Source organism: Variovorax sp. WS11, assembly GCF_010499245.1.
Taxonomy (GTDB): domain Bacteria; phylum Pseudomonadota; class Gammaproteobacteria; order Burkholderiales; family Burkholderiaceae_C; genus Variovorax.
In genome coordinates this window covers 286,893-508,871 of record NZ_JAAGOW010000005.1, presented here as the reverse complement: position 1 = coordinate 508,871, position 221,979 = coordinate 286,893, and the positions used below count along the sequence as shown (strand labels likewise).

The window sequence follows — 221,979 nt, the reverse complement described above, 5'->3', positions numbered from 1 at the left end:
GGCAGGGGAAGCAAGGGCGCTGTGGTCGATCAGGCGCGACCAGTAGCGATCGGGCCGGACGACCATCGCGACGGCATCGTGGTCGGCCAGCGTCTTCTCCAGCGCGCAGCTGCGATCGCGCACGGCCACGATCGCGGCGTCGATCGGCGTGGGCAGGAAGTCTTCGTCGGAACGCAGCAGCGCGACGATCCGGCCTGGCGCTCCGTTCGGCAGAAGCGAGGCCGCCCGTTCGCGGAACGCGGGCGTGTCCCAGCCGAGCACGGCAAAGCCTTCGCCGAGCACGCTGTCCAGGCGCACGACTTCTCCCGTTGGCAGCTCGACGTCCGGCTGCGGGAGCAGTTCGGAGTGGGGATGCGAGGCCGTCGGATGGAACGCGCCCTGCTGCAGCTGCGGCTTGGGCTTGAAGCGCAGTTGAAGGATGTAGTCACGGCAGGCCGGCACCAGGCAGGCCAGGCGAAGCGCGGATTGCGCAAGCCAGGCGCCCAGGAGGGTCTTGGGCTGCATGAACGCGCCGATGCGTAGCGCCATGCGAATCAGGGCGGCGGCATGGGGGCGGCGCTCGGGCTCGTACGTGTCGAGAAGCCCCGCCGGCACCCCCCAGCCGACGACGGCCGCGAGCTTCCACGCGAGATTCGTGGCGTCTCGAATGCCGCTGTTGAGTCCCTGGCCGGCGAACGGCGGCGTCAGGTGTGCCGCGTCTCCTGCCAGCAGCACGCGCCCGTCCTTCCACCGCGTCGCCACGCGCGCATGGAATCCATAAATCGCCTTGCGCACCAGGGGCAGCTCCGCGTCCTGCGCCACCCGCTCGCGGATCCATTGGCGGAAGGTCTGCTCGTTCAGGACGTCTTCGTCGCGGTCCCCCGCCCGAAGCATGAACTCGTAGCGCAGGCTTCCTTGCGGGCCTGGAAGCCGAATGGCCGGCCGGCGCGGGTCGCAGTACGTGCGCGTGTGGCGCAGGGCCAGCGTGCGTTCTGCAAGGTCGACGATGAGCCAGCGCTCGGGGTAGGTGTCGCCGTCCAGCGCGATCTTCGACAGCTCGCGCACCTTGCTGCGTCCGCCGTCGCAGGCGGCCACCCAACTCGCAGCCACCACGCTGCGGCCACCCGCTTGCGCCAGTTCGCAACGCACTTCGTGGGCATCCTGTTCCAGGGAGACGAGCTCGTGGCCGAAGCGCACCTCGACGTTCGGGAACCGAGCCAGTCCCTCGAACAGTGTCTTCACCAGCAGGGGCTGGCGAAATGCGTTGCGCTTGGGGTATCCGTACTCCTGGCGCGTCGGCTGGATGGACGCGAGCGGCTTGCCCTGCCAGTCGAAGTACTGCACGCCGTAGCCCAGCACGACATCCCGCACCACGGCATCGATGAGGCCCGCGCTTTGCATGGTGCGGAGGCTTTCGTCGTCCAGGGTCACGGCGCGTGGCTCGCCCTCGAGCCGGCGGATTTTCTCGACCACCAGCGTCTTGACGCCGTACTGGCCCAGAAGGTTGGCCAAGGTGAGGCCGACCGGCCCCGCGCCGACCACGATCACGTCGAATGAGTTGGCATCGGTCATGCGTGTCTCCGCTTCCTTCATGTTTGACTCGTGTGTCCGGGGGCTTCGAGGCGGCCTTCGATTCGCAAGCCTGCGCGAACCAGTTGATCGCCGATCCTTGCCCTGGCGGCCTCCGGCGTCGCCTTCGAATAGATCGCGCTCAAGCTCCCCAGCAGATGCTTGCCGTGATGAAGGGCGACCGCCCAGCCCATGGCCTCCGGGTCGACTTCGCCCGCCGTTGCATAGACCGGCCGGGCCCGGATCTCGGCGAGGTAGTCGACAAGCGCGCCCCGGGCCGCAGGCACGCCCGCCTTCCGGAGCCCACTCGCATCGCGCTGCGCGATCGCAGCGATCTCGGCGGGGGCCATGTGGGCGAAGATCACCTTCGAAGTCGCACCGCGATAGAGGGGCATCGCGCGGCCCCGCTCGTAGCTCACGGTGGTGGGGCCGTAGCGGCCGCGCATCTCGCTCACGCAGACCACCTTGTTGCCGTGCAGGCGGCTGAGAATGATCGTGGCGCCGCTGCGTTCGCAGAGCGTTCGCATCACCTCCGACGCCGCGGCGATCAAGGGGTCGTTGATCCGGATCTCTCGATCCAGCTCGACGATCGTCGGGCCCAGCACGTAGTGGCCGGCCGATGCGCGCTCGATGAACCCGGCCTCTGCCAGTTCGGAGACATAGCGGTAGGCGGTTGCGGGCGATACGCCGAACAGCGATGCGATGTCGGTGGCCCGAAGTTGCTTGCGGCTGCCGCCGAAAAGGCGGAGAACCTGCAAGACCTTGCTGGTCTTGGGCATGGCGATGGCCTCAGCTGCGCATGATGGCCACGCCCCACTGGTTCAAGGTCTGTGGTCGATGCGGCCACACACCCGCCGGGCGGCCGGGCTGGCAGACTTCCAGCTCCGCCGAGATCTCGCCCATGTTGCCCTCGGGGTCCCGGACCATCAGGAAGGTGTCGTTGCCCGGCCCGTGGCGGCCGATGCCCCACGCGAGATTGGTGCCGGTGCGGGCCATGTGATCGGCCCAGTCGCGCAGTTGCTGCCAGTCCGGCGCCTCGCACGAGAAATGATCGAAGCGCGCCTCGGGCGCACGAAAGACCGCCAGCGAGTGGTGCTCCGAGTCGGTCCTCATGAAGGCGGCGGTGAGGTCGCCTGCAGCGTCGAACACGCTGTCGGAAAGCACGAAGCCCAGGCCGTTCACGAAGAACTCGACCAGCTTCGCCGGCGTCGGCGAACGCAATGCGAAATGCTGAAGGCGTGCGCGCAAGGGTCCCTGGGCCGGCGGCACCGTTCGATCCACCTCGGGCGCCAGAAACGTGATCCACCGGCCGTCCGGATCCGCAACGGTGTAGCAATCGGCCTCGAGCTCGGAAAGCTGGATCTCTCGCGTTGAAAGAAGACTTCGATGTGCGTCGAAATCGCTGCGTGACTGAAACCGGAACACGGCCCGCCGCAACTGGCCTGCCCGCCCCGCGAAGACCTTCAAATGGCGGCCATCGGCACTGCAAGCGATCGACTCGCCCGTCTGCTCGCAATGCAGGCGAAAGGTCCTGCCGTAAAAGTCCGCCATCGCGGCCGGGTCGCTCGAGTACAGCTCCAGCGTGGCGAGCGAAGCACCGATTTCCATCTTGTCTCTCCTGATCTTTCGATGGCTGAATCATCGATCGCTGCTTCTCGAAGCGCAAACGCGATTCTCAGGTTCTGAGAACTCGAGCATCAAATGGCAGGGGCAAGGGCGGCGTTCTCGAAGGCGGCCCGCCGTCTGGATCAGGGTTCGCGCGGCTTGCTGGAGGCCTGCCGCGGAACCTACCCGCGTTCCGGGTGCCAGGCCGCAGTGGATTGGATCGATGTGTCGCCCCCGATGCTTCCCAGGAAAGCAATCCAGGCGACGGCCAGGTCGCCGTTCGCAACGGCAAGCCGCTGCAGCGCCAGCATCAGGCCCTGGAAGTCCTCCATGAGTTGGACCTCCGACAGCTGGCCGCGGTCGTGACGCGCCTTCGATAGCTCGAAGCCGTCTTTTGCATCGAGCATGCGCCGATAGGCGGCCTGCGTGGCGTCGCTCTGCGACTGAAGACTGAGCAGCGCCCCGGAGACCTCCTTGCGAGCCTGCTCCACGACGAGCGGATAGAGCGGGTAGCCCGCCGAACTGTCTTCAGCCTGAGCCGGCTCCCCTGCGTCCGACTGGCCGGTCGTGGCGATGACGCCATCCAGTGCCGACGCCGCGTCGATGCCATACAGCGAGGCCGCAAGGTCCACGTCGTCCCGGTTGGCGAGCAAGGCCATGGGTAGCTCGCTCGGAACAGGCAAGGCGAAGCGGGGCAGCGCCTTGCCCTGCAGCGTGTCGGCGACGAGGGCCCTTAACGCTACCTCCGACAGCCGGCACTGTGCGGCCAGCCATGCGATGTGGCTCTCGCGCTGCGCCTGGATCTTGCGGATCGCGTCGTCGGCGTTGGCGTGCCGTTGCGCAAGCTGCTTCTGGAAGTCGTCGTGCAGCGGCTTGCTCTGCTGCATCAACTGCGACTGCCGCGCGACGGCAGAGCGCGCGTTCTCGATGTACCTCAGGCTGAGCGTCTCGACGTTGAGCGCGATGTACGTGAGCGCGACCGCGATTTCCGCGCGCGTCGCCGACAAGGGCCTCGGGGGCGCTGCCGAATGCGTTGGGGCGGTCGCCGCTGCGATCAGGCTGTCCAGGGTCGGATCCCCGAAGCCTGACCACCAGGCCTGGAGGGGCGGGGCCGTCGCGTGGCGAGCGGGCACCACCGCTTCGAAGCTCGATGCAGAAGGGACCATGGCGAGGCTCCCGCCCGTACAGGCCAACGCCAGTGCCAGCGCAGCGCAGATCGTCGCAGCAGTTGTTCGGGGGCCAGGCATTTCGAATCTCCACCAGTCGGTCCTTGGCCTGCGCGCAGCGATGCGAACGCGCGAGGCATGGCGGAATCATGGGCGGCGAATGTGGAGGAATCGGAGAAACCTCGGTGCGCTGTGGTGCCGGCACTGCGTGTCGGTTGGGCACATCACAACTTCGAAATTTCTCCGCAGTTGGAACAGAAAGTAACGACTTCGAGAAGAACTGGCTGTCCACAACCGCTGCAAAGGCGAGCTTCAAGTGAATCAACATTCATCGCCCATTGCGCGATTCCTACGCACCGCATCTCTGCTGCTCGCGATGATCGGCGCTGCGTCCGCTGCGGCGCAGACGCAGAACACGATCGAATCGATCACCAGCTCGATGCAGTCGGGCGCCGAGGTCGTGCGAGTCGATTTCGCGCAGCCGCTCGCCGCGGTGCCGAATGGCTTCGTCATCCAATCGCCGGCGCGCATTGCGCTCGACTTCCCGGGTGTCGCGAGCGCCGTCACGCGTTCGGCCATCGACGTCCACCAGGGCAATCTGCGATCGATCAATGCGGTACAGGCCGGCGAGCGCACGCGCCTGGTGCTCAACCTCAAGCAGGCAACTGCGTACCAGACGGAAATCCAGGGCAAGTCGCTCCTGGTGTCGCTGGCGCCGGTGGCCGGGGCGGCGCCGGTGGCGTCCAATGCGTCGGTCTTTGCGGAGAACCGCGGCCGCGACACCCTACCGCTGCGCGACGTCGATTTCCGCTTGGGCTCGGACAACACCGGCCGTGTGGTGGTCGACCTGGCCAACAACCAGGTGGGCGTCGACATCCGTCAGCAAGGCCGCAACCTGGTGGTGGAATTCACCAAGTCGACCTTGCCCGAAGGCCTGCGCCGCCGCCTCGACGTCTCGGACTTCGGCACCCCCGTGCAGACCGTGACGACCCAGCAGGCCGGCGACCGCGTGCGCATGACCATCGAGCCCAAGGGCGACTGGGAGCACAGCGCCTACCAGAGCGAGAACCAGTTCGCGGTCGAGGTGCGCCAGCGCAAGGTCGACCCGACCAAGCTGACCCAGGGCGTGGGCTACACCGGCGAGAAGCTGTCGCTGAACTTCCAGAACATCGAGATCCGCTCCCTGCTGCAAGTGATCGCCGATTTCACCAACTTCAACATCGTGACCTCGGACTCCGTCAACGGCACGCTCACCCTTCGCCTGAAGGACGTGCCCTGGGACCAGGCCCTGGACATCATCCTGGAGGCGAAGAACCTCGGCATGCGCAAGAACGGCAGCGTGCTGCGCATTGCCCCGGAGGACGAGCTCAACGCCAAGGAGAAGCTCAAGTTCGAGGCCCAGGCGGCGATCCAGAACCTGGAGCCGATGCGCACCCAATCCTTCCAGCTGAACTACACCAAGGCGGTCACGATCGCGCAGGGCCTCACGGGCACGGGCTCCTCTGCCGGTGGTAGTTCGGGCTCGGCCACCCGCATCCTCAGTGCGCGTGGCAGCGTGATCGCCGAAGCACGCACCAACCAGCTCTTCGTGTCGGACATCCCTTCGCGCCTGGCGCAGGTCGCAGAGCTGATCCAGAAGCTGGATGTACCGGTGCGCCAGGTGCTGATCGAGGCCCGCATCGTCGAGGCCACGGACAACTTCGCCAAGTCGCTGGGCGTCAAGCTCGGCGGCTCGTACAAGGGCCGCCGCAGTTCGGTCGGCACCCAGCCCACGGTCAGCAGCGACGGCACCACCACCTTCTCGGACAGCTCCACCAGCAATTTCGTCAACCTGCCGGCCAGCAGCTCGAGCGGGACCTCGGTGGGAAGCTTCGCCGTTTCGCTCTACAACTCCAGCTTCTCCAAGCTGCTGAACCTCGAGGTCTCCGCGCTGGAGGAAGACGGCAAGGGCAAGGTCGTGGCGAGCCCGCGCGTCGTCACCGCGGACCAGACCAAGGCCCTGATCGAGCAGGGCACCGAGCTACCCTACCAGGTGGCCACTTCCAGCGGCGCCACCTCCGTGGCCTTCAGGAAGGCGAACCTCAAGCTCGAGGTCACGCCGCAGATCACGCCCGAGGGCAACATCATCCTGACGCTGGATGTGAACAAGGATTCCGTCGGGCAGTCGACGACGGCCGGCTACGCGATCAACACCAAGCACGTGCAGACCGAAGTGCTGGTCGACAACGGGGGCACGGTGGTGATCGGCGGGATCTTCGAGCTGACGGAGAGCAACGACGAATCGCGCGTGCCGGTGCTGGGTGAAATGCCCTATGTGGGGGCGCTATTCCGCTCGCGCACGCGAGAGCTGAAGAAGACCGAGCTGCTGATCTTCATCACGCCGAAGATGATTGCGGATCGCAATGCGGCCAGGTAGGTATGCAATCGGGAAGCGACGGGTAGGCGGGTTGGGGCTCGAGGATCACGGGCCTACAAAATGCCCGCTTCCGCGTACGGCTGCTGCTTCTCGATGCGTTCGTAGCCCAGCCGCGTGAGGTCGATGGTCTCGAACCGGCCCTTCAGGATGAGCTCGGCCATGCCCCGGCCTGCCGCGGGCGCGTGCATCATCCCGTGTCCGGAGAACCCTGCGACGGTGTAGAGGTTGGGCAGCTTGCGCCAGGCGCCGATCACCGGGTTGCCATCCAATTCGTTCTGCTCGTAGAGGCCTGACCAGGTCCGGTGGCACTTCGCCGCTTCGAACGCCGGAAAGCGATGCGCGACAGCGGGCCATACGACGCGCTCGAAATAGTCATGATCCACGTCGAAGTTGAAGGCGCGCGGTTCGTGGCTGTCGACGAGTCCACCCGAAAATCCTTTGCCCTCGGAGCGAAAAGCCAGCCGCGCCGTGTCCTTGACGTAGGGCAGGAACTCGACGGGCGAGCCCGCGCTGAAGTAATGTTCGAAGCGTCGCAGCGGTGTGATCGGCAGCGTCATGCCGAACTGTTCGGCCAGTGCGCCCGACCACGCGCCCGTCGCGTTCACGAACGAGTTGGCGAAGACGCGATCGCCGTTGCCGAGTCCTAGTGACTTCACCTTGACGGCATCGACCTCGGCTTGCACGACGCGCTCCTGGATGTAGACCGCGCCGAGTTCGACAGCCTTGCGCCGGAAGCCCCACAGCAGCCCGTTGGGGTCGCACCAACCGTCGTGGGGCGTGTGCGCACCGGCGCCGAGATCTTCGACGTTCATCGAGGGAAACCTCGACTTCAGGCCCGCGGCATCCAGCAGGTTCACGACGCAGCCATGCGCCTGCTGGATCTTCACGTTGCGCTCCAGCCCCTTCACCTGATCCGGCGGGACGATGAAGAGGTAGCCGCCCTCGACCCAGTCGACCGGCGCAGGCCGGCCCTTGCTCGCCATGGTGTCCTCGAAACCCTTGATGAAGTCGATGCTGTACTTCGACATCTCGATGTTCTCGGGGCAGGTGAACTGGACCCGGCATCCGCCCGACGCTCGTAGGGCCGACGCGAACTCGTACGTGGGATCCGGCTCGATCACGCAGACCGACAGGCCGGGCGATGCGTTGAGCAGGTAATAGGCGACGCTCGATCCGATGATGCCTCCGCCGATGACGGCAACGTCGAACGTGGGTGCGCTTGATGAGTCCATGGGGTCTGGGGTTTGGCACTGAACTTGGCTTGACAGTGTATCCGAGATTGGATCCAATGCAATACTCATATCAAGTACTGAGGATCACCAATGCGTTTTCTTGCACTCTGTTGCCTGGCCATGGCGGCCGGCGCCTCACCCGCTCAGCCGGTCGACACGCTCGAGAAGATCAAGTCCGAAGGGGCCATCACGATCGGCCACCGCGATTCGTCGATCCCCTTCTCCTATGTCCTCGGAACCGGTGGAGAGCCGGTGGGATTCGCGATCGACATCTGCAAGGAGGTCGTCGGTGCCATCAAGTCGAAGCTGGGCGTTGCAAACCTCGCCATCAAGTACCAGACCGTGACTTCCCAGAACAGGGTGCCCCTGGTGCAGAACGGCACCGTGGATCTGGAATGCGGCTCGACCACCAATTCCATGGCGCGCCAGCAGCTGGTGGCGTTCGGTCCGAACTACATCGTGGTCGGCGTGAGTGCCGCCGTGAAGAAAAGCTCCGGCATCAACAGCTTCGCCGAGCTGGCGGGCAAGACGATCGTGACGACCACCGGCACCACATCGATCCCGCTGCTGCGCGCCTACAAGAAGACCGACAACATCCAGGTCAGCGAGATCTATGGAAAGGATCATTCGGATTCATTCCTCCTGCTCGTGTCGGACCGCGCCAGCGCTTTCGTGATGGACGACGTGCTGCTGGCCGGCCAGATCGCCGCCTCGCAGGCGCCCGGCGACTACAAGATCCTGCCTGAGGCGCTTCGCCAGGAGCCCTACGGCGTCATGTTCCGCAAGGACGATCCGAAGATGAAGGCGCTCGTCGACGCCACGGTCACCGGGCTGATGAAGAGCGGCAGGATCGATGCGATGTATGCGAAGTGGTTTACGTCGCCGATTCCACCCCGCAACGTGAACCTGCAGTTCCCGATGTCCGAGGCGACGAAGGCGCTCTACAGGAATCCCACGGACAAGGGCGTTTGATTCGCGCCCTTGCGCGTGCGCCCGGGCGGGCGCTTTTCAGGAAGAGCCCGCCATTCTCAGAAGCTCCTGGTAGCGCTCCTGCGCGAGCTGGATGCCGTCCCGCCTCGATACTTCGCGCTGCTCATAGCGCCGTTGGCCGGGCAAGCGCGCCGTGCCTGCTTGCGTCAGCACGGACAGGAGTTCGTCGATCCGCTCGCCGAAGTGCGATGCGCCCATTCGCACGGGGTCGAGGGCGATCACCAACTGGCCTGCGTTGGAGGTCTGCGCGCCGGGAAAGGACCCGGACTCGTCTTCGTAGCCGAACCGGCCGCCGGTCAGCCCGGCGGCCAGGATCTCCACGAGAAGCGCGATCAGCAGGCCCTTGTGGGATGCGAAGGGAAGGAGCGCACCGTCGTCCAGAACGGCCGCCGGATCATCGGTGGCGTTTCCTTCTCGATCCACGCCGGCGTTCGGGGGCAGGCGGGCCCCCGTCTTCGCGGCGATGATCACGTCGCCATGCGCCATCACGCTGGAGGCCTGATCCCAAACCAGAGGCGGCAAATTCGTTCTAGGTGCGGCGAAGGCCATGGGATTGGTGCCGAGCACCTTTCGCCGCGCGCCGGGCGCGACCATCCGGCTGCGGCTGTTGACGAAGCACATCGCGACCAGCCCGCTTTCCGCGAACGGCTCCACGTCCGGCCAGAGGCATCCGAAGTGATGGGAGTTGGAGATGACGAGGCTGGCGACGCCTTGGCTGCGGGCCTTCGAGATGAGCATGGAACGCGCTGCATGCAGCGCGCCCTGTGCAAAGCCGTTGGCCGCATCGGCATGAACGACGGAAGGGGCCTGATCGCGGACCGTGACGATCGCCTGGCCGTCGACCCAGCCGCTGGCGATCGAACCCAGGTAGCCCTCCAGCCGAATAAGGCCGTGGCTGTGCGCGCCGTCGCGCTCCGCGGCGGCAACGGTCAGCGCGACCGCCTGCGCGGTGGATGCGATCACGCCCGCGTGCTGCAGGACCTTCGAGACGAGCTCGACGAGAGCGGCCTCGGAAACCTGGACATTCATGCCGTGCTGCCTCAGTCCGCCTTGATGCCGGCCTTCTGGACCAGCGCGCCGAAGCGCTTGCTGTCGCCTTGGAGCAGCTTGGCCATGGCCTGCGGGGTGGACTGGGTGGGAATGGCGCCCGCCTTCTCGAGCTTGGCCCGCGTCTCCGGGTCGGCCAGCGCCTTGTTGGTGGCATCGTTCAAGGTCGAGACGACCGATGCCGGCAATCTGGCCGGACCGAACAGGCCGGTCCACGACGAGATCTCGAGCTGCGGATATCCCAGTTCCCCGACGGTCGGCACATCGGGCATGGCGGGCAGGCGTTTCGCGGAGGTGACGGCCAGCGCGTTGACCTTCCGGCTCGCCACGAAGGCCGTGGAATTGGGCACCTGGTCGAACATCAGGTCCACCTGGCCGGACATGACGTCCACGAGCGCCGGGCCATTGCCCCGATAAGGAACGTGGACCATCTTGATGCCGGTGGCTTGAGCGACCATCTCCGCCACGACGTGGGTCGACGATCCGGCGCCAGCCGAGGCGTAGGTCAGCTTCCCGGGATTGGCCTTGGCCTCGCTGACCATCTGCTTGAAGCTCGTGAGCTTCGACATCGGGCCTGCCACGACGACATGGTTGGTGTCGAAGACCTGGGCGATCGGCGCGAAATCCCGTTCGGGCGCGTAGCTCATGTCCTTGTAGAGGTAGGGATTGATCGCGAGATTCGCCATGGCTCCGAAGAGCAAGGTGTAGCCATCGGCCGGCGCCTTCGCCACGAAGTCGCCGCCGATGTTCCCGCTGGCCCCGACCTTGTTCTCGACGATGACCGGCGAGCCCAGCACGCGCGACAGGGACTCGGCGAATATCCGGGCGGCGACGTCGGTGCCGCCTCCTGCCGCATAGGCGACCACGAGCTTGATCGGCTTCGAGGGGTAGGGGTCCTGCGCGCCGGCGTGCATGGGGAGCGTGCCGCCCGCCATGCCCAGGCCGATCGAAACGGCGATTCGCTTCAGCGCGCGGCGCCGGGTTCGGGCTTGCGATTGATGTGCCACGGGATTCCTAGCTGTGTGTGATGAACAAGACGACCGTGCGTCGGCCATCGGCCTTGAATACATGGTCCCGGAAGGTATCCAAAACTGGATCCAATAATAGACGCGGTTCGACCCTCTTGTCCAGGCCTGCCTGATTCAGTCGTCCTGAAGCGCGCTCTGCGTGTGCTCGATGTGCTTCTCGAGCAGCTCGATCGCCAAGGGCACGTCACGCGCCACGCAAGCCTTGAGGATTTCGCGGTGCTCGGACTGGGGGGACTTGCGCCCGGCCTTGTACGACTGCTGGGCGCGCAGGTGAATGCCGATTCCGCGCACGATCTCCTCGATCATCTTCAGCAGCCTGGGCCGGCCGCATGGCCTGTACAGGCACAGATGAAACTCCAGATTGAGTTCGGTCCATTCGAGCGGCGAGTCGCTCGCGTCGTACCTGGCCATGATCTCGCGCGCCGCCTTGTGGTCCGATGCCTTCATCAGCGGGATGGCAAGTTTCAGGGCACGCGTTTCCAGGCCAATTCGGATGTCCAGGGTCTCGAGCAGTTCGGGGATGGACTGGCTCGCGACGATGGAGCCTTGGTGGGGGGTGTGCTGGACAAGGCCCTCGGCCTGGAGCCGCTTCAATGCCTCGCGCACAGGGATGCGGCTGACGCCGAAGCGTTTGGCCAGCGCCTCCTGTCGGAGCTGGACCCCGATGCCCAACGAGCCCGTCAGAATCATGTCGCGCAGCGCGGTCGTGACTGAATCTGCGGACAAAACAAGTTCGCCATTCGTCGAATCGGCAGCCATCCAGAACCTCGCGCGCAGCTTCAAAGACCGCTATCTTACTTTCGAATCCAAGATCGGATCCGATCGAACCGATGGCCTCGCCGTTCACGAGTCGCGTCCGGCGCTGACGGGCGCATGTCGTGCCATCAGCTCAGCGACCCACTCGATGAACACCCGCAGCTTGGTGCTGACATGCCGGTTCGGCGGAAACGCCACGTACAGCGGCATCGGATCGAGGCGCCAGCCCTCGAACAGGGGCACCAGCTCGCCGCGCGCCAGATGCGGCTTGGCCATGTAGTGCGGCAGCCAGAGGATTCCCAGGCCGGCCAGGCCGGCCGCGAGGTAGGCATTGCCGTCGTCGACCGCGAACGCGTAGCGGCCTTGCCCTTCGATGCGCTCGCCGTCGCGTTGCATGACGTACGGAAAGATCTTGCCGGTGCTCGACCCCAGGAAGCCCACGATGCGGTGATGCGTGTCTTCCAGCTCCCATGGGTGCGAGGGGGTGCCGGCGTGCTCCAGGTAGCCCGGCGCCGCGTAAACCCCGAGCTGCAGGTCGCCAACGCGGCGTGCCATCAGCGACGGGTCGGTGAGCTCGCCGCCGCGCACGACGCAGTCCACGTTCTCGCCGATCAGGTCCACCATGCGATCGCTCACGCCCATGTGGAGCTGGATGTCGGGGTAGTGCGCGTGGAATGCCGGCAATGCCGGCACCAGGATCATGCGAGCCAGCGGGCTGGGCACATCCACCCGCAGCCGGCCCCTGGGCGACGCCGAGGCGCTCGAGAGGCTGGTCTCGGCATCGTCCATGTCGGCCAGCAGGCGCACCACGCGCTCGTAGTAGGCCGCGCCATCGGCGGTGACGTTGACCTTGCGCGTGGTCCGGTTGAGCAGCTTGACGCGCAGCCGCGCTTCCAGCTGCTGCACCAGTTGCGTCACGCTGGTCTTGCTCATGTGAAGCGTCTCCGCCGCCTTGGTGAAGCTGCGTGCTTCCACCACGCGAGCGAATGCCTGCATCGCATCGAAACGGTCCATCTCGGCTCCAGAGGTCTCGAGGATTGTTTGGGTTTTGCAAATTGTGATTGTTGGCCTTGCTCGTTGATCCCGGATGCAAGCCTTCCTAAAGTCCCTTCATCGTCAACACCGGGTCGATTCGACCCCTACAGAAATAAGGAAACCCAACCCATGACCAAGCGTGACGTCGTTTTTCCTGCCGGCCGCCAGGCGCTCTACGAGAAGAATCGCTATTCGCCGGCGATCCGGTCCAACGGCTTCCTGTTCGTTTCGGGGCAGGTCGGCAGCCGCCCGGACGGCTCTCCCGAGCCCGAACTGGAGGCGCAGGTCCGGCTCGCATTCGACAATCTCAACGCGATCCTGGCGGCTGCGGGCTGCACGTTCGACGATGTGGTCGACGTGACCGTCTTTATCGTCGATCCCGAATCGACCTTCGAAACGATCTGGAAGGTGGTGCCGGAGTATTGGGGCGACGCGCCGCACCCGACGCTGACGGGCATCGGCGTGACTTGGCTCTATGGCTTCCAGTTCGAGATCAAGGTGATTGCGAAGCTTCCAGAGACCAGCGATGCCTGATGTGGCCTTGCCGACAGCTTCGTATGACCTGCGTCAAAGTTTGGCGAGCGGCACGTGGATGTCCGCGAGCCGCTCCGGGTCGACGCTGGTGCGGCGCTCGATGAGGCGCCGGGCGAAGCGCAGGTCCTTGGCGGAATTGGGCCCCAGTGCCGCCACGACCTTGTCCTCGTCGAGGAAGAAGACGACGAAGCTGTGGGTGTCCGGGTCACCCCGCACGACGACCCGATGCGAAGGCGCGGGCATGCCGAAGATCTGCAGGTTGATGTCGTACTGGTCCGACCAGAACCAGGGCAGCGGCTGGTGGTTCACCTCGATGCCGAGCGCGGCGCGCGCAGCGGCGATTCCCTGCTCCTGGGCGTTCTGCCAGGACTCCAGCCGCATCCGCCGCCCCGCCCACTCGCAATGCCAGGCCGCGACGTCGCCGGCGGCCAGGATGTCGGCATCGGACGAGCGGCACTGCGCATCGACCATCACGCCGCCCTCGCACGCCAGCCCGGCTTCGCGCGCGAGCTCGTCGTTGGCCACCAGGCCGATGCCGACGAGCACCGCATCGCAGGCGATTTCGCGTCCGTCGCCGAGCGTGGCGCACATGCCTCCGGGCGTGCGTGCGAACTGCTGGACGCCCGTGCCGAGCACGACCTCGACGCCGTGCGAGCGATGCAGCCGCAGCAGGTAGTCGGAGATCAGCGGCGGAACGGTGCGCTCACACAGCCGGGGCAGGGCCTCGACCACGGTCACCTGCATGCCCTTCTTGCGCGCGGTCGCGGCCACTTCGAGCCCGATCCAGCCGCCGCCCACGATCAGCAAGTGCTTGCCGGCCGACAGGGCCGCGCCCAGCGCCGCCGCATCCTCGATGCTGCGCAGGATGTGGACGCACTGCAGGTCCGCGCCCGGAACATCCAGCCGGCGCGCCCGGCCGCCGTTGCACAGGATCAGCTTGTCGTAGGAGACGGGCTCGCCCTGCGTCAGGTGGAGTAGCCTGGCCGGCCTGTCGATGCGGGTCGCAGTGACCTTCGGCCGCCAGTCGATGTCGAGCAGGTCGAAGGCCTCCGGCTTCACCAGGCTGGTGGTGTCCGCATGCGCGTCGCCCGCAAGCACTGCCTTGGACAGAGGCGGCCGCTCGTAGGGGCGATGCGGCTCGTCGCCAATCAGCACGATCTTGCCCTTGAATCCTTCGCTGCGCAGTGTCTGTGCGGCCCAGCCGCCGGCCTGGCCGGCGCCCACGATGACGATGGTTTCGGTGTTCATTTGGCAGGTACCGCGTCAGGGATCATCGCGTTGACATCCTCGTGGTGCGCGGATGCCGAGCGACGGTGGTTGATGAGCAGGGTCGCCACCGCCGCAATCAGGGCCGGGACGGCGATCGCGATGAAGTTCTGCTGCAGAGGAAGCGCCATGCCCACGAGCGTACCGATCACGATCGGCGCGGCCAGCGCGCCGATGCGACCGACCCCCAGCGCCCAGCCGATGCCCGTGCTGCGCACCGCCATCGGGTAGAACTGACCCACGTAGGCCAGGTTCACGATCTGCGTGCCGATGGTCGTGGCGCCGGCGAGCCCGACCATCAGGAACAAGACCGGCGTGGGCAGCGGCTGGCCCAGCAGCGTGATGGAGATCGCGGCCAGCACATACATCCCGATCAGCACATGCTTGATGGGAAAGCGGTCCGACAGCCATCCACCGCCGATCGCGCCGATCATCGCGCCGAAGTTCAGCACCAGCACGAAGGTCAAGGCCGACCCCAGGCTGAAGCCCGCGCTCGCCATCAGCTTGGTGAGCCACGAACTGAGCGCATACACCATGAAGAGGCACATCAGGAACGAGAGCCAGAACATGAAAGTGCTGAAGCCGCGGCCTTCATGGAAGAGGTGCCGGATCGGCGCGCTGTCCGCCCTGTCTTCCTGGGGCAGGGCGAATCGGTCGCTCGCTTCGGGCTTGTAGCCAGGCTCCAGGCGCGACGCGATATCCCGCAGCTCTTCGAAGCGCTTCTTCCGGATGAGGAAGGGCATGGATTCGGGAAAGGAGCGGAAGATGAAGGGGATGAGGAGGACCGGCAGGCCGGCCACGAGGAAGACGGACGACCAGCCGAAGCGCTCGATCATCCCCTTGCCCACCAGCGCCGCCAGCATGCCGCCGACGGAGTAGCCGCTGAACATCAGCGTGACCATCATGCTGCGGATCTTCAGTGGCGAGTACTCGGTCATCTGGGCCACGACGTTGGGCATCACGCCGCCGATGCCGATGCCCGCGATGAAGCGGAAGATGCTGAACACCACCGGATCGTTGGTCATGCCCGCGGCAGCCGTGAAGACGCTGAACAGCGCGACACAGATGACGACGGCCCAGCGCCTTCCGATCCTGTCGGCAATCGTCCCGAGGATGATGTTGCCGAACATCATGCCGAAGAGCGCCGAGCTCACCATCAGGCCCGCGTTCGCCGGGGCGACGTTCATGCTCTGCATGATGGCAGGCAGGGCGATGCCGACGACGGCGAGGTCGTAGCCGTCGAAGATGATGATGAGGGCGCTCCAGAACAGCACCAGGCCGTGGAAGCGGTTGAAGCGCGCCTTGTCGGCAAGCGCGTGCACGTCTATCTGGCGCATCGAGTCTCCTGAATGTCTGGTCGTGGATGGAGCCGTCTTGCGCGGCCTGGGCATGCGGCAGCCACACCGCGGCGCATTCCGCGGAGCGTTGCCAAGGGAAAGCGGGTTCAGTCCAGCGCGAGGAACACGCGGCCGGCTTCGATCCTGACCGGATAGGACTTGATCGCTTCGGTCACCGGCGCGCAGCTCGGCTGCCCAGTGCGCACGTCGAACTTGCCCTGGTGCAAGGGACACTCGATCTCGTGCCCTTCCAGGAAGCCCTCGCACAGGCGCGCATGCCCGTGCGTGCAGATGTTGTCGGTCGCGAAGATCTGGCCGTCGACGCTGTACAGCGCCACGTCATGGCCGTCCACGAGGATGCCGATCACGTCGTCCGCCGGAACATCGTCGACCGGCGCGGCATCGGTCCATTGCAAATCACTCATGGCGGGCCTCAGATCGGATAGATGACGGAGTTGGGGATCATCTCGCTGTCGTAGATGACCAGGCGAGAGGCGAACCTCAGGCCCTCTTCGGTACGCACGACGACATCGATGTACCGCCCGACGTTGAAGACCGAGGACAGCTCGGAGAGCTTGGTGCGAAACACCGCGTAGTTGGCCTCGCATTCGTAGCGGCCAGCTTCGGCCTTGCGGACCACCGGCGCGCCGGTGACGTTGCGCTGGTAGTACGGGTCATGGAACAGCGTCTCGCGGATGCCGTACACCCGGTCCTTCAGCATGCCCTTGCTCTCGAAGGACAGCGTGGCCAGCGGAAAGCCCCGATCGAAGTTCTCGCGCGGCTGCAGCCGGTACGTGCAATCGTCGGTGAAGAATTCCGGCCAGAGCTCCCACTGGCCGGAGCTCACGGCGCTGGCGTAGTTGGCGTAGAGCTGGTTCAGCTCGAAGTAGTCCTGGAAGTTCATCTCTCAAGCCTCCATGACCTTGCGCCAGTACTCGTACATGCCGCGGATGAGCGTTTCGGTGACCATGTGGTCGGTGTCGCCGACCTCGCGCCCACCCAGCTCGGCCAGCGTGCGATGGAAAGGCTTCTGCTCGAAGCCCTTCTGCGACAGCTCGATCACCTCGCCGTCGTCCGCCGACACGAAGCCCGCGGGTCCGAAGAGGTTGGCCTGGCGCAGGCGCCGCTGCGTCATGGCCTCGTCGTCGTCCTCGAAGCCGAAGTGCGTCCAGACGAAGTCGAAGTTCCCGGGGCCGCTCGGCTGGATGTGCCGGGTCGAGACACTGTTGACCTGCTGCTGGAAGATCACGCTCGGGAACAGCGTCATCATCACTGCGGTGGGGCCGCCCCACCAGGGCTCGGGCACGATGTCCAGGAAGCGGTCGTCGTTGAGCTGCATGCTCTCCTTGAAGCTCGAGACCTGCGTGACCTGGTCGGCCTTGCCGCTCGTGCCGCGGGTCGAGATCATGGCGGCGTGCCGGTGGTGCCGGTCCATCTTCAGCTCCGACTTGTTGTCCGCGCGCCAAAGTCCGAAGGTCACGAACCAGGTGTGCAGCAGGCCCGGGTGGTAGGGGTCCTTGATGTTCTCCTGCATCAGCTTCCAGTTGCCCGGGATGCGCTGGCGGTTGTAGCCCAGGATCTTCAGCTTGCGGCCGTTGAACAGGCGATCGAAGTAGCCGAGGATCGCCGGGCCCATGAAGTCCTCGAGCGATTCGACCTCCGGATCGAAGGACGCAAAGACCACGCCGCCGCGCGTTGCGACCTTCAGCTTGTTGAGGCCGTGATCGGCCGTCTTGAAGTCGGCCGGCATCCCGCCGTTGACCTTGCCGTCCTGCTTGACGCCGCGGCGGAAGGGCACCCCCTGCAGATCGCCCTTGAGGGTGTAGTTCCACTGGTGGTACGGGCAGGTGAAGCCGCCGTCCTTGCGATTGCCATGTCGCTCGCGGCAGAACTGCATGCCGCGATGGGCGCAGACGTTCTCGACCACGTTGATGCTGCCGTCGGCATCGCGCACCATGATGACGGAGCGCTCGCCGATCACCGTGCGCTTGAAGTCACCGGCGTTCGGGATCTCGGCCTCCAGGCCGACGTAGCACCAGTGGCCGCGGTAGAAGAGGCGCTCGAGTTCCTGGCGATGCTGATCGGCCTGCGTGTAGGCCATGAACGGTATGCGGCTGGTGCCCTGGCTTTCCCAATGGATCTGCTTGGGAAAGACGGCCGTTGCGTCATCCATGTCTTGTCTCCTGTGTGTGCTGTCGCACGTCGTGGGGTCATCGAATCATCGCGATTCCCCTGTCATCGATCAATAGAATGTGGGCAATAGTGCAGATTGATTTCGCGAATGTGGGGGCGGGCATGGAGCTCAAGGACATCGACCTCAACCTGCTGGTTGTCTTCAACCAGCTGCTCATCGACCGCCGGGTCTCGAAGGTGGCCGAGAGCCTCGGGCTGTCGCAGCCCGGGGTCAGCAATGCGCTGGCGCGTTTGCGCAAGCTCACGGACGACCCCTTGTTCCTGCGAACGCCCAAGGGCATGGAGCCGACGCCGTTCGCCGAGCAGCTGGCCGAACCGACCGCGCGCGCCTTGCAGGTCATCCATGCCGCGATCAATCAGCAGGCGTCCTTCGACCCGGCGACCTCGACACGTGCCTTCACCGTCGGCATGACGGACATCGGGGAGATCTACTTCCTGCCCAAGCTCATGAAGGAGCTGGCGCGCATTGCGCCCCGTGTTTCGCTCAGCACGGTTCGCAATGCGGCGGTCAATCTTCGCGACGAGATGGAAGCGGGCCATGTGAGCCTGGCCATCGGCCTGCTGCCGCAGCTGAAGGTCGGCTACTTCGAGCGCCGGCTCTTCAAGCAGCACTACGTCTGCATGTTCCGGCGTGGCCATGCGCTCGACAAGCGGGAAATATCGCTGCGCGAATTCTCTGCAGCCGAGCATGTCATCGTGGTCTCGGAGGGCACCGGGCACGGAAGGGCGGACGAGCTTCTACGGCGCAGGAGCATTGCCCGCAAGATCGTCCTGACCGTGCCGCACTACGTCGCGGTGGGGCATATCCTGCATGACTCCGACCTAGTGGCCACCGTTCCGGAGCGGCTCGCCCAGGCCTTGGCGGAGCCCTTCGGGTTGTCCTATGTCCGCCACCCGGCCAAGCTGCCCGAGATCGCGATCAACCTGTTCTGGCATGGCCGCTACAACAAGGATCCTGCGAACGCATGGCTGCGCTCGCTGATCATCCGGCTTCACGGGGAAGGCGAGCCTGGTTGAGCGTTCGCGGCCCAACCAGGCATTTCTCGTTCAGGAGCCGATGACCTGGGGGTCTCCGTTCGCACCCAGGTGCTGGCGCACCTGCTGCGCCAGCGAGCCGAAGATCGTTCCGGCCAGGCCGGGCTCGTCGCGGCCGAAGACGATGCGGTTGCAACCGTAGTCGCGAGCGGCCGCAGCAATCGTCTCGGCAGTGCGTCCCACCAGCACGGTGGTGCTGTAGGGCACGCCGGCCAGGTCGAGCAGCTTCTGCGCGTACTGCAGATCCTCGGCGCCTGCATCCAGCTGCAGGTCGAGCAGCTCGCGCGGGTCGAAGAGCATCGCGACATGACCCGAGACCTTGGGCTGCACCCGCAGCAGGCGAATGCTCACCTGCTCGCTTCGGCGCATGCGCAGCACTTGTTCGATGGCCGAGCGCGTGCGAGCGGGCTGATCCGGGTCGATGGGAACCAGGATTCGCGTCATGCGGGCACCCTCAGACGGCGGGTTGCTTCTTCGTCGCTGCCTGCAGTTGTTCGCGGCGCTGTGCGCTGCGGCTACCCAGCCACTTGCCGATCGCCACCACGAACATGGCACCGAGCGCAGGGACCGCCGTGTGCAGCGTGTGGCGCTCGGCGGCCCAGCCGGCGATGGCCGGATCCGTGATCGCCATCTCGCCGGCCACCCAGCCGAGCAGGGCGGCACCGAGCACGATGATGACCGGGAATCGATCCATCAGTTTCAGGATCAGGGTGCTGCCGAAGATGATCAGGGGAATGCTGATCACCAGACCGAAGACGAGCAGCGGAACATTGCCCTTCGCTGCAGCAGCGACGCCGACGACGTTGTCCAGGCTCATGACCAGGTCGGCCAGCACGATGGTCTTGATGGCGGCCGCCAGACCGGCGTGGCCTTCCACGCCTTCCTCGTCGTCCTCGCCCTGGAGCAGGCCCACGCCGATCCAGAGCAGCAGCGCTGCGCCCACCAGCTTGAGGTACGGCAGGGTCAGCAGATAGACGGCGAAGAAGGTGAGGATCACGCGCAGCACGATGGCGCCGACGCTACCGAAGATGATCGCCTTCTTCTGCTGGGCGGGCGGCAGCGAGCGCGAGGCCATCGCGATCACGACGGCGTTGTCGCCGCTCAGGACGATGTTGATCAGGATGATCTGCGACAGGGCGATCCAGAATTCGGGACTCGACAAAAACGACACGGTGTCTCCTTGGTTGGGGTTCGAAACCACTTCGGTTTCGCCACCCGCGAGCGTAGAGACCTGTCCTGTCACCTTTCTGCCGGCCGGCTGACAGCCGGATGTCCGCAAGCTGTCAGCAAGCTGACAGAGCGCGCCTGCGCCGATCAGGCTGCGCGCAAGGGGAAGAAGACGCTGAAGGTGTTGCCCACGCCGTCGGCGTCTTCCTCCAGCGTGATGCGCGCGCCGTGCAGCGTGGCGATCTCGCTGACGATGGCGAGCCCGAGGCCGCTGCCATCCTCCTGCGTCCCGAGCAGGCGGTGAAAGCGCTCGAAGATGCGGGCGCGCTCCTCCACCGGGATCCGGGTGCCGTCGTCGCTGATGGCCAGGCGGCACTGGTCGCTTCCGATCTGGCCGGCCTGCACAGTCACCCGGCCGCCCGGCTGGCTGTAGCGGATCGCGTTGTCGATGAGGTTGTTGACCAGCTCGCGCAGGCGGTCCCGGTCGGCGTCGATCATCAGCGGATGATCGGCACCTTCGAAGCCCAGGTCGATGTTGCGCTTGATCGCCTGCGGCGCCCACTCCATGCTCACTTCCAGGGCGTGGGCATTCAGGTCCAGCGGCTGCAACTGCATGGAGTCGAGCGCGCCGGGCTCGTTGCGGGCCAGCGAAAGCAGCTGGCGCACCAGCCTCGACAGCCGGTCGGCGCTGAGGTAGAGCTGCGCGAGCGAATGGCGCACCCGCTGCGGATCGCTCTCCCGCAGCGCCAGCTCGATCTGGGCCTTCAGCCCGCTGACCGGCGTCTTCAGCTGGTGCGCGGCATCGGCCACGAAGCGGTTCTGGAAATCGAAGGTTCGCCCCAGGCGTGCCATCAGCTCGTTGACCTCGTCCACCAGCGGCCGCACCTCGCCCGGAACGTCGTGGGTGTCGATCGGGCTCAGGTCCAGGTGCGAGCGGTCCGACACGGCGCGCCGCAGGCGCTGCAGCGGCGCGAGCCCGCGCGAAACGCCGAACCAGACCACGGCCGTCGCCATGACGATCAGGAGCAGCTGCGGCAGCACCACGTTGGCCACCATCTCCCAGGCCAGGCGCTCCCGCTTGTTGAGCGTCTCGGCCACCTGCACCAGGACCAGCGGCGGCCCGGCGTCCGGGCCGATGGGCATCGAGGCCACCATCATCCGCACCGCCTCGCCGCGCACCGTGTCGCCGTAGAAGTCCGGCTTGGCGGGCTTGCCCGTGCGCGGCGCAGGCAGCTGCGGATCGCCGCCCAGATCGGCGCCATCGTCGCCGAGAACGCGGTAGAAGAGCTGGTCTTCCTGATCCACGACCAGGATGTTGGCCGCGGCCTCCGAGAGTTCGAGCCGGGGCCGCGTTCCGTCGAGCTTCACATGCAGCGCGATCTCGCGTCCGATCTCGTGCAGCGCGCGGTCGTAGGCGAGGTTGGAGAAGCGCCACGAGCTCCAGTAGGCGGCGGCGGTATCGAGCACCAGCAGCACGGCCAGCGGCCCGAGCAGCCACGCCAGCAGCTTGCGCTGCAGCCGCGGCTCAGACCTCCGCATCGCTGCTGTCGATCAGGTAGCCCATGCCGCGCACGGTGCGGATCTCGCAGCCGAGCGGCTCCAGCTTCTTGCGCAGCCTGTAGACATTGACTTCGATCGCGTTGTCGCCGACCTCGTCGCCCCAGCCATAGAGGTGATTGACCATCTGCTCCTTGCTCACGACACGCCCCGCGCGCATCAGCAGCAGTTCGAGCAGCGCGAGCTCGCGCGGCGACAGTTCCAGCGGCCGCTTGTCGTGGAACACGCGGCGGCCCACGGTGTCGAAGCGCAGCCGGCCATGCTCGAGGTGGGGCGTGGACTGGGTACTGCGGCGCAGCAGCGCCCGCACGCGTGCCTCGAGCTCCGGCAGGTCGAAGGGCTTGGCGAGGTAGTCGTCGGCGCCCAGGTCGAGCCCGCGGACGCGGTCTGCGAGGGTGTCGAAGGCGGTGAGCATCAGCACGGGCATGGTGGACTTGCGCGCCCGCAGGCGCTTCAGCACATCCAGTCCGCTCAGCCCCGGCAAGCCGATGTCCAGGATGGCGAGGTCATAGCTGCCGGCGGCAAGGGCGTGGTCGGCCTCCTCGCCGGTGGAGACGACGTCGACGGCATGGGCGGACTGCACCAGCGCCCGCGACAGCGCGTCGGCCAGCACCCGGTCATCCTCGACGAGCAATATCCGCATTGAATTCCTGACTGCGTGTCTCCTTGCCGATGCTAACTCCAAGTCTCCGGCGCCATCGGGCTGTCAAATCACCCGGTCGCGCCGGAGCTTGTCCAGTTCATCGGCGGGAAGGCCCAGTGCGCCGTAGATCTCCGCGTTGTGTTCGCCCGCGGCTGGCCCGGTGCGCGGCGCAGCGGGTTTGAAGCCCGAGAAGCGCGGCACGATCATGGGCGCCGGCAGCGAACCCAGGTCCGGATCGGGCAGGCGGATGATGGCTTCGCGGGCAATGAAATGGGGGTCGGCGATCACGTCATCGACCGCATAGACCTTGCTGTAGGGCACGCCCCCGCGGGTCAGGGCCTCGGACAGTTCGGCCAGCGTCCGGGACGCGCACCACGCGGCGACGATCGAATCGATCTCGTCGATGTTTCGAACCCGGTCCGGCGTGGTGGCGAAGCGCGGATCGTCTGCGAGCGCGGGCTGGCCCATGGCCTGGCAGATGCGCTTGAAGATGGGCTCGGAGGAGCCCACCAGCGTCACCCATTGATCGTCCGCGGTGCGGTACATGTTGGAGGGCGCGGTGTAGGTGGCCCGGCTGCCGGAACGGCTGCGCGCCTGCCCCAGCAACTCGTGCTCGACCGGCAGCGCCTCCAGCAAGCGGAACATCGCCTCGGTCGCCGCGAGGTCGATCTCGCGGCCCGGCGCCTCAGGGTGGCGATGGCGTTCCGCGATCGCGGTGGCGATCGAGAAAGCGCCGAACAAGCCCGCGATCACGTCCCCGAGCGGGTAGTTCATGTGCTGCGGACTGCGGCCGCTTTCGCCGGTCAGGTGGGCGAAGCCGCTCATCGCCTCGAAGATGCGGGCGAAGCCCGGGCGTTGCGCATAAGGTCCGGTCTGGCCGAAGCCGGTGACGCGCAGGATGATCAGCTTCGGGTTGACCGACCACAGCGTCGCCGCATCCAGCCCCCACTTGTCGAGCGTGCCGGTGCGGAAGTTCTCGACCAGCACGTCGAAGGACTCGATCAGCCGGAGGAACAGCGCGCGGCCTTCCGGCTTGCGCACGTCGAGCGACACGCCCTTCTTGCCGCGGTTCGAGACTTTCCAGAACAGCGCGTGCTCCGGCGTGGTCGGCGACAGGGAGCGCAGGGGGTCGTTGCCCTCCGGCAGCTCCAGCTTGACGACCTCGGCCCCCAGGTCGGCGCACAGGGAGGCCGAGAAGGGCGCCGCGATCACGGTGGCCATGTCCAGGATGCGGATGCCGGCCAGCGGCCCCTGGGCGGCAGGCGGCGGCGTTTGCGCGATGGCGGTGGGGTGTTCGACGGATTGCATGGTTCGAAGTCTCGTTGCAGCGGTCCATTTGCCGCAACTCGTGTTTCGATATCCTGAACGCCAGAACGATCGTGGCTACCGCAGGCCCAGCGCGAACTCGACGCTGTGCGCCAGCGTGACGAGCCGCGGCCCGATCTCCCGGCGCATCTGCGCAAAGCCGCCGCGCTTGGACGCCACCGCGCAGTTCAGCACGAACTGCGTGCCATCCACCCACCCCTGCAGCGGCACGGCAAAGCCATGGCGGTTGGGCTGCCAGTCGGCCCGTGCGCTGCAGAAGCCGTCGCTGGCCAGTTCCTCGCGGGCCAGGGTCACTGCCTCGGCGTAGCGCTCGAACTCGGCCGGCGCGGCGACCCGTATCTGGTTCAGCAGCGAACGGCGGTCTTCGGCCGTGGCGCGGGCCAGCCAGGCGCGGCCCATGGCCGTGGCCAGCATCGGGATCGGCGCGCCGATGTCGGGCGTCACCACGAAATCCTCGCTGTCCCGCGCGGTCTCGACGTAGACCATGTGGATGCGGTGCCGCAGGCCCAGCGAGACGGCGCCCTCGATCTCGCGCGCCAGGGTTTCCATCATCGGCCGCGCAATCGGTCGGATGCGCATGCTGGCCAGCAGGGGGTGGCTCAGGCCCAGCACCGCGGCACCGAGCCGGTATCGGGCCGTGGCAGTGTCCCGCCGCAGGTAGCCCAGCAGCGTCAGCGTGTGCGTCAGGCGGGCCACGGTGGGCCTGGAGAGGCCCGTGCGTTCCGCAAAGTCCTTGTTGGCCAGGCTCGGCTCGCCGGCGTGAAAGCACAGCAGCAGGTCGATGCCGCTGGCGAGCGTGGTGGCGAACTGCCGGTCCTTGTCGTCGGTCTCGTTCACAGGTCGGCCTCCACGCTGCGCGCCAGCTCGACCAGGCGGGGCCCGATGCGCTGCTCGAGCTGACGTGGTGCGAGCCGCGCGGTGAGCACGCCGCAGTTGAGAACCAGCGTCTCGCCATCCTGGGGGATCAGGATCGGCACGGCGACCGCCTGCACGTCGCTGCGCCACGCGCCGCGGGAGATGCAGAAGCCCTTTCGCTTCAGATCGGCCTGCGCCTGGATCAGGTCGGCGCCGTACGACTGCACCTGGCCGGGTTCCGACGCCTCGATCTGCGCCAGGACTTCTTCGCGCAGTCCCTGCGGCGCCTGCGCGAGCCAGCTGCGGCCCATCGCCGTGGGCAGCATCGGGATGGCCGCCCCGATATCGGGCCGCCATGCGCTGAGGTCGTGCCCGCGGCTGGTCTCGACGTAGACCATGCGCGTGCGGTCCCGCATGCCCAGCGACACCGAGCCGCCCACTTCGTCGGCCAGCTGCTTCATGCGCGAGCGCGCGACTTGCCGGATGCGCAGGCTGGCCATCAGCGGATAGCCGATCGTGAGCGCCGTGGAGCCCAGGCGATAGCGCCGCAGGTGCGCATCGAAGACCACGAGGCCGCGCGCGGCCAGGGTGTAGGTCAGCCTCGAGATGGTCGCCTTCGACAGGCCCGTGCGCTCCGCGAGCTCCTTGTTGCCGAGTGCGGGTTCGCCGACGGTGAAGCAGTGCAGGACCTGCAGGCCGTGCTGCAGCGTGGTCGCGAAGTCGGGGTCGGGGTGGCGGGCGGTGGGCATGTCAGGGCCTTGGTTGCGCCTTGGATGCTACGTCCCGCGACGCATGCCGGCGTTCAAGATAGAGAAACATGGTTTTCCATATGTCATGCCCATCGGTAGTCTTCAGGGCTTGCAGCGCCCACCGATTCCACACGAAATTTCCTGGAGACCCCCATGCGCAAGATGTTCCTGATGGCCGCCGCCAGCCTGCTGGCGTTGGCTTCCGCCGTGCACGCCGAGCCGGGCTATCCGGCCAAGCCGATTCGACTCATCGTGCCCTTTGCGCCCGGTGGCTCCACCGACGTGCTCGCCCGGCTGCTCGCCGAGGCCTTGCGTCCCGAGCTGGGGCAGCCGGTCATCGTCGAGAACAAGGCCGGGGCCGGCGGCAACATCGGCGGTGACTTCGTCGCCAAGGCGCCGCCCGACGGCTACACGCTGCTGATCGCCGCCGCGGGCCCGACCGTCATCAACCCGAGCCTCTACGCCAGGATGCCCTACGACCCGGCCAAGGACCTGCGGCCGGTGACTCTGCTGATCCAGGAACCGAACCTGATGGCGATCAACCCGAAGATCCCGGCGAAGACGGTGCCCGAGTTCATCGCCTACGCCAAGTCCAGGCCGACCGAGGTCAGCTTCGGCTCGCCGGGCAACGGCAGCCCGGCGCACCTGGCGGGCGAATGGTTCAATCAGCTCACCGGCACCACGATGGTCCACGTTCCGTACAAGGGCACGGGCCCGGCGCTGAACGACCTGCTCGCCGGACAGATCGCGATGATGATCGACAACATGCCGGCCCTCTGGCCCCATGTGCAGTCGGGCAAGCTCAGGGCGCTGGCCGTTTCCACCGACAAGCGGGCCACGGCTGCACCCGACGTCCCGACCGTTGTGGAGTCCGGCGTCAAGGGCTTCGCCTTCGGCGCATGGAAGGGCCTGATGGTGCCCGCCGCCACGCCGCCGGACATCGTCGAGCGCCTGCACGCCGCCGCGACGAAGGTCTTGGCCAAGCCGGACTTCCGCAAGCGCCTGATCGACCTGGGCGCCGAGCCGGTCGGCAACACGCCGGCGCAGTTCGCCGCGGTGATCAAGACCGAGACGGCCTCTTGGGCGGCGCTGGTCAAATCCACCGGCACGAAGCTGGACTGATCGAGGAGCGAGACATGCAGCGTGATCCCCAAGCCTTCGAGCAATTCCTGAGCAGCCTTCGCCGCTACGTGCGCGAGCGGCTGGTCCCGAACGAGGCGCGCGTGGCCGAGGCCGACGAGGTGCCCGCCGACCTCGTGGCCGACATGGCAGCACAAGGCCTGTTCGGCTGGTCGATCCCCGAAGCCTATGGCGGCGCGGGCATGACGACCGAAGAGCTGGTGCTGGCCGCGCTGGAGCTGTCGCAGTGTTCGGTGGCGTTCCGGGCCCGAGTCGGCACCAACACCGGCATCGGTTCCGAGGCCCTGGTGGCCGATGGCACCGAGGCGCAGAAAAGGCGCTACCTCCCCCGGCTCGCCAGCGGCGAGCTCACCGGTGCCTTCGCCCTGACGGAGCCGGAAGCCGGTTCGGATGCCGTCTCGCTGCGCAGCTCGGCACAGCGCGAAGGCGAGCACTACGTGCTGAACGGCACCAAGTGCTTCATCACCAACGCGCCGATCGCAGGCCTGTTCACGGTGATGGCACGCACCGACCCTGCAGACCTGTCGGCGCGCGGCGTCACGGCCTTCCTGGTCGAGCGCGGCATGCCGGGGCTCAGCACCGGCCCGGCCTACAAGAAGATGGGCCAGGCCGGCTCGCCGGTGTCCGAGGTGCACATGGACAACTGCATCGTGCCGGCGGAGAACGTCATCGGCGGCCGCGAGGGCCAGGGCTTCAAGACCGCGATGAAGGTGCTCAACAAGCAGCGCATCCACCTGGCCGCCCTGTGCATCGGGCCGGCGATCCGCATGCTGGAAGACGCGGTGACCTTCGTGGCCACGCGCAAGCAGTTCGGCCAGGCGCTCGCCAGCTTCCAGCTGGTCCAGGCCCTGATCGCCGACAGCCAGACCGAGATCCATGCCGCCCGGGCGCTGGTGCTGGACACCGCGCGCAAGCGCGACGAGGGGATCGACGTGACGATGGAGGCGTCGATCTGCAAGTACTTCGCCTCCGAGATGTGCGGCCGCGTGGCCGACCGCTGCGTGCAGATGCTGGGCGGCTACGGCTACATCGCGGATCACGGCATGGAGCGCTTCTACCGCGACGTGCGGCTGTTCCGGCTCTACGAAGGCACGAGCCAGATCCACCAGCTCAACATCGCCAAACGTACTCTGGCGCAAGCCGGGTACGGCGGCTGAGGCGCCGGCATGTTCGGCTACAGCGATCGGCTTCCCGTCCTGCGCGAGGCGGTGCAGCGCTTCGTCGATGAGGAGGCCATCCCGCGCGAGAGCCCGGCGCTCGCGCACGACCTGAACGCCCTCGAAGAGACGACCCATCTGTTGCGCGCCAAGGCCAGGGAGGCGGGCATCTACGGGCCGCAGCTCCCGGCGGCCTGGGGCGGCCTGGGCTTGTCCTGGCGCGACCGCTCGGTGATCCTCGAAGAGGCGGGCCGCAGCTTTCTCGCGCCGCTGGCGATGAACTGCGCGCCGCCGGACCAGCCGAACATGATCAACTTGCTGACCGACGGCTCGCCGGCGCAGCAACAGCGCTACCTCGCGCCGCTGGCACGCGGCGAGACGAGGTCCTGCTTCGCGATGACCGAACCCGAGCCGGGCGCGGGTTCCGACCCATCGATGCTGCAGACCGTGGCCGAGCGCCGCCCCAGCGGATGGTCGATCTCCGGGCGCAAGTGGTTCATCAGCGGCGCGGTCGGCGCCTCGTTCGCGCTGGTGCTGGCCAGGACGGGCGAGGGCGCGACGATCTTCATCGTCGATGCCGACAACCCCGGCTACCGCGTGGTGCGCAACATCGCCAGCATCGACGGTTTCCAGATCGGCGGCCACGGCGAGATCGAGCTCCAGGACTGCTTCGTCGGCGACGACGCGGTGCTGGGCGAGGTGGGCCGGGGCTTCGCCTACGCGCAGATCCGGCTCGAACCGGCACGCCTGTCGCACTGCATGCGATTCATCGGGCGCGCCTCGCGTGCGATGTCGCTGGCGCAGGACTACGCGAAGCGCAGAAGCTCCTTCGGGCAGCCCCTGGCGCAGCTGCAGCAGGTGCAGGCAATGGTGGCGGATTCGCACATCGACCTGCATGCCGCACGCCTGATGACCTGGCACGCCGCCGCGAAGCTCGACGCCAACGAAAGCATCAAGCACGAATCGGCCATGGTGAAGGTGTTCGTGTCGGAAGCGGTGGGACGGGTGGCGGATCGCGCCGCGCAGATCATGGGGGCGCTCGGCATGTCCGAAGACGCGCCGGTCTCGATGATCCTGCGCGAGATGCGCCCCTTCCGCATCTACGACGGCGCCTCGGAGCTGCACCGTTCCACGCTGGCGCGCCGCGTCTTCAAGGAGTCGCGAGCCCCTTGATGCGCGCCGCGGGTGGCAATGTTCAATAAGCGGAGGCGCCGGCGGCGCTCATCGCGCTCTCGGTGCCGAGGCCGAATTCGCTGGCCAGGCGGCGCGCGGCCTGCGCGAGCAGGGTGACGTCGATGCCGACTGCCACGAAGGTGGCGCCGAGCTCGAGGTACCTGCGTGCCAGCGCGAGCTCCGCCGTCAGCGTGCCGGCAGCCTTGCCGCTCGCAACGATGGTCCGGATCGCGCGGTCGATGGCGGCCTGCACCTCCGGATGCCCCGGCGCGCCGCGGTGGCCCATCGACGCCGCCAGGTCGGCCGGGCCGATGAACACGCCGTGCACCCCGTCCACCGCGCAGATCTCTTCGAGGTTGTCGAGAGCGGTGGCGGTCTCGGCCTGCACCAGCAGGCAGACCTCGTCGTTGGCCGCGCCCAGGTAGTCGCGCCGCGCGCCCCAGCGCGAGGCCCGTGCCACGGCAGCGCCGACGCCGCGCACGCCCTCCGGCGGATAGCGCGTGGCCGCGACCAGCGCGCGCGCCTGCGCGGCGGTGTCGACCATGGGCACCAGCAGGTTCTGGGCGCCGATGTCGAGCAGCTGCTTGATCAGCGCGGTGTCGCCGCTCACGGCACGCACGACCGGCTGGCCGGGATAGGCCGCGACCGCCTGCAGCTGCGCCAGGGTGCTGCGCACGTCGTTGGGGGCGTGCTCGCCGTCGATCAGCAGCCACTGGAAGCCGGCGGTCGCGCAGACCTCCGCGCTGTAGGGCTGCGCCATCGACAGCCACAGGCCGACCTGCGGCTGCTTGTTGAGCAGTGCGTGCTTGAATGAATTGTTCATGACCGTCATCTCCATCAATCCAGCCCGCCCTGGCACACGTACTTGGTGTGCAGGTAGTCGTCCAGGCCGTGGACCGACCCCTCGCGGCCATAGCCCGACTCCTTCACGCCGCCGAAGGGCGCCGCCTCGGCCGCCAGCGCGCCTTCGTTGATGCCGACGATGCCCGTCTCCAGCGCCTCGGCCACGCGCCAGATGCGGCGCACGTCCTGCGAGTAGAAGTAGGCGGCCAGTCCGAAGGGCGTGTCGTTGGCCTGCGCGATCACCTCCGCCTCGGTGTCGAAGCGCGTGATCGGTGCCACGGGGCCGAAGGTTTCCTCGCAGGCGCAGGCCATCGTGGCGTCGGCGTCGATGAGCACCGTCGGCGCGTAGTAGTGGGGGCCCAGCGCCGCCAGGCGCTCGCCGCCGGTGAGCACGCGCGCGCCGCGCGCCACCGCGTCGCGGACGTGGCGCTCGATCTTCTCGACCGCGCGCGCATTGATCATCGGCCCGATCTGCGAGGCCGGATCGGTCGCGGGCCCGACCTTGAGCGCGGCGACGCGCGCGACCAGCTTGTCGGCGAAGGCGTCATGCACGCTGCCGTGCACGAACACGCGGTTGGGGCACACGCAGGTCTGCCCGCCGTTGCGGAACTTGGCGGCCATCAGCCCTTCGACCGCGGCATCGAGATCGGCATCCTCGAACACGATGAAGGGGGCATTGCCGCCCAGCTCCAGCGACAGCTTCTTGAGCGTGTCGGCCGAACGGCGCGCGAGGTGCTTGCCCACAGGCGTCGAGCCGGTGAAGGTGATCTTGCGCACGCGCGGATCGTCCAGCCAGACGTCGACCACCTCGGGCGTGCGTTCGCGCGAGGCGGTGACGATGTTGAGCACACCCGGCGGCACGCCCGCCTCTTCGGCCAGCGCCACCAGCGCCAGCGAGGTCAGCGGCGTGTCCTCGGCCGGCTTGCACACCACGGTGCAGCCCGCGGCCAGTGCGGGGGCGATCTTGCGCGCGATCATCGCGGCCGGAAAGTTCCACGGCGTGATCGCGGCGACCACGCCGACCGGCTCCCGGAGCGCAAACATGCGGCGCCCCGGCAGCGGCGCGGGAATGAGCTCGCCGTTGGCGCGTGTCGCCTCCTCGGCGAACCACTCGATGTAGCTGGCGGCGTAGGCGATCTCGCCCTTGCCTTCGGCCAGCGGCTTGCCCTGCTCGCGCGAGACCAGCTTGCCCAGGTCGTCCTGGTTCGCCATCACGAGGTCGTTCCAGCGCTTGATGATCTGTGCGCGCTGCTTGGCCGGCAGCTTGCGCCAGCCCGCGAACGCGGCGTGCGCGGCATCGACGGCGCTGCGCGCCTCGTCGGCGCCGCTGTCCGGCACCTGGGCGATGCGTGCGCCGGTGGCGGGGTCCGTCACGTCGAGCGTGCGGCCGGTGGCGGCACGCCACTCGCCGGCAATGAAGTTGGCGCTGCGCAGCAGGCCGGGTCGGGAAAGCGTCAGGGGCATGGGGTGCGGGATTCGGTGGTTCGGGTCACGAAGAAGGCTCAGCTCACGATGCCCATGTGCCAGGGCACGAACTCGTGATCGCCCAGGCCCAGCAGCTCGCTCTTGGTCGCCTCGCCCGAAGCGGCGCGCAGGATGTGCTGGAAGATGCGCTCGCCCATCTGCTGCACGTCGAGTTCGCCGTCGAGGATGAGGCCGCAGTTGATGTCCATGTCGTCTTCGAGGCGGGTGAACATGGCCGTGTTGCTCGCCAGCTTGAGGGTTGGCGAGGGCTTGGAGCCGAACATCGAGCCGCGGCCGGTGGTGAAGCAGATCAGGTTCGCGCCGCTGGCGATCTGCCCGGTCGAGGCCACCGGGTCGTAGCCGGGCGAATCCATGAACACGAAGCCGGCCTTGTCGATCGGCTCGGCGTATTCGTACACGGCCTGCAGCGGCGTGGTGCCGCCCTTCATCGCGGACCCGAGCGACTTCTCGAAGATGTTGGCCAGGCCGCCGGCCTGATTGCCCGGTCCCACGACGCCATTGAACTGACCGTTGTGGCCGCGTGTGTACGCTTCCCACCAGGCGAGGCGGTCGAGCAGTTTCTGGCCCACCGCCGGGCTGACGGCGCGGCGCGTCAGCATGAACTCCACGCCATGGATCTCCGGGGTCTCCGAGAGGATGGCGGTGCCGCCGTGGCGCACCAGGATGTCCATCGCCGCGCCCAGCGCCGGGTTGGCGGTGATGCCGGAGAAGCCGTCCGAACCCCCGCATTCCAGACCGATCTTCAGGTGCGCGGCGCTGACGGGCTCGCGCTTGACGTCGTTCGCGGTCGGCAGCATGGACTCGATGGCCGCGATGCCTGCGGCGATGGTGGCGCGGGTGCCGCCCGTGTCCTGCATGACGAAGGTCCGCACGTGCGGGCCGGGCTCCAGTCCCTGCGACGAAACCAGATCGGCCACCTGGTTGCGTTCGCAGCCGAGGCCCACGATCAGGACGCCGGCCAGGTTCGGATGGCGGGCATAGCCGGCGATCGTCCGGCGCAGCACGTCGAAGTGCTCGCTCGGAGAGGACATGCCGCAGCCGCTGGTCTGCGCGAAGGCCACCACCCCATCGACATTCGGGTATGGCGCCAGACGCTCGGGCGTGAAGTGCGCCGCGATCTGCTTGATGACGGTGGCCGAGCAGTTCACCGACGAGATCAGCCCGATGAAGTTGCGCGTGGCCACGCTGCCGTCGGGCCGCACGATGCCCATGAAGGTGGCGCGCTCGGCCTCGGGGACGTAGTCGACGGGGCGCACGTCCTCGCAGAAGCCCGGGTCGCGGTCGAAGTCGACCAGCTCGAGGTTGTGCGTGTGCACGTGCTCGCCGGGCTCGATGTCGCGCATGGCCGCGCCGATGACGGTGTCGTACTTCTTGACCTTGTCGCCGGCGGCAATGCGGCGTGCCGCGATCTTGTGGCCGGCGGGCACCTGCGCACGCATGCGCAGGCCGAGCTCCGGCACGGCCTGGCCCAGCGCGATGGGCGCGCGGGCGATCAGCACGTTGTCGTTCTCGTGCAGCCGGATCAGCGGCGAAGGGGTGGTGTCGGCAGTGGTGGCAACAGCGGTCATGCGGATCTCCTGGCGGCGTCGCTTCAGTTCTTGCTCATCAGCTCCTTCAGCTTGAGCCTCTCGATGAGCACCTTTTCCTTGGCCACACTGGCGCTGACGTACTTCTCGTAGTCCGGCGCGTCGAGGTACATCAGCGGTGCGTCGATCCTGGCGCAGGCCGCAGCGAACTCCGGGCTTGCGGCGGCGGCCTTGAAGGCCGCGCGCAGCCGGGCGGCGATGTCCGCGGGCAGGCCCTTCGGCGCGCCGATGCCGTTGGGGGCATCCACCACGACGTTGTAGCCGGCCTCCTTCAACGTGGGCGCGTCGTTGAACTCCGCCGTGCGCTGCTCGCCCCAGGTGGCCAGGAGGCGCAGCTTGCCCGACTTGACGTGCGGCGCCCACGAGCTGGAGTCGGCCAGTACGTCGACGTGGCCACCCATCAGCGCCTGCAGCGCCTCGGAGCCGCCCTTGAAGGGGATCGCGTTGAACTTCACGCCGGCGGCGATGGCGAACTCCTCCATGCCGACATGCGTCGCGCCGCCCAGGCCCGCGGTGCCGTAGGTGATCTTGTCGGGGTTGGCCTTGGCATCGGCCACCAGGTCCTTCAGCGTCTTCCAGGGCGCTTCGGCGCGCACGGCGATGCCGAAGGTCTGGCCCGAGACGCGTGCGATGTAGCTGAGGTCCTTGAGCGGATCGACCTGCACCATGCCGAGCTGCGAGAAGCGCGTCACCGAGATCGGGATCTGGCCGATGGTGTAGCCGTCGGGCTTGGCGCTCGCCAGTGCCTTCAAGCCAATCATCCCGGAGGCGCCGGCCTTGTTGTCCACCACGACCGATTGGCCGAGCTCCCTGCCTGCCGCGGTGCACAGCGCGCGCATGGTGACGTCCGCGGTGCCGCCGGCGGGCCAGGGGCAGATGAAGGTGATGGGGCGCTCGGGGTAGCCGGCCGCGGCAGCGCGCGTGGCGGCAAGCGGAAGCAGGGCAGCACCGAGGCTGCCCAGCACGAACTGGCGGCGATTGGATCGCATCGTCTTGTCTCCTGAATGCATCGTGGGAAGCCCCGATTGTTCAAGGTGTCATCATTACAATCCAATGAAGTTATCGACTCTCTTCTTTCTCTTTAGGTTATGAAGAATGCCTGACATCGATCGTGTGCTTCGCTCCAACCTGAAGCTGCGGCACCTGCAGCTGCTGGTGGCGCTCGACGAGTTTCGCCATCTTGGCCGCGCCGCCGAATTCCTGTCGGTGACTCAGCCGGCCGTATCGAAGATGCTGGCCGAGATCGAGCGCATGTTCGACCTCGAGCTGTTCCTGCGCTCGACACGCGGAACGGAGCCGACCGCCTACGGCTCGGCCGTGGTGCGCTTCGCGCGCTCGGTGCTGGCCGACTACGGCCGCACGCGCGACGAGATCGCGGCCGTGGCGAGCGGCGCCGCGGGCCGCACCAGCGTCGGCGCCATGGTGGTCGCCACGCCGTCCCTGCTGATGCGTGCCGTCGCGCTTCTGAAGGAGCGCTCGACGCAGACCACCGTGATGATCGAGGAGGGCGATCTGACCCGGCTGCTGCCGCGCTTGCGCGTCGGCGAACTGGACCTCTTCGTCGGCCGGCTCGAGCCGGGCTATGCGGCGCCGGACCTGAAGACCGAGCCCTTGTATGCCGAGCCCATGTGCGTCGTGGTCCGGCCCGACCACGAACTGGCGTCCGCCGCCAAGCCGGGCTGGAGCCAGCTCGTCCAGCTGCCGTGGGTGGTGCCTCCGCCCTGGGCGTCGTCGCGCATGAAGCTGGAGCAGATGTTCTACAAGCATCGGCTGGTCCCGCCTGCGGACATCGTCGAAACCGCTTCCTTCCTGGTGACGCTCAGCTGCATTCGCGAGCGATCCGCCGTCGGCTTTCTGGCGCTCGGCGTGGCGCGGCATTTCGAAGGCGAGGGCCTGGTCAAGGCGCTCGGACTGGCGGTTCCGATCGAGCTGCCGCCGGTCGGCATGATGACGATGCAGGGGCGCGACCCGACGCCGGCGACGGGGCAACTGATGCAATGCCTGCGGACCGCGGCCGCCGAGCTGATGCCGGCTGGACCTGCCAGGCGTATTAAGAGGTGAACAGCATGTCAAAGCTTCGACTCAGGATCTCGATGTCGCTGGACGGGTTCGTCGCCGGTCCGAGCCAAAGCCTGCAGGAGCCACTCGGCATCGGCGGCGAGCGATTGCACGAGTGGGTATTCCCGCTGGAGGCTTGGCGGCGTCCGCATGGCATGGAAGGCGGCGTGGTGAACGAGAGCACGCCGGTGATGGAGGAAGAACTTGCCAACATTGGCGCAACCATCATGGGCCGCAACATGTTCGGCGGCGGTCCGGGCCCGTGGGACAAGACGGATGCCTGGAACGGCTGGTGGGGTCGCAATCCGCCGTTTCATCACCCGGTGTTCGTGCTGACGCATCACGCGCGCGACCCGTTGATCCTGGAGGGTGGCACGAGCTTTACGTTCGTGACCGACGGCATTGAGAGTGCGCTGGATCAGGCTCGGCGTGCGGCGGGCGGGAAGGACGTAGCGCTGTCGGGCGGCGCGCGCGCTGCGCAGCAATACTTGAAGGCCGGCCTGGTCGATGAAATGCAGCTTCATCTGGTCCCGACCTTACTCGGCAGTGGCGAGCGCCTGTTCGACGACGACCAAGCCCTGCACGACCTCGCCATGGTGAAAACAGTCGCGGCGCCGAACGTGATTCACCTGAAATTCGTGAGAAAGTAAAAGCGTCCCGCTTCGATTCAAGCCTTGCCTCGGTAGATGACATTGAACCGCTCGCACGCGACAGGCATGGTCAGACTGGGTTCTCGACCCATGCGCGCGCACTCGCGGCCAAAGTAGGCCCAGTGCACGCGGCGCCAGTACTCCAACGACGCATCGCCTTCACCTTCGATGGCTGCGAATTCGGCGGTGACTTGGTCGAATGGCAACACCTCGACCTGCAGAGTTTCGATGACACAGGCAGGCCTTCCGTCCCAGTAGGTGACGACGCTGAGGGCACCGGGCTTGGGTGGTGAACCACCCGCGTTCTCGAATGACCAGACCAGACCGGCAGTGGCCCGCTTGACGCCGGCAAGCACAAGGTCGGCAAGTTCGTTGGCGGTGGCCTCGTTGTCATCGAAGTGGAATGCCTCGAAGAACCGGTCGGAGCCATCCTCTCCAAGCTCGGCGCAGAAAGCGTCCCAGAACATCGCGATGCTTGAAGGAATGCTCATGCTCGTCTTGGCAGCTATGGCGGTTGATTGGAAGGTCTGTGCCGATGTCGCGACCGGCGCGGCGAGGTGAAGCTCAAGGGGCGGCCGCGCAACCTTCGGGCTTGAACACCCGTGTGGTCGAAGCCGGGTATTTCTCGAGCTTGGCAGCCGACCGCCGTGGGCGCGGGAGCAACTCGCCGCCGCAGTTCGGGCAGATTCCGGCCAAGCGCTGGGCGGCGCAGTCACTGCAGAACGTGCACTCGAAGGAGCAAATCCGTGCGGCAGTCGAATCTGGCGGCAAGTCTCGGTCACAACACTCGCATCCGGGACGCATCTGGAGCATGGCGAAGGCCTCTGGTAGTCTGGTCAAGGAAGCTTAAGCGAAGCGCACCGGACAAGGAACCTCCCCTCTCATCTTTCCAAGGAGTTCATTGTGAAACTCTCCATGCGCCGCTGGCGGCTGCTTCTGTTTCTGCTGTCATTCGGCCTGCTCCTGCCGCTGAGGGCGCAGACTGCGGCTCAGGTGGTGGACATCCCGACTCGGCCCGGCGTGACGCAGCGCTTCATCTACCTCGCTCCCGACAAGCCGCGCGCCGCAGCCATTCTTCTGGCAGGCGGCCATGGTGGCCTGCAGCTATTTGCCAACGGCAGCGCCAAGTGGGGCGACGGCAATTTCCTTGTGCGCACGCGCGACCTGTTCGCCCAGCAGGGTCTCGCCGTGGCGGTGGTCGATGCGCCTTCGGACCGGCAGTCGGCGCCGTTTCTCAATGGCTTTCGGCAGTCGCCCGAGCACGTGGCCGATCTCAAGGCGGTGATCGCATGGTTGCGCGACAAGACCGGGGTGCCGGTGTGGCTGGTGGGCACGAGCCGCGGCACGCAGTCGGCCGCCTGGACCGCCACGCAATTGCCGCGTGTCGATGGAGGGCCGGACGGCTTGGTGCTGACCTCCGCCATCCTGAGCGACCCGCGCGGCCGCGCAGTACCGGCCATGCCGTTGGAGCGTGTGGCTGTGCCGGTGCTGGTGGTGCACCACCAGCAGGACGGTTGCAAGCTGTGCGACTTCAGCGAGGCGCCGGGCCTGATGGAGAAGTTCACGGCCGCGCCGCGCAAGGAACTCATCGCAGTCAGCGGGGGCATCAGCAGGGGCGACGCCTGCGAGGCCTGGTCCTACCACGGCTACAACGGCCTGGAGACCGAGGTGGTGGGCCGTATTGCGGCCTGGATCACCGCGCATTGAGGCTTCGCAGACACCGGGTCTGCGAACGACCGGTTGAATCCACACCCGCAGCCGTCAGTCTTCTTTTCGGTCGCGCGGAGAAGAGGCGATGGGCTCGAAGCCAAACCTGAGCGCCACGGCACGGCAATAGCACTGAGCGATCATGCCCAATTCTGCCTTCGCGTTGGACGTCCTGGGTTGTGGGCCCGGATTCCTAACCTTCGACCGGCGGCATCCCCTCGAAGCCCGGTAGCCTCCGAAGCAGCGCCGTCATCGACTTCGCAGCAAGCGCCGGGACATCGGCGATGTCCACCCACCTGAACTGGTCCACTTCAGGAGTCATCACGCCTGACGCGTGGTGAGGGAAGAAGCTCGTGCATTTGCATGCCGCGATATCGCAGTCGCGCGTGTGCAGGGCGACACGGAACAGGTGCAGTTCCTTTCGGGGGAGATAGGCCATGCGCCCAAGCTCCTCCATCGAATCCGCAGTCAGTTCGATGCCCGTCTCTTCCCGGACTTCGCGGATGGCCGCCTCGCGCGCGGACTCGCCTTCTTCCGCGCCACCCTTCGGGATGTCCCAGTGCTTCTGCCCGGTGGCGTGCGCCAGCAGGAGCTGGCCTTGCTCGTTGAGGATGAGCACCCCATAGGAAGTGGCTTTCATGGCCTGCGGATTGTCGTCGGAAGAGGTACGGTTCGCGAAGACGATGGCCGCCTCATCAGGGCTCGAAGAACGGCACCGGCACCATCAGCTTCGTCTCCTGCGACACCAGATAGGCGGCCTGCGCGCTCTTCTCTAGATAGCTCGCCCACGCGGGATCGCGCTGCATCGCCGCGCGCCTGCCGGCGCGGTCCGCCGCATCGGCGAAGACCCAGATGTGCGTGTAGCTGTTGACGTTGCCGGTCTCGGTCTGCAGATAGGCCAGAGGCTCTCCGAGGTGGCGGCGCTGGATGTCGAAGCCGTGCTCGGCATAGAGCGCGAGATGGCGTTTCAGCGTGCCGGGCCGGCAGGTGTAGGTGCGTACGTCGTAGAGCATGTGAGTTCGGTTTCCTCGGGATTCAACAAAGGGATCTGCAGCCTCAGTCCGCGGTCGCGCCGGAGCGCTCGACCAGCGCGCCCCAGCGCTTCACTTCCTGCGCGACGAAGGGCTGGAAGGCGTCGTGCCGGTCGCCGATGGGGTCGGCGCCGAGTTCCTTGAGGCGTGCCTGCACGCCCGGGTCGGCCACCGCCTGCGCGATCGATGCGGACAGCCTGGCCACCACCGGCGCCGGGGTGCCGGCCGGTGCGAAGAGGCCGAACCACGAGCGCGCTTCCATCTGCGGATAGCCGGCTTCGGCGAAGGTCGGCACCTCGGACAGGTTGGCGCGGCGGTCCTTGCCGGTCACCGCCAGCGGGCGCAGCTTGCCGGCCTGCACTTGCGTCAGCACCTCGGGCAGGTTGGCGAACATCGCTTGCACCTGGCCGCCGATCAGGTCGGTCTGCGCCAGCGCGCCGCCCTTGTAGGGCACGTGCAGCATGCGGGTGCCGAGCAGGGTGTTGAACTGCTCGCCCGCCAGGTGCGCCGCGGTGCCGGTACCGCCGGAGGCGAAGTTGATCCTGTCGCCCTGCGCCTTCGCGAAGGCCGCAAACTCGGCCGCGCTGCGCGCCGGCACGCCGGGGTTGACCACCAGCACCAGCGGCACCGAGGCCAGGTTCGACAGCGCGGCGAGGTCCTTCGTCAGGCTGTAGTCGAGCTTGCGGTAGAGCGTCGCGTTGATCGCGTGGCTCGAGGTCGCCATCAGGATCGTGTAGCCGTCGGGCGCGGCGCGGGCCACGGCCACGGCGCCGATGTTGCCGTTGGCGCCGGCTTTGTTGTCGACCACCACGGGCTGGCCGAGCTGGTCCGAGAGCTTCTGCCCCACCACGCGCGCGATCACGTCGGTCGCGCCGCCGGCGGCGAAAGGCACCACGATGCGGATCGGGCGGGTGGGGAACTCGGCGGGGCTCTGCGCGTGGGCCTGCATGAGCACGCAGGCACCCAGTGCCGCCAGGGCCGAAGCCCGCAGCAGTTTGTTCATGTGTGTCTCCTTGTCGTTGAAAGAATGAATGCGGGTCAGGCGGCTGCGCGCAAGGCGCTCTCGCGCAGCTCGCTCAGCGTGGCGCGCGGCGTCAGGATCTCGGGCTCGATCGCCAGCTCGATGAGCGCGCCGCCCGCGGCGAGGGCGCGCTGCAGCGCCGGCGCGAAGTCCTCGCTGCGCTCGACCCGCTCGGCGTGCAGGCCGAAGGATTCCGCATAGACCACGAAGTCCGGATTGCAGAGCTCGGTGCCGATGGGCCGGCCCGGGTAGTTCACTTCCTGGTGCATGCGGATCGTTCCGTACATGCCGTTGTTGAAAACGATGAAGACGATCGAGAGTGCGTGGCGCTTCACGGTCGCGAGCTCCTGCGACGTCATCAGGAAGCAGCCGTCGCCGGCCAGGCAGACCACCTGGCGCGACGGATGCTGCAGCTTGGCCGCGATGGCCGCAGGCACGCCGTAGCCCATCGCGCCGCTGGTGGGCGCGAGCTGGGTGTGCGGGCGCGAGAAGGGGTAGTAGCGGTGCGCCCAGGCGCTGTAGTTCCCGGCGCCGTTGGTGAGGATCGCTTCGGGCTCGAGCGTGTCGCGCAGCGTCTGGATGACCCGCGCCGGGTCGAGCTTGGCCTCGCGCGTCGAGGGTGCGACATAACGCTCGTAGTGGCCGCGCAGCCGGTCGAGCCATGCACGCCAGGGTGCGCGCTCGATCGGAGGCATCGCGCCCGCGGCCTGCGCGAAGGGGTCGGGGCTGCTCAGGATCTTGAGTGCCGGCTGGTACACGCGCCCCAGTTCCTCGGCGCAGGGCAGCACGTGCACCAGTCGCTGGCGCGGCACGGGAACATCGAGCAGCGTGTAGCCGCTGGTGACGATCTCGCCCAATCGGGTGCCGGCGGCGATCAGCAGGTCGGCCTCGCGCACCGCCTTGGCCAGCTCGGGATTGACGCCGATGCCGATCTCGCCGACGTACTGCGGATGGCTGTTGTCGAAGAGATCCTGCCGTCGAAAGGCGCAGGCCACGGGCAGGCCGTTCTGCACGGCAAAGCGCTCGATCGCCTCGCGGCCCGGAGCACCCCAGCCGGGACCGCCGAGCAGCAGCAGCGGCCGTTGCGCCGCGGCAAGGAGCTCGCGCAGGCGCAGCATCGCGTCGGGCGCGGGATGCGCCTGCGGCACGTCCACGCGCGGTGCCGCGACCGGAAAGGCGGAGTCGGTCAGCATGTCCTCGGGCAGCGCCAGCACGACGGGGCCGGGGCGCCCCGACATTGCCACCGAGTAGGCGCGCGCCATGAACTCGGGCACACGCGCGACGTCGTCGATCTGCGCCACCCATTTCGCGAAGGGGCCGAACATGCGACGGTAGTCGACCTCCTGGAAGGCCTCGCGCTCGATCATGTCGCGCCCCACCTGGCCGATCAGCAGGATCATCGGCGTCGAGTCCTGGAAGGCGGTGTGCACGCCGATGCTCGCATTGGTGGCACCCGGCCCGCGCGTGACCATGCAGACGCCGGGCCGGCCGGTGAGCTTGCCGTGGGCCTCGGCCATGAAAGCGGCGGCGCCTTCGTGGCGGCAGGCCACCACGCGCACGGCGTCCTGCTGCGCATGAAGCGCGTTCAGCACGTCGAGGTAGCTCTCGCCCGGCACGCAGAACACGGTGTCGGTGCCTTGCGCGAACAGCGCGTCGACGATCAACTGGCCGCCGGTGCGGCGTTGGAGGGAATCGTTCATCGCCAGCCATCGGACCGCCATCGCGGCCGCGGAGTTGAGGAGGGATGAACTTTAGGGGGCCGATAGCCTGGGGCGTTAGGACGATTGCGAGTCCGTCTTGTACTTTTCGGCGGCCCGAGCCCGGGGCTTGCCCCAGCCGGCTAGCGGGGCGTGCCGTAGCGCTTCTTGAACTCGCCGGGCGTCAGCTGCGTGCGCTTCTTGAAGAAGCGGCTGAAGTAGGCATGGTCCTCGAAGCGAAGATGGAACGCGATTTCGGCGACGCCCTTGTCGGTGTTGCACAGCAGCCGCTTGGCCTCGAGCACGAGGCGCTCGTGCACCAGTTCGCCGGCGGTCTTGCCGAGCGTGCGCTTGACGGCATCGTTGAGCTGGCGCTCCGTGACATGCAGCCGCTGCGCATAGTCGCGCAGCGGACCGAAGTCGAGATAGTGCTGGTCGATCAGGAGCTTGAAGCGCCGGGTCAGCGCGTAGCTTTGCGGAGAAGCGCCGTCGGCGCTGCGCGCCGGATAGAGCCGACGCAGCCGCGTGAGCAGCACCAGCAGGTAGGAGCGCACGATGTCCAGGCGCCCCTCGGCCCCTCCGAGCATTTCCCTTTCCATCTCGTGCAAGAGCGGCAGCAGCGCGTCGTGCTGGGCCTGGTCGAGGTAGAGCACGGGCGCGTCCGAGGCAATGTGGAAGAACGGGTACTGCGCGATGTCGTCGGCGCGCGGGAACATCTGCACGAAGAACTCGGTGCTGAAGTTGATGACGAAGCCCTTCGGCGGCACGGTCGAGGCCCAGGCGTGCAGCTGGCCGGGCGAGACGAAGAACACCGCGTTGGCGCGCGCCGCGAAGGTCTCGAAGTCGAGCAGATGCGTGCCGGCCGCCTCGCTCATCCACAGCAGGTGATAGTAGTTGTGGCGGTGCGGAAAGCCGCGCGGGATGTCCGGACGGTTCTCGAGACGTACGAGGTCGAAGTAGAACGCGCCAGCTTCGCCGCTGAAGTCGGAGCTGTCGAAGACGGGGAAATCGGTGGCGGGCATCGTGTACGCGAAGGGGGCTTTGGGCGCTCGGTAGCAGGGGATAGCCAAGCTGCGACGGGATGCTACAGCGCGACATGGCGACGCTGCGGCGTCTCGCGTTGACCAGCGGTGCGGTCCAGGTATATACTTTTTGTATATACATAGAAGGAGGCTTTCCCTATGACTTATGCCCGTGTCTTCCAGTCCGGCAACAGCCAAGCTGTGCGCCTTCCGAAGGAGTTTCGACTCACAGCCGAGCAGGTGGAGATTTTTCGCCAAGGCAACGACATCGTGCTGCGAGAGCGGCCTGTCAGCGCGGTCGCCATTTTTGACGCACTCATCAGCATGCCCGCCGACTTCATGGATGAGGGTCGGAACGAAAGTCCCCCCCAAGAGCGGGAGCCGTTCTGAATGGCCATTCGCTACCTTCTTGACACCAATATCTGCATCTACATCGCCAAGCACAATCCGGCCTCTGTTCGCGCGCGCTTTGAACAACTGAGTGCTGACGTTCTCGCCATGTCGGTCATCACGCTGGGTGAATTGCAACATGGCGCTGAAAAGAGCCAAGCTCGCTCAAAGGCCTTGGCTGCACTGCAGCAACTGCAGAATGTCATTCAGGTCGTACCGCTCACAGATGCAGTGGGCCAGCACTACGGCCAGATCCGCAGCACCCTCGAGCGCAGAGGTCTGCCTATCGGCAACAACGACCTCTGGATCGCTGCTCATGCTCGTGCCGAAGGCTGGGTGCTGGTCACCAACAACGAACGTGAGTTCTGTCGTGTCGACGATCTGCAGATCGAGAACTGGACTTGACGACTTGGTCGGCTACCCGCCGGCTTGCACGCCGGGTCCAGAAAATCGCCATGCACCAGCGGCGGCTCGAGAGCCGATCTGACGGCAACGGACTTCGCGGGCCGGGCGCGGTCGGAGCAATTCATCGCTCAATGCCGAATCTCGGCAAGAAATTTCTGCGCGCGCTCCGACGAAGGCCGCTCGAAGAATTCGTCCGGGGTGGCCTCTTCGACGATGCGCCCCGCGTCCATGAACCAGACCCGGTCGGCGACTTCGCGCGCGAAGCCCATCTCGTGCGTGACGCAGACCATGGTCATGCCGTCTCTCGCCAACGATTTCATGACCGCCAGTACCTCGCCCACCATCTCGGGGTCGAGCGCGCTCGTCGGTTCGTCGAAGAGCATCACCGGCGGGTTCATCGCCAGTGCCCGCGCGATCGCCACGCGCTGCTGCTGGCCACCCGACAACTGCAACGGGAAGGCGTCGCACTTGTGCCCGAGCCCGACCTTGGCCAGCAGCTCGCGCGCACGCGCTTCGGCACTGGCCCGCGACGCACCGGCGACCTTGACCGGCCCGAGCGAGACGTTCTGCAGCGCGTTCAGGTGCGGAAAGAGGTTGAACTGCTGGAAGACGAAGCCGATGCGGCTGCGTATCCGATTGATGTTGCCGCCCCGCTCGTGGGTGTCGACCCCCTCGACCCTGATCGTGCCCTGCTGGATCTCTTCGAGGCGGTTCACGGTCCGGATCAGCGTGGACTTGCCCGAGCCCGAAGGCCCGCAGACCACGACGACCTCGCCTCTGGCGACTTCGGCGTTGATGTTGGCCAGGGCCTGGTAGTCGCCGTACCACTTGCCCACCCTGCTGAAGCTGATCATGCGATGGCTCCTTCTGCCGATGCAGCCGGGGAGGCCGCGGCCGCCGGCATGGACCTGCGCCCGCGCTGGATACGCCGCTCGATCCAGCGCACCACCGAGGTCAGCGCGAAGCAGAGCGCGAAGTAGGTGAGGGCGAGCAGCGCGTAGACCTCGAAGGGCTGCGTCAGCAGCATGTTGTTGACCTGGCCGGCCGCGAAGGTGAGCTCCTGCACGCTGATCACGTAGCCGAGCGAGGTCTCCTTGATGGTCGAGATGAACTGGCTCAGCATGCTGGGCAGCATGTTGTAGAGCGCCTGCGGCAGCACGATGAGGCGCTGGGTCTGCATGTGGCTGAGCCCGATGGCGCGGGCCGCTTCGACCTGGCCCTTGGGCAGTGCCTCGATGCCGGCGCGGATCACCTCGGCCAGATAGGCGCTCTCGTAGATGACCAGTGCGCACAGCATGGTCACGAAGCCCGACACCGTGTGCCCCAGCAGCGCCGGGATGGCGAAGTAGGTCCAGAAGATGAACATGATGAGCGGGAGTCCGCGCACCACGTAGATCAAGGCCAGGGCCGGTGCCCGCAGCAGGGCCCAGGGGCTGGTGCGCATCAGCGCCAGCACGACGCTCAACGGAAATGCAAGGCAGATGCCCAGCACCGAGAGGATCAGGGTCAGCGCCAGTCCGCCGAGCGGTCCGTTCGGGTAGTTGCCGACCAGGAACAGCAGCCAGTATTCACGCACGATGTCGAGCATGTTCAGCGCCTCGCCGTTTGAAATCGCTGTTCGAGCAGGTGGCCGGTCGCCATGATCACGAAGGACACGCCCAGGTAGATGAGCGTCGAGACAGCGAAGATCTCGAAGCTGCGGAAGGTCTGCCCCTCGATCTGCCGCGTGGCATAGGTGAGTTCGGCCACGCCGATGGCCATCAGCAGGCTGGTGTTCTTGAACAGCAGCAGGGTGTCGTTCACCAGCGCCGGCAGCGCGGCGCGCAGCGCCTGCGGCAGCACGATGCAATGCATCGTCTGCACGAAGTTCAGGCCGATGGCACGGGCCGCCTCGATCTGTCCGTGTGCCACGGTGCGGATGCCGCTTCGCAGGTCCTCCGAGACATACGCGCCCAGGCAGAGGCCGAGGGCAACAGCGCCGGGCACGAGGCCGCCGCCGTGCCCGTTGAGCCACTGCTGCACCGCCGCCGGCAGCACGGCGGTCACGCCGAAGTACCAGAACAGCACTTGCACCAGCAGCGGCACGTTGCGGTGGTAGGCCACGTACAGCGCCACCAGGCGGTCGCACACGCGCGATGGCAAGGCGCGCACGGACGCGAGAACTGCCCCGACCGCGAACGCGATCGACCAGGAGATCAGCGTCAGCAGCAGCGTGATCAGCAGTCCGCGCCACAGCAGTGAGCCATGATCGCCGGCCAGCAGATCGAGGGACAGGAGCTGGCCGGTCATGACGGCGCTCAGCGGGCAGCCGTGGCGATCGGGCCGATCGAGAAGTCGCGGCTCGACTTGTACAGGGTCGCCGGCCCCAGCCACTTGTCGAAGATCTTCGCGGCCTCGCCCGAACGCTCCATGCCCGCGAGCGTGTCGTTCACATGCTTGAGCAGGGCCGGCTCGCCCTTGCGGACGCCCAGGCCCCAGGGCTCGGCCATCATCGATTCCGGCAGGAGCATGAGTTCGGTCTTGCCCGCCGCCTGGCGCATGAAGCGCGTCGATGCGAGCTCGGACAGGGCGAAGCCGTCCACCTTGCCTTGCAGCAGGGCGACGAAGGCGCTCGGCGGATCCTGGAAGGTCAGCAGCTCGGCGCCCGGCACCTTCGCCTTGACGGCCTGCTCGGAAGACGACCCCTTGGGCGCACTGATTCGCTTGCCGTTCAGGCCGCTGAAGGCGCGAATGCCGTCGCCGGTGCGCACCATGATCTTCTGCTGGCTCACGAAGTACTGGTGGCTGAAGTCGATCTGCTCGGCCCGCTGGGGCGAGTAGCCGAGGTTGGCTGCGACGATGTCCACGCGGCCCTGGCTCAGCTCGGGAATGCGTGCCTCGACCGCCACCAGCTTGAGCTCGAGTTTGACGCCCAGGCTGTCCGCCACGGCCTTGCAGAAGTCGACGTCGTAGCCGCGGATCTCGCGCGTCGCCCGGTCCGAGAAGCTGAAGGGCTCGGCCGTGCCCAAGGTCGCGCAGACCAGGCTGCCGCGCTGCTTGATGGTGGCGAACTGGTCGGCCGAGGCGATGCCGGTGAAGGCCAGAAGTCCCACCGCGAGGGCGACGAAACGCTTGGGGAAGAAGTGCTGCTGTGGCATGGGGTCGTACTCCGTGATTGGATGAATCAGCGCAAGGAGGCGCAGGCCTCTCGAATGTTCCGGCAGCCCTGTTCGATCTGGTCGATCGAGGTGGCAAAGGAAATGCGCAGGAAGCCGGGCATGCCGTAGGAGGCGCCGTCGATCGTCGCGACACCGGCCTCCTCGAGCAGGAAGAGCATCACGTCCAGATCGTTGCCGAGCACCCGGCCATCGGCCCGCTGCCTGCCCAGGAGACCGCTCACGTCGGGGAACACGTAGAAGGCGCCGTCGGGCTCGCTGCAGTCGATGCCCGGGACGGCGTTCAGCAGCTCGACCATCCGGTCGCGCCGCGCAGAAAAATCGGCTACCGCCGCGGCCACGCACTGCTGCGGCCCGTTCAACGCGGTCACGGCGGCCGCCTGGCTCATCGCCGCCGCGCATGAGGTGCTCTGCGACAGCAGCAGGGCGATGGCCCGCATGAGCGGCAGCGGTCCGGCGCCGAATCCGATTCGCCATCCGGTCATCGCGTAGCTCTTCGACATGCCGTTGACGATCAGCGTGCGCTCCGCGAGCGCCGGCGCGACCTGCAGCATCGAGCGGTGCACGGCAGCGCCGTAGACGAAATGCTCGTAGATCTCGTCGGTCAGCAGCCAGACCGACGGATGCCGCGACAGGACTTCGGCCAGGGCGCCCAGCTCCGCTTCGGTGTAGACCGCACCGCTCGGGTTGTTGGGCGAGTTCAGGATCACCCAGCGTGTCCTCGGCGTGATGGCCGCTTCCAGGGCCGGGGCCGTCAGCTTGAATCCGCTCGCCTTGCCGCAAGGCACGACGACCGGCACGCCGCCCTGGATTGCGACCATGTCGGGGTACGAGACCCAGTAGGGGGCGGGGACGATGACCTCGTCGCCGGCGTTGAGCGAAGCGGCGAGCGCCTCGTGGATGATCTGCTTGGCGCCACAGCCGACCACCACCAGTTCCGGCGTGAAGGCGAGCTGGTTTTCCCGTGCGAGCTTGTCGGCGATGGCTTGGCGCAGGGCGGGCGTGCCGGTCGAGGCCGTGTAGCGCGTCTGCCCGCCGTGCAGGGCCTCCACGCCGGCGGCGACGATGTGCGGCGGCGTCGGGAAGTCCGGCTCGCCGATCGTGAAGTCGATGATGCGCCGGCCTGCGGCGCGCAGGCCGTCGACGCGGCTCTTGGCCATCATGCTGGGTGAAGCTTTGACGCTGCTCAGGCGCTCGGCGAGGATCGTCATGGGAAAGGTGTCTCCAGGTTCCGGTGTTCAGAGGCCGTGGGCCTGGAGCATTCGCGTCAGCCAGCTCTGCTCGCGCTGGCCATTGGCGATCTCCGCCTTGATGTCGGATTCGAAGGCGGCGCTTCGATGCGCGGCCGCAATCAGCGCGGCGGCATCGGCCGCGGGAAAGCACAGAAGGCCGTCTTCGTCGCCGACGATCGCGTCGCCGGGCGCGACCACCTGACCATCGATGGCGACCGGCACGTTGATGGCGCCCGGCCCGGCCTTGTAGGGCCCGCGATGGATCGAAGTCCTGGCGTAGCAAGGGAAGTCGGCTTCGACGAAGGCGGCGGTGTCGCGCACCGCGCCGTCGACCACGAAGCCCGCGCAGCCGTGCCGCTGCGCGTAGCGCAAGATGAGCTCGCCCACCAGTGCGTTGGTGGCGTCGCCCGCGCCGTCGACCACCAGCACGTGGCCCGGCGACATCATCGTCAGCGCCTTGTAGATCAGCAGGTTGTCGCCGGGCCGCACCTTCACCGTGAAGGCCGTGCCCGCCAGCCTGGCGCCGCGGTGGAAGCGGCGCAGGCCACCCATGCCCGACAGCCGATGCAGGTTGTCGCTGAGGTGCGAGACCGCAATGCCCCGCAAGGCCTCGACCTGGGCCGGGGGCAGGAGGGCGGGCGCCGCGTTGATGGAAAGGCTGGACATTGCGTTGGAGCGACAAGTGGCGATGGACGAATTGTTGGCCGCGCACCAGATTAAAAAAAGCGATATTTACTACTAGCTGGCTATCGCCTAAAGTGATTGAACTGCATCCTGCGCCGGAACCGCCTTGTTCACCTATAAGCAACTCGAAGCCCTCTACTGGATCGCCGAGCTCAACGGCTTCGCCGCGGCCGCGCGCAAGCTCAACACCACCCAGTCGGCCATCTCCAAACGCGTGCAGGAGCTGGAGTCCTCGCTGGGCGCGCCGCTGTTCGACCGCGCGCAGCGCAACGCCAAGCTGTCGGAGAGAGGCGCAGAGGTGCTGCATCTGGCCAAGCGGCTGCTCGAGCAGCGCGACGCGGCGGTCGAGCAGCTGAGCAATCCCGCGGTCATCTCGCGCCGCGTGCGCATCGGCGTCACCGAACTGACGGCCATCACCTGGCTGCCGCGCTTCGTTCGGCTGCTGCGCAAGAACTATCCGAAGATCGTCGTCGAACCCGACGTCGACGCGAGCGTGAACCTGCGCGACAGGCTGCTGGCCGACGAGATGGACCTGATCATCGTTCCGGAGGTGGTGGCCCAGCCCCGGCTGGCGAAGCTGCATCTGGGCACGGTGCAACTGGTGTGGATGTGCAAGCCCGGCCTGCTGCCGACCTCGCGGCTGGTGAGCCAGGACGAGCTGGCTGCCACCACGATCCTCACGCAGGGCGGCACCTCGGGCACCGCCATCCTCTTCGAGCCCTGGCTGCGCCCGCTGGCGCTGGCGCAAGCCAGGACCATCAACAGCAACAACATGCTCGCGCTGATCGGCTTCACGGTGGCCGGCATCGGCGTCAGCTACCTGCCGCGCGCCTGCCTGCAGCCCCTGATCGACCGCCGCGCGCTGGCGGTCCTGAAGACCTCGCCCGCCTTGCCGCTGGTGAACTATGTGGCCCTGTACCGAAGCGGGGGCCAGAGCTCGCTGATGTCATCGATCGCGAACCTGGCGCAGGAAGTCTGCGACTTCTCGAAGCTGTTCCAGACCAGCGCGTTCGATGCGAAGGATCCGACGGACCTCGGGGTCGCGCTCTTTGGGGGCGTCGGGGCTGCGAAGTCGCGGGGCCGAACCAGCGCTCGATGAAGCGAGATGGCACCCATCGGTCGACCGCTTCGCCTTGCGAGTTTCCGCATAGCAGCGTTGCTGTGAACCTGGAGGCCGGCGCGCTGTCGTTGCCTATGATGGCCACATCGTGTCGACCTTCCGGTCGCGTCCTCTGGAACATGCCATGCCACGGATCTCACTCCCTTCCCCAGACATCATGGACGCTGCCCAGCGGGCGGTGTACGACAAGATCGTTTCCGGTCCGCGCGGAAAGATCCAGGGACCGTTGCGCGCGGTCCTGCACAACGCCGAACTCGCAGACCGGTGGCAGGCGTTCGGCGCGCTGTTGCGCTATGGCACCTCGCTGCCTCCGCGGCTGTCGGAGATCGCCATCCTGGTGACAGGACGCGCCTGCCGCTCACCCTTCGAGTGGTACGCGCATCGCATCGAGGGCGAGAAGGCCGGCATCGAGCCGTCCATCATCGATGCCTTGCTGGCGCAGACCGAGCCGCCGGGGATGTCGCAAGACGATGCGCTCGTGTGGCGCTATGCGGTGGAGCTGAACCGCGACAAATCGGTTTCGAACGCGACCTATGCCGCGGTGCTGCAGCGCTTCGGCGAGCGCACCGTGGTCGAGCTCACGGCGCTGATCGGCTACTACACCATGGTCGCCATGACGCTCAACTGCCACGAGATCCCGCTGCCCGAAGGCGTGCAGCCTGCCTTCCCGCTGCCGCAGCACGAAGCGCTGCGATGAACGCCGCCGACGCGCCGGGCAGCTGGGACTGCCACGCCCACCTCTTCGGCCCCTACGAACGCTTCCCCCTGGCGGCGGAGCGCAGCTACACGCCGCCGGAGGCAATCGAGCCGCAGTACACCGCGCTGTTGCGACGCCTCGGCCTCGGCAACGGCGTGCTGGTCCATCCCAGCGCCTATGGCGATGACCACTCGCTGCTGCTGCATGCGCTGGCGGTTCAGCCCGCGCTGCGTGGCGTGGTCGTGGTGCGGCCCGGCAGTTCCCTGGGCCTCGCGGACCTGCGGGCGCACGGCGTGCGTGGCGCCCGCTTCAGTCACCGCAGCGGCACCGGCGCCAACTTCGCGGGCAGCGCGTCGCTGGCCGACCTGCACGCGCTCGCGCCCCAACTCGCAGATGCCGGGCTGCATGCGGAGCTCTGGACCGACTGCCGCGCACTCGGCGAGATCGCCGCGCAGCTGCGGGCGCTGCCAGTCCCCGTCGTCATCGACCACATGGGCGGCTTCGATCCGAAGGCGGGCGTCGACGACCCCGGCTTCCGGACCTTGCTCGGCCTCCTGGAGACGGGAAGAGTGTGGGTGAAGCTGTGCGCCTACCGCAACCTGTTGAACGAGAGCGACTGGGAGGTCGGGCGCGAGTTCCAGCAGAAGATGGTCGCCGCCAATCCCGAGCGACTGCTGTGGGGCAGCGACTGGCCCCACCTGCGCGTGACGCCGGCTCCGGATCCGGTTCAGCTGTTGGATATGTTCATGGAATGGGCGGGCAGCGATGCCGTGGTGCGCCAGGTTCTGAGCACCAACGCGGAAAGCCTCTACCGCTGATGCGCCACGACAGAGCCTCTCCGGGCGAGCCCACTTTTCTCGCTGCCTTCCACTGACGCCGTCGTACCCCTACCCCGGAGGACGGGAACTCGAGCTTGTCCACGGGTGCCAGGACCATCACCTTGACAAGCCGACGCTCGTTGCCGATACCAGTCCATTCGATCGCATCGTCCTCGTAGTCCTCGTGCATCGGGCCGAGCGTCGGAGAATAGGACGTGTCGAAGTAAATTTGGCTGTCCTTGCCAGCGGCGTCCTTGAAGTCCACGACCAAGTCCCGGTAGTTCAAAGCGACACGCCTCGAGAAGCTCGCGTCCACGTCAGTCGTGAAGCGCGTCCCGCAGTAGTAGTTCACTGCCAGACCGCCTGCGAGGTACATCGCGATGGGTTCGCCCTGATAGCCGCTCTCGCGCAGGGTCGCTTCGATCTTGTCGAGCATGATCGACAAGGCAGCGGCAAGTTCAGGTGTGGCGTGATTCATGCCGGATACGGGCTTTCAGCATGCTATTGAAGCGACTGCAATCGAAGTGAACTTTCTTGGAGAGCGCTGCAAAGTGGCCGCGACAACCGGGAGCGAGCGAGTCGGCGACCTGGAAGAGCTCGTCCTCATGTCCATACCAGTAGCCGCCTGCCAGGAACAGGGCCGCAGCCGCAACCTCGTCTTTCAAGACCGGACCCTTCGCGGCCAAGTCTTGCCATTCATGGACGTCGAAGCGCTTTGCCTGGGCGGCGCCGAGGGCCAGCAGCTGTTCTTCACTCTCGCGGTTCATCCCACAATCATAGGGACTGGAACAGTTGATCGTCCAGATGGGTGTTTGCCCCCGTCAGCCATCGACTGGCCGGGTCGCCTGGAAGGAGGGCCGCCTGCACAGCACATCGAACCAGTCCGCCAGTCGCGGTGCCTGCGCCCGCCAGCCGAAGGCGTCGAAGCGGTAGTCGAGGTAGCCGAGCGCACAGCCCACCGTGACCTGGCCAATCGAGAAGGGCTCTGCCGCGAGCGCCGCCGCTTCCGCGTCGAGCATGCGCAGCGAGGCGCGCGTCTTCAATTCGAAGGCCTCCAACAGCGGCTGCAGCGGCACTTGGCGCTCGCGCTCGTTGCGCCAAAGGATCAGGGCATCGAGCAGACCATCGCCGAAGGCGTGCCGGCGCAGCGCCTGCCAGCGCGGCTCGCCTTCCGCAGGGAACAGCGTTCCGCCGGCCCGCGCGTTGAGGTACTCGCAGATCACCACCGAATCGAAGAGCACGGAGCCGTCCTCGCGTACCAGCGTCGGGATCTTGGACAGCGGGTTGACCGCCATGATCTCCGGGTTCGGCCGGAGCATGGCGGCTACCGAGCGCACCAGCTTCAGCTGCGGCACGAGGCCCAGTTCATGCGCGCACACCATCACCTTGCGCACGTAGGGTGACTTGGGCGACCAGTGCAGGGTCAGGGGGGCGGCCATCAGATCACCTCCGCCTTCCGCAGCGCTTCGATGTCGGCGCCGGCGTAGCCCAGTTCGCAGAGGATCGCCTCGCTGTGCTGGCCGAGCACAGGCGGCGCGCTGCCGGCCGGCAGCGCCTCCCCGCCGAAGCGCATCGGGCTGGCGACCTGCGGGACGTTCACGCCGCTCGGGTGCGGCGCGTGGCGCAGCAGCCCGCGTGCCTTGACCTGCGGATCCTTGAACACGTCGGCCACGGTGTTGATGGGCCCGCAGGGCACGCCGGCGCCGTCGAGCGCGGCGATCAGCTTCTCGCGCTCCCATTCGGCGAACTGGTCGCGCAGCAGCGCCGACAGCTCGCCGATGTTGCGCACCCGCTGGGCGTTGGTGGCGAAGCGCGGGTCGGCCGCCCACTCGGGCTGGCCGAACACCTGGCACAGCTTGGCGAACTGGCCATCGTTGCCCACCACCAGGATGACGTCGCCATCGGCGCAGGCGTACACGTCCTGCGGCTGGATGTTGGGGTGAGCATTGCCGTTGCGGCGCGGCACCTTGCCCGAGACCAGGTAGTTCATGGCCTGGTTGGCGAGCGTCGCGACCTGCACGTCGAGCATGGCGATGTCGATGGTGTCGCCGACGCCGGTCCGGTCGCGCCGCGCCAGCGCCGCCAGCACGGACACGGCGGCGTACATGCCGGTCATGATGTCGACGATGGGCACGCCCACCTTCTGCGGTCCGCCGCCGGGCCGGCCGTCCTTCTCGCCCGTCACGCTCATCAGGCCGCCCATGGCCTGGATCAGGAAGTCGTAGGCCGGCTGGTCGCGGCGCGGGCCGGTCTGGCCGAAGCCGGTGACCGAGCAGTAGATCAGGCGCGGATTGATCTCGCGCAGCGAGGCCTCGTCGAGCCCGTAGCGCGCCAGCGTGCCGGCCTTGTAGTTCTCCAGCACGATGTCGGCGCGGGACGCCAGCTCCTTCACGATCTTCTGGCCTTCCGGCTTCTCGAGGCTCACCGTGATCGAGCGCTTGCCGCGGTTGACCGCGAGGTAGTAGCCGGCTTCCCGGGTGTCATGGCCCTCGGTGTCCTTCAAGAAGGGCGGTCCCCAGCTGCGGGTGTCGTCGCCGGCGCCCGGCCGTTCGACCTTGATGACTTCGGCGCCCAGGTCGGCGAGGATCTGGCCTGCCCATGGGGCGGCGAGGATGCGGCTGACGTCGAGGACCTTGACGTGGGACAGCGGGCCGGTGGCAGTGCTCATTGGGCGAATCTCCTTGATGCCTTGCATTCTCGGAATCGCCGCGCCGCCCGACTACCGGGTAGCTGTCAACCCTGTCATGCGCCCGCGCGCAACTCGTCCTTTGCGCCCCTTCAGCGGTGCTTCGCGAGTTCCAGCTTGGCGATCGCGTTGCGGTGCACCTCGTCCGGTCCATCGACCAGCCGCACGGTGCGCTGGTGCGCGTAGGCCTCGGCCAGCCAGAAGTCCTGGCTGACGCCGCCGCCGCCATGGGCCTGGATGGCCCAGTCCACCACCTTGCACGACATGTTGGGCGCGACCACCTTGATCATCGCGATCTCGGCGCGCGCCACCTTGTTGCCCACGGTGTCCATCTTCCACGCCGCGTTGAGCGTGAGCAGGCGGGCCTGGTCGATCATGCAGCGCGATTCGGCAATGCGTTCGTGCCAGACCGACTGCTCGGCCAGCGGCTTGCCGAACGCGATGCGCTTCTGCAGGCGGTCGCACATCAGTTCCAGCGCGCGCTCGGCGGCGCCGATGGAGCGCATGCAGTGGTGGATGCGGCCCGGCCCCAGGCGGCCCTGTGCGATCTCGAAGCCGCGGCCCTCGCCCAGCAGGATGCTGTCCACGGGCACGCGCACGTTCTCCAGCACCACTTCCATGTGGCCGTGCGGCGCGTCGTCGTAGCCGAACACCGACAGGTGCCGCGCCACCGTGACGCCGGGGGTGTCGCGCGGCACCAGCACCATGGACTGCTGCGCATGCCGCGGCGCGTCCGGGTCGGTCTTGCCCATCACGATGAAAATCTTGCAGCGCGGACTGCCGGCGCCGGAAGAGAACCACTTGCGGCCGTTGATGACGTAGTGCTCGCCGTCGCGCCGGATCGAGCACTGGATGTTGGTGGCGTCCGACGAGGCCACGGCGGGCTCCGTCATCAGGAAGGCGGAGCGGATCTCGCCGGCCAGCAGGGGCTTGAGCCACTGCTGCTTCTGCGGCTCGGTGGCGTAGCGCTCCAGCGTCTCCATGTTGCCGGTGTCGGGCGCGGAGCAGTTGAACACTTCCCCGGACCACGACACGCGCCCCATTACCTCGCACAGCGGTGCGTAGTCGAGATTGGAGATGCCGCCGTGGCCCTCGTAGGGGTGCGGCAGGAACATGTTCCACAGGCCGGCGGCACGCGCCTTCGGCTTCAGCTCCTCGATCAGCGGCACCACCTGCCAGGGGCTGCCCTGGCGGCGGAACGCATCCATCTCGCGGTGATAGCGTTCCTCGTTGGGGTAGATGTGCTGGTCGAAGAACGCGCGCAGGCGCTGCAGCAACTCGGCGGACTTCGGGGACGGTTCGGCAAACATGGGCGCTCCTTGGGACGAAGTCGCCATTGGACCCGGGGTGGCCGGCCCTGTCGATCACCCGAGCGACAGCGCTCAGCGGCCGGTGAAGACCGGCGCCCGCTTCTCGGCAAAGGCGCGCTGCGCTTCCTTGGCATCGTCGGTCTTGCCGATCTGTGCCGTCATGTCCTGCTCGTAGCGGTAGCCGTCGCGCAGGCTCATGTCCTCGATCACGTTCAGGGTGTGCTTGCCCATTCGAGTCGACACCGGGCTCTTCGAGGCGATGGTGCGCGCGATCTCCAGCGCCTTGGGCATCAGCGCCTCGGGCGGCACGCAAGCCTCCACCACGCCCAGCCGGTACAGCTCGGCGCCGTCCACGCGCATGCCGGTGAGCGCCATGCGGCGCAGGCGCGAGTGGCTGAACAGGCGCATGGCATGGCGGCAGCCGCCCAGCAGGCCGACGTCCACCTCGGGCAGGCCCAGCGACGCTTTCTCGGAGGCGATCAGCACGTCGCTCGAAGCCACCATGGCCACGCCGGAACCGAGCGCGGCGCCGTTGATGGCGACCACCACCGGCTTCGCGCATTCGCGGATCGCATGGAAGCACTCGCGGGTGCGGCGCGAATGGGCCGGCAGGTCGCCCGGCCCCTTGATCACCGAGGCCCGGCCCTTGAGGTCGGCGCCGGCGCAGAACACCTTGCCGGCGCCGGTCAGCAACACGGCGCGCACCTCGTCCATCTCGGAAATGCGATCGAGCGCGAGCGTGAGTTCGTCGTTGAGCGTGCGGGTCAGTGCGTTCACCGGCGGCGCGTTCATGGTGAGGGTGGCGACGAAGTCGTCGATGCGCACTTCGAGTTGCGTCAGGTCGTTCATGGAGGGTTCCTTTGCTTGTTCAGGTTCAATCGAGCTTGGCGCCGGAGACTTCGATCACTGTCTTCCACTTGGCCGCCTCGCTGCGGATCAGCGCGGCCATTTCGGCCGGCGTGCTGCCCTGGGCAACGACACCGTTGGCGGCGAGCTGCTGCTTGAGTTCCGGCGACTGCAGCACGGCGTTGATGTCCCGGTTCAGACGGTCGATGACCGCCTGCGGCGTCTTCGCCGGCACCGAGATGTAGTTGACCGGCGCCGCATCGAAGGCCTTCAGCTCGTCGGCGATGGGGGGTACGTCGGGAAGCAGGGGCGAGCGCCTGGCAGTGGCCACACCGAGCGCGCGCAAGGCGCCGCTGTCGATGTGCGGCTTGTAGACCGCGATGCTGTCGATCGCCATCTGCACCTGACCCGACAGCAGGTCGCTCAGTGCCGGACCGGTGCCGCGGTAGGGGATGTGGACGATGGACACGCCGGCCGACTGCTTGAACGACTCACCCGCCAGGTGGCTGCTGGCACCCTGGCCGGCGCTGGCGAAATTGACCTTGCCGGGATTGGCCTTGGCGTACGCGATGAACTCCTTGAGCGTGCGCACGGGCAGATCCTTGTTCACCACCAGCACATTGGGAACGATGGCCACTTCCGACACCGGCACCAGGTCACGCACCGCGTCGTAGGGCAGCTTCGCCATCAGGTAGGGGTTGGCCATCTGCGGGCCTGGCGTGGTGTACAGCAGCGTGTAGCCGTCGGCCGGCGCCTTGGCGACCAGGTCGGCGGCCAGCGTGGCGCCGCCGCCCGGCTTGTTGTCGACCACCACCGGCTGCCCGAGCCGCTTGGCGAGCGGGGCCGCCACGGCACGGGCCACGATGTCGGCGCCGCCGCCCGGCGCGAAGGGCACCACCAGGCGCAGCGGCCGGCTCGGATAGTCCTGCGCCGCGGCGCCGACGGCCAACGCGGCCAGCAGGAGGGCAACGCCCCGGCGAATACTTGTCTTCATGTCTTCCTCAATTCTTGTAGCGCACGCCGCAGCCGGGACCTTCCGGCAGCCGCAGCTGTCCGTCGTGCACCGGCAACGGCGTAAAGGGATCGTCCTGCAGGTGCAAGTGCTCCGACAGCTCGCAGGCATGGGGCAAGCGCCGGATCACGCTGGCGGCCTGCAGGCTCATGGCCTGCAGCAGCGCGGGCCCGAAGGCCGCGCCCATGCGGCAGCCGACTTCGCCGGCCTCGCAGATGCGCACGGCTTGCAGGAAGCGGCGGATGCCGCCGAGATTGGTGAGCTTCAGGTTGATCACGTCCACGGCACGCTCCGAAACCAGACGGAACACGTCGCGCACGCTCTGGGCACTTTCGTCGGCCTCGATCGACACCGGCAAGGTGCGCGTCACCAAGGCCAGGCCCGCGACATCGGCGGCCGGCACCGGCTGCTCGATCAGCGCGATGCCGTAGCGCTCCATGCGGCGGAAGGCGGCGATCATCTGCTTGGCGTTGTACGACTGGTTGGGGTCCAGCGTGAGTGCCACTCCCTCGCCGACGGCGGCGCGCACCGCTGCGATGCGCTGCACGTCGAGGTCGGTGTCGCCGGAGAGCTTCAGCTTCAGTTGCCTGTAGCCCTCATCGGCCAGCCGGCCGGCCATGGTGGCCATCTCGTCCGGCGTCTTGATCGGCAGGATGCGCGACAGGGCCACTGCGTCGCGCAGCTTGCCGCCCAGGAGCACGTGCACCGGCACGCCCAGGCGACGCGCCAGCAGATCGTGCAGCGCCATGTCGATCGCGGCCTTCACGGTGGGTTGGTAGGCCAGCGTGGTGTCGATCTCTTCCATCGTGCCGGCGAGGTCGTCCACCGGCCGGCCGACCAGGCTCTGCGCCAGGAAGGCGAGTCCCGCTTCGGCGCCGGCGCCGTGGGTGGAGATGGCTGGAATGGCGTGGCAATACCCCAGGCCCTCATGCCCATCCTGATCGGCCAGGCGCAGCACCCAGCCCTCCAGCCGCGGCACCTGGGCGCGCGCGAACTTCCATTGCGGGTCGGCCAGCGCCTGCGTGCAGGGCTGCAACGTGGCTGTTGTGATCTTCATGGCAAGGCGTCCAGCGGGAAGCGCATCACTCCAGCGTGATCTTGGCCTTGCCGATGATGTCCTTCCACTTGGCGGATTCGGCCTGTATCAGCTGCTGGTACTCGGCGCTGGTGGCGGTGACCGGCAATGCGCCCTGCTGCAGGAACTGCTGCTTCATCTCGGGCGCGTTGACGGCGGCGATGAAGGCTTCGCGCACCCGCGTCGCGATCGCGGCCGGCACGCCCTTGGGCGCGACGATGCCGTAGGTGGTTTCCATCGTGACCTGGGGCAAGCCCTTCTCCGCCGTGGTCGGCACATTGGGCAGCTGGGGCGCGCGGCCGGCGGCGGCCACCGCCAGCGCCTTCAGCGAGCCGTTGTTGATGTGCGCCATTACCGGCATCAGGTCCACCATGGCGACCTGCACTTCGCCACCCAGCAGGCCGGTAATGGCCGGCGCGGCGCCCTTGTACGGCACGTGCAGGATATTGATCTTGGCCTGGTCCTTGAAGATCTCCATGCCGATGTGTGGCGTGGTGCCGGGGCCGGCCGAGCTGTAGCTCAGCTTGTCGGGCTCGGCCTTCGCCTTCTTCACCAGCGTCTCGAGCGAATCGATGCCCGACTTGCTGTTGACCACCAGCACGCTGGGGATCTTCGCCACCAGCGTCAGGTACTGGAGGTCGTCGAGCGCGTAGGGCGCCTTCATCAGGTTGGGCATGCCGGCCAGCGGGCCCGGCGCCACCAGGGCGAAGGTGTAGCCGTCGGCGCTCGCCTTGACGGTCGCATCGACGCCGATGGTGCCGCCCGCGCCGGCGCGGTTGTCCACCACCATCGGCTGGCCCAGGGTGGCGCCCACCTTCACCGCCAGGAGCCGCGCAATGGCATCGGTCGGACCGCCTGCGGCGTAGGGCACGATGAGCTTGAGCGGCTTGGCGGGCCACGCCTGGGCCTGCGCGGCGCTGCCGGCGGCGAGGAGGCCGCCCATGAACGTCAGGGCGAGCGTGGCGGAAAAAAGTCGGCGGGTGGGGGCCATGGTGTTGTCTCCTGGGATGCGGTGGGTTCGGCGTTCGGCCGGATGCGGCGATGGCGCAGTCTAGGAGCGACAGCCCATGCCAGCCATGCACCATTCGCGCAAGGCTGCTATGCAGGCCGGCCTGACCCATCCTGCATAGCAGCCTTGTCCGTGCCTGCATGGGCGCACGCCGAACAGAGGGCTAGAGTCGCCGTGAATCCAGGAGACAAGACCATGCACAGCCCGACTCGCCGCCGCATCCTGCTGGCCGCCGCCCTTGCGGCCGCGCCGCTGGCCGCGTGGGCCGCCTTCCCCGAGCGCCCGTTGCGGCTGGTCGTGCCGTTCCCGGCCGGTGGCGCCGCGGACTTGATGGCGCGCGGCTTGGCGCAGCACCTGGGCGAGCAACTCGGGCAGCAGGTGGTGATCGACAACCGCGGCGGTGCCGGCGGCACGGTGGCCTGCGAGATCGTGGCGCGCGCCCCGGCGGATGGCTACACGCTGCTGTTCGGCACCATGGGCACGCAGGCCATCAATCCGGCGCTGTATTCGAAGCTGCGCTACCACCCGCTGAAGGACTTCGCGCCGATCGCGCTGACGCACATCACGCCGCGCGTCCTGGTCGTGAGCCCGTCGGTGAAGGCCCGCACGGTCGCCGAACTGATCGCGCTGGCGCGAGCCAAGGCCGGCCAACTCACCTACGGCTCGGCCGGCAACGGCAGCTCCAGCCACCTTTCGGGTGCGCTGTTCGAAAGCCTTGCCGGCGTCGACCTGGTGCACGTGCCGTACAAGGGCAGCGCGCCGCTGCTCACCGACCTGCTGGCGGGTCGCGTCGATGCGACCTTCGACTCGTTCACGGTCTACGAAGAGCACATCAAGTCGGGCCGGGTGCGCGCGCTGGCGGTGACTTCGCGCACGCGGATGGCCGCGCTGGCGCAGGTGCCGACGCTGGCGGAGGCGGGCTTGCCCGACTACGAGGTGTCCAACTGGCTGGGCGTGCTCGCGCCGGCCGGCACGCCGAAGGAGGTCGTGACCGCCTTGCATGCGGCCGTGATCCGCGCCATGTCGGACGCCGGCATGAAGCGGCAGCTCACCGCGCTCGGCATCGAGCCCGCGGCGTCCACGCCGGACGAGTTCTCCGCCCTGATCCGCAGCGAGATCCCCAAGTGGGCCCGGCTCGTCAAGGCATCCGGCGCGATGGTGGAATGAGCCGGCGGCGCGAACTGCTGCAGCTCGGGCCGGCGCGCATCGAGGTGGTCGTCGAGGGCACCGGCCCGGCCATCGTGCTGCTGCCGTCCTCGTTGAGGGATTCGGAGGACTTCGACCTGCTCGCCGAACTGCTGGCGTCCGAAGGCTTCCGCGTGCTGCGGCCGCAACCGCGCGGCATGGGCCGCAGCAGTGCGCCACCCGCGGGCATGACGCTCGAGACGCTGGCAGCCGACGTCGCCGGCGTGATCGCGCAGCTCCACGCCGCCCCGGCGGTCGTGGTGGGCCATGCCTACGGCCACTGGGTGGCGCGGCTCACCGACCTGCGCCATCCCGCGTGCGTGCGCGGTGTGGTGGTGCTGGGGGCCGCCGCGCGCGAGTTCCCTGCCGGCATGGCGCAGGCGCTGGCCATTGCGTCCGATCCTGCGCGCGAGGAGCAGGAGCGCCTCGACGCCCTGCGGCTTTGCATGTTCGCGCCGGGCAACGACCCGCGGCCCTGGCTGCAGGGGTGGTATCCGCAATGGCGGGCAGCCTACCGCGAGGCCGGGCAGCATCCACCGAAGGACGAATGGTTCGGCCGCAGCCATGCACCGGTGCTGGACCTGCAGGGCGCACAGGATGCCTGGCGCCCGCCGGCCACGCGCGCAGAACTGGCGGACGCACTGGGCGCCAAGGTCACGGTACAGGTGATCGCCGGCGCCGGTCATGCGCTGGTGCCGGAGCAGCCGCAGGCGGTCGCAGCCGCCATCGCCGAATGGGTGCGGCGGCTCGATAATCCGGCCTGATGCACAAGCCCAAGGCCACCGACTTCGCACTGGACATCGCGGCCGATCTCCAGAAGTGGCGTTCGTTCGTCGCCATCGGGGAGCTGGGGAGCCTCACGCGGGCCGCGCTGTTCCTCGACAGCAACCAATCCTTCCTGAGCCGCCAGGTCAATGCGCTGGAGCGCGAATGCGGATCGCGGCTGTTCAACCGTACCGGCCGCGGCGTGGAGTTGTCGGAGACCGGGCTGCGCCTGTTCCCGCAGGTGAAGGAGCTGCTGGAGCGTGCGCAGGCACTGGAGCACGGCATCCGCGCCGACCTGCGCGAACCGGTGGGCACCGTCACCCTGGGCAGCCTGCCTTCGATCGGCACCATCCTGATCGGCCGGCTGTTCGCCGAGGTGCGCGCCCGCCACGCCGGCGTCGGCCTCAAGGTGCTGGAGGGCTCCAGCGGCCAGGTCGAGGAATGGCTGACCGATGCCCGCGTCGACATCGCCATCCTGTACCGCTACGGCCCCACCCTGCCCGAGCAGGAGCAAGCCCTGGCCACGGTCGACAGCTATCTCATCGGCCCGGCCGGCGACCGCCTGACCGCGGCCGGTTCGGTGCCCTTCGCCAGCCTGAACGGACTGCCCTTCATCCTGCCCGGCGCGCCCAACGGACTGCGCACCGCGCTCGACGCGGGCGCGCGGCTGGCGCGCATCGCGCTGGCGCCGGTGATCGAGGCCGACTCGTTGCCGCTGCAGAAGCAGCTGACCGCGCAGGAGCGGCTGTACACGGTGCTGCCGCTGCATGCCGTCTGGCAGGAAGTGCAGGAGGGCAAGCTGCAGGCGGCGCGCATCGTGGAGCCGCCGTTCCAGCGCACCGTGGCGATGGCCTTCGCCAAGGCCAAGGGGCCATCGCGCGCCATCACCGCCGTGGCGGGCCACCTGGTGCGCATCGTCGGCGAGATGGCGCAGCAGGGCATGTGGCGTTCGTGACGCTGACGCTCAGTTGCTACCGCGCTGGCGTGAAAACGCAGCGCCGTTCGGCTTCATCCGCATGCCCGGTCGCAGACGCTTCCACGGCAGCTCCGCAGGATCGGCGATGAACGGTCCCGGCGCGCGCACCACGAGAATCTCCTCGGCGATGGCGGCGAAATCGGCCCGGAAGTGAACGGAGCTCTTGTTCACGAGGATCTTCATCTTCTCGGGATCGATGCCGACCGTGCGGTACATGTTCCTGTCGAGGAGCTGCGCCTTGGCTGAACTCACCGCAATGCGCACACCGTCGATCCGCAGGCGCGCCATCAGCCCGAGGTCGGCTTGCTTGCCATTCATCATCGGCCCGCCGTAGACGAACCTGCCGTCGGAAAGCGCTTCGACTTCATAGCTCGCGCGCAGCGGCTCGTCGCCTGCGACCTGGGGGCATCCGCCGAGCGCGATGTCGATTCGGCCGCCCACGCCCGCTTCGTGCGCCGCCGCGGCGGCGGCCGGGTCGCAGATCAGGCCGATGGCTGCGTCCCTCGCGCCATGCCTGAGCAGCGCCCGCAGCATGCCCATGGAGTTGGAGTCGCCGCCGACGCCGGGGTTGTCCTGGGTGTCCGCGATGATCACCGGGCGGCCCGCCGCCTCCGACACGCGCATGGCCCGTTGCACCGCCGCGTCGGGCTCGTCGAATTGCACCGCCCATTGGTCTTCGGGGTGGCAGACGCGTTCGAACAGGGTGTCGATGGCTCGTTCGACCCCGGCCTTGTCGAAGCCATAGCCCCAGACGACAGGTCCGCATTCGGCGAAGTCTGCCGCAGGGAAGCCCGGGGCAAAGGAGAGCGAGAGCACTTGCGGCTCCAGCTCCTCCAGCAGGTCGTACACGCCACGCGCGGGCTGCATCATGGTGGACATGCTGTTCACCGGAATGAGGAAAGGAACGCGCCGCACCACGAGGTGCGCCGGCTGGTCCGTGCGCGTCAGCGCCATCAGGAGCTCGCCGGCCCTGCGGCCCGTGTCGGCCATGTCGACGTGCGGATAGGTGCGATAGGCGACCACGCCATTCGCCAGGGACAGGATCTGCTCGGTGACGTTCGCATGGGAATCGAGCGAGACCACGATCTTCATCGCCGGCCCCACGACCGCGCGGATGCGCGCCAGCAGTTCGCCTTCGCCATCGTCGAGATGCTGCGCGACCATGGCACCGTGCAGGTCCAGGTAGATGGCATCGAAGGACGCCGTTCTCGCGGCCTGGACGATCTCGCCGGCGATGCGTTCGTAGGCGTCGGTCGTGACGTGGGCCGAGGCGCCCGCGCCGGCCCAGATGACGGGCGTAACGCTCTGACCCTGCGCGCGCACGAAGTTGATGAAGCCGCTCGCGGGCAGGTTGACGTTCAGCAAGCTCAGGACGTCTTCGCCGCGCGCAAGCCCGGGGAAGTCTTCGCCGCGAACGAAGCTTTCATACGTGGCCAGGGTCGGAGCGAAGGTGTTGGTCTCATGCTGGAAACCGGCGACGAGGATGTTCATGGGTGGCATTCTTCAAAAAGTGCGGTGGCGCGTCACTGGGCTGTCAACTGGATGGAGCGCGCCATCTTCTTGAACTTCTCCGTCTCGTCGGCATAGAACTTCGCGGAGGTCGCGAGGGACTGCGGCTTCATCGGCTGGACGCCGGACTGCGCGAGCGCCTTCGCCATCTCGGTCGACTGAATGGCCTGCTGCGAGGCCTCCAGCAGCACACGCAAGCGATCGTCCGGAATGCCGCTCTTCGCCATGACGGCCAGCCAGATCGAGTACACGAGCTCGCTCTTCTGCGCGATGCCGCTTTCGGAGACCGCCGGCACATCCGGCAGCGTCGGCATGCGCCGGCTGTCGAGAACGTTGAGCGCCTTGATCTTGCGGCTCTCGAGCATCTGGATCGAGGCGCCGAGGTTCGGCAGGATGGTCATGTCGACCTGCTGGCCGACGAGGTCCTGCATCATCGGCGTGGCGCCCTTGTAGGGCACGTGAAGCAGCTTGGCGCCGGTGACCTGCGCCAGGTATTCGGAAACGATGTGGTACATCGACCCGTGGCCCGGGCTGCCGAAGCTCAGGCTCTGGCTGCCGGGCTTCCTGCCCGCCGCAATGATTTCCTCGAGGGAGGTGAAGGGCAGATCGTTCCGGGCCATCACCACCAGCGGATGGTTGGAGATCGGCGCCAGCAGCGCGAGCTCTTCCGGCTTGTACTTCGCCGAGGCGTTGGACAGCGGCGCGAGGATCGCCTCGTTGGGCGAACCCATGATCAGGGTGTAGCCGTCGGCCGGCCGGCTCAGGAGCCGCTGCACCGCGACCGCGCCGCCGGCGCCGGGCAGGTTCTCGATGATGAAGGGCTGGCCCAGCAGCTTCGTCATCGCCGGCTGCATGGCGCGCGCCAGCACGTCGGCAGGACCGCCCGGCGGAAAGGCGACCAGCATCGTGACCGGCTTGGATGGGAATGCCTCCGCAGCGGCGGCCGGCGCGCCGGTGATTGCGCCGAGCAATGCGGCGGTCATCGCAAGCACGCGGGCGATGGGATTTCTGGAGATGTGTCTCGGCATGGCGTCCTCTTTCTTTCGAACAGCGTCTTTCGTGGGTAGGGCGTTGGGCGAAGCGGATTGTTTGGCGTAGCATGCGTTCGAGCAACAGCAATTTGTTGGGGACTTCGTTGCTCGATGAGCAACACTTCCTCGGACTGAAACCATGCGTGAGATCAACCAGAAGCGGCTGAAGTACTTCCATGAGGTGTTCGTCCACGGCTCCATCCGCGGCGCTGCGGATGCGCTCAACACGGCGCCTTCGGTCATCACGCGCCAGGTCGCATTGCTCGAGGAAGAGCTGGGGCTGACGCTGTTCGAAAGGCAGGCGCGCGGCGTCGCGCCCACCGATGCTGCGCTCCACCTGCTCGACTACTGGAGGGGCTGCCAGGCGCATCGGGAACAACTGGCCGAGCGGCTGAGCGCTGTCGAGTCGATGGATGCGGGAGGCGTGCGCATCGTCGTGAGCGAGGGCTTCATCGACGGCCTGCTGGAGGAGATCGTGGCGCCGTTCTGCAATGCGCATCCGAAGCTCTCGGTGGTGCTCGACGCGCTGCCCGTGAGCGAGTTGCTCGCCGCAATTGCGGACGATTCGGCGAACATCGGCCTCGCGTACAACCCGCAGTCCGATCCGCAGCTGCATGTCGTCGCCAGTGCCGCGGCACCGGCGAAGCTCCTGGTTCGGGCGGGGCATCCGCTGACGAAGATCGCCGGGCCCCTTCAAGTGCGGCAGATCCTGGCCTTTCCCTTGGGCCTCATGCCGCCGGGCTACGGCGTCGGAAGGCTGGTGGAACTGCTCGAGTATGCGGAGCATGTGAAGCTGCACCCCACGTTCCGCAGCAATTCGGTGGTGGGCCTCAAGCGCTTCGTGCGGTCCACGGACGGTGTGACCTTCATCGGCGCCGGCCTGGCCGCCTCCCCGGAGGTCGAGGCCGGCCATCTCGTGGCACTGGACCTCGCCCATCCGCTTTGCAGGAAGGCGAAAGTGAGGCTGGTCGTGCGCCAGGGGCGGCCGCTGTCCGTGGCTGCCGGCCGGCTCGTGGAGGAGATCCGGCAGAACTTCTCGGTGTTCAAGCGCCGGTGAGCGCCGACCGCGGTTTCGCGGCTCGGCCAACAGGCTGACGAAGCCAGCCGTCATTTCGTCGAAGGCACTCACTCTTTCGACGATCTGCTCTCTACCATCCGTCGCGCCTCACTCCTACATTTCTTTCAAGGGGCAAGCCTTGCCCGACTGGAGAAAGAAAATGTCCAAGCTTCAATTCAAGAATGTCCTGGTCCTGGGCGCCGGCAAGGTCGGCAGCACCGTGGCGGACATGATCGCGGAGTACCACCGCATTCCCGTCACCCTGGCGGACCTGAAGCCGGGCCGCAGCGTCGAGAGCGATCGCCTTGTGCGCCGGATCGAACTGAACGTCGAGAGCGACGCCGAACTGGGCGCCGCGCTCTCGGCGCATGCGGTGGTGATCAATGCGCTGCCGTTCTACCTGGCACGCCGCGTGGCCACCGAGGCCGCCAGGCGGGGCGTGCACTACTTCGACCTGACCGAGGACGTGGCCGCCACGCGTGCGATCCGGGAGCTCTCCGCCACCGCGACTTCGGTCCTGATGCCCCAAAGCGGCCTGGCCCCGGGCGTGATCGGCATGCTCGGCGGCCATCTCGCGGGGCGCTTCGACGAGCTCTACGACCTGCGCCTGCGCGTCGGCGCCTTGACCCGCAACGCGACCAACAGCCTGCGCTACAACTTCACCTGGAGCATCGACGGCGTCATCAACGAGTACTGCAACGCGTGCGATGCGATCGTCAACGGACAGCTGGTGTCCGTCCAGCCGCTCGAAGGGCACGAGACCTTCACGCTGGATGCCGAGGCCTTCGAGGCCTTCAACACCTCCGGCGGACTGGGAACGCTCTGCGAGACGCTGAAGGGCAAGGTGCGCAACCTCGACTACAAGACGATCCGCTATCCGGGCCACCGCGATGCCATGGACTTCCTGCTGCATGACCTGCGACTGATCGAGCGCCGCGATCTTCTCCGCCAGGTGCTCGAGCATGCGGTGCCGCACAGCCGCGAAGACGTGGTGATCCTGTTCGCCGCCGCCTCGGGCCTGCGGGAGGGCCGCTTCGAGCAGGAGACCCGCGTGGGCCGCGTCTTCGGTGCCCCGCTGCGCGGCCAGCAGCGCACCGCGATCGAGCTGACCACCGCGGCCGGCGTGGTGGGCGTGCTCGAGCTGCTGCAGGAAGGCAAGCTGCCGCAAGCCGGCTTCGTCGGGCAGGAGCAGGTGCCGCTCGAGCAGTTCCTGGCCACCAAGGTCGGCCACTACTACACCAGCCTCGGCGTCGCACCCGCGGCGCAAGAGCACACCGGCGAACCCGCGCACGCTTGATCGATTCCGCCAGCCGGCGCCGGCAGTCCGCCGGCGGCCTGCCTTTTTCCTTTTTCTTTCATCCATCCAAACCTGGAGTCCTACATATGCGTGGCGCAGACGTGCTCGTTCAAATGCTGATCAACTATGGTGTCGACGTCCTGTTCGGCGTGCCCGGCGACACCAACGTCCCCTTCTACGAAGCGCTGCAGCAACGCAAGGGCGAGATCGAACACGTGATGGCGAGGGACGAGCGCTCGGCCGGCTTCATGGCCGACGCCTATGCGCGGCTGACCGACAAGCCCGGCATCTTCGAATGCCCCTCGGGCGCGGGCGCCATGTATTCGCTGCCGCCGGTGGCGGAATCCAACGCCTCCTCGGTGCCCGTCATCCTGCTGACCATCGACCTGCCGCTGCCCGGCGAGGGCCGCGGGATGATCACCGAGCTCGATTGCGCCAGGCTCTTCGAGCCGGTGACCAAGATGTCGGTGCAGATCAAGTCGGCGGAGAAGCTGCCGGAGATCATCCGCCGCGCCTTCCGCGTGGCCTGCTCGGGCACGCCGGGCGCCGTGCACCTGCAGATCCCCGAGGACATGCTGCTCGCCGAGGTCGACCCGTCGAGGATCTCCCTGCATGCCGAGGAGGAGTGCAAGACCTTCCCGGCCTTCCCGATGGCGCCCGCGCCCGGCAAGCTCGACGAACTGTTCCGCCTGCTGGCCGCGGCGCGCAAGCCGCTCTTCGTCGCGGGCGGCGGCGTGAACCGTTCCTGCGCGGGCAGCGCGCTCACCGAGGTGGCCGCGCGGCTGAACGTCCCGGTGGTCAACACCATCACCGGGCAGGGCGCGCTGCCGGACGACCATCCGCTGGCGATCGGCGTGATCGGCGACAACGGCTTCCATCCGCATGCCAACCGCGCGCTCGAGGACTCCGACCTCACGATCTTCGTCGGCTCGCGCATGGGCTCGGTGGTGACGGTGGGCTGGACCTTCCCGAAGGCCAGCCTCAACAAGCGCGTGGTCCAGATCGACATCAACCCCGAACGGCTGGCCAACAACTACGAGAACCTGCTGTCGATCGCGGGGGATGCCCAGCTCGTGCTGCAGCAGATGCTGGCGCAGACGCCGGTGGACTTCGATGCCTCGAAGCACCAGCCCTGGGTCGACACGCTCAACGAATACCGGGCCAACTTCTGGGCGCATGCCGAGTCGGTGCTCGCGCTGGACAGCGTGCCGCTGCGGCCGGAACGCGTGGTCCGCGAGTTCAGCCGGCGCCTTGAGAAGTACGGCAAGACCGTCCATATCCTCTCGGACGCCGGCACGCCCACGCCCTACATGACGCGCTTCCTGCGCATCGGCGACCGCCGCACCCGCTTCGTGATTCCGCGCGCCTTCGGCGGCCTGGGGTCCGCGATTCCCGCGGTGGTGGGTGCCTGGTATGCCGACAAGAATCGCCGTCCCATCGGCATGTTCGGCGATGGCTCCTTCAACATGACGGTGGGCGAGCTGGAGACGCTGGTGCGCAAGCGCGTCCCCGCGCTGCTGATGCTGTTCAACAACGGCTGCTTCGGCTGGATCAAGGGCCTGCACCGCCTCAAGGGCCATGACGAATGCTTCGGCGTCGACTTCCTGCCGCCGCGCGGCCAGGCGATCGCCGAGGCCTTCGACATCAAGGCCTGGACGGTCGAGACGCCCGAGCAGCTGATCGAGGCGCTCGACGAGGCCTTCGCCTACGACGGTCCCTGCCTGATGGACATCCGCGTGGAGTCCCTGGCGGATCGCGTCCCGCCGGTCTATTCGTGGCTCAGCAAGAAGGGCCTGGACCCGCTGGCACTGGCGCCGGAAGACGTGGCTTATCTCTGAACACCGAAGGAAAGAACATGAGCGAAGAACTGCTGTCCTGCTTCAAGCGCTGCGGCATCGAGCCCGCCGAGGTCCAAGGGGGCTCTCTGGTGGTGCGCTCGCCGATCGATGGCGCCGAGCTCGCCCGGCTGCACGAGACGCCGGCCTCCGCGATGAACGAGATCGTCGCCCGGTCGAAGGCCGCCTTTCTCCAATGGCGCGTGGTCCCCGCGCCGGTGCGCGGCGAGTTGGTCCGGCTGTGGGGCGAGGAGCTGCGCAGTGCGAAGCGCGACATCGGCCACGTCGTCTCGGTGGAAGCCGGCAAGATCGTGGAGGAGGGCCTGGGCGAGGTCCAGGAAGGCGTGGACATCTGCGAGTTCGCGATGGGGCAGTCGCGCCAGCTGTGCGGCAAGACCATCGTCTCCGAGCGGCCGGGCCACCGCATCATGGAGCAATACCATCCGCTGGGGCCGGTGGCGGTGATCACGGCCTTCAATTTCCCGAGCGCCGTCTTTGCGTGGAACGCGGCGCTGGCGCTGGTGTGCGGCGATCCGGTCATCTTCAAGCCTTCCGAGAAGGCGCCACTCTCGGGCCTCGCCACCTTCAAGGCGCTGGAGCGCGCCATCGCCCGCTTCGGCGACCGGGCGCCGCAAGGCCTGGCCCAGATCGTCATCGGCAAGGCGCCGCTGGCCGAGGCGCTCGTGGAGAGCCCGCTGATTCCGCTGGTGTCGGCCACCGGCTCCACCCGCATGGGTCGCGCCGTGGGTCCGAAGGTGGCCAGCCGCTTCGGCAAGCGCATCCTCGAGCTCGGCGGCAACAACGGGATGATCGTGACGCCGGCCGCCGACCTCGACATGGCCTTGCGCGCAATCCTGTTCGGCGCGGTCGGCACGGCGGGCCAGCGCTGCACCTCGCTGCGCCGGCTCATCGTGCATCGCTCGGTCAAGGAGGCGCTGCTGCAGAAGCTGGTGAAGGCCTATGTGGGCCTGCGCATCGGCGATCCGCGGGTGCCGGGAACGCTGGTCGGGCCCTTGATCGACGAGGCAGCCTACGTCGCCATGCAGAAGGCCATCGCCGAAGCCAGGGCGCAGGGCGGCCGGGTGCTGACCGGCGGCGAGCGGGTGCTCGAGGAGGAGTTCCCGAAGGGCTTCTATGTGCAGCCTGCGATCGTCGACATGCCGCAGCAGAGCGCCATCGTGCGCCAGGAGACTTTCGCGCCGCTGCTGTATGTGCTGACCTACGACGACTTCGAGCAGGCCATCGACGTGCACAATGATGTGCCGCAGGGCCTTTCCTCCTGCATCTTCTCCAACGACATGCGCGAGGTCGAGACCTTCATTTCCGCCGCGGGCTCGGACTGCGGGATGGCCAACGTCAACATCGGGCCGAACGGCGCCGAAATCGGCGGTGCGTTCGGCGGCGAGAAGGAAACCGGCGGCGACCGCGAGAGCGGCTCGGATGCCTGGAAGCAATACATGCGCAGAACCACCAACACGATCAACTTCTCCACCGAGCTGCCCCTGGCCCAGGGCATCACCTTCGTCTGATGGGCACGCGCGAACAGGCTTGGCCGACCGGCTCGATCGCCCGATGACGAAGACGGTGGTGGTCCTGGGCGCCGGCATCGTCGGTGTCTCGTGTGCGCTGGAGCTGCAGCGCCGCGGCTGGGCGGTGACGCTGCTCGACAAGGGCGCACCGGGGCGCGAGGCTTCCTACGGCAATGCGGGCGTGATGGCGCGCAGCTCGCTGGTGCCCTTCAACAACCCGGGGCTGTGGTCCTCGCTGCCGAGGCTGCTGAAGAACACGAGCGTGCAGTTCCGGTACGACCCTGTCTTCCTGGCGCGCAATCTTTCCTGGGCCATCGCGTTCCTCTACCGCGCGCGCAAGCGCTTCTACGACGAGACTACGGCCGCGCTCGACGCGCTGATCAGGCTGTCGTTCGACGAGCACCGCCGATGGCTGGCGGAGGCTGGCATCGCGCATCGCTTGCGGACCAACGGCTGGCTGTTCCTCTATCGCAGCGAGACGGCCTTCGACGGGAGCCGGCGTTCGCGCGAGACCTTCGATCGCTTCGGTGTCGCGACGCAGGCGCTCGATCCCCGCGAGCTGTCGGACCTGGAGCCCGACCTGAAGCCCGTCTTTCCGCGCGCGCTGTGGATCAAGGACACGGCCTCGGTCGACAGCCCGGGGCGCGTGGTCGAGGCCTATGCAAAGCTCTTCGCTTCGCGTGGCGGTCGGATCGAGGTGGCGGCCGTCTCCGGACTGCAGCGAGCCGGCGCCGGCGGCGCGTGGCGGATCGCATCGGCGGATGGCATCACGCGCGAAGCCGACCATGTGGTGGTCGCCCTCGGCCCGTGGAGCAAGGAGTTCCTCGGCGATGCGCTCGGCGTGCCGGTGCCCATGGCCTTCGAACGCGGCTATCACATGCACTATCGCGCCGCCGATGGCGCCAGGCTCGGGCGCCCCATCTACGACACCGGCGGCGGCTATGTGCTGTCGCCGATGGAAGAGGGGCTTCGCCTTTCCACCGGGGTCCAGCTCGCGGCCCGCGACGCGCCGAAGAACCTCGCGCAGCTGGACCTGGCCGAAGCAGCGGCCAGGCAGGCCTTCCCGCTGGAGGGCCGCCTGGAGACGGACCCCTGGCTCGGCAGCCGGCCCACCCTGCCCGACAGCCGGCCCATGATCGGCGAGTGCCCGGGCCGGCCGGGGCTGTGGCTCGCCTGCGGTCATCAGCACATCGGCTTCAGCACCGGGCCCGGGACCGCCACACTGCTGGGCGCCATGATGTCGGGCGAGGCGGCCGCCATCGATCCAGTGCCTTTTCGACCCGCTCGATTTCTCGGTTGACGACTCCACCACGCAACGAAAGGACCCCTGACCATGCAACGACGCAATTTTCTGAGCGGATCGCTCGCCGCCGCCACGGCTGCGCTTCATCCAGTGGCTTTCGCCCAAGGCGGCGAATCGACGTGGGAGCGGGTGACGCGCACCAAGATCATTCGGGTAGGCGCGGTCGACGGCGGCCTGCCTTACTACAAGAAGGACCTCGTCAGTGGCGAATGGCTGGGCTGCATGGCCGACTACTACCGCGAGCTGGCCAAGAGCCTCGGCGCGAAGCTCGAGATCACGCCCACGAGCTGGGGCAATTCGGTGCTGGAGCTTCAATCCCAGAAGATCGATGTCTTCTTCGGCCTGAACCCGACGCCGGCGCGGCTTCAGGTCATTGACTTCACCGATCCCTTGTTGCGCATCGCGTTCACGGCGGTCTGCAAGAAGGGGTTCAGTCCGAAGACCTGGGCCGATCTCAACAAGCCGTCGGTCCGCGTGGCCGTCGACAAGGGGTCTTCGCACGACGTCGTCGCGACGCGGCTGCTCGGCGAGGCGCAGCTGATCCGGCTGGACAGCGCCGTCGACGCAACGCTCTCGGTCCAGACGGGGCGTGCCGATGCGCAGATCCTGGTCCTTCCCCTGGCGTTGGCGGTCACCAGCAAGAACCCCGGCGTGGGCCAGGTCGTCATTCTGACGCCCGAGGAGACCGCGACCTCCAACGGCGGCGTGCGCAAGGAGTCCGATCCGCGATGGCTCCAGCACATCAACCAATGGCTGAAGGCCGAACGCGCCAGCGGGAACATGCGTCGCATCTTCATCGAGAACCTCAAGAAAGTCGGCGATGTCGGCGAGGACAAGATTCCTCCGCAGCTCCAGATCTGAAGTCCTTTCCTCATCTCTAGACGGTCACAACCATGAAGATTGAAAAGATCGAACTGAACTTGCTGGAGTCCCCGATCAAGATGAAGCGCTCGCAGGGCGTGGGGACGATTCAGGCTTCCATCAAACGCGTGGTGCTGCGCATTCGTACCGACCAGGGGATCGACGGCGTGGGCGAGGCCCAGGCCTGGGAAGTGTTCTCGGGCACCAACGAGAACGTGTTCCATGCGATCGACGTTTTCCTGCGCCCGGTGTTGATCGGAAGGGACCCGAGAGACATTCCCGCACGAATGCAGGAATGCGACCGCGCGCTCGTGGCCAACCCCGAGGCCAAGGCGGCGGTCGAAATGGCCTTGTTCGACATCTGCGGCAAGCTGGCCCAGGTGCCGCTCCACGTGCTGATCGGCGGCAAGTTCCGCGACACGATCCCCTTCTCGTTCTCGATCGCGAATCCCGATATCCACGCCGACATCGAACTGGCGAAGCAGATGCTGGCCGAGGGCCACCGGATCTTCAAGGTCAAGACGGGATTTGCAGCGCCGGCCGAGGACCTGAAGCGACTGTCCTTGTTGCGCGAGCATCTCGGCGACGCCTTCGACCTGCGGATCGACTACAACCAGGGGCTGCTGCCGTACGAGGCCTTGCGTCAACTGCGCCAGGTCGAGCCATTCAATCCCACCTTCATCGAGCAGCCTGTGCCGCGCGATGCGATCGCGACCATGGCGCAACTCGCCGCCGCACTCGACACGCCGATCATGGCGGACGAAAGCGTGTTCTCGCCCGCCGAGGCGCTGAGGACGGTGCAGGAACGTGCGGCCGACATCATCAGCATCAAGCTCATGAAAAGCGGCGGCATCCTGAAGGCGATGAAGGTCAACGCCATCGCTGAAACGGCCGGCCTGCCGTGCTACGGAGGCACGCTCTGGGAAGGCGGCATTGCCTTGGCCGCTGCGTCGCACTTCATTGCGGCGAGCCCCAACGTCTCGCTGGGATGCGAGTTCTACATGCCGAAGTACGTGTTTCTCGAAGACGTGCTTGCGCAGATGACGCCCGTGGCTGCGGGCCATGTGCATGTGCCGACCGGCCCCGGCATCGGCGTCGAAGTGGATTGGAAGATCGTCGAGAAGCAGCGAATCGCCTTCGCCGGCTAGGGGGAAGGCACCGCAAGGTCATGGCTCATGCGCTTTCCACCTGAAGTCGCCTTGCGGGGCTCTTGGCGCGAAGCTTGCGCAATCCATGACCGAGCGTCCAAGTCGTCGAAGGCGCTGACGGATCGACGAGAACTTTTCGTCGTCCTGACGATGTGCCACGTTGAATGTGACAGCACTGACTTCTAGACTTGGCTCGGGCTGGAGAGCATTACTTTCCTATTCTTTCAATGGCAAGCTTCTTGCATGGAGATGACGTGTTGACGACAAAGCGATTTTTCTTGCGTGCCCTGGTGGCGCTGACGAGTGTGTGTGCGGTCGGACTTGCGTCCGCGCAGGAAGCCGAAAGCGCGATGGCCCGGGTGCAGCGGACCAAGGTCCTGCGCGTGGGTGCCGTCGCCGGCGCCATTCCCTACTTCAACAAGGACCTCGCCTCCGGCAAATGGGAGGGCTTCGGTCCCGACTTTTCCGAGAGCCTGGCGCAGAAGCTGGGCGCCAAGGTCGAGTATGTCGAGACCACCTGGGGCAATGCGGTGCTGGACCTCCAGGCCAACAAGATCGACGCGATGTTCGGCATGGCTCCCACGCCCGCGCGCAAGGAGGTCGTCAACTTCAGCGAGACCCTCTTCGACAACACCTACACGGCGGTGTGCAAGAAGGGCTATCCGCAGAAGACCTGGGAGCAGCTCAACACGCCCGAGACCAAGATCGTGGTGGACGTGGGCTCCAGCCATGACCAGCTCGCCACCAAGGTGCTGCCCAAGGCCGAGGTCACCCGGCTCGAGAACTCCGGCGCCGCCACCATGGCGCTGCAGGCGGGCCGCTCCGATTGCCAGATCCTGGTGATCCTGCTGGCGCAGCCGCTGCTCGCGAAGCGCGCATCGATCGGCACCATGTACATCCCCCAGCCCGTCTACACCGCGCCGGTGAGCATCGGCCTGCGCAAGGAGTCCGATCCCGCCTTCCAGAAGGCGACGAACGCGTGGCTGGCCGATGTCCGCACCAAGGGCGAAGTGCGCAGCATCATCCTGAAGAACATGGAGAAACTCGCCGGCGTGCCCGCGAGCGCCTTCCCGCCCGAAATCAAGTTCTGAGGAGCCAGTCATGCAATACGCTGAGCCTGCGGCGGAAGACAAGGGCCGCTCCCACCTGGGGATGGCACTGCTGGTGGTGCTTGCGATCGCCGGCCTGTGGGCCGCGGCGAAGCACTTCACGGGGGTCGCGCCGGGCGCAGCGGCGGCCGGCTACGACTGGGACTTCGCCGTCCTCTGGAAGTACCGCACCCTGCTGGCCACGGGCCTGCTCTACACGCTGGTCTTCACCGTCATCTGCGTGATCCTCGGCCTCCTGGTCGGCCTGCTGACCGGCCTCGGCAGGCTCTCCAGCAACCCGCTGCTGACGGCGCCGCTGCGCGCCTACATCGAGGTGTTCCGCTGTACGCCCGTGCTGGTGCAACTGGTGTGGTTCTACTACGCGCTGCCGGTGCTCACGGGCATCGAGATGTCCGCGATGGGCGCCGCCACCCTGTGCCTGGCGCTGTACGGCGGCGCCTTCTACTCGGAGATCGTCCGTGGCGGCATCATCTCCATCGACCTCGGCCAGACCGAGGCGGCCAAGGCGCTGGGCATGACGCGCTTCCAGCTGATGCGGCGGATCATCCTGCCGCAGGCCTTCAAGAAGATGGTCCCGCCCTTGATGAACCAGTCGATCATGCAGCTGAAGAACACCTCGCTGCTCTCGGTGCTGGCCGTGCCGGACCTGCTGTACCAGGGCCAGGTGATCGCGCACGACACCTACCGCCCGCTCGAGGTCTACACCTTCATCGCGGTGGCGTACTTCGCCGTGCTGCTGCCGATCACCATCTGGGCCAAGCGCATGGAATACGGCGCCGGCCCCAAGGAAGCTTGAGATGAACCAGCCTTTGATCGACATCGCGGGCCTGAAGAAATCCTTCGGCGCGCACGTGGTCCTGAAGGACATCACCCTGCAGGTCGAGCGCGGCCAGGTGGTGGCCATGATCGGGCCCTCGGGCTCGGGCAAGTCCACGCTGCTGCGCTGCATCAACCTGCTGTCGGTGCCCGAGGGCGGGCGCATCACCGTCGGCGACCAGAGCATCGAGTTCAACGGCAAGCACACGACGCTGCCCAGCGAGAAGAAGCTGGCGAAGTTCCGCGCGTCCACCGGGATGGTGTTCCAGCACTTCAACCTGTTCCCGCACATGACAGCGCTGCAGAACGTGATGGAGGGCCCGGTCACCGTGCTGAAGACGCCCAAGGCCGAGGCGGAAGCCGCGGCGCGGGAACTGCTGAAGAAGGTGGGCCTGTTGGAGCGCGCCGACTACTACCCCGACAAGCTGTCCGGCGGACAGAAGCAGCGTGTCGCGATCGCGCGTGCGCTGGCCATGAAGCCGGCCGTGATGCTGTTCGACGAGGCGACCTCGGCGCTGGACCCGGAGCTGGTCGGCGAAGTCCTGAACGTCATCAAGGGCCTGGCGAAGGAGGGCATGACCATGATCCTGGTCACGCACGAGATCGGCTTCGCGCGCGAGGTGGCGGACCAGGTGATCTTCATGCGCGACGGCGTGGTGGCCGAGTGCGGGCCGCCGAGCGTGGTGATCGACAACCCCCGCCAGGAGTCGACACGCGCCTTCCTGGGCCGCTTCAAGTCTTCGGCGGGCGAAGGCCAGGCCGCGCCGGCGCTGGCTTGAGCGCGGCCGCGGAGGCCTCGCCCACCAGCCAGTCCCTGAACGCCTGGACCAGCCGGTTCCTGCCGCCGGCCTCGGGGATCGCCAGGTAGTAGGCGTGCTGGGTGATGAGCGCCTCCCGGAACAGCACCACCAAGCGCTCGGCAGCGATCTCTTCCTCGACCAGGAAGCGCGGCACCAGGGCCAGCCCGTGCCCGCTGGCCGCCGCCTGCGCGAGCATGGAGAACTGCTCGTAGCGCGGCCCGCGCATCGCATGGGGGGCCGCCACCTTCACCTGCTCGAACCATTCGGCCCACTGCGTGGGGCGCGAGGACTGCTGCAGCAGGCACAGCCCGGCGAGATCCTCCTTGTGCTGGACGCGATGGCGGCGCTTGAACTCGGGGCTGCACACCGGCACCACGCTCTCGCCGAGCAGGTAGTCGCAGGAAGCTCCCGGCCAGAAGGCCGCGCCGAAATGGATGGCCGCATCGAAGGGCTCGCGCGCGAAGTCGAAGGGCTCCGTGCGCGACGCGAAGTTGACCGTCACGTCCGGCTGCAGAGCGGCGAAGCGCTTCATGCGCGGGATCAGCCAGCGCGTGGCGAACATCGGCAGCGCCGCCAGGTTGAGCACGTCGCCGATGCCGCCCAGCGTCATGGCGCGCTGGGTGGCGCTGGCCAGCGATTCGAGCCCCCCGCGCAGTTCCGCCGCGTAAACGCGGCCCGCCTCCGTCAGTACCACGCGCTGCCGCACGCGATGGAAAAGCGCAGTGCCGATCTGATCTTCCAGCTGCTTGATCTGCCGCGAGATCGCGCTTTGCGTGAGGTGCAGCTCCGCGGCGGCGCGCGACACGCTGCCATGGCGCGCGGCGCTTTCGAAGGCCATCAGCTGCCCCACGGGTGGGAGAAATTCTCGTCTGAACATGTTGATGAAACTGCAACAAGCCGATAAGCGGCTTCAAGGAGGCGACGTCCGAACCGCGACCTGGTTCATTCAATTCTGACATCAAATCTTGACGACTTATCGATATCCATCGAGGCCGTTCGCGGCCATAGTCCGGGCCCATGAGCACCCATGCCTTCGTTCATCCCGACGACATTCGCACCCTGTTTTCACGCGCGCTGTCCGCCATGTACAGGGCGGAGGTTCCGCAGTACGGCACGCTGCTGGAGCTGGTGGCCGACATCAATGCACGGGTGCTCCACGAAGACCAGGCGCTGGCCGCACGCATGCGTTCGGCGCAGCAGCTCGATCGGCTCGACGTGGAGCGCCATGGCGCGATCCGCCTGGGCACCGCCTCCGAGCTGTCGACCCTGCGCCGCCTGTTCGCGCTGATGGGCATGAAGCCGGTGGGCTACTACGACCTGTCGATGGCGGGCGTTCCCGTGCACGCGACCGCCTTCAGGCCGGTGGACGAGCGCTCGCTGGAGCGCAATCCCTTTCGCGTGTTCACCTCGCTGCTGCGGCTGGAGCTGATCGAGGACGCGGCGCTCAGGCAGCGCGCGGCGGAGATCCTTCTCCGCCGCCGGATCTTCACGCCGGAGTGCCTGGCCCTGATCGACCAGGCCGAGCGCCAGGGCGGCCTGACGGGTGCGCAGGCGCAGGCCTTCGTCGCGCAGGCGCTCGAGACCTTCCGCTGGCACAGCGAGGCCACGGTCGACATCGGGACCTATCGCCAGCTGCGGGCCTCGCACCCGCTGGTGGCGGACGTGGTCTGCTTCAAGGGCCCGCACATCAACCACCTCACGCCCCGCGTGCTCGACATCGACGAAGCGCAGGCCGAGATGCACAGGCGCGGGCTGCGCGCCAAGGACTCGATCGAGGGACCGCCGCGGCGCCGGCATCTCATCCTGCTGCGCCAGACCAGCTTTCTGGCGCTGGAGGAGGGCATCCGCTTCCCGGGCGAGAGCGGCGCGGACGGCACGCACACCGCTCGCTTCGGCGAGATCGAGCAGCGCGGCTGCGCGTTGACCCCGCGGGGGCGGGCCCTGTATGACGAACTGCTGGCGCGCGCGCTCGCGGCCGAGCGCGCCGCTGTCCCGCGCGCCACGGCGCTGGCGCACGCCTTCGAAGCCTTTCCGGACGACCTGGCCACGCTCCATCGCGAGCGGCTCGCCTACTTCCGCTACACGCTGGACGCGGAGCGCATCGCCGCCTCGCCGCCGGATGCGGAGGCTTCGCCGGATGATTTGCTGGCGGGCGGCTGGCTGCGCTTGCAGCCGCTGGTCTATGAGGACTTCCTGCCCGTGAGCGCCGCGGGCATCTTCCGCTCGAACCTGGGATCGGAGGGGACGTCCATCCCTGCAGCCGGCGGCAATCGCGCGGCCTTCGAGGCGGCGCTCGGCACCGCGGTGCAGGACGAGTTCGCCTTGTACGAGGCGGCGCAGGCGGCCTCGCTGGCGGGCTGCCGCAGCGAGTTGCGCTGCGCGGCGGCCTCGGCCGAAAGCTGAAGTCGATGAACGGCGCGATGACTCACGATGCGCTGCTCGCCGCGTTCGCGGCACGCCTCGGAACGCCAGGCGTCCTTCTGGACGCGGCGGACAAGGCGCCCTACGAGGTGTCGGCAAGACACGGCCGAGGCCAGGCACGCGCCGTGCTGCGCCCGGCCAGCCGCGACGAGCTGGCATGGGTGATCGAGCAGCTCGCCGCCGCGGGGCAGGCCTTCGTCGTGCAGGGTGCTGCCACCGGATTGGTGGGCGCTGCCACACCCACCGAAGCAGGAAGCCAATGGGTGTTGTCAACCCAGCGCCTGCGCGACGGCCTGGAGATCGACCCGGTCAACCGCAGCGCCGTGGTGGCGGCGGGCTACCGCCTGTCCGATCTCAACCGCGCCGCGGCCGAGCATGGCCTGTGCTTCCCCATCGACCTCGGCGCCGATCCCTCCCTCGGCGGCATGGTGGCGACCAACACCGGCGGCGCGCGGCTGATCCGCTATGGCGGCGTGCGCGAGAACCTGCTGGCCGTGGAGGCGGTGCTGCTGCATCCGCCCGGTGCGCGGGTGGGCTCCACGCGCGCGCTTCGCAAGAACAACACGGGCCTGGACTGGTGCCAGCTGCTGGCGGGCACGCTCGGCGCCTTCGCGGTCCTGAGCCGCGTCACGGTCAAGCTGCATCCGGTCCAGCGGCAGGCGGCCACTGCCCTCGTCGCCGTCGAATCGCCGGCTGCGGCGATGGCGCTGCTGGGCTCGGTGGAGCAGGCGCTCGGTGAGTTCGTCAGCGCCTTCGAGGGCCTGTCCGGCCCGGCGCTGTCGGCGGCCGTCGGGCACTTGCCGGATGTGCCGGCGCCTTTCGCGAAGGCGCCGGCCTACGCGGTGCTGCTCGAGGTGTCGAGCGCGATCGGCCCGGGTGCGGGCTTCGACCTGGAGGCGCTGCTCATGGCCTGGCTCGAGTCGCAGCTCGACAGCGGCCTGGTGATCGACGCGGTCGTGGACAAGCCGCAACGTCTCTGGCGCATCCGCCATGCGGTCAGCGAATCGGTTCAGGCGCTGGGCCGGCTCGTGGCCTTCGACGTGGCGGTGAGCCGCTCCCGCTTCTCGGCCTTCCGCGCACGGGCCCTGGCCCTGATCGGCGCCCATGTCCCGGAAGCGCGCGTCTGCGACTTCGGCCACCTGGGCGACGGCGGCGTGCATCTCAACATCGTCGTGCCCCGCGAGACCGGCGACGCCGCGATCCAGGCCTTGCGCACCGCCATCTACGAGACGGTGGTCCACGAGTTCGACGGGAGCTTCAGCGCCGAGCATGGCATCGGTCCCTACAACCAGGCCTATCACCGCCGCTTCACCGACCGGCCGACGCGTGCGCTGGCAGGCGCCCTTCATCGCCACCTGGATCCGGCCGCGCGGCTCGGCAATGTGCGGCTCGACTGAAAGAAAACCATGGACCAGCATTCCTTCGTCAACGCGCGCTACGCCAGCGCGCCGGGCTCGCCGATCCGCGAGCTCAAGCGCTTTTCGGATCTGCCCGGGATGATTTCCCTGGCCGGCGGCTATCCGGCGCCGGAGCTGATGGATGCAGCGGGGCTGCAGCAGATCTTCGGCCGCTTCGCGCCCGCCGAGTTCGGCCAGGCGCTCGAATACGGCGGCACCGAAGGCGCGATGGCACTGCGCGTGCAGCTCGCACGTTTGTTGAGCGCACGCGGCATGGCCGCCGAGCCGGCCGATGTGCTGACGCTGAGCGGCTCCCAGCAGGGCATCGACCTGCTGGCCCGGACCCTGCTGAGCCCGGGCGACGTGGTGCTGGTCGAAGCGCCGACCTATCCGGCCGCGCTGTCCGCCTTTCGCTTCGCGGGTGCGTCCATCCACCAGGTTGCCACCGACGACGAAGGCCTGGTGATCGACGCCTTCGAGGCGGCCCTGGTGCGCCTCAAGCCGAAGCTGCTCTACACGGTGCCCACCTTCGGCAACCCCAGCGGACGCACGCTGGGCGAAGCGCGCCGGCGCGCGCTGCTGGAGCTGGCGGTGCGGCACCGCTGCCTGGTCATCGAGGACGACCCCTACGGCGACCTGTACTTCGACCAGCCGCCCCCGCCTGCTCTCTATTCGCTGCGCCATGCGGTCGATGGTGCCGACGGGATCGTCACCTATCTGTCCAGCCTGTCGAAGACGCTCGCGCCCGGCCTGCGGCTGGGCTGGATGCTGGGCCCGCCGGATGTGCGCCGCGCCTGCGTGCTGGCCAAGCAGACCGACGACATGCACGCCTCCACGCTCACCCAGGCCGCGGCAGCCGCTTACCTGGCGCAGGGCTTGTTCCTCGAACATCTGCCGCGTCTGAGGCAGGCCTATGCCGGCCGCGCGCGGGCCCTGGTGCGTGCGCTCAGGGAGCATCTGGGCGAGCGCCTCCGGTTCATCGAGCCGGGCGGCGGCATGTTCGTGTGGGCGCGCTTGCCCGGGGTCGACACCGCGCAATGGCTGAAGTCAGCCATCGAACATCGCGTGATGTTCGTGCCCGGCGCCGCCTTCTTCGCGCGGGAGCCCGATCCTGCGTGCTTCCGCCTGTCCTTCGCGAGCCAGGACGAGGCCGGCATCGCCGAAGGCGTCGCGCGCCTGGCGGCAGCGCTGCGTGCGGTGTAGGCCGGGCTTTCACTTGCCGGAGCAGGAGCGCAACACGCCACAATGGCTCGTTATTTGCTCCGCCAGCTGCCCATGGACATCCGACTCGACGACCTCGACCGCCACCTGCTCAGCCTGCTGCAGGCCAACGCCCGCGAGCCGGCGGCCAACCTCGCGCGCAAGCTCAAGATTGCCAGGACCACGGTGGTCGCGCGCATCGCGCGGCTCGAGCGGGAGGGCATCGTCTCGGGCTACGGCGTGCGCTTCGGCACGCGGCTGGAGCAGGCGGCCGTGCGCGCCTTCTGCGGCCTCAGCGTCAACGCCAAGAGCGGGGCGGCGGTGATCAAGGCGCTCGACCGGCTGCCCGAGGTCGAGGAGGTCTGGGCCGTGAGCGGCCAGTTCGACTACATGGCGCTCCTGCGCTGCGACACGCCCGAGCAGCTGGACGTGCTGCTGGACCAGCTCGGCCAGATCGACGGCATCAACCAGACGCACACCTCCATCGTGCTGAGCCGCAAGATCGATCGCCGCAGCACGGTGGCGTCGGCGGTCCATTGATCCGGGCGGGCGCTTCGGCCATGGCTGCCTGCCAGGGATTTCTGGGCGTGCTGATGCTGGACACGCGCTTCCCGCGGCCGCCCGGCGACATCGGCAACCCGGAGACCTTCAGGCGCGCGGGCATCCCCGTGCGCTTCGTGACCATCGAAGGCGCCTCGCCGAAGCGCATCGTCGAGGAGGCCGACCCGAGCCTGATGAAGCCCTTTGTCGATGCGGCGATCCGACTGGTCGAGGAGGGCGCGTCGATGATCACCACGAGTTGCGGCTTCCTGGCGGCCTGGCAGCTGGCGATGGCCGCGGCGGTGCCGGTGCCGGTCGTCACGTCCAGCATCCTGCAGTGCCGGTCCTTCGCGAAGCCCGGGATCGTCACCTTCGACGCGGCTTCTCTTCACCCGCACATCCTCGATGCCGCGGGGGTTCCGCAGGGAACGCCGGTGCAGGGCGTGCGGGCAGGTTGCGAGTTCCACCGCCGCATCCTCGGCAACGAGGCGCAGATGGACTTCACGCAGGCCGAGCAGGACGTGGTCGAGGCCGCGGTGGCCCTGGTGACGCGCTGTCCGTGGGTCGAAGACCTGGTGATGGAGTGCACCAACATGCCGCCCTACCGGGAAGCGGTCGCGCGATCCACCGGCCGTGCCGTGCACGACATCGAAACCTTGGTTTTGTCGACGTGGGCGGCGCTCTAGTCGAAGCGCGTCAACGGGATCGCCGATGTGACGAAGAACTCGGCCCTGGCGACGATCTGATCGATTGTGCGTGACAGCCCTGATCAATAGACTTCCCCCGGAAGTCAAGTTCCGAAACGACGCTGCGAAGCGCGATCCCAATCCAGGAAATCCTCCATGAAACTCAAAGGCGGCCATACCACCTATGGCCAGCAGATCGGCGTTCTGATGCTGGATACCTTTTTCCCGCGACCGCCAGGCGACATCGGCAACAACGCCTCGTTCGACTTCCCGGTCAAATACAAGATCGTGAAGGGAGCCCATGCCACCAAGATCATGGGCGATCATCCCGACCTCGCCTTGATCGAGCCCTTCATCGTTGCGGCGAAGGAACTGGAGGTCGAGGGCGTCCGCGCCATCACCACCAGCTGCGGCTTCCTCGGGCCGTTCCAGAAGCAGATCGCCTCGCAGGTCGGCATTCCGGTCTTCACCTCGTCGCTGATGCAGGCACCCCTGATCCACGCGATGCTGCCGCCGGGAAAGATCATCGGCGTGTTCACCGAGCGTGCCCATAACATGAATGACGCACATTTCAAGGGCGTCGGCTGGTCGATGGACCACATTCCCGTGCAGATCCAGGGCATGAAGCCGGACGCGCAGTTTCCGGCCACCTATATCGAGGGGCGCCGCGAACTCGACACCGACGTCCTCAAGGAAGAGATGCTCGAGATGACGCGTGAATTCATGGCCTCTTGCCCGAACCCTGGCGCCATCCTGTTCGAGTGCACGAACATGTGCCCCTTCTCGTCTTTCGTTGCCGTCGAATCCGGTCTGCCGGTCTTCGACATCAACACCCTGATCAATACCTTCTACAGCGCGGCCAATCCCCGGCGCTATCTGTGACATGAAGATCGGAATCGCCGGCTTCGGGAGCGTGGGACAGAGCGTCGCCGCGGCCTTGACGAAGGGAGCCATTCCGGAGGCGGAACTGGTCGCCATCTCCGCCCGGGATCTGGACAAGGCGCGCACCAGAGCGGCCTTGCTGAACCCCGCATTGCAGGTTGTTCCTCTGCCTGAACTTGCGCCGCTGTGTGACGTGGTGGTCGAGGCCGCAACCGGCGCTTCCCTGCCCGAGATCGCCACGGAAGTGCTCAGGCATGGAAAAGATCTGATCTGCGTGAGTGCGGGCGGGATCCTCGCGATCCCGGACCTGGAGGCCCTTGCACGCCGGCACGGTGCCAAGGTGCAGATCGCCTCCGGAACCATGCCGGGCCTCGACCTCCTGCGCGCTGCGGCAGAAGGCACCCTTCACAGCGTTCGGTTGAAGTCCCGATCCAAGCCCGCAACACTGGTCAACGAAGCGTATGTCCTGGAGCAAGGGCTCGATTTCCGAACGACGCCTCCGACTGCGCCGGTCAAGGTCTTCGAGGGACCTGCAAGGATGGCCGCGATCCACTTCCCGAAGCATCTGAATATTGCGGTGGCGGTGAGCCTGGCCGGCATCGGTCTCGATCGCACGATCGTCGAGCTCTGGATGGACCCGCACATCCCCGGAGCCATCAGCGTTCTGCAGATCGAGGCGGAGGAAGTCAGCCTCACCCTGGAGAGCAGGAATCTTCCCTCCGCCAACCCCAAGACATCACGAATCGTCGCGCCCAGCGTGCTCGCGGCAATCCGCTCTCGGGTCGCGACGATCCGCGTCGGGTCTTGAAGCGCCCGCGACTCAATCGATGGCGACCTTGGCGTCCTTGACGAGCTTCGCGTACTTGGCCGTGTCGTCCTTGATCTGCGCCGCCATCTGCGCGGGCGAGTCGCCCACCGGGTCGGCGCCGATCTCTTCCATGCGCTTCTTGAACTCGGGCGACTGGATGATCTTCACCATCTCCGCGTTGAGCTTGGCGACCACCTCCTTGGGCGTGGCCGCCGGCGCCAGGATGCCGAACCAGGTGCCCTGGTTGAAGTCCTTCATGCCGGCCTCGGCCAGCGTCGGCACGTCGGGGAGGGTGCTCGAGCGCTTCGCCGTGGTCACGGCCAGCGCGCGAAGCTTGCCCGCCTTGATGTGCTGGACCAGCGGCGTCAAGGTGTCGAAGGACATGTCCACCTGGCCGCCGAGCAGGTCGGTGGTCAGCGGCGCGCTGCCCTTGTAGGGCACGTGCAGAAGATCGACACCGGCGGTGCTCGAGAACTGCGTCCCGATCAGGTGCTGCACCGTGCCGTTGCCGTTCGAGCCGTACGACAGCTTGCCGGGTGCAGCCTTGGCTTGCGCAACAAGGCTCTTGACGTCGGTCGCCGACGACTTGGCGTTGACCACCAGCACGTTGGGCACCAGGGCCACGGTGGTGATCGGCGCGAAGCTCTTCTCGAAGTCGTAGGGCAGCTTCTTGTAGACGCTGGTGGCGATGGTGTGGTGGACCGCGCCCATGAGCAGCGTATAGCCGTCGGCCTTGGCCTTCGACACGTAGTCGGCGCCGACCGTCGCGCCCGCGCCCGGTTTGCTCTCGACGACCACCGGCTGGCCGAGGCTCTGCGAAAGCGGCGTGGTGATGGAACGCGCCAGCGCGTCCGAGCTTCCGCCGGGCGGGAAGGGAACGATCAGCGTGATCGGCTTCGCGGGCCACGACTGCGCGGCGGCGAGCGACGCGGCGAAGCCGAAGGCGATGGCGGTCAAGGTGGTGCGAGTACGGAAATTCGATGTCTTCATGGTTGTCTCCTGATGATGTGATGCGACTGTAGGCAGCCGCGGGGTGTTCGAATCACGGCTGAAGTGAAGCCGGTGTTAACCTGGATTCAAGGGTTCAAGCCGCTGCGGATGGCCGCCCGTCCTGCGAACGCGGCGTCGTTCCCGAGCTCGGCCTCGATGAGGAGCAGGCGGTTGTACTTGGCCATGCGATCCGAACGGCACAACGAGCCGGTCTTGATTTGCGTGGCGGCCGTGCAGACGCTGAGGTCGGCGATGGTGGTGTCCTCCGTTTCGCCCGAGCGGTGCGAGACCACCGCGGAGTAGCCCGCCTTGTCTGCCATGGCGATGGCGGCGAGCGTCTCGGTCAAGGTGCCGATCTGGTTCGGCTTGATCAGGATCGAGTTGGCCGCACCGCGGGCGATGCCCTGCTGCAGGATCTCGGTGTTGGTGACGAACAGGTCGTCGCCGACCAGCTGCACGCGCCGGCCCAGCTTGGCCGTCAGCAGCTCCCAGCCGGCCCAGTCGTCCTCGGCCATGCCGTCTTCGATCGTGACGATGGGATAGGCATCGACCCACCGGGCCAGGTAGTCGGCGAACTGCGTCGAGTCGAACTGCTTGGCCTCCGACGCGAGTTCATACCGACCGCCCTTGAAGAACTCCGAGCTGGCGACATCCAGTCCCAGGGCGATGTCCGTGCCGGCCTTGAAGCCGGCCTGTTCGATGGCCGCCAGGATGACCTCGATGGCCGCCTCGTTCGACGGCAGGTCGGGCGCGAAGCCGCCTTCATCGCCCACGGCCGTCGACAGGCCGCGACTTCTCAGCAGGCCCTTGAGCGAGTGGAAGACCTCCACGCCCCAGCGCATCGCTTCGGAGAACCGGGGCGCGCCGAGCGGCACGATCATGAACTCCTGCATGTCGACGTTGTTGTCGGCATGGGCGCCGCCGTTGATGATGTTCATCATCGGCAAGGGCAGCACCGGCTTGCGATCGCCGCCGATGTAGCGGTACAGCGATTCGCCCCTGGAGGCCGCGGCGGCCTTGGCCGCAGCGAGCGACACCGCAAGGATCGCGTTCGCGCCCAGCCGGGACTTCGTCCGCGTCCCGTCGAGCTCGATCATCAGCCGGTCGAGCGCGGGCTGGTCGTCGGCGGTGCGGCCGATCAGTGCCTGGCTCAGCTCGCCGTTGACGTGGCCGACGGCCTGGGTGACGCCCTTGCCCAGGTAGCGCTTCGGGTCGCCGTCGCGCAGCTCGATGGCCTCGCGGGCGCCCGTGGACGCGCCGGAGGGCGAAGCGGCGAAGCCTCTTGCGCCGTCGGACAGCAGCACCTCGGCCGCGACCGTGGGATTGCCTCGGGAGTCCAGGATCTCGAAGCCGCGGACCTGTCGAATCGTTGCCATGTCTTGTCCCTTCAGATCTGCGCGATGCGCAGCAGGTTGGTGGTGCCGGAGGTGCCGAAGGGCATGCCGGCCGAGATCACGAGCGTCTGGCCCGGCGTGCCGAAGCCTTCCTTGAGGGCAGTGCGGCATGCGAGGTCGCTCATCTCGGGCACATCCACCACTTCGTGGCAGAGCACGGCGTGGACGCCCCACGCGAGTGCCAGGCGGCGTGCCGTGGCCAGCCGCGGCGTCATGCCGATGATGGGAGCCCGCGGCCGCTCGCGCGCCATGCGCAGCGCCGAGTAGCCCGAGCTGGTGTAGGCGACGGTCGCCGCCGCGTCGAGCAGGCCGGTGATGTCGCGCATGGCCGAGCCGATGGCATCGGCAGTGCGGGCCAGGGGCTCGGCGCGCGAGGCATCGATGGCGCTGCGGTAGTTCGGATCGCTCTCGGTGTGCGCGACGATGCTGCTCATCATCTTCACGGCCTCGACGGGGTAGCGCCCGCTGGCCGATTCCGCCGACAGCATGACGGCGTCAGCCCCCTCGTAGATCGCGGTGGCGACGTCGGAGGCTTCGGCCCGCGTGGGCACCGGCGCCGTGACCATCGATTCGAGCATCTGGGTGGCGACGATCACCGGCTTGCCGGCTCGGCGGCAGGCGCGAATGATCCGCTTCTGGATCGAAGGCACCTGCTCGGCCGGCATCTCGACGCCGAGGTCGCCGCGGGCCACCATGACGGCGTCCGTTTCGGCCACGATCGCATCGAGCGAGGCGATGGCGGCCGGCTTCTCGAGCTTGGCCACGATCCCGGCGCGCTCGCCGATGATGGCGCGGGCCTCAGTGATGTCCTCCGCGCGCTGGACGAAGGACAGCGCCACCCAGTCGATGCCGAGGCGCAGCCCGTAGTCGAGGTCGGCGCGGTCCTTCGCGGTCATCGCCGAAAGCGGCAGCACGACGCCGGGCACGTTCACGCCCTTGCGGTCGGAAAGGGTGCCGCCGTTGACAACGCGGGTCTCCGCGAAGTCCGCGCCGAAGGTCTCGACGCGCAAGCGAAGGCGGCCGTCGTCCAGCAGCAGCTCCGTGCCGGTCTCCAGCGCTGCGAAGATCTCGGGGTGCGGCAGCGCCACGCGCGCCGCGCTGCCGGGCGTCTTGGCGTCGAGGTCGAGGCGGAAGGACTTGCCCTCGATCAGGACCACGGGCCCATCGGGAAAGGTGCCGATGCGCAGCTTGGGCCCTTGCAGGTCCAGCAACACGCCGATCGGCCGGCCGCTGTCGCGCTCGACTTCGCGGATCAGGTCCAGGCGGCGCTTGTGGTCTTCGTGCGTGCCGTGGCTGAAGTTCAACCGGAACACGTCGGCACCCGCATCGAACAGGGCCTGGATTGTCTTGCGCTCGTCGCTGGCCGGCCCGAGGGTCGCCACGATCTTCGCGTGCTTGTTTCTTCGCATGTCAGTTCCTCTGGGTTGCACCATCGGCACCGCCGGGGTCGGCCGTGATCACGATCGCGCGAAAGTCGTTCACATTGGTCAAGGTCGGGCCGGTCACGACCGAGTCGCCGAGCGCCTCGAAGAAGCCGTGGCCGTCGTTGTCGTCGAGCCGCGCCCGGGGCTGGAGGCCTTGCGCCCAGGCGCGCGCCAGCGTGTCGGGGGCCAAGAGCGCGCCCGCGATCTCTTCCTGGCCGTCGACGCCGTCGGTATCGCCGGCCAGCGCATGAATGCCCGGCTCCCCATCCAGCGCGATGCCGAGCGAGAGCAGAAACTCGACATTGCGGCCGCCGCGCCCCTTGCCGCGCAAGGTCACCGTGGTCTCGCCGCCGGAGAGCAGCACGCAGGGCGGCGGCACCGGCTGGCCACGCCGCGCCACCTGCAGCGCGATGCCGGCCAGGGTCTTGGCCACGTCGCGGGCCTCGCCCTCGATGGCGTCGCCGAGGATGCAGGGCTTCAACCCGGCATCCCGTGCCACCGCCGCTGCCGCTTCGAGCGCCATCTGCGGTGTCGCGATGAAGCGGGTGTCGATCTCGGGCAGGCGGGGATCGCCGGCCTTCAGCGATTCGCCTTCGCCGCTCTCGAGCCATGCCCGTGCCTGCGTCGGTAGCTCGATGCCGTAGCGGCGCAGGATGTCCAGCGCATCGGCACAGGTGCTCGGGTCCGGCACGGTCGGGCCCGAAGCGATGTCGATGGGGTCGTCGCCCGGAACGTCTGACAACAGCAGGTTGAGGACCCGCGCGGGCTTGCATGCCGCGGCCAGCCGCCCGCCCTTGATGAGCGACAGGTGCCGCCGCACGCAGTTCATCTCGCCGATGCTCGCCCCGCTGGCGAGCAGCGCGCGGTTGAGCGCCTGCTTGTCGGCAAGGCCGAGCCCGGGCGGCGGGAGGGTCAGCAGGGAGGAGCCGCCGCCGGAAATCAGGCACAGCACCAGGTCGTCCGGCGTCAGTCCCTGCACCAGTGCCAGCATCCGCCGCGCAGCCGCCTCGCCGGCTGCATCGGGGACCGGGTGCGCGGCCTCGACGATCTCGATGCGCTCGCAGGGCACGGCATAGCCGTAGCGCGTCACCACCAGGCCCGACAGGGCCCCTGGCCAATGCGCTTCCACCGCGCGGGCCATGGCCGCCGATGCCTTGCCCGCGCCGACCACGACGAGCCGGCCGTTCGGCGGCTGCGGCAGGTGGCGAGGCACGCACAGCGCGGGCTGGGCCGCGGCGATCGCTGCGTCGAACATGGCGCGAAGCAGGGTGCGTGGATCGGGGGTTTTCATGACGGTGCCTGCCAGCCGGATCAAGCCGTTGCCTGCGTGTTCTGCGAGACGCGGATCGGCGTGACCTTGGCCTCGTCGTCGCCTTCGTACAGCTCATCCAGGTCCTCAGGGTCCGTCTTGCCGTCGAGCACCTGCGCCAGGCGCTGCCGATCGACCGAGCCCACCCAGCGCGCGATGGCGACGGTGCCGACCGCATTGCCGATCGTGTTGGTGATGGCGCGCGCCTCCGACATGAAGCGGTCCACGCCCAGCAGCAGCACCATGCCGGCGACCGGGATCTTCCCCATCGAGGCGAGCGTCGCCGCCAGCGTGATGAAGCCGGAACCGGTCACGCCCGCCGAGCCCTTGGAGGTGAGCAGCAGCACGCCCAGCACCACCAGCTGGTCGGTCAGGGTCAGCGGCGTGTTGGTGGCCTGGGCGATGAAGATCGCCGCCATCGTGTAGTAGATGCACTGGCCGTCCGGATTGAAGGTCAGGCCGGAGGGCACGACGAGGCCGACCACCGGCTTGGAGACGCCGGCATGCTCGAGCTTGCGCATGAGCTGCGGCACGACCGATTCGGAGGAACTGGTGCCGAGCACCGTGAAGAGCTCGTCCTTGATGTACTTGAGGAACTTCCACAGGCTGAAGCCGGAGAGCCGTGCGATCCCGCCGAGCACCAGCGCGACGAACAGGAAGCAGGTGATGTACATCGTGCCCATCAGCTTGCCGAGCGACACGATCGACCCCAGGCCGTACTTCCCCACGGTGAAGGCCATCGCGCCGAAGGCCGCCAGCGGCGCAAGCCGCATGACCATCCCGACGACGGAGAACACGCCGTGGGTGAACGAGTCGAGGAAGTCCACCACCGGCTTGGCACGCGGCCCGATGTGCGACAGCGCCACGCCGAACATCGTGGCGAAGACCAGGATCTGCAGGATGTCGTTCTTGGCCAGCGCATCGACGATGCTCGTGGGCACCAGGTGCAGCATGAAGTCGACGAAGCCCTCGGGTTTCGCGGCGGAGGCCGTATAGCTCGCGATGGACTTCGTGTCGAGCTGCGTGGCGTCGATGTTCATGCCGTTGCCCGGCCCGACGACGTTGACGACGACCAGGCCCAGCGCCAGGGCGAAGGTGGACAGCACCTCGAAGTAGATCAGCGCGCGGACGCCGACGCGGCCGAGCTCCTTCATGTTCTCCATGCGTGCGATGCCGAGCACCACCGTGGCGAAGATGATCGGGGCGAAGACCATCTTGATCAGCTTGATGAAGATGTCGCCCAGGGGCTTGAAGTCGCTGGCGATGTGGGGGGCGAAGAAGCCAAGGGCCACGCCGGCGAAGACGCCGATCAGCACTTGGACGTACAGCTTGCCGAAGAAGCGGCGCATCATTTGTCTCCAGGTATCGGGTAGGCACGAGCGGGCCCCGGCAGCACTTGGCGGCTGCTTTCGAGACGGGGAACGGCGCGCTGCGCCGGCCCTCGGGAATGGCGAGCAGACCCCGGGGCCGGCCCGGGGTCAGGCGGCGTCAGGCAGCCTTGCGCTGCGAGCTGCCGGCCACCAGACTGCACATGGCCCGGGTGACTTCCGCCGTGGTGGCCTTCCCGCCCAGGTCGCGGGTGTGCAGCGACTTGTCGGCGGTCACTTTCTCGATGGCCTGCATCACGCGCTGGGCGGCCTCGGTCTCGCCGAGGTGCTCCAGCAGCATCACCACCGACCAGAAGGTGCCCACCGGATTCGCCAGGCCCTTGCCCATGATGTCGAAGGCCGAGCCGTGGATGGGCTCGAACATCGACGGATAGCGGTGCTCCGGATCGATGTTGCCGGTGGGCGCGATGCCCAGGCTGCCGGCCAGCGCGGCGGCGAGGTCGCTCAGGATGTCGGCGTGCAGGTTGGTCGCGACGATGGTGTCGAGCGATGCCGGGTTGTTGATCATCCGGGCCGTCGATGCATCGACGAGCTCCTTGTCCCACTTGACGTCGGGGAACTCCTTGGAGATCTGCACGGCGATCTCGTCCCACATGACCATCGCATGGCGCTGGGCGTTGCTCTTGGTGATGACCGTGAGCTGCTTGCGGGGACGCGACTGGGCCAGCTTGAAGGCGAAGCGCATGATGCGCTCCACGCCGGCGCGGGTCATCATCGACACGTCGGTCGCGGCCTCGATCGGGTGGCCCTGGTGCACGCGGCCGCCGACGCCGGAGTACTCGCCTTCGGAGTTCTCGCGAACGATGACCCAGTTCAGATCGTCCGGGCCGCAGCGCTTGAGCGGGCCGTCGATGCCGGGCAGGATGCGCGTCGGGCGCACGTTGGCGTACTGGTCGAAGCCTTGGCAGATCTTCAGGCGCAGGCCCCAGAGTGTGATGTGGTCGGGGATGTGCGGGTCGCCGGCGGAGCCGAACAGGATCGCGTCCTTGTCGCGGATGGCGTCCAGGCCGTCCTCCGGCATCATCACGCCGTGCTCGCGGAAGTAGTCGCCGCCCCAGTCGAAGTTCTCGAACTCGAAATTGAAACTGCTGCCGGCCGAGGCCAGCGCCTCCAGGACTTCCTGGCCTGCGGGCACGACTTCCTTGCCGATGCCGTCTCCGGGGATGGTGGCGATCTTGTACGTCTTCATGGGTTTGTCTCCGTGGGTGGTGGGTAGAAGGTCTCGCTACTGTAGGGACTCGACGGACCACCAGCTCGGCGCTAGAGTGAATCCATTGTTAACCTGGATTCAACACTGGAGCTGCCATGACTTCTGCCATCGTGCCCGCGGACCTTGGCTTCTTTTCCACCCTGGCGAGCGCCGCAAGCCTGAGCGCTGCGGCGCGTGAGCTCGGCGTCACCACGCCCGCGGTGAGCAAGCACCTGGCGCTGATGGAATCGCGGATCGGGGTGTTGCTGGTGAACCGGTCGACGCGGCGCATGAGCCTGACGCCCGAGGGCGAGCTCTACCTCGAGCACGCGCGCCGGATCCTCGGCGAGATCGACGGGATGGAGGAGCTTCTCGGCGTTTCCAAGGCGATTCCCAAGGGCCTCCTGCGCGTCAACGCCACGCTGGGCTTCGGGCGCAGCCACGTGGCGCCGCTGATCTCGAAGTTTGTCCGCAAGTACCGGGAAGTCGAGGTCCAATTGCAGCTGTCGGTCAACCCGCCGCCGCCGACCGAGGACCTCTTCGATGTCTGCGTGCGCTTCGGCGCACCGCCGGACAGCCGGGTGATCGCCAGGCGCATCGCGGCCAATCGCCGCCTGCTGTGCGCGGCGCCGGCCTATCTCGCGAAGCACGGCATCCCGAAGGTGCCGAACGATCTGACGAAGCACAACTGCATCGGCATCCGCCAGGGCGAGGAAGCCTACGGCGTATGGCGCCTGGCGAGCGGCAGGGGCCGCAACGTCAGCACCGAAGCCGTCAAGACGCGAGGAAACCTCACCACCAACGACGGCGAGATCGCGGTCAACTGGGCGCTCGAAGGGCACGGCGTCCTGATGCGGGCCGAGTGGGACATCGAGCGCTACCTCGGCAACGGCCGGCTGGTGCAGGTGCTGCCGCAGTACTACACGCCGGACGCCGACATCTACGCGGTGTATCCGCAGCGCCACCAGCTGGCGGCGCGGGTCCGGGCCTTTGTCGATTTCCTGACGCTTTCTTTCACGCAGCAGGCGGCTGCTGCAAAGGCGTAAGCCAGTGGAGATGCATTGCTCAATGAACTCCCCGCCTACGGTTGCGAGTCGCGACACGCATAGCTCGATGCCAGCGATTTGTCACCGCCCATGTAGTGCGGATACCCCGGATAGCGGCACATGGGCCGGGAGCCCTGGGCGGCAAATGGCGGAAGGCCGGCTTTGCTCGTCTGCACGATCGCGTCGGCCGGCGGCGTTTGGGTGGTGACCCAGCGATCCAGCGGGTCGAGCAAGTCCGCCATCGTCGGCACCGCCCCCTTGTCCGTCACCGAGCGTGCATTGCCTGAGTGCGTGGAAGACGGCGATACGTACAGACGAGTCGAGCGGTCCACAGCCGCCTGGCCCAACCGGGCCACCATCGCCTTGTAGTACTCGATGCCCATCAACGGGCTCTGGGCCCGGTCGGCCGCGTTCTCTCGAATGATCAGCTTGCCGCCGCGCGCGAAGAAGGCCGACAGATCCGGATTCGTGGAGTCGATCAGCGCGGAGGTCTGTTGCACCCGCGTGGCGAAGGACTCCGGGCGATAGCTGCGCACGTCGAAGTTGGCGTCGCGAGTGATCGCGTAGCGGACCCAGTTGCTGCCGTAGAGCCACTGCGTGGCCGCGGTCGAAGCGTTCGGCGGCACGGTCGGCGCGGCGCTGCCGCTCACCCATCGAACCAGGTTCATTGCTGCAGCGCCGTCCGGGCTGTCCTCGTGGCCGTAGAGCCACTGCGGGTAGGTGGTGATGCCGTTGGCCAGCGGGAAGGAGAAGGTGTAGGGCGAATGAATGCCGCGCATCAGCGAGAGCTCGGCATCCGACAGGCAATGCGCTCCCGCATCGGTGCCGCCTGGGCAGCGCAGCGGCTGCAGGTTCACGCGCCCCTGGCACGCCAGGTAGTTGTTGACGACACCATCGGCAAGCCCGTCGAGGGCATCGCAGGCATCGGACGTGGCCTTCGCGATCAGCGGCGTTTTCGCGGCGTCCAGCCAATCGCCGAACTGGGGCACCTCGTTGCGCACGAAGGCGTGGAACAGGCCAGTCCAGTTGATCACCGGCACCACGCTGACGATGCCGTCGTAGTCGGCCGGGAAGCGCTGGGCCATGGTCAGGCCTTCGCGGCCGCCTTCGGAGCCGCCGAAGTAGTAGAGCTGGCGAGGCGCCTGGCCGTAGACCCCCCGCATGAGATCCACCGCCACGTCCCTGACCTTTTTGTACGAGGCGTAGGCGAAGTTCTCCAGCATCTCGTCGTTGAGCGCGAATGCGCCCGGCTCGCTCGCCGGGGACGTGGACGCCTGGTGGCCCGAGTCGGTGCCGAAAGTGGCATAGCCGCGCGTGATGGGCAGCGGATCGCCGGGCGCCGCATCCCGCAAGGGCGCGAGCCCGCTGACCAGCACGCCATTGAACCCGCCGCCGCCGTACTGCAGGGCCTTGCCGTTCCATCGGGTCGGCAGGTTGAGCTGGAAATTGATCGGCTGCGCCTTCGGATCGCGCGGGGCCACGCTGCCCAGCACCTTGCAGTATTCCGGGATCGCCGGCGTGAGCGTGTTGCCGGTGACGGACTCCGGCGCTGCCGTCACGAGCACCGCCGAAAGCACGGTGGCAGGGCCGCTGGGCAGGCCGATGGAGGAGGTGGAGATCGACTTGCCGGCAAGCGCCGAGCATCTGCCCCCAAAATGCTCGACGGACGGTGTGTGGCTGCAACCCGCGAGAGCCAGGCTGATGGCGACCGCAGGGAAGAGGCTCAAGATCTTCATGTGCATTGAAGAAGCTCCGATTTCGGCAGAGAAGGGGCGTCGAACTGAGCAGGGCTCGGAGTGAATCCTTGCCGCTGGACAATTGGGAAGGATACGCGGGCCGGGCCTTCACCGGAGCTACGGCATCGACTGATCGCCGTGCCCCAGGACGGCATGACGATGCCGATCCGTGATGGAGCCATCAGCAATGACTATTTCATGGCTTCCACAATCACATCTCAGAATGTCGGCCGCAGGGCATTGGCCCCGCCGCAGGTCAACCCCCTTCTGAAAGCTGTCATGAAACTTCTCGAGACCATCACCGTCGCTGCCATCGTGGGACTGCAGGCATTGGGCGCGGCGCACGCCCAGCCCAAAGACACCTTGCAGAAGATCAAGGACACAGGCGTCATCAGTCTCGGCGGACGAGACGCATCGTTTCCGTTCTCGTACAAGCTGAGTTCGGACGACACCCCGATTGGCTTCTCTGCCGATCTCTGCATGAAGGTGGTCGACGCGGTGAAGGCCAAGCTGGGCATGCCGAACCTGAAGGTGAACTACACCATCGTCACGCCGGCCAACCGCATCTCACTGGTGCAGAACGGCACCGTGGACCTCGAGTGCAGCACGACGACGAACACCGTCGCCCGGGCACAGCAGGTGGAGTTCGCGCCAGCGCACTTCGTGGCCAGCGTGGCTGCCGCCGTCAAGAAGAGCTCCGGCATCAACAGCATGGCGCAGCTCGAAGGCAAGACGGTGGCCACCGTCACGGGGAGCACATCGATCCAGCTGCTTCGGGCTTTCCGCAAGAACGAGAAGCTGGAGATCAACGAGATCTCGGGGAAGGACACGGCGGATGCGTTCCTGCTCCTTTCCTCCGACCGCGCAGCGGCCATGATCGTGGAAGACGTGCAGCTCGCCGGCCTGATCGCCCGAACGAACAATCCGGGCGAGTACAGGATTCTTGAAGAGCGTCTGCGAGAAGAGCCCTATGGGTTCATGTATCGCAAGGATGATCCGCAGTTCAAGGCGATGGTCGATGGCACGCTCACGTCGCTCATGAAGAACGGCGAGATCAATGAGCTGTATGCGAAGTGGTTCACCCGCCCCGTGCCACCGACCGGAGCGAACATCAACCTTCCGATGCCGAGTGCCATCAAGGAAACCTACAGAAATCCGAACAACCGAGGCGTTTGAGAAGGCAGCGAGCGACCCTGAGCACCTGACCCTCAAGCCCCCAGCCAGCGCCCCTCCGGCCAGGCGCCGGATTCGACGGCCCCACGTGCCTCCTTGACCAGCAGTTCGACTGCGCAGCGGACATGGCGGCCCGAAGGGCGATTGGCAGGCATGGCCAGCACGATGGTCCGCGCCACCGGCGGATCGGTCAAGGGCGCTCCCGACAGCTTGCGGGCCTGCAGGTCTTCCGCTACCGCGATGGGCGGCAGGATGGTGAGGCCGTGCCCAGCCAGCACCAGGCGGCGCTGCACGCTGAGTGCGTTGGTCTCCGCGGAGATGTCCAGCGTCACGTTGCTGACGGCACACGCATGCTCCACGAGCGTGCGGATGCCGTGAGGCGCGCTCGGCAACACCAGCTTGTGCCCGGCCAGATTGGCCAGCGGCACTGGCTTGTCGCCGCGCAGGCCCGCCTGCTTCGGGCCGATCACCCAGAGCGGCTCCTCGATCAACGGGGTGGTCTGCACTTCGGCGGAACGCTCGGCGCCGTAGATCAGCGCGGCATCCACTTCTCCCGACACGAGCCAACGCATCAGCGTGCCCGCGTAGCCCATGGCGATGCGGATGCGGATGCCTGGGTACTCGCGCGCCAGTGAGGCGACCAAGGGGCCTGACAGGGTGTCGATGGTGCTGGGCAGCAGCCCGAGAGTGACAAGCCCCGCCACGCCGCCGCCGGTGCCGGCGATCTCCACGCGCGCCCGATCGAGTTCCAGCATGGCGCGGCGCGCGTAGCCCAGGAGCGCGTGCCCCGCGTCGGTGAGCGCCATGCCGTGTCGTTCGCGATCGAACAGCGCCGCGCCGACGTCTTCTTCCAGCAGGCGCAACTGGCGCGACACGGCCGGCTGCACCAGGTGCAACACCTCGGACGCGCGCGTCACGCTCCCGGTTTCTGCGACGGTCAGGAAGGCGCGAAGGTGCTTGAGGTCCATGGGAGGAATAGCAGATGCTGATGGATGTATGCCAACAAACGATTTCACAAACGATAGCATCAAATTCTATGATTCCTGACCGATCCACTCCAGGTCTTCATCCAGCATGAATCACACCCCCGCACCGGCGCCTGCATGGCAGCAGGCCGTCTTCAAGGTCCTCAAGGAGGGCGGCGTCGATCAGATCGCCTATGTGCCGGACGCCGGCCATTCGCACGTCATTCGCAGTGCCATCGCCGACCCCGATATTCAGGACGTCGTCCTGACGACGGAGGAGGAAGGCGTGGCCGTTTGCAGCGGCGCATGGCTTGGCGGCCATCGCGCAGTGCTGCTGATGCAAAGCAGCGGCGTGGGCAACTGCGTGAACATGTTCTCGCTGTTGCAGGCCGCCGATTTTCCCTTCTTCACGCTGGTGACCATGCGCGGCGAGTACGCCGAGTTCAATCCGTGGCAGGGGCCGATGGGCAAGGCGACACAGGCGGCGCTGGAGCTGATGGGCATCCACGTGCTCCGTGCTTCGAAGTCCGAGGAAGTGGAGGAGATCGTCAGTGCCGGCTTCGATGCCGCATTCGAGGCCGGCGAAAAGGTCGCCGTGCTGTTGGGTCAGGAACTGATCGGCCGCAAGAAGTGGGAGCGCAAGTGATGAGCCACGACGCATTGAACAAGCGCGCGGATCGCCGCGAATTCGTAGCCAAGCTTCTGGCGGCAACGCCTGACGCCCTGGTGGTCACGGGCCTGGGCTCGCCGTCGTACGACGTGTTCGCCGCCGGCGATCGGGACAAGAACTACTACCTGTGGGGGGCCATGGGGGGCGCCACATCGCTGGGCCTGGGCTTGGCCTTGGCGCAACCCGACAAGTCGGTGGTGGTTGTCACGGGCGACGGCGAGCAGCTCATGGGCATCGGGAGCCTGGGATCGATCGCGGTGAAGCAACCCAAGAACCTCACGATCATCGTGCTGGACAACGGGCATTTCGGCGAGACGGGCATGCAGCGCAGTCACTCCAGTCTCGGAGCGGACCTGGTCGGTATCGCCAAGGGTTTCGGCATCCCCGACGCCATCTCGACCCGCAGCGTCGACCTCGTCGGCGAGATTGCGCAGGGCATCAACGCTCGCCGCGGATTGGCCTTCGTGCAGGTCTTCATCGAAGCCGATGAGCCGCCGCGCGCGCTGCCGCCGCGCGATGGTCCCTTCATCAAGAACCGGTTCCGCGCCGCGCTGGGCCTCAAGCCGTTCTGACGACCCGCCATCGCGCCTCCAACGAAAGAGACGGCATGAAACGCTACCAACTGCGCATCGGCGGCCAAGCCTGCGAGCCTTGTGGCGGACAGTGGTTCGACACCCAGAACCCTTACACCGGCGAAAGCTGGGCGCAAATTCCGCGCGGCGATGCGAGCGACGTGGATGCCGCCGTGCAGGCCGCCCACAAGGCGCTGACGCAAGGCCCCTGGGCCGAACTGACGGCAACCCAGCGCGGCGCCCTGATGCGCAAGCTCGCCGACCTGATCGCTCGCGATGCCGTCAAGCTCGCCACGACCGAGGTTCGCGACAACGGCAAGTTGCTGGCCGAGATGCAGGGGCAGCTCAACTACATCCCGCAGTGGTTCCACTACTACGGCGGCCTGGCAGACAAGGTGCAGGGCAGCACGCTGCCGCTCGACAAGAAGGGGTACTTCGCGTTCACCCGCCATGAGCCGGTCGGTGTGGTGGCAGCCATCACGCCCTGGAATTCGCCGCTGATGCTGCTGAGCTGGAAGATCGCGCCCGCGCTGGCCGCGGGCTGCACCGTGGTGGTGAAGCCCTCGGAGTTCACTTCGGCCTCCACGCTGGAGCTGGCGGAGTTGTTCGACGAAGCAGGTTTCCCGTCGGGCGTGTTCAACGTGGTCACGGGCTTCGGTGCCGAGGTGGGCACGCCGCTGGTCGAGCATCCGCTGGTGAGCAAGATCAGCTTCACCGGCTCGGACAGCACGGGTCGCCTGATCAACGAGAAGGCGGGGCGCCACCTCAAGCACGCGGCCATGGAGCTGGGCGGCAAGTCGCCCAACGTGGTGTTCGAGGATGCAGACCTGGAACAGGCGGCTTTTGGCGCCATCTCGGGCATCTTTGCCGCGACGGGCCAGACCTGCATTGCGGGTTCGCGCCTGCTGGTGCAGGACAGCATCCACGACGCCTTCGTCGAGCGCCTGCTCGCGGTGGCTCGCACGGCCCGCATGGGCGATCCGATGGATGCAGACACCCAGGTGGGCCCTGTGACGACGCCACCTCAGTACCAGAAGGTGCTGGAGTACATCGACATCGCCCGCAGCGAAGGCGCGACAGCCGTGCTGGGCGGAGGGAAGGGGACTGCGCCGGAGTGCGGCAAGGGCTGGTTCGTGCAGCCCACGATCTTCACCGGCGTGCGCAACGACATGCGCATCGCGCAGGAAGAGGTGTTCGGCCCCGTGTTGTCGATCATCCGCTTCAAGGACGAAGCCGACGCGCTGCGCATCGCCAATGACGTGCGCTTCGGCCTGGCGGCGGCTGTCTGGACGCAGGACATCGGGCGCGCCATCCGCATGTCCGAGAAGCTGCAGGCCGGCACCGTGTGGGTCAACACCTACCGCGCCGTGAGCTTCATGGCGCCGTTCGGTGGCTACAAGGATTCCGGTCTGGGCCGCGAGAACGGCATCGACGCGATCCGCGAGTACCTGCAGACCAAATGCGTCTGGATCAACAGCGGCGCGGTCACGGGCAACCCGTTCGTGATGCGTTGACACATTCGAATCAAAACGGAGACAAGAGCATGAGTCCATCGACGCTGTCCCGGCGCGACCTGATGAAGTGGGGCGCTGCTGCTGCCACGCTGGGCACGCCCCTTCCATATGCTTTCGCGCAGTCGGCCTTGCCGAAGGGACCGATCACGCTGGTGGTTCCCTTTTCGGCCGGAGGCGCCACCGATGTCGTTTCCCGCCTGGTCGCCCAGAAGCTGTCGGAGCGCATCGCGCACAGCGTGGTCGTGGAGAACGTCGCCGGCGGCGGGGGCGCCATCGGCGCCGCCAAGGTGGCGAAGGCCGCCGCCGATGGCAGCACGCTGCTGATGGGCACGGTTGCGACGCACGCGATCAATCCGTTGTCGACACCGCCGTCCCCCTACGATGCCCAGCGCGACTTCACGCCCGTCTCGCTCGTCGCGACCGTGCCCAACGTCCTGTTGGTCAGCTCCTCCGTGAAGGCACAGAACGTGCGGGAGCTCATTGCCCTGATCAAGGCACAGCCGGGCAAGTTCAACTACGGCTCGTCCGGCGTGGGCACACCGCCGCACCTGTCGGGGGAGTTGTTCAAGTCCATGGCCGGTGTAGACATCGGCCACGTTCCCTACAAGGGCGGCGGCCCGGCCATGACCGACCTGGTCGGTGGCCACATTCCGATCCTGTTCGACGTTCTCACCGGCGCGGCATCGCACATCCGGGCCGGCGCGGTGCGTGCGCTGGCGGTGACGACCAGCAAGCGCTCGCCGTCGTTCCCGGACATCCCGACCCTTGCCGAGGCCGGTCTTCCCGGCTATGAAACCTACACATGGAACGCCGTCTTCGGGCCCGCGAAGCTGCCGCGCCCGCTGGTCGATCTGTTGAGCCGTGAGCTGCAGGCCGTGGTGGCGCAGCCGGAAGTTCAGGCGAAGCTGAAGGACCTCAGTGCGACGCCGGTGGGATCGACGCCCGAAGTGCTGGATGCGCTGGTCAAGTCCGAGCTCGACAAGTGGGGCGCGGTCATCAAGTCCATCGGCGGTCTCAAGAGGGAATAAGCCGTGCTTGCCGCCACGCAGGAAAAAGCATGATGCTCAAGACCGCCGCTTTGCTTGAGCAGCTCGCCAAGGTCGTCGGCCGGGCGCGCGTGCTGACCGATCCAGGCGACACGCAACCGTATCAGCAGGACTGGCGCGGCCGGTACCAGGGCGCGGCACTCGCCGTCCTGATGCCCGGCAGCACGAACGAGGTGGCCGAACTCGTGAAGGCGTGCGCCAGCCTCGGCGTGGCGATCGTCCCGCAAGGCGGCAACACCGGGCTCACGGGCGGCGCCGTCGCGGGCGCCGACCGGCCGGCCGTGATCCTCAACCTGTCGCGGCTGAACCGGATCCGGGAGATCGATGCCGGCAACAACTCGCTGACGGCCGAGGCCGGCTGCATCCTGGCCCATGTGCGGGAAGCCGCCGAGGAGCGCCAGCGCCAGTTCCCGCTGCTGCTGGGCAGCGTCGGCAGCTGCGAGATCGGCGGCCTGGTGTCGACCAATGCCGGCGGCACCGGTGTCCTGCGCTACGGCAACATGCGCGAGCTGGTGCTCGGTCTCGAGGTGGTCCTGCCCGATGGCCGCGTGTGGGACGGCCTGCGGGCGCTGCGCAAGGACAACTCCGGCTACGACCTGAAGCAGCTGTTCGTCGGTGCCGAGGGCACGCTGGGCGTGGTGACGGCCGCCGTGCTGAAGCTCTTTCCCCGGCTCAACGTCTCCGCCACGGCCATGGTCGGGCTGACTGGCGTCCAGCGGGCGGTCGATCTCCTGCGCTTCATGCAGGAACAAGTCGGCAACCGGATCGAGGCCTTCGAGATCATGTCGCGCCGGCAGATCGAGATCGTGCTGGAACATGGCCACGGCCTTCAGTCGCCGATGGAACTGGACAGCCCGTGGTTCGTGCTGATGGAAATCGCAGACAGCTCGCCGCAGTGGGATGCCATTGCCGAGCTCGAGAAGACGCTCGAGGCGGCCTTCGAACGCGAGCTGGTGGCCAATGCGGTGGTCGCCACCGACGTGGCCAAGGGGAACCGAATCTGGGAGCTGCGGCACAACATCTCGGAGGCCAACAAGCGCGCAGGATTCACCGTCTCGAACGACACGTCGGTGCCGGTCTCGAAGCTCCCGCTTTTCATCGATCTCGTGACCGAGCGCATCGAGCAGCAGGTGGCGGGCGCCGCGGTGTGCCACGCGGGGCACATCGGCGACGGCAACATCCACGTCATCGCGGTGCTGTCACGCTCGATCTACGGCACGCCGGAGCAATGCGAGACGGCGGCAACGAAAGTCAATCTGATCGTGCACGAGGCGAGCGTGGAACTGGGCGGCAGCATCAGCGCCGAGCATGGCATCGGCAGGATGCACGTGGAGCGCCTGGAGCGATTCAAGCCGGCCATCGACCTGCAGATGATGCGGATGGTGAAGTCGGCCTTCGACCCATCGAACCTGATGAACCCTGGAAAGATCCTAAGGGCCACCGGACTGTAGCCATAGGTTGATCGTATCGATGGGTTCCGAAATTCGGAATTTACAGATCAATGGCACGGAGCCAAAGTGAAGGTCCCGGCTCCCCAGCCCCTCTCTTCCTGCCATCCCATGACCTCACATTCCCTGCTTGATTGCCTGGCGGCGCTGGTCATCGCCACGCTACCGTGCTTGGCCAGTGCGCAGACTCTCGACAAGGTCAAGTCCTCGGGCTCGATCACGCTGGGCGTGCGCGACGCGTCGGTTCCCCTCTCCTATATGCCCGACGGCGCACAGCCCATCGGCTTTCACGTCGACATCTGCCAACGTATCGTTGGCGCCGTCCAGAAGCAACTCAAGATCCCGAAGATCACCGTGCAGTACCAAACGGTCACTTCGCAGAATCGAATCCCTTTGGTTCAAAACGGCACGGTCGACCTGCAGTGCGGGTCGACGACCAACAACGCCGTCCGGCAACGCGATGTGGCCTTCGCGCTGACCACGTATGTCGAGGAGGTTCGGATGGCGGTGCGAAAGTCATCGAGCATTCGATCCGTCAAGGATCTCGCGGGCAAGACCGTTGTGACGACCACCGGCACAACGTCCGTGCAGCACTTGCGCCGGAATGTCAGGGCAACAGGACTGGACATCAAGGACGTCCAGGCCAAGGATCATTCGGAGAGCTTTCTACTGCTCGAGCAGGGGCGCGCCGACGCATGGGTGATCGATGCAGGACTGCTGAGCGCAACGATCGCGAACGCCAAGCATCCCGCCGACTTCGCAGTCGTGGGTGAGGTACTCAACACCGAGCCCATCGCGATCATGATGCGAAAGGACGACCCTGCCTTCAAGGCCATCGCGGACTCGACCATCCGCGAAATGGTTCGCTCCGGGGAAATGAAATCGCTGTGGGAAAAATGGTTCCAGGCTCCTATCCCACCCAAGGGAGTGCGGCTCGACATGTCTGCGCCCGAGGGCCTGCAACGCCTCTGGGCCGAGCCCAACGATCTCCCGATGGAGAGCTTCGCGACCAAGTGAACTTCCATTGAAACAGCAACCCTCCACTCCACGGATATGACCCAACCCAACGCCATCCTCGAGCGCCTTGCCGCGCTCGATACCAACACCGTCTCCGACGCGCTCGACTACCTGGGCCTCAAAGGCGCGACCTACGGGCTGCGGCCCCTTTGGAACTGCCCAAAAGTCGTGGGCAGAGCCAGCACGATCCAGGTGGGTCCCAAGACCGACAGCCGACCTACCGTTCATCTCATCACACCCGTGATCGAAGAGGTCACCACCGACGATCGCATCCTGGTGATTGCCGGCGGTCCCGAAGGCATCTCGTGCTGGGGCGACATCATCGCCAACGCAGCGCGCGTGAAGAAGATTCGCGGCACGGTGATCGACGGCATGAGCCGTGACATCGAGGGCAGCGAGTCGATCGGCTACCCGGTCTACGGTCGTGGCATCACCATGATCAGTGCCCGCAATCGCATCGTTCAGGTGACTTCGGGCCAACCCGTCCAGATGGCCGGCGTGACGGTGAACCAGGACGACTACGTGATCGCCGACCGCTGCGGCACCGTGTTCGTGCCGGCCGCGCGCATCGAGGAAGTCCTGGACCTGGGCGAGCGCATCGCGCGCCGCCAGGACGGCATGGTGCAGGCGGTTCGCGGCGGCCGCTCGGTTGCCGAGGTCATGCACGACAAGGAATTCGAAGCCATCAACCAAGGAAGCACGAAATGAACGCGCAAGACAAGGAACTCGTCGAGCTTTTCAAAGGCCTCGACACCCCCGGCGTCTCCGACGCGATGGACAAGCTGGGGCTGCCGGGCCAATGCCTGGGCATCGCTCCGCTGGACAACTACAAGCAGGTCATCGTCGGGCCCGCCTTCACGGTCAAGTACGTGTCGGCCGCCACGCCCCCCGGCACGGTCGGCGACTTCATCGACGACGTGGCCGAGGGCGATGTGGTCGTGATCGACAACGGCGGGCGTACCGACTGCACCGTCTGGGGCGACATCATGACCCAGTACGCCGGCATCCGGAAGATAGGCGCCACCGTGATCGACGGCGTGTGCCGCGACGTTTCCAAGGCGCTGGGCGACGGCTATCCGCTGTTCACCAAGGGGTGCTTCATGCGCACCGGCAAGGACCGGGTCGAGGTCGAGTCCGTCAACACGCCGGTCTCGATCGGCACGGCCCGGGTGGTGGCGCGCGACATCGTCGTGGCGGATGCGGACGGCGTGGTGGTCGTTCCCCGCGCCCGGGCGCGCGACGTGGCGGAGCTGGCCCGCAAGATCGAAGGCGTCGAGTCCGAGATTCGCGCACAGATCGCGCAGGGCAAGACGCTGGGGCAGGCGCGCGAGGCCCTGGGCTACCACACGCTGCAGAGGAAAGGCTGATGAGCGCTGCAGCATCCGAAGCGAGGCGCCTCAACAGGCATCTCGAGAGCGCGCAGCCTTCCGCCACTTATCGGGTGATGGATCGCGTGGCGGCGCGCCGCACGACCGGCGCCAGCGTGATCTCACTGTCCGCCGGCGAGCCGGACTTCGACACGCCCGAGCACGTGCGCGAAGCGGGGATCGCCGCGATCCGCGCCGGCCACACGCGCTACACGCAGGTCGCGGGGCTGCGCGCCCTGCGCGAGGCCATCGCGACGAAGTACAGGCGCGAGAACGGACTGGACGTCGGGTGGCAGGACACGCTGGTGTGCAGCGGCGGCAAGCAGGTGATCTACAACGCCCTGGCGGCGACGCTCAACGAAGGCGACGAGGTCATCGTGCCGGCGCCCTACTGGGTGAGCTACCCGGAGATGGTTCAGCTCTGCGGCGGCAAGCCGGTGGTCGTGCGCTGCGAGAGCGAGACCGGGTTCAAGCTCACGCCCCAGCACCTCGCGGAAGCGATCACGCCGAGGACGCGGTGGGTGATCCTGAACTCACCCTCCAACCCGACGGGTGCGGTCTACACGCAGTCGGAACTGCAGGCGCTCGCCCATGTGCTGCTGGTCTATCCGCACGTGCTGGTCCTGTCAGACGACATCTACGAGCACCTGATCTTCGACGGTGCCGCCTTCCACACCATCGCGCAGGTGGAACCCCGGCTGCGGGAGCGAACCCTCACGATGAACGGCGTGTCCAAGGCCTATGCGATGACGGGCTGGCGCATCGGCTTCGGCACGGGCCCGAGGTGGCTGCTCGATGCCATGGAGAAGCTCCAGGGCCAGCAGACCTCGGGGGCCTGCACCATCTCGCAGCACGCGGCAATGGCTGCGCTCACCGGCCCGCGTGACTTCGTCGACAGCAGCCGCGCGGTCTTCCAGAAGCGGCGCGACATGATGGTGAGACTGCTCAACGACACACCGGGCCTGCGCTGCGAGCCGCCCGCCGGCGCCTTCTATGCCTTTGCTTCGTGCGAGGGCCTGATCGGCAAGACCACGCCTGCGGGCACGGTGCTGCAGACGGACGAGCACGTGGCGATGGCCCTGCTGGACGAGGCTGGTGTCGGTGTCGTGCATGGCAGCGCGTTCGGGCTGGGGCCGTACATCCGCATCGCCTACGCGCTGGACGACGCATCGCTGCGAAAGGCGTGCGAGGCGATCCGGGGATTCTGCCAATCGTTGGCGGGCGTCGAGGCGCCAGCTTAGTCCGCTCGCGCCCCTTGTTCAGAAATTGAGGAACTGCAACATGACAACAGCAGCGAACCAGCAACAAGTCGATCAACTGCGCGAGCTGGGCGCAGCCACCGTGTACGAAGCCCAGGGCGCCAAGGGCGCACTGGACAGCGGCATGAAGCCGATCGACCCGACGGTGCGGCTGGCCGGCCCGGCCTTCACCGTCGATTGCCGTCCGGCCGACAACCTCATGCTTCACCATGCGGTGCAGAAGGCGCGTCCCGGCGACGTGCTCGTGGTCGATGCCAAGGGCTTCCTGGAAGCGGGCCCCTGGGGCGACGTGCTGACGATCCAGGCCATGAAGGTCGGCATCGCCGGTCTCGTGATCAACGGGTGCGTGCGCGACGCCAACCTGATCATCGCCTTGGGCTTCCCGGTGTTCTGTCGCGGCCTGTCGATCAAGGGCACGGCCAAGAACCAGCCGGGCAAGGTCAACGTTCCCATCACCATCGGCGACGTGCTGATCCACCCCGGCGACATCGTCGTCGGCGACCGCGACGGCCTCGCGGTGGTGGCGCAGGAGGAGGTGGCGTCGGTCATCGCGGCCAGCCTGGCGCGCGAAGAGAAGGAAGCGAAGCAGCGCGAGGCGATCGCGCAGGGTGCCTTTACCTCGGAGCTTCTGGGCCTGACGGAAACGCTGCGCCGGCTTGGCCTGACTTGAGCGTGCTCGCCGAACCGGCTGGAGGCTGGTCGATGAAGAACTGCGCCGACTCGAGAACGGATCTCGCCAGGTCCACGACGAACCCGACGCCGGCAGCCTGCTTCTCGACCAGGTAGGACACGTAGTAGGCGATGGGGGGCAGGGGAGGGTCCGACTCGACCAGCTTGAGCGTGCCCTGCTTCAGGTGCTCGAGCACGACCGGCACCGGCAACGCTGCGAGCGCATGCCCGTCGCGCACGAGCGTCATGATCATCGCGAGCGTATTGCATGTGCTCAGCGGATGCAGGTCGGTGCCTGCCTGGCCGAGCCAATCCCTCGCCACGTAGTGGAGGATGGACGGTTGCGGGGTCGTCACCAGCGGCACGGAGGCTGCATCGCCCGGCGAGAAGGGCAGATGCATCAGCTCCACGGAGGCGCCCGCCACCCATGCGACCTGGACCCAGCCCAGCAGTTCGTCGGCCACGTGAGGGCGCGCGACGGGACTGGTCTGCAGGGCCAGGTCCAGTTCGCGCCGATTGAGTTTTTCATGCAGCACCTTGCTGCGCTCGATGCTCAGATCGACGCGCAGGGTGGGGTAGCGAATCTTCAACTGGCGCAGGATCTCGGACACGCCCACAGCGGCGGACGTCTCGTCCGCACCCATGCGCAGCACGCCATCGAGCGGAGGGACTTCGTGCTCGCCGCACTTCTCGAGTTCTCCGCCCAGCTTCAGCAGGCGCTGCGCGTGCTCGAGGACATCGCGGCCGGCAGGCGTCAGCTGCACGCCTTGCTGGCTTCTGCTGAGAAGCGCGATGCCGAGGATCTCCTCGAGCTCCTTCACGCGTGCCGTGATCGCGGGCTGGCTGACGAACAGGTGCTTGGCCGCCGCATTGACGGTGCCCAGCGTCGCCGCCCAGTAGAAGGCCTCCAGCTGCCGGAAGGTGATGCGCAACATCAAATTAGTTTATAGCCCGGGGTCCAGATTTGTGTCTTTTCACAGCGGCGAGCGACTCCTAAAGTCCACTGCACCTCAACAGCCACACCAGGGAATTCATCTTGTTTGTCCTGAACGATCTCCCGACGCAAATCGATACGGCGCTCCTCGATCTGCTTGCATCCGCCGAACCGGCCGTGATCGGGCATTTCCGGCATACCGGCTTCATGACGCCGGCCATCCGGGCGCACTTCCAGGACCGCCGCGTCGCGGGCACGGCCGTCACGGTGCGCGTGCCGGGCATGGACGGCTCGATGGTGCACTACGCCCTCGGCCAGGCACGGCGCGGGGATTTCATCGTGATCGATCGCTGCGGCGACGAAACGATCGCAACCCTGGGCGGAGCGGTCGCCTACGCGGCCAAGGTCGCCGGCATCGCCGGCATCGTCGTCGACGGCTTGGTCACGGATCTCGGTGAACTGCGCCAGTACGGCGTGCCCGTCTGGTCCAAGGGCACGTCCGCCGTCACCGTGAAGAGCCTGGGGCTCGGCGGCGAATTTTGCGTGCCGGTCACCTGCGGCTCGGTCGCGGTCCGCCCGGGCGATGCGATCCTGGCGGATGAGAACGGCGTTCTCGTCCTGCCCGTCGCCGACATCGAGGCAAGCGCAAGGCGCGCCCTGAAGATGATGAGCGACGAGAAGCTCACGCTGAAGCGGCTGGACGGCGGCGAGAAGTACCCGGACATCATGGGCACCTCGGCCCTGATTGCCAAGGCCATGGGAGCGCAGGCATGAAGCTGGCTTCGCAGATCCTCGCCGAAGGCTTCCCGAGCCTGGTCTCGATGAGCGAGATGCTGCGCTCCGGCGTGTGCACTTCGGTGGATCTCACCGAGTACGCGCTGAAGCGGATCGAGCAGCTGGATGGCCGGCTGCACGCCTTCGTCGGCGTCTACGCGAAGGAGGCCTTGCTGGCAGCCCAGGCTGCGGATCAAGAGATCCGCTCCGGCCACTGGCTCGGGCCGCTGCATGGCATCCCGGTCGCATTGAAGGACAACGTCGACCTGCGGGGCCGGCCCAGCACGGCCGGCTCGACGCTGCTCGCAGGCGAGCTGGCCACGGCCAACGCTTGGATCACGCAGCGCCTGCTGGAGTGCGGCGCGGTCATCGTGGGCAAGACCCACATGGTCGAGTTCGCGCTGGGGGCCTGGGGCGCCAACGAGTACATGGGTGCGCCGCGCAATCCCTGGGGCGGTACGGAGCACCTTTCCCCCGGCGGCTCCAGCAGCGGATCCGCGGTGGCGGTCGCGGCCGGCATGGTGCCGCTCGCCATCGGCACCGACACCGGCGCGTCGGTGCGCGTGCCTGCATCGCTGTGCGGCGTGACGGGATTCAAGCCCACGATCGGGCGGCTGCCGAGCGAAGGGGTCGTGCCGTTGAGCACCACCCTCGACAGCGTCGGCGTGCTCACGCAAACCGCCGAGGACGCGGCCCTGATGTTCGCCGGCTTGACGCGCGACGCGCAGGCCTTCCCGGCATCGGAGCTTCAGGCAGGCGCCAACCCTTCGCTGCAGGGCTTGCGCGTCGGTTATCTGGCGACGGCGGACCTCGAGGGCCTCCAGCCCGAGATCCATCGCGCTTACACACGTGCCCTGGATAGCTTTCGCGAACAGGGAGCGCAGCTTCGGCAACTCGTGCTGCCGACCACCTTCGACGAGATCGCCGATGTGTCGAGCACCATCATGCTGTCCGAGGCCGCGGCGAGCTGGGGCCATCTCGCCGCCGATGAGTCCTTGAAGATGGATCCCTCGGTGCGCCCCCGCATCCTTGCCGGTTCCAGGTTCACTGCAGCGAAGTATGTGGCGGCCTGCAGAAGGCGCGCAGAACTGAAGCGTCTGTTCGCCCGTGCGTTCGGCGACCTGGACGTCTTCCTCACGCCCACTTCGCAATGGACGGCGCGCCCTCTCAAGAGCGTCGACCACACGAATCCACCCGTGCGCTACGCGCGCATCGGGAATCTCCTGGACCTGTGCGGCATTTCGGTGCAGATGGGAGAGGACGACAAGGGCCTGCCGATCGGCCTGCAGATTGCCGGGCCCACCGATGCCGATGCGCGCGTGCTCAGCGTGGCGCGCGGCTACCAGGCCTGCACGCCATGGCATCTGCGGCGCTGGGTCGCCGAGGGCAGAAGCTGATTGCCGGCTTCATCGCTCGTTCTTCAACTCAGGTCTGAAAACCATCATGAAAACTTTGATCCGCGCACTTGCCTCAGCCCTTGCCCTGGCGGCGTCCTTCAGCGGCAGCGTCATGGCCGCCGATGAGTACCCCTCCAAGCCGATCCGCATGGTCGTTCCGTTCCCGCCCGGCGGAAGCATCGACATGGTCGCCCGGCTGCTCGGGCAGAAGCTCTCGGAAGACCTGCGCCAGCCCGTGATCGTGGACAACCGGCCGGGCGCCAGCGGCAACATCGGCATGGACCTGGTGGCCAAGTCGCCCAAGGATGGCTACACGCTCGTCATGGCACCGTTCAGCGTGGCCACCAACGCGCACCTGTTCCAGAAGCTGCCCTTCGATCCGCTGAAGGACCTGGCGCCGATCATCCGCGTGGCGGATCAGCCCAATGTGCTGATCGTCAACACCACCAAGGTGGCTGCAAAGAGCCTGCCGGAACTGGTGGCCTACCTCAAGGCCAACCCCGGCAAGCTCAGCTTCGGCACCTCCGGCATCGGCAATCCCCAGGACCTGTCGGCGCGCATCTTCATGAGCGCCACGGGAACCGACATGGTCAACGTTGCCTACAAGGGCGGTGCGCCGGCACTCGCCGACCTCGTCGGCGGGCATGTCGACCTCATGTTCGAGACCTCGCCCACGGCCGTGCCCTATGTGAGGAGCGGCAAGCTGAAGGCGCTGGCCGTCACCAGCGACAAGCGCCTGCCGACGCTGCCCGACGTGCCCACGGTCGCCGAGGCCGGCATTCCGAACTTCAAGGCGATCTACTGGATGGGACTGCTCGCCCCCGGCGGCACGCCGGCGGCCATCGTCCAGAAGCTGAATGCAGCCACGCAGAAAGTGCTGTCGGCGCCGGACGTTCAGAAGCAGCTCACGGAGATCAGCCTGTATCCCGCCGGCGGCTCGGCTGCGGAGTTCGCGGCCCTCATCCGATCGGAGTCGGAGTTCTACGCCAAGCTGATCAAGGACCTCAACATCCCTCAGCAGTAGCCGGCGCCCGCAAGCGTTCTCCGATCCCTGCCCTCAACCTGGACCGCATCATCATGATTTCGATCGCCCGTCGTGCACTGGCCCTGGCGCTGGTGGCGTGCACACCGCTTGCCGCATCGCTCGCCTCCGCCAGTGATTTCCCGAGCAAACCCGTTCGCATCATCGTCCCGTACCAACCCGGCGGGTCGACCGATGCGATGGCCCGAATGATCGGCCAGAAGCTTTCCGAACGCTTCGGGCAGCCCGTGGTCGTCGAGAACAAGCCCGGCGCCTCGGAGCAGGTGGGGGCGGTGACCGTCGCCAAGTCGCCGGCCGACGGCTATACCGTCATGCTGGCGACGACGATCGGCCTGGCGATCAATCCCTCGCTCTTCAGCAAGCTGCAGTACGACCCCACGAAGGATTTCGCTGCCATCCTGCCGGTGTCCAGGATCGCCAGTGTGGTGGTCGTCAGCCCGCAGCTACCGGTGAAGAACATGGAGGAGCTGACGGCCCACCTGAAGGCACATCCCGGAAAGATCAGCTACGGCTCGGCCGGCAGCGGCGCGCCCAGTCACCTGGCCATGGAGCTCTACAAGCGGGCGGCCGGGGTCCATGCGGTCCATGTTCCCTACAAGGGAGGCGCGCCCGCCCTGCAGGACCTGATGGCCGGCAACATCGACGTCATGATCGCCCTCGTCTCGGAGGCCATGCCGCTGGTCAAGGCCGGCAAGCTGAAGGCACTGGCCGTCACGTCGCCATCGCGCAACCAGCGCTATCCCGAACTCGCGCCCGTTGCCGACTCCCAGGGCATGAAGAATTTCGAAATCTACCTCTGGTACGCCATGGTGGCGCCTGCCGGCACGCCGAAGGACATCGTCGAGAAGCTGAATCAGTCCATCAACGCGGTCCTGAACGAGAAGGACATGAAGGACCGGCTGGCCGAGATGGACATCGAGCTCGTCGGCGGCGCAGCGTCCCGCGTGGCGCCGATCGTGAGCGCCGAAGGCGCGAAGTGGAAGAAGGTCATCGACGAGGCCGGGATCAAGGCCGACTGATCCAGCCCACCCCACAGCGCGATGAGCTCTCGCATTCATTCCTGCGGCACAGGCGGTCTCCTGCTGGACGTTTCGGACGGGCCGTTCAGCCTTCCGACGCAGAAGCGCCTGTGGTCCTTCACCGGGGAGGCCGGCCGGCTGCGGCAGCTGGAAGGCGTGGGCAGCGCGGTGCTCGGCGTCAACAACGTGCTGGTCAGCTTCGACCCGCTGCAGGTTCGCCCGGAGGCACTCGCCGCTGAGGTGCAGCAAGCGTGGGAAGCCTCGCAGCCCTGCGAAGAAAGCGGACGCCTGCTGGAGGTGCCGGTTGCCTACGACATGTCGCGCGGGTCCGAGCTGGAGGGCGTGGCCAGGCATGCCGGACTTGGCGTGGAAGAGGTGATCCGGCTCCACGCGTCGGCGGAGTATCACGTGGCCTGTATCGGATCGGTTCCCGGTTTCGCTTACCTGGTCGGCCTGCCGCCGGGGCTTGCCATGCCGCGGCACACGACGCCACGCCCCCGCATCCCCAAGGGGACGGTGGCGATCGGCGGCTCTCAGACCGGTGTGATCCCGATGGACATGCCTTCGGGCTGGCATGCGCTGGGCATGACCGAGCTCCACATGTTCGATCCCTCACGCGCCGAACCCTGCCTGCTTTCGCCGGGCGATCGCATCCGCTTCACCGCGCGAGGCGCGAAGCCATGATCGAGATCCTCAGCAACGGTGCATTGAACCTCGTGCAGGACCTCGGGCGGTCGGCGCATCTTGGCCTCGGCGTGAGCGGCGCAGGCGCGATGGATGGGCCGGCGCTCTCGATCGCGAACTGGATGGTCGGCAACGATGCCTCGGCAGCGGGCATCGAGATCAGCATCTTCCCCTTCAAGCTCAAGTTCCACGAGGCTGCGTGCTTTGCGTGCACGGGGGCCGTCGCGACGCTGGAACTCCGGGAGCGGAAGCACCCGAGCTGGTGGGCGGCGCAAGCCATGGCGGGCGATGTGCTTATGATCGCGCCGCCTTCGCAGGGCGCGAGGGTCTACCTGGCGATCGCAGGCGGGATCGACGTGCCGCCGGTTCTCGGGTCGCGTTCGACGGACTTGAAGAGCGGCTTCGGAGGGCTGGAAGGCCGCGGCTTGCGCAAAGCGGACCGGCTTGCGCTGGGTGCGGCAGGCGGTCGGGGCAATGCACCTTCGTTCGGCATCGCTCCGCCCTCCCGGTTGCACTTTGTCGACGAGATGACGGCCGGCACGGTGAGGATCCGCGTGCTTGCCTCGGCCGAATACGAGCACTTCAGTGAGGACGCGCGCTCCGCGTTCCAGCGGACCGAGTATCGACTCACACCCGATTGCAACCGGCAGGGCTATCGCCTCGATGGCGAAGCCCTGAAGACAAGGCACCCCCTGGAACTGCTTTCGCACGGCATCGTGCCGGGCACGGTGCAGGTGCCGCCCTCCGGGATGCCGATCGTGCAGATGGCCGAGGCGAACACCTGCGGCGGCTATCCCAAGATTGCCAACGTCATCGATCCGGATCTCTGGCGGCTCGCCCAGCTTCGGCCCGGGCAGCGCGTTCGGTTCGAGCTGGTGGACCACGAGGCCGCGGTGGCCGTCATCCGCGAGCAGGACCGCGAGCAGGACCGCATCCGGCAGGGCCTCGCGCTCATGGCGCATCGTCCATGAGCACCACCATTTCTCAAGACCATCAAGGAAGCACCCATGAATCCAACAAGCGCAAGGCGCTCCGTGGACCTGAACTCCGACCTGGGCGAAGGCTTCGGCGCCTGGAAGATGGGCGATGACAACGCCATTCTCGAGATCGTGAGCTCCGCGAACGTCGCCTGCGGGATGCACGCCGGCGACCCGCACATCATGGCGCGGACCTTCGCGCGCGCCAAGGAGCTCGGCGTGGCGGTCGGAGCGCATCCCGGCTACCCCGACCTCTGGGGCTTCGGCCGTCGAGAGCTGCCTTTCTCCGCAGCGGAGATCGAGCAGTTCGTCGCCTACCAGGTCGGCGCCGCCAAGGGGGTGTCGACCTATGTGGGCCACCCGATCACCTACGTGAAGCCCCACGGCGCACTGGGCAATCTCTCGCAGGTGGATGAGACGGTGGCAGGTGCCATCGTGCGGGCGATGGCCGCCGTGGATCGCGAACTGGTGCTGCTCACCTTCCCCGACGGCCACGCCACGCGCATCGCGAAGGAGATGGGGCTGCGCACCTGTGCCGAGATCTTCGCCGACCGCGCGTACACCGCCGAAGGCCGGCTGGTGTCGCGCAAGTTGCCCGGCGCGGTCCTGGATGATTGCGAAGAAGCTGCCGCGCGCGTGCTGCGCATGGTCGATGCAGGCGGCGTGGAAACCATAGACGGAACACTGCTGCCGATGGAGATCGGATCGATCTGCGTGCACGGAGACAGCCCCGGCGCCATCCAGATGGCCGCGGCGATCCGGACGCGGCTCACGGAGGCCGGCATCGCCATCAAGTCCTTCGCGTGACGCGAGATGATCGCTGAACTGGTGGACATGATGCTGCTCGCCGTGCGGGGCAGCAGCGTATCGGAGATCGAGCAGCACGCGGACGGCCATCGCCTGCGCCTGGTCCGCGACCTCGGGCAGCAGGGGATCGTGGCCGAAACACCGCAAGCTGCAGCGCCGGCGATGGTCGAGGCCGATCCGGTCGAGAACGAACGCAAGGAGATCGTCCGGGCGGGCATGCACGGCACCTTCTACCGCGCGTCGGCGCCCGATCAGCCGCCACTCGTCGAGCTCGGCCAGCGCGTGGAGGCCGGCCAGCATCTGGCCCTGATCGAATCCATGAAGATGCTGCACGCGGTGGAGACGGATCACGGCGGCCGGGTGGCCGAAGTCCTTGCCAGCAGCGGAGCCCCGGTCGAGCCGGGCGCGCCCCTGTTCGTGATCGATACCGGGGAGAGCCGCGATGTTTGATACCGTGCTGATCGCGAACCGCGGCGAGATTGCGCTGCGCATCCTGCGGGCGTGCCGCCTGCTCGGGCTCAAGACCGTGGCGGTGTATTCGCAGGCGGATGCCGAGCTCAGGCATGTCGCACTCGCCGACACGAGGCTGTGCATCGGACCGGCGCCTGCAGCCAGCAGCTACCTGGACCCGGCGCTCCTGATCCGGGCTGCGCAACTGACCGGCGCGCAGGCGGTGCATCCCGGATACGGCTTTCTCTCCGAAAGCGCGCGATTCGCCCGGGCCGTCACAGACGCCGGCCTGGTGTTCATCGGTCCGAGCGCGGAGGCGATCGGCCGCATGGGCGACAAGATCAGCGCCAAGCGCGCGATGCTCGCCGCTGGTGTGCCGTGCGTGCCGGGGTCGCAGGACGCGCTCCCGGAAGACGCGCAGACCCTGCGCAGCATTGCAGGCTCGGTCGGCTTCCCCCTGATCATCAAGGCCGCCGCGGGCGGCGGTGGACGCGGCATGCGCGTGGTGCGTGACGCGGCGCAGCTGGAGTCCGCCGTGGCGATGACGCGCGAGGAGGCCTTGCGGGCGTTCGGCAGTGGGGAGGTCTACATGGAGCGTTTCCTGGAGCACCCGCGCCATGTCGAGATCCAGGTCCTGGCCGATGCGCACGGAAATGCGGTCTGGCTCGGAGAGCGCGACTGCTCGATGCAGCGCCGGCACCAGAAGATCATCGAGGAGTCGCCGGCACCCGGCATCCCGCGCGAGCGCATCGAAACGCTGGGCGCGCAGTGCGCGCATGCCTGCCGCGAGATCGGCTATGCCGGTGCGGGAACCTTCGAGTTTCTCTACGAGGACGGCGAATTCTTCTTCATCGAGATGAATACGCGCGTGCAGGTCGAGCACCCGGTGACCGAACTGGTGACGGGCATCGACATCGTGGTGGAGCAGCTGCGCATCGCCCAGGGGCATCCGCTGTCGTTCACGCAGGCGGACGTGCAGCCCAGGGGACATGCGATCGAGTGCCGCATCAATGCGGAGCATCCCTGGCGCTTCACGCCATCTCCGGGAACGGTGACCCATTGGGTGCCGCCGGCGGGTCCCGGCGTGCGCGTGGAATCGCATCTCCAGGCCGGCTACACGGTGCCGGCGCACTACGACTCGCTCATCGCGAAGGTCCTCGTGCATGCGAGGACCCGCGATGAAGCGCTTGCGCGCATGCGCGTGGCGCTCGACGAGATGGTGGTGGAGGGCATCGAGACCACGACGCCGCTGCAGCGCAGGCTGATGGACGAGGCGGGCTTCGTCGAAGGCGCGACCGACATCCACCACCTGGAGCGCTGGCTTGCCGCGGCGAACGAAGGGACCACGACATCATGATCACCGGCAGCGAACTGCACCGGGTCGTCCAGCGTCTTCAGGGCAGCGACGCGACCTTCTTCGAATACGAAGGGCCGCAGGGCATCCTTCGACTGCGTTTCAGCAGGCAACCAGGCACGAAACTGCCGAGCGATCGCGACGCGCGCGCTACCGTCCAGGCTCCGCCCGGCACGGGCGAAGCATCAACGCCGCTGAGGTCCCCGGGCATCGGGTTTCTCTGTGTCAAGCACCCCTTGACGGGGCTCGAACCGGTCCGGGAAGGAGAACCGGCGAGGCAGGGCCAGATCCTGGCATTTCTTCGCACCGGCGATGTGCTGACGCCGGTGGTGGCCGATCGCGACGCCGCCGCAGTCCGGCCGGTCGCACAGGACGGGGCGCTGGTCGGGTACGGCGACGTGCTGTTCGAGCTGGGCTGAAAGCGGCGCCAGGTGGCGGCAGCTGATCTTCCCCCGAATCGGCCTACCGCCCGCCTTTCGGCGCACGCTGCCGAACCTGGTCCCGAAGGACCTCGAGCGCGATCGTGAGGGAAGGATTGACCCGGCTCGTGCTCCAGGCGGCAGCGTTGGTCACGACCTCCACCTTCTCGGCGAGTGCTTTGATCACGACGTTCTCGGGCGCCAGCCGCCTCAATCCGGAGGGCACCAGGGCGATGCCCTGTCCGCAGCCGACGAAGGCCACTTGCGCGGCGACGCTGCGGACATCATGGAGGATGCGCGGCGAGAAGCCGTGCTCCCGGCAAACGGCAATGATGCCGTCGAAATACACCGGGCTGACTCGGCGGGCGAACATGATGAAGGCCTCGTCGGCCAGGGAACGGAGCTTGATCCGCGTGCTTCCTGCAAGCCGGTGGGAGACGGGGAGGGCGACGGCGAGGCGGTCGTTGGCCAGCGTGATGGAATCGATGGACTCGCCCAGTTCGCCCTGCAACCTCGCAAAGGCAAGATCGACGTCACCGTCGATGAGTGAAGGGATGGCCTCGGCACTGTCGATCTCACGCACGGCAATGGTCAGGCGCGGGTGCAGTGCCCGCAGCCGATCCAGATACGGAGGAAGGATCTCGACCATGGCCGACGAGATGGCACCGATGGTGAGCGTGCCCGTCTGGCCGGCCGAGGCCTCGCGGACCGCGAGCTCCAACTGTTCCATCTGGTCGACGAACTTGCGCACGGCCGGCAGGATGGCCTGCCCGATAGGCGTCAGCTGCGCACCGCGCCTGGACCGCACGAAGAGCTGGGCCTTCAACGAATGCTCGAGCACCTGGATTTGCTCGGTCAATGGGGGCTGCGACATGCCCAGCCGCTTGGCCGCGCGACCGAAATGCTGCTCCTCGGCAACGGCGAGGAACAGCCACAGATGGCGAACAAGGCGGAAGTTGATCATGCGGGTTCCATAGCTTCGTCGTATCAAGATATTCCTGACATCGGAATTTACAGAACGATGGACCGCGAGGAAAGTACCGCTCCGGAGACTTCCACTCAATCACGAATACCTGACGGGAATACCGAAGATGCCAATGAACAGCGAGTTCGCCAAGTCCACGCTCACGCTCGATGTCGACGGTGTCGAATTGGAAGTGGCAGCCATCCACCGCGCGGGGCCGCTCGAGCCGATCGTGTTCCTCCACGGATTCGGTTCCACCAAGGAGGACTACGCCGACATCGTCCGCTACAGCGCGTTCGCCGGGCATCCGTTTCTTGCGTACGACGCGCCCGGCTGCGGGGAGACCCGCTGCGCCGACCTGTCGCGAATCTCGATTCCGTTCCTGAGCGAGACGGCATTGGCAGTGATCCGGACCGTCGGATTCGAGCGCTTCCACCTCGTCGGACACTCGATGGGCGGGCTCACGGCGTTGATGCTGGCCCATGCGCATCCGCATCGGATCCTCAGCTTCGTCGACATCGAGGGCAACATCGCTCCCGAGGACTGCTTCCTCAGCCGGCAGATCGTGGACCACCCGCGGGAGAACGCCGAACAGTTCTTGGACGATTTCATCGAACGTGCTCGTCACGCGCCGGCCTACGCCAGCGCGCTCTATGCTGCCAGCCTGCGGCACAAGGTTCGGGCGGCGGCGGTGAGGGGGGTCTTCGAGTCGATGGTCGAACTGTCCGACAACGCAGGACTGGTGGAGAAATTCCTCGCCCTCCCGTGTCCCAGGATGTTCATGTACGGCGAGCAGAACGCGTCGCTGTCCTATCTGCCGCACATCCAGGCGCAAGGCGTTCGACTGTCCGAAATTCCTCGCTGTGGACACTTTCCGATGTACTCCAATCCCACCTTGATGTGGCAGGAGATCGGCGAGTTTCACGCAACCAGCGCGCCCGCGGACCGAGCCAGCGGCCCTCGGGCCGGTTCCCGGAGTCGATCGCTCGCCGCGCCTCCTTGACGAGCAGCGCGCGTGCCGCCCCGTGGGGCGATCGGAGGGGGTGTGCCAGCGGTCGTCGTAGCGCATTCCGGAGATCGGCTAAACTAACAAGACTTAGTCCGACCCCTCACGCAGGCCCCTCCATCATGCAGACGATCAACATCCATGAAGCCAAGACGCACCTGTCGCGCATCGTCGAGCGCGTGGCGCGCGGAGAGTCTTTCGTGATCGCCAAGGCGGGGAAACCGATGGTCAAGGTGGTACCGCTCGATGCGCCGGAACCTTCGCCGCCCAAGCGCCTTGGATTTCTTGCCGGTCAGGTGCAGGTGCCGGACGACTTCGACACGATGGGTTCGGCCGAGATCGAACGCCTGTTCGGCATCATCCCATGAGACTGCTTCTGGATACGCACCTGCTGCTGTGGGCAGCGGGGGCACCGAAGCGGCTTTCCGCTTCGACGCGCAAGGCGATCGAGTCGCCTGACAACAGTCTTTTCTTCAGTGTCGCGAGCATTTGGGAGATCGTCATCAAGCGCGGGTTGGATCGGTCGGACTTCCAGGTTGATGCGCATCTGCTGCGGCGCGGCCTGCTGGACAACGGCTACGCCGAACTGGCGATCACAGGGGAACATGCGCTGGCCGTGGAAGGCTTGCCACCCATCCACAAGGACCCGTTCGACCGGCTGTTGGTTGCCCAAGCCACCGCTGAAGGCATGACGCTCCTGACCTCCGATGCGAACGTTGCACTCTATCCAGGACCCATCCGCAAGGTATGAGACCGGAATAGCTTGTCGAATCAGCGCCCGGCGCCGTCGAGCAGCGCGATCTCTGCCAGAAGATCGTCGAGCGCGATCTTCACGAAGTCCAGCGTAGGCTGATGGACAAGCCGACCATCGCTGATCTGTGCAGCGACATTCGCGATCGCGACATGCTGCCGGACCACCGGCCTGGCCAGAGTCGCCGCCAAGGCATCGCGGATCTGCGCCTGCGCGCGCACGCCGCCGGCGGTGCCGGGCGAAGCGGTCATGACCAGCGCCGGCTTGCCCTTGAGCGGCGAGGCGAAGCTGGGACGCGACGCCCAGTCGATCGCGTTCTTCAGCACCCCCGGCATGCCGTAGTTGTATTCGGGTGAACACAGGACGATCCCGTCAGCCTGCGAGATGGCTTGCTTGAGCCCGGCGACCGCCGGGGGCGGCGTGGCCCCGTCCAGGTCGGCGTTGTAGAGCGGGATCTCATCCAGCAGGAAGAGCTCGATGGATGCCGAGTCCGGCAACAGCCCCTGAAGGCTGCGAAGCACCGCCGTGCAGTTCGATTGGCTTCGAATGCTGCCGGAGATGCCGAGCAGACGGGTGCGGGTGGTTGAAGTTCGTTGGTGCATGGTCACTGGTGTTTTACAAATATTGAAGTTTATGCATAAAATGCGGCAAATGCACAGATAAGAGCAACCGCGCACCGCAGGAGACATCATGCTCAAGGTCAACCGGCCCACGCCTTCGCACTTCGGAATCTTCGTCACCGACCTGGAACGGATGGTGGCCTTCTACACCGAGACCTTCGACCTCACGGTCACCGATCGGGGCGAGGGGCGGACTTTCAGGAACAAGCTGGTCTTCATGAGCGCCAGCGCGGACCAGCATCATCAGCTGGTCCTGGCCTCCGGCCGGCCGGCGGATGCGAAGTTCAGCACCGTGATGCAGATCTCCTTCGTGGTGCCGGGCATCCAGCACCTGCGCGACATCTCGGCCCGCGCGGCCGAACGAGGCGCCAGCGAGATTCGCGGCCTCAACCACGGCAATGCGCTGTCCGTCTACATGCTCGACCCGGAAGGCAACACGGTGGAGATCTATGTCGATACGCCGTTCTATGTCGCGCAGCCCCACGGCGACCCGCTGGATCTCTCCAAGGACGACGAGACGCTGATGCGCGAGACGGAGGAGGCCTGCCGCCGAGACCCCACCTTCATGCCGCTCGTGCAGTGGCAGGCGCAGTTCGAAGCCAAGGCGCCTGCGCCTACCCCACCCGCTGCCTGACGCTCGCGGCAGGCCTTCTTCACCACTCATCTCAACTGGAGTTCCCATGAAGCTTTTGTCATTCGTTCATCAAGGCCGCGAAACCTGGGGTGCCGTCGTCGGTGACGGCGTCGTCGACCTCGGCGCCGCGCGCCCCCAGCACGCGAGCCTGGCCGAGTACATCGCCTCGGGCGAGTACACGCAGGCGGCGCAGCACGTCGAAGGCCTGCCGGTCGCCGCCAAGCTGGCCGACATCCGCTTCCTGCCCGTGATTCCGCGTTCCGAGAAGATCATCTGCGCGGTGCGCAACTACATGGACCACCACCAGGAAGTGCTGGCCGCGGGCATGCAGCGCGAGCTGTCGGAGCAGCCGCCGATCTTCCTGCGGGTCTGGCGTTCGCAGTGCGCGCACAACGAGCCGATCGTGCGCCCGCACGTCTCGGAATCGCTGGACTGGGAAGGCGAGCTTGCCGTGATCATCGGCAAGGGCGGGCGCAACATCGCCGAGGCGGACGCCTTCGACCACGTGGCAGGGTATGCCTGCTACAACGACGGCAGCGTGCGCGAGTGGCAGTTCCACGCCAAGCAGATCGCCTCGGGCAAGAACTTCGAATCGACCGGCGGCTTCGGCCCCTGGATGGTGACCGCGGACGAGATCGAGCCCGGCCGCCAGCTCAAGCTGGAGACGCGGCTCAACGGCGAGGTCGTGCAAACCAGCCACACGGGGCACATGATCTTCAGCATTCCGAAGCTCATCAACTACGCCTCGACGATCTTCACGCTGACGCCCGGCGACGTGATCGCGACCGGTACGCCGGCCGGCGTCGGCTGGAGCAAGAAGCCGCCGCGCTTCATGAAGCCCGGCGACGTGTGCGAGGTGGAGATCGAGGGCATCGGGGTGCTGCGCAACCCGATCGTCCAACAGGACTGAGGCTTTCCGCAGGTGGCCGCTAACGGATGCGGCCGCATCCCAAAAGAACATCGGAGACAAGCACCATGCGGCGCAGACAGTTCGTCGCCGCAGGCCTCACCCTGGCCTGCGCGGCACCCCTCACGGCTTCGGCCCAGGACTTCCCGGACAAGCCGATCAAGATCTACCAGGGCTTCGCCGCCGGCGGCAACGCCGACACGATCGCGCGCGTGATCAGTGCGGAGATGAGCAGAGGCCTGGGCCAGCCCTTCGTGGTCGAGGCCCAGACCGGCGCAGGTGGAACCATCGCGGCGACGACCGTGGCGCGCGCCCGGCCCGACGGGTACACGCTGCTGCTGGCCACCGGCGGGCATGCGGTGGCGGGGGCGCTCTACAACAAGCTCAACTACCAGACCGTGTCGGACTTCCAGATGATCTCCACGGTCACCTTCTTTCCGTTTTTGCTGGTGGTGCGTGCCGATTCGCCCTACCGCAGCCTCGCGGAGCTGCTCGCCGCCGCCCGTGCCGATGCGCGCAGCGTGTCCTACGGCTCGGCCGGCATCGGCTCCACGCATCACCTGGCGGGGGAGCTCCTGGTCAAGAGCGCAAAGGCCGAGCTGCTGCACGTCCCCTATCGCGGCGATGCCGCCGCGGTCACGGCGCTGCTCGGCGGCGAGGTGCCCCTGATCGTCGCGCCGCCGACGGCGGTGATGGCCAACATCAAGGCGGGCAAGCTCCGGGCGCTGGCCACCACCGGCGCGCAGCGCTGGAGCGCGATGCCCGAGGTGCCGACGGTTGCGGAGCAGGGCGTCGCGGGCTACGACGTCAGCTCCTGGGCCGGCTTCATGGCGCCGGCCGGCACGCCGCGCCCGGTGGTCGAGCGCCTGCGGGCTGAGGCACTCAAGGCCCTGCAGGTGGCCGCCGTCCGTGCACGCCTGGAGGACATGGGCGGCGAAGCGCGCGGCAGCACGCCGGAAGAAATGACCACGATGGTGAGCGCCGAGCTGAAGCGCTGGACGGCCGTCGTGAACGATGCACACATTCCAAGGCAATGAGGTTTTCATGTCCCTGATCGAAATCCGCAAACGCAGTCTCGCCATCGAGACCATCTACCACGAGGGCGGGCCGCCGGTGGAGACGCCCCTGAAACTGGCCGCTGCCTGCGCGGTGATCCGCAACCCCTATGCCGGGCGCTATGAGCCCGACCTGATGCCCTTCATGGCCGAGCTGCGCTCCCTGGGGACGCTGCTGGCCACCGAGCTGGTCGAGACCCTCGGGCGCGACAAGGTCGAGGTCTACAGCAAGGCCGCGATCGTCGGCATGAACGGGGAGTTGGAGCACGGTGCGGTCTGGCACGAGGCCGGCGGCTGGGCCATGCGCGAGGTGCTGGGCGAGCCGAAGGCGATCGTTCCGTCGTCCAAAGCGGTCGCGGCGACCGGCTACCGGATCATGGTGCCGCTGCACTACATCCACGCGGCCTACGTGCGCAGTCACTACAACTCGATGGAGATCGGCATCCAGGACGCGCCGCGGCCCAACGAGATCCTCTTCGCGCTGGTGATGGGCACCGGCGGCCGCGTGCATGCGCGCCTCGGCGGGTTGACGAAGGACCAAGTGTCCGTGCACGACGGGCAGCGCTGAGGCAGGCTGTTCGAACACCATGAAGGCCATTCAACTCCAGGCGCCCGGCGGGCCCGAAGTGCTGCAACTCGTCGAGCTGCCGCTGCCGCAGCCCCGGGACGGGGAAGTGCGGGTCAAGGCCATGGCGATCGGCGCCGGCGGGCCCGACGTCCTGATCCGCAACGGCACCTACAAATGGATGCCCCCGATGCCGGCGATTCCCGGCAACGAGATGGCCGGCGTCGTCGATGCGATCGGCCCCGGCGTGAGCGCGCTCCAGGTCGGGCAGCGCGTGCTCGTCAGCGCGCGTGAACTGGCGCAGCGCGGCGGCTGCTATGCCGAGGCCATTTGCGTGCCCCAGGCCGCGCCCTTCGTGCTTCCGGATGCGATCCGCTTCGAGGACGCCGTGAGCCTCGGCAATTTCCAGCTCGCGCTGGCGATGCTGTCGAGCAACGGCAATTTGCCGGCGACCGCCATCCTGGTGCCCGGCGCGGCTGGCGGCGTGGCAACGGCGCTGGTGCAGGTCGCCCGCGACCGCGGCTTGCGGGTGATCGGGACCGCCTCGACGCCGGAAAAGAGAAGCTTCGCGCTGGCCAACGGCGCGCACGAAGTCGTCGAGAGCGACCCGCAGGGCCTGACCGAGAAGGTCATGCAGCTGACGGATGGCCGCGGCGTCGACCTGGCCTTCGACCATCTGGGCGGCGAGCTCTTCATCGCCTGCCTGCGTGCCCTGGCGCCCTGCGGCATGGTGGTCTCCTACAACATCGTCAACGGTCCGCCTGCCGGCGACGTGTTCGAGGAGCTTCGCAAGCTGCTGGGCAGGAGCCTCGCAGTGCGCACTTTCTCCATCCACGCCATCGATGCGGATGCGAGGCAGCGGCGGGGCTTGATGGAGTCCGCCATCGCGCTCATGGCCGAAGGCCGCGTCCGTGCGCCGAAAGTCACGTCCTTCCCGCTGTCGCAGGCGCGCCGTGTGCACGAGTTGCTCGACCGCGGAGGGATGCCGGGAAAGATCGTGCTGCTGCCTTGACCGCCTCTGCGAGGTGTCTTCACCTCTTTGCAAGCTCCGTACGATCATGCATAAAATCGATCGTATGAACTCACTCATCGCAGCCGCCGCCGAGCCCTCGACCCCTCTCGCGGAGCAGGCTTTCAGGAGCCTGCGCCGCGACGTCCTGACCGGCTTGTTCGAGGCGGGCAGCAAGCTGAAGCTGGACGACCTGCAGGGGCACTATGGCTTCTCCAGCAGCCCGCTGCGCGAAGCGCTGAGCCGTCTCGCACAGGAAGGCCTGGTCAAGGCGGATGAGCGCAGGGGCTTTCGCGTTGCACCGATTTCCGCCGAGGACCTGGCCGACATCACGCACATGCGGCTGATGCTCGATGTGGAGGCACTGCGCAGTGCCATCGAACGGGGTGACGACAGCTGGGAGGGCGCGATCGTCGCCGCCTTCCACAGGCTGGAGAAGGTCGAGTCTCGCCTGAGCGATGGACCCGTCATCCTGGACGAGGAGTGGAGCGAGCTGCATCGGAATTTCCATGCGGCACTGATTGCCGCCTGCGCCTCCGAACGCCAGCGCCTGTGGAGCGCGAGCCTGTTCGACCAGGCCGAGCGTTACCGGCGATTTTCGGCGCGCCACCGGCAGGTCGGCCGGCGCAAGTCCAACGAGCACCGCAAGATCATGGAGGCCACGCTGCGCCGCGACGCCGACACCGCCTGCGCGCTGCTCGGCGAGCACATCCTCGGCACGCAGCGCAACGTCGAAGCCGCCATGCGCCGCGCCGTCGCCGCGTGACGATGCCGGATCGACCCCGGCGCAGAAAGCCCGGCAGCGGCCAGTCCATTTGGACTGGCGCCCTCGTTACCCGCCGATTTCGTCGGTTTGGTCACACCGGGATTGGCGAGCTCGGGGCAAACTTGCTTGCATGCGCAAGGCATTCCTACTTCTGATCTGTGCCACGGTGGCAGCTTGGCTCGTCTTTACCTTCGGCTTCGGCATGCTGGTCTCGGTCAGCGCAGCCGCCGTGGCCGCCTTCCTGTTCTCCAGCAGGCCCGTGCGTGAGCCCGACGCCGCCAGGTGCAGCCAAGCGACCACCCACCACACGACCCGGTTGACGAGTCTCTAGGCCGAAGTTCCCCACCTCTGTAGTCACTCCAACGGCGACAAGTGCTTGTCGCTGCTGATGAATCCTCCTTCTGGGAGGATTTTTTTGGATGCTACATGTAGTCACTAAATATACTTGACAACTGATGGTGCTTGGGCTAGATTGCTGCCCATGGCAGCCCGCACAGGTACCGCTCACGTCGTCACTACGACGCGCACCTACAAGGACCAGGTCTATCGCACCCATCTGCTGCGGCGCAGCTACCGCGAGGACGGCAAAGTCAAGAACGAAACTCTGGGCAACCTGTCGCACCTGCCCGATGAACTCATCGAGATCATCCGGCGTTCGCTGCAGGGCGAGACCTTCGTGCCCGTGGCCTCGGCGTTCCAGATCACGCGCTCGCGCCCCCACGGCCATGTGCAGGCGGCAAGCGCCGCGATGGCCAGCCTGGAGATGGCCTCGCTGCTGGCCTCCAAGCCGTGCCGCGAACGCGACCTGGTGCTGGCGATGGTGGTCGCGCGCATCGTCGCCCCGCACACGAAGCTCGCCACCACCCGCTGGTGGCACACCACGACACTGGCCGAGGACTTCGGCATCGCACAGGCCGACGAGGACGACCTGTATGCGGCGATGGACTGGCTGCTCGAGCGCCAGGATCGCATCCAGAAGAAGCTCGCCTCGCGCCATCTGAGCGCTGGCGCCCTGGTGCTGTACGACCTGTCCTCCAGCTACTTCGAGGGCAGCTGCTGCCCGCTGGCCAAGCTCGGCTACAGCCGCGACGGTAAGAAGGGCATGCTGCAGGTCAACTACGGCCTGCTCACCGATGCGCGCGGCTGCCCGCTAGCCGTGTCGGTGCACGAGGGCAATGTCGCCGACAGCCTGACTTTGCTGCCCGAGGTCCAGCGGCTGCGCGAGGACTTCGGCGTCGAGCAACTGGTGATGGTGGGCGACCGCGGCATGATCTCCAGCAAGGCGATCCAGGAGCTGCGCGAGACCGAAGGCGTGGGATGGATCAGTGCATTGAAGAGCGTCTCGATTCGCGCGCTGGTCGAGCAGGGCCACCTGCAGTTGGGCTTGTTCGACGAGCGCAACCTGCTCGAGCTCAGCTCGCCGGACTATCCCGGCGAGCGCCTGGTGGCGTGCCGCAATCCGGAGCTTGCCAAGCTGCGCACGCACAAGCGTGAGGAACTGCTCGCGGCCACCGAGGCCAACCTCCAGAAGATCAAGGCCCGGGTGGATGGCGGCAAGCTCGCCGGCCAGGACGAGATCGCGCTGCGCGTGGGCAAGGTGGTCAACCAGTACAAGATGGCCAAGCACTTCGAGCTGGCCATCGGCGAGAACGCCTTCACCTTCGCGCGCAAGACAGACGCCATTGCCGCCGAGGCGGCGCTGGATGGCATCTACATCATCCGCACGTCGGTGAGCGCGGCGCAGATGGACTCGGCCGACTGCGTGCGCAACTACAAGTCGCTGGCCAACGTCGAGCGCGCGTTCCGCTCGCTCAAGACCATCGACCTGAAGGTGCGTCCGATCCACCATCGCACCGCCGATCGGGTGCGCGCGCACATCTTCCTGTGCATGCTGGCCTACTACGTCGAGTGGCACATGCGCGAGGCTTGGGCGCCGCTGATGTTCGCCGACACCGAGCAGCTCGCCAAGGCCACGCGTGACCCCGTGGCACCGGCTACGCGCTCCAAGGCGGCGCTGGCCAAGGCAGCGCGCCACACCCTGGACGACGGCACGCCCGTGCACAGCTTCTCTACCCTGATGGCCGAGCTCGCCACCATCGTGCGCAATACCTGCCGAACCCCACAGGCTGGCCCCGAGGCGCCCACCTTCGAGCTCCTCACCAACGCGCAGCCGCTGCACCTGCGCGCGCTCGCGCTCGTGCAAAACATCAAACCGTAGACAGAAAACTTCCTCGCCAACTCAAGCAAGTGCTTGAGTCACAAGGGAATCTCGTCCGCCGCTTCGGGGAACTTCGGTCTAGGCCCGTCGACCTTCCGGTGGGACAGGGTCGCCAGCCTGGCGCCTCTCGAGACGCGGCCCCACGACCTTGACGTTCTGAAGCTCGAGGACGAAACGCATTTGCGGACCTCCGGCGACAAGCTGGAGCTTGAGCCGCGCCGCGATCCTGTCGCAGCGCAGATGAACGCCGGCCCACCTCGCCACTGCGTCGCGGACGGACAGGGACGCCATCTCGAAGCTCAGGCCGCTGCCGACGGCTTCCGAGTGGAGGCGGATCGCATTGCGACCGTCGGCGCGCCCCTCGGTGTGGGCCTGTACGCCGGGCATGGCAAAAAGTCCGTCGCTGAGCTGCACCTCACCCGAGAGCGCGGTGCGTTCCAGCAACAGGCGCGCCTGTTGCGTGAGCCCCTGGCTCTGGCCACCACCGGCCTGGCGCAGCAGCGCCTCGGCAAAAGCCTGCAACTGGAGCTTGCCGCGCTCGGAGACCCACGGGCTCAGCAGGGCGCCGCGCCGCTCGAACTCGACACCCATGAGCGGCGCCGACGCAAACTGATAGAGGTAGCTGCGCCCGTTCGGGGCGTCCACATAAAGCCCGAGCCGGCTCACGCCCATGCGTGAATCCGGTCCCACGTGCTCGACGGTGGCGTCGTTGAAGTCGATCCGGCCATGCCGTATCGGCACCGTGACCTCGGCGTCGAACAGCAGGTGCGCGTCGGTGATCTCCCCGCGAATCGTGCCGTCGGCGCTTGCTAGTGGACCGAGGCACCAGGTGCCGGGCGCTGCCTCGCCTGCCGCGATGCCGGCAGCCGGCGCCGCGCCGCTGCGCCCCTGAAAGACGTCCAGCACCGCCTTGAGCTGCGGCGGCAGGATCAAGGGGCCGTGCAGCTTCACGCCCGAGAGCTCGGCTTCCGCCGCCTCGACGGCGGACAGATGCGGCATGCCGGCCTCGATCCGCACCTGCCCCGCCAGCTTGTGCACGACGACGTGGCCGATCTCCAGCACCAGCGGTCCCGACGCAAGCCGGAGCGCCTTCGCCTCGAGTTTCCGGATACCGAGCTCGATCGCGCCCTCGTGCCTGGGCCCCCAGCTGACACCTTCGAGCGAGCAGCGATTGCCCGCGGTCTCGTCGGAAGATCCGAGCGCCAATCCGAGCACGAGATCGACGAGGGAAGCCGCGGGCGGGACGGTCATGGGCAAGCGTTGTACCAGACATCGGGCCGGGCCTCGGCCCCGCTCCTGTAGCGTCCTGCAGCACTTGGCGGTTGCGAAACGCACCCGTCGCAGGCACGATGTCGCTGCGCTGCGGAGAACTCCCGAGCCCGCCTGCCGGCGCCGGGGCTCCGGCTGACTAGTCCCACGGGAATTTCACCACCCATGTTCTTCCTCTGGCCCGAGTACCTCTGGTTGCTGCTGGCGCTCGCGCTGCTGCCGGCGGCGTACCTCTGGCTCCTGAACCGCCCGGGCAAGGCGGCCTTGCGCTACAGCAGCGTGGGCATCGTGCGCGCGGCGGCGGCCGGCCGCCAATGGCGGCGGCACCTGCCCCCCGCGCTGTTCCTGCTCGCCTGCTCCGGCTTGCTGATCGCAGCGGCGCGACCCGTGGCGCGGGTGCCCCTGCCGTGGGCGCGGTCATCGATCATCCTGGCCATGGACGTGTCGCTCAGCATGCGTGTCAGCGACGTCAAGCCGACCCGGCTCGAGGCCGCACAGGAAGCGGCCAAGCTGTTCCTGCGGGACCTGCCCAAGGAGATCGAGGTCGGCCTCGTCACCTTCGCCGGCAGCAGCCAGGTCACTCAGCGCGCGACGCTGGACCGCGCGCCCGTGATCGCGGCCATCGACGGCTTCCAGATGCAGATGGGTACGGCGGTGGGCAACGCGATCGTGCTGTGCCTGGCGGAGCTGTTTCCGGATCACGGCATCGATCTTGGCGACATGAGCTTCGGCAGCAAGCCGCAGGGCCGCAGCCTGGACGACAAGGCGAAGCCGCCGCCCAAACCCTTCACGCCGGTGGCGCCCGGCTCGTACGATTCCGCCGCGATCATCCTGCTGAGCGATGGCCGCCGAACCACCGGCGTCGATACCCTGGCCGCGGCGCAGATGGCCGCGGAGCGCGGTGTCCGCATCTACGTGGTGGGGCTGGGCACGGTGGACGGCGACGCTTCGACGCCGGACGGCATGGCCATCTACATGAAGCTGGACGAGCCGACCCTGCGCGAAGTCGCGCGGATGACCGGCGGCGAGTACCACCATGCCGGCACCGCCGAGACGCTGCGCAGCGTCTACGAAAAGCTCGGCTCTCGCGTGCAGGTGCTGACCCGTGAAACCGAGCTCGCCGGTGTGCTGGCGCTGGTCTCTGCCGTGTTTGCGATGACGGCGGGAACGCTGTCGCTGCTCTGGTTCGGGCGAATCGGCTAGCGGCAACCGGCCTCCGGCACCCTCAGGACGCTCGCTGTTCAAGCAAACGCTTCAACGCTGCAAGGTCCTGGCGCACATGCGCCACGTCGGCGTCGAAGCTCTCCTGGCTGGCGCCCTCCGCTCGAAGCACGACAAAGGTCAACAGGCTCCCCCCTCCACAGGGTGTGACCCGGAGCGCGTTGTGGACGCTGACCCCGTCCGGAAGCGTGACGTCATGGTCGAGCACGCCAAATGAATTGGCGGGCGCCATCGCCACTTTGACCTGACCCATTGGCGAGTCGGCCACCCATTCTCCGCCCCGTTGCTCTATACCCTTGGCCAAGCCGGACGCCCAGAGGGGCAGATTCTCCATCTGCCGCGCAAATGCGTAGACCCTGTCCGCAGGGACATTGACCGTCTGGGTGACCACCGTCGCTTCGCGCAATGCCGACATCTGGGGCCTCTCTTCCTGAATTGCCGCAGGGGCCAATGTACCGCTGCTGACGCCCTTCGCGGCCGATGCCTCCTCAGCCGATCAGCCGCGCGAGGGTGCTTCGCAGCATGTGCGTTCGAGCGGTCCACGCATCCTCGGGCCCGCCCATGACGACTCGCCCGGTGATGCCGCGCGCCTGGAACTTCAATCCTTGAAGCAGTGCGAGGAACAGCCGGTTGAGCTCGTAGACGCCATCTGCCGCAGGCCCTCCTTCAGCCTCTTCATTTCCTCAGGACCGAGCCGAAGTCTCAGTCTTTCGAGCTCGGCGAGGTAGCAGGGCAACATCAACGTCGCAGTCAGGGCGTGGATGTCTCCGGCGCGCATGAGATAGAGCTTGCAGGCGGCGATGTCACGACAGAGTTCGAGCGCCCGCTGTGCTCGATCGAGGGTGGGGTAATCAGGATGCATGCGCCGAAGATAAAACCTCAAGTCAACTTGAGGTCAAGGGCCTGAGCCGAGAAATTTGTCACGCCCCGTGGCCCCAGGGTTTTCCCCAAATCACCGGTCCGGCGATTCGGACGGGCGCCTCGCCCCGCATCCGGATCATCGGCAGTGCACCCGACTCCCTCTCATTTCATCTCTCATGAAATCAACGACTTAGCGCGCCTTGGGTGGCGCGCGCCGCGTGGCACATCGATTGCTCAGTACTCAGGCCTGACCGCGTCGCCCGATGCGGATCACGGCCATGACACAGGAGACAAACCGATGAGCACCATGGGTGACCTTGACCCCACGGAAACTGGCGAGTGGATCGACGCGCTCGGCGCGGTTCAACAACACCGCGGCAGCGAGCGCGCGAATTTCCTCTTGAACCGCCTCGTCGACGAGGGCCGCCGCGACGGCGTGTACGTGCCCCGTTCGCTGAACACGGCCTACAAGAACACGATCCCTCCGGAGAAGGAAGAAAAGTCCCCCGGCAACCGCGAGATCGAGCACCGCCTGCGCTCCATCATCCGCTGGAACGCGATGGCGATCATCCTGCGCGCCAACAAGGATTCGTCCGAACTCGGCGGCCACATTGCGAGCTTCCAGTCGGCGGCCACGCTCTACGACATCGGATTCGGCCATTTCTGGCATGCGGCCACCGACACGCACGGCGGCGACCTGCTCTTCATCCAGGGCCACAGCTCGCCCGGCATCTATGCGCGCGCTTTCCTCGAAGGGCGCCTGAGCGAACAGCAGCTGCTCAACTACCGCCAGGAGGCCGAGGGCAACGGCATCCCGTCGTACCCGCACCCCTGGCTCATGCCCGACTTCTGGCAGTTCCCCACCGTCTCGATGGGCCTGGGCCCGCTGATGGCCATCTACCAGGCGCGCTTCCTCAAGTACCTGCAGGGACGCGGCCTCGCCGACACGGCGCCGCGCAAGGTCTGGGCCTTCATGGGCGACGGCGAGATGGACGAGCCCGAATCGCTCGGCGCCATCTCGCTCGCAGGGCGCGAGAGCCTGGACAACCTCGTGTTCGTCATCAACTGCAACCTGCAGCGCCTGGACGGCCCGGTGCGCGGCAACGGCAAGATCGTGCAGGAACTGGAGAGCGTGTTCCGCGGTGCCGGCTGGAACGTCATCAAGGTGCTCTGGGGCAGCGGCTGGGACGCACTGCTCGCCAAGGACAAGAGCGGCAAGCTGCTGCAGCGCATGGAAGAGTGCGTCGACGGCGAGTACCAGGACTTCAAGAGCAAGAGCGGCGCCTACGTGCGTGAGCACTTCTTCGGCAAATACGACGAGACCAAGGCCCTGGTCGCCGACATGAGCGATGAGCAGATCTGGGCCCTGACCCGCGGCGGCCACGACCCCGAGAAGGTGTTCGCCGCCTATGCTGCCGCCGTCAAGCACAAGGGCCAGCCCACGCTGATCCTGCCCAAGACGGTGAAGGGCTACGGCATGGGCGAATCCGGCGAAGGCCAGATGATCGCCCACCAGGCCAAGAAGATGACGCAGGACGCGCTGCGCGGCTTCCGCGACCGCTTCCAGATCCCCGTGTCCGACGAGGAGCTGCCCAACGTGCCCTTCATCCGCCTCGCCGAGGACAGCCCCGAGATGCAGTACCTGCGCGAGCGCCGCGCCGCGCTCGGCGGCTACCTGCCGCAGCGCCGCCGCAAGTCGGTCGCGCTCGAGATCCCGCCGCTGGCCACCTTCGAGCGGCTGCTCAAGGACACCGGCGAGCGCGAGATCTCCACCACCATGGCCTTCGTGCAGATGCTCGGCACGCTGGTGCGCGACAAGGCCATCGGCAAGCACGTGGTGCCCATCGTGCCCGACGAGTCGCGCACCTTCGGCATGGAAGGCATGTTCCGCCAGCTCGGCATCTGGTCCTCGCTCGGCCAGCTCTACAAGCCGCAGGACGCCGACCAGCTCATGTACTACCGCGAGTCGAAGGACGGGCAGGTGCTGCAGGAAGGCATCAACGAGGGCGGCGCGATGTCCAGCTGGATCGTCGCGGCCACCTCGTACAGCACGAACAACGTGCCGATGATCCCGTTCTACATCTACTACTCGATGTTCGGCCTGCAGCGCGTGGGCGACCTCGCCTGGCTGGCCGGCGACATGCGTGCGCGCGGCTTCCTGCTCGGCGGCACCGCGGGGCGCACCACGCTCAACGGCGAGGGCCTGCAGCACGAGGACGGCCACAGCCATATCCTGGCCGGCACCATCCCCAACTGCGTCTCGTACGACCCGACTTTCGCCTACGAGGTGGTGGCGATCGTGCGCGACGGCATGCGCCGCATGTACGCCGAGCAGGAGGACGTCTACTACTACATCACTCTGATGAACGAGAACTACCCGCACCCCGGCATGCCCGAGGGCAGCGAGGCGGGCATTCTCAAGGGCCTCTACCAGCTCAGCGACGGCGGCAAGACGCCGAAGAAGGGCCAGCGCGTGCAGCTCATGGGCAGCGGCACCATCCTGCGCGAGGTGATGTTCGCGGCCGAGCTGCTCCAGAGCGACTTCGGCATCGCCGCCGACGTGTGGAGTGCCACCAGCTACAACGAGCTGCGCCGCGACGGCATGGCCGCCGAACGCTGGAGCCGGCTGCACCCCACCGAGCCCGCGCGCAAGAGCCACGTCGAGCAATGCCTCGAAGGGCACGACGGCCCCGTGATCGCGGCCACCGACTACATGCGCAACTACGCCGACCAGGTGCGCGAGTACGTGCAGGCCGCGGGCCGGCGCTACACGGTGCTGGGCACCGACGGCTTCGGCCGCAGCGACTACCGACGCAAGCTGCGCCGCTTCTTCGAGGTCGACCGCTGGCACGTCGTGGTGGCCGCGCTCAAGGCGCTGGCCGACGACGGCGCGATCAAGCCGGCCGTCGTTGCCGACGCGATCAAGAAGTACGGGCTCGATGCCGAGTGCGCCGCCCCCTGGACCGTCTGAGGCACGACAACATGAGCGCAGCGCCGGGCCGCCCCAAGCAAGCTCGCACCGCAGTGCGAAGCACGGAGGTTATTTAATGAGCAACGCAATCGACATCAAGGTTCCCGACATCGGCGACTTCAGTGATGTGCCCGTCATCGAGATCTTCGTGAAGCCGGGCGACACGGTGAAGGCCGAGGACCCGCTGGTCTCGCTCGAGTCCGACAAGGCCACCATGGACGTGCCTGCGCCGCGCGGCGGCGTGGTCGAGTCCATCGCCGTGAAGATGGGCGACAAGGTCAGCGAAGGCAGCGTCATCATGACCTTCAAGGCCGAGGGCGGCGCTGCCGCGGCAGCCGCGCCCGCCGAGGCGGCCAAGCCGAGCGTCAGCGCCGCACCGTCCGCCACCAGCGCGCCGGCCGGCGTGGCCGAGGTGCGCGTGCCCGACATCGGCGACTTCAAGGACGTGCCGGTCATCGAGATCTTCGTGAAGGTCGGCGACTCGGTGAAGGCCGAGGACCCGATCGTCTCGCTCGAGTCCGACAAGGCCACGATGGATGTGCCCGCGCCGCTCTCGGGCGTGGTGACGGCCATCGGCATCAAGATCGGCGACAAGGTCAGCGAAGGCTCGGTGATCCTGTCGCTGGCGACGGGCGATGCCACGGCCGCAACGCCGGCCACTGCGCCGGCCGCGCCTGCCGCAGCTGCGCCCGCACCGGCGCAGGCCGCCGCAGCCGCCGGCGGCGCCATCGACGAGGCCGCCTTCGCGCTGGCCTACGCCGGCCCCGCCGTGCGCAAGCTCGCACGCGAACTCGGCGTCGATCTCGGCAAACTCAAGGGCAGCGGCGACCACGGCCGCATCGTGCGCGCCGACGTCGAGGCCTTCGCGAAGGGCGGCGGCGCAGCCGCTGCACCGGCTGCCGGCAAGGCGGCCGCGGCACCCGCCGGCGGCGGCGTGGGTGGCATCGACCTCTTGCCCTGGCCCAAGGTCGACTTCGCCAAGTTCGGCCCGACAGAGCGCAAGGAGCTGTCGCGCATCAAGAAGATCAGCGCCGCCAACCTGCACCGCAACTGGGTCGTCATTCCGCATGTGACGACGCACGACGAGGCCGACATCACCGAGCTCGAGCCCTTCCGCGTTCAGATGAACAAGGAACTCGAAAAGTCGGGCGTGAAGATCAGCATGCTGCCTTTCATGATGAAGGCGGCCGTCGCCACGCTGAAGAAGTTTCCCGAGTTCAACGCCAGCCTCGACGGCGACGCACTGGTGCTCAAGAACTACTGGCACATCGGCTTCGCGGCCGACACGCCCAACGGCCTCATGGTGCCGGTGATCCGCGACGTCGACAAGAAGACCGTGCCCGAGATCGCCAAGGAGATGGGCGAGCTCGCCAAGCTCGCGCGCGACGGCAAGCTCAAGCCCGACCAGATGTCGGGCGGCACCTTCACCATCAGCTCGCTCGGCGGCATCGGCGGCATCTACTTCACGCCGATCATCAACGCGCCCGAGGTCGCCATCATGGGCGTGTGCAAGAGCTACTGGAAGCAGCATTCCAGCGACGGCAAGACCTACGCCTCGCGCCTCACGCTGCCGCTGTCCCTGTCGTGGGACCACCGCGTGATCGACGGCGCCGCCGCCGCGCGCTTCAACGTCCATTTCGCCAACGTGCTCGCCGATCTGCGGCGCGTGCTGTTCTGAAGGAAGCTCCCCAATGGCAAACATGGTGGAAGTCAAGGTTCCCGACATCGGCGACTTCAAGGATGTCGCGATCATCGAGCTGCTGGTCAAGCCCGGCGAGGTCATTGCGGTCGATACCGGCCTGATCATGGTGGAGTCCGACAAGGCCTCGATGGAGATTCCGTCGAGCCATGCGGGGACTGTGAAGGAGCTGAAGGTCGCGCTGGGGGACAAGGTGAGCGAAGGCTCGGTGATCCTGGTGGTCGAAACATCGGCAGCCGCTCCCGCTGCGGCCCCGGCCCCTGCGCCCGCACCGGCAGCCGCTGCGGCACCGGTTACCGCCGCACCCGCACCCACGGCCGGCAGCTATGCCGGCAAGGCTGACATCGAATGCGAGGTGCTCGTGCTCGGCGCCGGCCCCGGCGGCTACTCCGCCGCCTTCCGCAGCGCCGACCTCGGCATGAAGACGGTGCTGGTAGAGCGCTACGCCACGCTCGGCGGCGTGTGCCTCAACGTTGGCTGCATCCCGTCGAAGGCGCTGCTGCACACGGCCGGCGTCATGGACGAGGTGAAGCTGCTCGGAAAGCACGGCATCAAGTACACCGCGCCCGAGATCGACATCGACGCACTGCGCGGCTTCAAGGAGGGCGTCGTCAAGAAACTCACCGGCGGCCTAGCCGGCATGGCGAAGGCACGCAAGGTCGAGGTCGTCACCGGCGTCGGCAGCTTCCTCGATCCGCACCACGTCGAGGTGGTGGGCGAGGGCGGCGCGAAGAAGGTGGTGAAGTTCGCCAAGGCCATCATCGCCGCGGGCTCGCAGTCCGTGAAGCTGCCCTTCATGCCCGAGGACGAGCGCGTGGTCGACTCCACCGGCGCGCTGCTGCTCAAGGGCATTCCGAAGCGCATGCTGGTGATCGGCGGCGGCATCATCGGGCTGGAGATGGCGACCGTCTACTCGACGCTGGGCACGCGCATCGACGTGGTCGAGATGCTCGACGGCCTGATGCAGGGCGCCGACCGCGACCTCGTCAAGGTGTGGGAGAAGTTCAACGCGCCGCGCTTCGACAACGTGATGCTCAAGACGAAGACCGTCGGCGGCAAGGCGACAAAGGCCGGCATCGAGGTCAGCTTCGAAGGCGAGAAGGCGCCGAAGGAGCCGCAGGTCTACGACCTGGTGTTGGTGGCCGTGGGCCGCAGCCCCAACGGCAAGAAGATCGGCGCCGACAAGGCCGGCGTGGCGGTCACCGAGCGCGGCTTCATCGATGTGGACAAGCAGATGCGCACCAACGTGCCGCACATCTACGCCATCGGCGACATCGTCGGCCAGCCCATGCTCGCGCACAAGGCGGTGCACGAGGCGCACGTGGCGGCCGAAGCGGCGCACGGCGAGCCGGCTTTCTTCGACGCGCGGCAGATTCCCTCGGTGGCCTACACCGACCCCGAGGTCGCGTGGGCGGGCAAGACCGAGGAGCAGTGCAAGGCCGAGGGCCTGAAGGTCGGCAAGGCCGTGTTCCCCTGGGCCGCATCGGGCCGTGCCATCGCCAACGGGCGCGACGAGGGCTTCACCAAGCTGCTGTTCGACGAGGCCACGCACCGCATCGTCGGCGGCGGCATCGTCGGCACGCATGCGGGCGACCTGGTCAGCGAGCTGTGCCTGGCCATCGAGATGGGCTGCGAGCCGGGCGACATTGGCAAGACCATCCACCCGCACCCCACGCTCGGTGAATCCATCGGCATGGCGGCCGAACTCTTCGAGGGCGTCTGCACCGACCTGCCCCCGGTGAAGAAGAAGTAGGACGCGCTGCCATGCCTATTCAACTTGCCTTTGAGGCGCTGGGAGAAGGGCCGCCTGTCGTGATCCTGCATGGCCTGTTCGGCGCGGGACGCAACTGGACCCATGTCGCGCAATCGCTGGCCGCGGACTACCGGGTCTACCTGCCCGATGCCCGCAACCACGGTGCTTCGCCGTGGGCCGAGACCATGTCGTACCCCGAGATGGCGCACGACGTGCTCGCGCTCATCGAACGGGAGGGGCTGCAGCGGCCCTTCGTGGCCGGTCATAGCATGGGCGGCAAGACCGCGATGGCCCTGGCGCTCGGCCATCCGGAGGCCATTGGAGGCGTCGCGGTGATCGACATCGCGCCGGAGAGCTATTCCGACCAGTTCGCGTCGCATGTGTCCGCGATGCGGGGCCTCGACGCCGCTGCTGCGGCGAGCCGCCGACGGATCAGCCAGGCGCTGATGGACAGCCTGGGCGGCACCGCGCCGGCGGAATTCATGATGCAGAACCTGCGACGCCAGAACGAGCGCTTCGACTGGCGGCTCAATCTGATGGCGACGGCCTTGTGCATGCCGGACCTTTGCGGGTTCCCGGAACAGTTGCTGCGCGAACGCTACGACGGGCCGGCCCTGTTCTTCGCGGCGGCGGAATCCGACTACGTGCGACCCGATTCGCATCCCCGCATCCAGGCGATGTTTCCCTGCGCGCAGCTGGAGCACGTCCCCGAGGCCGGCCACTGGGTGCACGCGGATCAACCGGAAGCGCTGCTGTGCGGCCTGCACGGCTGGCTGGGCGACGCCTGCGCGCTCGCCCCGCGCTGATCCCGACACCCTCAGTACAGACAGACACACGGAGACAACACCCATGTCCGACAACCTGCGCGAAGCCGCCCTCGACTACCACCGCTATCCCACGCCCGGCAAGATCTCGGTGAACCCGACCAAGCCGATGGCCACGCAGCGCGATCTGGCGCTCGCCTACTCGCCCGGCGTGGCCGACGCCTGCATGGAGATCGCCCGCGACCCGGCCGAGGCCATGAACCTCACCTCGCGCGCCAACCTGGTGGCGGTCATCACCAATGGCACGGCGGTGCTAGGACTCGGCAACATCGGCGCGCTGGCCGGCAAGCCGGTGATGGAAGGCAAGGGCTGCCTCTTCAAGAAGTTCGCCGGCATCGACGTGTTCGACATCGAGCTCGACGAGACCGACCCCGATGCGCTGATCGACACCATCGCGCGCATGGAGCCCACCTTCGGCGGCATCAACCTCGAGGACATCAAGGCGCCCGAGTGCTTCTACATCGAGAAGAAGCTGCGCGAGCGCATGAAGATCCCGGTCTTCCACGACGACCAGCACGGCACCGCCATCGTCGCGGCGGCCGCCATCCTCAATGCGCTGCGGCACGTGAAGAAGGACATCCGCGAGGTGAAGCTGGTGGCCTCGGGCGCCGGCGCGGCGGCCTTGGCCTGTCTCGACCTGATCGTGAGCCTCGGCCTGCCGATGCACAACATCTACGTGTCGGACAGCGCGGGCGTGGTCTACACCGGCCGCAAGGAGCAGATGGATCCGAACAAGGCCCGCTATGCGCAGGACACCTCGGCGCGCAAACTGGCCGACGTGATCGGCGGTGCCGACATCTTCCTCGGCCTCTCGGCCGGCGGGGTGCTCAAGCCCGAAATGGTCAAGGAGATGGCGCGCGACCCGATCATTCTCGCGATGGCCAACCCGACGCCTGAGATCTTGCCAGAGGACGCGCTGGCTGCGCGCCCCGACGCCATCCTCGGCACCGGGCGCTCGGACTATCCGAACCAGGTCAACAACGTCCTGTGTTTTCCGTTCATCTTCCGCGGCGCGCTCGACGTGGGCGCCACCACCATCAACGAGGAGATGAAGCTCGCCGCCGTGCGCGCCATCGCGGAGCTCGCGCACGCCGAGATTCCCGAAGTGGTGGCGCAGGCCTATGGCGCGCTCGGCCTGCGCTTCGGCCGCGACTACCTGATCCCCAAGCCCTTCGACCCGCGCCTGATCGAGGTCGTCGCGCCCGCGGTGGCGCAGGCCGCGGTCGACAGCGGCGTGGCGACGCGGCCGATCGCCGACATGAAGGCCTACCGCCAGCGCCTGTCGCAGTTCGTCTACCAGTCGGGCAGCAGCATGCAGCCGCTGTTCGCGGCCGCCAAGCAGTCGCCCAAGCGCGTGGTCTACGCCGAGGGCGAGGACGAGCGCGTGCTGCGCGCCGCCCAGGTCGTGGTGGACGAAGGCCTGGCGCGGCCGCTGTTGCTGGGCCGCCCCGAGGTGATCGCCGAGCGCATCGCGCAGTACGGCCTGCGCCTGGCACTGGGAAGCGACTGCGAGGCCGTCGACCTGCTCGACCCCGCCGTGCACGATGACGCCGCCGAGGCCTACTACCAGCTCAAGCGCCGCGAGGGCGTCTCGCGCCTGGTGGCGCAGACCGAGATGCGCAGCCGCGGCACGCTGCTCGCGGCAATGCTGGTGCGCCAGGGCCGTGCCGACGCCATGCTGTGCGGCACGCTCGGCGGCTACGGCGACCACCTGCACCATGTGCGCGACGTGATCGGCCTGCGCCCCGGCACGAAGACCCTGGCCGCCATGCAGATGCTGATGCTGCCGGGCCGCCAGCTCTTCATCTGCGACACGCACGTCAACCGCGACCCCGATGCGGCGCAGGTCGCCGAGATCGCGCTGCTCGCGGCCGAAGAGGTGCGCCGCTTCGGCGTGACGCCCAGCGTGGCGCTGCTGTCGCACTCCAACTTCGGCGGCTCGAGCGCGGCCTCGGCCGTGAAGATGCGCGAGGCGCTCGCGCTCATCAAGGCGAGCGATCCGCAGCTCGCGGTGGAAGGGGAGATGCGCGGCGATGCGGCGCTGTCGAAGTCGATCCTCGACCACGAGTTCCCGGACTCGGCGCTGGAGACCGAGGCCAACGTGCTCATCATGCCCAACGTCGACGCGGCCAACATTTCCTACAACCTGCTGCGCATCGCGGCCGGCAGCGGCATCACGGTCGGCGGCATCCTGCTGGGCGCGGCACGCTCGGTGCACATCCTCACGCCGTCGTCCACCGTGCGCCGCATCGTCAACATGACGGCGCTGGCGGTGGTCGATGCCAACTCGCAGCGCGGCGCAGCCTGACGGGACGGCCATGAGCGATACCGTGCTCCACGGCCCGCAGCGCGGGGCCGCCAAGACGCGCCGGATACCGATCCGCGTGGCCGAGGCGGGCCCGGCCCTGCGCAAGCCCGACTGGATCCGCGTGCGCGTCTTGCAAAGCGACAGCTTTCGCGAGGTGAAGCGCACACTGCGCGAGGCCAGCCTGCACACCGTGTGCGAAGAGGCGTCCTGCCCGAACATCGGCGAGTGCTTCGGCAAGGGCACGGCCACCTTCATGGTGCTGGGTGACCTCTGCACGCGCCGCTGCCCCTTCTGCGACGTGGCCCATGGCCGCCCACAGCCGCCCGACCCGCTGGAGGCGCAGCACCTGGCCGAGACGGTTGCACGGCTGCGCCTGAAGTACGTGGTGATCACCAGCGTCGACCGCGACGACCTGCGCGACGGCGGTGCGGCGCATTTCGCGGCGTGCATCCGCGCGGTGCGCGCGCAGTCGCCGGGCACGCAGATCGAGGTGCTCACGCCCGACTTCCGCGGTCGCGCCGAGGTTGCGCTCGACATCCTCGTCGCCGACCCGCCGGACGTGATGAACCACAACCTCGAGACCGTGCCGCGCCTGTACCGCCAGGCGCGCCCCGGCGCCGACTACCTGCACTCCTTGCAACTGCTGCAGTCGTTCCGCGCGCGCTGCCCCGACGTGCCCACCAAGTCCGGCCTGATGCTGGGCCTGGGCGAGACCGACGACGAAGTGCTCGACGTGATGCGCGACCTGCGCCACCATGGCGTGGACATGCTCACCGTCGGCCAGTATCTGCAGCCGCGCCCCGGCAACCTGCCGGTGGAGCGCTACGTCGCCCCCGCGCAGTTCGAAACGCTCGCGCAGCAGGCGCGCGCCATGGGCTTCGCCCATGCCGCCTGCGAACCGCTCGTGCGGTCGAGCTACCACGCCGACCGGCAGGCGCATGCCGCCGGCGTCTGAAATTTTCTAGGAGACCTTCGTGGACCACCAACCCGTATCCAAGCCCTTCTACAAGTCCCTGTACTTCCAGGTCATCACCGCGATCGTCATCGGCGTTCTGCTGGGCCATTTCTACCCGCAGACCGGCGCGGCCATGAAGCCGCTGGGCGACGGCTTCATCAAGCTGATCAAGATGATCATCGCGCCGATCATCTTCTGCACGGTGGTGGTCGGCATCGCCGGCATGGAAGACATGAAGAAGGTCGGCAAGACCGGCGGCCTGGCGCTCCTGTACTTCGAGATCGTCAGCACCATCGCGCTGATCGTGGGCCTGGTCATCATCAACATCGTGCGGCCGGGCGCCGGCATGAACATCGACGTGAGCCAGCTCGACACCAAGGCGATCGCCGCCTATACGGCGCCGGGGCAGATGCAAGGCACGGTCGACTTCCTGCTGCATGTGATCCCGAGCACGGTGGTCGATGCCTTCGCCAAGGGCGAGATCCTGCAGGTGCTGCTGTTCGCCGTGATGTTCGGCTTCGCGCTGCACAAGTTCGGCGGGCGCGGCACGATGGTGTTCGACTTCATCGAGAAGTTCTCTCACGTGCTGTTCGTCATCGTCGGCTACATCATGAAGGTGGCACCGATCGGCGCGTTCGGTGCGATGGCGTTCACCATCGGCAAGTACGGCGTCGGCTCGCTGCTGCAGCTCGGCCAGCTGATGGCGACCTTCTACGCCACCTGCCTGCTCTTCATCTTCGTCATTCTCGGCGGCATCGCGCGGGCGCATGGCTTCAGCATCTGGAAGTTCATCAAGTACATCAAGGAAGAGCTGCTGATCGTGCTGGGCACCTCCTCGAGCGAATCGGTGCTGCCGCGCATGATGGCCAAGCTCGAGAATCTGGGCGCCAAGAAGTCGGTGGTCGGCCTGGTCATCCCGACCGGCTACTCGTTCAACCTCGACGGCACCTCGATCTACCTGACGATGGCGGCCGTGTTCATCGCGCAGGCCACCAACACCGACATGACCGTGACGCAGCAGATCACCCTGCTGCTGGTGCTGCTGCTGACCTCCAAGGGTGCAGCCGGCGTGACCGGCAGCGGCTTCATCGTGCTGGCCGCCACCCTGTCGGCCGTGGGGCACGTGCCGGTGGCGGGCCTGGCGCTGATCCTGGGCATCGACCGCTTCATGTCGGAGGCGCGCGCTCTGACCAACCTGATCGGCAACGGCGTCGCCACGGTCGTGGTGGCCAAGTGGACCAAGGACCTGGACACCGAACGCATGAAGCGCATCCTGGACAACGAGACGCCGGCCGAGGCCGACGCGCCCGAGGCGGTGCTCGACCAGGTCGAGACCCACATGCCCGTGGCCCAGGCGCGCTGAAGCGATCGCATGCTTGTACGGAGCAGCCGACCATGAACAACCCCGTACAGAGGCACCGCGTCGTCATCGTCGGCGGCGGCGCCGGCGGGCTGGAGCTGGCCACGCGCCTCGGCGATACGCTGGGCAAGCGCGGCATGGCGGACATCACGCTGGTCGACAAGCACCGCACCCACGTGTGGAAGCCCAAGCTGCACGAGATCGCCGCGGGCAGCATGGACATGAGCGCGCACGAGGTCGACTACCTCGCGCAGGCGCACTGGCACCGCTTCCGCTTCCGGCTCGGCGAGCTCACGGGCATCGACCGCGAGCGCCGCGAGGTGCAGGTGGCGCCCTACCTGGACGACGAAGGCCGGCTGGTCACGCCCGAACGGGCCTTCGCCTACGACACGCTGGTGGTCGCCATCGGCAGCCTGAGCAACGACTTCGGCACGCCCGGCGTGCGCGAGCATGCGCTGCGGCTCGAGTCGAAGGCGGATGCGCAGCGCTTCCACCTGCGCATGGTCAACGCCTGCATCCGAGCGCATGCTCAGACCACGCCGCTGCGGCCCGAGCAGCTGCACGTGGCAATCATCGGCGCGGGCGCGACCGGGGTGGAGCTGGCGGCCGAGCTGCATCGCACCACGCGCGAAGTCATCGCCTACGGGCTGGACCGCGTCGACGCCGAGAAGGACATCCAGGTCAGCGTGATCGAGGCCGCCGACCGCGTGCTGCCCGCGCTGCCGCCGCGCATGTCGGCCGCCACCGAGGCGCTGCTGCGCAAGCTGGGCGTGGACGTGCACACCTCCGCCAAGGTGGCCGAGGTGCTGCCCGAGGGCGTGCGCCTGGCCGACGGGCGCACGCTGCCGGCCGAGCTGGTGGTGTGGGCCGCGGGCGTGAAGGCGGCCGACTTGATGAAGGACATCGCGGGGCTGGAGACTAACCGCAGCAACCAGCTCGCGGTGCTGCCGACCCTGCAGACCACGCGCGACGCCCACATCTTCGCCATCGGCGACTGCGCGGCCTGCGAGTGGCCCGAGGCCAACGGCGGCAAGGGCGGCCTGGTGCCGCCGCGCGCGCAGGCGGCGCACCAGCAGGCCTCGCACGTCGCCGCGCAGATCCGCCGGCGCTTGGGCGGCAAGGCGCTCAAGCCCTACCGCTACCGCGACTTCGGCTCGCTCGTGTCGCTCGGCGAGTTCAGCACCGTGGGCAACATGATGGGCGGCCTGATCGGCGGCAGCCTGATGATCGAAGGGCTGTTCGCCCGCCTCATGTACATGTCGCTCTACAAGATGCACGAGCTGGCGCTGCACGGCGTCGTCAAGGTCTCGCTCGACACGCTCGCGCGCCTCATCACGCGGCGCACCGAACCTCATGTCAAGCTGCATTGAGCAGCCAAGCCCATGACCCCATCTTCCTCTCCCGATTTCGACCCAAGCTCGTGGCTGCAGGCCTGGCAGCAGGGCCTGTCGCAAGGCCATCTGCAGTTTGGCGCCTGGATGCGCAGCGCGCTGGAGACGGTGCCGTTCGACGCACGCGGCAAGGCACAGATGGACTTCGCGCTGCGCCAGGTGGTCGATGCGATGAACCCGGCCAACAGCCTCGCCACCAACCCCGAGGCGATGCAGGCCGCGCTCGACTCCGGCGGCGCAAGCCTGGTCGAAGGCGCGTGCCTCTTCCTCGCTGACGTGGCGAAGGGCCGCATCTCGATGTCGGACGACGCGGCCTTCGAGGTCGGTCGCAACGTCGCGACCAGCCCCGGCAGCGTGGTGTTCGAGAACGAGCTGATGCAGCTGGTGCAGTACACGCCTTCCACGGCGAAGGTGCATAAGCGTCCGCTGGTCATCGTGCCGCCGTGCATCAACAAGTTCTACATCCTCGACCTGCAGCCGGCGAACTCGCTGGTGGCCCATGCGGTGGCGCAAGGCCACACCGTCTTCCTCGTGTCCTGGCGCAATGTCTCGGCCGAGCAGGGCGATCTGGGATGGGACGACTACGTCGAGCAAGGCGTGCTGCGCGCGCTCGAGGTCGCGCGCAGCATCGCCCGCGCCGAGCAGGTCAGCACGCTGGGCTTCTGCATCGGCGGCACGCTGCTCGCCAGCGCGCTTGCCGTCGCGGCCGCGCGCGGCGAGAAGCCGGCCGCCAGCGTCACGCTGCTCACGGCGATGCTCGACTTCTCCGACACGGGCGAACTGGGCCTGATGGTGGACGAAGCCATGGTGGCCACGCGCGAAGCGACCATCGGCCGCGGCGGCCTGCTCAAGGGCCGCGAGCTCGCGACCGTGTTCGCCGCGCTGCGCGCCAACGACTTGATCTGGCCCTACGTGATCAACGGCTACCTCAAGGGCAAGGCGCCGGCGGCCTTCGACCTGCTGTACTGGAACGGCGACGACACCAACCTGCCGGGGCCGATGTACTGCTGGTACCTGCGCAACACCTACCTGGAGAACAAGCTGCGCGAGCCGGGCGGCACGGTGCAGTGCGGCGTGCCGGTGGATCTGTCGCGCATCGACGCGCCGGCCTTCGTCTACGCCTCGCGCGAGGACCACATCGTGCCGTGGAAGACCGCCTACGCCGGCACCCGGCTGCTCGGCGGGGAGACCCGCTTCGTGCTCGGCGCCAGCGGCCACATCGCGGGCGTGATCAACCCGCCCGCGAAGAAAAAGCGCAACCACTGGGTCGGCGATCTCGCCGCCGATGCCGGCGCCTGGCTGGACGGCGCGCAAAGCATCGACGGCAGCTGGTGGCCTGGATGGAGCGACTGGCTCGCCACGCATGCCGGCGCGAAGGTCGCCGCACGCAGCGCATTGGGCAGCGCCGAGTTTCCCGTCATCGAGCCCGCGCCCGGGCGCTATGTCAAAGCCAAGGCGGGCTGAGGCATCGGGCCACCGCCATTCCCTTCACGTCAACCCCCAAGGAGATTTTCATGTCAGACGATATCGTGATCGTGGCCGCGCAACGCACCGCGGTCGGCAAGTTCGGCGGCGCGCTCGCCGGCACGGCCGCCCCCGACCTGGGTGCGCACGTGGTGAAGGGCCTGCTCGCCAAGGCCGGCGTGCCGGGCGATGCGGTGTCCGAGGTGATCATCGGCCAGGTGCTCGCGGCCGGCTCGGGCCAGAACCCGGCGCGGCAGACGGTCATCAAGGCGGGGCTGCCGATCGGTGTGCCGGGCCTCACCATCAACAAGGTCTGCGGTTCGGGCCTGAAGGCCGTGATGCTGGCGGCGCAGGCCGTGAAGTGCGGCGACGCCGAGATCGTGGTGGCCGGCGGCCAGGAGAACATGAGCGCCGCGCCGCACGTGCTGCCCAACTCGCGCAACGGCCAGCGCATGGGCGACTGGAAGCTGGTCGACACCATGATCGTCGACGGCCTGTGGGACGTCTACAACCAGTACCACATGGGCACCACGGCCGAGAACGTGGCGAAGAAATACGGCATCACCCGCGAGATGCAGGACGCGCTCGCACTCGCCTCGCAGCAGAAGGCCGCCGCCGCGCAGGACGCGGGGCGCTTCGACGACGAGATCCTGCCCTTCGGCATTGCGCAGAAGAAGGGCGACCCGATCGTCTTTGCCGCCGACGAGTTCGTGAACCGCAAGACCAACGCCGATGCGCTCGCCGGCCTGCGCCCTGCCTTCGACAAGACCGGTTCGGTCACCGCCGGCAATGCCTCGGGCCTGAACGACGGCGCGGCCGCGGTGCTGGTGATGTCGGCTTCGCGCGCGGCCGCGCTCGGCCTGCAGCCGCTGGCGGTGATCCGCGCCTATGCGAGTGCCGGGCTGGACCCGTCGCTCATGGGCATGGGCCCAGTGCCCGCCTCGCAGCTGGCGCTGAAGAAGGCCGGCTGGAAGGCGCAGGACCTCGACCTGATGGAGATCAACGAGGCCTTCGCGGCACAGGCCTGCGCGGTCAACCGCGAGATGGACTGGGACACCAGCCGCATCAACGTCAACGGCGGCGCCATCGCCATCGGCCACCCGATCGGCGCCTCGGGCTGCCGCGTGCTGGTGACGCTGCTGCACGAGATGCGCCGCCGCGGCGCCAACAAGGGCCTGGCGTCGCTGTGCATCGGCGGCGGCATGGGCGTGGCGCTGGCCGTCGAACGCGCCTGAAACGATTTCTTTGTCACACAACGCACCTAGGAGAAAGCAGATGAGCGAGAAGCAGCAAAAAGTGGTCCTGGTCACCGGCGGCATGGGCGGCCTGGGCGAGACGATCTCCACCAAGATGGTCGATGCGGGCTACAAGCTCGCAGTGACCTATTCGCCGGGCAACAAGTCGCATGCCGACTGGGTGGCGCAGATGGCGCAGCGCGGCTACGAGATCCTGGCCGTGCCCTGCGACGTGGCGGACTACGACTCGTGCGCGAGCGCCGTGTCGCAGGTGCAGGAGCGGCTGGGACCGGTCGACGTGCTGGTCAACAATGCCGGCATCACGCGCGACATGACCTTCAAGAAGATGGACCGCGTCAACTGGGACGCCGTGCTGCGCACCAACCTCGACAGCCTGTTCAACATGAGCAAGCAGGTGGCCGACGGCATGGTGGACCGCGGCTGGGGCCGCATCATCAACGTGTCGTCGGTGAACGGCTCGAAGGGCGCCTTCGGCCAGACCAACTACTCGGCGGCCAAGGCCGGCGTGCATGGCTTCACCAAGGCGCTGGCGCTGGAGGTGGCCAAGAAGGGCGTCACCGTGAACACCATATCGCCGGGCTACATCGGCACGAAGATGGTCACGGCCATTCCGAAGGAGGTGCTCGACAGCAAGATCCTGCCGCACATCCCCGTCGGCCGCCTGGGCAAGCCGGAGGAAGTGGCGGGCCTGATCATCTACCTCGCCTCGGAAGAGGCGGCGTTCGTGACCGGCGCCAACATCGCCATCAATGGCGGCCAGCACATGCAATGAGCCGACGACCATGATCCTCAAGAATGGCATCGATCAGGCCGCGCTGATCAACAAGTTCGAGCAGGCCTCCGCCAAGCAGGGCGAGACCGTGCGCAAGGCGGTGCACGAGGCCACGCTCAAGGCGCTGCAGGGCCGCGAGCTCACGCTCGCGAACATCCGGCAGGTGCTGGGCACGGTCACCAAGGCGGCCTCGGCCGGCGCGGCCGGCAGCAAGCTGCCCGCGCCCGATGTGGAGGCGCTGCTCGCGAAGGCCTTTGCCGGCATGGACGGGGCGATGGAGCAGGCGGTGCTGGCCAACCAGCGCGCGCTGCAGCAGCTGGTCGACCAGGGCGCGAGCCTGCGCGAGACGCAGCTCAAGAAGGCGCTCGCCGACATCGAGAAGATGGAGGAGACGCTGTTCGCCAGCGTGCGCAAGGCGGCGCCGGCCGACGGTCCGTGGAGCGGCGTCTTCCAGGCGATGCAGGGCAAGCGTACCGGCACCGGCTCGAGCGCCACCGCGGCGCTCGAGCAGCTCGTGGAAGACACGCAGAAGAGCCTGCGCGACGGCCGCGCGATGGGCCTGCGCGCCTCGCAGGCGCTGATCGACAGCTACTCGACGCTGGTGAGCGGCGTGCTCATCGGCATGTCGGACGCCTTGAAGCAGGGCGGCGCGGCGAAGCGATGACCCACGCCGGCGGCGGCCGCCCCGCCGCCGGCTCCAAAGGAACCTGATGGACGCCCTGATCCTCGCCCGCATGCAGTTCGCGGCCAACATCACCTTCCACATCCTGTTTCCCACGATCAGCATCGCCTTGGGCTGGCTGCTGCTGTTCCTGCGCTGGCGCTGGCTGCGCACGCGCGGCGACGACCGAGTGCTGGCGCAGGGCTGGCTCGACGCTTACCGCTTCTGGACCAAGGTGTTCGCGCTGACCTTCGCGCTCGGGGTGGTCAGCGGCATCACCATGAGCTTCCAGTTCGGCACCAACTGGCCCGGCTTCATGGAGCGCGTGGGCAACGTGGCGGGGCCGCTGCTGGGCTACGAGGTGCTCACTGCCTTCTTCCTGGAGGCGGGCTTTCTCGGCGTGATGTTGTTCGGGCACGGCAAGGTGGGCGAGCGCGTTCACTTGATGTCGACCTTCATGGTGGCCTTCGGCACCACGCTCTCGGCCTTCTGGATCCTGGCGCTCAACTCGTGGATGCAGACGCCCGCGGGCCACGAGATCGTGGACGGCGAGTTCCATGTCGCGAGCTGGCTGGCGGTGGTGTTCAACCCCTCGTTCCCGTACCGCTTCGCGCACATGCTGCTGGCCTCGGCGCTGACCTGCGCCTTCCTGCTGATCGGCCTGTCGGCCTGGCAGGTGCTGCGCGGCGTGGGGCAGCGCAGCGCGGCGCGCGTGATGCGCGTGGGGCTCACGCTGGCGGCGGTGCTGGTCCCGCTGCAGATCGTGGTGGGCGACATGCACGGCCTCAACACGCTGAAGCACCAGCCCGCCAAGATCGCCGCGATGGAAGGCGTGTGGGAGACCGCGCGCGGCGTGCCGCTGCTGCTGTTCGCCATTCCCGACGCCGAGTCGCGCAGCAATCGCTTCGAGATCGCGGTGCCGAAGGGCGCGAGCCTGATCCTCACGCACGAGGCCGATGGCGAGATCCGCGGGCTCAACGACTTCGCCGGCGCGCATCCGCCGCCGCTGCCGATGTTCTTCGCCTTCCGCATCATGGTCGGCATGGGCATGCTGATGCTGGCCACGAGCTGGCTCGGCTGGTGGCTGTATCGGCGCGCGCGGTGGCAGCCGGCGCGGCTGCCGCGCGCGCTGCTGTGGCTGTTCGCGGGCATGACCTTCTCGGGCTGGGTGGCCACGGTGGCGGGCTGGTACGTCACCGAGATCGGGCGCCAGCCCTACATCGTCTACGGCCTGGTGCGCACCGCGGACGTGGTGTCGAAGGTGCCGTCCGCGATGATCGGGCTCACGCTGGCGCTCTATGTCGCGCTGTACCTGGCGCTTATCGTGGCCTATGTCGCGGTGCTCAAGTACATGGCGGAGAAGCCCGAGGAGGTGCTGGCGGGCGAGGCCGCCGAGCGGGCCGCGACGCCCCCCGGCGCGATCACTGCGATCACGAACATCACTTCACCTGTGACCGAAGGAGGCCCAGCATGACCGCCATGAGCTTCGACGCCGCGCTGCCGGTGATCTTCATGGTGCTGATGGGCGTGTCGATGCTGGTCTACGTGATCAGCGACGGCTACGACCTCGGCGTGGGCATGCTCATGCACCGCGCCACCGACGCCGAGAAGGACGTGATGGTCGCCTCCATCGGCCCGTTCTGGGACGCCAACGAGACCTGGCTGGTGCTGGGCGTGGGCATCCTGCTGGTGGCCTTCCCCAAGGCGCACGGCCTGGTGCTCGGCGAGCTCTACCTGCCGGTGGCGCTGATGCTCATCGGCCTGACGCTGCGCGGCGTGGCCTTCGACTTCCGCGTGAAAGCGCGCGACAGCCACAAGCGCACCTGGGACCGGCTCTTCTTCGCCGGCTCGACGCTGGCCTCGGTGGCGCAGGGCTGGATGCTCGGGCGCTACGTCAGCGGCTTCGGCACCGGCTGGAACTACCCATTGTTCGCTGCGGCCATCGCGGTGGCGCTGCCGATGGCCTACGTGCTGATGGGCGCGACCTGGCTCGTCATGAAGACCGAAGGCGCGCTGCAGGAGCGCGCCGTGCAATGGGCGCGCACCGCCTGGGCACCGATGGTCGGCGGCATGGTGCTGATCTCGATGGCCACGCCCTGGGTCAGCCCCGAGGTGCGCGAGCGCTGGTTCGCGCTGCCCGAGATCCTGGCGCTGGCCGCCATTCCGCTCATGACCGGCGCGGCGTTGCTCGCCGTGCGCGGCCTGCTGGACACGCGCATCGTGCGCGGGCCGGTGTGCTGGCTGCCGTTCGTGCTGCTCATCATGGTGTTCGTGCTCGGCTTCCTGGGGCTGGCCTACAGCATCTTTCCCTACGTGGTGATCGGCCAGCTCACAATCTGGCAGGCCGCGAGCAGTGCAGCGGCGCTCAAGGTGATCCTGGTGGGCGCCTGCATCTCGGTGCCGGCCATCGTGGGCTACACGGTGTTCTCCTACCGGGTCTTCCGCGGCAAGACCGGCGAACTGCGCTATGCCTGAGGGGACATGGGCCTGGGATGCACCCTCCGCGATCCGCACCACCGGGCTGCCCCCGATGCGGCCCATGCGGCCTTTGTGCAATAACGGGTTCATGACTTCAAGGGAGCCGGCCCGGCGCTTCGATTTGCCTTCTGAGACACCAAGACGCTGGCGCGGCCTGCCGCGCTGGTGCGGCGCGCTGGCGCTGGTGGTCCTGGCCGCCGTCGCCGGCCATCAGCTCGCCATGCAGAACGGCCTGGCGCGGTTGCGCGAGGCGGCCGACCACCGCCTCGACATGCTCGCGACCGGGCTCGATGCCGACCTGGCCCGTTTCGAGTACCTGCCCGCGCTGCTGGAGATGACGCCCGTCGTCCCCGCGCTGCTCGGCGCGCCGTCGGATGCGGGCCTGCGCGACGCGGTCAACCGCTATCTCGACGGCGTCAATGCCACCGCGGGCGCGGAGATGCTCTATGTGCTCGACGCCGCCGGTACCTCGCTGGCCGCCTCCGACTGGAACCGGCCGGGCACCACCGTCGGCCAGGACCTGTCGTTCCGGCCCTACGTGATCGATGCGCTGCGGCAGGGCAGGGGCCGCTTCTACGGCGTCGGCATCACCAGCCGCAAGCCCGGCTACTACCTTTCGTATGCCCTGCGCCGCGACCAGCCGGCGCGCGGCGTGGTGGCGGTCAAGGTCAATCTCGAGGAGTCCGAGCGCGCCTGGCGCCTGCTGCCGGGCCACGTGATGTTGATCGATCAGCGCGGCGTGGTGATCCTGGCCACCCGCGACGACCTGAAGTTCCGGCCGCTGCGGCCGCTGGAGTCCTTGCAGCGCGCCGAGGTGCAGCGCTCGCGCCCCTACGGCGAGGCCGGCCTGGAGCCGCTGCAGTGGACGCAGAAGGAGGCGCTGGCGCGCGACGTGCAGATCGTCGCGCTCGACGGCGTGGACCAGCTCGCCTCGAGGCGCGCGCTGCGCGGCGCGCCCTGGCAGCTGGTGGTGCTCGACGACCTGGCGCCGGTGCGCGTGGGTGCGCGTTATGCGGCCGTCACGGCGAGCCTGGCCATGGCGGTGCTGCTGCTGATCGCCGTCACGCTGTGGCAGCGCCGCCGCGCCGTGCGCCAGAAGCTCGCCAACCAGGCCGCGCTGCAGGCGGCGCACGACAGCCTCGAATCGACCGTGGTCGCGCGCACCGCGCAGCTGCGCGCGGCCCAGGGCGAGCTGGTGCATGCCGGCAAGATGGCCGCGCTGGGCCAGATGTCGGCCGGCGTGGTGCACGAGCTGAATCAGCCGCTCACGGCGATGCGCACGCTCTCGGAGAGTGCCGCCATCCTGCTCGACAAGAGCCGCTTCGACGACGTGCGCGGCAACCTGCAGCGCATCCGCGGCATGGTCGACCGCCTGGCGCGCCTGACCTCGCAGCTCAAGAACTTTGCGCACAAGGGCGAGCTGCAACGCGCGCCGGTGGCGCTGGCGCAGGCCGTGGCCGATGCGCAGCTCATCGTCGCCGAGGCCTCGAAGAAGAACGGCGTCGCCATCGAGCTCGATGTGCAGCCCGCCACGCTGAGCGTGATGGCCGAGGAAGCCGCGCTGGGCAGCGTGCTGGTCAACCTGATGCGCAACGCCATCGACGCGATGCAGGCTTCGCCCCGGCGCACACTGCGGCTGGAGGCAAGGCCGCAGGAGGGCCGCGTGATGCTGCGCGTGAGCGACAGCGGGCCGGGCATTGCGCCGGACATCCTGCCGCGCCTGTTCGAGCCCTTCGTCACCAGCAAGCCGGCGGGCACCGGGCTGGGCCTGGGCCTCGTGATCTCGGCACAATTGGTGCGGGCCATGGACGGCACGCTGCGTGCGGCCAACCTGCCGGAGGGCGGCGCCTGCTTCGTCGTCGACCTGCCGGTCGCTATCCACAACGTTGCCAGCCCCCAGCTGGAAGGAGTGATCAACAAGTGAGCGAAGCCCCTGCCATCCGCGTGCTGCTGGTCGAGGACGACGAGGACGTCCGGCTCAGCACGACCCAGATGCTGACCCTGGCCGGCTTCGAGGTCGAAGCCTTCGCGAGCGCGGAGCGCGCGCGTGCGCAGATCAGCTTCGGCGTGCCGGCCATCGTGGTCAGCGACGTTCGCCTGCCGGGCCTGAGCGGCACCGAATGGCTGCTCGAGCTGCGCAACGCCGACGCCGAGCTGCCCGTCATCCTGGTCACCGGCCACGGCCACATCGCCATGGCGGTGCAGGCCATGCGCGAGGGTGCCTACGACTTCATCGAGAAGCCTTTCAGCTCCGAGCGGCTGGTGGCGATCGTGCGCCACGCCATCGAGCGCCGGCAGCTCACGCTGCAGGTGCGCGCGCTGCGCGACGCGCTGGAGAACTGGCACGGCATCCAGGCGGTGCTGATCGGCCGCTCGGCGCAGATGCAGCAGGTGCGCCGCACCGTGATGACGCTGGCCGAGACCTCGGCCGATGTGCTGATCTACGGCGAGACGGGGACTGGTAAGGAGCTCGTCGCCCGCTGCCTGCACGAGCACAGCGAACGCCGCCGCCAGCATTTCGTGCCGCTCAACTGCGGCGGCCTGCCGGAGGCGCTGGCCGAGAGCGAGTTGTTCGGCCACGAGGCCGGCGCCTTCACCAGCGCCAACCGCGTGCGGGTGGGCAAGTTCGAATACGCCCATGGCGGCACGCTCTTTCTCGACGAGATCGAGAGCATGCCGCTGGCGGTGCAGATCAAGCTGCTGCGTGCCCTGCAGGAGCGCTCGATCGAGCGCATCGGCTCCAACCGGGCCATCCCCTTCGACTGCCGCGTGGTGGCTGCGAGCAAGGAAGACCTCAAGGACATGAGCGACCGGCAGAAGTTCAGGGCCGACCTGTACTACCGCCTCGGCGTTGCCTTCATCGAGCTGCCGCCGCTGCGCGAGCGGCGCGAGGACATCCCGCTGCTGTTCGAGCATTTCTCGCTGCTGGCGGCCGCACGCTACGGGCGCGTCGCGCCGATCCTGAGCGGCGCGCAGGTCGCCGACCTGATGGCCTACGCCTGGCCCGGCAACGTGCGCGAGCTGCGCAACGTGGCCGACCGCTTCGTGCTGGGTCTGCTGGGCGAGCGCCTGACGCTGGCGCGCGGCAGCGCCGAGGGCGAGCCCGCGTTGCCGCGCGGGCTGCCGCAGCAGGTGGAGTCCTTCGAGCGGGCGGTGATCGTCGAGGCCTTGCGCAAGCACCAGGGGGACCAGCCGGCCACCGCCAGCGCGCTGGCGATCGCGCGGCAGACGCTGCACGACAAGCTGCGCAAGCTGGGCATCACGGCGGAAGAATTCAAGTCCCAGTGAGAGGCGTGGGCCCGGTCATGCCGACACGATGCGCATCGGCAGCTTGTCGAGCGTGCGCATCTGGTTGATCGGGCGGTAGCTGGCGGGCGCGCTGAGCTCCATGCGGGCCACCCGGCGCGCCAGGGCGCCGATGAGCGCTTCGGACTCCTGCCGGGCCAGCATCTGGCCGATGCAGGCATGGATGCCATGGCCGAGCGCCACATGGTTGCCGGCAAGCGCGGGGCGGTCGACGTCGAAGCGATCGGGATCGGCGAACTGGCGCGGATCGCGGTTTGCGGCGCCCATGAACACGCCGACCTTGGTGTCGGCATTGAGTCGAACGCCCGACAGCTCGGTCTCGCCGCGCGTGGTGCGGTAGGTCACCTGGAACGGCGTCTCGTGCCGGATGCCTTCCTCGAACGCGGCCTTCACCTTGGCCGGCTCGCTGCGAACGCGATCCCACTGCGCCGGGTTCTTCGCCAGCTGGTGCAGCGTGAAGCCGATGCCGGCGATGGTGGAATCGGTGCCGCCGCCCACGAAGCTGCGCACCACGTTGGAGGCGATGCCCTCGTCGAGCTCGCCCGCATCCTCGGCGCGAAACAGCAGTTCGGCGATCGAGCCGGGGATCACGCCCTGGCGCGACACGCTCTCCTCGAACCAGGCCAGGTAGGGCTGCGCGGCCTGGATGGCGCGTTCGTACAGCGCATTCGCGGGGCCGCTCTGGTTGAAGCGCATCTCGCCGATGGCGAGCGTCTCGGTGCGGGGGAGCTGAACGCCCACGGCCGCCGGGAAGGCCTCGAGGACGAAGCGTTCGGCGCAGTCCTCCACGCCGTCGAACTCGCGCTGCGCCAGCAATTGGTCCACCAGGGCCTCGGCCTTGCGCTCGAAGCCTTCCTTCCACTTGCGGATCACCAGCGGCGACAAGAGCCGCGTGACCACGGTGCGGATCTTCGTGTGATCCGGCGGGTCGGCTTCCAGCAGGCGGCTGGGGATGCGAAAGTCGCCTGGCTTGCGGATGTCCTGGATGCCGATGCCGCCGGCGTTGGCGAAGCGCGCGTGATCGGACAGCACCGTCTTCGCCTCCGCATGGCGCCCCACGGCGTAGACGCCGTGCGGCTTGATCAGGGCCACCGGGCCGGCTTCGCGCAGCGCCTCGTGGAAAGAATAGGGATCGCGCAGCACCTCGATCGAATAGGGATCGATGTCCAGCACGGGCGCTTCGCGAAGGGCGACGGCTTCGGCGGCGTCGGTCATGCACAGGCTCCTTGCTTGGGGGGATGCAGGAGATTGGGGCATGGCCTGCGCCGCGCGTCAGTCCCCTCCTGCGGGGACGATCCCGGCATGGCGATGTGTCACGCGACACGGGGACAGACGCGGCCACGGCCCCTTGATTTACTTGCGCCACCGAGTTCACCCACACCAGGAGACCCCATGCGAGCTTCACTCCTTGCCTTGCTGACTGCAGCCGGCCTCGCGGCCGTCGTGCCGGCCCAAGCCCAGAAGAAATACGGCCCCGGCGCCAGCGACACCGAGATCAAGCTGGGCCAGACGGTCGCCTACAGCGGCCCCGGCTCCGCCTATTCGATGGTGGGGCGCATGTCCGTCGCCTACTTCAAGATGCTCAACGAGACCCAGGGCGGCATCAACGGCCGCAAGATCAACCTGCTGTCGGTGGACGACGCCTACAGCCCGCCCAAGACCGTGGAAGTGACGCGCAAGCTGGTCGAGTCCGACCAGGTGCTGGGCATCGTGAACTCCATGGGCACCGCCGCGCAGACCGCGGTGCAGAAGTACCTGAACGCCAAGCAGGTGCCGCAGCTGCTGTTCTACGCCTCCAGTCCCGGCCTGCATGATTCCAAGGCCACGCCCTGGACCGTGCCATTCTCCTTTGCCTACGACATCGAAGGCTCGATCTTCGGCAAGTACCTGGCCGAGGCCAAGCCGAATGCCAAGATCGGCGTGCTCTACCAGAACGACGACGTCGGCAAGTCGTACATCCGCGGCTTTCGCAAGGCGCTGGGTGAAAGACAGGCCAACATCGTCAAGGAAGTCAGCCAGGAGATGAGCGACCCCACCGTCGATTCGCAGATCCTGCAGCTGCAGGCCTCCGGTGCCGACACGCTGGTCGTGTTCGCCTCCAACAAGGCCCAGGCGCAGGCGATCAAGAAGGTGGGTGCCATCGGCTGGAAGCCTCTGTACATCGTGCCCTTCGTGTCCAGCTCCATCACCGGCGTGCTGACGCCGGCCGGCCTGGACAACTCCGTGGGCCTGGTGTCCAGCTACTGGTTCAAGACGCCCTCGGATCCGGCATGGGCCGAAGACAAGGCCATGCAGGACTACCTGGCCTTCTTCAAGAAGTACCTGCCCAACGACGATCCGGGCGACACCACTTCGGTCTACACCTACATGGGCGCCCAGCTGACGGCCCTGGCGCTGCAGCGCTGCGGCGACAACCTGACGCGCGAGAACCTGCTGAAGCAGATCCAGGGCCTGAAGGACGTCGAGCTGGGCATGCTGCTGCCCGGCATGAAGATCAACTTCCGGGCCGACGACTACTACCCGATCCGCCAGGCGCGGCTCGCCAGGTTCGACGGCAAGTCGTGGAAGCCGATGACGGAGCTGATCACCATCGAGCGTTGACACAGCGTTCGGACACTCGCCAAAGAGAAAGGCCGCGCGAGCGGCCTTTCTTGCTGGTGCTGCAGGACTCACGCCATCGCGTGCGCTTCGCGAAAGCCTTCCAGCACCGCGTCGTCCACCTCGCGCGGCGCCACGCAGTCGCCGATGCGGTGCACCGGCAGGCCGCGCGCCTTGAGCTCGTGATAGAGCGCGTCGTCGCTCGCGCGCAGCATCGACAACACCACCGTGTCGGCAGCCAGCGCTTCGTGCGGACCGGCGAGCAGGTTGCGCAAAATGACCCGGCCCGGCTCGATGCGCTCGACCGAGGTCGATGTGCGCAGCGCGATGCCGGCCTGCACCACCCGCGGCATGATCCACGGCCAGTCCAGCGTGGCCTCCAGCTTGCGGCCGAGCATGGCGTCGGCGCTGACGACCGTCACCTCCCGGCCCGACGCTGCAAGCAAGCGTGCCAGCCCCAACGGCAGGTAGTCGCCGTTGTCGTCGACGATCAGCACGCGCCGGCCGCACGCGTCGAGCGTGTCGAGCGCGGCGAGTGCATCCATCACATCCGCCGACTCCGCGCCCGGAATGGCATCGCGGTCGGTTCGAAACATCGAGAACCCGCTGCGCTGCCAGCGCGCGCCCGTCGCCACGATCACTTCGTCGGCGCCCGCGGCGGCCACCGCATCGGCGGTGGCGTGCCGGTTCATGACCAGCGCCACACCTCGGCGACGCACCGATGCCTCCAGGTCGTCGACCAGGAAGGTCCACGATCCGTAGTCCGGCAGCAGGCCCGCCCTGCGGATCTGGCCACCGAGCCGGCCACTGCCTTCCCACAGGGTCACCTGGTGACCGCGAGAAGCAGCGGTATCCGCGAACTTGAGTCCGGCGGGGCCGCCGCCGATCACCAGCACCTTCTTCGGCGCGGCCGCGGGCCTGACGAGCGCAACGCCGAACTGCAGCTCGCGTCCGGCCGCCGGGTTCACCGTACAGCTCACGTTCTGGCCCAGCCTGCGCCAGCAACCCTGATTGGCGCCGACGCAGCGCCGCGTTTGATCGGCGCGGCCTTCGAATGCCTTGTTCACGATCTCCGGATCGGCAATGTGCGCCCGCACCAGGCCGACCAGGTCGGACTGCCCGAGCTGCACGATCTCGGCCGCCTTCTCGAGCGTGCGCACCGATCCCTGGATCAAGAGCGGGATGCGCCCGCCGAGGACTTTGCGCACCCGCGCCGCATTGGCCGCCAGCGGCGCCGTCTCGCCGCTGGATTGCGGCGGCACCAGCTTGTGGTTCTGGTGGTAGTCGGTGTGCGACAGGCATACGTAGTCGAACAGCCGGGCCTCCTCGAGGAAGCGGAGCACGCGGAGGGTCTCGTCCGGCGTGGTGCCGGCGTCGCCGAGGTATTCGTCCAGACTCAGCTTGATGCCGATCACGAAATCGCTGCCGCAGCGCCGGCGCACCGCCTTGCCGATCTCCAGCGCCAGGCGGGCGCGCCGTTCGGTGTCGCCGCCCCAGGCATCGCTGCGCCTGTTCCAGTAGGGCGACAGGAAGTTGCTGAGCAGGTAGCCGTGCGAGCCGTGGATCTCGACCCCGTCGCCGCCGCCCGCCTGGACATTGGCCGCGGTGGCTGCGAAGCCCTCGATCACCTCGCGGATGTCTTCTTCCTCCATCGGCTTCGGGCTGGCCCGGTGCACCGGCGAAGGGATCTGCGAAGGCGCCATCACGGCACCCCACCAGCCGATCTCGTCGGTGCGCCGCGTGCCGCTGGCACCCATGTGCGTGATCTGCACGAACACGGGCACGCCTTGTTGCCTGCTGGGCGCCACGAACTGGCGGACCGCATCGGCCCACGCCGGTTCCCAGGGCGAGACGCCGGCGCGGGCGCTGGCCGGATGCACGTGGAAGCCGTGCGTCACGATCAGCCCCACGCCACCCCGTGCCCGCTCGGCCAGGTAGGCGCCGTACGCCGCCGGCGGCAGGCTCACCTGGTGCGCGGGCAGGTAGATCCGGTTGCGGCTGTGAACCTGTCCGATGCGTATGGGCTCCCTGAGCACGTCGAGCGACTGCATGCGCGCGTTCGCCTCAGGAGAAGCACATGCCGCCATTGACGTCCAGCACGGCGCCGGTCGTGAAGCTGGCGCCGCGCGAGGCCAGGAAGGCGGCCGGCCAGCCGATCTCTTCCGGCTGTCCGAGCCGCTTCATCGGGTACTGGTCCACCGTGAAAGGCTGGTTGGCCGACACCAGCAACGGCGTGAGGATCGGTCCGGGCGCAACGCCGTTGACGACCACGCCCGACGCCGCCGCCTGCCGCGCGAAATAGCGCACCAGCGCCGAGAGTCCGCCCTTGGATGCCGCATAGGCCGGCTCGACCGCCAGCGTCGAGCCGGCATTGCGCGCCGCCATCGAACTGGTGAGCACGATGCGGCCGCTGCCGCGCTTCATCATCGCCGGCAGCACGGCGCGCACGAGGTTGGTGGGACCCTTCACGTTCACGGCCATGGTGCGCTCGAAGAGTTGCTCCCATTCATCGCCGCCTTCCAGCCAGTCGCCCTTGACGTAGTAGCCGCTAGTGTCGATCAGCGCATCGAGCGGGCCGATGTCCTGCACCAGCGCCGTGACGTCGTCGCGCTTCGTGTTGTCCAGCGGCGCCGCGCGCGCCTTCAGTTCTTCGGCCAGCTCGGCCGGTGCTTTCAGGTCGGCCAGGAACAGCTCGGCACCCAGCGCCGCGCAGACGCGCGCGGTCGCGCCGCCGATGGCGCCGCCGGCGCCGGTGATGAGAATGCGCTCGCCGCGCAGGTCGAACAGGTTGTTCATCGGTGAGTCTTTCGATGGAGGGAAGAGGGATCGATCACGCCATCGCCGCAAGCGGTTGGCGCTCGGCCAGCGTCTGCCGCTGGGCCATGTGGCGTGCCGCGATGTAGCCGAAGGTCATCGCCGGGCCGATGCTGCTGCCGCCGCCGGGATAGCGGCCGCGCATCATCGAGTTCATGTCGAGGCCGGCGGCGTAGAGGCCCGGGATGGGCTGCCGCTGCCCGTTCAGCACCTGCGCGCGGCCGTTGGTGTCCAGTCCGCCCACGGTGCTCAGGTCGCCCGGGTAGAGCACGACCGCGTAGTAGGGGCCGGGGCCCACCGGGGCCACCGATGGATTGGGCTGGTGCGTCTGGTCGCCGCGAAAGCGCGAGTGGGCATCGGCGCCCTTGCCGAACTCGGGGTCTTCGCCGCGCCGTGCCGCTTCGTCGAAGCGCTGCACGGTCGCTTCGAGCTGCGCCGGATCGGCGCCGATCTTGCCGGCCAACTCTGCCAGCGTTGCGGCCTCCAGCAGATAGCCGGCATCGACGAAGGGCTGGGGATTGAAGGGATGCGGACGCGCCAGGCCGAGGCCATAGGTCTTGACGAACTCGCGGTTCGCGACCAGGTGCACCTGCGTGAAGCCGCGCTGGTGCATGGTGCCGACGAAGGTCTGGTAGGACGTGCCCTCGTTGACGAAGCGGCGTCCCTGCGGGTCCACCGCGATGCAGCCCGGCATCGCCCGGTCGATGAAGATGTGCGGGTACTTGACGACGCTGCCGTCCGGCTTGCGCAGCAGCGACACCGGCGTCCAGATGCAGTCGCCCGCGTGCGCCGGGTCGTGGACGGCGCCTGCCTTCAGGCCCAGCTGGATGCCGTCGCCGACGTTGCCTTCCGGCTGCAGCGAGTGGTGATGCTCGGCGAAGGGGATGTACTTCGCGCGCATCCTCTCGTTGGCGCCATAGCCGCCCGTGGCCAGCAGCACGCCCTTGCGCGCGCGGACCTCGATGCGATGAAATTCACGCTGCGCCACCACGCCGCGCACGGAGCCGTTCTCGACGATCAGCTCCAAGGCAGGCGTGTTCTTCCAGAGGGTCACTCCAGCCTCGATGGCCGAGTGGAACAGCCGCCCCGCGAGCGCATTGCCGTTCACCAGCCGCGTGCCGCGGCCGTGCCGCAGCTTGTCGGCGACGAAACGGCGCATCACCTTCGCCGTGTGCGTGAAGCCGGCCCAGGTCTTCAGCGCGTGCCGCATGGGGTGGATGTCGGCCCCTTCGATCTGCATGCTGCCGAACAACATCAGCTGCGGCAGCGGCATGCGCAGGTCGGCCAGGCGCGCGCCCAGCAGGCGGCCGTCGAAGGCCTGCGTCAGCAGCGAGCGGCTGCGCGCAGCGCCCGGCAATTCGCTCTCGTAGTCGGGCAGGGGGAAGGGCTTGAAGCGCACCTGTGAGTGGCGCTCCATGAACGCCAGCATGGGCGCGGCGTTGTCGAGGTAGCTGCCGACCAGGTCTTCGTCGTAGGCCTCGCCGAGCACGGCGCGCAGATAGGTCTGCGCGGCGGCCCGGCTGTCGTCCAGGCCGATCTGCTTCATGACATGGTTGCAGGGAATCCAGGGCGCCCCGCCGGAGTAGGCCGTGGTGCCGCCGAACAGGTCGGTCTTCTCCAGCACCAGCACTTCCAGACCCGACGCGCGGGCGGTGATGGCGGCCGTGAGGCCGGCGGCGCCGCTGCCGATGACCACGACATCGGTTTCGATCATTGCAATGCCTTTCGCGCCTTTCGCGCATTTCCCGGTGATGGCGGCGAATGTGGCATCGGCGGCCGCGCCCGTCTGTCCCCGTCCCAAGGGACAGGGGGGGCGCAGTACCACCGGCAGGGGACAGACGGGCTCAGGCTGCGCGCGAATACTGCCTCCATGTCATTTCCTCCATCCGATGTCCTGCTGCGCGTGAGCGATCTTTCCGTCCGCTTCGGCGGCATCGTGGCGCTCGACGGTATTTCCTTCGAGGTGCGCCGCGGCCAGATCTGCGGCGTGATCGGTCCCAACGGCGCCGGCAAGACGACGCTCTTCAACTGCCTGAGCCGCCTCTACACGCCGGCGGCCGGCAGCATCGCCTTCGACGGCGTCGACCTGCTGAGCCAGCCGCAGCACGCGATTGCCGCCGCCGGCATCGGCCGCACCTTCCAGAACGTTGCGCTGTTCCCGGCCATGACGGTGCGCGAGAACGTGATGGTCGGCCGCCACTGCCGCACCGGCACCGGCTATCTCGCCAATGCGTTCCGCCTGCCGTCCGTGCGGCGCGAGGAAGCGCAGGTGCGCGAGAGCACCGACCGCCTGCTCGCGCTGCTGCAGCTCGGCGAGGTGGCGGAGACGCCGGTCAAGCACCTGTCCTTCGGCACCCGCAAGCGCGTGGAGATGGCGCGCGCCCTGGTGGCCGACCCCAAGCTGCTGTTGCTCGACGAGCCGGCCGCCGGCCTCAACCACGAAGAGGTGGATGCCTTGCGCCAGCTGATCATGGACGTGCGCGACCGTTTCCAGGTCACGGTGCTGCTGGTGGAGCACCACCTCAACCTGGTGATGCGCGTGTCCGACCAGGTGGTGGCCATGAACTTCGGCCGCAAGATCGCCGACGGTCCGCCCGCCCAGGTGCAGGCCGACGCGGAGGTGGTGCGCGCCTATCTCGGAACGGAGACCGCCTGATGGCCGCCCTGCTCGAAGCGAAGAACGTCGAGGCCTTCTACGGCGCCACCCGCGTGCTCAAGGGCATCGGCTTCGAGGTGGCCGAAGGCGGCATCACCACCATTCTCGGCGCGAACGGCGCCGGCAAGACCAGCACCCTGCGAGCGATCAGCGCCTTGGTGCGGCGCACCGGCGAGATCCGCTTCGCCGGCCAGCGCATCGATGGGTACACGACCGAGAAGATCGCCGCGCTCGGCATCGCGCACGTGCCGGACGGCCGCGGCACCCTGGTCAACATGACCGTGGAAGAGAACCTGCGCGTCGGCGCGTACCTGCGCCGCAGCAAGCAGGAAGTGGAGGAGAGCATGGAGCGCATGTTCGGCTACTTCCCGCGCTTGCGAGAACGCCGCCAGCAGCAGGCCGGCACGCTCTCCGGCGGCGAGCAGCAGATGCTCGCGATCAGCCGGGCCCTGATGCAGCGGCCGCGGCTGCTGCTGATGGACGAGCCCTCGTTCGGCCTGGCGCCGCTCGTCATTCGCGAGATCTTCGACATCATGCGCGTGGTCAACAAGCAGGAGGGCGTGAGCATCCTGCTGGTGGAGCAGAACGTGGCGCGCGCCCTCGACCTGGCCGACCACGCCTGGCTGCTCGAGACGGGCAGCACGGTGATGTCGGGCACGGCGAAGGAGCTGCGCGACAACGAGCAGATCCGGCGTTCCTATCTCGGTTTCTGAACGAGGGCACCCACCATGTACAGCCTGCTCCAACAGCTCGCCTCCGGCCTCGCCATGGGCGGCATCTATGCCTGCCTGGGCCTGGCGCTGGTGATGATCTACCAGTCCACCCACCACATCAATTTCGCGCAGGGCGAGATGGCGATGTTCTCCACCTTCGTCGCCTTCCTGCTGCTGAAGTGGGGCCTGCCGTACTGGGCCGCCGCGCTCGGCACGCTGGCCTTCGGCTTCGTGGCCGGCTTCGCCATCGAGCGGCTGGTGCTCCGGCCGCTGGGCGACGTGCCGGAGCTGTCCGTCATCGTCGTCTTCATCGGCCTGTTCGTCGGCATCAACTCGCTGGCCGGCTGGATCTTCGGGCACCAGCTGGAACCCTTTCCCAGCCCGTTCCCGGACAAGCTGCCGGGCGGCACGAACCTGATCTCGGGTCACGAACTGGGCACGGCGCTCGTGGTCCTGCTGGTCATGGGCGTGCTCTTTGCCTTCCTGCGCTTCACCAAGCTCGGCCTGGCGATGCGCGCTTCGGCGGAGAACCCGGTGTCCTCGCGCCTGGCCGGTATCCCGGTGTCACTGATGCTCTCCATGGGCTGGGGGCTGTCCGCCCTCATCGGCGCCGTGGCCGGCCTGATGGTGGCACCGGTGGTCTTTCTCGAGCCCAACATGATGGGCGGCGTGCTGATCTACGCCTTCGCCGCAGCGCTGCTGGGCGGCATCGACAACCCCTGGGGCGCGGTGGCCGGTGGCCTCATCGTCGGCGTGATCGAGAACCTGGCCGGCACTTACGTGGTGGGCACCGAGCTGAAGCTCTCGCTCGCGCTGGTGCTGATCGTCGGCGTGCTGCTGATCCGGCCCTCGGGCATCTGGGGTCGCAAATTGGTGGCGAGGGTCTGAACATGTCGGCACTTCCTGTTTCTTCCGTGACCGCGGCGCCGATGCAGGCCAGTACCTCCGGCGGGTCATGGCGACTGCTCGCCATCGGCGCCCTGGTGCTGGCCGCCCTGGCCGTGCCATTCGGACTGTCGGACTACGCCATCTTCCTCGTCACCATGACCCTGATCACCGCCATCGGGGTCCTGGGCCTCAACATGCTGGTGGGCTACAACGGCCAGCTGTCGCTGGGCCATGGTGCGCTCTACGCACTGGGCGCCTACGTGACGGCGGTGCTGATGGAGTACGCCGGCTTCGCCTGGTGGGCCACGCTGCCGGTGTCGGCGATGGTCTGCTTTGCCTTCGGCTTCCTGTTCGGCTGGCCGGCGCTGCGGCTCAAGGGCCACTACCTCGCGCTCGCCACCTTCGCCCTGGCGCTGGCCACGCCGCAGCTGCTCAAGCACAAGGCGTTGGAGTCGTGGACCGGCGGCGTGCAGGGCATCACGCTGCTGAAGCCGGAGGCGCCCTGGGGGATCAAGCTGTCGGCCGACCAGTGGCTCTACCTGGTGGTGGTCGTCATTGCAGCCTTCCTGTTCACCTGCGCATGGAACATGCTGCGCGGACGGCTGGGCCGCGCCACCATCGCCATCCGCGAGCAGCCGATCGCGGCATCGGCGATGGGCATCAACGTGCCCTACGTGAAGGCCATGACCTTCGGCGTCAGTGCGCTCTACACCGGCGTGGCCGGCTCGCTGGGCGCGATCGCCACCGCCTTCGTCGCGCCGGACAGCTTCGGCATGTTCGTCTCGGTCTTCTTCCTCGTGGGTGCGGTGGTCGGAGGGCTCGGCACGATCTCGGGGGCGCTGGTCGGCGCTGCCTTCATCCAGTTCATTCCCAACATCGCCGACCAGATCTCCAAGTCCGCACCCTCGGCCATCTTTGCCGGCTTCCTGATCCTGTGCATGTTCCTGATGCCGCAGGGCTTTGTCGGCCTGCTGCGCGACGGCCTGGGCCGCTTGCGCCAACGCGGCCAACGTCCCCGGGGAGGGGACTGACCTTCTTGCATCACTGAACGAAAGTCACGTCATGCCACGCGTCATCTATATCCATCCGAACGGCGAGCGCGCCGACATCGAAGTTGCCAATGGCCAGAGCCTGATGCTGGCCGCCACGGCCCACGACATCAACGGCATCGTCGGCGATTGCGGCGGCGTGATGAGCTGCGCCACCTGCCATGTGATCGTGGACGACGGCTTCGCCGCGCTGCTGCCGCCCCCGGTCGATACCGAGAGCCAGATGCTGGACTACACCGCAGCGCCGCGCGAGCCCGGCAGCCGGTTGTCCTGCCAGATCGTCATGAGCGATGCGCTCGACGGCATCGCCGTGCGCATCGCGGATCCGCAACTGTGAGCACTGAACCCAACCCGGAGATCGTTCCCATGCAAGTCACCGCCCCTGAAACCACTGCGAAGCCCCAGGCCGCACTGACGCCCAACCCCGGCCTGACGCCGATGATGCTGAACCACGCGGCCTGGGTCACGCCCGACGCGGCGGCCACCACGGACTTCTACACCCGCATCATGGGGATGGAGCTGGCCAGCACGGTGTTGGACGACAGCGTGCCCTCCACCGGCGATGCCATTCCCTACTTCCACATCTTCTTCCGCATGGGCGACGGCTCCACGCTGGCCTTCTTCGAGGCTCCCGGCGTGCCGCCGCCGTCCAAGTCCAGCCACCCGGCCTACGACATCTTCAATCACATCGCGCTGGAGGCGAAGGACCGCGCGGAGGTGATGAAGTGGTACGAGTGGCTCAGCTCGCAAGGGGTCGACGTGATCGGGCCGACCGACCACAAGGGGTTGATCCTGTCGATCTACTTCCACGACCCGGCAGGCATCCGGCTGGAGATCACCACCCCGCTCGACAAGCAGTGGAACCGCCACACCGAGAAGGGCTACGCCGACCTGAAGCTGTGGGAGGACTGCAAGCGCAAGGCCAAGGCCGAAGGCCGCGACGTGCCGGAGGCGCTGCTCGAGCTGATCAAGGACGTGCGCAAGCGCTACGCTAAGAGCGAGGTCGCATGAGCCGCCGCCCGGCTGCTCCGAAGGGGGCTCGCACCGCAGCGCGCAGCGCGGAGGTTTTCCAATGACGCCAGTCGAACTGCGCGCGCTGTTCAAGATCAAGGCGGAGGTGACGGCGCCGCCGCAGCTCGTGGGTGCCGTGCCGCACGGCTTCACTCGGCGCGTGATGTGCGTCAGCGGTGGCCGCTTCGAAGGCGAGCGGCTGCGCGGCCGCGTGCTGCCCGGCGGAGCCGACGTGGTGCTGGAGCGGCCCGACGGCGGCCTGCACCTGGATGTGCGGCTGATGCTCGAGACCGACTCCGGCGGCCTGATCTACATGACCTACAGTGGGCGCCGCAACGGGCCGACGCCGGAGATCATGAAGAAGATCGTCAACCGCGAACCCATTCCCCGCGGCGTCGACTACTTCCGGGTCGCGGTGCAGTTCGAGACCGCGGCGCCGGGCCTCGAATGGCTCAACGACCGCATCGCCATCGGCACCGGCACGCGCGAGGCGGACGGCCCGGTCTACGACGTCTGGGAAGTGGCATGAAGCGCTTCGAGGGCCGCCCGGCTATCGTCACCGCCGCCGCCTCGGGCATCGGCCGCGCCATTGCGCTGCGGTTGCACGAGGAGGGCGCGCGGGTGCTGGCGGTCGACATCAGCGCCGAGGGCCTGGCTGCGCTGCCGCGGTCCGAGACACTGCGGACCTTCGTGGCCGACGTCACCGCGGATGACGCGCCGCAAGCCATCGCGGATGAATGTCTGCGCCGCTTCGACGGCATCCGTGTGCTGGTCAACAACGCGGGACTTGGCAACTGCCCGGCGTTCCACGAGACCACCGAGGCCGACTACCGCAAGTACGCCGACATCAACCAGAAGGCGACCTTCATGATCACGCGTGCCGCCTTCCCGGCGCTGATCGCGTCGCGGGGCGTCGTGCTGAACATCGCCTCCACGCTGGGACTGGTGGGCTACCGGCGGCAGGCCGTCTACTCGATGGCCAAGGCCGGCGTGATCGGTCTCACCCGCAACCTGGCCGCGGACTACGCCGACCAGGGCATCCGCGTCAATGCGATCGCGCCCGGCATCGTCGCCACGCCGCAGACCGCAGGGCGACTCGGCACCGCGCGCTTCCAGGCCACGATCGTCGGCACCACGCCGATGGGCCGGCCCGGCACGCCCGAGGAGATCGCCGGCGCTGCCGCTTTTCTCTGCAGCGACGACGCCGGCTTTGTCACCGGCCAGGTGCTGGCGGTCGACGGCGGCCAGAGCACAAGCGCCTACATCAGCGAGCCGCTGGTGCAGTGCTGGGCGAATGCCCACCCGGACGGTTGAACCTCAGGAGATTTTTCATGCGCATCGCACTCATCACCGGCGCCGCGGGCGGGCTGGGGCTGGCCAGCGCCCGCAAGCTGGCCGAGGACGGCCTGCGGGTCGCCGTGGCCGACTTGAGCGCAGCGGCGGCCGAACGTGCCGCCGCTTCCTTGCCGGGCAGCGGCCACATCGGCCTGGCCTGCAACGTGGCCGAGGAGGGCAGCGTGCGCGCGGCCTTCGACACGGTCGAGCGCAAGCTGGGGCCGGTCGAGGTGCTGGCATGCTTCGCCGGCGTCCTCAGCATCCATCCGGCGCCGGGGCGGCTGCCCACCGTGGACATCACGCTGGAAGAATGGGACGGCGTGATGCGCGTGAATGCCGCCGGCACTTTTCTCTGCGTGCGCGAGATGCTGCGCCGTTGCGCCGGGCGCACGCTCGCGCACGGCCGCATCGTCACCGTCGCCTCGGCGGCGGGCCAGATGGGCGGCCTCAACAGCGGCGCGGCCTACAGCGCATCCAAGGGCGCGGTGCTGGCCTTGTCGAAGGTCGCGGCGCGCGAGGCGGCGCCGCTGGGCATCACGGTCAACACCATCGCGCCCGGCCCGATCGACACGCCGATGCTGCACCAGACCGTGCCGGCCGGCCACGGCGACCAGAAGTTCCTCGGCACGGCGGCGGTGCCGCTGGGCCGCATCGGGCAGCCGGAGGAGATCGCCTCCGCGCTCTCCTACCTGGTGTCGCCCGGCGCCGGCTTCGTTACCGGCGCCACCATCGATGTCAACGGCGGCATGCTGATGCGCTGAACCCGGAGAAGCAACCATGAACACCACTGCAGTCTGTCCCTTCCACGCGGCCACGCAGAACTTCAAGCCCTACTACAGCCCGGAGCTGCACGCCGCCTTCGAGGTGCAGCGGCGTGACGAGCCGGTGTTCTGGTGCGAGGAAATCGGCTACTGGGTGCTCACGAAGCACAGCGACGTCTACGCGGTGCTGCATGACGGCGTGCGCTTCTCCTCCCAGAACACCACGCGGCCGGTGACGCCGATGCTGCCGGACGCCGAGGCCATCCTGCGCGAGGGCGGCTTCCTCAACCAGACCGGCAGCCACTCCAGCCTGGGCGGCGAGGTGCACAAGCGCATCCGGGCCGTCACCAGCCAGACGCTGAACCTGCGCGAGTTCGTGAAGCTCGAGTCGCATATTCGCCGGCTGGTGGCCGAGGCGATCGAGCGCATCGAGGGCAAGGACGAGATCGACCTCTTGGCCGAGGTCAACCATGAACTGCCCGCGCACGTGGTGTTCAAGCTGCTGGGCATTCCGGACGCGGATGTTCCCAGCGTCAAGAAGTGGGCCGGCGCGCGCAGCGTGATCGACTTCAGCCCGGCGACTCCAGAGCAGCAGCTGGAGGGCGCTCGCAACATGGGGGCGTTCTGGCAATACTGCGCCGCCCTGGTGGCGGACCGGCAGAAGAATCCCGGCGACGACTTCACCAGCCGGATGCTGGCGATCCGAAACGGCGACGACAGCGTGATCAGCATTCCAGAGATCATCACCCACACCTTCGGCGTTGCTTTCGCCGGCCACGAGACCACCACCAACCAACTGACCAACACCTTCCGATCGCTGCTGGAGAACCGCAGCCAGTGGGAGACACTGTGCGCCGACGCCTCGCTGGCGGCCAACACGGTGGAGGAGGGCATGCGTTATGCCGGCGCGGTGATCGGCTGGCGGCGCATCGCGCTCGAGGACGTGGAGTTCCGCGGGGTCACGATTCCCAAGGGTGCGCCGATCGTGCTGTCTTTGGCCTCTTCCAATCGCGACGAAGAGGTGTTCCCTGATCCGCATCGCTTCGACATCCGGCGTTCGAACGCGCGCAAGCAGCTGACCTTCGGCAATGGCGTTCACTTCTGCCTGGGTGCTCCGCTGGCGCGGCTGGAGATGAAGATCGTGTTCGAGGAGTTCTCGAAGCGCTTTCCGAAGATGCGGCTGGTGCAGCCGGATGCCGCGGGGCACTTGCATACCTTTGTGTTTCGGGCGGCCGACGCGCTGCGTGTGACGCTGCACTGACCGGGAACGCAGTCGCGGCAATCTCAACGCATTTGCCCGTGCAAGCAGATTGCGCTTTGCCGCCAGCCAATCGCGCATTTGTCACCGTTTTCGGCATCGGGTTCGGCACCAGCGGGGGAACACCAAAACATAGCATCGTGGTCGTGTTCCACCCTCCTGAGAGTCCACTTTTCATGTCAAAGAATCTGCTTGTCAACTTCAACTTCGACCAACTCGGCGATGCGCGCGAATACCGGCCGCCGGCCGAACGCGTCATCGAAGGCGACATCGTGTGCCGCAACTGGGACGTCGACAGCGCCAAGAACGACAAGGTGCGCGCCGGCGTTTGGGAGTCGACACCCGGCGTCAACCGCTCCATCAAGGGCGAGACCTGGGAGTTCTGCATGATCCTGTCCGGCGTGGTCGAGCTCACCGAGGACGGACAGTCCCCAGTGGTCTACAAGGCCGGGGACTGCTTCATCATGAAGCCAGGCTACACCGGTACCTGGCGCACCCTCGAGACCGTGCGCAAGGTGTGGATCATGGCCTGAGTCTGAACCCCGCTGCCGCTTCGAAAGCGTGCGCTCGCAGCCAGGCACCGAGGTGCGTGGCTGCACACGCAAAGGCAGACCCTCGGCGATGCAGCCGAGCAGGATGGTCATGGCGGCCAAGGTATCAGGCCGAGTCCCGCACCCGGGCGACCACCTCCTGCGCCAGCAGTTCCGGGCTCGCGAACACCGGCAGCCCCAGTTGGTCGGCGAGCGGTTCCGCCAGGTGCGCCAACGAGGCTTGCGCCAGCACGATGCGATCGACGCTTGGCGCCAGCTTTGCCGCAGCCTCGCACACGAGGCGATCGTGCAAGTCACGCCGGCCACTGGCCAGGGCGTCGAATGCCGCCGCGCACAGGACGCTCTCTGCAGGGATATCCCGGCCGGCACTCTGCGCGTGCACCGCCAGCAGTGCCCGGCTCGGCGCGACCGTCGACGAGGCCGTGCAGATCAGACCGACGCGGCCCGGCGTGCTTGCCACGCGGGCGTAGAGGGGGTCGTCGATCTTGAGGATCGGCACACTCACCGTCCGGCGCGCGATATCGATGGTCGGCGAGGTCGACGAGCACGTGAAAACGATCAGCTCGGCACCCGCATCGGCCGCCATCTGTGAGAGTGCGACGATGCGGCGCGTGATGCCGCTTGAAGGGACCTTGCCGGATCAGGTCCTGCAGGACACTTTCGTCCAGCATGTGAAAGCAGTCTGCGTCTGGCAGTTCCAACTGGAAGCGCGGACGGAAACGCTCGACCAGCATCGCGACCGTATGGAGGAAGGCAATGCGCCGGATCACGGAAGCCTTTCGGGTGGTCGATGGCTCAGACAGCGGCGGTGACCAGAATCTCCACCAGCAAGTCGGGGTGTCCCAGCTTGGATTCGCCGGTGGCGCGCGCCGGGCCGGCGCCTTTGGGCAACCACGACGCGGGTGATGTCGGTCATTGGTGCGATCTCCAGGCGTCAAAAAGTGGAATCAAAGTGCGGCCAGCTCTTCGAGCGTGATCGGCTTGATGGGAGCGCGGATGCGGTAGTGGCCGACCTCGGCCGGAGAGACGCCGCGCTCATGCGCGATGACCTCGGTGACCGTGAGGCCGCAAAGGCGCCCCTGGCAGGGGCCCATGCCGCAGCGCGTGAAAGCTTTGCCCTGGCTCGGCCCCTGGCAGCCGAGCGCAACCGATCGGCGCAGTTCGCCGGCCGAGACTTCCTCGCAGCGACAGGCGATCACGTCGTCGGCCGGCACGCGATGCTGGATCTTGGGACGGTAGAGCGTGTCGAGAAAAGGCCGAATGTGCAGATGGCGACGAAGCGCCGAGCGCAGCGGCGCGGCCTGGCGGTCGCGCTCGAGCTCGGACACACGCCCGGCGTCGTGCGCCGCGGCCAGGCCGGCGAGCTGCCCTTGCAAGGCCGCTGCCAATCCGCCGGCGATCCCCCGCCCATCCCCGGCGACCAGGAAGCCGTCCAGCGCGAGACGGCCCCAGGCATCGGCCACCGGCACCCAGCACAGCTGCTGGTCGTCCCAACGGTGCGCGAGGCGCAGCGACGCCGTGATCTGGTTGTTCGGCACCACGCCCTGGTGCAGCAGCACGAGATCGGTTTGCACGCGGTGCGACGTGCCTCCCATACGAAAGCCCAGGGCCGTGGCCCGTTCGCCGCCTTCCACGGCGAGGTCGGTTGCGCCGCGGTAGCAGGGGATGCCGGCGCTCCGGATGCTGCGGATCAGGCCCAGGCCTTTGCTCACGTCGCGCCATCCGGCCAGTGCGCCGCCGAGATGGCGCAGGGCCCGCAGGTAGTCGCCGCGCTGCGTGGTGTCGACGATGGCGCCGATGCGCACACCGGCGCGCAAGTACTGCCAGGCCAGCAGGTACAGCAATGGTCCGCAGCCGGCCAGCACGACCGGCTGCGATGGCGCCACGCCGGCGCTCTTGAGAAGGATTTGCGCCGCCCCGGCCGTCATCACGCCGGGCAGCGTCCAGCCCGGAATCGGAAACGGCCGCTCCATCGCACCGGTACACAGGATGACTTGGCCGGCCGTCATGGACCGGGATCGCCCGTCCTTCAAGTAGTGAATGACGCGATCACGGGTGATGTTCCAGACAGCCGCGCCGCCCACGTGCCGCGCCCTCGATTGCGTGAAGCGCTCCACCAGCGCTCGGCCTGCGGCGTAGTCGTCCCCGAGCAGCTGCAGCCGATCGACCCCGGCCCGCGTGACGTCGCGGTAAATCTGGCCGCCCGGATGCGCCTGCTCGTCGAGCAGCGCGACCGACAGCCCCAGTTCTGCCGCGGCGGCGGCCGCTGCGAGACCCGCCGGGCCCGCCCCCACGACGGCGACATCGGCCGCGCCGTCCACCGCGCCGCTCACCGCGCCGTTCACCGCATCAAGCTGCATGGCTGTTCTCGGTGGTGTTCTCGTTGCTGCCGCCGCTGGCCGTGCGGATGGCTTCCCAGCTGCGGGCGCCTTCCTGCGAGCGGATCTTCATGCCCGGCTGGACCGGCACGAGGCAGGCCTGGCGATTGGCCACGCCGTCGATCTCCAGCAGGCATTCGAAGCAAACGCCCATCATGCAGTAGGGCGCACGTGGCGCACCCGATATGGGCGTGGAGCGAAAGCGCGACACACCGGCCGCCAGCAAGGCGGCAGCCACCGAGCGTTGGCCGAGCACCGCAAGGCGGCGACCGTCGAACTCGACGTCGATGAAGGGCTCGGTGGCGCCCGAGATCGGGCGAAAGAGCGGTTCAGTGGGCATGGTGGTGATCCAGGGGCCGTGTCGGATGGTCTGCGGCGGAAAAGCGATCGCCCTGAAAGGCGTCCAACTCCTCGGGCGCGGCTGCGCCGTCGATCCACGGGGCGATGCGAAAGGCGTGGGCCGCGGCCAGGGTCACGCCGCTGTGACACGTGACGACGTAGGCGCCTGGGCAAGATGTCGATTCCTGGTAGATCGGATAGCCGTCGGGCGTCATCACCCGCAACGCGCCCCATACCCGAACCACATTGAGCTGCCCGAGCACGGGAAAACTGGCGACGGCGCGGCGCGCGAGCTCGGCCAGGGTGCGGGTTGTCGTGCTGTCGTCGAAGCCCGCATCTTCCATGGACTCCCCGATCTGGATGCCGCCCTCGTCGGTCTGCCGGATATGGCCCGTGGGACAGTCGAAGAGCTTTTCGGTGCGCTCGGTGACGATCAATTGCCCGCGATTCGGCCGCACCGGCGCATGAAGGCCGACCTGACCGGCCAGGCGCGCATTGCCCAGCCCCGCGGCCAATACGAGCTTGGGCGCGCGAAACTGCTGGCCGCGGACGTGCGCCGTGAACAAGCCGTCTGCGTGCGTGATGCGCTCCACCCCGTGGCCTGTCTTCAGCATCACGCCTCGCTGGATGCACGCGGTGTGCAGGGCGCGCAGCAGCTTGAGCGGATTGACATGTCCGTCCATCGGCGAGTAGCTGGCGCCGATCACCTTCGGTCCGATGTGGGGCAATCGCTGCAGCAGGGCCGCGCGGTCCAGGATCTCGAACGGGTAGTCGCCGCCCACCTCGTCGCGCACCGCGGCAAGCCGCTCGCTGCGCGCCTCGAGTTCGGCCTCGGAAAAGCACAGGTTGAAGGCGCCGTTCTGCCTGGCCTGGACATCGATGCCGGTTTCGCCTTGAAGTCGCGCTGCCAGCGTGGGCCACTGCCGGGCAGACTCCCGGGTCCAGCGGGCATAGTGGGGAACGCCGCGGCCCTTGCCGTGGACCCAGATCAAGCCGAAGTTCCCGCGCGAGGCGCGAAACGCATCGTCGCCTTCGTCCAGGACCGTGACCTTCTTGCCGAGCTGGCCCAGCCCATAGGCCACTGCCGTGCCGACCAAGCCGCCGCCAATCACGATCACATCGCTCGAAAACATGGATGCCTTTGGTGCCGGTTTATCGCGTTGCTGCGCGGCTATCCAGATCAGCCGTTCAAGCGGGTAGCTGGGTGGGGGTTCGGCGCGTCGCAGGCGCGGCCTAGAAATCAGCGACCTTGCCCCATGCCGAGCCGCTGAATCGCTCCGGCCGGTACGGTATGGGATCCACGATCGGTTCGGCACCGGTGGCAAGGTCCGCGATCAGGTGGCCAGCCCCAGGGCCGATTCCGAAGCCGTGTCCGGAAAAGCCCGCAGCCAGGATGAAGCCCGGTATGGACGGCACTTCGCCGATGCCGGGAACACCGTCCGGCGTGCTGTCGACGAAGCCGGCCCAGGCGTGCGTGATCTTGGCGTCGCGAAGCTGGGGCAGCAGGTCGACGGCGCGGCGGTGGGTCTCCCTGATCGTGGACAAACAGGGCTTCGGATCGAGGATGCGCACCCGCTCCATCGGCGTCGGCGCATCGAGCCGCCACCGCTTCAGCGTTTCGTGGCCACCACGCATGCCTTGCAGGCCTCCCGGCAGAAGGTTGCGCCAGCGCTTGGCGAACATGGGCAAGAACTGCGGGGCGAATCGCATGAACTGCGGCGTCACGTCCACGCGTGCGCGGCCGCTGATGGCCAAGGCGTAGCGTCCGTCGTTGCGGCGCGTGGCGGACACGCCTCCGCCAAACACCACGGCATCCGGCAAGCGATGCTCCACAGGCGCCACGCTTAGGATGGATTGGCGTATCGAGGCCTGGGGAAAACGGATGCCGAGCTGGCGGCAGAACGAGGAGGCCCAGGCGCCACCTGCGAGCACGGCCGTCCTGGTCTTGATGACCCCGGCTTCCGTGATGACGCCGCTGACCCGTCCGCCTTCCGTCTCGATGCCGCGGGCCGCGCAATTCTGGTGAACGCTGCCCCCCAGCTTGATGAGCGCAGTTGCCACGGCCGGCGCTGCCTTGCCAGGATCGGCGGTGCCATCGCTGGGCGAGTAGACCCCGCCTTTCCAGGCGCGACCGGTCGCCTGCCCGCGCTGGGCGGCTTCTCGGCTGCTCAGCACGTGGGTCGTCACGCCGGCGGTCTTGGCAAAGTCGCGCCAGCTGGCCCAGCGGGACAGCTCGGCGTCGTCGTTGCTGAGGTACAGCAGCCCGCAGCGATGGAACCCCGTGTCTTCACCGCTTTCGGCGCCGAATTGCTCCCAGAGATCGAGGCTCTGGGTCGCCATGGGCAGTTCGCGGGCGTCGCGGTTCTGCTGGCGGCACCAGCCCCAGTTGCGGCTCGACTGCTCGGCGCCGATCCGGCCCTTTTCAACCAAGGCGACCGAAAGGCCGCGCTTGGCCAGGTAGTAGGCGCTAAAGACACCGATGATGCCGCCGCCGATCACGACGACGTCAGCGGAGGCCGGTGGCGTGGGGGAAGTGTTGATATGGTGCAGTGGAGGGGACATGATGAATCTCGCCCTGGAAGCCAAGAATGGCCTTGGTTTCCAGATATTCCTCGAGGCCTTCGATTCCGTATTCGCGGCCATTTCCCGACCGCTTGTAGCCGCCAAAGGGGGCATGGGGGTTCCAGGCCGGATAGTTGATGTGCACCTGCCCGGAGCGGATGCGCGCCGCGACGGCGCGCGCCGCGCCGAGGTCCTTGCCTTGCACATGGGCGCCCAGGCCGTAGACGGTGTCGTTGGCGATCTCCACGGCCTCGTCCACGCTGTCATAGGGAATGATCGCGAGCACCGGCCCGAAGATCTCTTCCTGCGCGATCTGCATTTGAGGATGCACCGCGGTGAAGATGGTCGGGCGGCAGTAGAAGCCGCGGCTTAAAGCCTCCGGCCTTACTTTCCGCAGGTCGGGAGACGCATTTGCGCGTAATTTCCTGACTGCGAAGGACGGGTCTAGAACGTGCCGGGCGGGACGCCAAGGAGGGCGAGCACTTGGCGCTGCAACTGTGTGAGCTTGAGGTCGAAGACCTGGACGGGGTGTCCGTGCTGAAGCAGATGGTGGCGCTCGGCGAGGCTGAACAGCCGTAGCACCTGCTCGGTGGTGGGGTGCGCGCACTGGCGTTGCTCGGGATAGATGGGGAGTTCTTCGATGCCCTCGCGCGCCATGGCCTGGCGCAGCTCGCGCTCGATGAGGGCTTGAACCAACAGCGCGATGGCGTATAGCGTGAACAGCGCTTCGATGCGCCCCTCGTTCTTGAGGAAGACCGGGGCGATTTCGTGCACGGTCTTGACCTGCTCGAAGCGCTTCTCGATCATGGGCTGGCCCTTGTGGGCCTCAAGGACCTGGGCGGCGGTGAGCGTGCGGTCGTTGGTCATCAACGGATAGCAGCCATCACTCCTGCGGTCGTAGGTGATGGCGTCCTCGTCAATGACCCACTGCACGTCAAAGCGCCGCTTGGTGATCTTGCGGTAGGCGGTGTCGGGGCCGGGGCGACCGCGGCGCGCTTGCTTGAATACATGCTCCTCGCGCACGACGCGGCGCACCTTGAGGTAGCGGCCCACGTGGTGCTGCTCCAGGAGGAGCTTGATCTGCAGGTCGATCTCCGGGGCGCCGCGCAGTCGGGTCTTGGAGGAGGCCAGGCGCCGGCGCAGATCCTCGAACTGCTCGATGGCCGCAGCGATGTTGCGCAGGCGCCGGGCGTGCTGGCGCAGCGTCAGCAGCGTGCTCCAGACCCAGACGATGGACCAGGCCTCCATGGAGGGCAGAGGGGCGCGGTGCACGTACCAGCAGTCGCGCGGCCCGTCGCCGTAACGCGGGTTGGGCCGGTCCCAGACCAGGGTCCATTCGGGCGTGTGGGTCTGGATCCATTCGCGGAACTGCGCATCCTCCAGCCGGTTGCGCGGCATGACGGTGACGAAGCGGCCGCCCGCGCGGTCGATGTGATCCATGTTCTCGCGGGAACAAAGTTTTGAGTCCGCGCAATACAAGAAGTCGCTGCTGCCGGCAATGGCGCGTAGCGTGTTCCAAGTCTCGATGTGGGTGACTGAGTCGCTGGTGTTGCCGTCGGTGCAGCGAAACGCCACGGGGACGTTGCCATCGGCGCTCATGGTGAGGATGAACAGCAGCTGCTTGAGATCGGGGCGGTGCGCTTTGGACCTCCCGTACGTGATCGCCGGGGCGGTTCGCCCCCGGATCTGGCGCCCGCCCGCGCCGCGATAGCTGCCACAGAAGCTGATCGTCGTGGAGTCGTTGTGGAACTCCTCGAAACGCACACCGAAGCGCTGCCCGACGGCCAGGACGAGTTCGGTGAGCAACGCGGTGCGGTCGGCATCGAACAGGTGGTCCAGGGCCCGTCCGAGGCGGTCGTCGCTCAGGTGCCCCATCTCCCGGGCGCTGATGCCGAACATGCCGTCGGCGAAGCCGTGCACCGTCTCCTGCTGACGGTAGATGGGCTCACGCTCGACGATGATGGAGCGCAGCAGCACGCCCAGCGCGCTGGCGTGACTGACGGCGCAACGCCGGTCCGAGGCCACGAAGCGCGACAGCGTCTCGGTCAGCCCGATGCGCTCGATGAAGTGGTTGATCAGGGGCAGCGGGCCCAGGCGCTCGGTGTGAAGAGTGAAGCCTGCCTCCTCCATGGTGGAAGTGGGGGCTTGCGAGCGCGGCATGCTGGCGATATTATTATCGCCAGCAACACACCCGTCAAGAGCCTATGCCGAGTTCAGTCGCCCAACGCATTGAGCAAACCCGCGAGAAGATCGGGCGCATCCGAGCCGCGCTCACCGAGATCGAATACCTGTGCTCCGGCACGCTGCACAAGCGCACGAAGGTGTGCGGCAGGCCGAGTTGCCGCTGCGCCCAGGACCCCTCGGCGCGGCACGGTCCGTACTACGAATGGGGCCACCTCAGGGACGGCAAGCTTGTGCACCGCGTGGTCACGCCCGAGCAGGCCAGTTTGCTGCAGCAGGCCATAGACAACCAACGCCACGCCAAGAAGCTCATGCGGGCGTGGGAGGAGCAGACCGAGCGCCTCATCGACCTGGAAGCACCGCGCCAACCCTGATCTTCCCGGGCGTCAGGAAATTACGCGCAAATGCGTCTGCCGACCTGCGGAAAGTAAGTCCGGCCGGCCGGGGCCGCCACAAATGAGCCGCGCGCCTTCGGTGATTCCGATGCCGATCATTTCCTGCACCCGATTGAACTGCGCGCGATTCGCCACCGGGCCATGCGTGGTCTGCTGCGAACGCGGATCGCCCACGACGATGCTGGATGCCGCTTCGAGCGCGATCCGTTCGACCTCCTGGAGGTGTTCGCGGGGCACGATCATGCGAGTCGGAGCGCTGCAGGATTGGCCGACATTGCGAAAGGCGGCCGCCACGCCTGCCGGTACGGCACGAGAGAGGTCCGCGTCCGGCAAGATGAGGTTGGGCGACTTACCGCCGAGTTCCTGGGCCACGCGCTTCACCGTCGGGGCCGCCGCCTGGGCAACCAGGACGCCGGCCCTCGTCGAACCGGTGATCGAGATCATGTCGACGTCCGGATGCTCCGCCAAGGCAGCGCCGACCTCGGGCCCACTGCCGTTCACCAGGTTGAAGACACCCGGCGGGATGCCTGCGTCTTGCGCCACCTCGGCGAAGAGCAAGGCGCTCAGGGGCGACAGCTCGCTGGGCTTCAAGACAACCGTGCATCCCGCTGCCAGGGCGGGGCCGACCTTGGCGGTGATCTGGTAGAGCGGCCAGTTCCATGGTGTGATCAGGCCGCACACGCCGATGGCCTCGCGCAGGATGGCCATGTCCCCCCGATGGGTGAGGAACGGATAGCTGGCCAGATTGTCCCGGGCCACGCGGATGTGCTGTGCCGCAGACGGCACCTGCGTGCTGCGCGCAACGCCGATGGCAGAGCCCATCTCTTGTGAGATCGCCTGGGCGAAAAGTTCTGCGCGCTCGAGGATCAGGGTGTGGACGCGGTCGAGAAGCAAGGCCCTGCTCTGGACGGAACTCACGGACCAGGTGGCGAAGGCGCGGCGCGCTGCGGCCACCGCCGCATCGACGTCTTGCGCAGTTCCCAGCGCGATCTCCGCGACCGGCTCTTCGGTCGACGGGTCGATGACACAGGCGCGAGCTTGCCCCTGGGGCACGACCCACTCGCCGTCGATGAACGCGCGATCCAGGCGGCCAGCGCTCCTGAGGTGCTCGATGATGGAGGAGTTCATGGAGTCGGACTTTCGGAAATGACGTCCAAAAGTTTAGGCTGCGTGCCCCTCGCGCCGGTGCTTCAATGAGGCTCTTGCACAAAGCAGGCTGCGGTTGTGCGAGTCGCTACAGCAGATCCTGCTGCCGAAGCGAACCCCCCTAAGCGACCAGAGCCGCCGAGCTACTGAACAGCAGCGAAGTTCCCATCCTTCACTTGCAGCAACACACCGCCATAGCTGGGATTGCGCCCCGCATCCACGCTCCACGTCCCGTTGCCCAGCACCATCGGCACCTTGCTCAGCTTCGCCAGCTCGTCGCGGATCTTCGTGCGGTCCGGCTCGGGCCCCGCGTTCTTCACCGCTTGCACCGCCACCTGGCCGAGCGCGTAGCCCATGCCCGCCCAGTTGTCGGGCACCGACTTGTACTTGGCCTGGTAGGCCTTGACGAAAGCCTGGTTCATCGGCGCCGGGCTGTTCGGCGAGTAGTCGGAAACGACGTAGGTGCCTTCCACCGCCTTGCCGCCGGCCTTGATGAAGCCGAGCGAACCCAGCGTGGACGGGCCGATGAACTTGACCTTCGAATCCAGGCCCGCCTGGCGGATCTGCAGGATCAGGTTGGCCGTCACCTCGGCCGGCGCCGCGATGAAGATCGCATCGGCCGGCGTGGTGGCGACCTTGGTGGCCAGCGCCAGGAAGTTGGATTCGGAGGAGACGAACTTCTCGTCGGCCACCACCGTCGTGCCTGCCTTGGCCAGGTAGTCGGCCAGCGCGTTCTTCTGGCCGACATAGCCGTCGTTGCTCTGGTCGTGCAGCAGGATGATTCGCTTGACGGCCAGCTTCTCCACTGCCAGCTTGCCGAGGAAGCCCATGATGTCCCCCGGCGTCGCCTGGATCTTGAAGGCCCAGGGGCCCGTCGCCAGGATGCCGGGCGAACTGCCGATGGCCAGGATCGGCACCTTCAGGTCGTTGGCCACGGGCGCACCGGCCAGCGCCTCGCCGCTGATGGTGGGGCCGAGGATCAGCATCACGTTGTCGCGCTTCACGAACTGGTTGACCAGGTTGATGGTCTGGCCCTTGTCGCCGGCCGTGTCGCCTTCGAACACCTTGAACTTGTTGCCGCCCGGCAGGCCCTGCGTGTTGGCTTCTTCCAGGGCCAGCTTCATCCCATTCTGGATCGGCACCCCGCCGAAGGCGTAGGTACCGGTCATCGCGTTGAAGACGCCGACGGGGATGTCCTTGCCTTGCCCGAAGGCAAGCCCGCCGAAGGCGAGGAGGATGGCGCCGGCGATCGCGGCTCTGCGGTGCGTGTGCATGGTGGTCTCCTTTTGTGTGCGTGCGTGTGAAGGCTCTAGACGACGAGCGTCAGCGGCAGCACGTCCAGCGTGCGCAGCGTGTTCACCGGCCGCCAGCGGGCAGCGCCCGCCGGCTCGATGCGCCGGATGCGGCGGATCAGCGCGCCGAGGATGCACTCCGCCTCCAGCCGCGCGATCATCTGCCCGATGCAGACATGCGCGCCCTGGCCGAAGGCGCGGTGAACGCCCGTGGTCTGGCGGGTGACGTCGTAGCGGTCGGGCTCGCTCCACTGGCGCGGATCGCGGTTGGCCGCGCCCATGTGGTAGCCCACCTTGGTGTCGGCCTTCAGCCGCACGCCGCCGAGTTCCACCTCGCCGGTCGTGGTGCGGAACATCACCTGGGCCGGCGACTCCATGCGCAGCGCCTCCTCGAACGCGCCCTTCACCAGCGACGGGTTGGCTTTCACCAGCGCCAGCTGCTCCGGGTGCTCGGACAGCAGCTTGAGCGTCGAGCCGATGCCCGCGATGGTCGTGTCCACGCCGGCGCGGAAGAAGGTGCGCACATGGAAGGGTGCGGTCCCCTTGTCGAAATCGCCCGCGTCCTCGGCCTGGTAGATCTTCTCGCCGAAGCCGCCCGGCAGCATGTACTCGCGCTGCAGCACCTGCTGGTACCAGTCCATGATCGGCCCGGCGCGCTCGAGCGTGCGGGCCACGCGCTCGTTGTTGGGCCCGATCTGGTTGAAGTTGAGCTCGCCCGTGAGCTTGATGCGCTCGGGCGGGACGTCGACGCCCAGCACCGAGGGGAACACGTCCAGCACGAAGGCCTCGGCGATATCGGCCACGCCATCGATGCTGCCCCGCGCCACGACCTGGTCGGCGACCTCCTCGGCACGCTGCGCGAACTTCTCCTTCCAGGTCTTGATGACCAGCGGCGACAGAATCTTCTGCAGTGCCGCGCGCACCCGCGTGTGCTCCGGCGGGTCGAGCTCCGCGATCGGGCTGCGGGTGCGCCAGGCGCCCGGCTTGCGGATGTCGCTCATGCCGACGCCGCCTTCGGTGGTGAAGCGCGCGTAGTCGCTGGCGACGATGCCTGCCTCGTCGTGGCGGCCGACCGCGTAGTAGCCGTGCGGCGCGATGAAGACCGCGGGGCCGAGCTCGCGCATGCGCTCGAAGAAGGGGTAGGGGTCGGCGATGTTCTCGTCGGAGAACGGGTCTTCGTCGAGGACCGGCGCTTCAGGGGCAAGGACAGCGCTCATGGCCTTCACTCCTCGCCCGGCAGCACGCGAACCTGCATGTCGCTGATGCGCCAGCCCACCTCGGTCCGGCGGAAGCGCACGTCGTACTTGCCGAACATCGCGATCTTGCCGGGGCCGTCGCGCCAGTCGGTGATCAGCGCCCGCGCGTGGCCCATGGCGTCGTCGGCGCCGGCGCCGGGCACCACGTAGAAGTCGGTCATCTGATGGTGCATGCGCTGCCTGAACTTCTTCTTCATCACCTCGTCCATCAGCGCCAAGAGCTTGTCGCGGCCGCGGATGGTTTCCGCGGGCAGGCCGCTGCCGCCGTGCGCGGCCGGCGGCGAATTGGCGCGCGTCCAGCTGGCATCCTCGGTGAACAGCTGGACGAAGTTCGGGTCGCCGGCATCGGCCAGGTGGCCGTAGCGGGCGAAGACGGATCGGATCTCGAGCTCGTCCTCGACGGGCAGGTGGGGAAAGCGCATCACGGTGATTCCTCCAGGGGAAGGGCCAGTGTCCCCACCTGCGCCGGCAGCGTCTGTCCCCACCGCAGGGGACCGGATTTCACCGCCGGTCGCGCTCCGTGCAAACCCCGTCCCACCCCGAGGGGACATACACCCGGCGAGCGCATTCCTATGCTCGCCCCATGCTGATGCAACAACTCCTCAACGGCGTGGTCGTGGGCAGTGTCTACGCCCTGTTCGCGCTCGGATTCACGCTGCTCTTCGGCGTGAACCACATCATGAACATGGCCCACGGCTCGGTGTTCATGTGGGGCGCCTTCGCGGGCTTGTATGCCGTCACCATGCTCGATGCGCCGATCTACGTGGCGCTGCTGCTGGCCATGGTGGCCGGCGGGCTGGTGTCGGTGGCGCTCGACGTGTTCGCCTTCCGGCCGCTGCGGCGCCGCAATGCGCCGGAGTTTTCCGCCATCGTTTCCTCTATCGGCGCCGACCTGGTGTTGCTCGCGATTGCGCAGAAGGTCTCCAACACCGCGGTCATGCGCTTCCCCTTCGACGCCTTCCCGGTGGTCGTCTACACCGTCGGCGGCCTGCGCATCCAGCTGCTGCAGCTGGTGATCGTCGGGCTGGTGGTGGCGATGGTGTTCGGCCTGGTCTGGTACCTGTACCGCACCAGCTTCGGCCAGCGCATCCGCTGCGTGGCCTACTCGGAGCAGACCTCACGGCTGCTGGGCATCAACCCCGGGCCGGTCAACATGCAGGTGTTCCTGATCTCCGGCGCGCTGGCCGGCATGGCGGGGGTGCTGATCGGGCTGGTCTTCAACTCGGTGCACTTCGCCATGGGCGAGCCGCTGCTGCTGCGCGCCTTCGTGATCATCATCCTGGGCGGGCTCGGCAGCATCCCCGGCGCGCTGATCGCGGGGCTGGCCATCGGCATCGTGCAGACCCTCGCCGTCGCCTACGTGTCCTCGGGCGTCGCCGAAGCCATCGTGTTCACCGCCCTGTTCATCGTGATCCTGGTGAAGCCCACCGGCCTGTTCGGCCAGTCCACCGCGGCGATGCGGATCCAACGCGCATGATCAACTTCTTCTACACCTACCAGTCGCTGTTCGACCACATCCTGGTCTACGCGCTGCTGGCGATGAGCCAGTACGTGGTGCTGCGCGCCGGCGTGTTCTCGCTGGGCACCGCGGGCTTCGCCGCGCTGGGCGCCTACGGCTGTGCGCTGCTGATCACCAAGGCCGGCTGGCCGCCGTTCGCGGCCATCGTCGCCGGCACGGTGCTGGGCACGCTGGCCAGTGCGGTGCTGGCGATCCCGCTGTCGCGCCTGCGCGGCGTGTTCCAGGCCGTGGCCACGCTGGCGCTGGTGCAGATCGTGCTGTCGGCGACGCAGAACTGGGCCAGCGTCACCAACGGCGCGCTCGGCGTCAACGGCATTCCGAAGGTGGCGGGCACCGGCGTGCTGCTGGCGGTCGTGGCCGTGGTGGTGCTGATGCTGTCGGCGATGGGCCGCTACAGCGTGGGCCGGGCCATGGACGTGATCCGCGAGGACGAGACGGTGGCGGTGTCGCTGGGCATCTCGGTGCCCTACTACCACCGCATCGCGTTCATCCTGTCCGGGCTGCTGGCCGGGCTGGGCGGTGCGCTTCAGGCGACCAGCAGCTACGCCATCACGCCGGGGGAGTTCGGCTTCGGCATGCTGGTGGCGACGCTGGCGATGGTCGTGCTGGGCGGGCGCACCTCGGTGTGGGGCGCGCTGGTGGGCGCCGCCATCCTGACCTCGCTGCCCGAGCTGTTCCGCGTGTTCGCCGACTATCGCAACGTGGTGCAGGGCATCCTGCTGATGCTGGTGATCGTCTACCTGCCGCGCGGCGTGGCCGACACCGCGATCGCGATCTTGCGCGATCGCCGGCTGCGCCGCAGCACGGGCCGCGCCTCGCCGGCGAGCGTGGTCTCCAGCGCCGGCAGCGACGGTGGCCCGGCCGTCAAGTCCTCGATCGAAGCAGGAGCGCCCACATGACCGCAACCCTGGTCCTCCAGGACGTGGCCCGCCATTTCGGCGGCGTCCCGGCCGTCGACGGCGTGAGCCTGCAGGTTCCTGCCGGCCAGATCACCGGCCTGATCGGCCCCAACGGCGCGGGCAAGACTACCGTCGTCAACCTCATCACCGGCCTGCTGCACCTGAGTGCGGGCAAGGTGCTGCTGGACGGCCAGGACGTGTCGCGCGAGGAGGCGCCCGCGCTGGCACGCGCCGGCGTGGCCCGCACCTTCCAGAACATCCGGCTGGTGCCCGATGCGACCGTGCTCGAGAACGTGGTCGCCGGCTTCCACCGGCACGAGAAGGCAGGCCTCTGGGCCAACCTGCTGGGACTGCAGCGTGCGCGCGACGAGGCGAGGGCGATGAACGAGCGCGCCATGGCGCTGCTGGAGCGCTTCGGCATGACCGCGCTAGCCCAGCACCGCGCCGGCGGGCTTTCCTACGGCCACCAACGGCGCATCGAGATGATGCGCGCGCTGGCCACCGACCCCAGGCTGCTGCTGCTCGACGAGCCGGTGGCCGGCATGAACGACGCCGAAGCCGAAAGCCTGGCGGGCATCTTCCGCAGCGTGGCGGCCAGCGGGGTCGCCGTGCTGCTGATCGAGCACAACATGCGCTTCGTGATGTCGCTGTGCTCGCAGCTCTACGTGCTGGCCTCGGGCCGCCTGATTGCCGAGGGCCTGCCGGAAGCGGTGGGCCGCGACCCGAAGGTCGTCGAAGCCTACCTGGGAGCCTGAGCCATGCTGGAGATCCGCCATCTCGACGTGCACTACCGCGGCATCCAGGCGCTGCGCGGCGTGGACCTGAGCGTGAAGAAGGGAGAGATCTTCGCGCTCATCGGGCCCAACGGCGCAGGCAAGTCGAGCCTGGTCAATGCGCTGTCGGGCATCGTGCCCTCCGTCGGCGAGATCCGGTTCGAGGGAGAGCTCCTCGGCCGCCGCAGCGCCCATCTGCGCTCGCGCGAAGGGATCATCCAGGTGCCCGAGGGACGCCGAGTGATCGCACCGCTGACGGTGGCCGAGAACCTCGAGCTGGGCCGGCAGGCGGCGGGCGTGCGCGGCTGCGACGCGGCCGACCTCGATCGCGTCCACGTGCTGTTCCCGGTGCTGAAGGACCGGCGCAACCAGTTGTCCGGCTCGCTCTCCGGCGGCCAGCAGCAGATGCTGGCGATCGGCCGCGCGCTCATGGGCCGCCCCAAGCTGCTGATGCTGGACGAGCCCAGCCTCGGCCTGGCGCCGGTGATCGTGAAGGACGTGTTCCGCGCGCTGGTGCAGCTCAACCGCGAGGGCATGACGATCCTGCTGGTCGAGCAGAACGCCCGCCTGGCGCTGCAAACGGCGCATTGCGCCGCGGTGCTGGAGCAGGGCCGCGTCGTTCACCAGGGCAGCGCGGCCGACCTGGCGCACGACCCGGTGATCGCGGACCACTACTTCGGCCGCGCAGGCCTGATCGCTTGAAGGGTGCGGGCCGGCGGCCCGTGCCGACTGATCCTTTCATCTGGAGATTCCATGGTTGATTTCGGCATGCGTGGACAGGTTCTCTATGTCACGGGCGGCGGCTCCGGCATCGGCCGGGCGATCGCGCTGATGGCGGCGGGCGGCGGCATGAAGGTGGCGATTGCCGATGCGGTCGGCGAGCGCGCCGAGCAGGTCGCCGGCGAGGTGCGGGCCTTGGGCACCGAGGCGCTGGCCGTCGCGCTGGACGTGCGCGACGCAGCCGGCTGCGCCGCGGCCGCCGAGACGATCGAAGCCAGGCTGGGGCCCATCGACGGCATGGTGGCCTGCGCCGGCGTGTCCTCGCCGATGCGTGCCGAGGCGATGAGCGACGAAGCGTGGACGCGCTGCATCGACGTCAACCTCACGGGCAGCTTCCGCTCGGTGCAGCCGGTGGGCCGGCGCATGGTCGCGCGGCGGCGTGGCGCGATCGTCACCGTGGCCTCCATCGACGGCCTGGGCGGCCACGCCGGGCGCAGCCACTACAGCGCGTCCAAGCACGGCGTGATCGGGCTGACGCGCGCCATGGCCATCGAGTGGGGGCGGCACGGCGTGCGCGTCAACGCGCTCGCGCCGGGCGTGGTGGACACGCCGCTGGTGCGCACCAACCTGCCGCCGGACCACGTGGAGCACGCCATGGTGGACCGCAACCCGATGGCGCGCCTGTCCACCTCCGACGAACAGGCCGCGCCTGCGCTGTTCCTGCTGTCGGCCGCGGCCTCGTACATCAACGGCACCGTGCTGACCGTCGACGGCGGCAGCAGCGCCGGCTTCTTCACGCGCTGGAACGGCAATGATCTTGGCTCGCGTGCGCTGCAGGAGGCCGGCGTGTACGGGCCGCCCCCCTGAGCGCTCACGCCGCATCTCGCCTCCCGCGCATCAATCCACGCGCTTGCCGGTGCCCTGGAAAACGTTGTTGATCGGGTGGGTCTGAATCATCCGGATCGTGTCCTCCCGGCGGTCGACGTGGATCTTGAACGTCACGTTGCCCGCATCGAAGAAGTGCACGGTGCCGCTGCAGTCGTCGTTGACGAAATACTCCCCGTGGGCGCCGCCTGCAGGCGGCGAGACGACGACGCCGAGATCGCCGGGTGGGTTGGCGATGGCGAGCTGCGGCGTGGTCAGCGTCCCGTCGCCGTTGAACTGCATCACTTCCAGGATCGCCTTGGGAAACCAAGGCGTACCAGGCGCGCTGTCCGGCGCCCGCTGGAATCCCAGGGCGGTGAAAACGTACTGTCCGCGGAGGTTTTCGTTCCTGCATCTCTTCGGCGGATCCGCTGCAGCGACGAAGGCGGGGAGGCACAGGATCAGCGGGAGGGCAGCCTTCAGAGCGTTCTTCATGTTTTCTCCTTGTGAGTGCCGCACAGCGCGGACCCGAGGGTGAACGATCGCCGTGCCGCCTTCAGGCGTCACGAAGCAAGGCTTGAAAAATTCCTGAAAAAGCGTTGAATCCGCGCCATGCCCGATGAAGACGCCTACAGATTCGGTGAGTTCGTGCTCGAGAGATCGCAGCGGCGGGTGCTGCGCCCGGATGGCAAGTCGATCGAGCTCACGCCGCGCCTCTTTAGCGCGCTCCTGTTCTTCGTCGAGCATGCGGGGGAGCTGCTCGACAAGAAGACGCTGTTCCAGGCCCTCTGGCCAGGCCTGGTCGTCGAGGAGAACAACCTGAGCCAAGTGGTGGCGGGGCTGCGGCGGGCGCTGGGTGACGACGCCCAGGGAAGCCGCTTTATCCAGACCGTGCCCCGGCACGGCTTTCGTTTCGTTGCGCCCGTCTTGAAGGAGCGTCACGTCGATGTGACGAAAGCCGCACCGAAGGAGACCCCCGCACCGGTGCCCCCCGCAGACTCCGGACGGCGCCGCCACTTGCGCCTGGCGCTCGGCGCGGGTGCCGCCGTCGTGCTGGCTGGCGCTGGATGGGCAACTTGGGTCCGCCGCCCGGTCGCGCCGGCGAAATTCACCCTGGCCGTCCTGCCCTTCAAGCCGCTCGCGGCGGAAGGCCGGGACAAGCTGCTTGAAGTCGGAATGGCCGACAGCCTGATTGCCAGGCTCTCCACGGCACCTGGGCTGGTTGTACGCTCCACAGGCGCCGTGCTGCGTTACGCCGGCGCTGCGCAAGACCCGGTGCGCGCCGCACGCGAGCTCGAGGTCGCCTGGATCGTCGACGGCTCGCTGCAACGACGCGGCAATCTGCTGCGCGCGACCGCCCGCTTGCTGCATGCAGCCGATGGTGTCGCCGTGTGGAGCGGTGGTTTCGACCAGAAGTTCACGGATGTGTTCGAAGTGCAGGACCAGATCTCCCATCGGGTCATGGAAGCGTTGCTGCCCATGCTGCAGGCGCGGCTCGGCACACCGGCGCAACTTGCCGAGATCGGTGGCACGCGCAACACGGAGGCCTACGAGCTCTACCTGGCCGCGCGATGGCGGGCGCAGGGCGGCCGGGCCGACGAAGTCGACAAGGGCGTCTCGCTGCTCAATCAGGCGATCGGTATCGACCCCTCGTATGCGATGGCCTGGGTGGAGCTGGCGCAAGTCCATCGGCGCAAGCTGTGGAACTCCGATGGGCTGGCATCGGAGGTCTTCGAGCCGGCCGATGCTGCCTTGCAGAATGCACTTGCACTGGTGCCCAACCTGGCGGAGGCCCATGCCGGCATCGGCTTCAGTCGATTCTGGTTCGAATTCGACTGGCCAAGCGCCGAGCAGTCGTTTCGGCACGCGCTGGCGCTCAACCCCAACACCACCACCGCGCACTGGGGCCTGGCCGCGCTGCTCTTGAGCCAGGACCGCCTCTCCGAGGGTTTCGTTCACCTTCGAGCGGCGCGCTCGCTCAATCCGATGTCCCCGGTGTACAACACGGTCGAAGCCAGCCTCCTGCTCGCCGGCGGGCAGAAGGACGAAGCGCGAATGCGGCTGAACCGCTCGCTCGATATCGAGCCCAATCTCTGGTTGACCCATCTGGCCCTGGGCTTGCTGTACATGTCCGATCAGCGCCCGAAAGAAGGCATCGCCGCGATGCGGCGCGCGGTGAGGCTGTCCGACTGCACACGCCCCAAAGCCGTGCTAGGCGTGCAGTTGGCGCTTCTCGGGGAAGGCGAAGAGGCACGGCAGATCCTCGACCAATTGACGAACGAATCGAAGACGCGGTACGTCACGCCGACTTCGATCGCATCGCTGCATGCGGCGCTCGGCGAAACGGCCTCGGCGCTCACGACCCTGGAACATGGCCTCGTGGCGCGAGACACCCGAATGGTCTTTCTGAAGGATGATCCCCACTGGAGGGGCCTGCGCGCGGAACCGCGTTTTGTGGCCCTCATGAAAGCACTCAAGCTGGATCGCTATGGGCCGGGTCTGACGCCGATCTGATGGGTCATCGACCGCTACTCGGGCTCGACGCGCCATGAATTTCTCTCACCGCTGGTGAGAGAAAGCCCGCCGAGGCGCCTATTCGCCCTTGATGTTCCGCTCCCGCACCACCGCGCGCCACTTCGCCGTCTCGGCCTGGATGTAGCTGCTGAATTGCTCCGGCGTCCCGCCGACCGGATCGATGCCGGCATCGGCGAGCTTGCGCTTCACCTCGGCGGGCGCGATCGCCTTCAGGTAGGCGGCGTTCAACGCACGGATGACCGGCTCGGGCGTTCCGGCGCGGACGGTGAAGCCCTGCCAGCCCTCCACCTCGAAGCCCTTGACGCCCTGCTCGGCCAGCGTCGGCACGTTGGGGTAGGCCGCAATGCGCTTCGAACCCGCAACGGCGATCGGGCGCAGCTTGCCGGACTCGATGTGCGGCCGGGCCGAGGCGCGGTCCAGGAACATCATGCCGACCTGGCCGCCGAGCAGGTCCTGCACGGCGGGCCCGCCGCCCTTGTAGGTGATGGCGACCAGCTTCATGCCGGTCTCGCGCGCGAGCAGTTCGGTGGCGAGGTGATGGGTGGTGCCCACGCTGGGCGAGGCATAGCTGAGCCCGCCCGGCGCACGCCCGGCCGCGGCGACCAGTTCCTGCAGGTTGCTCACCGGCAGCGCGCTCGGGTTGACCACGAGGAGGAAGTCGAACTTGGCCGTCATGGTCACCGGTGCCAGGTCCTTCAAGGGGTCGTAGGAAAGCTTCTCGAACATGCTGGGATTGACGGCGTAGGTCGTCATGTCGCCCAGCAGAAAGGTGTGGCCGTCGGCCGGCAACTGCCTGGCCACCGCGGTGGCGCCGATGATGCCGGAGGCGCCGGGACGGTTCTCGACCACCACCGCCTGGCCCAGCGCCTCGCCCATGCCGGGTGCGACCAGGCGCGCGAAGAAGTCGGTGCCGCCGCCGGCGGGGTAGGGGACGATCAGCCGGATCGGCTGGCTGGGCCAGCCCGATTGCGCGAAGGCCGCGGGCGCCAGGGCGGCCGCGGCGGCGAAGGCAAGAAGGGTGCGTCGATGCATGGTGATGTGTCCTCGCTTATGTCGTCTTGACGTCCCGCTGAAGAATCCTGGACAGCGCTGCCGCGAGCGTGGCCTGCGCCGTGTCGCTGCGCCCCACCGAGCGCCAGCCCACGTGCTGGTCGGGCCGCACGAGAATCGCGCCTTCGTCGGAGACGCCGCTCAGGTGGCGCCAGATGCGATCGGCATCGCGCACGGCGGCGTCGTCGGAAATCTCGATCACTTCGATCGGCAGGTCGATCGCGCGGGCCACGGCGGCAGCCGCCTCGGCCCAGCCCGATGTCTTGCGGCCGGTGAGCAGCACGAAGCTGCCCGGCTTCACCAGGTCCAGCGTCGAGACCGTTCGGCCGTCGCGCTCGAGCCAGGCATGCGGCAGGCGGTGCCCCGGCCGCGTGGTCGGCACGTAGGTCTGCCCAAGCGGATCGCGCTCCGGCGCCGGCGTGCCGTCGGGCATGACCGCGCCGATGTCGTAGTGGTAGCCCAGCTCGATGTCGTGCGCCTGCCATTCCATGCGCTGCACGTCCATGATTTTCGCCAGCCGCGCGCGGCGGGTGCGGCCTTCGGCGTCGTCGGCGAAGAAGCGGCGGAAGTTGGCGTGGCTCAGCTCGGCGTTGCCGCGTACCAGCCCGATGCCGGCATCGGTCAGCTGGTGGTTCTGGAAGGTCATGAGCGCCCACTGGATGTTGGCCGCCGCCACCGGGCGGCGCTCCGATTCGTAGCTGTCGAGCAGGCCGTCGTGCGCCTGGCCCTTCAGCACCGCGGCGATCTTCCACGTGAGGTTGTGCGCGTCCTGGATGGCGGAGTTCAGCCCCAGGCCGGTGGTGGGCGGATGGCGGTGCGCGGCGTCGCCGGCCAGCAGCACGCGGCCCCAGCGGTAGCGGTCGACCAGCACGCCCTCCACCGTCCAGTGGCCGATGCCGATGATCTCCGGCTGCAGGTCCGGGATCTTCAGCAGCTCGCGCATGCGCGGCAGCAGCGAGGCTTCTTCGAAGCGCGAGGGATCGTCGGGGCGGAAGCTGAAGTGAAACATCCACTCTTCGGAGTGCCGCCCGAAGCGCGTCGGGCCCAGCTGCCCCAGCACGCCGCTGGCCCAGGAGCCGCCTTCCGGGTTGACGAACCAGGTGGTCATCGAATAGTCGTCGTCCCAGTATTGCGACAAGTCGGCGCGGAAGTACACGGTCACCATGTGGGCCAGGTCGGTGGCGCCGGTCATGACGGCGCCCACCGCCGGCCCCACCGTCTTTCCGCCGTCGGCGCCGATCAGGTATTTGGCGCGCACGCGGATGTCCTGCTCGGTGGCGCGGTCGCGCACGATCGCGCTCACGCCCTGTTCGTCCTGCTCGAAGGACTGCAGCTGGTGGTTGTAGAGCACCTGCGCGCGGTCTTCCGCCGAGGCCAGATCGCGCAGCAGCGGCTCCATGCGCACCTGCGGGTACAGCGTCGATTCGCAGGGGCTGTCCTTCGCATAGTGCTGCGCCAGCGAGCCGCCGCCGAAGGACTCGATGCGGTAGAAGGTGCGCCGGTCCAGTTCGCCGTCGCCGGCGAGCGTGGTGCACCAGCGGATGTGCGAGATGTGCTCGAGCGGCATGGAGCGCTCGTACACGCGGTCGGCCACGCCGAACTGGCGCAGCAGCTCCATCGTGCGCTGGCTGATGTAGCGGGCCTTGGGCAGGCGCCCGGGTGCGGGATGGCGCTCGATCAGCAGGCTGCGGATGCCCTGGCGCGACAGGAACAGCGAGGAGGCGAGGCCGCAGCCGCCGCCGCCGACGACCAGGACCGGGACTTCGATGTCTCTCATGGTGCTTTCTTCGGATGTGATTGATGGGCCGTGATGCGCGCGAACAGCGCGCGGTGGCTTTGCGCCATCGATGCGCTGTGAGGCCTGCGCTGGTGGGTGAGCGCCTCGGCGAGTTCGCGCCAGTCCGCGGGCGACAGGTAGTCCACCGCCACCGGCAGCACGTAGCTCTCCTCGACTTCCATGTGGCCGAGATAGACGTCGACGTGGGTCTGCACCAGCAGCTCGAAGGCCTCGCGGCGGGCCTCGCCCATCAGCTCCCAGGCAGTGAGGGCGTGCTCCAGTTCGCGCACGGCAGATTCGCCGCGCTCGTGTTCGGCATCCAGCCGATCGAGCACGGGACGCAGGGCCGGGCAGCGCTCGCGGATGCGGGGGAACAGCAGCTCGCTCTCGCTCGCATGGTGGACGCGGGCCGGCATCTCGTCCAGGTAGAACACCATCGCGCGCAGCGCGTCGAAGTCCGGCGGACGGCCGCAGTGCCGGGCCTGCTCGACGGCCTCGCGCAGGGCTCGCAGGACCATGGCGAGAGACTCGTGGTCTTCGCGGATCAGCTGGATGGCAGCAGGCGGCTGCATGGTTCGGGGCGGCGACGTGTTGGCATGTCTGCATTGACGCACGGCCGCGCTCCGGGGTCAGTCCCCGCGACGGGGGACGCCCTTCGCCCGCGCCGGGCGCGGACGAGCGGAAAGCTCAATGCAGGGTGGAGGAGGCCATGCCGCCCTGGAAGCGCTCGGCGCTCCAGTGGTTCCAGCGGGCGAGGTACCAGGTCAGGAGCTCGCGTTCGCTGCCGATCGCCAGGCGCTGGTAGGCACGCTTGCGGTAGGTCTTGACCGTCTCTTCGCTGACGGACAGGTCCAAGGCGATGCCGACCGAAGAGAGGCCGTACAGGATCCGGGCGCACACCTCGGCCTCGCGCCGCGGCAGCGGGCTGGTGGCGACGATGCAGTGTTCGATGTCGGCCAGCGCGGTCAGCGCCTGCGCTACGTTGGGCCGGCTCTGGCAGACGTCCGCGTGCTTGGCCAGCATGGCGACCAGGAGCTCGGCCGTCTGGCTCAGCTTCTCGATGGCTTCCTGGGCGAAAGGCGAGTGAGGGTCGCCGCGCAGCACGCTCAGCCCGATGGCGCCATTGCCGCTGCGGCCGCACAGGAGGATGCGGTCGCGCACGTGCGGGTACACGCGCGGGCGCAGGTCGTCGTAGCCGTGGTCCCTGAAGTCGACGTGAATGAGGGTGGCCGTGGCGCTCTCGACGCAACGCTGGGCTTCGGTCATGGCCGGGTCGTGCCGCCACAGGCCCTGCTTGACGTAGCTGTCGACCCGGTCGCGGGCGGTGCGCTCCGGCTCCACGCAGCAGGCGGCCACCTCGCGCAGCTCGTCGCGCCCCAGGTGGAAGGCCGCGAAGTGGTCGGCACCGCACAGCGCGTGCAGGTAGGCGGCCAGCGCGGGGCCGAAGCGGTCATTGCCCATGCTGTCGACGAGGCGTGCGAGGGAGGTTTCGGGAGTGGGCCCGGCGGCGGGCCGATCCTGGACCGTCAACGTCATCATGGCTGTGTCTCCTAGGTGGTGGGGGCGCCTCGCGCCCGGACTTCTCGGTCCCGTGGCGCATTTCATTTTCCGTAATCAGATTACGCTGATCGAAATCTCGACTGTGTCAGTGGATACCCTTGTTTGTCTTAATGGATCAACCATTCAGGCCCAGCCCATCCGGCGCGAGACCTCTTCGGCGCGCGCGGCCAGGGTGGATGCGACAGGGCCGTCGAGCCGGGTGTCGATGAGGCCTGCCGAGCCCATCACGGTGATCACGCCGACCACGGCACCGGCGTGATCGAAGATCGGCGCCGAGACGCCGTGCAGCCCGGGATTGACGTCACCCAGCACGCGCGCGAGCTTGTGGCGGCGCACGTCTTCGAACAGTGCCTCGACGTCGGCCTTGCTCATCGTGCTTGCGATCCGGGTCGGGGTGGCGCCCGGATGCTGCGAGCCGGCCATTTCCCGCTGGATCAGCGAGGCGGTCACCGACGGCGGAAGGTAGGCGCCGAACACCCGGCCGGTGGACGACGTGAGCAGGGGCATGACCGAGCCCGGCCGGCCGCTGATGATCAGCGCATCGTTGGTTTCCTCGAAGCGAACGAAGGTGGGGCCGGCCGCGCCCCAGACCGCCAGGCCGACGGTGAAGCCGAGCTCGTCGCGCAACTCGCCGAGCGTGGGCGATGCCGCCTGCACGACATTGAGCCGCCGCAACGCCGCCAATCCCATGCGCACGGCCAGCGGCCCGAGCCTGTAGCCGCCGCTCGCGGCATCGCGCTCGGCCAGTCCGTTGCGGCAGAAGCTCACCAGGTAGCGGTGCGCCTTGGGCGGCTGCATCTCGGCACGCTCGGCCACGGTCTTGAGCATCAGCGGTGCGCCGGTATCGATCAGCGCCGACAGCACGCGCACGGCGGTGTCCACGGCCTGGACGCCGCCTGCGTCGTCTTCGCCGGGAGACGCGCCGTTGCCGTTCGGGCTGTCTTCGGTCGGGTTCATCCGCATCAGCCTAGCATGCGCCACCGTGCGGAAGAGGCTTCAGCTTCGCGCCGCCGACAGCAGGCCAGCGAAGCGCGCCACGCGCTGGCCCTGGTAGCGGGCCGCGGCGAGTTTCTCTTCCGGAAGGCCCTTGCCCCGACCATCGGTGAAGCTGATGCCGTAGGGGTTGCCGCCCGCCGCATACAGCAGCTTGTCGGTGTAGCCCACCGGCACGATGATCGCGCCCCAGTGATAGAAGACGTTGTGCAGCGCGAGCAGCGTGGACTCCTGGCCGCCATGCACATTGCCCGCGCCGGTGAAGGCCGCGGCAGCCTTGTCCTGCAGCTTGCCCTGCGCCCAAAGCGGCCCCAGCGTGTCGATGTACTGCTTGAGCTGCGCCGCCGGCAGGCCGAAGCGCGTGGGCGTGCCGAAGACGAAGCCGTCGGCCCAGGCCATGTCGTCCAGCGTGGCCTCGGGCACATCGGACGTGGCCTCCAGGTGTTCCTTCCAGCCCGGCTTGGCGGCGATGGCCTCGGGGCCGGCCAGCTCGCGCGCCTTGCGCAGGCGGGTCTGCGCGCCGGTCGCGCGCGCGCCTTCCTCGACGGCGCGCGCCATCTGCCAGGTGTGGCCGGTGCTGCTGTAGTAGACGATGGTCACGTTGGCCATGAAGTTCTTCTTTTCTAGACGGTGAGGACGATCTTTCCGAAGTGCCGGTTGGCGGCCATGCGCGCCAAGGCGCCGCCGGCTTCGGCCAGCGCAAAGCGGCTGTCGATCGGCAGCCTGAGCCGGCGCTCGCCGATGGCGTTGCCGAGGTCGGCCAGCATCTTCGCGTTGAGGGTGCGGATCTCCGCGCTGGAGCGGGTGCGGAAGGTGACGCCGATGTAGCTGATGCGCCGCAGCGCATGCAGCTGGAAATCGAACTCACCGCCGGCACCGCCCAGGCGCCCCAGGTTGACGATGCGCCCGCCGATCGCGGCCGTCTGCATGGTCTGGGAGAAGTGCTGGCCGGTGACCTGGTCGACGATCACTTCCACGCCCTTGCCGCCGGTGGCTTCCAGCACGCGCTGGTGCCATTCGGGCTCGCCGGGGTCGAGTGCGAGGTCGGCGCCGAACTCGGCCAGCCGGGCCCGGCGCTCCGCGCTGGTGGAAGTGCCGATCACCCGGCCGGCGCCGAGCAGGCGCGCGATCTGCAGGCCCATCAGGCCGACGCCCGAGGAGGCGCCGTGGATGAGCACGTCCTGCCCGCGCTGCAGCTGCCCATGGGTGACGATGGCGTCGTGCATGGCCTGCAGGGCGAGCGTGAGGATGCTGGCTTCTTCGTAGGGCAGGGCAGCGTCGGGAATCCTGCAGGCACGGCCGCCATCGGTGACGGCGTACTCGGCGTAGGCGCCGGCGCCGGTGCACATCACGCGGTCGCCCGGCTTCCAGTCCCCGGCTTCCGGCCCGGCCTCCACCACCTCGCCGGCCCACTCCATGCCGATCACGCTGTCGTTCTTCGCAGCGAGCCCGGCGAGGTCGGCGCGGTTCAGGCTGGCGGCCTTGACGCGCACCAGGATTTCGTTGGGCTTGGGCTGCGGCACCGGGACGTCGGCCAGCCGCGCGCCCTCCGCCGTGGAGATGATGGCTTTCATCCGGCCAGCATAGGCAGCGCCCCTGGCGCGGTATGCCCCCCTGCGACGGGACAGACAGACGGTCGCGCGCGGCTAAGCTGGAACGCATGATCTACGAGCTGCGCCTCTATTCCGTCGCCCCGGGCCGCATGGCCGACGTGCACACGCGCTTCAACGAGCACTTCCCGGCGCTGTTCGCCAAGCACGGCGTCGATTGCGTGGCACGCTGGAACGCGGTGGCCGGCCCCGATGCGCCGCGCTTCGTCTACCTGATGGCCTACCGCGACTACGCGCACCGGGAAGCGGTGTGGGCCAGCTTCTACGCGGACGCGCAGTGGTGGCGCATCCGCGCCGAGACCAACGCCGGGCACGAGATGGTCGAGCGGCACGACCTGTTCTTCCTCAAGCCCAATGCGGCCTGGCCGGCGGCATCCGACGCGGAGGCGCCGGTGGGCGGCCTGCACGAGCTGGTGCAGCAGCAGATCGCGCCCGGGCAGAACGCCAACGCGAACGTGTTCCTGAAGGAGACGTGGCTTCCGTCGGTACGCGAGGCAGGAGGGCGCGTCCTGGCGGTGTGGGACGTGGCTTCCGGTGCGGGCATGCAGAAGATCGTGCTGTTGTATGCCTGGCCGGATGCGGCGACCTGGCATGCGGGGCGGCAGGCGATGGATAGGAGCGAGGCGTTGCGCGAGGCCTTCGCCGAGCAGCGCAGGACGCATGGCACGGCGCTGTTCGAGCGCGCCGAGGTGAACCTGCTGGACCCGGCGCCGGGCATGACGATCCGTGCGGGGCTGGGGCGCGGCAGGGCCTGAGCGGACCTTCGGCGCTCACGCGGCGTTGATCGCCAGTTGCGCGGCGAACGCCCGTTGGTAGGCCGGCCGCGCTTCGCCGCGAGCGACATAGGCGGCCAGGCTGGGAAACTCGTTCAGCAGGCCGGACGGTCTCAGCCGGAGCAGCACCGACACCATCAGCAGGTCGCCCGCGCTGAAGCCGCCGTCGAGCCAGTCGCCGTCGCCCAGGCGGGCGGCCAGCTGGTTCAGTCGGGCGCGCACCCGGTCCACGACGAGGGGCAGGCGCTCGGCCTTCCAGGGCCTGTCGCCTTCCACCAGCTTGACGGTGACGAGTTCGAGGATGGGAGGCTCGACCGTATTGAGCGCCGCGAACATCCACGTGATGGCGCGCGCCCTTGCGTTGGCATCGGCGGGGAACAGGCCGGGGCGGCGCTCGGCGATGTGCAGCACGATGGAGCCGGTCTCGAACAGCGCGAGCTCGCCTTCGTCGTAGGTGGGGATCTGGCCGAAGGGATGCAGCGCCAGATGCGCGGCCTCCTTCATCGCGCGGAAGGACACCAGGCGCACCTCGTAGGGCAGGCCGGCTTCCTCCAGCGCCCAGCGCACGCGCGTGTCTCGCGCCAGACCCTTGCCGCCGTCGGGCGACCGTTCGAAGGCGGTGATGGTGATGGTCATCGTGCGTGTCCTTTCGTGCTCGAACCCCAGAGGTATCGCTCGGCATTTCGAATCCCTGATTATTTCCAAGACATGAACGCCAAGGTGCGAAAACGCACATACGCGGGGCCCTTGGCCGGCGCAAACTTCATCCCACACCAACCCGTTCGATGACTTGAAGGAAACCGACATGAACACCGCTTCCAAGCTCCTCTCCGGCTTTGCGCTCGCGATCCTCGCTGCCGCAGGCGTTCAGGCAGAAACCTATCATGGCGTGGTCAAGGTCACATCGACGCAGACCCGCGCTGCAGTCCGCGCTGAAGGCGTCGTGGCCGCACGCAGCGGCGACCAGTTCAGCGATGTGGCCGGGCAGGGCGTCGCCCGTATCGCCAGCTCTGTCGAGCGAGCTTCGGTTCGTTCGCAAGGAGTCCTTGCCGCTCGCAGTGCGAACCCGTATGCGGAAGGCTACGGTCAAGGCGTGACGCGCGTCGAATCGCATGTCGACCGCGCCAGCGTGCGCATCCAGGCCCGCGCAGTTGCGCGCGGGGATGACCTCGCGATCTGAAGCGCGGCGCCCTGGGGCATCAAGGCGCGTTCGAACTGTGCACCGAGAACGGCCTGAACGGCAGGCTCAAGCCCCCGGCGTACTCGCCATTCGGCGTCAGTGTCGGGCATCCGGGACCGTCCGACGGACAGAAGCTGGTCTGGCTCGACGGCAGGGAGTAGCGCACGATCCCGCAGCGGTACTGCTTGATCGAGGCGCCCGAATAGTCCGCCACGGCGACCATGCAACCACTGGTCGAATACTGGTCGAGCTCGGCCACGGCGACAGGATCGACTCGCGAATCGGCCATCCGGCGGATCACGCTGCCGGTGCCGTCGTTTCGAAAGCCGACCCAGCCCCATTGGCGCTCGGCGCGCCGGTAGAACAGCACCGCGGTATTCAAGGCGTCCGGACGCTGATCCAGGCCCTTCGACTCCGATAGCCCGGTGACGCCGGCGCCAAGCCCGGTGACGCGGCCCACTTCGGCGATGTCCGCGGGATCAGGCGTCGTCGGCTTGGGCCCGGCGGCATAGCGCCCGAGCGAGTAGATGCGCAGCGTTCCGTCCTGCGTGGCGATCCATGCGCGTGGTTGGCGGGGCGTGGTTCGCCAGTAGGGCGTGTCGGGAACGCGCTCGCGGTCATCCTTGTTCCAGTACGAGCGCACGGTCGTTGCAACGCCGGTGGGCTTTCCGTCGAGGTTGACGATCTTCACCAGCACGGGCGCCGATTGCGGGTGCGCCGCAATCGGGTATGGCCACTGGTCCGGCCCCATGCCGATGTTCCGAGTCTCGGCGTTGCTCTCTTCGCTGTTCAGGAACATGCCGTTCGTGAACCGGAGGTAGGGGCCGAGATCGATGAAGGCCGCCTTCTTCTCCGAATTCGAGATGACCACGGCGACGCCGCCCTTGGCATAGGTGGCATGGAATTCACCGCCCGGCAGGAACTTCGAACGGTTCTGCGCGAGGGGCGAGGCGAGCAGGCCGATGCTCGAGACTTCTTTTCCCACCGGGTGCACCACCGCATCGAAGGGCGTCATGCCGGTCGTGACCTTGATGCCGGTCGGGGCCTTCATGGTGTCGGGCAAGTCGACGTAGCCGACGATCTTCATGAAGATGAAATTGCCTTGGTCCCAGAAGCCGACGTGCACGGAATCGATGAAGCCGTGCCACCAGTCGTAGCGGGGTCCTTTCAGGGTGCAGCCCTCGCATGTGGCACCGAGCGAGACGATGGCGACCTTTCCTTTCACGTTGACTGTGTCCCACAGGGACACCACGGCCAGTTCGCCGCCGGCCGTCGAACTGATGCCGGTCGGCACGAGGCCAACCGGAAACTGCACCGACGCGCGGTTCGAGGCCGTCGTGTTGCCGATCGTGAAGAGCGTGGCTCCCCTCGTCGCGCTGCCCTGCGTGCCGATGATCGAGACGCGGCAGGAGCTGTCCGCCGAGTTGGCGCAGCGGTCGGCAACGATCGGGAGGTCAGCCGCCTCGTTCGGCGACAGCACGCCGTCGCGGTAGTAGCCGTCCATCGCGGAGGGCAGCAACTTTCCCGCTTGCCACAAGATCTGCGGGCGCTGCATCCACGTGTTGCGATCCACGGCAGAGGCCTGGAACCACGCAACCGAATCAGAGGCGGACGAGCCGGCGAGCGGCACGCCGATCGCCGCCCCGTGCGTGCTCACATAGTTGTTCGACATGGCTGTCGATTCCTTGCCGAGCTGATACGCCACCTTGCAGGTGCCGCCGCAATGACTGATCTGCCCGACGTCGGCACGCAGCGGAAATGTCTGCACGTCGGTCCTCGTCGGCGGCTCGCCGAAGCGGTAGGTGATCGCGGCCGGCGAACTGTAGGCGTTGCCGATGGCTTTGTAGGCGGCAGGGTTCACCACCCCGGATGCATTCACGATGTCGTTGGGCAGCGCTCCCGCGAAAGACGCTCCGCCGCTGCCGGCGACCTTCGCCCGTGTCGAGTCGACCGGCTGCGCGTGCGCTGCTGAAGCGAGAAACAGGAGGATGAGGAAGAGGTGTTTCATGGCTGCGAACCTCATCGTCCCACATGGCAGCCGATCGACTGTCAATCAGAACGCATGGCGGATGCCAAAATCGTATCCGGTGGAACGACGCGGTGCGAATCCTGACGTTCCCGCACCCGTGGAGAGGCACGTCACGCCGCCCGTTACCGCCCCCATGACGGCCGGATTGTTCTGGCCGTCCTTGATCCGAATCCGGGCTGCCGTCGCGTAGAGCGCCGTGCGCTTGGAGAGGTTGTACTCGTATCCGATCGCAAGCTTGTTGACGGACGCGTCACGCCGCGGTGTCAGAGGAGTCGCGAGCGGCCCCAAGTCGTTGTCGAACTTGACGCGTGAGTAGGCGGCCTTGATCAGCCCCGGGCCGACAGGCACAGTGACGCCCAGGAGCCCGCCCTTGTACTTGTCCGAATCGCGCAGCGTGACGGAGCCCAGCACCGGAACCGGCGCCGCCGACAGCGCCCGGTCCGTGACTTGCGAAACCTCGCCGAAGATCTTCATGAACCCAAGATCGTACGAGGCACCGAGATTGATGGTCTTGATCTTCTCGTCGAGATTGACGCCGGTGGGCAGTCCAATGGCGTTCACGCCGGTGGTGTCCGCTGCCGTGCTCTCTCCGTACGCCAAAGCAACATCGAGCGGCCCCGCGGCATAGCCCAAGCGGCCACCGAAATAGCGCCCCTTCCTGCTCGGACTTCCCGGCAGATTGCTTTGCGAGGCGTTCTCGTGCAGGGCGTATTGAAATTGCCCATAGACCCCGCCCAGGTTGGGCGGAAGGAAGTAACCGATGCCGTTGCTGGTGCGAAGGTAGTTGTCGGAAGCGGCCACCGGGGAGCCAGGACCTCTCACGACCTGCAAGCTGGTTCCGACGCTCGACACGACATTGGCACCGACGCCGATCGTGCTGAACGGGCTGAACACCGAGTCGTTCCAGAATGTCGGGGTGAAGTCGCGGCCCATGCGAAGCTCGCCGAACGGACCCGACAAACTGACGGTGGACCGCCGATTGAAACTGGAGATCGCGGTCGCTCCGTTGTCGGGTGTGGTTCCGGCCTCCAGCCAAAAGCCGGCGGCAAGTCCACCGCCAAGATCTTCCGTGCCGCGAAAGCCCAGACGACTGTTGGAGACATTGCTGTTGGACAAGGCAGTCTGGCTCTTGGTGACGCCACCCGGCGCGATGGCGGGTGGAAGTACAAATGACGCCGTGTTGTTGTAGAAGTCGCTCTTGGCGCTGTAGTGGCTGACCCCGACATCGACCACGCCGAAGAGCGTGAGGGACGACTGGGCCGTCGCCGCGGTGGTGCAGGACAGCAGGCTCGCTGCCACGATGGTGGTTTTGTTCATGTTCTGATTTCCGTGGAAAGGGTGAAGCGATGCGCGACGTCCCGCGTCACTCGGGCTTGAAGCCGGCGCCCTTGAGCAGTTCGGCGCTTTGAGTCACGAAGCTGGCGACGTAGCGCTTGAACTGCTCGGCATCCTGGGTCACGGGCTCGACGCCCAGGCTTGCCAGCGCGCCCGACTTGCCCAGCTCGGTCATGGCGGCGTTGATCGCACCGTTGAGCAACTGGACGCGATCGGCGGGCGTGCCCTTGGGCGCCCACACGCCGTACCACGATCCGTATGTGAAGCCGGGCAGCCCGCTCTCCTGCACGGTCGGCACATCGGGCACGAGCGGGCTGCGTTTGGCGGAGGTGATTGCGATGGGACGCACGCGGCCGGCCTTGGCCAACGGCAGCACAGATATCATTGAATCCATCAGAAGCTGAACGTGTCCGCCCCCTACGTCCACTAGCGCTGGTTGCGTTCCTTTGTAGGGAACATAGGTGAACTTGACGTTGCCCTGTTTCGCCAGAAGCAGCGTGGCCAGGTGACTGGGTGCCCCCGCCGCGGGTATCGCCGCCGTCCACTTTTCCGGTTCCTTCTTGACCGCAGCAAGTACCTCGGTGAGCTTGCGAGGCTCGAGCTGAGGCGCGATGACGAGCATCAGCGGCGCCTCGGCAACGCGGGCAATCGGCGAGAAGTCCGTTTGCGGGTCGTAGGGCGGCGTGGCGACGACCTCTTTGGCCAGCACGTGCGTGGCGGCGGAGAACAGCAGCGTATAGCCATCGGCGGAAGCGGTCTGGACCGCCTTCCCGCCCAGGGCGCCATTCGCGCCGGCGCGGTTTTCCACAATCACCGATACCCCGAGCTGCGTGTGAAGTTGATTGGCCAGCAGGCGAGCGATGTTGTCTACGCCGCCTCCCGCAGCAAACGGAACAATGATGCGGATCAGTCGATCGGGGAATTTGGCGCTCTGCGCCCATGCGGGTGCGACCGCGAGCATCGCGCACGCGACCAGGACTTTCAGTGATCTCATGGAGTCTCCTTTGATTTTGATGAGGGATCCGGTGAAGAGGCCGCCGGCGGTCTCTGGCGGCGACGGCGCTCGAAGACGCGCAGAGACTCGTCCATCGACTCCGCATCGACGCCTCGCGTGATGAACACAATCCGGGTGCGTCTGTCCGCGCTCGGCCAAGCCGGCAGTGACTCGGGCGGCTGGTACAGGTGCTGGACGCCGTGGAACACGAGCGGCTGCTCGGGCTGCTCCTGCAGGTTGACGATTCCCTTCACGCGCAGCAGGTCTTCGCCCCGCATGGCGATCACCATGTCGAGCCAGGCGTAGAAGCCGTCGCGCGGAAGCGGGTCGTCGCGCACGATCACGAACGAATTGATGCCGCCCGAGTGCGGCGACGGCTCGCCTGCGCCGCCGGCGGCCGGAATCGGTCTGTAAGACAGGCCACTCTCCACGGGGACGGAGCGTGAGTCGTTCGTGCGCGTCTCCATCGTCTGCCGCAGCACTCGCGTGTGCTCGTCGCGCTGCTGATTCACAACGCCCGTCGGATTCAGGGCCCTCAGGCGGTCCAACAATGCGGGCGAGATCGGTTCTTTCAGCAGGTCCATCTTCGTGAGGAACAGCTGATCGGCCATGGCGACCTGCCTGGCGGCCTCCGGATGTCGTTCGAGCGTGCCAAGCGCCAACACGGCGTCGACCGTGCAGCACACGCCCGACAACACGAAGCGATCCTTGACGGCAGGCTCTCCCATCAAGGTTCGGAGGATGGGCGCAGGGTCGGCGAGGCCGCTGGTCTCGATCACGACCTGGCGCAGCGCCGGGCCGCCGGTTGCGTCTCGTTCGCCGAGACTCACCAGCGCCCCGATGAGATCGCCGCGCACCGCGCAACACATGCAGCCGTTGGCCAGCAGGATGGTGTCTTCAGTCGTCTGAGCGATGAGATCGTGGTCGATGCCGATCTCACCGAACTCGTTGACGATCACCGCGGTTCCTTGCAGATCGGGTTCCCGTAGAAGCTCGTTCAGGAGCGTCGTCTTGCCGCTACCCAGAAACCCGGTGAGCACCGTCACGGGCACGCGATCGCGCCCGGGCCGGTCGCTGGCCAACAACGAGGAGAAGTGGCCACTCATGATCCGCCCTGCGTTCGCCCGCCATGGAGCTCGGCGAAGGAATTCAAGGTTCGCTCCAGCCTGGCCAGCAACCATTCGCTCGCCTCGGAAGCAAATTCCTCCCGCTCGAGGCCCTCCAGCAGCGACTGAAGTGGAAGGCCCGTGGCTTGCGATGTCGGGCGGGCCCGGAAGAACTCCTCCACTGCCAAGACACCTGAGCGAAGGCCTGCGTCCTCCAGGTAGTCGACGATGTCGAGTTCGAAGTCGACCAGCTGGAGGCTCACGCCGCCCGCGCCGCAGCCGCAGCTGGAGCCGAGCGCAACGTGACGCATCGCCAGCTCGCTCCACAGGCGTGAGAGCCTGGAGGCGCGCTGCGACAGGTCATCGGCCATGACGACGCTCACTGGCCGGCCCAGGCGAGGTCGGTGGAGCCGTTGCCGCCGTTGGCCGGCGTGCTGCGCAGCGTGCGCGTCGCTTCATGGTCAACCTGCCCCCTTGAGTCCAGCGCGACGCGGTAGACCTCGCGCGCCACCTTGGCGCTCACGTAGCCCTCGCGCACGTCCTCCGCGACCAGATCGACGTCTCGCTCCAGCGGATCGCCGAAGCCGCCCCCGCCGCCCGACAGCATCTTGTAGGCGTCGCCACGCTCCAGCCGCACGTTGAAGATCTTTGCGTTCAGGTGGTCGGTCTTCCACTCGCCCTTGTGGCGTACGGCCAGGCCGTTGCCCATGGCGTCGCCGCCGCCTTCCAGGCCCCAGGGCTTGCAGTGCACGCGGTCGATGCGAGTCGTCACGGTGAAGGGCGAGAGCGCCTGCACCACCATCTCCGCACCCAGGCCACCGCGGTACTGACCCGCGCCGGCACTGTCCTGACGGATCTGGTACTTCTCGACCAGCACCGGGTACTTGGCCTCGAGTTGCTCCGTCGGGCTGTTGTGCGTGTCGCCGTCGTTGATGCAGACCGTGACGGACACGCCGTCCTCGCTGCTCTTCGCGCCCCAGCCGCCGCCCAGCGGCCCGATGCCCACGATGAAGAGCCGCCCGTCCTCCGGCGAGATGCCATGGATGTTGGGGAACACCAGGTCGGCATGGTGGCCGGCGATGGAACGGTCGGGGATGGCCGGGGCCAATGCCTTGAAGATGGTGTCGATCACCGTCATCGGGAAGGTCATCCACACCCGCATCGGGTAGGGCCGTTCGGCGCTGATCACCGTGCCCATCGGCATGATCACCTTCAGCGAACGGAAGCTCCCGTCGTTGACCGGGTAGTCCGTCGGCGTGGTCAGGCACTTGTAGGCCACCTGCGCGCAGGCGATGCCGGTGGTGAAGCCCGAGTTGTAGAAGCCGCGCACCTGCTTGCTGACGTCCGACAGGTCCACCGTCATCTCCTCGCCCTGGACGGTCACTTTCACGCGGATCGGGATGCGCTTGCCGATCTCCAGGCCGTCGTCGTCCATGAAGGATTCGGCCTCGTACACGCCGTCGGGGATCGACAGCGTGTTCTTGCGCGCGACCGCCTCGGAGGAATCCATGATCTGGCGGATCGAGCCGTTCACCGCATCGGCGCCGTAGCGCTGCAGCAGCTCGACGTAGCGGCGCTCGCCCGTGGTGATCGCCGTGATCTGCGCGCGCAGGTCGCCCAGTGCCCGCTCGGCCAGCCGCACGTTCATCGCGATGATGTCGATGAGGTCCTGATTGACCACGCCCTCGCGCTGGTACTTCATGATGGGGATCTGAATCCCCTCGCTGAAGATGTCGGTGGTCACGTTGCCCAGCGTGCCGCCCACGTCCAGCCAGTGCGCCATGCAGCAGGTGAAGCCTTCGAGCCGGCCCTCGTGGTACACCGGCATGGTGAAGGTGAAATGGTTCAGGTGGCTGCCGGTGGTGTAGGCGTCGTTGGTGACCAGGATGTCGCCGGGCAGGATGTTGTCGTAGCCGAAGTGCTTGATCTTCGCCTTGACCGTCTCCGACATGCCGCGGATGAACATCGGCAGGCCCAGACCGATGGACACCGTGTCGCCCTCCTTGGTGAACAGGCCGACCGTGAAGTCCAGGGCCTCGTAGATGATGAGGTTGTAGGCGGTGCGGGTGAGGTTGGTCTTCATCTCCTCCGTCACGGCGTACAAGCCGTTGCGGATGATCTCGACGGTGACGGGATCGACCGTCGCGGGGGTGTTCGTAGGGGTGCTCATGTCCGATCGCTCCCGATGGAGATTTGAAGATTGCCGAGTTCGTCCACGCGCATCTCGTCGCCTGGTTGCATCACGGTGGTCGAGGCGTGCTCCTCGATCAGCGCCGCGCCGCTGACAACGTTGCCCGAGCGCAGCAGATCGCGCCGGTAGACCGGCGTGTCGGCCCAGCCGCCGGATCGGAAGTACACCGGCTTGACAGCACGCATCGCGGCCTTCTCGGGTTTGGACGAGCCCTCGTCCACCTGGTGCCTTGGCGGCTTCTTCATCGTGCCGAGCACGGTGACGCGCAGGCTCACCAGGTCAGCCGGTTCCTTCGGTGCCGAAGTGCCGTAGCGCACCTTGTGGAGCTCGTCGAACTGCTGCTTGATCGCGGAGCGGTCCTTACCCTCGAAGAAGGCCATCGGCAGGTCCACCGTGACGGCGTGCTCCTGACCCACGTAGCGCATGTCCGCGGCACGCTCGATCACGACGCCGTCTGCCTTCATGCCGGACTGCTCCAGCGCGGCACGGCCTTCGTCTTCCATCGTCTTGTAGGCCGATTCGATTTCCTCGAAGGACACATCGTTGAGCTTGCGGAACACCGAGCGCACGTAGTCGTAGCGCAAGTCGGAGAACAGCATCCCGTAGGCCGAGAAGTAGCCTGGGGCGTACGGGATCAGCACCTTGCGGATGCCGATTTCGCGCGCGATCGCCGAGGCGTGCAGCGGCCCGGCGCCGCCATACACCACCATGGTGAAGCTGCCGGCGTCCAGGCCGCGTTCGGTGGTCACGGCCTTCACGGCATGCGACATCTGCGTCACCGCGATTCGCAGGATGCCATCGGCCGCTTCGGTCGGGTCCAGGCCCAAGGGGCCGGCCACGCGCTCGGCCATCTGGCGCTTGCAGCCTTCCAGATCGAGCTTGAGTTCGCCGCCGAGGAAGTTGTCGGCGTCGAGCCGGCCCAGCACCAGGTTGGCATCGGTCACGGTCGGCTCCTTGCCGCCGCGGCCATAGGCCACCGGACCGGGGATGGAGCCGGCGCTCTGCGGTCCCACGCGCAGCGCATTGCCGGTCTCCACGCGCGCGATCGAGCCACCGCCGGTGCCGACTTCGTGGATATCCATCATCGGGATCTGGATCGGCAGCGCGCGCTCATAGCCGCCGATCAGGGCGGAGCCCGTCGTGAGCGGCCGGCCCTCGCTGATCACGCCTGCCTTGGCCGTCGTGCCGCCCATGTCGAAGGCGATCGCATCGCCCATGCCGAGCTGCGCGCAGATGGCCTGCGCCCCGATCACGCCGGCCGCGGGGCCCGACTCCAGCATGCGAACGCAGCCGACGCGCGCATGCTCGATCGGAAACAGGCCACCGGTCGACTGCACGATGTAGAAATCGCCGCCGAAGCCCTTGCCGGAAAGGTGAGTTTCAAGCTGACCGAGGTATTCGGAGACGCGCGGCCCGACGTAGGCGTTGGCCACGACCGTGGAGACGCGCTCGAATTCGCGGTATTCCTGCGACAGCTCGTGCGATGCAGAAACAAAAGCACCCGGCAGCTCTTCCTGCAGGATCTGCTTGACGCGCTGTTCGTGTGCAGGATTGCGATAGGAATGCAGCAGCAGCACCGCCACCGCCTCGATGTTCTGGCCCTTCAGCTCGCGGGCCAGCTCTCGCACCGCGCCCTCGTCCAGCGGTTTGTGCAAGCTGCCGTCGGCGCGCAGGCGCTCGGCCACCTCGAAGCGCAGCGAGCGCTTGACCAGCGGCTGGTGCTTGTTGAAGAACAGGTTGTAGGCATCCGGACGGTTGACGCGGCCGATCTCGTAGATGTCGCGAAAGCCCTCCGTGATCAGAAGCGCCGTGTTGGCGCCGTTGCGCTCCAGCAGCGTGTTGATGGCGATGGTGGAGCCGTGCAGGAACAGCTGGCCGTTGCGCACATCGATGTCGGCGCTGTCCAGCGTGGCCTGGATACCGTTGACGAGCTGGCCGTGTGTCGAAAGCGCCTTGCCGAACATCAGCTTGCCGGTGGACTCGTCGAAAGCGGCCATGTCGGTGAAGGTGCCGCCGATGTCGACCGCAATGCGCAGATGGGGTTTGGATTGGGTTGCCATGTGTGTCTCGGCGCCTCAGGCTGCCGTTCCGATGCGGTTGCGCAGAATGCCCAGGCCGGTGATCTCCACCTCGACCACGTCGCCTTCCTTCATGTACAGCGGCGGCTCGCGGCGGTCGCCGACGCCCCCGGGCGTTCCGGTGGCGATCACGTCACCGGGCGACAGCGGCGTGAAGCGGGAGATGTACTCGACCAGCACGGGAATGTTGAAGATCAGATCGTCGATGCTCGCGTGCTGCATCACGTTGCCGTTGACACGCGTCTCCAGCGTCAGCTTGGTGACGTCCGGCACCTCATCGCGGGTCACCAGATACGGTCCGAACGGCGCGGTACCGGGGAAGTTCTTACCCGGCGTGAACTGGTGCGTGTGGCGCTGCCAATCGCGAACGCTGATGTCGTTCAGGCACGCATAGCCCGCGATGTGCTCGAAGGCCTGCGCCTTGGGGATGTCGCGTCCGGCCTTGCCGATCACGAAAGCCAGTTCGCCTTCCCAGTCGAAGCGCTCGGAAAAGGCCGGGCGCAGAACGGTGTCTTCATGCGCGGCCAGCGTGTCGTTGAAGCGGATGAACAGCGACGGATATTCGCTGTCACCGCGCTTGGTCTCGGCCACGTGGGTCTTGTAGTTCAGCCCCACGCAGATCAGCTTGGGAGGATTGGGAATGACCGGCAGCGCGCGCACCGCCGTGGCCTGCACAGTGCTGCCGCCTGCCGCGGCCGCCTGCTCGAGTTCTTGCAAGGCATCGGCACGCAATACCGACAGGAGGTCGGGATGCCGGCCGAGGAAATCGGCCGGCGGCAGTCGGTAGTGGTCTCCTTGCACCACGCCGTAAGTGGCCTGCCCGGCGTGTATGAAGCTGGTGAGTTTCAAACGAGTCTCCTTGGTCCAAATCGCTGCGTTGGTTTGCTCGGAATGAGTCGGTTGCAGCAGCCAAGGCAAATGTAAAAATCCAGGAGCTCCCCGCATAGATAGAATTCAGAGCAATCAGACTTGCCATATTTGGCATATCGCGAATGGGGTGTCCCTATGAACGTCGCGGCCGTCAGGCTCTTTCTGGAGGTGTTGGACGCTGGCAGCCTGAGCAAGGTCGCGGCCAGGCGACAGACGGTGCAGTCGCACATCAGCCGCCAGATCCATGACTTCGAAGCGGGTTTCGGCGGCCCTCTGTTCCGGCGAACGGGCAGGGGCGTGGCGCCGACCGAACTGGGCGAGCGCGCGGCGGTGCGGCTACGGTCCTGGCTGCTCGAGACCGATCGTCTGGCGGAGGAACTTCGCGAGGAATCGGGCAAACTGCTCGGCGAGGTCCGCCTGGGCGTCATCCCGTCGGCAGCGCATCCACTGATGACACGGCTTTTTGAGCGCCTGCAGGTCGAGCACCCGGGCATCCGTCTCAACATCGCCGAAGCTCAGGGCACCGAGCTCAACGCCATGCTTGACAGCGGGGCGGTCGACATGGCGATCCTCTTTCGATTCAATCGCCCGAGCGGTAGCGAAGAAAAGCTGCTGAGCGTTGCGCATACCTACTTGATTGCTGCACCGGGTGACGGGCTCACGAAAGAGCCCACGGTCAACTTCTCGTGCTTGTCCGGTCTGCGCCTGGTGCTTCCTCGACGTCCCAGTCATTGGCGCAATGCACTTGACGAGGCAGCCCGAAGCCTGGGCTTCGCGCTGACCCCCGTCGCCGAAGTCGATTCGCTGACGATGCAGAAGGAACTCGTGGCACAGACGGCTGGCCTCTATTCGATGATGGGACCGTACTCGATTGCCACGGAGCTGCAACGCGGCCGTCTTCAGGCCAGCAAGCTCGTCAAGCCTGATCTCTTTCGCCACGTGACGCTGGCGTTCCCCAAGCAAGGCAAGCTTTCGCCCGCGTGCAGGATGGTTGCCGAGATGATTCAGCAGATTGTTCGCGCATGGGGGAGCGAGCTCACCGAGCCCACGGGCGCGTCCGGGCGATCTCACCGCTCGGCGATGTAGTGCTGGGTCGTCACCGCCTCGCCGTCGCGCAAGAACATCCGCACACGCGCCTCGATGTCCTGGTCGGCCAGCGTGGCCCGGGCACGCTGGTGCAGGTAGTCGGCCCAGGAGGCGACGATGAATCGCTCGACGTAGCGCGACGGATCGCCGAGGTCGCGATAGACGCGCCACAGGGTGGCGCCGTCGCGGCGCCGCGAGGCGCGCAGCTGGGTCACGGCATTCAGGAACTCCTCGGCTTCGCCGGCGCGGATGCGATAGCCGATCTCCACCGACACCGGGCCATCGTCCGGAAGCGGCTGGTCCTTGATGAAAAGATCTTCCCAGAGCGCGACGGGCGTGACCTCGGGCGAAGCGCCCATCCGCAGGGGCAGCCAGCGGGCGAGAAAGATGCCTCCCGTCATGGCGAGGGCTGCGATGCTGAGCGCAATGGCCAGCCCGGTGATGCCGGAAACCGCGCCCCAGAATGCCGAGCCGATGGCGAACGAGCCCAGCGCGCTGACCGTGTGCAGTGCCACGGCGCGCGAACGGACCCAGGGCGGCGCGCTGGACTGGGTGGCGGTGTTGAAGGTGGCCATGACCGCCATCCAGGCGGCGCCGCCGATGGCAAGTGCCGCGAAGACCACAGTGGGAATGCGCACGAAGGCAGCGATGAGCATCACCGTGGCGAAGACCATGCACCCCAGGGCGACGAGGCGCTCGAGCCCCAGGCGCGCGCGCAACTTGCCCAGCACCAGGCCCGCAGCGACCGCGCCTGTGCCCAGGCATCCCATGAGGAAGCCGAATCCGGCGGCGCCCAACTTGAGTTGTTGTGCCGCGATGGCCGGCAACAGCGCCCACAGCGCCGAGCCGGTGCCGCTGTAGGCGACGGTGCGCAGCAGCTGGGCCAGGATCATCGGCGAGTGCCTTGCATAGCGCAGGCCCGCGACAGTGCCGCTCCAGAGGCGCTCCGCCGGCAGGGGCGACTGGGCATGCGGGGCAGGGGGCCAGCGCCGCACCGCTTGCATCATCACCAGTGCGCTCGCCACCGCGACTACGAACACCCAGCCTGCACCGAGCCATGCGAATACGAAGCCCGCGATGGAGGGCCCCAAGGCCCGCGCGCTGTTCCAGGCGATCGACATCGCCGTGATGGCTTGTGGCATGTCCTCGCGCGGCACCGTGTCCGCCACGCTGGTGTTCCAGGCCGGTGACAGCAGCGCCGTGCGAGCATCCGGCGGCAAAGGTGAACAGCAGCGTCGCCGGTCCCGCCCGCCCAATGCGAGCAGGGACAGGACAACGACGATGGCCACCTGAACGGCGAGCGCATTAGGATCAGCCGCCGCCTGGTCGGTGGTGTCGGCCAGCACGCCGGCCGGCAGTGCCAGCAGGAACATCGGCAGGAACACGGCGGTCTGTACCAAGGCCGCGAGGAAAGAGGAGCCCGTGAGCTCCACCATGAGCCACGAAGCCGCCATGACCTGCATGGCGTTGCCGGTGAAATAGATGGCGCTGCCGGTCCACAGCCCGCGGAATGCGGGCAGGCGCAAGGGCGACCAGAGGGAGTGGGATGCGGAGGACATCGACGGAGCTTCGCGGGGGGCCGGATTCGATTGCATTCTGCCCTCCAAACCTGGCCTAGACTCCCGCGTCCGTGTTCAACAAAGGATTCTTCCGATGACATTCGCATCGACCACCCGTGCGGCCGCGAGACCTTGGCTGCCTCGTTTCTTGTTGGGGCTCGGCGCGGCCATGTTGGTGTCCGCGCTTCATGCCCAGCCCCACAAGGAGGTCCTCGACCGATCTGCCGGCTACAAGGATGAAGCGCTGTTGCTGCTGGAACGCCTGGTCAACATCGACTCCGGCTCGGCCAACACCGCGGGTCTCGAGAAGGTGCGCGGCGTGGTGGTGGAAGAGTTGCAAAAGCTCGGCGGGAAGATCGAGACCTTTCCGGCGACGCCGCATCCCGGAACCAACGTGGTTGCGAGCTTCGAGGGCACGGGCAGCCGCAAGATCCTGCTGATGGCGCACATCGACACGGTCTTCCCCGACGGCACGGCGAAAGCCAAGCCCTTCTACATCAAGGACGGCCGTGCTTACGGCCCCGGCGTGATGGACAACAAGGGCGGCGTGGTCGCCGGGCTGTACGCGCTCAAGATCCTGAAGGCGATGAACTTCAGGGACTATGGCCGCATCACCTTCCTGATCGACACCAATGAAGAGGTGGGTTCGCTGGACACCACGGCGCTGATCCGTCGCGTCGCCAAGGAACACGATGTCACGCTCAACCTGGAGCCCGGCCGCCCGGCGGACGGCCTGGTGGTGTGGCGCAAGGGCAGTGCCACGGCGACCGTGGAGGTCAAGGGGCGCGCAGCCCATGCCGGGGTGGCGCCGGACTCGGGCCGCAACGCCGCCATGGAGGTGGCCCACCAGATCCTGCAGCTCGGCAAGCTGGGCGATGCGGAAAAGCTCACCACGATCAACTTCACCGTGCTGAACGCCAACGGCGCCACCAACGTGATCCCCGAGAATGCATCCGCCAAGGGCGACGTCCGCGCCGTGACGCGCGAAGAGTTCGATCGCATCGAGCGCGACCTGGCCCGCGTCTCGCAGAACAAGCTGATCGCCGACACGCAGGTCAAGACGATGCTGTCGCGCGGCCTGCCGCCGATGCCGCGCACGCCGCAGTCCGACGCACTGGTCAAGACGGCCGAATCGATCTACGCCGAGATCGGCAAGAAGCTCACCATCGAGGGCTCCGGCGGCGCCGCCGACGCGAGCCTGGCCGCCGATGTCGGCGTTCCCACGCTCGATGGCTTCGGGATCGTCGGCGGCGGTATTCATACGCCGGACGAGTATGCAGAGGTCGAGAGCGTGGTTCCGCGCTTCTACCTGCTCACGCGCATGGTGATGGAGCTCAGCAAGAAGCCTTAGGCAGCTAGCTTCCATGGCGACAAGGTAGCACTAGTGTGCTACAGTGGCCGAGGCAGGATTCACGATGTCCACAACCACCATTCGCATTGAGGATGACTTGAAGGCGCGGGTCGCCGCAGCTGCGGAGCGAGCCGGGAAAACCACCCACGCCTTTATCGTCGAGGCAATCGCTCAGACTGTCGAACAGGCCGAGATAGAGGAAGAGCATCATCGCGTTGCCGACGAACGCTGGGCCAAGGTGCTTTCGACCGGCAAGACCGTTCCCTGGGATGATGCCAAGGCATATCTTGAGGCTCGCTTGAAGGGTGAGCGGCCGAGGAAGCCGGTAGCCCGCAGGCTCGGTCGGTGAGCGGTCGAGGCGTTCGGCTTGAGCTTGCGCCGGAGGTCCTGCATGACTTCGATCGCTTCTTTGATCACATGGCCCAGTTCGACGGAACCGATGGCCCGGGGTGGATCGAGGAGATCGTTCAGTCCCTGCAAATCTTGACTCTCAGCCCTCTGATCGGTCGGCCCGTGAAAGGCGGCAAGCGCGAATCGGTCATTGGGCACGGATCGCGCGGGTACGTCGCGCTATACCGCTTCATGGCAGATCTCGATACCGTCTTCGTTCTTGCCATACGCAGCCAACGCGAGCGAGGCTTCAAACGCCGGCGCTGAAGTCTGTGATCTCCTTCAACGCAGCGCGCACTGCGCACAACCCGTGCCGTACCCCCTTCCTCGGGCAAGAGCAAATCATGAACAACGCGATGACCATCTCCGAGCAACTCTGGCAAGGGGCGGTCCCGATGGAGGATTGGACCGCTGCGGTCGCCGGCGGCTCGATCACCCCGGTGGGTGAAGACGTCGTGGTCGTACACACCAGCTATGTGTTCGGCAACGTGACGGCGATCCGCACCGCCGATGGCTTGGTTCTGATCGACACCGGCAGCCGCGAGATCGGAGATCAGATCTTCGCCGCCATCCGAAAGTGGGACGGCCGCCCGGTCCACACCGTGATCTATACCCACGGCCACATCGACCACACTTTCGGCGTGCATCTGTATGACGCCGAGGCGGACGAACGCGGTGTGGCACGGCCGCGCATCATCGCGCACCGCGGCGTTCTGGAGCGGTTCTCGCGCTACGACGCCACGCACGGTTTGAACAGCGTCGTCATGGGGAGGCAGTTCAACATCCCGGGCTACGCTTTCCCTGACCGGCATCGACGTCCTGATCAGATCTATGACGATGTGCTCAGCCTGGAGGTAGGCGGCGTGCATCTCGAGCTGACCCATGGACGGGGGGAAACCGACGACGCCACCTTCGTCTGGATGCCACAGAAGCGCGTGCTCATCAGCGGCGATTTCATCATCTGGGCGTTCCCCAACGCCGGCAATCCACGCAAGGTGCAGCGCTATGCGCCGGATTGGGCGCACGCATTGCGCAGGATGGAGGCGTTGGAGCCCGAGACCGTCGTTCCAGGCCACGGGCCCGTCGTCTTCGGTGCCGCTCGTGCGAAGGCGTTGCTTGACGACACGGCCTCCGTGCTGGAAAGCCTGATCCATCAGTCGCTCGATTTGATGAATCAGGGGAAGAGCCTGGAAGAGGTGCTGGCTGGCGTCGTGCCGCCTGCAGAACTGCTCGCCAGGCCTTATCTGAAACCCAAGTACGACGATCCCGAATTCGTCATCCGAGGGATCTATCACTTGTACGCTGGGTGGTTCGACGGCAACCCCGCGCACCTGAAGCCTGCGCCCGCGGCAGAGCTGGCACGCGAACTGGCCGCACTTTGCGGCGGCGCGACTGTACTTGCAGACCGGGCCGCGACGCTTCTGAAAGATGGCAAGACGCGGCTCGCCGCTCACCTGGTTGAGCTGGCCTCGGCAACTGCCCCGGACGACGCTGCCATTCAGCGTGTCCGTGCCGACGTTTACGCAGGCTGCGCTGCGGCCGAGACCTCGTTGATCGGGAAGGCGATCTTCTCGGTGTATCGACGTGACGCTGAAGGCCTCATGCGTTCACCCGGACCAGGACGATGATCGTCACGGGACGCGTCGAGAGAGGTTCAGGACCTGGTTGCCGGACGCAGCACCCGTCGCTCCGCTGTCACTCTGCCACGCACTCGAGCGAGAACAACGGCACATCGGATTGCCGGCTGAGCCACACGCCGCCGCCGATCTCCTTGAACTGCCGCGACAACCCGCGCCGGTACACGTCGGCGCGGTGGCGAAAGAGCTGCGGGTCGGTCAGGCTTTCGTCCACGATGTCGCGTTCGTAGTCCTCGCGCACCACGGCCTCCACGTAGAGAGCGCCCCGGGTCAAGGTCCCGAGGTTGCTCAGCGCGCGCTTCAGATCCAGCGGGCTCAGATAAGCGAGGACGCCCTGGCAGATGAGAAAGTCGAAGGGCTCACCGGCTCGGTAGTCCACGACCGAACCGCGCTCCCACCCGTAGCGCTCGCACAAATACTCGCTGACCTCCACGCCGTGATAGCGCGCCTGCGGGAAATGCTGCGACACGATGTCGCGCCACAGCCCGACGCCGCAGCCGATGTCCAGCACCCGGTGCACGGGTACGCGCAGGTATTTCAGATAGGCGCAGACGAAGGCGCCCAGGCGCTCGATGTGCTGGGGGTCCGCCACCTTGGTCTTCTTGTCGAAGTAATAGCGCTGATAGTAGGACTCGTCGAAGGCGGCGGCACTGACTGATTCCATGGGATCCCTTTTCCAACTCCGCATTCTGTCTCAGCGCCGCTGCATGCAGCCTGGCCTATCACACCAAAGGCTTCGTTCGCCGGCGCAGGTCCGATAAAAAAACTTGAATTGCGCAGGGGCTGCTCGTTCGATGAGCACCGCAATGGAAGCCAAGCGGGATGCGGCTCCGGCGAGATGCTCAGGGGGTTATCCACAGAGTCATGCACCGCCCAAGGGGAAAACAAAGGCTTGACTTCCGTGTTTTGGTGCACTGCAACATGCCATTTCCTCATTGGCAGGCGCACGTTCCATGTGCGCGGGGCCCACGCGTTGCAGCACGCCATGTTGGTGCGCTGCCTGCCATCTTTTCCACAGCAGGATGCAAGCGGCAACTCACCGGCATGGGGCCGTCTGCAGCCGGAGCCCCCCAACTCAGAACCGGCCGCTAGGAGGCCGGACGCGGGCGCGCCGCCGTCCGCCGCCGGAGGCTGAGCCACAGCGCGGCCCCGAGCAGCGGCAGTGCCAGCGCGCAGGCCCCGAACACCGGCGGCGTGCCGATGCGGTCCACCACGACCGACGCGATCGCCACGCCGCAGGAGATGCCCAGGAACATGGCCGCGGCGAACAGGCTGACCGCGGTGCCGCGCAGCGCCGGCACCATCTGGGTGGCATGCGTCTGCAAGGTGCCGTGCAGCATGTAGAAGCCGATGCCGGCGACCAGGCAGGCCGGCAGTGCGAGGGCCCAGTGGCGGCCGATGGCGAGCACGAGCCAGCCCAGGCCCATGGCGAGTCCGGCCGCGAGCACCATGCCGCTTTCGCCCAACAGCGTCAGCAGGCGCCGCGCGGCGAAGGCATAGAAGAAGCCCCCGATGCCATAGAGCGCCACCACCGCGGCCGCCGCCGACAGGCCGAGCCCGAACTCGCGCACCAGGAAGGCCGGCAGGAAGGCCAGGCCGCAGAAAGCGAAGGCGCCTTCGATCGCCACCACCAGCAGCAGCCAGCGCGCCCAAGGCTCGGCCACCACGCTGCGGATGTCGCGCAGGTAGCCGTGCGGGGAGGGCGGCCGCACGGGTTCGGCACGGACTTCGCGGTTGAAGCTGATCGCCAGCCCGCCGGCACCCATCACCACGGCCAGCAACGCGAACACCGCGCGCCAGCCCAGCCACTCGGTAAGCAAGCCGGACACCCACTGGCCGGCGATCATCCCGCCCAGCGACAGCATCAGGAATCGCGCCAGCACCGGCTGCCGCTCGGCGTAGGGCACCGTGTCGCCGACCCAGGCCAGCACCAGCGCGATGATGCCCGCCGCCGTCGCGCCCGCGGCGAAGCGCGCGACCACGAGCATGTCCAGGCTCACGGCGAACAGCGCCAGCGCGTTGCCCACCACGCAGCCCAGCGCGGCGGCGCCGATCACGCGCCGCTTGCCGAAGCGATCGCCGAGCGGGCCGAACAGCAGTTGCAGCAGGCCGTAGGCCACCGCATAGACCGAGACGGTCAGCGCGGCGCGGCCGGTGGTGGTGTCGAAAGCCTTGGCCAGTGCCGGCAGCATCGGGTCGCAGGCGCGCATCATCGCGCTGCTGCAGAAGTGCACCGTGGCGAGTGCGGGCAGGCCGCCGCGCCGCCAGCCGGTCATGCCTTCTGCGCGTCTTGCTTCTCGAAGCCGGGGCGCGGGATCAGCGACAACCAGGCCGTGCTGAGGCCGCCGTCGACCAGCACGTCCTGGCCGTTCACATAGCCCGAGCGCGGGCTGGCCAGGAAGGCCACCACTTCGGCGATGTCCTTCGGTCCGCTGATGCGTCCGGCGGGCACGATGGATTCGCGCTTCTTCAGGACGGACGGATCCTGGTAGATGCCTTCGGTCAGCGGCGTGCGCACCATCGCCGGGCTGACCACGTTGCTGCGGATGCGGTGCTCGCCCAGCTCCACCGCCAACAACTGCGACAGCATCTTCACCCCCGCCTTGCTGATGCTGTAGGGCCCGCTGAAGGGCTGCGGCACCCGGCCCGAGATCGAGGCGATGTGGACCATGCTGCCGCCGCCGGCCGCGATCATCTGGCGGCCGAAGGCCTGCGCGCAAAGCAGGAAGCCATTCAGGTTGACGGCCATCAGCTGGTTCCAGCGTTCCAGCTCGATGTCCATCAGCGCCGCGGCGTAGAGGGTGGCGGCATTGTTCACCAGCACGTCGCAGCGGCCGAGCTCGCCTTGCACCGTCGCGGCCGCGCGCGCCACGTCGGCCTTGTCGGTGATGTCGCAGGCGATCCCGATGGCGCGGGCGCCGGTTTCCGCGATGTCGGCAGCGGCTCGTGCCGCGCCTTGCGCGTCGCGATCCAGCAGCGCGACCTTGGCGCCTACCGTGGCGAGTTCGCGCGCGATCTCGATGCCGATGCCGCCTGCCGCGCCGGTGACGACGCAGACCTTGTCTTCGAGCTGCAACCAGGTTTCTTTCATGGCCGCCACTGTCGGCCGCCCTCGCGCCGATGTCAGTCCCCTCGCAGGGGACGGCGCTGCGTGTACCGCCGCCGGGGGACTGTGGCCGCGCAAGCCGCCACCTACAGTCGCGCCATGACCCCAACCCTCGACGTCCAGACCGAGTGGGTGCACCTCCAGTACGAGGAGCGCGCCGCCTTCACCGAGACCTACGGCTTCTCCGGCAACCAGGGGGCGGTGAACCTCGAGGGCATCCGCTTCCGGCCCGCCGGCAAGGCATCGGACACGCTGATGGTGTTCATGCACCCGGCCTCGACCCTGCAACTGCTGCCGGTGCCGCGCGCGATGGCGGCGACGGGCGCGCACGTGCTGTGCGCGGGCAGCCGCTACCAGCGCAACGACACCGCGCTGATCATGGAGAAGGTGTTGCTCGACCTCGGCGCGTACATCCGCCACGCGAAGGAGGTCTGGGGCTACCGCAAAGTGGTGCTGGTCGGCTGGTCCGGCGGCGGCGCGCTGGCGATGAGCTACCAGGCCGAGGCAGAGAACCCGACCCTCACGCACACGCCGGCGGGCGACCCTGTCGACCTCAAGGGCGCGGGGCTGATCGCGGCGGACGCGGTGATCTTCCAGGCGGCCCACCTGTCGCGGGCCCATCTGCTGGCCGAAGCCATCGATCCTTCGGTGACGGATGAACTCGATCCCGACAAGCGCGAGGTCGAGCTCGACCTCTACGATGCGCGCAACCCGAACCAGCCGCCTTACTCGCCCGAGTACATCCAGCGCTACCGCGCTGCCCAGATGGCGCGCATGCGGCGCATCAGCGCGTGGGCCAGGAGGACGCTGGCCGAGCTGAAGGCGCGCGGCACCGGCGAGATGGAGCGTCCCTTCATCGTGCACCGCACGCTGGCGGACCCGCGCTTTCTGGATCCGGCCCTGGACCCCAACGATCGCAAGCCGCGCTGGTGCTACATGGGCAACCCCGAGACGGTCAACACCGGTCCGGTGGGGCTGGCCCGCTTCACCACGCTGCGCTCCTGGCTGTCTCAATGGTCGCTCGACGACTCCTGCGGCAATGGGCTGGAGGGGGCGAAGCGCATCCGGGTGCCCTTGCTGGTGATCGAGAACAGCGCCGACGACGCGGCGCCGCAGACGCACCCCAAGATGTTGTACGAAGCCGCGGCCTCGCCCGACAAGAGCTTCCGCATCGTCAAGGGCGCCACGCACTACTACGCCGGCCAGCCGGAGCTGCTGAAGGAGGCCACGGAACTCATCCGCGGCTGGCTGCAGCAGCGCGCACTGCTGGAGCCATAGTCCTTGAACACGAAGGCGCCCATGGGGCCGGCGCTGGTCATCTTCGTCGTGACCCTCGCCACGGCAGTGCAGCCGCTGGGCACCGACCTCTACCTGGCCGCCTTGCCCTCCATCCGCAAGGAGTACGGCGCGCCCGTCAGCGTGGTGCAGCTGACGCTGGCGATCGTGGTGTTCAGCTTCGGCGTAAGTCAACTGCTGTGGGGTCCCGCGGCCGATCGCTTCGGCCGCCGGCCGGTGCTGCTGGCCGGATTCGTCCTGTACGCTGCCGGCGCCGGCATGGGCGCGCTTGCGCAGAGCATCGAGCTGCTGATCGCTGTGCGGGCCATGCAGGGGCTGGGCATCGCCGCAGCGATGGTCTGCGCCCGCGCCATGGTGCGCGACCTGTACGAACAGCAGCAGGGGACCCACATCATGACCGTCGCCATGTCGGTGCTGGCCTGTGCGGTCATGCTCATCCCGCTCAGCGGCGCCCTGCTGACGGAGAGCCTGGGTTGGCGCTCCACCTTGTGGTCGATGGCCTTGTGCGGCCTGGGCGGGGCGGTGCTGGTGCTGCTGCGCGTGCCGGAGACGGTGCGTGCGCTCAAGCCCGACGCCCTGCAGCTGCGGCCGCTGTTCGCCGGCTATGCGCGCATCGCCCGCCACCCGGGCTTCAGGTCCTGGACCCTGCTGAACTCCTGCGGCTACGCGGCCAATTTCGGGTTCTTCTCGAGTTCGGCCTACCTGTTCATCGAGACCTACGGCGTCTCGCGCACGGGTTTCGGACTGGTGATCGGCGGCGCATCCGTCGCCTACCTGATCGGCACCGTGCTGTGCCGGCGCTGGATCGCGGCGCACGGCATCGTGACTTCCGTGCGCCGCGCCGGCTACCTGTCGCTGGGAGCCGCCCTGCTCATGATCGCGCCGCAACTGGCGGATGCCCACACGCCGGCCACGCTCGCCGCCGGGCTCTGGCTGATGCTGCTGGCCTACGGCATCCATCAGCCCTGCGGCCACGTCGGCATGGCCACGCCATTCCCTCTTCAGGCCGGCGCTGCCTCGGCGCTGGGCGGCTTCATTTTCGCCACCGCCGCCTTCGCGTGCGGCACCTGGATGGGCCTGATGTACCGCAGCGGCAGCGCCGCCGTGCTCTCCCTCACGACCGGCGTGCTCGCCGCAGCCACCGGCCTGATCGCCCTGACGCTGGTGCAGCGCCATGGCCGGCCCGAAGTTGCTCGGGTCGTCATTCCCTGAATCGTTCCACCCACGAGGACCACCATGACCAACGCCTACATCACCGGCTGGGGCCACACGCCCTTCGGCAAGCTCGACAACGTCGAACTGGAGCAGCTCATTCGCGAGGCCGTGCAGCCTGCGCTCGACAGCGCGGGCCTGGAGCCCGGCGACATCGACGGCATCTTCGTCGGCCACTTCAACGCCGGCTTCGTCGGCCAGGACTTCACCGCCTCGCTGCCGGCGGTGGCCATGCCCGAGTTCCGCCACACGCCGGCGGTGCGCTGCGAGAACGCCTGCGCCACCGGCTCGGCGGCGATCTGGGCCGCGCTGGATGCGATGGCGGCCGGCCGCATGAAGCGCACGCTGGTGATCGGCATGGAGCGCATGAACGGACTGCGCACGCCCGAAGTGGCGGCCACGCTCATCAAGTGCGCCTACGTCAAGGAAGAGGGCAGCGACCCGGCCGGTTTTGCGGGCATCTTCGGCGGCATCGCGACGAAGTACTTCGAGCGCTTCGGCGACCAGTCGGACGCGCTCGCCGCCATCGCGGCCAAGAACCACGCCAACGGCATGCACAACCCCTATGCCCACATGCGGCGCGACTTCGGCTTCGACTTCTGCCGCACGCCCTCGGAGAAGAATCCTTTTGTCTCCGGGCCGCTGAAGCGCTCCGACTGCTCGCTGGTCTCCGACGGCGCCGCCGCCCTGGTGCTGTCGACCGAGCCGCTGCCCGGCGCCAAGGTGGCGCCGGTGCGCTGGCGCTCGCGCTCCCATGTCAACGACTTCCTGCCGATGTCGCGCCGCGACCCGACACGCTTCGAGGGCGCGGCGCTCGCATGGCAGAAGGGTCTGGCGGCGGCCGGCGCGAGGCTGGCCGATCTGTCCTTCGTCGAGACGCACGACTGCTTCACCATCGCCGAGATGCTCGAGTACGAAGCCATGGGCCTCGCGCCGCACGGGCAGGGCGCGCGCGTGATCCTCGACGGCGTCACGCGCAAGGACGGCAAGCTGCCGGTCAACCCCTCCGGCGGGTTGAAGTCGAAGGGCCATCCCATCGGCGCCACCGGCGTGTCGCAGCACGTGATGGCCGCGATGCAGCTGTCGGGCACTGCCGGCGGCATGCAGGTGAACGGCGCGCGCATGGGCGCCGTGTTCAACATGGGGGGCTCCGCCGTGGCGAGCTACCTGAGCCTCCTGGAATCCGCGGCATGAATGCGGCGCAGGCGATGAACCTGGGGCGCCTGCTGACGCACACGGCGCGGCTGTTCCCCGACCGCCCGGCGCTGATCCAGGAAGGCGGGCGCACCTGCACCTGGGGCGAGATGGAAGAGCGCGTGGCCGCGATGACGACGGCGCTGCGCCGCCTCGGGCTGCGCAAGGGCGACCGCATCCTCGTGCACTCGCGCAACAACCTGCAGATGTTCGAAAGCTGCTGGATCGCGTTCCGGCTGGGCTGCGTCTGGGTGCCCACCAACTTCCGGCTGACGCCGCCGGAGGTGGCCTACCTGGGCGCCTCCAGCGGTGCCATCGCGATGATCGCGGAGGATGTCTTCGCGGGCCATGTCGATGCGGTGCGCGAGAGCGCGCCCTCGCTGAAGCACGTGATCGCCATCGGGGCGGCACGCGCCGGCGAGCATGCCTACGAGGACCTGGTGCGCGAGTACCGCGGCCAGCCCGACGGGCACGAGACGGTCGGCTGGGACGATCCGCTCTGGTTCTTCTACACCTCGGGCACCACCGGCCGCCCCAAGGCCGGCGTGCTCACGCATGGCCAGATGTCTTTCGTGGTCGCCAACCACCTGGCCGATTTGATTCCCGGCACCACCGAGCGCGACTGCTCGATCGCGGTGGCGCCGCTGTCGCACGGCGCCGGCATCCATGCCCTGCTGAACGTGGCCCGCGGTGCGCCCACTGTGCTGCCGGCCAGCGAGAAGCTGGATGCGGAGGCGTTCTGGCAGGCGGTGGAGAAGCACCGCGTCACCAATCTCTTCACCGTTCCCACCATCGTCAAGATCCTGGTGGAGCACCCGGCGGTGGACCGCTACGACCACAGCTCGCTGCGCTACCTGATCTACGCCGGCGCGCCCATGTACCGCGCCGACCAGAAGCTCGCGCTGCAGAAGCTGGGCAAGGTGCTGGTGCAGTATTTCGGTCTTGGCGAGGTGACCGGCAACATCACGGTGCTGCCGCCGGACATGCATTCGGCCGACGATGCGGATCCCAACGCCAACATCGGCTCGTGCGGCCGCCCGCGCACCGGCATGGAGGTGGCCATCCTCGATGCCGAGCTGCAAGCGCTGCCGCCCGGCAAGGTCGGCGAGATCTGCTGCCGCGGCCCGGCCGTGTTCTCCGGCTACCACGCCGACCCCGAGGCGACCGGAAAGGCGCTGCGCGGCGGCTGGTTCCACACCGGCGACCTCGGGCGGATGGACGAACGCGGGCTGCTCTACATCACCGGGCGCGAATCGGACATGTACATCTCGGGCGGCTCCAACGTCTACCCGCGCGAGGTGGAGGAGCTGCTGTTGACGCACCCTGCCGTGGCCGAGGTGGCCGTGCTGGGCGTGCCGGACCCCAAGTGGGGCGAGATTGGCGTGGCCGTCGTGGTGAGGCGTGGCGACGCGCAGGTGGACCGCGAGGCACTGCTGGCGCACCTGCAAGGCCGCTGCGCGCGCTACCGCTGGCCGCATCACCTGTTCTTCTGGGACGCGCTGCCGAAGTCGGGCTACGGGAAGGTCGCGAAGAAGGACATCCGGCAGCTGCTGTTCGATCGCGGCGAGCTGCAGGCCTGAGCTCGAAGGTCAGCTCAGATCCCTGAGCTGGAACCCGACCGCCTGCGCCTCGGTGCGGCTCACGCGCACACCCTTGGCCAGCAGCCGCCGCGCGAGCATGTGGTCGCCGGCGCGGTTGATGGTCTCCACCGCCGCCAGGCGCTCGCCGCGGATGCAGAGCACCGTGCTTGCGCGGGATTGCGGCTCGGCCAGCACCACGTGCTCGTCGTCCGGGGCCCGAAGGCCGGCGATCTGCAGCTTCAGGTCACCCTGGTCGCTCCAGAACCAGGGGACCGGGCCGTGCGAAACGGCCTTGCCGGCGATTCGCGCGGCCACGCTGCGCGCCTGGTCGGATGCGTTCTGCACCGACTCGAGGCGGATCCGCCTCCCCGACCATGGGTCCGGGAAAGCCGCCACGTCACCGATGGCGGAGATCGCGGGATCGGAGCTGACCAGCCGCTCGTCGACACGGATGCCGTTGTCGACGTCCAGCCCGGCCTGGGCGGCGAGCTGCGTCCGCGGCTCGGCACCGATGCCGACGACCACGATGTCTGCGGGCAGTTCGCGGCCGTCCGCGGTGTGGACGCCGGCGACCTTGCCATGCCGCCCCTCGAAAGATGACAGTCCGCACTGGAACAGCAGGCGGGTGCCGCGTTGCACATGCGACTCGGCGACGGCCCGCGCGGAGATGGCCGACGTTGCGCGGGCCAGCGCGCGATCGGCCAAATCGACCACGGTGACGTCGAGGCCGAGGCCGCGGGCCACGGCCGCGAACTCGAGGCCGATGAAGCCTGCGCCCACCACCACGGCGCGCCGGCCGGACT

The 221,979-nt window shown here is 67.5% G+C and carries 214 protein-coding genes and 4 pseudogenes (2 of these 218 running past the window's edge); 116 read left to right on the top strand and 102 right to left on the bottom strand.

The annotated features are described in order from the left end of the window. From GXN78_RS36940 to GXN78_RS36925, 4 genes are all read right to left on the bottom strand, one after another. A protein-coding gene (locus tag GXN78_RS36940; protein ID WP_164256271.1) for a bifunctional 3-(3-hydroxy-phenyl)propionate/3-hydroxycinnamic acid hydroxylase crosses the window boundary here: on the bottom strand, positions 1-1,551 show its 5' portion. It extends 54 nt beyond the left edge of the window; only the first 1,551 of its 1,605 coding nucleotides appear in the window; the start codon lies at positions 1,549-1,551; the stop codon falls past the left edge of the window. Between the two features lie 17 nt (positions 1,552-1,568). After that, positions 1,569-2,327 carry a helix-turn-helix domain-containing protein gene (locus GXN78_RS36935; RefSeq protein ID WP_106556307.1) on the bottom strand — a complete coding sequence of 253 codons (759 nt, stop codon included), beginning with the start codon at positions 2,325-2,327 and terminating at the stop codon, positions 1,569-1,571. Between the two features lie 10 nt (positions 2,328-2,337). Continuing rightward, the gene (locus tag GXN78_RS36930) at positions 2,338-3,156 is read right to left on the bottom strand and encodes a VOC family protein (protein ID WP_106556306.1); all 819 of its coding nucleotides are present in this window, start codon (positions 3,154-3,156) and stop codon (positions 2,338-2,340) included. 179 nt (positions 3,157-3,335) lie between these two features. Continuing rightward, on the bottom strand, positions 3,336-4,319 hold the full coding sequence (locus tag GXN78_RS36925) for a hypothetical protein (protein ID WP_146163027.1): 984 nt from the start codon (positions 4,317-4,319) through the stop codon (positions 3,336-3,338). A gap of 316 nt (positions 4,320-4,635) precedes the next feature. Between GXN78_RS36925 and GXN78_RS36920 the strand changes: the two genes are divergently transcribed. Continuing rightward, positions 4,636-6,735 carry a type IV pilus secretin PilQ gene (locus GXN78_RS36920; protein WP_106556304.1) on the top strand — a complete coding sequence of 700 codons (2,100 nt, stop codon included), beginning with the start codon at positions 4,636-4,638 and terminating at the stop codon, positions 6,733-6,735. A 53-nt stretch (positions 6,736-6,788) separates the two neighbouring features. Here the strand turns inward: GXN78_RS36920 and GXN78_RS36915 are convergent, their stop codons facing one another. Beyond that, the gene (locus GXN78_RS36915) at positions 6,789-7,967 is read right to left on the bottom strand and encodes an FAD-binding oxidoreductase (RefSeq protein WP_106556303.1); all 1,179 of its coding nucleotides are present in this window, start codon (positions 7,965-7,967) and stop codon (positions 6,789-6,791) included. A 90-nt stretch (positions 7,968-8,057) separates the two neighbouring features. Here GXN78_RS36915 and GXN78_RS36910 point away from each other — a divergent pair, with 90 nt between their 5' ends. Then, positions 8,058-8,939, top strand: coding sequence for a transporter substrate-binding domain-containing protein (locus GXN78_RS36910; protein WP_106556302.1), 882 nt, complete (start codon positions 8,058-8,060; stop codon positions 8,937-8,939). Between the two features lie 36 nt (positions 8,940-8,975). On the opposite strand, the gene GXN78_RS36905 is transcribed toward GXN78_RS36910, so the two are convergent. The 4 genes from GXN78_RS36905 to GXN78_RS36890 form a co-directional block, all read right to left on the bottom strand. After that, entirely contained in the window at positions 8,976-9,986 is a 1,011-nt protein-coding gene (locus GXN78_RS36905) for an Ldh family oxidoreductase (RefSeq protein ID WP_106556301.1), read from the bottom strand. An 11-nt stretch (positions 9,987-9,997) separates the two neighbouring features. After that, on the bottom strand, positions 9,998-11,011 hold the full coding sequence (locus GXN78_RS36900; RefSeq protein WP_164256269.1) for a tripartite tricarboxylate transporter substrate binding protein: 1,014 nt from the start codon (positions 11,009-11,011) through the stop codon (positions 9,998-10,000). Positions 11,012-11,146: 135 nt separating this feature from the next. Continuing rightward, positions 11,147-11,758: a GntR family transcriptional regulator gene (locus GXN78_RS36895; RefSeq protein WP_239143126.1), complete on the bottom strand. Its 612-nt coding sequence runs from the start codon at positions 11,756-11,758 to the stop codon at positions 11,147-11,149. Between the two features lie 117 nt (positions 11,759-11,875). Then, positions 11,876-12,802 carry a LysR family transcriptional regulator gene (locus GXN78_RS36890; RefSeq protein ID WP_106556299.1) on the bottom strand — a complete coding sequence of 309 codons (927 nt, stop codon included), beginning with the start codon at positions 12,800-12,802 and terminating at the stop codon, positions 11,876-11,878. Between the two features lie 150 nt (positions 12,803-12,952). Here GXN78_RS36890 and GXN78_RS36885 point away from each other — a divergent pair, with 150 nt between their 5' ends. Beyond that, on the top strand, positions 12,953-13,357 hold the full coding sequence (locus tag GXN78_RS36885) for a RidA family protein (protein WP_106556298.1): 405 nt from the start codon (positions 12,953-12,955) through the stop codon (positions 13,355-13,357). A gap of 33 nt (positions 13,358-13,390) precedes the next feature. On the opposite strand, the gene GXN78_RS36880 is transcribed toward GXN78_RS36885, so the two are convergent. The 5 genes from GXN78_RS36880 to GXN78_RS36860 form a co-directional block, all read right to left on the bottom strand. Beyond that, positions 13,391-14,605 (bottom strand): FAD-dependent oxidoreductase, encoded by a 1,215-nt coding sequence (locus GXN78_RS36880; protein ID WP_106556297.1) that lies wholly within the window; start codon positions 14,603-14,605, stop codon positions 13,391-13,393. Beyond that, positions 14,602-15,960, bottom strand: coding sequence for an MFS transporter (locus GXN78_RS36875; protein WP_106556296.1), 1,359 nt, complete (start codon positions 15,958-15,960; stop codon positions 14,602-14,604). The genes GXN78_RS36880 and GXN78_RS36875 overlap by 4 nt, the downstream gene beginning before the upstream one ends. 107 nt (positions 15,961-16,067) lie before the next feature. Beyond that, positions 16,068-16,385: a non-heme iron oxygenase ferredoxin subunit gene (locus GXN78_RS36870; protein WP_106556295.1), complete on the bottom strand. Its 318-nt coding sequence runs from the start codon at positions 16,383-16,385 to the stop codon at positions 16,068-16,070. Between the two features lie 8 nt (positions 16,386-16,393). Continuing rightward, positions 16,394-16,864: an aromatic-ring-hydroxylating dioxygenase subunit beta gene (locus GXN78_RS36865; RefSeq protein WP_106556294.1), complete on the bottom strand. Its 471-nt coding sequence runs from the start codon at positions 16,862-16,864 to the stop codon at positions 16,394-16,396. Between the two features lie 3 nt (positions 16,865-16,867). Next, positions 16,868-18,133, bottom strand: coding sequence for an aromatic ring-hydroxylating dioxygenase subunit alpha (locus GXN78_RS36860; protein ID WP_106556293.1), 1,266 nt, complete (start codon positions 18,131-18,133; stop codon positions 16,868-16,870). 122 nt (positions 18,134-18,255) lie between these two features. Between GXN78_RS36860 and GXN78_RS36855 the strand changes: the two genes are divergently transcribed. Then, entirely contained in the window at positions 18,256-19,170 is a 915-nt protein-coding gene (locus GXN78_RS36855; protein ID WP_106556292.1) for a LysR family transcriptional regulator, read from the top strand. 30 nt (positions 19,171-19,200) lie between these two features. Here GXN78_RS36855 and GXN78_RS36850 read toward each other — a convergent pair whose 3' ends face one another. From GXN78_RS36850 to GXN78_RS36820, 7 genes are all read right to left on the bottom strand, one after another. Next, complete coding sequence (locus tag GXN78_RS36850; RefSeq protein WP_106556291.1) at positions 19,201-19,632, bottom strand: universal stress protein; 432 nt, start codon at positions 19,630-19,632, stop codon at positions 19,201-19,203. Positions 19,633-19,642: 10 nt separating this feature from the next. Then, positions 19,643-20,359: a TerC family protein gene (locus GXN78_RS36845; protein WP_106556290.1), complete on the bottom strand. Its 717-nt coding sequence runs from the start codon at positions 20,357-20,359 to the stop codon at positions 19,643-19,645. Between the two features lie 143 nt (positions 20,360-20,502). Further along, positions 20,503-21,894, bottom strand: coding sequence for a sensor histidine kinase (locus GXN78_RS36840; protein WP_106556289.1), 1,392 nt, complete (start codon positions 21,892-21,894; stop codon positions 20,503-20,505). After that, positions 21,881-22,555, bottom strand: a complete 675-nt coding sequence (locus tag GXN78_RS36835; protein WP_106556288.1) for a response regulator transcription factor — start codon at positions 22,553-22,555, stop codon at positions 21,881-21,883. Before GXN78_RS36835 ends, GXN78_RS36840 begins: the two co-directional genes overlap by 14 nt. A 63-nt stretch (positions 22,556-22,618) precedes the next feature. Then, positions 22,619-23,863: a CoA transferase gene (locus tag GXN78_RS36830; protein WP_106556287.1), complete on the bottom strand. Its 1,245-nt coding sequence runs from the start codon at positions 23,861-23,863 to the stop codon at positions 22,619-22,621. A 75-nt stretch (positions 23,864-23,938) separates the two neighbouring features. Continuing rightward, positions 23,939-24,718 carry an IclR family transcriptional regulator gene (locus tag GXN78_RS36825; RefSeq protein ID WP_106556286.1) on the bottom strand — a complete coding sequence of 260 codons (780 nt, stop codon included), beginning with the start codon at positions 24,716-24,718 and terminating at the stop codon, positions 23,939-23,941. Then, positions 24,715-25,485 (bottom strand): IclR family transcriptional regulator, encoded by a 771-nt coding sequence (locus tag GXN78_RS36820; RefSeq protein ID WP_106556285.1) that lies wholly within the window; start codon positions 25,483-25,485, stop codon positions 24,715-24,717. Before GXN78_RS36820 ends, GXN78_RS36825 begins: the two co-directional genes overlap by 4 nt. 153 nt (positions 25,486-25,638) lie before the next feature. Between GXN78_RS36820 and GXN78_RS36815 the strand changes: the two genes are divergently transcribed. Genes GXN78_RS36815 through GXN78_RS36805 form a run of 3 tightly spaced genes read left to right on the top strand, consistent with a single transcriptional unit; the run spans position 25,639 to position 28,955 of the window. After that, the gene (locus tag GXN78_RS36815) at positions 25,639-26,607 is read left to right on the top strand and encodes a tripartite tricarboxylate transporter substrate binding protein (protein WP_106556284.1); all 969 of its coding nucleotides are present in this window, start codon (positions 25,639-25,641) and stop codon (positions 26,605-26,607) included. A 14-nt stretch (positions 26,608-26,621) separates the two neighbouring features. Next, positions 26,622-27,782 carry an acyl-CoA dehydrogenase family protein gene (locus GXN78_RS36810; RefSeq protein ID WP_106556283.1) on the top strand — a complete coding sequence of 387 codons (1,161 nt, stop codon included), beginning with the start codon at positions 26,622-26,624 and terminating at the stop codon, positions 27,780-27,782. Between the two features lie 9 nt (positions 27,783-27,791). After that, complete coding sequence (locus tag GXN78_RS36805; protein WP_106556282.1) at positions 27,792-28,955, top strand: acyl-CoA dehydrogenase family protein; 1,164 nt, start codon at positions 27,792-27,794, stop codon at positions 28,953-28,955. Positions 28,956-28,977: 22 nt separating this feature from the next. On the opposite strand, the gene hpaI is transcribed toward GXN78_RS36805, so the two are convergent. The 4 genes from hpaI to GXN78_RS36785 are packed head-to-tail and all read right to left on the bottom strand — an operon-like array spanning position 28,978 to position 33,858. Beyond that, a complete protein-coding gene (gene hpaI, locus GXN78_RS36800; RefSeq protein WP_106556329.1) occupies positions 28,978-29,787 on the bottom strand; it encodes a 4-hydroxy-2-oxoheptanedioate aldolase in 810 nt (269 codons plus the stop codon). Between the two features lie 5 nt (positions 29,788-29,792). Beyond that, the gene (locus GXN78_RS36795; RefSeq protein ID WP_106556281.1) at positions 29,793-31,262 is read right to left on the bottom strand and encodes an NAD-dependent succinate-semialdehyde dehydrogenase; all 1,470 of its coding nucleotides are present in this window, start codon (positions 31,260-31,262) and stop codon (positions 29,793-29,795) included. A gap of 38 nt (positions 31,263-31,300) precedes the next feature. After that, complete coding sequence (locus GXN78_RS36790) at positions 31,301-32,851, bottom strand: altronate dehydratase family protein (protein ID WP_106556280.1); 1,551 nt, start codon at positions 32,849-32,851, stop codon at positions 31,301-31,303. Positions 32,852-32,874: 23 nt separating this feature from the next. Further along, positions 32,875-33,858, bottom strand: coding sequence for a tripartite tricarboxylate transporter substrate binding protein (locus GXN78_RS36785; RefSeq protein ID WP_106556279.1), 984 nt, complete (start codon positions 33,856-33,858; stop codon positions 32,875-32,877). A 106-nt stretch (positions 33,859-33,964) separates the two neighbouring features. Between GXN78_RS36785 and GXN78_RS36780 the strand changes: the two genes are divergently transcribed. Next, complete coding sequence (locus tag GXN78_RS36780) at positions 33,965-34,930, top strand: LysR substrate-binding domain-containing protein (protein WP_106556278.1); 966 nt, start codon at positions 33,965-33,967, stop codon at positions 34,928-34,930. 5 nt (positions 34,931-34,935) lie between these two features. Beyond that, positions 34,936-35,577, top strand: a complete 642-nt coding sequence (locus GXN78_RS36775) for a dihydrofolate reductase family protein (RefSeq protein ID WP_106556328.1) — start codon at positions 34,936-34,938, stop codon at positions 35,575-35,577. Between the two features lie 17 nt (positions 35,578-35,594). On the opposite strand, the gene GXN78_RS36770 is transcribed toward GXN78_RS36775, so the two are convergent. Further along, on the bottom strand, positions 35,595-36,068 hold the full coding sequence (locus GXN78_RS36770) for an ASCH domain-containing protein (protein ID WP_106556277.1): 474 nt from the start codon (positions 36,066-36,068) through the stop codon (positions 35,595-35,597). Between the two features lie 73 nt (positions 36,069-36,141). Next, a complete protein-coding gene (locus tag GXN78_RS36765; RefSeq protein ID WP_106556276.1) occupies positions 36,142-36,390 on the bottom strand; it encodes a DUF1272 domain-containing protein in 249 nt (82 codons plus the stop codon). A 102-nt stretch (positions 36,391-36,492) separates the two neighbouring features. Between GXN78_RS36765 and GXN78_RS36760 the strand changes: the two genes are divergently transcribed. Continuing rightward, a complete protein-coding gene (locus GXN78_RS36760) occupies positions 36,493-37,284 on the top strand; it encodes an alpha/beta hydrolase (RefSeq protein ID WP_106556275.1) in 792 nt (263 codons plus the stop codon). Positions 37,285-37,477: 193 nt separating this feature from the next. Here the strand turns inward: GXN78_RS36760 and GXN78_RS36755 are convergent, their stop codons facing one another. From GXN78_RS36755 to GXN78_RS36735, 5 genes are all read right to left on the bottom strand, one after another. Next, positions 37,478-37,903: an NUDIX hydrolase gene (locus GXN78_RS36755; RefSeq protein ID WP_239143125.1), complete on the bottom strand. Its 426-nt coding sequence runs from the start codon at positions 37,901-37,903 to the stop codon at positions 37,478-37,480. A gap of 76 nt (positions 37,904-37,979) precedes the next feature. Next, the gene (locus GXN78_RS36750; protein WP_106556273.1) at positions 37,980-38,297 is read right to left on the bottom strand and encodes an NIPSNAP family protein; all 318 of its coding nucleotides are present in this window, start codon (positions 38,295-38,297) and stop codon (positions 37,980-37,982) included. Positions 38,298-38,340: 43 nt separating this feature from the next. After that, positions 38,341-39,318, bottom strand: a complete 978-nt coding sequence (locus GXN78_RS36745; protein WP_106556272.1) for a tripartite tricarboxylate transporter substrate binding protein — start codon at positions 39,316-39,318, stop codon at positions 38,341-38,343. A 35-nt stretch (positions 39,319-39,353) separates the two neighbouring features. Then, positions 39,354-41,036 (bottom strand): thiamine pyrophosphate-binding protein, encoded by a 1,683-nt coding sequence (locus GXN78_RS36740; protein WP_239143124.1) that lies wholly within the window; start codon positions 41,034-41,036, stop codon positions 39,354-39,356. Between the two features lie 140 nt (positions 41,037-41,176). After that, complete coding sequence (locus tag GXN78_RS36735) at positions 41,177-42,055, bottom strand: helix-turn-helix domain-containing protein (RefSeq protein ID WP_106556270.1); 879 nt, start codon at positions 42,053-42,055, stop codon at positions 41,177-41,179. 159 nt (positions 42,056-42,214) lie between these two features. Here GXN78_RS36735 and vapB point away from each other — a divergent pair, with 159 nt between their 5' ends. Then, complete coding sequence (gene vapB / locus GXN78_RS36730; RefSeq protein ID WP_106556269.1) at positions 42,215-42,445, top strand: type II toxin-antitoxin system VapB family antitoxin; 231 nt, start codon at positions 42,215-42,217, stop codon at positions 42,443-42,445. Beyond that, positions 42,446-42,850 (top strand): type II toxin-antitoxin system VapC family toxin, encoded by a 405-nt coding sequence (locus tag GXN78_RS36725; protein ID WP_106556268.1) that lies wholly within the window; start codon positions 42,446-42,448, stop codon positions 42,848-42,850. A gap of 128 nt (positions 42,851-42,978) precedes the next feature. On the opposite strand, the gene GXN78_RS36720 is transcribed toward GXN78_RS36725, so the two are convergent. From GXN78_RS36720 to GXN78_RS36695, 6 genes are read right to left on the bottom strand one after another with little or no spacing between them, the layout of a single operon-like run. Continuing rightward, positions 42,979-43,704 carry an amino acid ABC transporter ATP-binding protein gene (locus tag GXN78_RS36720; protein WP_106556267.1) on the bottom strand — a complete coding sequence of 242 codons (726 nt, stop codon included), beginning with the start codon at positions 43,702-43,704 and terminating at the stop codon, positions 42,979-42,981. Further along, positions 43,701-44,438, bottom strand: coding sequence for an amino acid ABC transporter permease (locus GXN78_RS36715; RefSeq protein ID WP_106556266.1), 738 nt, complete (start codon positions 44,436-44,438; stop codon positions 43,701-43,703). The genes GXN78_RS36720 and GXN78_RS36715 overlap by 4 nt, the downstream gene beginning before the upstream one ends. A 2-nt stretch (positions 44,439-44,440) precedes the next feature. Further along, positions 44,441-45,139, bottom strand: a complete 699-nt coding sequence (locus GXN78_RS36710) for an amino acid ABC transporter permease (protein ID WP_106556265.1) — start codon at positions 45,137-45,139, stop codon at positions 44,441-44,443. A gap of 8 nt (positions 45,140-45,147) precedes the next feature. After that, positions 45,148-45,987 (bottom strand): ABC transporter substrate-binding protein, encoded by an 840-nt coding sequence (locus tag GXN78_RS36705; protein ID WP_106556264.1) that lies wholly within the window; start codon positions 45,985-45,987, stop codon positions 45,148-45,150. Between the two features lie 26 nt (positions 45,988-46,013). Next, on the bottom strand, positions 46,014-47,216 hold the full coding sequence (locus GXN78_RS36700) for a pyridoxal phosphate-dependent aminotransferase (protein WP_106556263.1): 1,203 nt from the start codon (positions 47,214-47,216) through the stop codon (positions 46,014-46,016). Positions 47,217-47,243: 27 nt separating this feature from the next. Continuing rightward, a complete protein-coding gene (locus GXN78_RS36695; protein WP_106556262.1) occupies positions 47,244-47,903 on the bottom strand; it encodes an RraA family protein in 660 nt (219 codons plus the stop codon). Between the two features lie 124 nt (positions 47,904-48,027). On the opposite strand from GXN78_RS36695, the gene GXN78_RS36690 reads away from it, so the two are divergent. The 3 genes from GXN78_RS36690 to GXN78_RS36680 all read left to right on the top strand — a co-directional run bounded on the left by GXN78_RS36690 (position 48,028) and on the right by GXN78_RS36680 (position 50,556). Next, a complete protein-coding gene (locus GXN78_RS36690) occupies positions 48,028-49,020 on the top strand; it encodes a LysR family transcriptional regulator (RefSeq protein WP_106556261.1) in 993 nt (330 codons plus the stop codon). A 145-nt stretch (positions 49,021-49,165) separates the two neighbouring features. Further along, a complete protein-coding gene (locus GXN78_RS36685) occupies positions 49,166-49,738 on the top strand; it encodes a carboxymuconolactone decarboxylase family protein (RefSeq protein ID WP_106556260.1) in 573 nt (190 codons plus the stop codon). Continuing rightward, positions 49,735-50,556, top strand: a complete 822-nt coding sequence (locus tag GXN78_RS36680; RefSeq protein ID WP_106556259.1) for an amidohydrolase family protein — start codon at positions 49,735-49,737, stop codon at positions 50,554-50,556. Before GXN78_RS36685 ends, GXN78_RS36680 begins: the two co-directional genes overlap by 4 nt. On the opposite strand, the gene GXN78_RS36675 is transcribed toward GXN78_RS36680, so the two are convergent. The 9 genes from GXN78_RS36675 to GXN78_RS36635 form a co-directional block, all read right to left on the bottom strand. After that, positions 50,483-51,034 (bottom strand): hypothetical protein, encoded by a 552-nt coding sequence (locus tag GXN78_RS36675; RefSeq protein ID WP_146163026.1) that lies wholly within the window; start codon positions 51,032-51,034, stop codon positions 50,483-50,485. The two genes, GXN78_RS36680 and GXN78_RS36675, sit on opposite strands and share 74 nt — an antisense overlap. Then, positions 51,015-51,323 carry a hypothetical protein gene (locus tag GXN78_RS36670; protein WP_106556257.1) on the bottom strand — a complete coding sequence of 103 codons (309 nt, stop codon included), beginning with the start codon at positions 51,321-51,323 and terminating at the stop codon, positions 51,015-51,017. The genes GXN78_RS36675 and GXN78_RS36670 overlap by 20 nt, the downstream gene beginning before the upstream one ends. Before the next feature lie 54 nt (positions 51,324-51,377). Next, on the bottom strand, positions 51,378-51,995 hold the full coding sequence (locus GXN78_RS36665; protein WP_106556256.1) for a glutathione S-transferase family protein: 618 nt from the start codon (positions 51,993-51,995) through the stop codon (positions 51,378-51,380). Then, the gene (locus GXN78_RS36660; protein WP_106556255.1) at positions 51,995-53,224 is read right to left on the bottom strand and encodes a CaiB/BaiF CoA-transferase family protein; all 1,230 of its coding nucleotides are present in this window, start codon (positions 53,222-53,224) and stop codon (positions 51,995-51,997) included. Before GXN78_RS36660 ends, GXN78_RS36665 begins: the two co-directional genes overlap by 1 nt. A gap of 110 nt (positions 53,225-53,334) precedes the next feature. Then, the gene (locus GXN78_RS36655; protein ID WP_106556254.1) at positions 53,335-54,552 is read right to left on the bottom strand and encodes an acyl-CoA dehydrogenase family protein; all 1,218 of its coding nucleotides are present in this window, start codon (positions 54,550-54,552) and stop codon (positions 53,335-53,337) included. Between the two features lie 72 nt (positions 54,553-54,624). Further along, positions 54,625-55,401, bottom strand: coding sequence for an enoyl-CoA hydratase/isomerase family protein (locus tag GXN78_RS36650; RefSeq protein ID WP_106556253.1), 777 nt, complete (start codon positions 55,399-55,401; stop codon positions 54,625-54,627). Positions 55,402-55,426: 25 nt separating this feature from the next. Continuing rightward, entirely contained in the window at positions 55,427-56,392 is a 966-nt protein-coding gene (locus GXN78_RS36645) for a tripartite tricarboxylate transporter substrate binding protein (RefSeq protein ID WP_164256267.1), read from the bottom strand. 7 nt (positions 56,393-56,399) lie between these two features. After that, on the bottom strand, positions 56,400-57,467 hold the full coding sequence (locus GXN78_RS36640) for an enolase C-terminal domain-like protein (protein WP_106556251.1): 1,068 nt from the start codon (positions 57,465-57,467) through the stop codon (positions 56,400-56,402). 25 nt (positions 57,468-57,492) lie between these two features. Further along, complete coding sequence (locus GXN78_RS36635; RefSeq protein ID WP_106556250.1) at positions 57,493-58,476, bottom strand: tripartite tricarboxylate transporter substrate binding protein; 984 nt, start codon at positions 58,474-58,476, stop codon at positions 57,493-57,495. A 213-nt stretch (positions 58,477-58,689) separates the two neighbouring features. Between GXN78_RS36635 and GXN78_RS36630 the strand changes: the two genes are divergently transcribed. From GXN78_RS36630 to GXN78_RS36620, 3 genes are read left to right on the top strand one after another with little or no spacing between them, the layout of a single operon-like run. Next, positions 58,690-59,661, top strand: coding sequence for a tripartite tricarboxylate transporter substrate binding protein (locus GXN78_RS36630; protein ID WP_106556249.1), 972 nt, complete (start codon positions 58,690-58,692; stop codon positions 59,659-59,661). Further along, a complete protein-coding gene (locus GXN78_RS36625; protein WP_106556248.1) occupies positions 59,658-60,443 on the top strand; it encodes an alpha/beta hydrolase in 786 nt (261 codons plus the stop codon). Before GXN78_RS36630 ends, GXN78_RS36625 begins: the two co-directional genes overlap by 4 nt. After that, the gene (locus tag GXN78_RS36620; protein WP_106556247.1) at positions 60,443-61,399 is read left to right on the top strand and encodes a LysR substrate-binding domain-containing protein; all 957 of its coding nucleotides are present in this window, start codon (positions 60,443-60,445) and stop codon (positions 61,397-61,399) included. The genes GXN78_RS36625 and GXN78_RS36620 overlap by 1 nt, the downstream gene beginning before the upstream one ends. Positions 61,400-61,408: 9 nt before the next feature. On the opposite strand, the gene GXN78_RS36615 is transcribed toward GXN78_RS36620, so the two are convergent. Further along, on the bottom strand, positions 61,409-62,911 hold the full coding sequence (locus GXN78_RS36615) for a M81 family metallopeptidase (protein ID WP_106556246.1): 1,503 nt from the start codon (positions 62,909-62,911) through the stop codon (positions 61,409-61,411). Positions 62,912-62,943: 32 nt separating this feature from the next. Continuing rightward, positions 62,944-63,957, bottom strand: a complete 1,014-nt coding sequence (locus GXN78_RS36610; protein ID WP_164256265.1) for a tripartite tricarboxylate transporter substrate binding protein — start codon at positions 63,955-63,957, stop codon at positions 62,944-62,946. A gap of 142 nt (positions 63,958-64,099) precedes the next feature. Here GXN78_RS36610 and GXN78_RS36605 point away from each other — a divergent pair, with 142 nt between their 5' ends. From GXN78_RS36605 to GXN78_RS36560, 10 genes are all read left to right on the top strand, one after another. Further along, entirely contained in the window at positions 64,100-65,017 is a 918-nt protein-coding gene (locus GXN78_RS36605; protein WP_106556244.1) for a LysR substrate-binding domain-containing protein, read from the top strand. 160 nt (positions 65,018-65,177) lie between these two features. Beyond that, positions 65,178-66,314, top strand: a complete 1,137-nt coding sequence (locus GXN78_RS36600) for a saccharopine dehydrogenase C-terminal domain-containing protein (RefSeq protein WP_106556243.1) — start codon at positions 65,178-65,180, stop codon at positions 66,312-66,314. 86 nt (positions 66,315-66,400) lie between these two features. After that, positions 66,401-68,152, top strand: coding sequence for a thiamine pyrophosphate-binding protein (locus tag GXN78_RS36595; RefSeq protein WP_106556242.1), 1,752 nt, complete (start codon positions 66,401-66,403; stop codon positions 68,150-68,152). A 17-nt stretch (positions 68,153-68,169) separates the two neighbouring features. Further along, positions 68,170-69,678: an aldehyde dehydrogenase family protein gene (locus GXN78_RS36590; protein WP_106556241.1), complete on the top strand. Its 1,509-nt coding sequence runs from the start codon at positions 68,170-68,172 to the stop codon at positions 69,676-69,678. 43 nt (positions 69,679-69,721) lie between these two features. Next, complete coding sequence (locus GXN78_RS36585) at positions 69,722-70,978, top strand: FAD-dependent oxidoreductase (RefSeq protein ID WP_106556327.1); 1,257 nt, start codon at positions 69,722-69,724, stop codon at positions 70,976-70,978. A 33-nt stretch (positions 70,979-71,011) separates the two neighbouring features. Continuing rightward, positions 71,012-71,842 carry a transporter substrate-binding domain-containing protein gene (locus GXN78_RS36580; protein ID WP_106556240.1) on the top strand — a complete coding sequence of 277 codons (831 nt, stop codon included), beginning with the start codon at positions 71,012-71,014 and terminating at the stop codon, positions 71,840-71,842. Positions 71,843-71,874: 32 nt separating this feature from the next. Beyond that, positions 71,875-72,990, top strand: coding sequence for an enolase C-terminal domain-like protein (locus tag GXN78_RS36575; RefSeq protein ID WP_106556239.1), 1,116 nt, complete (start codon positions 71,875-71,877; stop codon positions 72,988-72,990). A gap of 257 nt (positions 72,991-73,247) precedes the next feature. Beyond that, the gene (locus GXN78_RS36570) at positions 73,248-74,081 is read left to right on the top strand and encodes a transporter substrate-binding domain-containing protein (protein ID WP_106556326.1); all 834 of its coding nucleotides are present in this window, start codon (positions 73,248-73,250) and stop codon (positions 74,079-74,081) included. A 10-nt stretch (positions 74,082-74,091) separates the two neighbouring features. Beyond that, positions 74,092-74,895, top strand: coding sequence for an amino acid ABC transporter permease (locus tag GXN78_RS36565; RefSeq protein WP_106556238.1), 804 nt, complete (start codon positions 74,092-74,094; stop codon positions 74,893-74,895). A gap of 1 nt (position 74,896) precedes the next feature. After that, entirely contained in the window at positions 74,897-75,694 is a 798-nt protein-coding gene (locus tag GXN78_RS36560; protein ID WP_106556237.1) for an amino acid ABC transporter ATP-binding protein, read from the top strand. Here the strand turns inward: GXN78_RS36560 and GXN78_RS36555 are convergent. Then, a complete protein-coding gene (locus GXN78_RS36555) occupies positions 75,648-76,592 on the bottom strand; it encodes a LysR family transcriptional regulator (RefSeq protein WP_106556236.1) in 945 nt (314 codons plus the stop codon). The two genes, GXN78_RS36560 and GXN78_RS36555, sit on opposite strands and share 47 nt — an antisense overlap. A 140-nt stretch (positions 76,593-76,732) precedes the next feature. Between GXN78_RS36555 and GXN78_RS36550 the strand changes: the two genes are divergently transcribed. The 7 genes from GXN78_RS36550 (at position 76,733) to GXN78_RS36520 (ending at position 83,649) form a co-directional block, all read left to right on the top strand. Further along, on the top strand, positions 76,733-78,118 hold the full coding sequence (locus GXN78_RS36550; RefSeq protein ID WP_106556235.1) for a DUF1338 family protein: 1,386 nt from the start codon (positions 76,733-76,735) through the stop codon (positions 78,116-78,118). 17 nt (positions 78,119-78,135) lie between these two features. After that, positions 78,136-79,533 carry an FAD-binding oxidoreductase gene (locus GXN78_RS36545; protein ID WP_106556325.1) on the top strand — a complete coding sequence of 466 codons (1,398 nt, stop codon included), beginning with the start codon at positions 78,136-78,138 and terminating at the stop codon, positions 79,531-79,533. A gap of 9 nt (positions 79,534-79,542) precedes the next feature. Further along, a complete protein-coding gene (locus GXN78_RS36540; RefSeq protein WP_106556234.1) occupies positions 79,543-80,736 on the top strand; it encodes a PLP-dependent aminotransferase family protein in 1,194 nt (397 codons plus the stop codon). Between the two features lie 72 nt (positions 80,737-80,808). Next, positions 80,809-81,273, top strand: coding sequence for an Lrp/AsnC family transcriptional regulator (locus tag GXN78_RS36535; protein WP_106556324.1), 465 nt, complete (start codon positions 80,809-80,811; stop codon positions 81,271-81,273). Between the two features lie 20 nt (positions 81,274-81,293). Continuing rightward, positions 81,294-81,959 carry a hypothetical protein gene (locus tag GXN78_RS36530; protein ID WP_106556233.1) on the top strand — a complete coding sequence of 222 codons (666 nt, stop codon included), beginning with the start codon at positions 81,294-81,296 and terminating at the stop codon, positions 81,957-81,959. A gap of 156 nt (positions 81,960-82,115) precedes the next feature. Next, positions 82,116-82,841: an aspartate/glutamate racemase family protein gene (locus tag GXN78_RS36525; RefSeq protein WP_106556232.1), complete on the top strand. Its 726-nt coding sequence runs from the start codon at positions 82,116-82,118 to the stop codon at positions 82,839-82,841. Position 82,842: 1 nt separating this feature from the next. Beyond that, positions 82,843-83,649 (top strand): aspartate dehydrogenase domain-containing protein, encoded by an 807-nt coding sequence (locus tag GXN78_RS36520; protein WP_106556231.1) that lies wholly within the window; start codon positions 82,843-82,845, stop codon positions 83,647-83,649. A gap of 12 nt (positions 83,650-83,661) precedes the next feature. Here GXN78_RS36520 and GXN78_RS36515 read toward each other — a convergent pair whose 3' ends face one another. The 6 genes from GXN78_RS36515 to GXN78_RS36490 all read right to left on the bottom strand — a co-directional run bounded on the left by GXN78_RS36515 (position 83,662) and on the right by GXN78_RS36490 (position 91,343). Beyond that, positions 83,662-84,639, bottom strand: a complete 978-nt coding sequence (locus GXN78_RS36515) for a tripartite tricarboxylate transporter substrate binding protein (protein WP_106556230.1) — start codon at positions 84,637-84,639, stop codon at positions 83,662-83,664. 86 nt (positions 84,640-84,725) lie between these two features. Further along, positions 84,726-86,015, bottom strand: a complete 1,290-nt coding sequence (gene eno / locus GXN78_RS36510; RefSeq protein ID WP_106556229.1) for a phosphopyruvate hydratase — start codon at positions 86,013-86,015, stop codon at positions 84,726-84,728. Between the two features lie 11 nt (positions 86,016-86,026). Beyond that, positions 86,027-87,442 (bottom strand): pyruvate kinase, encoded by a 1,416-nt coding sequence (pyk, locus tag GXN78_RS36505; RefSeq protein WP_106556228.1) that lies wholly within the window; start codon positions 87,440-87,442, stop codon positions 86,027-86,029. A 1-nt stretch (position 87,443) separates the two neighbouring features. Continuing rightward, on the bottom strand, positions 87,444-88,748 hold the full coding sequence (locus tag GXN78_RS36500) for a glycerate kinase (protein ID WP_106556323.1): 1,305 nt from the start codon (positions 88,746-88,748) through the stop codon (positions 87,444-87,446). 20 nt (positions 88,749-88,768) lie between these two features. Then, positions 88,769-90,118, bottom strand: coding sequence for a dicarboxylate/amino acid:cation symporter (locus GXN78_RS36495; protein WP_106556227.1), 1,350 nt, complete (start codon positions 90,116-90,118; stop codon positions 88,769-88,771). A gap of 136 nt (positions 90,119-90,254) precedes the next feature. After that, entirely contained in the window at positions 90,255-91,343 is a 1,089-nt protein-coding gene (locus GXN78_RS36490) for a tartrate dehydrogenase (RefSeq protein WP_106556226.1), read from the bottom strand. Positions 91,344-91,459: 116 nt separating this feature from the next. Here GXN78_RS36490 and GXN78_RS36485 point away from each other — a divergent pair, with 116 nt between their 5' ends. Beyond that, positions 91,460-92,389, top strand: coding sequence for a LysR substrate-binding domain-containing protein (locus GXN78_RS36485; protein WP_106556225.1), 930 nt, complete (start codon positions 91,460-91,462; stop codon positions 92,387-92,389). A gap of 35 nt (positions 92,390-92,424) precedes the next feature. On the opposite strand, the gene GXN78_RS36480 is transcribed toward GXN78_RS36485, so the two are convergent. Further along, positions 92,425-94,125 carry a tannase/feruloyl esterase family alpha/beta hydrolase gene (locus GXN78_RS36480; RefSeq protein WP_164256263.1) on the bottom strand — a complete coding sequence of 567 codons (1,701 nt, stop codon included), beginning with the start codon at positions 94,123-94,125 and terminating at the stop codon, positions 92,425-92,427. A gap of 279 nt (positions 94,126-94,404) precedes the next feature. Between GXN78_RS36480 and GXN78_RS36475 the strand changes: the two genes are divergently transcribed. After that, a complete protein-coding gene (locus GXN78_RS36475; RefSeq protein WP_106556223.1) occupies positions 94,405-95,301 on the top strand; it encodes an amino acid ABC transporter substrate-binding protein in 897 nt (298 codons plus the stop codon). 32 nt (positions 95,302-95,333) lie between these two features. Here GXN78_RS36475 and GXN78_RS36470 read toward each other — a convergent pair whose 3' ends face one another. Continuing rightward, on the bottom strand, positions 95,334-96,266 hold the full coding sequence (locus GXN78_RS36470; RefSeq protein WP_106556222.1) for a LysR substrate-binding domain-containing protein: 933 nt from the start codon (positions 96,264-96,266) through the stop codon (positions 95,334-95,336). A 106-nt stretch (positions 96,267-96,372) separates the two neighbouring features. Here GXN78_RS36470 and GXN78_RS36465 point away from each other — a divergent pair, with 106 nt between their 5' ends. The 10 genes from GXN78_RS36465 (at position 96,373) to GXN78_RS36420 (ending at position 105,826) form a co-directional block, all read left to right on the top strand. Further along, positions 96,373-96,909, top strand: a complete 537-nt coding sequence (locus GXN78_RS36465) for a thiamine pyrophosphate-binding protein (RefSeq protein WP_106556221.1) — start codon at positions 96,373-96,375, stop codon at positions 96,907-96,909. Next, positions 96,909-97,505: a thiamine pyrophosphate-dependent enzyme gene (locus GXN78_RS36460; RefSeq protein ID WP_106556220.1), complete on the top strand. Its 597-nt coding sequence runs from the start codon at positions 96,909-96,911 to the stop codon at positions 97,503-97,505. The genes GXN78_RS36465 and GXN78_RS36460 overlap by 1 nt, the downstream gene beginning before the upstream one ends. Positions 97,506-97,540: 35 nt before the next feature. Continuing rightward, positions 97,541-99,019 (top strand): aldehyde dehydrogenase, encoded by a 1,479-nt coding sequence (locus GXN78_RS36455; RefSeq protein ID WP_106556219.1) that lies wholly within the window; start codon positions 97,541-97,543, stop codon positions 99,017-99,019. A gap of 29 nt (positions 99,020-99,048) precedes the next feature. Further along, on the top strand, positions 99,049-100,047 hold the full coding sequence (locus GXN78_RS36450) for a tripartite tricarboxylate transporter substrate binding protein (RefSeq protein WP_164256261.1): 999 nt from the start codon (positions 99,049-99,051) through the stop codon (positions 100,045-100,047). Between the two features lie 29 nt (positions 100,048-100,076). Continuing rightward, entirely contained in the window at positions 100,077-101,516 is a 1,440-nt protein-coding gene (locus GXN78_RS36445) for an FAD-binding oxidoreductase (RefSeq protein WP_239143123.1), read from the top strand. A 66-nt stretch (positions 101,517-101,582) separates the two neighbouring features. Further along, positions 101,583-102,530 (top strand): amino acid ABC transporter substrate-binding protein, encoded by a 948-nt coding sequence (locus GXN78_RS36440; protein ID WP_239143122.1) that lies wholly within the window; start codon positions 101,583-101,585, stop codon positions 102,528-102,530. Between the two features lie 36 nt (positions 102,531-102,566). Beyond that, on the top strand, positions 102,567-103,238 hold the full coding sequence (locus GXN78_RS36435) for an RraA family protein (RefSeq protein WP_106556218.1): 672 nt from the start codon (positions 102,567-102,569) through the stop codon (positions 103,236-103,238). Continuing rightward, on the top strand, positions 103,235-103,897 hold the full coding sequence (locus GXN78_RS36430) for a diguanylate cyclase (protein WP_106556217.1): 663 nt from the start codon (positions 103,235-103,237) through the stop codon (positions 103,895-103,897). Before GXN78_RS36435 ends, GXN78_RS36430 begins: the two co-directional genes overlap by 4 nt. Then, positions 103,897-105,138 (top strand): pyridoxal phosphate-dependent aminotransferase, encoded by a 1,242-nt coding sequence (locus tag GXN78_RS36425; protein ID WP_106556216.1) that lies wholly within the window; start codon positions 103,897-103,899, stop codon positions 105,136-105,138. Before GXN78_RS36430 ends, GXN78_RS36425 begins: the two co-directional genes overlap by 1 nt. 40 nt (positions 105,139-105,178) lie before the next feature. Further along, positions 105,179-105,826 carry a 4-carboxy-4-hydroxy-2-oxoadipate aldolase/oxaloacetate decarboxylase gene (locus GXN78_RS36420; protein ID WP_106556215.1) on the top strand — a complete coding sequence of 216 codons (648 nt, stop codon included), beginning with the start codon at positions 105,179-105,181 and terminating at the stop codon, positions 105,824-105,826. Here GXN78_RS36420 and GXN78_RS36415 read toward each other — a convergent pair. Beyond that, positions 105,771-106,760 (bottom strand): LysR family transcriptional regulator, encoded by a 990-nt coding sequence (locus GXN78_RS36415; protein WP_106556214.1) that lies wholly within the window; start codon positions 106,758-106,760, stop codon positions 105,771-105,773. The two genes, GXN78_RS36420 and GXN78_RS36415, sit on opposite strands and share 56 nt — an antisense overlap. A gap of 101 nt (positions 106,761-106,861) precedes the next feature. On the opposite strand from GXN78_RS36415, the gene GXN78_RS36410 reads away from it, so the two are divergent. The 10 genes from GXN78_RS36410 to GXN78_RS36365 are packed head-to-tail and all read left to right on the top strand — an operon-like array spanning position 106,862 to position 115,682. Next, positions 106,862-107,533, top strand: coding sequence for a 4-hydroxy-4-methyl-2-oxoglutarate aldolase (locus tag GXN78_RS36410; RefSeq protein WP_106556213.1), 672 nt, complete (start codon positions 106,862-106,864; stop codon positions 107,531-107,533). Next, positions 107,530-108,930 (top strand): amidase, encoded by a 1,401-nt coding sequence (locus GXN78_RS36405; RefSeq protein WP_106556212.1) that lies wholly within the window; start codon positions 107,530-107,532, stop codon positions 108,928-108,930. Before GXN78_RS36410 ends, GXN78_RS36405 begins: the two co-directional genes overlap by 4 nt. A gap of 46 nt (positions 108,931-108,976) precedes the next feature. Then, a complete protein-coding gene (locus GXN78_RS36400) occupies positions 108,977-109,954 on the top strand; it encodes a tripartite tricarboxylate transporter substrate binding protein (RefSeq protein ID WP_106556211.1) in 978 nt (325 codons plus the stop codon). A 53-nt stretch (positions 109,955-110,007) separates the two neighbouring features. Then, complete coding sequence (locus GXN78_RS36395; RefSeq protein WP_106556210.1) at positions 110,008-110,991, top strand: tripartite tricarboxylate transporter substrate binding protein; 984 nt, start codon at positions 110,008-110,010, stop codon at positions 110,989-110,991. Positions 110,992-111,012: 21 nt separating this feature from the next. Then, the gene (gene pxpB, locus GXN78_RS36390; protein WP_106556209.1) at positions 111,013-111,675 is read left to right on the top strand and encodes a 5-oxoprolinase subunit PxpB; all 663 of its coding nucleotides are present in this window, start codon (positions 111,013-111,015) and stop codon (positions 111,673-111,675) included. Continuing rightward, entirely contained in the window at positions 111,672-112,646 is a 975-nt protein-coding gene (locus GXN78_RS36385; protein WP_106556208.1) for a biotin-dependent carboxyltransferase family protein, read from the top strand. Before pxpB ends, GXN78_RS36385 begins: the two co-directional genes overlap by 4 nt. 36 nt (positions 112,647-112,682) lie before the next feature. Then, positions 112,683-113,459, top strand: a complete 777-nt coding sequence (locus tag GXN78_RS36380; protein ID WP_106556207.1) for a 5-oxoprolinase subunit PxpA — start codon at positions 112,683-112,685, stop codon at positions 113,457-113,459. 6 nt (positions 113,460-113,465) lie between these two features. After that, a complete protein-coding gene (locus tag GXN78_RS36375) occupies positions 113,466-113,909 on the top strand; it encodes a biotin/lipoyl-containing protein (protein WP_106556206.1) in 444 nt (147 codons plus the stop codon). Beyond that, complete coding sequence (gene accC, locus GXN78_RS36370) at positions 113,902-115,266, top strand: acetyl-CoA carboxylase biotin carboxylase subunit (RefSeq protein WP_106556205.1); 1,365 nt, start codon at positions 113,902-113,904, stop codon at positions 115,264-115,266. The genes GXN78_RS36375 and accC overlap by 8 nt, the downstream gene beginning before the upstream one ends. Next, the gene (locus GXN78_RS36365; RefSeq protein WP_106556204.1) at positions 115,263-115,682 is read left to right on the top strand and encodes a hypothetical protein; all 420 of its coding nucleotides are present in this window, start codon (positions 115,263-115,265) and stop codon (positions 115,680-115,682) included. The genes accC and GXN78_RS36365 overlap by 4 nt, the downstream gene beginning before the upstream one ends. A gap of 43 nt (positions 115,683-115,725) precedes the next feature. On the opposite strand, the gene GXN78_RS36360 is transcribed toward GXN78_RS36365, so the two are convergent. Further along, the gene (locus GXN78_RS36360) at positions 115,726-116,646 is read right to left on the bottom strand and encodes a LysR family transcriptional regulator (RefSeq protein WP_106556203.1); all 921 of its coding nucleotides are present in this window, start codon (positions 116,644-116,646) and stop codon (positions 115,726-115,728) included. Between the two features lie 133 nt (positions 116,647-116,779). Between GXN78_RS36360 and GXN78_RS36355 the strand changes: the two genes are divergently transcribed. From GXN78_RS36355 to GXN78_RS36345, 3 genes are all read left to right on the top strand, one after another. Further along, entirely contained in the window at positions 116,780-117,649 is an 870-nt protein-coding gene (locus GXN78_RS36355) for an alpha/beta hydrolase (protein ID WP_106556202.1), read from the top strand. Positions 117,650-117,774: 125 nt separating this feature from the next. Beyond that, entirely contained in the window at positions 117,775-118,020 is a 246-nt protein-coding gene (locus tag GXN78_RS36350) for a type II toxin-antitoxin system prevent-host-death family antitoxin (protein WP_106556201.1), read from the top strand. Next, positions 118,017-118,403 (top strand): type II toxin-antitoxin system VapC family toxin, encoded by a 387-nt coding sequence (locus GXN78_RS36345; protein WP_106556200.1) that lies wholly within the window; start codon positions 118,017-118,019, stop codon positions 118,401-118,403. The genes GXN78_RS36350 and GXN78_RS36345 overlap by 4 nt, the downstream gene beginning before the upstream one ends. A 20-nt stretch (positions 118,404-118,423) precedes the next feature. On the opposite strand, the gene GXN78_RS36340 is transcribed toward GXN78_RS36345, so the two are convergent. Next, positions 118,424-119,005, bottom strand: a complete 582-nt coding sequence (locus GXN78_RS36340) for an NAD(P)H-dependent oxidoreductase (protein ID WP_106556199.1) — start codon at positions 119,003-119,005, stop codon at positions 118,424-118,426. An 88-nt stretch (positions 119,006-119,093) separates the two neighbouring features. On the opposite strand from GXN78_RS36340, the gene GXN78_RS36335 reads away from it, so the two are divergent. The 8 genes from GXN78_RS36335 (at position 119,094) to GXN78_RS36300 (ending at position 126,177) form a co-directional block, all read left to right on the top strand. Beyond that, on the top strand, positions 119,094-119,657 hold the full coding sequence (locus tag GXN78_RS36335) for a VOC family protein (protein ID WP_106556198.1): 564 nt from the start codon (positions 119,094-119,096) through the stop codon (positions 119,655-119,657). Between the two features lie 46 nt (positions 119,658-119,703). Then, positions 119,704-120,567 (top strand): fumarylacetoacetate hydrolase family protein, encoded by an 864-nt coding sequence (locus GXN78_RS36330; RefSeq protein ID WP_106556197.1) that lies wholly within the window; start codon positions 119,704-119,706, stop codon positions 120,565-120,567. 65 nt (positions 120,568-120,632) lie between these two features. Beyond that, on the top strand, positions 120,633-121,601 hold the full coding sequence (locus GXN78_RS36325; protein WP_106556196.1) for a tripartite tricarboxylate transporter substrate binding protein: 969 nt from the start codon (positions 120,633-120,635) through the stop codon (positions 121,599-121,601). 7 nt (positions 121,602-121,608) lie between these two features. Further along, positions 121,609-122,187: an amino acid synthesis family protein gene (locus GXN78_RS36320; RefSeq protein ID WP_106556195.1), complete on the top strand. Its 579-nt coding sequence runs from the start codon at positions 121,609-121,611 to the stop codon at positions 122,185-122,187. A gap of 19 nt (positions 122,188-122,206) precedes the next feature. After that, a complete protein-coding gene (locus GXN78_RS36315) occupies positions 122,207-123,196 on the top strand; it encodes a zinc-dependent alcohol dehydrogenase family protein (RefSeq protein WP_106556194.1) in 990 nt (329 codons plus the stop codon). Between the two features lie 46 nt (positions 123,197-123,242). Further along, positions 123,243-123,959 carry an FCD domain-containing protein gene (locus GXN78_RS36310; protein ID WP_106556193.1) on the top strand — a complete coding sequence of 239 codons (717 nt, stop codon included), beginning with the start codon at positions 123,243-123,245 and terminating at the stop codon, positions 123,957-123,959. A 130-nt stretch (positions 123,960-124,089) separates the two neighbouring features. Next, positions 124,090-124,290, top strand: coding sequence for a hypothetical protein (locus GXN78_RS36305; protein WP_106556192.1), 201 nt, complete (start codon positions 124,090-124,092; stop codon positions 124,288-124,290). A gap of 150 nt (positions 124,291-124,440) precedes the next feature. Beyond that, on the top strand, positions 124,441-126,177 hold the full coding sequence (locus GXN78_RS36300) for an IS1634 family transposase (protein ID WP_164255907.1): 1,737 nt from the start codon (positions 124,441-124,443) through the stop codon (positions 126,175-126,177). A gap of 78 nt (positions 126,178-126,255) precedes the next feature. On the opposite strand, the gene GXN78_RS36295 is transcribed toward GXN78_RS36300, so the two are convergent. Beyond that, positions 126,256-127,428, bottom strand: a complete 1,173-nt coding sequence (locus GXN78_RS36295) for a hypothetical protein (protein ID WP_106559905.1) — start codon at positions 127,426-127,428, stop codon at positions 126,256-126,258. A gap of 183 nt (positions 127,429-127,611) precedes the next feature. On the opposite strand from GXN78_RS36295, the gene GXN78_RS36290 reads away from it, so the two are divergent. Further along, on the top strand, positions 127,612-128,649 hold the full coding sequence (locus tag GXN78_RS36290; protein WP_106559904.1) for a VWA domain-containing protein: 1,038 nt from the start codon (positions 127,612-127,614) through the stop codon (positions 128,647-128,649). Between the two features lie 22 nt (positions 128,650-128,671). On the opposite strand, the gene GXN78_RS36285 is transcribed toward GXN78_RS36290, so the two are convergent. Together GXN78_RS36285 and GXN78_RS36280 are read right to left on the bottom strand one after the other, a co-directional pair. Further along, on the bottom strand, positions 128,672-129,082 hold the full coding sequence (locus tag GXN78_RS36285) for an SRPBCC family protein (protein ID WP_106559903.1): 411 nt from the start codon (positions 129,080-129,082) through the stop codon (positions 128,672-128,674). A 109-nt stretch (positions 129,083-129,191) separates the two neighbouring features. Next, positions 129,192-129,308 (bottom strand): annotated as a pseudogene (locus GXN78_RS36280) (arylamine N-acetyltransferase); the annotation flags it as partial. Between the two features lie 518 nt (positions 129,309-129,826). Between GXN78_RS36280 and aceE the strand changes: the two are divergent. The 16 genes from aceE to GXN78_RS36200 all read left to right on the top strand — a co-directional run bounded on the left by aceE (position 129,827) and on the right by GXN78_RS36200 (position 152,708). Continuing rightward, the gene (gene aceE, locus GXN78_RS36275) at positions 129,827-132,499 is read left to right on the top strand and encodes a pyruvate dehydrogenase (acetyl-transferring), homodimeric type (protein WP_106559901.1); all 2,673 of its coding nucleotides are present in this window, start codon (positions 129,827-129,829) and stop codon (positions 132,497-132,499) included. 76 nt (positions 132,500-132,575) lie between these two features. Continuing rightward, positions 132,576-134,177 carry a dihydrolipoyllysine-residue acetyltransferase gene (gene aceF / locus GXN78_RS36270; RefSeq protein ID WP_106559900.1) on the top strand — a complete coding sequence of 534 codons (1,602 nt, stop codon included), beginning with the start codon at positions 132,576-132,578 and terminating at the stop codon, positions 134,175-134,177. 13 nt (positions 134,178-134,190) lie between these two features. Continuing rightward, positions 134,191-135,951, top strand: a complete 1,761-nt coding sequence (gene lpdA, locus GXN78_RS36265; protein ID WP_106559899.1) for a dihydrolipoyl dehydrogenase — start codon at positions 134,191-134,193, stop codon at positions 135,949-135,951. An 11-nt stretch (positions 135,952-135,962) separates the two neighbouring features. Continuing rightward, complete coding sequence (locus GXN78_RS36260) at positions 135,963-136,757, top strand: alpha/beta fold hydrolase (RefSeq protein WP_106559898.1); 795 nt, start codon at positions 135,963-135,965, stop codon at positions 136,755-136,757. 43 nt (positions 136,758-136,800) lie between these two features. Continuing rightward, the gene (locus GXN78_RS36255; RefSeq protein ID WP_106559897.1) at positions 136,801-139,083 is read left to right on the top strand and encodes an NADP-dependent malic enzyme; all 2,283 of its coding nucleotides are present in this window, start codon (positions 136,801-136,803) and stop codon (positions 139,081-139,083) included. Positions 139,084-139,093: 10 nt separating this feature from the next. Then, on the top strand, positions 139,094-140,038 hold the full coding sequence (gene lipA, locus GXN78_RS36250) for a lipoyl synthase (protein WP_106559896.1): 945 nt from the start codon (positions 139,094-139,096) through the stop codon (positions 140,036-140,038). 19 nt (positions 140,039-140,057) lie between these two features. After that, positions 140,058-141,401: a dicarboxylate/amino acid:cation symporter gene (locus GXN78_RS36245; protein WP_106559895.1), complete on the top strand. Its 1,344-nt coding sequence runs from the start codon at positions 140,058-140,060 to the stop codon at positions 141,399-141,401. Between the two features lie 32 nt (positions 141,402-141,433). Next, positions 141,434-142,768: an NAD(P)/FAD-dependent oxidoreductase gene (locus GXN78_RS36240; RefSeq protein WP_106559894.1), complete on the top strand. Its 1,335-nt coding sequence runs from the start codon at positions 141,434-141,436 to the stop codon at positions 142,766-142,768. A 12-nt stretch (positions 142,769-142,780) separates the two neighbouring features. Next, positions 142,781-144,253 carry a class I poly(R)-hydroxyalkanoic acid synthase gene (phaC, locus tag GXN78_RS36235; RefSeq protein WP_106559893.1) on the top strand — a complete coding sequence of 491 codons (1,473 nt, stop codon included), beginning with the start codon at positions 142,781-142,783 and terminating at the stop codon, positions 144,251-144,253. Positions 144,254-144,303: 50 nt separating this feature from the next. Continuing rightward, positions 144,304-145,488, top strand: a complete 1,185-nt coding sequence (locus tag GXN78_RS36230) for an acetyl-CoA C-acetyltransferase (RefSeq protein ID WP_106559892.1) — start codon at positions 144,304-144,306, stop codon at positions 145,486-145,488. 40 nt (positions 145,489-145,528) lie between these two features. After that, entirely contained in the window at positions 145,529-146,281 is a 753-nt protein-coding gene (phbB, locus tag GXN78_RS36225) for an acetoacetyl-CoA reductase (RefSeq protein ID WP_106559891.1), read from the top strand. A gap of 10 nt (positions 146,282-146,291) precedes the next feature. Next, positions 146,292-146,945 (top strand): DUF6781 family protein, encoded by a 654-nt coding sequence (locus GXN78_RS36220; RefSeq protein WP_106559890.1) that lies wholly within the window; start codon positions 146,292-146,294, stop codon positions 146,943-146,945. A 46-nt stretch (positions 146,946-146,991) separates the two neighbouring features. Next, positions 146,992-148,416, top strand: coding sequence for a cytochrome ubiquinol oxidase subunit I (locus GXN78_RS36215; RefSeq protein WP_106559889.1), 1,425 nt, complete (start codon positions 146,992-146,994; stop codon positions 148,414-148,416). Between the two features lie 5 nt (positions 148,417-148,421). Next, the gene (locus GXN78_RS36210) at positions 148,422-149,417 is read left to right on the top strand and encodes a cytochrome d ubiquinol oxidase subunit II (protein ID WP_164256412.1); all 996 of its coding nucleotides are present in this window, start codon (positions 148,422-148,424) and stop codon (positions 149,415-149,417) included. A gap of 124 nt (positions 149,418-149,541) precedes the next feature. Then, positions 149,542-151,344 carry an ATP-binding protein gene (locus GXN78_RS36205; protein WP_239143121.1) on the top strand — a complete coding sequence of 601 codons (1,803 nt, stop codon included), beginning with the start codon at positions 149,542-149,544 and terminating at the stop codon, positions 151,342-151,344. Next, entirely contained in the window at positions 151,341-152,708 is a 1,368-nt protein-coding gene (locus tag GXN78_RS36200) for a sigma-54 dependent transcriptional regulator (RefSeq protein WP_106559886.1), read from the top strand. Before GXN78_RS36205 ends, GXN78_RS36200 begins: the two co-directional genes overlap by 4 nt. Before the next feature lie 15 nt (positions 152,709-152,723). Here GXN78_RS36200 and GXN78_RS36195 read toward each other — a convergent pair whose 3' ends face one another. Further along, positions 152,724-153,941, bottom strand: coding sequence for a cytochrome P450 (locus tag GXN78_RS36195; RefSeq protein WP_164256259.1), 1,218 nt, complete (start codon positions 153,939-153,941; stop codon positions 152,724-152,726). A gap of 177 nt (positions 153,942-154,118) precedes the next feature. Here GXN78_RS36195 and GXN78_RS36190 point away from each other — a divergent pair, with 177 nt between their 5' ends. Beyond that, the gene (locus GXN78_RS36190; RefSeq protein WP_106559884.1) at positions 154,119-155,327 is read left to right on the top strand and encodes an ABC transporter substrate-binding protein; all 1,209 of its coding nucleotides are present in this window, start codon (positions 154,119-154,121) and stop codon (positions 155,325-155,327) included. A gap of 68 nt (positions 155,328-155,395) precedes the next feature. Here GXN78_RS36190 and GXN78_RS36185 read toward each other — a convergent pair whose 3' ends face one another. The 3 genes from GXN78_RS36185 to GXN78_RS36175 are packed head-to-tail and all read right to left on the bottom strand — an operon-like array spanning position 155,396 to position 159,852. Continuing rightward, positions 155,396-157,375 carry an FAD-dependent oxidoreductase gene (locus GXN78_RS36185; protein ID WP_164256257.1) on the bottom strand — a complete coding sequence of 660 codons (1,980 nt, stop codon included), beginning with the start codon at positions 157,373-157,375 and terminating at the stop codon, positions 155,396-155,398. Positions 157,376-157,388: 13 nt separating this feature from the next. Continuing rightward, on the bottom strand, positions 157,389-158,120 hold the full coding sequence (locus GXN78_RS36180; protein WP_106559882.1) for an SDR family oxidoreductase: 732 nt from the start codon (positions 158,118-158,120) through the stop codon (positions 157,389-157,391). A 34-nt stretch (positions 158,121-158,154) separates the two neighbouring features. Beyond that, positions 158,155-159,852, bottom strand: coding sequence for an FAD-dependent oxidoreductase (locus GXN78_RS36175; protein ID WP_106559881.1), 1,698 nt, complete (start codon positions 159,850-159,852; stop codon positions 158,155-158,157). 156 nt (positions 159,853-160,008) lie between these two features. Here GXN78_RS36175 and GXN78_RS36170 point away from each other — a divergent pair, with 156 nt between their 5' ends. The 11 genes from GXN78_RS36170 (at position 160,009) to GXN78_RS36120 (ending at position 168,342) form a co-directional block, all read left to right on the top strand. After that, on the top strand, positions 160,009-160,794 hold the full coding sequence (locus GXN78_RS36170) for an ABC transporter ATP-binding protein (protein ID WP_106559880.1): 786 nt from the start codon (positions 160,009-160,011) through the stop codon (positions 160,792-160,794). After that, positions 160,794-161,507, top strand: coding sequence for an ABC transporter ATP-binding protein (locus GXN78_RS36165; RefSeq protein WP_106559879.1), 714 nt, complete (start codon positions 160,794-160,796; stop codon positions 161,505-161,507). Before GXN78_RS36170 ends, GXN78_RS36165 begins: the two co-directional genes overlap by 1 nt. A gap of 15 nt (positions 161,508-161,522) precedes the next feature. Then, positions 161,523-162,395, top strand: coding sequence for a branched-chain amino acid ABC transporter permease (locus GXN78_RS36160; RefSeq protein ID WP_106559878.1), 873 nt, complete (start codon positions 161,523-161,525; stop codon positions 162,393-162,395). Positions 162,396-162,397: 2 nt separating this feature from the next. Continuing rightward, a complete protein-coding gene (locus GXN78_RS36155) occupies positions 162,398-163,426 on the top strand; it encodes a branched-chain amino acid ABC transporter permease (protein ID WP_106559877.1) in 1,029 nt (342 codons plus the stop codon). Positions 163,427-163,457: 31 nt separating this feature from the next. Then, the gene (locus GXN78_RS36150) at positions 163,458-163,781 is read left to right on the top strand and encodes a 2Fe-2S iron-sulfur cluster-binding protein (protein WP_106559876.1); all 324 of its coding nucleotides are present in this window, start codon (positions 163,458-163,460) and stop codon (positions 163,779-163,781) included. Positions 163,782-163,810: 29 nt separating this feature from the next. Next, entirely contained in the window at positions 163,811-164,455 is a 645-nt protein-coding gene (locus GXN78_RS36145; protein ID WP_239143120.1) for a VOC family protein, read from the top strand. A gap of 61 nt (positions 164,456-164,516) precedes the next feature. After that, positions 164,517-164,984 (top strand): DUF3237 domain-containing protein, encoded by a 468-nt coding sequence (locus GXN78_RS36140; protein WP_106559875.1) that lies wholly within the window; start codon positions 164,517-164,519, stop codon positions 164,982-164,984. Further along, the gene (locus tag GXN78_RS36135) at positions 164,981-165,769 is read left to right on the top strand and encodes an SDR family oxidoreductase (RefSeq protein WP_106559874.1); all 789 of its coding nucleotides are present in this window, start codon (positions 164,981-164,983) and stop codon (positions 165,767-165,769) included. Before GXN78_RS36140 ends, GXN78_RS36135 begins: the two co-directional genes overlap by 4 nt. Positions 165,770-165,786: 17 nt before the next feature. Beyond that, positions 165,787-166,551, top strand: coding sequence for an SDR family NAD(P)-dependent oxidoreductase (locus GXN78_RS36130; protein ID WP_106559873.1), 765 nt, complete (start codon positions 165,787-165,789; stop codon positions 166,549-166,551). A 16-nt stretch (positions 166,552-166,567) separates the two neighbouring features. Continuing rightward, positions 166,568-167,812, top strand: coding sequence for a cytochrome P450 (locus tag GXN78_RS36125; protein WP_106559872.1), 1,245 nt, complete (start codon positions 166,568-166,570; stop codon positions 167,810-167,812). A gap of 173 nt (positions 167,813-167,985) precedes the next feature. After that, complete coding sequence (locus tag GXN78_RS36120; RefSeq protein ID WP_106559871.1) at positions 167,986-168,342, top strand: cupin domain-containing protein; 357 nt, start codon at positions 167,986-167,988, stop codon at positions 168,340-168,342. A 124-nt stretch (positions 168,343-168,466) separates the two neighbouring features. On the opposite strand, the gene GXN78_RS36115 is transcribed toward GXN78_RS36120, so the two are convergent. Further along, positions 168,467-168,946: an aspartate/glutamate racemase family protein gene (locus GXN78_RS36115; RefSeq protein WP_219910109.1), complete on the bottom strand. Its 480-nt coding sequence runs from the start codon at positions 168,944-168,946 to the stop codon at positions 168,467-168,469. A 25-nt stretch (positions 168,947-168,971) separates the two neighbouring features. Between GXN78_RS36115 and GXN78_RS41730 the strand changes: the two genes are divergently transcribed. After that, complete coding sequence (locus GXN78_RS41730) at positions 168,972-169,172, top strand: hypothetical protein (RefSeq protein WP_219910108.1); 201 nt, start codon at positions 168,972-168,974, stop codon at positions 169,170-169,172. Here the strand turns inward: GXN78_RS41730 and GXN78_RS41725 are convergent. The 7 genes and pseudogenes from GXN78_RS41725 to GXN78_RS36085 form a co-directional block, all read right to left on the bottom strand. Next, positions 169,156-169,254: pseudogene (locus GXN78_RS41725) on the bottom strand (RidA family protein); the annotation flags it as partial. The gene GXN78_RS41730 and the pseudogene GXN78_RS41725 overlap by 17 nt on opposite strands. Before the next feature lie 53 nt (positions 169,255-169,307). Then, complete coding sequence (locus GXN78_RS36110) at positions 169,308-170,720, bottom strand: NAD(P)/FAD-dependent oxidoreductase (RefSeq protein WP_106559870.1); 1,413 nt, start codon at positions 170,718-170,720, stop codon at positions 169,308-169,310. Beyond that, the gene (locus tag GXN78_RS36105; RefSeq protein WP_106559869.1) at positions 170,710-171,078 is read right to left on the bottom strand and encodes a (2Fe-2S)-binding protein; all 369 of its coding nucleotides are present in this window, start codon (positions 171,076-171,078) and stop codon (positions 170,710-170,712) included. The genes GXN78_RS36110 and GXN78_RS36105 overlap by 11 nt, the downstream gene beginning before the upstream one ends. Then, the gene (locus GXN78_RS36100; RefSeq protein WP_106559868.1) at positions 171,068-172,210 is read right to left on the bottom strand and encodes an FAD-dependent oxidoreductase; all 1,143 of its coding nucleotides are present in this window, start codon (positions 172,208-172,210) and stop codon (positions 171,068-171,070) included. Before GXN78_RS36100 ends, GXN78_RS36105 begins: the two co-directional genes overlap by 11 nt. Positions 172,211-172,310: 100 nt before the next feature. Next, the gene (locus GXN78_RS36095) at positions 172,311-173,639 is read right to left on the bottom strand and encodes an FAD-binding oxidoreductase (RefSeq protein ID WP_106559867.1); all 1,329 of its coding nucleotides are present in this window, start codon (positions 173,637-173,639) and stop codon (positions 172,311-172,313) included. Beyond that, positions 173,584-174,024: pseudogene (locus GXN78_RS36090) on the bottom strand (aldehyde dehydrogenase family protein); the annotation flags it as partial. The gene GXN78_RS36095 and the pseudogene GXN78_RS36090, both read right to left, overlap by 56 nt. 59 nt (positions 174,025-174,083) lie before the next feature. Then, the gene (locus GXN78_RS36085; RefSeq protein WP_106561496.1) at positions 174,084-175,799 is read right to left on the bottom strand and encodes an IS1634 family transposase; all 1,716 of its coding nucleotides are present in this window, start codon (positions 175,797-175,799) and stop codon (positions 174,084-174,086) included. 44 nt (positions 175,800-175,843) lie between these two features. Between GXN78_RS36085 and GXN78_RS36080 the strand changes: the two genes are divergently transcribed. Continuing rightward, positions 175,844-176,194, top strand: coding sequence for a DUF6788 family protein (locus GXN78_RS36080; protein WP_106561495.1), 351 nt, complete (start codon positions 175,844-175,846; stop codon positions 176,192-176,194). 51 nt (positions 176,195-176,245) lie between these two features. Here the strand turns inward: GXN78_RS36080 and GXN78_RS36075 are convergent. The 4 genes and pseudogenes from GXN78_RS36075 to GXN78_RS36060 all read right to left on the bottom strand — a co-directional run. Beyond that, a pseudogene (locus GXN78_RS36075) lies at positions 176,246-177,343 on the bottom strand (aldehyde dehydrogenase family protein); the annotation flags it as partial. Between the two features lie 161 nt (positions 177,344-177,504). Continuing rightward, the gene (locus tag GXN78_RS36070; RefSeq protein ID WP_106560697.1) at positions 177,505-178,635 is read right to left on the bottom strand and encodes an ABC transporter substrate-binding protein; all 1,131 of its coding nucleotides are present in this window, start codon (positions 178,633-178,635) and stop codon (positions 177,505-177,507) included. A gap of 35 nt (positions 178,636-178,670) precedes the next feature. After that, positions 178,671-179,870: a cytochrome P450 gene (locus GXN78_RS36065; RefSeq protein WP_106560698.1), complete on the bottom strand. Its 1,200-nt coding sequence runs from the start codon at positions 179,868-179,870 to the stop codon at positions 178,671-178,673. Positions 179,871-179,875: 5 nt separating this feature from the next. Then, positions 179,876-180,331, bottom strand: coding sequence for a nuclear transport factor 2 family protein (locus GXN78_RS36060; protein ID WP_164256255.1), 456 nt, complete (start codon positions 180,329-180,331; stop codon positions 179,876-179,878). A 161-nt stretch (positions 180,332-180,492) separates the two neighbouring features. On the opposite strand from GXN78_RS36060, the gene GXN78_RS36055 reads away from it, so the two are divergent. Genes GXN78_RS36055 through GXN78_RS36035 form a run of 5 tightly spaced genes read left to right on the top strand, consistent with a single transcriptional unit; the run spans position 180,493 to position 184,687 of the window. After that, positions 180,493-181,386, top strand: coding sequence for a branched-chain amino acid ABC transporter permease (locus GXN78_RS36055; protein ID WP_106560700.1), 894 nt, complete (start codon positions 180,493-180,495; stop codon positions 181,384-181,386). Further along, positions 181,383-182,327 (top strand): branched-chain amino acid ABC transporter permease, encoded by a 945-nt coding sequence (locus GXN78_RS36050; protein WP_106560701.1) that lies wholly within the window; start codon positions 181,383-181,385, stop codon positions 182,325-182,327. Before GXN78_RS36055 ends, GXN78_RS36050 begins: the two co-directional genes overlap by 4 nt. Beyond that, positions 182,324-183,082 (top strand): ABC transporter ATP-binding protein, encoded by a 759-nt coding sequence (locus GXN78_RS36045; protein WP_106560702.1) that lies wholly within the window; start codon positions 182,324-182,326, stop codon positions 183,080-183,082. Before GXN78_RS36050 ends, GXN78_RS36045 begins: the two co-directional genes overlap by 4 nt. A gap of 3 nt (positions 183,083-183,085) precedes the next feature. Further along, positions 183,086-183,802 carry an ABC transporter ATP-binding protein gene (locus GXN78_RS36040; protein ID WP_106560703.1) on the top strand — a complete coding sequence of 239 codons (717 nt, stop codon included), beginning with the start codon at positions 183,086-183,088 and terminating at the stop codon, positions 183,800-183,802. A 51-nt stretch (positions 183,803-183,853) separates the two neighbouring features. Continuing rightward, on the top strand, positions 183,854-184,687 hold the full coding sequence (locus GXN78_RS36035) for an SDR family NAD(P)-dependent oxidoreductase (RefSeq protein ID WP_106560704.1): 834 nt from the start codon (positions 183,854-183,856) through the stop codon (positions 184,685-184,687). Positions 184,688-184,717: 30 nt separating this feature from the next. Here GXN78_RS36035 and GXN78_RS36030 read toward each other — a convergent pair whose 3' ends face one another. Continuing rightward, positions 184,718-185,179: a hypothetical protein gene (locus GXN78_RS36030; RefSeq protein ID WP_106560705.1), complete on the bottom strand. Its 462-nt coding sequence runs from the start codon at positions 185,177-185,179 to the stop codon at positions 184,718-184,720. Between the two features lie 117 nt (positions 185,180-185,296). Between GXN78_RS36030 and GXN78_RS36025 the strand changes: the two genes are divergently transcribed. Next, positions 185,297-187,198, top strand: a complete 1,902-nt coding sequence (locus tag GXN78_RS36025) for a winged helix-turn-helix domain-containing protein (RefSeq protein WP_106560706.1) — start codon at positions 185,297-185,299, stop codon at positions 187,196-187,198. A gap of 78 nt (positions 187,199-187,276) precedes the next feature. Here GXN78_RS36025 and GXN78_RS36020 read toward each other — a convergent pair whose 3' ends face one another. The 7 genes from GXN78_RS36020 to GXN78_RS35990 all read right to left on the bottom strand — a co-directional run bounded on the left by GXN78_RS36020 (position 187,277) and on the right by GXN78_RS35990 (position 194,173). Then, complete coding sequence (locus GXN78_RS36020) at positions 187,277-188,251, bottom strand: tripartite tricarboxylate transporter substrate binding protein (RefSeq protein WP_219910128.1); 975 nt, start codon at positions 188,249-188,251, stop codon at positions 187,277-187,279. 16 nt (positions 188,252-188,267) lie between these two features. Further along, positions 188,268-190,046, bottom strand: a complete 1,779-nt coding sequence (locus GXN78_RS36015; RefSeq protein ID WP_106560708.1) for an FAD-dependent monooxygenase — start codon at positions 190,044-190,046, stop codon at positions 188,268-188,270. After that, positions 190,043-190,618: a hemerythrin domain-containing protein gene (locus tag GXN78_RS36010; protein ID WP_106560709.1), complete on the bottom strand. Its 576-nt coding sequence runs from the start codon at positions 190,616-190,618 to the stop codon at positions 190,043-190,045. The genes GXN78_RS36015 and GXN78_RS36010 overlap by 4 nt, the downstream gene beginning before the upstream one ends. A 115-nt stretch (positions 190,619-190,733) precedes the next feature. Continuing rightward, positions 190,734-191,585 carry a helix-turn-helix transcriptional regulator gene (locus GXN78_RS36005; protein ID WP_106560710.1) on the bottom strand — a complete coding sequence of 284 codons (852 nt, stop codon included), beginning with the start codon at positions 191,583-191,585 and terminating at the stop codon, positions 190,734-190,736. A 144-nt stretch (positions 191,586-191,729) separates the two neighbouring features. Continuing rightward, positions 191,730-192,563 carry an IclR family transcriptional regulator gene (locus tag GXN78_RS36000; RefSeq protein ID WP_164256253.1) on the bottom strand — a complete coding sequence of 278 codons (834 nt, stop codon included), beginning with the start codon at positions 192,561-192,563 and terminating at the stop codon, positions 191,730-191,732. Between the two features lie 39 nt (positions 192,564-192,602). Then, a complete protein-coding gene (gene wrbA / locus GXN78_RS35995) occupies positions 192,603-193,208 on the bottom strand; it encodes an NAD(P)H:quinone oxidoreductase (RefSeq protein ID WP_106560712.1) in 606 nt (201 codons plus the stop codon). A gap of 14 nt (positions 193,209-193,222) precedes the next feature. Further along, positions 193,223-194,173 carry a zinc-binding dehydrogenase gene (locus GXN78_RS35990; RefSeq protein ID WP_106560713.1) on the bottom strand — a complete coding sequence of 317 codons (951 nt, stop codon included), beginning with the start codon at positions 194,171-194,173 and terminating at the stop codon, positions 193,223-193,225. 86 nt (positions 194,174-194,259) lie between these two features. On the opposite strand from GXN78_RS35990, the gene GXN78_RS35985 reads away from it, so the two are divergent. Then, a complete protein-coding gene (locus GXN78_RS35985; protein ID WP_164256251.1) occupies positions 194,260-194,964 on the top strand; it encodes an NIPSNAP family protein in 705 nt (234 codons plus the stop codon). Positions 194,965-194,979: 15 nt separating this feature from the next. Here GXN78_RS35985 and GXN78_RS35980 read toward each other — a convergent pair whose 3' ends face one another. Beyond that, a complete protein-coding gene (locus GXN78_RS35980) occupies positions 194,980-195,618 on the bottom strand; it encodes a glutathione S-transferase family protein (RefSeq protein WP_106560715.1) in 639 nt (212 codons plus the stop codon). 169 nt (positions 195,619-195,787) lie between these two features. Here GXN78_RS35980 and GXN78_RS35975 point away from each other — a divergent pair, with 169 nt between their 5' ends. Beyond that, positions 195,788-196,162 (top strand): helicase SNF2, encoded by a 375-nt coding sequence (locus GXN78_RS35975; RefSeq protein ID WP_106560716.1) that lies wholly within the window; start codon positions 195,788-195,790, stop codon positions 196,160-196,162. 19 nt (positions 196,163-196,181) lie between these two features. Here GXN78_RS35975 and GXN78_RS35970 read toward each other — a convergent pair whose 3' ends face one another. From GXN78_RS35970 to GXN78_RS35935, 8 genes are read right to left on the bottom strand one after another with little or no spacing between them, the layout of a single operon-like run. Continuing rightward, positions 196,182-198,170 (bottom strand): hypothetical protein, encoded by a 1,989-nt coding sequence (locus GXN78_RS35970; RefSeq protein WP_106560717.1) that lies wholly within the window; start codon positions 198,168-198,170, stop codon positions 196,182-196,184. A gap of 45 nt (positions 198,171-198,215) precedes the next feature. Then, on the bottom strand, positions 198,216-199,508 hold the full coding sequence (locus GXN78_RS35965; RefSeq protein ID WP_106560718.1) for a porin: 1,293 nt from the start codon (positions 199,506-199,508) through the stop codon (positions 198,216-198,218). A 46-nt stretch (positions 199,509-199,554) separates the two neighbouring features. Next, positions 199,555-200,487, bottom strand: coding sequence for a tripartite tricarboxylate transporter substrate binding protein (locus GXN78_RS35960; protein ID WP_239143145.1), 933 nt, complete (start codon positions 200,485-200,487; stop codon positions 199,555-199,557). A gap of 29 nt (positions 200,488-200,516) precedes the next feature. Beyond that, a complete protein-coding gene (locus GXN78_RS35955; protein ID WP_343231047.1) occupies positions 200,517-201,572 on the bottom strand; it encodes a GTP-binding protein in 1,056 nt (351 codons plus the stop codon). Positions 201,573-201,622: 50 nt separating this feature from the next. Continuing rightward, positions 201,623-201,997: a hypothetical protein gene (locus GXN78_RS35950; protein WP_106560725.1), complete on the bottom strand. Its 375-nt coding sequence runs from the start codon at positions 201,995-201,997 to the stop codon at positions 201,623-201,625. Between the two features lie 8 nt (positions 201,998-202,005). Continuing rightward, positions 202,006-203,796 carry a hydantoinase B/oxoprolinase family protein gene (locus tag GXN78_RS35945; protein WP_106560721.1) on the bottom strand — a complete coding sequence of 597 codons (1,791 nt, stop codon included), beginning with the start codon at positions 203,794-203,796 and terminating at the stop codon, positions 202,006-202,008. Next, on the bottom strand, positions 203,793-205,877 hold the full coding sequence (locus GXN78_RS35940) for a hydantoinase/oxoprolinase family protein (protein ID WP_106560722.1): 2,085 nt from the start codon (positions 205,875-205,877) through the stop codon (positions 203,793-203,795). The genes GXN78_RS35945 and GXN78_RS35940 overlap by 4 nt, the downstream gene beginning before the upstream one ends. Before the next feature lie 15 nt (positions 205,878-205,892). After that, positions 205,893-206,744: a fumarylacetoacetate hydrolase family protein gene (locus tag GXN78_RS35935; protein ID WP_106560723.1), complete on the bottom strand. Its 852-nt coding sequence runs from the start codon at positions 206,742-206,744 to the stop codon at positions 205,893-205,895. Positions 206,745-206,900: 156 nt separating this feature from the next. Here GXN78_RS35935 and GXN78_RS35930 point away from each other — a divergent pair, with 156 nt between their 5' ends. Next, entirely contained in the window at positions 206,901-207,851 is a 951-nt protein-coding gene (locus tag GXN78_RS35930) for a LysR family transcriptional regulator (protein ID WP_106560724.1), read from the top strand. On the opposite strand, the gene GXN78_RS35925 is transcribed toward GXN78_RS35930, so the two are convergent. Next, positions 207,833-209,410 carry an MFS transporter gene (locus tag GXN78_RS35925; RefSeq protein WP_239143119.1) on the bottom strand — a complete coding sequence of 526 codons (1,578 nt, stop codon included), beginning with the start codon at positions 209,408-209,410 and terminating at the stop codon, positions 207,833-207,835. The genes GXN78_RS35930 and GXN78_RS35925 overlap by 19 nt on opposite strands. Positions 209,411-209,579: 169 nt before the next feature. On the opposite strand from GXN78_RS35925, the gene GXN78_RS35920 reads away from it, so the two are divergent. From GXN78_RS35920 to GXN78_RS35905, 4 genes are all read left to right on the top strand, one after another. Beyond that, positions 209,580-210,761: a M20/M25/M40 family metallo-hydrolase gene (locus GXN78_RS35920; RefSeq protein WP_219910127.1), complete on the top strand. Its 1,182-nt coding sequence runs from the start codon at positions 209,580-209,582 to the stop codon at positions 210,759-210,761. 64 nt (positions 210,762-210,825) lie between these two features. Further along, a complete protein-coding gene (locus tag GXN78_RS35915) occupies positions 210,826-211,110 on the top strand; it encodes a ribbon-helix-helix protein, CopG family (protein ID WP_106560561.1) in 285 nt (94 codons plus the stop codon). After that, positions 211,107-211,418 (top strand): type II toxin-antitoxin system RelE/ParE family toxin, encoded by a 312-nt coding sequence (locus GXN78_RS35910; protein ID WP_106560560.1) that lies wholly within the window; start codon positions 211,107-211,109, stop codon positions 211,416-211,418. The genes GXN78_RS35915 and GXN78_RS35910 overlap by 4 nt, the downstream gene beginning before the upstream one ends. A 77-nt stretch (positions 211,419-211,495) precedes the next feature. Then, entirely contained in the window at positions 211,496-212,779 is a 1,284-nt protein-coding gene (locus tag GXN78_RS35905; RefSeq protein ID WP_146163189.1) for an alkyl sulfatase dimerization domain-containing protein, read from the top strand. 67 nt (positions 212,780-212,846) lie between these two features. Here GXN78_RS35905 and GXN78_RS35900 read toward each other — a convergent pair whose 3' ends face one another. The 3 genes from GXN78_RS35900 to GXN78_RS35890 all read right to left on the bottom strand — a co-directional run bounded on the left by GXN78_RS35900 (position 212,847) and on the right by GXN78_RS35890 (position 215,879). After that, on the bottom strand, positions 212,847-213,452 hold the full coding sequence (locus tag GXN78_RS35900) for a class I SAM-dependent methyltransferase (protein WP_106560558.1): 606 nt from the start codon (positions 213,450-213,452) through the stop codon (positions 212,847-212,849). 424 nt (positions 213,453-213,876) lie between these two features. Beyond that, positions 213,877-215,064 carry an MFS transporter gene (locus GXN78_RS35895; protein ID WP_106560557.1) on the bottom strand — a complete coding sequence of 396 codons (1,188 nt, stop codon included), beginning with the start codon at positions 215,062-215,064 and terminating at the stop codon, positions 213,877-213,879. Further along, complete coding sequence (locus GXN78_RS35890; RefSeq protein WP_106560556.1) at positions 215,061-215,879, bottom strand: SDR family oxidoreductase; 819 nt, start codon at positions 215,877-215,879, stop codon at positions 215,061-215,063. The genes GXN78_RS35895 and GXN78_RS35890 overlap by 4 nt, the downstream gene beginning before the upstream one ends. A 114-nt stretch (positions 215,880-215,993) precedes the next feature. Between GXN78_RS35890 and GXN78_RS35885 the strand changes: the two genes are divergently transcribed. Genes GXN78_RS35885 through GXN78_RS35870 form a run of 4 tightly spaced genes read left to right on the top strand, consistent with a single transcriptional unit; the run spans position 215,994 to position 221,176 of the window. Then, on the top strand, positions 215,994-217,172 hold the full coding sequence (locus GXN78_RS35885; RefSeq protein WP_106560567.1) for an alpha/beta fold hydrolase: 1,179 nt from the start codon (positions 215,994-215,996) through the stop codon (positions 217,170-217,172). 3 nt (positions 217,173-217,175) lie between these two features. Then, positions 217,176-218,402 (top strand): MFS transporter, encoded by a 1,227-nt coding sequence (locus GXN78_RS35880; protein WP_106560555.1) that lies wholly within the window; start codon positions 217,176-217,178, stop codon positions 218,400-218,402. A gap of 24 nt (positions 218,403-218,426) precedes the next feature. Further along, positions 218,427-219,596 (top strand): acetyl-CoA acetyltransferase, encoded by a 1,170-nt coding sequence (locus GXN78_RS35875; RefSeq protein WP_106560554.1) that lies wholly within the window; start codon positions 218,427-218,429, stop codon positions 219,594-219,596. Then, a complete protein-coding gene (locus tag GXN78_RS35870) occupies positions 219,593-221,176 on the top strand; it encodes an acyl-CoA synthetase (protein WP_106560553.1) in 1,584 nt (527 codons plus the stop codon). Before GXN78_RS35875 ends, GXN78_RS35870 begins: the two co-directional genes overlap by 4 nt. A gap of 9 nt (positions 221,177-221,185) precedes the next feature. Here GXN78_RS35870 and GXN78_RS35865 read toward each other — a convergent pair whose 3' ends face one another. Further along, a protein-coding gene (locus tag GXN78_RS35865) for an FAD-dependent oxidoreductase (RefSeq protein WP_106560552.1) crosses the window boundary here: on the bottom strand, positions 221,186-221,979 show its 3' portion. 418 nt of this gene lie beyond the right edge of the window; only the last 794 of its 1,212 coding nucleotides appear in the window; its start codon lies beyond the right edge, outside the window; its stop codon occupies positions 221,186-221,188.

Bases quoted from the DNA above. Each gene is read 5' to 3' on its own strand.
- GXN78_RS36720 (WP_106556267.1), bottom strand. From the start codon at position 43,704: ATGATCAGCTTCAGCAGGGTGGGCAAGTGGTACGGCGACTACCAGGCC.
- GXN78_RS36025 (WP_106560706.1), top strand. From the start codon at position 185,297: ATGCCCGATGAAGACGCCTACAGATTCGGTGAGTTCGTGCTCGAGAGA.
- GXN78_RS36695 (WP_106556262.1), bottom strand. From the start codon at position 47,903: ATGTCCAGCCTTTCCATCAACGCGGCGCCCGCCCTCCTGCCCCCGGCC.
- GXN78_RS36660 (WP_106556255.1), bottom strand. From the start codon at position 53,224: ATGAGCACTGCCACCGGCCCGCTGTCCCACGTCAAGGTCCTCGACGTC.
- pyk (WP_106556228.1), bottom strand. From the start codon at position 87,442: ATGCGAAGAAACAAGCACGCGAAGATCGTGGCGACCCTCGGGCCGGCC.
- GXN78_RS36065 (WP_106560698.1), bottom strand. From the start codon at position 179,870: ATGAGCGCTGTCCTTGCCCCTGAAGCGCCGGTCCTCGACGAAGACCCG.
- GXN78_RS36255 (WP_106559897.1), top strand. From the start codon at position 136,801: ATGTCCGACAACCTGCGCGAAGCCGCCCTCGACTACCACCGCTATCCC.
- GXN78_RS36905 (WP_106556301.1), bottom strand. From the start codon at position 9,986: ATGAATGTCCAGGTTTCCGAGGCCGCTCTCGTCGAGCTCGTCTCGAAG.
- GXN78_RS35905 (WP_146163189.1), top strand. From the start codon at position 211,496: ATGAACAACGCGATGACCATCTCCGAGCAACTCTGGCAAGGGGCGGTC.
- GXN78_RS36355 (WP_106556202.1), top strand. From the start codon at position 116,780: ATGAACAGCGAGTTCGCCAAGTCCACGCTCACGCTCGATGTCGACGGT.
- GXN78_RS36165 (WP_106559879.1), top strand. From the start codon at position 160,794: ATGGCCGCCCTGCTCGAAGCGAAGAACGTCGAGGCCTTCTACGGCGCC.
- GXN78_RS36315 (WP_106556194.1), top strand. From the start codon at position 122,207: ATGAAGGCCATTCAACTCCAGGCGCCCGGCGGGCCCGAAGTGCTGCAA.
- GXN78_RS36150 (WP_106559876.1), top strand. From the start codon at position 163,458: ATGCCACGCGTCATCTATATCCATCCGAACGGCGAGCGCGCCGACATC.
- GXN78_RS36910 (WP_106556302.1), top strand. From the start codon at position 8,058: ATGCGTTTTCTTGCACTCTGTTGCCTGGCCATGGCGGCCGGCGCCTCA.
- GXN78_RS36685 (WP_106556260.1), top strand. From the start codon at position 49,166: ATGCCACGGATCTCACTCCCTTCCCCAGACATCATGGACGCTGCCCAG.
- GXN78_RS36080 (WP_106561495.1), top strand. From the start codon at position 175,844: ATGCCGAGTTCAGTCGCCCAACGCATTGAGCAAACCCGCGAGAAGATC.
- GXN78_RS35895 (WP_106560557.1), bottom strand. From the start codon at position 215,064: ATGACCGGCTGGCGGCGCGGCGGCCTGCCCGCACTCGCCACGGTGCAC.
- eno (WP_106556229.1), bottom strand. From the start codon at position 86,015: ATGGCAACGATTCGACAGGTCCGCGGCTTCGAGATCCTGGACTCCCGA.
- lpdA (WP_106559899.1), top strand. From the start codon at position 134,191: ATGGCAAACATGGTGGAAGTCAAGGTTCCCGACATCGGCGACTTCAAG.
- vapB (WP_106556269.1), top strand. From the start codon at position 42,215: ATGACTTATGCCCGTGTCTTCCAGTCCGGCAACAGCCAAGCTGTGCGC.
- GXN78_RS36770 (WP_106556277.1), bottom strand. From the start codon at position 36,068: ATGAGCATTCCTTCAAGCATCGCGATGTTCTGGGACGCTTTCTGCGCC.
- GXN78_RS36385 (WP_106556208.1), top strand. From the start codon at position 111,672: ATGATCGAGATCCTCAGCAACGGTGCATTGAACCTCGTGCAGGACCTC.
- GXN78_RS35900 (WP_106560558.1), bottom strand. From the start codon at position 213,452: ATGGAATCAGTCAGTGCCGCCGCCTTCGACGAGTCCTACTATCAGCGC.
- GXN78_RS36885 (WP_106556298.1), top strand. From the start codon at position 12,953: ATGACCAAGCGTGACGTCGTTTTTCCTGCCGGCCGCCAGGCGCTCTAC.
- aceF (WP_106559900.1), top strand. From the start codon at position 132,576: ATGAGCAACGCAATCGACATCAAGGTTCCCGACATCGGCGACTTCAGT.
- wrbA (WP_106560712.1), bottom strand. From the start codon at position 193,208: ATGGCCAACGTGACCATCGTCTACTACAGCAGCACCGGCCACACCTGG.
- GXN78_RS36830 (WP_106556287.1), bottom strand. From the start codon at position 23,863: ATGCAATCCGTCGAACACCCCACCGCCATCGCGCAAACGCCGCCGCCT.
- GXN78_RS36575 (WP_106556239.1), top strand. From the start codon at position 71,875: ATGAAGATTGAAAAGATCGAACTGAACTTGCTGGAGTCCCCGATCAAG.
- GXN78_RS36600 (WP_106556243.1), top strand. From the start codon at position 65,178: ATGTCCAAGCTTCAATTCAAGAATGTCCTGGTCCTGGGCGCCGGCAAG.
- GXN78_RS36045 (WP_106560702.1), top strand. From the start codon at position 182,324: ATGACCGCAACCCTGGTCCTCCAGGACGTGGCCCGCCATTTCGGCGGC.
- GXN78_RS36530 (WP_106556233.1), top strand. From the start codon at position 81,294: ATGGCTGCCTGCCAGGGATTTCTGGGCGTGCTGATGCTGGACACGCGC.
- GXN78_RS36240 (WP_106559894.1), top strand. From the start codon at position 141,434: ATGAACAACCCCGTACAGAGGCACCGCGTCGTCATCGTCGGCGGCGGC.
- GXN78_RS36350 (WP_106556201.1), top strand. From the start codon at position 117,775: ATGCAGACGATCAACATCCATGAAGCCAAGACGCACCTGTCGCGCATC.
- GXN78_RS36030 (WP_106560705.1), bottom strand. From the start codon at position 185,179: ATGAAGAACGCTCTGAAGGCTGCCCTCCCGCTGATCCTGTGCCTCCCC.
- accC (WP_106556205.1), top strand. From the start codon at position 113,902: ATGTTTGATACCGTGCTGATCGCGAACCGCGGCGAGATTGCGCTGCGC.
- GXN78_RS36130 (WP_106559873.1), top strand. From the start codon at position 165,787: ATGCGCATCGCACTCATCACCGGCGCCGCGGGCGGGCTGGGGCTGGCC.
- GXN78_RS36430 (WP_106556217.1), top strand. From the start codon at position 103,235: ATGAACGCGCAAGACAAGGAACTCGTCGAGCTTTTCAAAGGCCTCGAC.
- GXN78_RS35990 (WP_106560713.1), bottom strand. From the start codon at position 194,173: ATGAAAGCCATCATCTCCACGGCGGAGGGCGCGCGGCTGGCCGACGTC.
- GXN78_RS36670 (WP_106556257.1), bottom strand. From the start codon at position 51,323: ATGAACCGCGAGAGTGAAGAACAGCTGCTGGCCCTCGGCGCCGCCCAG.
- GXN78_RS36815 (WP_106556284.1), top strand. From the start codon at position 25,639: ATGCGCAAGATGTTCCTGATGGCCGCCGCCAGCCTGCTGGCGTTGGCT.
- GXN78_RS36805 (WP_106556282.1), top strand. From the start codon at position 27,792: ATGTTCGGCTACAGCGATCGGCTTCCCGTCCTGCGCGAGGCGGTGCAG.
- GXN78_RS36425 (WP_106556216.1), top strand. From the start codon at position 103,897: ATGAGCGCTGCAGCATCCGAAGCGAGGCGCCTCAACAGGCATCTCGAG.
- GXN78_RS36820 (WP_106556285.1), bottom strand. From the start codon at position 25,485: ATGCCCACCGCCCGCCACCCCGACCCCGACTTCGCGACCACGCTGCAG.
- GXN78_RS36290 (WP_106559904.1), top strand. From the start codon at position 127,612: ATGTTCTTCCTCTGGCCCGAGTACCTCTGGTTGCTGCTGGCGCTCGCG.
- GXN78_RS35965 (WP_106560718.1), bottom strand. From the start codon at position 199,508: ATGAACAAAACCACCATCGTGGCAGCGAGCCTGCTGTCCTGCACCACC.
- GXN78_RS36475 (WP_106556223.1), top strand. From the start codon at position 94,405: ATGAAACTTCTCGAGACCATCACCGTCGCTGCCATCGTGGGACTGCAG.
- GXN78_RS36120 (WP_106559871.1), top strand. From the start codon at position 167,986: ATGTCAAAGAATCTGCTTGTCAACTTCAACTTCGACCAACTCGGCGAT.
- GXN78_RS36500 (WP_106556323.1), bottom strand. From the start codon at position 88,748: ATGAAAACCCCCGATCCACGCACCCTGCTTCGCGCCATGTTCGACGCA.
- GXN78_RS36015 (WP_106560708.1), bottom strand. From the start codon at position 190,046: ATGAGAGACATCGAAGTCCCGGTCCTGGTCGTCGGCGGCGGCGGCTGC.
- GXN78_RS35930 (WP_106560724.1), top strand. From the start codon at position 206,901: ATGAACGTCGCGGCCGTCAGGCTCTTTCTGGAGGTGTTGGACGCTGGC.
- GXN78_RS36115 (WP_219910109.1), bottom strand. From the start codon at position 168,946: ATGGCGGCCGATGCGGGTGCCGAGCTGATCGTTTTCACGTGCTCGTCG.
- GXN78_RS36485 (WP_106556225.1), top strand. From the start codon at position 91,460: ATGACTTCTGCCATCGTGCCCGCGGACCTTGGCTTCTTTTCCACCCTG.
- GXN78_RS36545 (WP_106556325.1), top strand. From the start codon at position 78,136: ATGACTCACGATGCGCTGCTCGCCGCGTTCGCGGCACGCCTCGGAACG.
- GXN78_RS36810 (WP_106556283.1), top strand. From the start codon at position 26,622: ATGCAGCGTGATCCCCAAGCCTTCGAGCAATTCCTGAGCAGCCTTCGC.
- GXN78_RS36285 (WP_106559903.1), bottom strand. From the start codon at position 129,082: ATGTCGGCATTGCGCGAAGCGACGGTGGTCACCCAGACGGTCAATGTC.
- GXN78_RS36540 (WP_106556234.1), top strand. From the start codon at position 79,543: ATGGACCAGCATTCCTTCGTCAACGCGCGCTACGCCAGCGCGCCGGGC.
- GXN78_RS36615 (WP_106556246.1), bottom strand. From the start codon at position 62,911: ATGAACATCCTCGTCGCCGGTTTCCAGCATGAGACCAACACCTTCGCT.
- GXN78_RS35980 (WP_106560715.1), bottom strand. From the start codon at position 195,618: ATGACCATCACCATCACCGCCTTCGAACGGTCGCCCGACGGCGGCAAG.
- GXN78_RS36870 (WP_106556295.1), bottom strand. From the start codon at position 16,385: ATGAGTGATTTGCAATGGACCGATGCCGCGCCGGTCGACGATGTTCCG.
- GXN78_RS36610 (WP_164256265.1), bottom strand. From the start codon at position 63,957: ATGCCGAGACACATCTCCAGAAATCCCATCGCCCGCGTGCTTGCGATG.
- GXN78_RS35890 (WP_106560556.1), bottom strand. From the start codon at position 215,879: ATGAAAGAAACCTGGTTGCAGCTCGAAGACAAGGTCTGCGTCGTCACC.
- GXN78_RS36935 (WP_106556307.1), bottom strand. From the start codon at position 2,327: ATGCCCAAGACCAGCAAGGTCTTGCAGGTTCTCCGCCTTTTCGGCGGC.
- GXN78_RS36105 (WP_106559869.1), bottom strand. From the start codon at position 171,078: ATGCCCACTGAACCGCTCTTTCGCCCGATCTCGGGCGCCACCGAGCCC.
- GXN78_RS36715 (WP_106556266.1), bottom strand. From the start codon at position 44,438: ATGCTCGACATCGTGCGTGAATACTGGCTGCTGTTCCTGGTCGGCAAC.
- GXN78_RS36110 (WP_106559870.1), bottom strand. From the start codon at position 170,720: ATGCAGCTTGATGCGGTGAACGGCGCGGTGAGCGGCGCGGTGGACGGC.
- GXN78_RS36345 (WP_106556200.1), top strand. From the start codon at position 118,017: ATGAGACTGCTTCTGGATACGCACCTGCTGCTGTGGGCAGCGGGGGCA.
- GXN78_RS35920 (WP_219910127.1), top strand. From the start codon at position 209,580: ATGTTGGTGTCCGCGCTTCATGCCCAGCCCCACAAGGAGGTCCTCGAC.
- GXN78_RS36365 (WP_106556204.1), top strand. From the start codon at position 115,263: ATGATCACCGGCAGCGAACTGCACCGGGTCGTCCAGCGTCTTCAGGGC.
- GXN78_RS36630 (WP_106556249.1), top strand. From the start codon at position 58,690: ATGCACAGCCCGACTCGCCGCCGCATCCTGCTGGCCGCCGCCCTTGCG.
- lipA (WP_106559896.1), top strand. From the start codon at position 139,094: ATGAGCGATACCGTGCTCCACGGCCCGCAGCGCGGGGCCGCCAAGACG.
- GXN78_RS36095 (WP_106559867.1), bottom strand. From the start codon at position 173,639: ATGTCCCCTCCACTGCACCATATCAACACTTCCCCCACGCCACCGGCC.
- GXN78_RS36340 (WP_106556199.1), bottom strand. From the start codon at position 119,005: ATGCACCAACGAACTTCAACCACCCGCACCCGTCTGCTCGGCATCTCC.
- GXN78_RS36705 (WP_106556264.1), bottom strand. From the start codon at position 45,987: ATGCCACAGCAGCACTTCTTCCCCAAGCGTTTCGTCGCCCTCGCGGTG.
- GXN78_RS35945 (WP_106560721.1), bottom strand. From the start codon at position 203,796: ATGAGCACCCCTACGAACACCCCCGCGACGGTCGATCCCGTCACCGTC.
- GXN78_RS36590 (WP_106556241.1), top strand. From the start codon at position 68,170: ATGAGCGAAGAACTGCTGTCCTGCTTCAAGCGCTGCGGCATCGAGCCC.
- GXN78_RS35940 (WP_106560722.1), bottom strand. From the start codon at position 205,877: ATGGCAACCCAATCCAAACCCCATCTGCGCATTGCGGTCGACATCGGC.
- GXN78_RS36535 (WP_106556324.1), top strand. From the start codon at position 80,809: ATGGACATCCGACTCGACGACCTCGACCGCCACCTGCTCAGCCTGCTG.
- GXN78_RS36550 (WP_106556235.1), top strand. From the start codon at position 76,733: ATGAGCACCCATGCCTTCGTTCATCCCGACGACATTCGCACCCTGTTT.
- GXN78_RS36455 (WP_106556219.1), top strand. From the start codon at position 97,541: ATGAAACGCTACCAACTGCGCATCGGCGGCCAAGCCTGCGAGCCTTGT.
- GXN78_RS36650 (WP_106556253.1), bottom strand. From the start codon at position 55,401: ATGAACGACCTGACGCAACTCGAAGTGCGCATCGACGACTTCGTCGCC.
- GXN78_RS36210 (WP_164256412.1), top strand. From the start codon at position 148,422: ATGAGCTTCGACGCCGCGCTGCCGGTGATCTTCATGGTGCTGATGGGC.
- GXN78_RS36450 (WP_164256261.1), top strand. From the start codon at position 99,049: ATGAGTCCATCGACGCTGTCCCGGCGCGACCTGATGAAGTGGGGCGCT.
- GXN78_RS36465 (WP_106556221.1), top strand. From the start codon at position 96,373: ATGAATCACACCCCCGCACCGGCGCCTGCATGGCAGCAGGCCGTCTTC.
- GXN78_RS36050 (WP_106560701.1), top strand. From the start codon at position 181,383: ATGATCAACTTCTTCTACACCTACCAGTCGCTGTTCGACCACATCCTG.
- GXN78_RS35875 (WP_106560554.1), top strand. From the start codon at position 218,427: ATGACCAACGCCTACATCACCGGCTGGGGCCACACGCCCTTCGGCAAG.
- GXN78_RS36140 (WP_106559875.1), top strand. From the start codon at position 164,517: ATGACGCCAGTCGAACTGCGCGCGCTGTTCAAGATCAAGGCGGAGGTG.
- GXN78_RS36135 (WP_106559874.1), top strand. From the start codon at position 164,981: ATGAAGCGCTTCGAGGGCCGCCCGGCTATCGTCACCGCCGCCGCCTCG.
- GXN78_RS36190 (WP_106559884.1), top strand. From the start codon at position 154,119: ATGCGAGCTTCACTCCTTGCCTTGCTGACTGCAGCCGGCCTCGCGGCC.
- GXN78_RS36620 (WP_106556247.1), top strand. From the start codon at position 60,443: ATGCACAAGCCCAAGGCCACCGACTTCGCACTGGACATCGCGGCCGAT.
- GXN78_RS36185 (WP_164256257.1), bottom strand. From the start codon at position 157,375: ATGCAGTCGCTCGACGTGCTCAGGGAGCCCATACGCATCGGACAGGTT.
- GXN78_RS36520 (WP_106556231.1), top strand. From the start codon at position 82,843: ATGAAGATCGGAATCGCCGGCTTCGGGAGCGTGGGACAGAGCGTCGCC.
- GXN78_RS36405 (WP_106556212.1), top strand. From the start codon at position 107,530: ATGAAGCTGGCTTCGCAGATCCTCGCCGAAGGCTTCCCGAGCCTGGTC.
- GXN78_RS36775 (WP_106556328.1), top strand. From the start codon at position 34,936: ATGTCAAAGCTTCGACTCAGGATCTCGATGTCGCTGGACGGGTTCGTC.
- phaC (WP_106559893.1), top strand. From the start codon at position 142,781: ATGACCCCATCTTCCTCTCCCGATTTCGACCCAAGCTCGTGGCTGCAG.
- GXN78_RS36310 (WP_106556193.1), top strand. From the start codon at position 123,243: ATGCATAAAATCGATCGTATGAACTCACTCATCGCAGCCGCCGCCGAG.
- GXN78_RS35870 (WP_106560553.1), top strand. From the start codon at position 219,593: ATGAATGCGGCGCAGGCGATGAACCTGGGGCGCCTGCTGACGCACACG.
- GXN78_RS36320 (WP_106556195.1), top strand. From the start codon at position 121,609: ATGTCCCTGATCGAAATCCGCAAACGCAGTCTCGCCATCGAGACCATC.
- GXN78_RS36875 (WP_106556296.1), bottom strand. From the start codon at position 15,960: ATGCGCCAGATAGACGTGCACGCGCTTGCCGACAAGGCGCGCTTCAAC.
- GXN78_RS35960 (WP_239143145.1), bottom strand. From the start codon at position 200,487: ATGCTCGCGGTCGCACCCGCATGGGCGCAGAGCGCCAAATTCCCCGAT.
- phbB (WP_106559891.1), top strand. From the start codon at position 145,529: ATGAGCGAGAAGCAGCAAAAAGTGGTCCTGGTCACCGGCGGCATGGGC.
- GXN78_RS36655 (WP_106556254.1), bottom strand. From the start codon at position 54,552: ATGTTTGCCGAACCGTCCCCGAAGTCCGCCGAGTTGCTGCAGCGCCTG.
- GXN78_RS35975 (WP_106560716.1), top strand. From the start codon at position 195,788: ATGAACACCGCTTCCAAGCTCCTCTCCGGCTTTGCGCTCGCGATCCTC.
- GXN78_RS36680 (WP_106556259.1), top strand. From the start codon at position 49,735: ATGAACGCCGCCGACGCGCCGGGCAGCTGGGACTGCCACGCCCACCTC.
- pxpB (WP_106556209.1), top strand. From the start codon at position 111,013: ATGAGCTCTCGCATTCATTCCTGCGGCACAGGCGGTCTCCTGCTGGAC.
- GXN78_RS36840 (WP_106556289.1), bottom strand. From the start codon at position 21,894: ATGCGGAGGTCTGAGCCGCGGCTGCAGCGCAAGCTGCTGGCGTGGCTG.
- GXN78_RS36915 (WP_106556303.1), bottom strand. From the start codon at position 7,967: ATGGACTCATCAAGCGCACCCACGTTCGACGTTGCCGTCATCGGCGGA.
- GXN78_RS36420 (WP_106556215.1), top strand. From the start codon at position 105,179: ATGACAACAGCAGCGAACCAGCAACAAGTCGATCAACTGCGCGAGCTG.
- GXN78_RS36085 (WP_106561496.1), bottom strand. From the start codon at position 175,799: ATGCCGCGCTCGCAAGCCCCCACTTCCACCATGGAGGAGGCAGGCTTC.
- GXN78_RS35925 (WP_239143119.1), bottom strand. From the start codon at position 209,410: ATGTCCTCCGCATCCCACTCCCTCTGGTCGCCCTTGCGCCTGCCCGCA.
- GXN78_RS36175 (WP_106559881.1), bottom strand. From the start codon at position 159,852: ATGATCGAAACCGATGTCGTGGTCATCGGCAGCGGCGCCGCCGGCCTC.
- GXN78_RS36785 (WP_106556279.1), bottom strand. From the start codon at position 33,858: ATGCGATCCAATCGCCGCCAGTTCGTGCTGGGCAGCCTCGGTGCTGCC.
- GXN78_RS36335 (WP_106556198.1), top strand. From the start codon at position 119,094: ATGCTCAAGGTCAACCGGCCCACGCCTTCGCACTTCGGAATCTTCGTC.
- GXN78_RS36155 (WP_106559877.1), top strand. From the start codon at position 162,398: ATGTCGGCACTTCCTGTTTCTTCCGTGACCGCGGCGCCGATGCAGGCC.
- GXN78_RS36675 (WP_146163026.1), bottom strand. From the start codon at position 51,034: ATGAATCACGCCACACCTGAACTTGCCGCTGCCTTGTCGATCATGCTC.
- GXN78_RS35950 (WP_106560725.1), bottom strand. From the start codon at position 201,997: ATGGCCGATGACCTGTCGCAGCGCGCCTCCAGGCTCTCACGCCTGTGG.
- GXN78_RS36000 (WP_164256253.1), bottom strand. From the start codon at position 192,563: ATGAACCCGACCGAAGACAGCCCGAACGGCAACGGCGCGTCTCCCGGC.
- GXN78_RS36640 (WP_106556251.1), bottom strand. From the start codon at position 57,467: ATGAAGATCACAACAGCCACGTTGCAGCCCTGCACGCAGGCGCTGGCC.
- GXN78_RS36160 (WP_106559878.1), top strand. From the start codon at position 161,523: ATGTACAGCCTGCTCCAACAGCTCGCCTCCGGCCTCGCCATGGGCGGC.
- GXN78_RS36070 (WP_106560697.1), bottom strand. From the start codon at position 178,635: ATGCACACGCACCGCAGAGCCGCGATCGCCGGCGCCATCCTCCTCGCC.
- GXN78_RS36010 (WP_106560709.1), bottom strand. From the start codon at position 190,618: ATGCAGCCGCCTGCTGCCATCCAGCTGATCCGCGAAGACCACGAGTCT.
- GXN78_RS36625 (WP_106556248.1), top strand. From the start codon at position 59,658: ATGAGCCGGCGGCGCGAACTGCTGCAGCTCGGGCCGGCGCGCATCGAG.
- GXN78_RS36330 (WP_106556197.1), top strand. From the start codon at position 119,704: ATGAAGCTTTTGTCATTCGTTCATCAAGGCCGCGAAACCTGGGGTGCC.
- GXN78_RS36595 (WP_106556242.1), top strand. From the start codon at position 66,401: ATGCGTGGCGCAGACGTGCTCGTTCAAATGCTGATCAACTATGGTGTC.
- GXN78_RS35915 (WP_106560561.1), top strand. From the start codon at position 210,826: ATGTCCACAACCACCATTCGCATTGAGGATGACTTGAAGGCGCGGGTC.
- GXN78_RS36435 (WP_106556218.1), top strand. From the start codon at position 102,567: ATGACCCAACCCAACGCCATCCTCGAGCGCCTTGCCGCGCTCGATACC.
- GXN78_RS36325 (WP_106556196.1), top strand. From the start codon at position 120,633: ATGCGGCGCAGACAGTTCGTCGCCGCAGGCCTCACCCTGGCCTGCGCG.
- GXN78_RS36260 (WP_106559898.1), top strand. From the start codon at position 135,963: ATGCCTATTCAACTTGCCTTTGAGGCGCTGGGAGAAGGGCCGCCTGTC.
- GXN78_RS35985 (WP_164256251.1), top strand. From the start codon at position 194,260: ATGATCTACGAGCTGCGCCTCTATTCCGTCGCCCCGGGCCGCATGGCC.
- GXN78_RS36750 (WP_106556273.1), bottom strand. From the start codon at position 38,297: ATGCTCTACGACGTACGCACCTACACCTGCCGGCCCGGCACGCTGAAA.
- GXN78_RS36445 (WP_239143123.1), top strand. From the start codon at position 100,077: ATGATGCTCAAGACCGCCGCTTTGCTTGAGCAGCTCGCCAAGGTCGTC.
- GXN78_RS36515 (WP_106556230.1), bottom strand. From the start codon at position 84,639: ATGAAGACATCGAATTTCCGTACTCGCACCACCTTGACCGCCATCGCC.
- GXN78_RS36195 (WP_164256259.1), bottom strand. From the start codon at position 153,941: ATGACCGACGCCGCCGAAGCCGTCGCCCTTCGCGAAGCGCCCGTGCTG.
- GXN78_RS36220 (WP_106559890.1), top strand. From the start codon at position 146,292: ATGATCCTCAAGAATGGCATCGATCAGGCCGCGCTGATCAACAAGTTC.
- GXN78_RS36855 (WP_106556292.1), top strand. From the start codon at position 18,256: ATGGAGCTCAAGGACATCGACCTCAACCTGCTGGTTGTCTTCAACCAG.
- GXN78_RS36665 (WP_106556256.1), bottom strand. From the start codon at position 51,995: ATGGCCGCCCCCCTGACCCTGCACTGGTCGCCCAAGTCACCCTACGTG.
- GXN78_RS36125 (WP_106559872.1), top strand. From the start codon at position 166,568: ATGAACACCACTGCAGTCTGTCCCTTCCACGCGGCCACGCAGAACTTC.
- GXN78_RS36495 (WP_106556227.1), bottom strand. From the start codon at position 90,118: ATGATGCGCCGCTTCTTCGGCAAGCTGTACGTCCAAGTGCTGATCGGC.
- GXN78_RS36170 (WP_106559880.1), top strand. From the start codon at position 160,009: ATGTCATTTCCTCCATCCGATGTCCTGCTGCGCGTGAGCGATCTTTCC.
- GXN78_RS36400 (WP_106556211.1), top strand. From the start codon at position 108,977: ATGAAAACTTTGATCCGCGCACTTGCCTCAGCCCTTGCCCTGGCGGCG.
- GXN78_RS36055 (WP_106560700.1), top strand. From the start codon at position 180,493: ATGCTGATGCAACAACTCCTCAACGGCGTGGTCGTGGGCAGTGTCTAC.
- GXN78_RS36490 (WP_106556226.1), bottom strand. From the start codon at position 91,343: ATGAAGACGTACAAGATCGCCACCATCCCCGGAGACGGCATCGGCAAG.
- GXN78_RS36375 (WP_106556206.1), top strand. From the start codon at position 113,466: ATGATCGCTGAACTGGTGGACATGATGCTGCTCGCCGTGCGGGGCAGC.
- GXN78_RS36860 (WP_106556293.1), bottom strand. From the start codon at position 18,133: ATGGATGACGCAACGGCCGTCTTTCCCAAGCAGATCCATTGGGAAAGC.
- GXN78_RS36585 (WP_106556327.1), top strand. From the start codon at position 69,722: ATGACGAAGACGGTGGTGGTCCTGGGCGCCGGCATCGTCGGTGTCTCG.
- GXN78_RS36300 (WP_164255907.1), top strand. From the start codon at position 124,441: ATGGCAGCCCGCACAGGTACCGCTCACGTCGTCACTACGACGCGCACC.
- GXN78_RS36395 (WP_106556210.1), top strand. From the start codon at position 110,008: ATGATTTCGATCGCCCGTCGTGCACTGGCCCTGGCGCTGGTGGCGTGC.
- GXN78_RS36215 (WP_106559889.1), top strand. From the start codon at position 146,992: ATGGACGCCCTGATCCTCGCCCGCATGCAGTTCGCGGCCAACATCACC.
- aceE (WP_106559901.1), top strand. From the start codon at position 129,827: ATGAGCACCATGGGTGACCTTGACCCCACGGAAACTGGCGAGTGGATC.
- GXN78_RS36925 (WP_146163027.1), bottom strand. From the start codon at position 4,319: ATGGTCCCTTCTGCATCGAGCTTCGAAGCGGTGGTGCCCGCTCGCCAC.
- GXN78_RS36745 (WP_106556272.1), bottom strand. From the start codon at position 39,318: ATGAACAAACTGCTGCGGGCTTCGGCCCTGGCGGCACTGGGTGCCTGC.
- GXN78_RS36790 (WP_106556280.1), bottom strand. From the start codon at position 32,851: ATGACCGCTGTTGCCACCACTGCCGACACCACCCCTTCGCCGCTGATC.
- GXN78_RS36645 (WP_164256267.1), bottom strand. From the start codon at position 56,392: ATGAAGACAAGTATTCGCCGGGGCGTTGCCCTCCTGCTGGCCGCGTTG.
- GXN78_RS36930 (WP_106556306.1), bottom strand. From the start codon at position 3,156: ATGGAAATCGGTGCTTCGCTCGCCACGCTGGAGCTGTACTCGAGCGAC.
- GXN78_RS36060 (WP_164256255.1), bottom strand. From the start codon at position 180,331: ATGCGCTTTCCCCACCTGCCCGTCGAGGACGAGCTCGAGATCCGATCC.
- GXN78_RS36710 (WP_106556265.1), bottom strand. From the start codon at position 45,139: ATGACCGGCCAGCTCCTGTCCCTCGATCTGCTGGCCGGCGATCATGGC.
- GXN78_RS36565 (WP_106556238.1), top strand. From the start codon at position 74,092: ATGCAATACGCTGAGCCTGCGGCGGAAGACAAGGGCCGCTCCCACCTG.
- GXN78_RS36415 (WP_106556214.1), bottom strand. From the start codon at position 106,760: ATGTTGCGCATCACCTTCCGGCAGCTGGAGGCCTTCTACTGGGCGGCG.
- GXN78_RS36460 (WP_106556220.1), top strand. From the start codon at position 96,909: ATGAGCCACGACGCATTGAACAAGCGCGCGGATCGCCGCGAATTCGTA.
- GXN78_RS35885 (WP_106560567.1), top strand. From the start codon at position 215,994: ATGACCCCAACCCTCGACGTCCAGACCGAGTGGGTGCACCTCCAGTAC.
- GXN78_RS36040 (WP_106560703.1), top strand. From the start codon at position 183,086: ATGCTGGAGATCCGCCATCTCGACGTGCACTACCGCGGCATCCAGGCG.
- GXN78_RS36295 (WP_106559905.1), bottom strand. From the start codon at position 127,428: ATGACCGTCCCGCCCGCGGCTTCCCTCGTCGATCTCGTGCTCGGATTG.
- GXN78_RS36880 (WP_106556297.1), bottom strand. From the start codon at position 14,605: ATGAACACCGAAACCATCGTCATCGTGGGCGCCGGCCAGGCCGGCGGC.
- GXN78_RS36760 (WP_106556275.1), top strand. From the start codon at position 36,493: ATGCGCCGCTGGCGGCTGCTTCTGTTTCTGCTGTCATTCGGCCTGCTC.
- GXN78_RS36605 (WP_106556244.1), top strand. From the start codon at position 64,100: ATGCGTGAGATCAACCAGAAGCGGCTGAAGTACTTCCATGAGGTGTTC.
- GXN78_RS36735 (WP_106556270.1), bottom strand. From the start codon at position 42,055: ATGCCCGCCACCGATTTCCCCGTCTTCGACAGCTCCGACTTCAGCGGC.
- GXN78_RS36725 (WP_106556268.1), top strand. From the start codon at position 42,446: ATGGCCATTCGCTACCTTCTTGACACCAATATCTGCATCTACATCGCC.
- GXN78_RS36780 (WP_106556278.1), top strand. From the start codon at position 33,965: ATGCCTGACATCGATCGTGTGCTTCGCTCCAACCTGAAGCTGCGGCAC.
- GXN78_RS36700 (WP_106556263.1), bottom strand. From the start codon at position 47,216: ATGACGATCCTCGCCGAGCGCCTGAGCAGCGTCAAAGCTTCACCCAGC.
- GXN78_RS36560 (WP_106556237.1), top strand. From the start codon at position 74,897: ATGAACCAGCCTTTGATCGACATCGCGGGCCTGAAGAAATCCTTCGGC.
- GXN78_RS36005 (WP_106560710.1), bottom strand. From the start codon at position 191,585: ATGATGACGTTGACGGTCCAGGATCGGCCCGCCGCCGGGCCCACTCCC.
- GXN78_RS36765 (WP_106556276.1), bottom strand. From the start codon at position 36,390: ATGCTCCAGATGCGTCCCGGATGCGAGTGTTGTGACCGAGACTTGCCG.
- GXN78_RS36230 (WP_106559892.1), top strand. From the start codon at position 144,304: ATGTCAGACGATATCGTGATCGTGGCCGCGCAACGCACCGCGGTCGGC.
- GXN78_RS36480 (WP_164256263.1), bottom strand. From the start codon at position 94,125: ATGAAGATCTTGAGCCTCTTCCCTGCGGTCGCCATCAGCCTGGCTCTC.
- GXN78_RS36580 (WP_106556240.1), top strand. From the start codon at position 71,012: ATGCAACGACGCAATTTTCTGAGCGGATCGCTCGCCGCCGCCACGGCT.
- GXN78_RS36470 (WP_106556222.1), bottom strand. From the start codon at position 96,266: ATGGACCTCAAGCACCTTCGCGCCTTCCTGACCGTCGCAGAAACCGGG.
- GXN78_RS35970 (WP_106560717.1), bottom strand. From the start codon at position 198,170: ATGAAACACCTCTTCCTCATCCTCCTGTTTCTCGCTTCAGCAGCGCAC.
- GXN78_RS36890 (WP_106556299.1), bottom strand. From the start codon at position 12,802: ATGGACCGTTTCGATGCGATGCAGGCATTCGCTCGCGTGGTGGAAGCA.
- GXN78_RS36795 (WP_106556281.1), bottom strand. From the start codon at position 31,262: ATGCCCCTGACGCTTTCCCGACCCGGCCTGCTGCGCAGCGCCAACTTC.
- GXN78_RS36555 (WP_106556236.1), bottom strand. From the start codon at position 76,592: ATGTTCAGACGAGAATTTCTCCCACCCGTGGGGCAGCTGATGGCCTTC.
- GXN78_RS36145 (WP_239143120.1), top strand. From the start codon at position 163,811: ATGCAAGTCACCGCCCCTGAAACCACTGCGAAGCCCCAGGCCGCACTG.
- GXN78_RS36865 (WP_106556294.1), bottom strand. From the start codon at position 16,864: ATGAACTTCCAGGACTACTTCGAGCTGAACCAGCTCTACGCCAACTAC.
- GXN78_RS36035 (WP_106560704.1), top strand. From the start codon at position 183,854: ATGGTTGATTTCGGCATGCGTGGACAGGTTCTCTATGTCACGGGCGGC.
- GXN78_RS36100 (WP_106559868.1), bottom strand. From the start codon at position 172,210: ATGTTTTCGAGCGATGTGATCGTGATTGGCGGCGGCTTGGTCGGCACG.
- GXN78_RS36180 (WP_106559882.1), bottom strand. From the start codon at position 158,120: ATGAACAACCTGTTCGACCTGCGCGGCGAGCGCATTCTCATCACCGGC.
- GXN78_RS36525 (WP_106556232.1), top strand. From the start codon at position 82,116: ATGAAACTCAAAGGCGGCCATACCACCTATGGCCAGCAGATCGGCGTT.
- GXN78_RS36305 (WP_106556192.1), top strand. From the start codon at position 124,090: ATGCGCAAGGCATTCCTACTTCTGATCTGTGCCACGGTGGCAGCTTGG.
- GXN78_RS36850 (WP_106556291.1), bottom strand. From the start codon at position 19,632: ATGACGCGAATCCTGGTTCCCATCGACCCGGATCAGCCCGCTCGCACG.
- GXN78_RS36740 (WP_239143124.1), bottom strand. From the start codon at position 41,036: ATGAACGATTCCCTCCAACGCCGCACCGGCGGCCAGTTGATCGTCGAC.
- GXN78_RS36020 (WP_219910128.1), bottom strand. From the start codon at position 188,251: ATGCATCGACGCACCCTTCTTGCCTTCGCCGCCGCGGCCGCCCTGGCG.
- GXN78_RS36635 (WP_106556250.1), bottom strand. From the start codon at position 58,476: ATGGCCCCCACCCGCCGACTTTTTTCCGCCACGCTCGCCCTGACGTTC.
- GXN78_RS36360 (WP_106556203.1), bottom strand. From the start codon at position 116,646: ATGATCAACTTCCGCCTTGTTCGCCATCTGTGGCTGTTCCTCGCCGTT.
- GXN78_RS36835 (WP_106556288.1), bottom strand. From the start codon at position 22,555: ATGCGGATATTGCTCGTCGAGGATGACCGGGTGCTGGCCGACGCGCTG.
- hpaI (WP_106556329.1), bottom strand. From the start codon at position 29,787: ATGACGGTCATGAACAATTCATTCAAGCACGCACTGCTCAACAAGCAG.
- GXN78_RS36380 (WP_106556207.1), top strand. From the start codon at position 112,683: ATGAATCCAACAAGCGCAAGGCGCTCCGTGGACCTGAACTCCGACCTG.